This is a genomic window from Cyclobacterium sp. L-R, from assembly GCF_056859355.1.
The window spans coordinates 57672-238066 of record NZ_JBSXOH010000091.1 but is presented as its reverse complement, the minus strand read 5'-3'; the positions used below and the strand labels follow the sequence as shown (position 1 = coordinate 238066).

General features: G+C 38.5%; 154 protein-coding genes. 38 read left to right on the top strand and 116 right to left on the bottom strand.

Annotation, left to right across the window (positions count from 1 at the left end; all coding sequences use genetic code 11):
• The first annotated feature begins 347 nt into the window (after positions 1–347).
• The 6 genes from AC13EX_RS19470 (at position 348) to AC13EX_RS19445 (ending at position 10196) form a co-directional block, all read left to right on the top strand.
• Positions 348–851 (top strand): RNA polymerase sigma factor, encoded by a 504-nt coding sequence (locus AC13EX_RS19470; RefSeq protein ID WP_048642805.1) that lies wholly within the window; start codon positions 348–350, stop codon positions 849–851.
• A gap of 13 nt (positions 852–864) precedes the next feature.
• Complete coding sequence (locus AC13EX_RS19465) at positions 865–1518, top strand: hypothetical protein (protein WP_482893971.1); 654 nt, start codon at positions 865–867, stop codon at positions 1516–1518.
• A gap of 496 nt (positions 1519–2014) precedes the next feature.
• The gene (locus tag AC13EX_RS19460; protein ID WP_482893975.1) at positions 2015–3664 is read left to right on the top strand and encodes a hypothetical protein; all 1650 of its coding nucleotides are present in this window, start codon (positions 2015–2017) and stop codon (positions 3662–3664) included.
• A 697-nt stretch (positions 3665–4361) separates the two neighbouring features.
• A complete protein-coding gene (locus AC13EX_RS19455; RefSeq protein WP_482893970.1) occupies positions 4362–5507 on the top strand; it encodes an efflux RND transporter periplasmic adaptor subunit in 1146 nt (381 codons plus the stop codon).
• A 43-nt stretch (positions 5508–5550) separates the two neighbouring features.
• Positions 5551–8706, top strand: a complete 3156-nt coding sequence (locus AC13EX_RS19450) for an efflux RND transporter permease subunit (RefSeq protein WP_482893969.1) — start codon at positions 5551–5553, stop codon at positions 8704–8706.
• Positions 8707–8717: 11 nt separating this feature from the next.
• On the top strand, positions 8718–10196 hold the full coding sequence (locus AC13EX_RS19445) for an efflux transporter outer membrane subunit (RefSeq protein ID WP_482893968.1): 1479 nt from the start codon (positions 8718–8720) through the stop codon (positions 10194–10196).
• 302 nt (positions 10197–10498) lie between these two features.
• Here AC13EX_RS19445 and feoB read toward each other — a convergent pair whose 3' ends face one another.
• Both feoB and AC13EX_RS19435 read right to left on the bottom strand, forming a co-directional pair.
• Positions 10499–12610 carry a ferrous iron transport protein B gene (gene feoB / locus AC13EX_RS19440; protein ID WP_482893967.1) on the bottom strand — a complete coding sequence of 704 codons (2112 nt, stop codon included), beginning with the start codon at positions 12608–12610 and terminating at the stop codon, positions 10499–10501.
• 3 nt (positions 12611–12613) lie between these two features.
• Positions 12614–12835 carry a FeoA family protein gene (locus AC13EX_RS19435; RefSeq protein WP_048642799.1) on the bottom strand — a complete coding sequence of 74 codons (222 nt, stop codon included), beginning with the start codon at positions 12833–12835 and terminating at the stop codon, positions 12614–12616.
• 695 nt (positions 12836–13530) lie between these two features.
• Here AC13EX_RS19435 and AC13EX_RS19430 point away from each other — a divergent pair.
• From AC13EX_RS19430 to AC13EX_RS19420, 3 genes are all read left to right on the top strand, one after another.
• Positions 13531–14910, top strand: a complete 1380-nt coding sequence (locus AC13EX_RS19430; protein WP_482893966.1) for an MBL fold metallo-hydrolase — start codon at positions 13531–13533, stop codon at positions 14908–14910.
• Between the two features lie 313 nt (positions 14911–15223).
• A complete protein-coding gene (locus tag AC13EX_RS19425; protein ID WP_482893965.1) occupies positions 15224–16729 on the top strand; it encodes a pyruvate kinase in 1506 nt (501 codons plus the stop codon).
• A gap of 109 nt (positions 16730–16838) precedes the next feature.
• Positions 16839–19697, top strand: coding sequence for a family 78 glycoside hydrolase catalytic domain (locus AC13EX_RS19420; protein WP_482893964.1), 2859 nt, complete (start codon positions 16839–16841; stop codon positions 19695–19697).
• A 213-nt stretch (positions 19698–19910) separates the two neighbouring features.
• On the opposite strand, the gene yiaK is transcribed toward AC13EX_RS19420, so the two are convergent.
• Positions 19911–20927 (bottom strand): 3-dehydro-L-gulonate 2-dehydrogenase, encoded by a 1017-nt coding sequence (gene yiaK, locus AC13EX_RS19415; RefSeq protein WP_482893963.1) that lies wholly within the window; start codon positions 20925–20927, stop codon positions 19911–19913.
• A 530-nt stretch (positions 20928–21457) separates the two neighbouring features.
• Between yiaK and AC13EX_RS19410 the strand changes: the two genes are divergently transcribed.
• The 4 genes from AC13EX_RS19410 to AC13EX_RS19395 all read left to right on the top strand — a co-directional run bounded on the left by AC13EX_RS19410 (position 21458) and on the right by AC13EX_RS19395 (position 26806).
• Positions 21458–23164, top strand: coding sequence for a DUF3857 domain-containing transglutaminase family protein (locus AC13EX_RS19410; RefSeq protein WP_482893962.1), 1707 nt, complete (start codon positions 21458–21460; stop codon positions 23162–23164).
• A 4-nt stretch (positions 23165–23168) separates the two neighbouring features.
• The gene (locus AC13EX_RS19405; RefSeq protein ID WP_482893961.1) at positions 23169–25142 is read left to right on the top strand and encodes a DUF3857 domain-containing protein; all 1974 of its coding nucleotides are present in this window, start codon (positions 23169–23171) and stop codon (positions 25140–25142) included.
• 92 nt (positions 25143–25234) lie between these two features.
• Complete coding sequence (locus AC13EX_RS19400; RefSeq protein WP_482893960.1) at positions 25235–26236, top strand: zinc-binding alcohol dehydrogenase family protein; 1002 nt, start codon at positions 25235–25237, stop codon at positions 26234–26236.
• Positions 26237–26335: 99 nt separating this feature from the next.
• Positions 26336–26806, top strand: a complete 471-nt coding sequence (locus AC13EX_RS19395) for a hypothetical protein (RefSeq protein ID WP_048642792.1) — start codon at positions 26336–26338, stop codon at positions 26804–26806.
• A gap of 397 nt (positions 26807–27203) precedes the next feature.
• On the opposite strand, the gene AC13EX_RS19390 is transcribed toward AC13EX_RS19395, so the two are convergent.
• Positions 27204–29366 carry a glutamine synthetase III family protein gene (locus tag AC13EX_RS19390; RefSeq protein WP_482893959.1) on the bottom strand — a complete coding sequence of 721 codons (2163 nt, stop codon included), beginning with the start codon at positions 29364–29366 and terminating at the stop codon, positions 27204–27206.
• 234 nt (positions 29367–29600) lie between these two features.
• On the opposite strand from AC13EX_RS19390, the gene mtaB reads away from it, so the two are divergent.
• From mtaB to AC13EX_RS19370, 4 genes are all read left to right on the top strand, one after another.
• A complete protein-coding gene (gene mtaB / locus AC13EX_RS19385) occupies positions 29601–30920 on the top strand; it encodes a tRNA (N(6)-L-threonylcarbamoyladenosine(37)-C(2))-methylthiotransferase MtaB (protein ID WP_482893974.1) in 1320 nt (439 codons plus the stop codon).
• Positions 30921–31054: 134 nt separating this feature from the next.
• Positions 31055–33121, top strand: coding sequence for a BNR-4 repeat-containing protein (locus AC13EX_RS19380; RefSeq protein ID WP_482893958.1), 2067 nt, complete (start codon positions 31055–31057; stop codon positions 33119–33121).
• A 27-nt stretch (positions 33122–33148) separates the two neighbouring features.
• Positions 33149–34537: a neutral/alkaline non-lysosomal ceramidase N-terminal domain-containing protein gene (locus AC13EX_RS19375; RefSeq protein ID WP_339717630.1), complete on the top strand. Its 1389-nt coding sequence runs from the start codon at positions 33149–33151 to the stop codon at positions 34535–34537.
• A gap of 24 nt (positions 34538–34561) precedes the next feature.
• A complete protein-coding gene (locus AC13EX_RS19370; RefSeq protein WP_048642788.1) occupies positions 34562–35269 on the top strand; it encodes a 3-keto-disaccharide hydrolase in 708 nt (235 codons plus the stop codon).
• A 462-nt stretch (positions 35270–35731) separates the two neighbouring features.
• On the opposite strand, the gene AC13EX_RS19365 is transcribed toward AC13EX_RS19370, so the two are convergent.
• Positions 35732–37864: a hypothetical protein gene (locus AC13EX_RS19365; RefSeq protein ID WP_482893957.1), complete on the bottom strand. Its 2133-nt coding sequence runs from the start codon at positions 37862–37864 to the stop codon at positions 35732–35734.
• Positions 37865–38062: 198 nt separating this feature from the next.
• On the opposite strand from AC13EX_RS19365, the gene AC13EX_RS19360 reads away from it, so the two are divergent.
• Positions 38063–39289 carry an alpha/beta hydrolase family protein gene (locus AC13EX_RS19360; protein WP_482893956.1) on the top strand — a complete coding sequence of 409 codons (1227 nt, stop codon included), beginning with the start codon at positions 38063–38065 and terminating at the stop codon, positions 39287–39289.
• Between the two features lie 4 nt (positions 39290–39293).
• Here the strand turns inward: AC13EX_RS19360 and AC13EX_RS19355 are convergent, their stop codons facing one another.
• The 4 genes from AC13EX_RS19355 to AC13EX_RS19340 form a co-directional block, all read right to left on the bottom strand.
• Positions 39294–40355, bottom strand: a complete 1062-nt coding sequence (locus AC13EX_RS19355; protein WP_048642786.1) for a dihydrodipicolinate synthase family protein — start codon at positions 40353–40355, stop codon at positions 39294–39296.
• 10 nt (positions 40356–40365) lie between these two features.
• Positions 40366–41382: an NAD-dependent epimerase/dehydratase family protein gene (locus AC13EX_RS19350; protein WP_048642785.1), complete on the bottom strand. Its 1017-nt coding sequence runs from the start codon at positions 41380–41382 to the stop codon at positions 40366–40368.
• A 66-nt stretch (positions 41383–41448) separates the two neighbouring features.
• Positions 41449–42645, bottom strand: coding sequence for an Nramp family divalent metal transporter (locus AC13EX_RS19345; protein ID WP_339717621.1), 1197 nt, complete (start codon positions 42643–42645; stop codon positions 41449–41451).
• Positions 42646–42696: 51 nt separating this feature from the next.
• A complete protein-coding gene (locus AC13EX_RS19340) occupies positions 42697–43197 on the bottom strand; it encodes a hypothetical protein (RefSeq protein ID WP_048642783.1) in 501 nt (166 codons plus the stop codon).
• Positions 43198–43489: 292 nt separating this feature from the next.
• Here AC13EX_RS19340 and AC13EX_RS19335 point away from each other — a divergent pair, with 292 nt between their 5' ends.
• Entirely contained in the window at positions 43490–44029 is a 540-nt protein-coding gene (locus AC13EX_RS19335) for a redoxin domain-containing protein (RefSeq protein ID WP_482893955.1), read from the top strand.
• Here the strand turns inward: AC13EX_RS19335 and AC13EX_RS19330 are convergent.
• A complete protein-coding gene (locus AC13EX_RS19330) occupies positions 44026–44505 on the bottom strand; it encodes a bactofilin family protein (protein WP_048642781.1) in 480 nt (159 codons plus the stop codon). The genes AC13EX_RS19335 and AC13EX_RS19330 overlap by 4 nt on opposite strands.
• A 776-nt stretch (positions 44506–45281) precedes the next feature.
• Here AC13EX_RS19330 and smc point away from each other — a divergent pair.
• Positions 45282–48842, top strand: coding sequence for a chromosome segregation protein SMC (gene smc / locus AC13EX_RS19325; protein WP_482893954.1), 3561 nt, complete (start codon positions 45282–45284; stop codon positions 48840–48842).
• Positions 48843–48887: 45 nt separating this feature from the next.
• On the opposite strand, the gene AC13EX_RS19320 is transcribed toward smc, so the two are convergent.
• The 7 genes from AC13EX_RS19320 to AC13EX_RS19290 form a co-directional block, all read right to left on the bottom strand.
• Positions 48888–49379 (bottom strand): DUF6691 family protein, encoded by a 492-nt coding sequence (locus AC13EX_RS19320; RefSeq protein ID WP_048644568.1) that lies wholly within the window; start codon positions 49377–49379, stop codon positions 48888–48890.
• 114 nt (positions 49380–49493) lie between these two features.
• Positions 49494–50075: a YeeE/YedE family protein gene (locus AC13EX_RS19315; RefSeq protein WP_048642779.1), complete on the bottom strand. Its 582-nt coding sequence runs from the start codon at positions 50073–50075 to the stop codon at positions 49494–49496.
• Between the two features lie 444 nt (positions 50076–50519).
• Positions 50520–51941 (bottom strand): MBL fold metallo-hydrolase, encoded by a 1422-nt coding sequence (locus AC13EX_RS19310; protein ID WP_048642778.1) that lies wholly within the window; start codon positions 51939–51941, stop codon positions 50520–50522.
• Between the two features lie 654 nt (positions 51942–52595).
• The gene (locus AC13EX_RS19305; protein WP_048642777.1) at positions 52596–53060 is read right to left on the bottom strand and encodes an ExbD/TolR family protein; all 465 of its coding nucleotides are present in this window, start codon (positions 53058–53060) and stop codon (positions 52596–52598) included.
• A 2-nt stretch (positions 53061–53062) separates the two neighbouring features.
• Entirely contained in the window at positions 53063–53701 is a 639-nt protein-coding gene (locus AC13EX_RS19300) for an ExbD/TolR family protein (protein ID WP_048642776.1), read from the bottom strand.
• 1 nt (position 53702) lies between these two features.
• On the bottom strand, positions 53703–54032 hold the full coding sequence (locus AC13EX_RS19295) for a hypothetical protein (protein WP_048642775.1): 330 nt from the start codon (positions 54030–54032) through the stop codon (positions 53703–53705).
• Between the two features lie 59 nt (positions 54033–54091).
• Complete coding sequence (locus tag AC13EX_RS19290) at positions 54092–54901, bottom strand: MotA/TolQ/ExbB proton channel family protein (protein ID WP_048644567.1); 810 nt, start codon at positions 54899–54901, stop codon at positions 54092–54094.
• 1103 nt (positions 54902–56004) lie between these two features.
• Between AC13EX_RS19290 and AC13EX_RS19285 the strand changes: the two genes are divergently transcribed.
• Positions 56005–56916, top strand: a complete 912-nt coding sequence (locus AC13EX_RS19285) for a class I SAM-dependent methyltransferase (RefSeq protein WP_339712025.1) — start codon at positions 56005–56007, stop codon at positions 56914–56916.
• A 369-nt stretch (positions 56917–57285) separates the two neighbouring features.
• The gene (locus tag AC13EX_RS19280; protein ID WP_482893953.1) at positions 57286–58458 is read left to right on the top strand and encodes a PQQ-dependent sugar dehydrogenase; all 1173 of its coding nucleotides are present in this window, start codon (positions 57286–57288) and stop codon (positions 58456–58458) included.
• 253 nt (positions 58459–58711) lie between these two features.
• Here AC13EX_RS19280 and AC13EX_RS19275 read toward each other — a convergent pair whose 3' ends face one another.
• The 4 genes from AC13EX_RS19275 to AC13EX_RS19260 form a co-directional block, all read right to left on the bottom strand.
• The gene (locus AC13EX_RS19275; protein WP_482893952.1) at positions 58712–59080 is read right to left on the bottom strand and encodes a hypothetical protein; all 369 of its coding nucleotides are present in this window, start codon (positions 59078–59080) and stop codon (positions 58712–58714) included.
• A gap of 429 nt (positions 59081–59509) precedes the next feature.
• Entirely contained in the window at positions 59510–59932 is a 423-nt protein-coding gene (locus AC13EX_RS19270; RefSeq protein ID WP_014021349.1) for an energy transducer TonB, read from the bottom strand.
• Between the two features lie 659 nt (positions 59933–60591).
• Entirely contained in the window at positions 60592–60903 is a 312-nt protein-coding gene (locus AC13EX_RS19265; protein ID WP_048642767.1) for a type II toxin-antitoxin system RelE/ParE family toxin, read from the bottom strand.
• Between the two features lie 5 nt (positions 60904–60908).
• Complete coding sequence (locus AC13EX_RS19260; protein ID WP_048642766.1) at positions 60909–61154, bottom strand: hypothetical protein; 246 nt, start codon at positions 61152–61154, stop codon at positions 60909–60911.
• 614 nt (positions 61155–61768) lie between these two features.
• Here AC13EX_RS19260 and AC13EX_RS19255 point away from each other — a divergent pair.
• The 3 genes from AC13EX_RS19255 (at position 61769) to AC13EX_RS19245 (ending at position 64397) form a co-directional block, all read left to right on the top strand.
• A complete protein-coding gene (locus AC13EX_RS19255; protein WP_482893951.1) occupies positions 61769–63091 on the top strand; it encodes a site-specific integrase in 1323 nt (440 codons plus the stop codon).
• A gap of 17 nt (positions 63092–63108) precedes the next feature.
• Positions 63109–63984 (top strand): hypothetical protein, encoded by an 876-nt coding sequence (locus AC13EX_RS19250; protein WP_482893950.1) that lies wholly within the window; start codon positions 63109–63111, stop codon positions 63982–63984.
• Between the two features lie 185 nt (positions 63985–64169).
• On the top strand, positions 64170–64397 hold the full coding sequence (locus AC13EX_RS19245) for a hypothetical protein (protein ID WP_482893949.1): 228 nt from the start codon (positions 64170–64172) through the stop codon (positions 64395–64397).
• A gap of 104 nt (positions 64398–64501) precedes the next feature.
• Here the strand turns inward: AC13EX_RS19245 and AC13EX_RS19240 are convergent, their stop codons facing one another.
• From AC13EX_RS19240 to AC13EX_RS19230, 3 genes are all read right to left on the bottom strand, one after another.
• Positions 64502–64723, bottom strand: a complete 222-nt coding sequence (locus tag AC13EX_RS19240; protein ID WP_482893948.1) for a hypothetical protein — start codon at positions 64721–64723, stop codon at positions 64502–64504.
• 236 nt (positions 64724–64959) lie between these two features.
• Positions 64960–65217, bottom strand: a complete 258-nt coding sequence (locus AC13EX_RS19235) for a hypothetical protein (protein WP_482893947.1) — start codon at positions 65215–65217, stop codon at positions 64960–64962.
• A gap of 426 nt (positions 65218–65643) precedes the next feature.
• On the bottom strand, positions 65644–66318 hold the full coding sequence (locus tag AC13EX_RS19230; protein ID WP_482893946.1) for an SOS response-associated peptidase: 675 nt from the start codon (positions 66316–66318) through the stop codon (positions 65644–65646).
• A gap of 40 nt (positions 66319–66358) precedes the next feature.
• On the opposite strand from AC13EX_RS19230, the gene AC13EX_RS19225 reads away from it, so the two are divergent.
• Positions 66359–66622, top strand: a complete 264-nt coding sequence (locus AC13EX_RS19225) for a hypothetical protein (RefSeq protein ID WP_482893945.1) — start codon at positions 66359–66361, stop codon at positions 66620–66622.
• A gap of 513 nt (positions 66623–67135) precedes the next feature.
• Here the strand turns inward: AC13EX_RS19225 and AC13EX_RS19220 are convergent.
• The 11 genes from AC13EX_RS19220 to AC13EX_RS19170 all read right to left on the bottom strand — a co-directional run bounded on the left by AC13EX_RS19220 (position 67136) and on the right by AC13EX_RS19170 (position 88083).
• The gene (locus AC13EX_RS19220; RefSeq protein WP_482893944.1) at positions 67136–68380 is read right to left on the bottom strand and encodes a hypothetical protein; all 1245 of its coding nucleotides are present in this window, start codon (positions 68378–68380) and stop codon (positions 67136–67138) included.
• A gap of 42 nt (positions 68381–68422) precedes the next feature.
• Positions 68423–68800, bottom strand: coding sequence for a RipA family octameric membrane protein (locus AC13EX_RS19215; protein WP_482893943.1), 378 nt, complete (start codon positions 68798–68800; stop codon positions 68423–68425).
• A 10-nt stretch (positions 68801–68810) separates the two neighbouring features.
• Entirely contained in the window at positions 68811–70853 is a 2043-nt protein-coding gene (gene brxL / locus AC13EX_RS19210) for a BREX system Lon protease-like protein BrxL (RefSeq protein ID WP_482893942.1), read from the bottom strand.
• A gap of 55 nt (positions 70854–70908) precedes the next feature.
• Complete coding sequence (locus AC13EX_RS19205) at positions 70909–72330, bottom strand: RNA-binding domain-containing protein (protein ID WP_482893941.1); 1422 nt, start codon at positions 72328–72330, stop codon at positions 70909–70911.
• A 15-nt stretch (positions 72331–72345) separates the two neighbouring features.
• The gene (gene pglZ, locus AC13EX_RS19200) at positions 72346–74886 is read right to left on the bottom strand and encodes a BREX-1 system phosphatase PglZ type A (RefSeq protein ID WP_482893940.1); all 2541 of its coding nucleotides are present in this window, start codon (positions 74884–74886) and stop codon (positions 72346–72348) included.
• A gap of 33 nt (positions 74887–74919) precedes the next feature.
• Positions 74920–78342, bottom strand: a complete 3423-nt coding sequence (locus AC13EX_RS19195; protein ID WP_482893939.1) for a S1 domain-containing protein — start codon at positions 78340–78342, stop codon at positions 74920–74922.
• Between the two features lie 250 nt (positions 78343–78592).
• On the bottom strand, positions 78593–79684 hold the full coding sequence (locus tag AC13EX_RS19190; RefSeq protein WP_482893938.1) for a hypothetical protein: 1092 nt from the start codon (positions 79682–79684) through the stop codon (positions 78593–78595).
• A 121-nt stretch (positions 79685–79805) separates the two neighbouring features.
• Positions 79806–83342, bottom strand: coding sequence for a BREX-1 system adenine-specific DNA-methyltransferase PglX (pglX, locus tag AC13EX_RS19185; RefSeq protein ID WP_482893937.1), 3537 nt, complete (start codon positions 83340–83342; stop codon positions 79806–79808).
• Positions 83343–83352: 10 nt separating this feature from the next.
• A complete protein-coding gene (gene brxC, locus AC13EX_RS19180; protein ID WP_482893936.1) occupies positions 83353–86883 on the bottom strand; it encodes a BREX system P-loop protein BrxC in 3531 nt (1176 codons plus the stop codon).
• A gap of 1 nt (position 86884) precedes the next feature.
• Positions 86885–87475, bottom strand: a complete 591-nt coding sequence (locus tag AC13EX_RS19175) for a BREX protein BrxB domain-containing protein (RefSeq protein ID WP_482893935.1) — start codon at positions 87473–87475, stop codon at positions 86885–86887.
• On the bottom strand, positions 87472–88083 hold the full coding sequence (locus tag AC13EX_RS19170) for a BrxA family protein (RefSeq protein WP_482893934.1): 612 nt from the start codon (positions 88081–88083) through the stop codon (positions 87472–87474). The genes AC13EX_RS19175 and AC13EX_RS19170 overlap by 4 nt, the downstream gene beginning before the upstream one ends.
• Before the next feature lie 147 nt (positions 88084–88230).
• Here AC13EX_RS19170 and AC13EX_RS19165 point away from each other — a divergent pair, with 147 nt between their 5' ends.
• Both AC13EX_RS19165 and AC13EX_RS19160 read left to right on the top strand, forming a co-directional pair.
• Positions 88231–89982, top strand: coding sequence for a DUF3696 domain-containing protein (locus AC13EX_RS19165; protein ID WP_482893933.1), 1752 nt, complete (start codon positions 88231–88233; stop codon positions 89980–89982).
• Entirely contained in the window at positions 89982–90983 is a 1002-nt protein-coding gene (locus AC13EX_RS19160; RefSeq protein WP_482893932.1) for a hypothetical protein, read from the top strand. Before AC13EX_RS19165 ends, AC13EX_RS19160 begins: the two co-directional genes overlap by 1 nt.
• A gap of 191 nt (positions 90984–91174) precedes the next feature.
• On the opposite strand, the gene AC13EX_RS19155 is transcribed toward AC13EX_RS19160, so the two are convergent.
• From AC13EX_RS19155 to AC13EX_RS19135, 5 genes are all read right to left on the bottom strand, one after another.
• Positions 91175–92092 (bottom strand): helix-turn-helix transcriptional regulator, encoded by a 918-nt coding sequence (locus AC13EX_RS19155; RefSeq protein WP_482893931.1) that lies wholly within the window; start codon positions 92090–92092, stop codon positions 91175–91177.
• Positions 92093–92156: 64 nt separating this feature from the next.
• Entirely contained in the window at positions 92157–94472 is a 2316-nt protein-coding gene (locus AC13EX_RS19150; protein WP_482893930.1) for a GmrSD restriction endonuclease domain-containing protein, read from the bottom strand.
• The gene (locus tag AC13EX_RS19145; RefSeq protein WP_482893929.1) at positions 94462–96294 is read right to left on the bottom strand and encodes a DUF262 domain-containing protein; all 1833 of its coding nucleotides are present in this window, start codon (positions 96292–96294) and stop codon (positions 94462–94464) included. Before AC13EX_RS19145 ends, AC13EX_RS19150 begins: the two co-directional genes overlap by 11 nt.
• Before the next feature lie 227 nt (positions 96295–96521).
• Entirely contained in the window at positions 96522–97649 is a 1128-nt protein-coding gene (locus tag AC13EX_RS19140) for an AAA family ATPase (protein WP_482893928.1), read from the bottom strand.
• Between the two features lie 327 nt (positions 97650–97976).
• Positions 97977–98207, bottom strand: a complete 231-nt coding sequence (locus AC13EX_RS19135) for a helix-turn-helix domain-containing protein (RefSeq protein ID WP_482893927.1) — start codon at positions 98205–98207, stop codon at positions 97977–97979.
• A gap of 180 nt (positions 98208–98387) precedes the next feature.
• On the opposite strand from AC13EX_RS19135, the gene AC13EX_RS19130 reads away from it, so the two are divergent.
• Complete coding sequence (locus AC13EX_RS19130; protein WP_482893926.1) at positions 98388–98771, top strand: hypothetical protein; 384 nt, start codon at positions 98388–98390, stop codon at positions 98769–98771.
• A 79-nt stretch (positions 98772–98850) separates the two neighbouring features.
• On the opposite strand, the gene AC13EX_RS19125 is transcribed toward AC13EX_RS19130, so the two are convergent.
• The gene (locus tag AC13EX_RS19125) at positions 98851–99504 is read right to left on the bottom strand and encodes a JAB domain-containing protein (RefSeq protein WP_482893925.1); all 654 of its coding nucleotides are present in this window, start codon (positions 99502–99504) and stop codon (positions 98851–98853) included.
• 47 nt (positions 99505–99551) lie between these two features.
• Here AC13EX_RS19125 and AC13EX_RS19120 point away from each other — a divergent pair, with 47 nt between their 5' ends.
• From AC13EX_RS19120 to AC13EX_RS19105, 4 genes are all read left to right on the top strand, one after another.
• Positions 99552–99683 (top strand): hypothetical protein, encoded by a 132-nt coding sequence (locus tag AC13EX_RS19120; protein ID WP_482893924.1) that lies wholly within the window; start codon positions 99552–99554, stop codon positions 99681–99683.
• A 365-nt stretch (positions 99684–100048) separates the two neighbouring features.
• Positions 100049–101863: a 7TM diverse intracellular signaling domain-containing protein gene (locus AC13EX_RS19115; protein ID WP_482893923.1), complete on the top strand. Its 1815-nt coding sequence runs from the start codon at positions 100049–100051 to the stop codon at positions 101861–101863.
• 84 nt (positions 101864–101947) lie between these two features.
• A complete protein-coding gene (locus AC13EX_RS19110) occupies positions 101948–102616 on the top strand; it encodes a response regulator (RefSeq protein ID WP_482893922.1) in 669 nt (222 codons plus the stop codon).
• Between the two features lie 100 nt (positions 102617–102716).
• The gene (locus AC13EX_RS19105; protein ID WP_482893921.1) at positions 102717–104015 is read left to right on the top strand and encodes a hypothetical protein; all 1299 of its coding nucleotides are present in this window, start codon (positions 102717–102719) and stop codon (positions 104013–104015) included.
• Positions 104016–104116: 101 nt separating this feature from the next.
• Here AC13EX_RS19105 and AC13EX_RS19100 read toward each other — a convergent pair whose 3' ends face one another.
• Positions 104117–104770 (bottom strand): JAB domain-containing protein, encoded by a 654-nt coding sequence (locus AC13EX_RS19100; protein ID WP_482893920.1) that lies wholly within the window; start codon positions 104768–104770, stop codon positions 104117–104119.
• Between the two features lie 47 nt (positions 104771–104817).
• Between AC13EX_RS19100 and AC13EX_RS19095 the strand changes: the two genes are divergently transcribed.
• Complete coding sequence (locus AC13EX_RS19095) at positions 104818–105057, top strand: hypothetical protein (RefSeq protein ID WP_482893919.1); 240 nt, start codon at positions 104818–104820, stop codon at positions 105055–105057.
• A 620-nt stretch (positions 105058–105677) separates the two neighbouring features.
• On the opposite strand, the gene AC13EX_RS19090 is transcribed toward AC13EX_RS19095, so the two are convergent.
• The 50 genes from AC13EX_RS19090 to AC13EX_RS18845 all read right to left on the bottom strand — a co-directional run bounded on the left by AC13EX_RS19090 (position 105678) and on the right by AC13EX_RS18845 (position 154092).
• Positions 105678–106301: a hypothetical protein gene (locus tag AC13EX_RS19090; protein WP_482893918.1), complete on the bottom strand. Its 624-nt coding sequence runs from the start codon at positions 106299–106301 to the stop codon at positions 105678–105680.
• Between the two features lie 62 nt (positions 106302–106363).
• Positions 106364–106534, bottom strand: coding sequence for a hypothetical protein (locus AC13EX_RS19085; protein ID WP_482893917.1), 171 nt, complete (start codon positions 106532–106534; stop codon positions 106364–106366).
• A 19-nt stretch (positions 106535–106553) separates the two neighbouring features.
• Positions 106554–107618, bottom strand: coding sequence for a BF3164 family lipoprotein (locus AC13EX_RS19080; RefSeq protein ID WP_482893916.1), 1065 nt, complete (start codon positions 107616–107618; stop codon positions 106554–106556).
• A gap of 200 nt (positions 107619–107818) precedes the next feature.
• Positions 107819–108310, bottom strand: a complete 492-nt coding sequence (locus AC13EX_RS19075; protein ID WP_339711870.1) for a hypothetical protein — start codon at positions 108308–108310, stop codon at positions 107819–107821.
• Positions 108311–108424: 114 nt separating this feature from the next.
• Entirely contained in the window at positions 108425–109075 is a 651-nt protein-coding gene (locus AC13EX_RS19070) for a hypothetical protein (RefSeq protein WP_339674795.1), read from the bottom strand.
• Entirely contained in the window at positions 109050–109964 is a 915-nt protein-coding gene (locus AC13EX_RS19065) for a DUF4099 domain-containing protein (RefSeq protein ID WP_482893915.1), read from the bottom strand. Before AC13EX_RS19065 ends, AC13EX_RS19070 begins: the two co-directional genes overlap by 26 nt.
• A complete protein-coding gene (locus AC13EX_RS19060; protein WP_482893914.1) occupies positions 109961–111010 on the bottom strand; it encodes an ArdC family protein in 1050 nt (349 codons plus the stop codon). Before AC13EX_RS19060 ends, AC13EX_RS19065 begins: the two co-directional genes overlap by 4 nt.
• Positions 111000–111179, bottom strand: coding sequence for a hypothetical protein (locus AC13EX_RS19055; protein ID WP_482893913.1), 180 nt, complete (start codon positions 111177–111179; stop codon positions 111000–111002). The genes AC13EX_RS19060 and AC13EX_RS19055 overlap by 11 nt, the downstream gene beginning before the upstream one ends.
• 31 nt (positions 111180–111210) lie before the next feature.
• A complete protein-coding gene (locus tag AC13EX_RS19050) occupies positions 111211–113193 on the bottom strand; it encodes a type IV secretion system DNA-binding domain-containing protein (protein ID WP_339711878.1) in 1983 nt (660 codons plus the stop codon).
• A gap of 266 nt (positions 113194–113459) precedes the next feature.
• Positions 113460–114302, bottom strand: coding sequence for a conjugative transposon protein TraN (gene traN, locus AC13EX_RS19045; RefSeq protein WP_339711880.1), 843 nt, complete (start codon positions 114300–114302; stop codon positions 113460–113462).
• Between the two features lie 13 nt (positions 114303–114315).
• Entirely contained in the window at positions 114316–115512 is a 1197-nt protein-coding gene (traM, locus tag AC13EX_RS19040) for a conjugative transposon protein TraM (RefSeq protein ID WP_482893912.1), read from the bottom strand.
• Positions 115502–115942, bottom strand: coding sequence for a hypothetical protein (locus AC13EX_RS19035; RefSeq protein ID WP_482893911.1), 441 nt, complete (start codon positions 115940–115942; stop codon positions 115502–115504). Before AC13EX_RS19035 ends, traM begins: the two co-directional genes overlap by 11 nt.
• Entirely contained in the window at positions 115920–116531 is a 612-nt protein-coding gene (traK, locus tag AC13EX_RS19030; RefSeq protein WP_482893910.1) for a conjugative transposon protein TraK, read from the bottom strand. Before traK ends, AC13EX_RS19035 begins: the two co-directional genes overlap by 23 nt.
• An 11-nt stretch (positions 116532–116542) precedes the next feature.
• Positions 116543–117715 carry a TraJ family protein gene (locus AC13EX_RS19025; RefSeq protein WP_482893909.1) on the bottom strand — a complete coding sequence of 391 codons (1173 nt, stop codon included), beginning with the start codon at positions 117713–117715 and terminating at the stop codon, positions 116543–116545.
• Positions 117712–118512, bottom strand: coding sequence for a hypothetical protein (locus AC13EX_RS19020; RefSeq protein ID WP_482893908.1), 801 nt, complete (start codon positions 118510–118512; stop codon positions 117712–117714). Before AC13EX_RS19020 ends, AC13EX_RS19025 begins: the two co-directional genes overlap by 4 nt.
• Positions 118509–119168, bottom strand: coding sequence for an NUDIX hydrolase (locus AC13EX_RS19015; RefSeq protein ID WP_482893907.1), 660 nt, complete (start codon positions 119166–119168; stop codon positions 118509–118511). The genes AC13EX_RS19020 and AC13EX_RS19015 overlap by 4 nt, the downstream gene beginning before the upstream one ends.
• Entirely contained in the window at positions 119165–119812 is a 648-nt protein-coding gene (locus tag AC13EX_RS19010; protein ID WP_482893906.1) for a hypothetical protein, read from the bottom strand. The genes AC13EX_RS19015 and AC13EX_RS19010 overlap by 4 nt, the downstream gene beginning before the upstream one ends.
• Before the next feature lie 3 nt (positions 119813–119815).
• A complete protein-coding gene (locus tag AC13EX_RS19005; RefSeq protein WP_482893905.1) occupies positions 119816–120475 on the bottom strand; it encodes a hypothetical protein in 660 nt (219 codons plus the stop codon).
• A gap of 11 nt (positions 120476–120486) precedes the next feature.
• Positions 120487–122985: a TraG family conjugative transposon ATPase gene (locus AC13EX_RS19000; RefSeq protein WP_482893904.1), complete on the bottom strand. Its 2499-nt coding sequence runs from the start codon at positions 122983–122985 to the stop codon at positions 120487–120489.
• A gap of 7 nt (positions 122986–122992) precedes the next feature.
• Positions 122993–123223, bottom strand: a complete 231-nt coding sequence (locus tag AC13EX_RS18995; RefSeq protein ID WP_482893903.1) for a DUF4133 domain-containing protein — start codon at positions 123221–123223, stop codon at positions 122993–122995.
• A gap of 41 nt (positions 123224–123264) precedes the next feature.
• Positions 123265–123570 carry a DUF4134 domain-containing protein gene (locus tag AC13EX_RS18990; protein ID WP_482893902.1) on the bottom strand — a complete coding sequence of 102 codons (306 nt, stop codon included), beginning with the start codon at positions 123568–123570 and terminating at the stop codon, positions 123265–123267.
• Positions 123571–123624: 54 nt separating this feature from the next.
• On the bottom strand, positions 123625–123945 hold the full coding sequence (locus AC13EX_RS18985) for a DUF4134 family protein (RefSeq protein ID WP_482893901.1): 321 nt from the start codon (positions 123943–123945) through the stop codon (positions 123625–123627).
• A 1-nt stretch (position 123946) separates the two neighbouring features.
• A complete protein-coding gene (locus AC13EX_RS18980) occupies positions 123947–124294 on the bottom strand; it encodes a hypothetical protein (protein WP_482893900.1) in 348 nt (115 codons plus the stop codon).
• Position 124295: 1 nt separating this feature from the next.
• Positions 124296–124616, bottom strand: coding sequence for a hypothetical protein (locus AC13EX_RS18975; RefSeq protein ID WP_482893899.1), 321 nt, complete (start codon positions 124614–124616; stop codon positions 124296–124298).
• Positions 124617–124624: 8 nt separating this feature from the next.
• Positions 124625–125269, bottom strand: coding sequence for a ParA family protein (locus tag AC13EX_RS18970; RefSeq protein ID WP_482893898.1), 645 nt, complete (start codon positions 125267–125269; stop codon positions 124625–124627).
• Positions 125270–125281: 12 nt separating this feature from the next.
• Positions 125282–126784 (bottom strand): relaxase/mobilization nuclease domain-containing protein, encoded by a 1503-nt coding sequence (locus AC13EX_RS18965; protein ID WP_482893897.1) that lies wholly within the window; start codon positions 126782–126784, stop codon positions 125282–125284.
• A complete protein-coding gene (locus AC13EX_RS18960) occupies positions 126784–127164 on the bottom strand; it encodes a plasmid mobilization protein (protein ID WP_482893896.1) in 381 nt (126 codons plus the stop codon). Before AC13EX_RS18960 ends, AC13EX_RS18965 begins: the two co-directional genes overlap by 1 nt.
• Positions 127165–127294: 130 nt before the next feature.
• Positions 127295–127633, bottom strand: coding sequence for a transposase (locus AC13EX_RS18955; protein ID WP_339674840.1), 339 nt, complete (start codon positions 127631–127633; stop codon positions 127295–127297).
• 60 nt (positions 127634–127693) lie between these two features.
• Positions 127694–127831 (bottom strand): transposase domain-containing protein, encoded by a 138-nt coding sequence (locus AC13EX_RS18950; protein WP_423779171.1) that lies wholly within the window; start codon positions 127829–127831, stop codon positions 127694–127696.
• Between the two features lie 518 nt (positions 127832–128349).
• A complete protein-coding gene (locus AC13EX_RS18945) occupies positions 128350–129798 on the bottom strand; it encodes a matrixin family metalloprotease (RefSeq protein WP_014022474.1) in 1449 nt (482 codons plus the stop codon).
• Positions 129799–129801: 3 nt separating this feature from the next.
• Entirely contained in the window at positions 129802–130179 is a 378-nt protein-coding gene (locus AC13EX_RS18940; protein WP_014022475.1) for a hypothetical protein, read from the bottom strand.
• 361 nt (positions 130180–130540) lie between these two features.
• Positions 130541–130846 (bottom strand): hypothetical protein, encoded by a 306-nt coding sequence (locus tag AC13EX_RS18935; protein WP_052316277.1) that lies wholly within the window; start codon positions 130844–130846, stop codon positions 130541–130543.
• Between the two features lie 51 nt (positions 130847–130897).
• Positions 130898–131038 carry a hypothetical protein gene (locus AC13EX_RS18930; RefSeq protein WP_482893895.1) on the bottom strand — a complete coding sequence of 47 codons (141 nt, stop codon included), beginning with the start codon at positions 131036–131038 and terminating at the stop codon, positions 130898–130900.
• A 231-nt stretch (positions 131039–131269) separates the two neighbouring features.
• Positions 131270–134359: an efflux RND transporter permease subunit gene (locus AC13EX_RS18925; RefSeq protein WP_482893894.1), complete on the bottom strand. Its 3090-nt coding sequence runs from the start codon at positions 134357–134359 to the stop codon at positions 131270–131272.
• A gap of 12 nt (positions 134360–134371) precedes the next feature.
• The gene (locus AC13EX_RS18920; protein WP_482893893.1) at positions 134372–135883 is read right to left on the bottom strand and encodes an efflux RND transporter periplasmic adaptor subunit; all 1512 of its coding nucleotides are present in this window, start codon (positions 135881–135883) and stop codon (positions 134372–134374) included.
• Between the two features lie 21 nt (positions 135884–135904).
• The gene (locus AC13EX_RS18915) at positions 135905–136126 is read right to left on the bottom strand and encodes a hypothetical protein (RefSeq protein ID WP_339674852.1); all 222 of its coding nucleotides are present in this window, start codon (positions 136124–136126) and stop codon (positions 135905–135907) included.
• Positions 136127–136145: 19 nt separating this feature from the next.
• On the bottom strand, positions 136146–137330 hold the full coding sequence (locus AC13EX_RS18910) for a TolC family protein (RefSeq protein ID WP_482893892.1): 1185 nt from the start codon (positions 137328–137330) through the stop codon (positions 136146–136148).
• A 76-nt stretch (positions 137331–137406) separates the two neighbouring features.
• Positions 137407–137856, bottom strand: coding sequence for a hypothetical protein (locus tag AC13EX_RS18905; RefSeq protein WP_041934820.1), 450 nt, complete (start codon positions 137854–137856; stop codon positions 137407–137409).
• A gap of 636 nt (positions 137857–138492) precedes the next feature.
• Positions 138493–139836: a Na+/H+ antiporter NhaA gene (gene nhaA / locus AC13EX_RS18900; RefSeq protein ID WP_482893891.1), complete on the bottom strand. Its 1344-nt coding sequence runs from the start codon at positions 139834–139836 to the stop codon at positions 138493–138495.
• Positions 139821–140084 (bottom strand): SpoIIAA family protein, encoded by a 264-nt coding sequence (locus AC13EX_RS18895; protein WP_482893973.1) that lies wholly within the window; start codon positions 140082–140084, stop codon positions 139821–139823. Before AC13EX_RS18895 ends, nhaA (AC13EX_RS18900) begins: the two co-directional genes overlap by 16 nt.
• Before the next feature lie 104 nt (positions 140085–140188).
• Complete coding sequence (locus tag AC13EX_RS18890; protein WP_482893890.1) at positions 140189–141505, bottom strand: APC family permease; 1317 nt, start codon at positions 141503–141505, stop codon at positions 140189–140191.
• 7 nt (positions 141506–141512) lie between these two features.
• Entirely contained in the window at positions 141513–142307 is a 795-nt protein-coding gene (locus AC13EX_RS18885; RefSeq protein WP_041935368.1) for a cation diffusion facilitator family transporter, read from the bottom strand.
• On the bottom strand, positions 142288–142743 hold the full coding sequence (locus AC13EX_RS18880) for a Fur family transcriptional regulator (RefSeq protein WP_482893889.1): 456 nt from the start codon (positions 142741–142743) through the stop codon (positions 142288–142290). Before AC13EX_RS18880 ends, AC13EX_RS18885 begins: the two co-directional genes overlap by 20 nt.
• A 24-nt stretch (positions 142744–142767) precedes the next feature.
• A complete protein-coding gene (locus AC13EX_RS18875) occupies positions 142768–145278 on the bottom strand; it encodes a heavy metal translocating P-type ATPase (RefSeq protein WP_482893888.1) in 2511 nt (836 codons plus the stop codon).
• 7 nt (positions 145279–145285) lie between these two features.
• Positions 145286–145708, bottom strand: coding sequence for a Fur family transcriptional regulator (locus AC13EX_RS18870; RefSeq protein WP_482893887.1), 423 nt, complete (start codon positions 145706–145708; stop codon positions 145286–145288).
• A gap of 446 nt (positions 145709–146154) precedes the next feature.
• Entirely contained in the window at positions 146155–147375 is a 1221-nt protein-coding gene (locus tag AC13EX_RS18865; RefSeq protein ID WP_482893886.1) for an efflux RND transporter periplasmic adaptor subunit, read from the bottom strand.
• 47 nt (positions 147376–147422) lie between these two features.
• The gene (locus tag AC13EX_RS18860; protein WP_482893885.1) at positions 147423–151835 is read right to left on the bottom strand and encodes a CusA/CzcA family heavy metal efflux RND transporter; all 4413 of its coding nucleotides are present in this window, start codon (positions 151833–151835) and stop codon (positions 147423–147425) included.
• 332 nt (positions 151836–152167) lie between these two features.
• Positions 152168–152485 carry a DUF6660 family protein gene (locus AC13EX_RS18855; protein ID WP_339711945.1) on the bottom strand — a complete coding sequence of 106 codons (318 nt, stop codon included), beginning with the start codon at positions 152483–152485 and terminating at the stop codon, positions 152168–152170.
• Between the two features lie 110 nt (positions 152486–152595).
• Positions 152596–153039 carry a hypothetical protein gene (locus AC13EX_RS18850; RefSeq protein WP_482893884.1) on the bottom strand — a complete coding sequence of 148 codons (444 nt, stop codon included), beginning with the start codon at positions 153037–153039 and terminating at the stop codon, positions 152596–152598.
• 15 nt (positions 153040–153054) lie between these two features.
• On the bottom strand, positions 153055–154092 hold the full coding sequence (locus tag AC13EX_RS18845) for a QcrA and Rieske domain-containing protein (RefSeq protein ID WP_482893883.1): 1038 nt from the start codon (positions 154090–154092) through the stop codon (positions 153055–153057).
• Positions 154093–154269: 177 nt separating this feature from the next.
• On the opposite strand from AC13EX_RS18845, the gene AC13EX_RS18840 reads away from it, so the two are divergent.
• The 4 genes from AC13EX_RS18840 (at position 154270) to AC13EX_RS18825 (ending at position 156215) form a co-directional block, all read left to right on the top strand.
• Positions 154270–154542, top strand: coding sequence for a thioredoxin family protein (locus AC13EX_RS18840; protein ID WP_482893882.1), 273 nt, complete (start codon positions 154270–154272; stop codon positions 154540–154542).
• 79 nt (positions 154543–154621) lie between these two features.
• Entirely contained in the window at positions 154622–155203 is a 582-nt protein-coding gene (locus AC13EX_RS18835; protein ID WP_482893881.1) for a metal-sensing transcriptional repressor, read from the top strand.
• Positions 155200–155532: a heavy-metal-associated domain-containing protein gene (locus AC13EX_RS18830; RefSeq protein ID WP_482893880.1), complete on the top strand. Its 333-nt coding sequence runs from the start codon at positions 155200–155202 to the stop codon at positions 155530–155532. The genes AC13EX_RS18835 and AC13EX_RS18830 overlap by 4 nt, the downstream gene beginning before the upstream one ends.
• The gene (locus AC13EX_RS18825) at positions 155529–156215 is read left to right on the top strand and encodes a cytochrome c biogenesis CcdA family protein (RefSeq protein ID WP_482893879.1); all 687 of its coding nucleotides are present in this window, start codon (positions 155529–155531) and stop codon (positions 156213–156215) included. Before AC13EX_RS18830 ends, AC13EX_RS18825 begins: the two co-directional genes overlap by 4 nt.
• A gap of 436 nt (positions 156216–156651) precedes the next feature.
• Here the strand turns inward: AC13EX_RS18825 and AC13EX_RS18820 are convergent, their stop codons facing one another.
• The 24 genes from AC13EX_RS18820 to AC13EX_RS18705 all read right to left on the bottom strand — a co-directional run bounded on the left by AC13EX_RS18820 (position 156652) and on the right by AC13EX_RS18705 (position 180314).
• On the bottom strand, positions 156652–156861 hold the full coding sequence (locus AC13EX_RS18820; RefSeq protein ID WP_482893878.1) for a heavy-metal-associated domain-containing protein: 210 nt from the start codon (positions 156859–156861) through the stop codon (positions 156652–156654).
• Positions 156862–156894: 33 nt separating this feature from the next.
• Positions 156895–159159 carry a heavy metal translocating P-type ATPase gene (locus tag AC13EX_RS18815; protein ID WP_339711956.1) on the bottom strand — a complete coding sequence of 755 codons (2265 nt, stop codon included), beginning with the start codon at positions 159157–159159 and terminating at the stop codon, positions 156895–156897.
• A 139-nt stretch (positions 159160–159298) separates the two neighbouring features.
• A complete protein-coding gene (locus AC13EX_RS18810) occupies positions 159299–159871 on the bottom strand; it encodes an AraC family transcriptional regulator (protein ID WP_073094029.1) in 573 nt (190 codons plus the stop codon).
• Positions 159872–159993: 122 nt separating this feature from the next.
• A complete protein-coding gene (locus AC13EX_RS18805; protein WP_143155963.1) occupies positions 159994–160446 on the bottom strand; it encodes a hypothetical protein in 453 nt (150 codons plus the stop codon).
• 155 nt (positions 160447–160601) lie between these two features.
• On the bottom strand, positions 160602–161237 hold the full coding sequence (locus AC13EX_RS18800; protein ID WP_073094031.1) for a DUF2911 domain-containing protein: 636 nt from the start codon (positions 161235–161237) through the stop codon (positions 160602–160604).
• A gap of 5 nt (positions 161238–161242) precedes the next feature.
• The gene (locus tag AC13EX_RS18795; RefSeq protein WP_073094032.1) at positions 161243–162016 is read right to left on the bottom strand and encodes a DUF6503 family protein; all 774 of its coding nucleotides are present in this window, start codon (positions 162014–162016) and stop codon (positions 161243–161245) included.
• Positions 162007–162456, bottom strand: a complete 450-nt coding sequence (locus tag AC13EX_RS18790) for a hypothetical protein (protein WP_143155964.1) — start codon at positions 162454–162456, stop codon at positions 162007–162009. The genes AC13EX_RS18795 and AC13EX_RS18790 overlap by 10 nt, the downstream gene beginning before the upstream one ends.
• Positions 162457–162481: 25 nt before the next feature.
• Positions 162482–163534 (bottom strand): class I fructose-bisphosphate aldolase, encoded by a 1053-nt coding sequence (locus tag AC13EX_RS18785; protein ID WP_178371460.1) that lies wholly within the window; start codon positions 163532–163534, stop codon positions 162482–162484.
• A 24-nt stretch (positions 163535–163558) separates the two neighbouring features.
• On the bottom strand, positions 163559–164794 hold the full coding sequence (locus tag AC13EX_RS18780; RefSeq protein ID WP_073094035.1) for an MFS transporter: 1236 nt from the start codon (positions 164792–164794) through the stop codon (positions 163559–163561).
• Positions 164794–166890 (bottom strand): copper-translocating P-type ATPase, encoded by a 2097-nt coding sequence (locus AC13EX_RS18775; RefSeq protein ID WP_339674912.1) that lies wholly within the window; start codon positions 166888–166890, stop codon positions 164794–164796. The genes AC13EX_RS18780 and AC13EX_RS18775 overlap by 1 nt, the downstream gene beginning before the upstream one ends.
• Before the next feature lie 12 nt (positions 166891–166902).
• On the bottom strand, positions 166903–167634 hold the full coding sequence (locus AC13EX_RS18770; protein WP_482893877.1) for a PPK2 family polyphosphate kinase: 732 nt from the start codon (positions 167632–167634) through the stop codon (positions 166903–166905).
• 3 nt (positions 167635–167637) lie between these two features.
• Positions 167638–168321 (bottom strand): hypothetical protein, encoded by a 684-nt coding sequence (locus AC13EX_RS18765; protein ID WP_482893876.1) that lies wholly within the window; start codon positions 168319–168321, stop codon positions 167638–167640.
• On the bottom strand, positions 168314–169297 hold the full coding sequence (locus AC13EX_RS18760; protein ID WP_482893875.1) for a ribose-phosphate pyrophosphokinase: 984 nt from the start codon (positions 169295–169297) through the stop codon (positions 168314–168316). The genes AC13EX_RS18765 and AC13EX_RS18760 overlap by 8 nt, the downstream gene beginning before the upstream one ends.
• A complete protein-coding gene (locus AC13EX_RS18755) occupies positions 169215–170735 on the bottom strand; it encodes a thymidine phosphorylase family protein (protein ID WP_482893972.1) in 1521 nt (506 codons plus the stop codon). Before AC13EX_RS18755 ends, AC13EX_RS18760 begins: the two co-directional genes overlap by 83 nt.
• Positions 170735–172105 carry an MBL fold metallo-hydrolase RNA specificity domain-containing protein gene (locus AC13EX_RS18750; RefSeq protein WP_482893874.1) on the bottom strand — a complete coding sequence of 457 codons (1371 nt, stop codon included), beginning with the start codon at positions 172103–172105 and terminating at the stop codon, positions 170735–170737. The genes AC13EX_RS18755 and AC13EX_RS18750 overlap by 1 nt, the downstream gene beginning before the upstream one ends.
• A gap of 19 nt (positions 172106–172124) precedes the next feature.
• On the bottom strand, positions 172125–172979 hold the full coding sequence (locus tag AC13EX_RS18745; RefSeq protein WP_155175903.1) for a restriction endonuclease: 855 nt from the start codon (positions 172977–172979) through the stop codon (positions 172125–172127).
• A 110-nt stretch (positions 172980–173089) separates the two neighbouring features.
• Positions 173090–173647, bottom strand: a complete 558-nt coding sequence (locus AC13EX_RS18740) for a hypothetical protein (RefSeq protein ID WP_482893873.1) — start codon at positions 173645–173647, stop codon at positions 173090–173092.
• Positions 173644–175008 carry a dicarboxylate/amino acid:cation symporter gene (locus AC13EX_RS18735; RefSeq protein WP_482893872.1) on the bottom strand — a complete coding sequence of 455 codons (1365 nt, stop codon included), beginning with the start codon at positions 175006–175008 and terminating at the stop codon, positions 173644–173646. The genes AC13EX_RS18740 and AC13EX_RS18735 overlap by 4 nt, the downstream gene beginning before the upstream one ends.
• Positions 175008–176024: a type II glyceraldehyde-3-phosphate dehydrogenase gene (locus tag AC13EX_RS18730; RefSeq protein WP_482893871.1), complete on the bottom strand. Its 1017-nt coding sequence runs from the start codon at positions 176022–176024 to the stop codon at positions 175008–175010. The genes AC13EX_RS18735 and AC13EX_RS18730 overlap by 1 nt, the downstream gene beginning before the upstream one ends.
• 4 nt (positions 176025–176028) lie before the next feature.
• On the bottom strand, positions 176029–176586 hold the full coding sequence (locus AC13EX_RS18725) for an ion channel (protein ID WP_482893870.1): 558 nt from the start codon (positions 176584–176586) through the stop codon (positions 176029–176031).
• Between the two features lie 10 nt (positions 176587–176596).
• On the bottom strand, positions 176597–177901 hold the full coding sequence (gene nhaA, locus AC13EX_RS18720; protein WP_482893869.1) for a Na+/H+ antiporter NhaA: 1305 nt from the start codon (positions 177899–177901) through the stop codon (positions 176597–176599).
• Positions 177902–177921: 20 nt separating this feature from the next.
• Positions 177922–179250 (bottom strand): NAD(P)/FAD-dependent oxidoreductase, encoded by a 1329-nt coding sequence (locus AC13EX_RS18715; RefSeq protein ID WP_014022538.1) that lies wholly within the window; start codon positions 179248–179250, stop codon positions 177922–177924.
• The gene (locus AC13EX_RS18710) at positions 179243–179962 is read right to left on the bottom strand and encodes a lycopene cyclase domain-containing protein (RefSeq protein ID WP_014022539.1); all 720 of its coding nucleotides are present in this window, start codon (positions 179960–179962) and stop codon (positions 179243–179245) included. Before AC13EX_RS18710 ends, AC13EX_RS18715 begins: the two co-directional genes overlap by 8 nt.
• 10 nt (positions 179963–179972) lie before the next feature.
• Positions 179973–180314 (bottom strand): DUF5676 family membrane protein, encoded by a 342-nt coding sequence (locus AC13EX_RS18705; protein ID WP_244874476.1) that lies wholly within the window; start codon positions 180312–180314, stop codon positions 179973–179975.
• Between the last annotated feature and the right edge of the window lie 81 nt (positions 180315–180395).

The following is a 180395-nucleotide window of genomic DNA, read 5'->3' as shown; positions in this document are numbered from 1 at the left end:
AGCCACTTCGTTGCTGATTTCAATTCACCATAGCGGTGCTATGGTAAAATCTCCAAACAGTCTGATTGTCTTGCGATTGCAACACTTCCCGTAAACACGGGACAGGCTTCACCCCTGACATTGTCAGGGCGGAGAAATCCTATTACATAATCCGGGTTAAAATGACTTTAAAACCCTATTCAGATGGGGTTTAGCCATGAAATCAGGAAATTTCCGACTGGGTTTATTGCCCAATCCCACTTTTAGCGATATCCTGATATTTAGAATAAAACGTGATTTTTATATTTTTTTATTAATGCCTGTGATTATTTTCTTAAAATAACGAATCATTAAGAAAAGTAATCCCAATGACATTTTCTCAAAACAAGCTTTCGGATGAATTCTTAAAATATCTTGAACAAAATAAAGGCATCCTTTACAAAGTAGCCAGATCATATGGAAACAATGAGGATGAAATTAAAGACCTAATTCAAGAAATTTCTATCCAAGTTTGGAAGGCTTTTCCAAAGTATAAACAAGAATTCAAATTCTCAACATGGCTATATCGCATCGCTTTAAATGTTGCCATATCGAATTACAGAAAGGAAAAGGTACGAGCCCAAATAAACTCTCCTATGGAAGATCAATTTATCCAAATAGCGGCTCCAAAAGAAAGTACTCAAAATGAAAACATTCAGCAACTCTACCTCTTAATAAGCGAATTCAAACATTTCGATAGGGCCTTAATGTTGCTTTATCTGGATGAAAAAAGTTATGCTGAGATCGCCAATATTATGGGTATATCAGAATCTAATGTGGCTACTAAACTAAGTAGATTAAAAAAGAAATTAAAAGAAAAATTTTTAAAATAAACCAATATTAAAAATGAAAGAGCAAAATATTCTCAATTTATGGAAAGCACAAGACAGCAAAATTGAACAGATTTTGAAGTTGAACACAGAAATTCTCAAAGAACAAATAAGTCAAAGGTCTAAAAAAGCGCTTTTTGGCCTCAAGGCTGAAAAAATCACGGGATTGGTATTCGGTTCGCTTTATCTATTTATTTTGGGAGGCCTATTAGCGTATACTATAAAGTATTCTCCTTTTGCCAACAATTTTTTCCTGGTGGCAATTGCTGTAATTTTCCTAATCAATATTAAAGTATTTATTGATTACATCAAACACCTGGTTATGGCCAGCCAAATTGATTTTACGGGGCCTGTTATTGCCATACAGCAAGAATTGATGGAGTTGAAATTCAACCTGGTTCGAGACATGCGTTTCTGGTACCTGCAACTACCCTTTTACACACTATTTCAGCTTGGTTTTATAGATTTTTCCTCCAATATTCCAATGGTTTGGCTAGTCATTCAGCTTGTAATTACGCTCCTATTCACATTGGCTGCTATCTGGATTTTTATTCATATGAAACCAAAAAATGCATCTGATAAAAAGGTGAAATGGCTTATTGATATGGCAGGCGGGAAACAAATTGAAAAAGCAACTGAACATCTAATGGAAATCAAAAACTACCGTTAATAAAAATTAAGCTTTCAAAGGAATGCTTTTGCTGGATTCAATTGCAGGGTAAAGCTTACTGAGAGTGATGGTTTAATGAGATTAGAAAGGCTTATGCAGGATAATATTCCCAATTCCATTGCAATCTCACCCATTCTAAAAGGAGGTGATGCAAGCAAAGCGTAATTAAAGAAGCTTAGCCAATAAAACAACTCCGTCTTTTAGTAAAACACTCTAAGAAAATGATTATAGAGTCTTTGCAATATTAAATATAAGGTCAGTTCATGGCTCAGGCGAGACAAAAGGTTTTAATTCATATAGACTTGAAATTTAGAATGGAGGGATTTAAGAATACAGACAATAAAATTTAAAAACACTTTCAACGGCCTTGAATTATTGCTTTACCCTTGTATAATGTTTTTTGCATTTATGCATAAAAATCACCAGTTTGTCTTTTGATTTACTATCAAACGTATTAAATATTAATTCAACTGAACCTCCTAAAAATAACCCCATGATGAAAAATGTGCTCCTCTTGTTTTTTGTATTCACCTGTGTTTTTGTATCACATGGGCAAACCAAAAAACCACATGGAAATGTAGTAATAACATCTGATAAGAATTTAACACAAGTACAGGCCAAGTCAAATGGTGAATTGCATGTGAATGTTTCACCTAAGGATGTGCTTAAATTCAAATCAGATGGATTGGTTAAGTACAGTGACTTTGGTGCCAAGGGAGATGGGAAAACCGATGACATGAATGCTATCGCAGGTGCCCACGCTTTTGCTAACCAGCATTCTCTTAAAGTAAAAGCGGATAACAATGCGAAATACTTTATAAGTGGAAAAGAACGAACTGCCTATATTCAAACAGACACAGATTTCGGAACAGCAACTTTCATTATTGACGATACTAATGTAGAAAATCTCAAGGCCTCTATTTTTATTGTCAATTCCAACTTAGAATCTTTTAAGCTTGAAGGAATTACTTCCTTGAAAAGAGGGCAGAAAAAAATCGATGTCTCTCTACCTACTGCTTCACTTGTTACTGTGACCAATGCCAATGTAAAACACTATATACGCTATGGTCTTAATCAGGACAACGGATCTTCGCAAACTGATATTTTTGTTGTCGATAAAAACGGTAAAGTTGACATGGATGCGCCTATCATTTGGGACTTTGATGAAATCACAGAAATCACTGCACTACCAATAGATGATAAGACGCTAAACATCAAAGGTGGCCGTTTTGTAACTATTGCGAATCAAGATGAATCCAAATACAACTATTATAGTCGAAATATAGCTATAATGCGTTCTAATGTCATCGTTGATGGCCTTAGACATGAAGTAACAAAAGAAGGAGAGCACGGTGCACCCTATGGGGGATTCCTAACCATCAGAAATTGTTCCTACGTTACTGTAAAAAACACCGTACTTACCGGACACAAAACCTACCATACCACAGGTTCAGCAGGAAAACCTGTCTCTATGGGGACTTACGACATTTTAGTTGGAAATTCACTTAATGTCTCTTTCATCAATTGCAGTCAGACAAACGATATCGATGACCGAACTTATTGGGGTATAATGGGCTCAAACTACTGCAAAAATTTACTTTTCGATTCTTGTACCTTTTCAAGGTTTGATGCCCACAAAGGGGTAGCTAATGCCACTATTCGTAACTCCACCCTAGGTCACATGGGTATCAATGCCATCGGTAGTGGAACCTTACTATTGGAAAATTCCACGCTTCGGGGAAGAAGCCTTGTCAACCTTCGCTCCGATTATGGTAGCACATGGCAGGGGGAATTAATTATCCGCAATTGTATCTTCATCCCTAACGGAGGTAAAGAATCCAATGCTGCACTTATCAGCGGGTCTTATTCAGGCCAACATGATTTTGGTTATACCAGCTATATGCCGGAGAAAATTACAATTGAAAATTTGCAAATAGATGATTCTAACCATCCAGAAAACTATCAAGGGCCAGCTATTTTCACTAATTTCAATTCTAAAAATATTGACGACTCTTATCAGGAGAAATATCCTTACGTTAAAACCAAAAAAGTCATCCTCAAAGATGTTACTACTAAAAGTGGGAAAAGTCTGAGAGTAAGTGACAATCCATACATGTTTAAAGATGTGAAGGTGGTTAGGAAATAAATGTTAGTTAATTTCCTTCATGGACCGTTATAGTTAATAAGCTAAAAATAATAGCCTTACAAAACAAAATAGAGCCTGCCTGAATCAATCTGGTATTCAGAGCAGGCTTTTTTGCATTATGGATCTTATACATTTCAGGCTGACACTTTTTAATTGGATGATTTAGAAAATCTTTTTTCAAATTCTACAAATTTTGCTTACCAAAAAGGTATTGCTCTTCCTAATTGATCCTATTTTGAACTTTACGATAACCTTGGATCCATTTCAAAATCAATTATCTTAGCTATAATCCTATATTTCCACAGATATACCAACTTATGTTAAGGAGGTAAAAAGCCACAATCCCTATTTATTTTTTAGTGTACTTCAATATTTGATAGGTCAAAATTTTCTTTCTTGACCTTGCCCCCCCCTTTACTATCCGCTTAAAAATCGATCTCTATAAATATTTTTTTAATAAAATTATTTCTTAGAATAAGCCTATGTGATCTGAATAAAACTGCCTTTAAACATAATTTAAGGCTATTTTTTCTTTATTAAATTACAATTAAGCCTCTAGATAACCAGTCAAATAAGGTTTAATCCATTCATCACCAATTTTATTGGAATACTTTTTGAATAATTCACTGAAGAAAACATTCAAACGGTCGACTATCAACCTATACGGCCAGAAGAATATTAAAATTTTATATAAATAATGAGACTAATAAAATTAATTTTCAGCGAAAATATTTTGTTGACAACGGGAATAATAGCACTTTCTTTGGCAAACTATTCTTGTGACAGCAAGGGAGAACAAGTGAAAGTAGAAACACTTTCATTGCCGGTGACTACCGTAAAGAAAGATTCCGCAATCACTACATTCGAATACCTAGGCGCAATTGAGGGCAAGGTTAACGTTGAGATTCGTCCACAAGTTGAGGGATTATTGGATCAAATCCATGTGGATGAGGGGGATTTTGTTGAAAAAGGACAGCTATTATTTAGTATCAATTCCCAACCTTATGTAGAGCGACTCAAAAATGCACAAGCAGCAGTAGAGGTAGAAAAGGCGAAACTAGAGAATGCCAAAATCGAAATGGAAAGGCTACAACCGCTTATTGACCATGAAGTGATTTCCGAGGTACAAATGAAAACTGCCCAATCGAATTTCGGTGTGGCCAAGGCTTCACTTGCTCAAGCACAGGCTTTGAAAGCTACTAGTGAGATCGATATGCAATTCACAAGAATAAAAGCTCCTGTAAGTGGATACATAGGACTGATTCCCATGCGTGTAGGGAATTTATTATCGAAAGGTGATGATGAACCAATAACCACCTTATCAGACATCAGTGAGGTCTATGTTTATTTCGCGATGAGTGAGTCCAACTACCTTTTTTATAAAAAGATGAAAGAAGACTCAACAGCCCGAAGGTTAAATCCAAATGTGAAATTAATACTAGCAGATGGGACTATCCACTCGGAGGAAGGGATAATTGATGCGGATGCTGGTCAAATAGACCGAAATACCGGAGCCATCACCTTAAGGGCTAAATTTAATAACCCTGACAAACTTCTTAGAAGTGGGAATACAGGTAAAATCATTTTAGAACAAATCCATCCAAATGTATTAATGGTTCCACAAGAATCAATAACAAAGGTTCAAGACAAAACTTTTGTTTTCACCCTTATGCCAGACAGTACGGTGAGAAGGAAAGAGGTAAATATCTCCGGCAAAGCAGGTCAAAATTATATTTTGAAAGCGGACAACATTTCCGAGGGAGAAACAATCATTCAATCGGGAGTGAATAAAATTAAAGATGGGATGAAAGTGGAAGCCTACCAACAAAAACAGCTTCCTTAAAAACGCTGATTCTTTAAAACTACAACAACCAACTTTTATTTATATGATTAAGAAAATAATAGACAGGCCTGTTTTGGCCTCAGTTATTTCGATTTTAATAGTGATTGCTGGGCTGATCAGTTTGATGCGACTCCCTGTAACTCGATTTCCTGATATTGCACCGCCTAGTGTAAACGTAGGTGTTAGCTATCCTGGTGGAAATGCCGAAACGGTCGCTAAATCTGTATTGTTACCTTTGGAAGAAGCCATCAATGGGGTAGAAAACATGACCTACATTCGCTCCAAGGCCACGAACTCGGGAAGAGGAAGCATCAATATATTTTTTAAGCCAGGGACTGATCCGGACATCGCCGCAGTCAATGTTCAAAACAGTATCTCCCGAGAGATCGGTGAACTACCTCCCGAGGTAATTCAAGAAGGGATCTCCGTAGTAAAACGGCTTAGTGGCAATATTATGACAATCAACATTGTTGCCGAAAGTGAAGACACCCCTTATGATGAGACCTTTATACAGGCTTATTCCAGGATAAATGTAAAACGGGAATTATTAAGAGTAGAAGGTGTTGCCCAAGCCTCTTTTGTCGGAAGGAGAACTTATGCCATGAGGGTATGGCTAAACCCAGAGAAACTGGCACTTTATGGTCTTGTGCCCCAAGACATAACCAATCAAATCAATGACCAAAACTTTGAAGCAGCTCCTGGTAGATTTGGTGAAACTTCAGAAGAGATTTTTGAAACCATTATCAAGCACAAAGGCCGATTTAGTACGCCTGAAGAATACGAAAACATTGTCATTAAATCCAACAAAGATGGATCCATTCTATACCTAAGAGATATTGCCAGGGTAGAGCTAGGTGCTTCTAATTTGGGTAGTGACAATACCGTAAATGGAAAGCCCGCTGCCACCATTAATATCACCCAGACAAGTGACTCCAATGCCAAAGAAATAGATCAGAAGATACGGGAGGTAATGGAGAAAATCTCTAAAAATTTCCCTGAAGGAATTACTTATGAAATATCCTATTCAGTAAGAAACCAAATCGATGAATCCATTGATCAGGTTGTACATACCATTATTGAGGCCTGTATTCTGGTGTTTATCGTCGTATTTATCTTTTTACAAGACTTAAGATCAACCATTATTCCAGCAATAGCAATTCCTGTTTCATTGATAGGTACCTTTTTCTTTTTACAACTGCTGGGTTTTTCTATCAATGTACTCACCATGTTTGCCTTGGTACTGGCCATAGGTATCGTAGTAGATGATGCCATAGTTGTAGTGGAGGCAGTGCACCACAAAATGACCCATGGGAAAATGCCTGCAAAAAAGGCAACGGTAGCAGCAATGAAAGAAATTTCCACTGCCATTATATCAATTACCATCGTAATGGCTGCAGTATTTGTGCCTGTAGGCTTTATGGAAGGCCCTGTTGGGTTATTTTATCGACAATTTGCCTACACCTTGATTTTCGCAATCCTTATTTCAGCTTTAAATGCCTTGACTTTAAGTCCTGTTTTATGTGCATTATTGTTAAAGCCTGCAAAGGTTTACGAAGATGAATCTGCAAGTAAATTTTCCCGCATAAAGCACAGGATTTTTACGGCTTTTGAATCAGGATTTGATGCCTTTACAAATAAATATGTTGGGTCAGTCACCTACCTTTTACATAAAAAATGGATCCCACTTAGTGCTTTGGTCGTGCTTTTAGTGCTAACCGTTTTGATGTTCAGGAGTACACCCAGTGCATTTATCCCTGCAGAAGACGACAGTTTCCTAACTTACTCCCTGACCATGCCTCCAGGGTCTTCTTTGCATAGAACTTCCGGGCCAATGCATCAGGTGGATTCTATTCTTAGAAACCACCCTTCGGTGAGAAGTGTCAATAGTATTTCAGGTTTTAATGTAATGGAAAATGCCCCTAGCCCTTCTTTTGGAATGGGATACATAAACCTTAAACCTATAGACAAACGTGGTGAAACTCAGGAAATCAATGCGTTAATCTCTGAATTAAAAAACAAACTGTCTCATATTCCAGAAGCAGAAATCAATGTTTTTGCTAGACCGACAGTTCAAGGATTTGGGGAATTTTCAGGTCTTGAAATGATTATTCAAGACCGGGTAGGAGAAAGTTTTACCGATTTCAACTTAGTAGCAGATGAATTTATTGCTGCTGTAAATGAAAGACCGGAAATCGAAAAGGCCTTCACCACCTTCAATGCAAATTTCCCTCAATACCAAATGAACATTGATTATGTAAAGGCCAAGAACATGGGTGTGAGTGTGCAAAATATGATGAGATCTGTACAAGCCTATTTTGGAAGACTTCAATCTGGAGATTTTAATCGATTTGGTCGCCAATATAGGATTTTTGTTCAAGCAGATATTCCTTATCGTACGGAGAAAAAATCCATGGATGCCATTTTTGTGAGAAATAACCTTGGAGAAATGGTGCCTGTCAATACCATGGTCACACTCGAAGAAGTGAATGGTCCAGAAATAGTGAATCGTTACAATTTATTTAATTCAATTACTGTCAATGCTACACCTGCGGATGGTTACAGTACTGGAGATGCATTAAATGCAATTGAGGAAATTGCAGCTGAACTGCCAACCAATTATAGTTATGAATGGACAGGGATGAGCTTGGAAGAGAAAGAATCAGGTTTTCAAACAGCCATCATTTTCATTCTAAGTATTGTATTTGTTTTCTTCCTTTTGGCAGCCCAATATGAAAGTTATTTACTTCCATTTGCCGTTTTACTGTCAATCCCATGTGGTTTATTAGGTGTATTTGTCGCCATCAATCTTGCAGGAATTGACAACAATATATATGTGCAGGTCAGTATTATCATGCTTATAGGCTTACTGGCAAAAAATGCGATTTTGATTGTTGAATTTGCTGCACAAAAGAGAAAACAAGGCATGAGCATATTCAATGCAGCTGTGGAAGCTTCTCGACTGCGAATTAGACCTATAATCATGACTTCTTTTGCCTTTATTGCCGGGTTGATTCCCTTGATGCGAACGATGGGTGCTTCTGCTCAAGGTAATAAATCTGTTAGTATTGGTGCTGCAGGAGGAATGCTTTTCGGTGTAATTCTTGGGATTTTCATCATCCCTACCCTTTATATGGTTTTTCAACATCTTCATGAAAAGACCAGAAAAAACCCAGGTAAAAACATTCCTGTAGAAGCCTAAAATTTGAAAATATGACATTCAATCATAAAATAAAACAGACCTACCTATTCGCTCATTTGATCATTGTAATGGTTATTTTGAACCTTTGGGGATGTAAATCAGGAGAGAATTATGTGCAACCAAACCTAAATCTACCGGATGCATTTAAAGCACTTCCTACAAGCCAAACGGACAGTCTTCATAGCGACACTTTGAACATAGGGAAAATCTCATGGAAGGACTTCTTCGAAGACACTACATTGCTGAGTTTGATCGATGAAGGCTTGAACAATAACCTTTATTTAAAGCAGGTGAAAAAGGAAAGTGAAATTGCCAATGAATCATTGAAGCAATCAAAAGCAAACTTTTTCCCTCAGCTTACAGCATTCCTTGAAAAAAGAGACGACCGTTACTCCCAAAATTCCTCCACCAGGGAAAGCACCAAGTATTATGAAGGTAAAGACACCCCTAAACAATGGTATGTGACCAGGGCAAATAACATGGCAGCCATACAGTCAAGTTGGGAGATCGACTTATGGGGAAAGCTAAGGCGTATTAAGGAAGCCAATCAGTCACAACTTCAACAAAGAGAAGCCTTTACAAAGGCAATTAAGACGGACATAGTCGCTGAGATTGCTACCTCTTATTACAAACTGCTAATGTTGAAAGAACAACAGCAAGTCGCCGAATACAATTTAAGACTTAATGATTCTACACTTAGTATTGTAAAACTACAGTATAGGGCTGGTGAAGTTTCTTCATTGGCCATCACACAAACCGAAACCCAGAAATTAATTTCCGCATCATTGGTACCCCAAATAGAGCGGCAAATTGAAATTCAAAAAAACAATTTGAATGAACTATTGGGAGAATACCCCAAGGAAAAAATTGATGTGCAAAGAGGTTTGGGTGATACCCGACTTCTGAGCGAGATCTCAGTAGGAGTTCCCCTTGAGCTAATAAAGAACCGTCCGGACGTGAATGCTGCAGAGTTTGCCCTGGTTGAAGCCAATGCACAGGTAGGGGTTTCACAAGCCATGCGCTACCCTTCCTTGTCCTTAAATGCCCAACTTGGGTATGATGCCATAGACCTATCAAATGTATTGAATCCGGGATCCGTTTTTGGAGTATTTGTTGGATCCCTTACCCAGCCTATTTTTCAAAACAGAAAGCTAAAAACAAGGTACAGAATAGCCCTAGCTGAAAGAGACATCGCCGAACTTGCTTTCCGAGAAAAAGTAATACAGGCTGTAGCCGACATTTCCAACGGGATGGTCACCATTCAAAAATTGGAAGAGGAATATGGCTTGGCAGAAAAACGATTGATTAATGCTAGAAAAGCAGTAAAAGAGTCTTATTTATTGTTTAGCAGTGGCTATGCCACCTATCTGGAGGTAATCACAGCCCAAAGCAATGCACTGGAAAGTGAGCTGTACATGGTTGATGTGAAGATGCAAATGCTGATCGCCAATATTGAATTGTACAGAAACCTAGGAGGTGGTTGGAACTGATTTATAGGCTGCTTAAACCCGAACAAATCCCAAGATGTGGGATACAAAAACAGTTACAAGGTCATGGAATTTATTCAAGCTCCATGTTTTTGTAACTGTTTTTATTTTAATTCTGGCTTATTATTTTTTTAAAAAAGCAATTTAAAATGGATAAAGTATAAGGTAAAAGATTAAAATTTAACCACACTTGTCACATCCACAACCAGACTGTGGTTTAGCTCCTTTATGAAACCAAGTACGATAAACCCAGCCTCCAATAACGACTACAAACAATCCAAAAACCAATGCTTCCTGCCACATAACTAGGAGAAAATTTGATAAGTTGCCAAAGCCCCCAAATAGGCGATAATTGTCATGAAAAGAGTCTGCAATATAGGCCATTTCCAACTCTTTGTTTCCCTGTACACCACTGCAACTGTACTCATACATTGCATGGCCAAGGCATAAAACACCATCAACGAGAATCCAGTAGCTCTGTTAAACACTTTTTCCCCAGTATCAGCGTGTACCTGTTTTTCAAGCTTTTGTCTGATCGTAAGTTCATCTTCTACTTCTTCTCCGATACTATAAATTGTAGCCACAGTGGCCACAAAAACCTCCCTGGCTGCAAAAGAAGTAAGCAAAGCAATCCCAATTTTCCAGTCATAACCTAAAGGACGTATCGCTGGTTCTATGGATTTGCCTAAAATTCCTATATAAGAAGCTTCCAGCTCCTTTGATGCATAAACATGCATTATTTCCTCTTTTTCACTTTCGGAGGCATTCTCCAACAGGGCTGTCTTCTCAGCCTCCACCGCTTCCATTCTGCCTGATGGCCCATAACTAGCCAACACCCATAATACTATAGATATAGCTAAAATCACCTTCCCTGCCTCTAAAACAAATATTTTCGACTTATTAAACATGGTCAATAGCACAGTTTGCAATCGGGGCATTCTGTAAATTGGCAGATCTGTCATTAAAAAGCTTTTCTCCTTCGTTTTTAAGATAAACTTAAGCGCCAAAGCTCCCAATAAGGTAAAAACAGTTCCAAACAAATACATGACCAATAAGGCTATTGCCTGAAGGTTAATTCCCATCCAGGCTTCATCAGGAACAGTCAAACCTATCAAAATAATGTATACCGGCAAACGTGCAGAACAACTCATCCAAGGCGTTACCAGAATGGTTATTAATCGTTCTTTACTGTTATTGATGTTTCTACTGGCCATTATACCAGGTATCGCACAAGCCATACCTGAAATCAAAGGCACTACACTTTTTCCGTGCAAGCCAAAAGGACGCATTATGCGATCCATTAGAAACACTACTCTAGAAAAATAGCCCGTATCTTCCAGAAAGGCCAGAAACCCAAACAACAGCGCTATTTGAGGAATGAAAATCACCACTCCTCCAATTCCTGTAATTATCCCTTCTGATAATAAGTCCGTAAAAACGCCGGGAGGAAGTGTCTCCACTACCCAACTGCTTATGGAAGCAAAAGTGCTATCAATAAGATCCATTGGCGTTTCTGCCCAGGCAAATATTGCTTGGAAAATAAGTAACATGATCCCAAAGAAGGTCAAATAACCCCAAACTGGATGCAAGAAAATGGCATCCAATTTCCCATGAAACTCTCTAGGCTCATTTGATCCAGAAAGTACCGATTTGCTCAGTAAATCTTTAATTTTTTTATACCTGCCTGTAGTTTCCTTAGTCTGTTGATCAATTGGATCAAAATCAAAAGCTTTGGATCGCTCTTCCAACCACAAGTGCTTTTCCTCAGACAAGGTAGGGTCAAAGGAGGCAAATATTAATTGTTGAAATGCTTGATAAGGCTGCTCATAACCAAATTTCTCTTGAACCTCACTAAGCAATTCAGGAAATTCTAATTCATGAAAAGGTTTGCCAATGACAAATTTATTTTCAATAAATAATTCCTTTACTGCATCTAATCCATGGTTATTTCTGGCATCAGTCATTACCAATGGAACACCTAATTCCTGGTAAAGAGCAAAAGTTTTAATATTTAAACCCCTTTTTTCAGCCAGATCTTTCATGTTGATCACGAAAGCTATTGGAATACCTAAATCCATTACCTGTGTGCCAAGTAATAGACTACGTTCCAAATTACAGGCGTCCAATATTACTAGGGCAGCATCTGGCTTTTCTTCTCCCTGACCATTGAGGACTTTATGGGCAATAACTTCATCTTCAGATTTTGGCAGTAGACTGTACGTCCCTGGCAAATCTATCAGTTCAAAATGCTGCTCACCTTTGTGGAAATAACCGACCATTTTATCAACAGTCATTCCAGGGTAATTCCCGATTTTTTGATTTAAACCTGTGAGCTGGTTAAATATACTTGACTTCCCCACATTTGGATTACCAATAATGGCAATTCTCCGTGTGCGCAATTTTTCTGCTATTTCCATTCGCTATCCTGCTTTCAAATGAATCAGATTAGCCTCCTCTATCCTTAAGGCAAGTACATTTCCGTCAATGATAAAAGCCATAGGCCCGTTGAAAGGTGCTTTTTTCAACAAACTGATTTTTTTACCAGGTAAAACCCCCATTTCCATCATTCTAACCAACAAGTTTGAGTTGGCAATGCTGTCAATTTCGTATATCGTATTGTTATTAAGTCCGGCTGCAGTCATAGGGATTCGATTTTAAAGACTAATCTGCATCTTTGATTTCAATGCGCAATTTTAACATAATTTTCTCGAAAAAATAAGGATTTCAGCCTTTATTTAGATTGAATAAATTATGTCATCTGCAAGTTTATAACCAAAAAATGCAGCCTGTAAGTTCGCCAAATGGGAAAGCAATTGAAAAAAAATAAAAACATGACAAAAATCAACTAGTAAGAAGAGGGAATTTCACCCTTTAAAACCAGAATATCTTTTCTATTTAGCAGAAAAAAAATAGCTGACTTCACTTATTCTAAGACGAATTTTCCGTTTACACTAGATCAGGAAGAGGTATTCATTATCCCTAAATAGATTCCTTTAGGTACCAATGGGTTCAATGTAAAGGAGACTATAGCATGGCACAATTTTCCAAATACGGAAATTGATAAAAATGCGGGGCATGAACTATTTTCACTATCTAATAGAATGAAGTAGTCAGAAGGCTAAAAATAAACCTCTACAGAAAATTTAATTAATGCTTAAGTGTTAAATGTCACTGTTAAAACTGTAAAATTAACCTACATTGAATAAGAATAAAGGCATTAAAATTGTTTAGATGACTTTACTCTTTGATAAGAAAACTTTGGTCATTTACCAAATACTTTATGGCCTTAGCCTACAATTTATTATTAAATTAAATCGTCAACAAAATTATATTTATTATGTTTTTCGAACGTGTATACGATAAGAGTTTGGCACAAGCAAGTTATGTAATAGGTTGCCAAGCAGGAGGTATTGCTGCAGTGATTGATCCAAAAAGAGATGTAGACACCTATTTGAAGATTGCTGAAGAAAACGATTTCACCATCACGAAAATCTTTGAAACCCATATTCATGCTGATTTTTTGTCTGGCTCACGGGAATTGGCAACCCTAACTGGAGCAGAATTGTACCTCTCAAATATGGGAGGTGAGGACTGGCAATACGAATTTCCACATACAAAAATCATTCATGGTGACCATATATCCCTTGGAAACTTAGATTTTGAGGTTTTACATACTCCGGGCCATACTCCTGAAAGCATCAGTTTCCTCCTTACAGATAAGGCAGCTACTTCTGCTCCCGTTATGGTTTTTACTGGGGATTTTGTGTTCGTTGGAGATGTTGGGAGACCAGACTTATTAGAGCAGGCAGCGGGGATCAAAGGTAGTCAGGAAATAGGAGCTGCACAGTTGTTTGAATCTCTTAAGCAATTTCAAAAAATTCAAGATTTCATACAAATCTGGCCAGGACATGGAGCAGGCTCTGCTTGTGGAAAAGCATTGGGAGCCGTTCCGTCAAGCACAGTTGGCTATGAAAAGATCAGAAACTGGGCATTCCAGCTTTTAGAGGACGAGAAGACTTTCACAAGTACTTTACTGGAAGACCAACCCGAGCCTCCCCGGTATTTTGCTAAGATGAAGCAACTCAACAAAATTGAGCGCAAGCTTCTCCCCACCGTCCCTGAGATAAAGCACTTGCAAAAAAGTGAGTTTAATGCTCTTCCTGCAGGGATGCCCGTAATAGATACAAGGTCTCCCCAGGCTTATGCGAAAGGGTTTTTAGAGGGAAGTATTAACATCGAAAACAACAATACTTTCCCTACCTGGATGGGATGGTTTATGGATTATGACCTTCCTTTTACTTTGATTGCTGAAGCCGATGAATTAGAGGACATTTCAAGGAAGCTGATGAGAATTGGACTCGATGAGGTCTATGGATATATTAGTCCTGAGGAATTGAAAAATAACAAAGACATTAAATTAAGGACTTCCAGCCCTATAGGTAAGAGGGAAGTTCAAGAAAAAATAAAACAGCACAATGCTCAGATTTTAGACGTTAGGGGTGCTTCAGAATTTAAAACAGACCATATTAAAGGAGCTGAGAATATATTTGTTGGAAAACTCAAGCAAAACTTGGATCAAGTCAGCAAGGATCGCCCAGTAATTGTGCATTGCAAATCTGGTAGCCGATCCGCCATAGCCTTTTCCATATTAAAAGCCAATGGTTTTGAAAACGTATCCAACTATGCAGGGGGCTGGGAAGACTGGCAGAATACTTAAACCCAAAATATGCAATAGACATTCTATTACATGCTGAAATCGCTTTAAAATCAGCCACTTCATTGCTGTTTTCAATTTCACCATAGCGGTGCTATGCTAAAATTGAAAACAGTCTGATTGTCTCGCGATTGCAACACTTCCCGTAAACACGGGACAGGCTATTACGAATCTTATAACATAATCCGGGTTAAACCTGAAGTATAAGATTGATGCTTGTTTTTAATACTAGATTTAGTTAATTGCATAAAATTAACAATACCAACTAAGCAATCTTTATTTAGTATTTAGGTATATCCCAGAATATTCTAAACCAATGAAAACTACCATTCTACAACTTGCTGATGAATTGGCTCAGCTGGAAGAATCCTTACTTAAGGCTACCCGCGAATTTGAGGTCTATTTAAATCCTCTTCCTGAATCACAAATTGTTTCTGCAATCAATTTGATTCAATACTTGTACTTTAGAAGTAAAGACAGAAAATCTTTGCAGGAATGCCTCCATTACTATGGGTTTTCTGCTCTTTCTAATTCGGAGAATCACCTTCACAGACAGCTTCAGACGATAAGGGAACGTTTGGGTCATGTATACCCGGAATCTGCTCTCAATCCATGTACTTACAAGTTTAGCAGGAAAAAACTCGAGCAAAACAGCAAATTCCTTTTCGGTAAACCAGCACAAGCCAATATGCCTGTAGTGATGGTCACATTTGCCTCCGATTTCGCAGACAATCCTGAACTAGTAGAAAGGCTATTGCTCAATGGCATGCAAGTGGCACGTATCAATTGTGCCCATGACAATGAACAGGTTTGGATGGACATGATCAAACAAGTCAGACTTGCCGAGGAAAAGACCGGCTTGTCTTGTAAGATATATTTTGATCTGGCTGGACCTAAAATTAGAACATGTCTATTGGCTAAGGGTAAAGAAGAGGGAAAGGTAAAGGTGGAAGAAGGTGACCTTATATGGCTAGCCGAAACAAATGAAGGATTTTCCGAAGAAGATGTAGTGATTAGTCCCAATGAAAAAGGAATAATTTCAACGCTGGAGGAAAATCACCGGGTTTTTATAGATGATGGAGAATTTAGTGGCATCGTGACCAAGGTGGAACCTGGTAAAGCTGCTGTTAAGTTAATCCGCGTTGCCTCCAAAAAAGGGAAAATCAAATCAGAAAAAGGGATCAATTTCCCTGATACTGAATTAAACATCCCATCCCTGACTGAGTACGACAAAGCCTGCCTGCCATTTATTTGCCAACACGCTGATTTACTGGGCTACTCATTTGTAAAGACTCCTGGAGACATTACCAGATTGTCCAATGAACTCAAAAAATTGGCACTAAAACATCCTCCCGCAATCATTCTAAAAATAGAAACGCCTGAATCTGTTAAAAATTTACCGGCACTATTGTTTGAAGCAATGAAAAACCCTCCATTTGGAATCATGATAGCAAGGGGTGATCTCGCTGTAGAAATCGGTTTCGGTCGAATGGGAGAAATACAAGATCAAATCTCATGGATCTGTGAGGCAGCACATGTACCAGTTGTTTGGGCAACGCAGGTATTGGAAAATCTCCAAAAGTCAGGAATGCCAACCCGTTCTGAAATCACAGATGCAGGGCAAGCTTCTCTGGCAGAATGCATCATGATCAATAAGGGCAATCATACCATTCGGGTTTTGAAAACACTAAAAGAAATTATGCTAAGGACAGCTGGTCATAAAACCAAAAAGAGATTTATTTTTCGGCCCTTGAGTATCGCTATAGACTTTATAGAGTCCAATAATGTCTATAGAATTGAACCCGTTCCGGAAAATAAGTAATACTCATAAACCTGCCCTTAGCAGGTAGCATGCCATACCGAACAGTACAGTGCAGGACGCCTTAAGGAATACATTCCTTTATATTTGGATCCAATCTAACAAAAAGCCCATGAAAATATTAACTTTTTTAGCAAGCTTTGCCTTAATGCTTTGTATTGATGCATTGGCCGTTTCTGATCTAAAGCCTGAATACCTGCGCTGTGAATACCTAGAAAACCCTTTTATTGATGAAAAAGAACCCCGATTAAGCTGGATTTTAACTTCGCAGGTAAGAGATCAACACCAAATAGCCTACCGTATCTTAGTCGCAAGCAAAATTGAACTTCTAGAACCAGGGAAAGCCGATTTATGGGACTCTGATAAAGTGAAGGGTTCCGAAACTTCCCAGGTTGTTTACAAAGGAAAACCCTTGCTTTCACGTCAGAAGTGCTATTGGAAAGTTAAGAGTTGGGACAAAAAGGACCAAGAAGGTGAATGGAGCAAGTCCGCATCTTGGGAAATGGGACTATTGGAGAAATCCGATTGGAACAGTAAATGGATAGGAAAAGATTTTTCCTCCACTACTCAGCCGATCCCCTTTAAAAACAAAGAACTTTTCCTCCCAGCCTCTCCTATCTTCAGAAATCAAATAAACCTTAAAGAAAAAGTTTCAAAAGCCCGGTTGTACATCACTTCTTTAGGATTATATGAATACAAAATCAATGGGGAAAAAGTAGGTAAAGACTTTCTTGCTCCTGGCTGGACGGATTATAATAAAAGACTGTATTACCATGTATATGATGTCACAGATCAACTAGACAAAGGAGAACAGGTTTTACAGGCCTCTCTATCTTCAGGTTGGTACAGTGGCTATATAGGTTATGCTTTATTGATAGGTAACCCTGTAGTAAGGGGCTTTTATGGAGACACCCCAGCTTTGAGAGCGCAACTGGAAGTTACCTATGCAAATGGTGAAACAAGCACCTTCGCCACCAATGAGGAGTGGAAGGTTAGCTCAGGAGGGCTTCTGGAATCCGACATACTGCATGGCGAAACTTTTGATGCCAGAAAGGTGCCCGAAAATTGGAGCAGTACAAATTTTGATGATAAAAACTGGGAACAAGCCGAAATCATTAATGCCGGCAATCGTAATTTGGAGCTTTACCCTGCACAACCAGTTCAAATGACTGAGACTATAAGGCCAATAGAAATTCATGAGCAGGAAGAAGGCAAATATATTTTTAATATGGGTCAGAACTTTGCCGGATTGGTAAAGTTGAAAGTAAAAGGAAAAGCAGGTGACAAAGTAGTGCTGAAATTTGGAGAGATGCTGCATCCTGATGGAAGGCTTATGGATGAAAACCTTCGTATGGCTAGAGCCACGGACACCTACATTTTGAAAGGTGATCCTGATGGGGAAGAATGGACGCCTTCTTTTACTTATCATGGTTTCCAATATGTAGAAGTTACAGGGTTTCCCGGGAAGCCTACTAAAGAAAACATTACAGGCCTAGTTTTGGGCTCAAATACCCCAAGAGTAGGTCATTTTGAAACGGATCACCCTATGGTCAATCAGCTGTACAAAAACATTATTTGGACCCAAAGAGCAAACTTTGTTGACATCCCAACTGATTGCCCTCAAAGGGATGAAAGGATGGGATGGACAGGAGATGCTCAAACCTATGCTGGCACAGCAGCAATTAACATGGACGTCTCCGCCTTTTTTACTAAATGGATTCAGGATTTGCATGATGCCCAATGGGACTATGGGGCTTATCCAGACTATGCTCCGGCTCCCGGAGTAAGAAGTACCGACACTTATGCTCCAGCTTGGATGGAAGCGGGAATTATTAATCCTTATGAGCAATACAGGGCCTATGGAGACACCCGCATTTTGGAAAAAGGCTGGGAAAGCATGGAAAAATTCATGGCTTTTCATCATCAAAAAAGCAAAGGAGCTTTCTTTTATCCAGAGGGATCATTTGCGGACCTCAGCCCTAAGGGAGGATATGGTGACTGGCTTTCTGTAGGTAAAAAAACACCCCCAGACATGCTCGCAACCATTTACTATGGTTATGCAGCCCAATTGATGGCAGAAATGGCAACCGCCATTGGCAAATCAGAAAGGGCAATGCACTACCATGATTTATCGAAAAAAATTAGAACTGCCTTTTCGGATCATTACTTAGATAAGGAAACAGTAAGGCTTGTTACCAATGTGGCAGCCTATGGAGATGGAAAGGGATATGTGGATGGACAAATGGGTTTTTCAGGCAACACGCAAACAGCTTATGCTAATGCCATTTATCTTGACTTCCTAGATGAAGAGCAAAAAATGGTTGCAGGAGCTCATTTGGCCCAACTGATCAAAGATAATGACGGAAAACTGGCTACTGGCTTTTTGGGTGCAAAGCAACTTTTACCTGCATTATCAGCAACAGGCCACAGTGACATCGCCTACCAGCTACTTCTTAATGAAGAGTATCCTTCTTGGGGTTTTGAGATTAAAAATGGGGCCACAACTATCTGGGAGAGATGGGACAGTTATGTGAAAGACGATCCAGAAAAATTAGCCAGCTTAAACAATGGAATGAATTCCTTTAGTCATTATGCCTTCGGTTCCGTATTTGAGTGGATGTTTCACAACATGGCTGGAATCAAATCAGAGGAAGCCGCATACAAGACATTTGTTATTGCTCCAGATATACCCAAAAATGACATCAATTATGTCTCAGCAAGCCATGAATCTATCCATGGGAAAATAAGCAGCTCCTGGAAAAAAGAAAGTGGAAAACTTCTTTTGGAAGTTAGCATTCCTGTGAATACGAAAGCTACTGTTTTTATTCCAGCCAAAGATGAATTAGACGTTTTGCTTGATAACAAACGTTTAGACCAACATGAAGGCATTCAAAAGGGAAACTTTTATAAAGGTAAACAAGCTGTAAAATTGGGTTCAGGAACGTATAAATTTGAGAGTAGTTTAAATTAATTTCCCCATTGATTTGAAGGGAAATACAAAGCTGCTTGGCCTTGGAATTGGAAAACCTAACCAAACATAGCATAAAAACCTACGATTTTGGCGGTAAGGAAGCTTATTTCTACCACAATCTCGGCAAAATCGTAGGTTTAGTTTATGTTATCCTTCATTACTTTAGGCCATGATTAATAAAGAAAAAAAGGCTTTAATCTAACAAGAGCAATATTATTCAATCATTTGCTTGACTGATTTCCAAATATCGGCATCCACTGGTACACCAAGTTTAAGATTTTCCTCCCTCCTTAAAAATGATTGTTCTCCTGGGTAGTTTATTTCCATGCCTTCGAAAACTTTTGAACTTTTTAAATCTGCTAAGGCATTTCCAATTTTGTTGTCAAGCTTTTCTTTTGGAATCCCCAAAGTTTCGGGATGTAGGCACAGAAAGAATTGGGAGATCCCATATTCCTCTTTTTGTCCACCTATCTCATAAGTAGACTGCCCATCAGAAAGACCAGACGCCATAAGGTCCAGCATCATTGATAAGCCAGCCCCTTTCCATAAACCTATAGGCAAAGCCAATTCCTCTGCAATGACCTGCAAAGGGTCTTTGGTTATTTTCCCTTCCGAATCAAAACCTGCATCGTAGGGTAATTCTTGATTGGCTTTTTTGAAAATAGCCATTTTCCCATAAGAGTATTGCGTCATAGCAGTATCCAGAATCACAGCCTTGTCCCGATAAGGCAAGGCAATCACCAAAGGATTATTGCCTAATTTGGGTTCTTTGCCTCCCCAAGCTGGCATATTGGGAATGGTATTGGTAAAGCAAATACCAATGCATCCTGCTTCAGCTGACTGCCATCCATAGTTTCCTGCACGCATCCAGTGGTTGGTATTGTTTAAAGCCACACAACCCATACCGTTGTTTGAGGCCATGGCGATTGCTCTATCCATGGCCAAAGACGCATTGTACATTCCAGCCCCCAACTGACCATTCCACCGTTCCATAATAGGCAAAGAAAATTCTTTTATTGGTGCTTTGTCCGGATTTACCTTTCCCCTTGCTACTTGCTCCAGAAAAGCAGGAAAACGATTTAATCCATGTGAAGCCACCCCATCCAAACTTGCCATGGCAAAAAGGCGGGAACAAATTTCTGCCTTTTCCTGATCAAACCCATGCTTTTTTAATACTTGGGTGAATGTGGTTTGTAAAACTTTTAAGGGAATCCTTTTGCTGGTATCCATACAGATTTTTTGGTCAAGGTTTATTTTCAGATTAAAAGTAAAAGAATTTTATCGGGGGTGAAAAATTACTACTTGAAATATTAATCAAATAAAGCCTAAAAATGGTCAAGTTAAAGATGCCTCAAAATCCAATATTCAAAAAGAAGAAATAAACATCAACATGCATCAAGATTATCACAGGACGAACAAATAGGTTATAAAATTTCTTTCATGTTGAAAACAGTCATTGTGAGACAGTTAATTTGAGCTGAAAAATTGTAAAAACAAAAAAACCACACTTTTCCAACGGCTAGGATACCATCTTCTATTAATAGGATTCAAAAAAACCAACTAGTAAATCAATTGATGTTTTTTTTTATTTATTAAAATAAATAATTACATTCAATGGAAGCAGATAAAAACAGTAAATGTTTAGCGCATTATTTTTATATATTTTTTTAAGTTTATCTTCTATTCCTATTAATTTAAATAGGGAAAATATATCTATACCCGTATATTCTAATTTAAAAAAGCAAAGTAAAATCACCTTATTGGAAGATTATTCTTATGAGTTGGAAATAAATCAAGTAACTACGATTTATGATTCAAAAGGATTGTCACACGCATCGCAGCATTTTATTATAGATCAATTCACAAGCTTAGATAATTTTGAAGTTAAGGTAGTAAACCCAAATAATGGCAAAACCATAAAAAAATATAAAACTAAAGACCTTGAAAAAAGAGCACTGATTGATAACGGAAGTATTTATCAAGATTTAGAAGTAATGTATTTTACTCCGGAAGCATCCTCCTATCCCATAAGGGTAGAGATGACCGCCCGTATAAAAAAATCAGGCAATTTTTATTTCCCGAGTTGGAACCCTCAAAACTTTCATCATCAAAAGGTTGAGCAGGCCAGTTTAGAAGTTAACTATCCTAAGGCATTAGGAATTCGGTACAAAACACAACTTTTCGAGGGCGACTTTAATGAGTCGTCAGATACTGAAACCCAAACCCTTCTTTGGACTACAGACAACCACCCACCATCTACTACTGACGCCAAGGATACTGAGTTAACCAAAATAAAGCTCGCACCAGTAAAGTTTGGTATAGATGGATTTGAGGCTAGTATGGATACCTGGGAGAATTTTGGGTTATGGTTTTACCAACTTAATAAAGAAAGGACAAACTTACCCGAAGAATTCAAACAGGAAGTTAAGCTAATGGTTAAGGATGCAGGTTCAGACATTGAGAAAATTCAAATCCTATACAAGTACCTGCAAAACAACTATCGCTATGTCAGCATTCAGTTGGGGATTGGTGGCTGGCGGCCTATGGAAAGTGCTGAAGTGTTGTCAAAGAAATATGGGGATTGCAAAGGTTTAACCTTATTCATGAAGGCCATGCTTTCTGAGGTAGGTATAAGTGCTGATTATACCTTAGTGAATGCAGGGAAGGACACCTCCTTTGATGAGGATTTTCCCTCCAATCAGTTTAACCATGCCATCCTTCGAATAAATTCCGGCAAAAATCGCTACTGGCTTGAATGTACTTCCAATCACCTTCCTGCCGGGTTTTTAGGTGCATTCACCAAAAACCGAAAAGTATTGGTTATAACCCCCGAAGGAGGAAAAATTGACCATACTCCCTCCTATTCTGATCCTGACTTCAACACAACAAAAATCATTACTTCGATAATGTTAATGGAAGATGGTAATGCAAAAATTGAAGGCTCATTGCTACAGCAAGGGTTTCCGGCAGAAACCGTAATTATGAAAACTTTTGATAAAAAAGAGAAAGAAATCAATACCATTTTCAATGAACAAATAGGGGTCAATGGATTACTAATAAATGAGCTAAGCTTAAATAAAATTATTAACTGGAAAGAAATAGCTACAGAAATAAACTTTTCCGGTGTTGTCTTAAGGTACTTTAGAAATACGAATAAACGCGTTTTCATCCCAATGTCTTGGTTCAATTGGAAAATCAATATGGAAGCCCCGACTGGCAACTATGTTGAGGAAATTTCGATAAAAAAACACCGTGCTTTAGATGTGGAATCCATTCCTAAAAACATTACCATCAATAAAGAAAAATTTGATATAAATCTGGCGATAGCGATCGATGAAGAAAATATATTAATTAAAAAGCACATAAAAGTTAAAGACGCTATTTCACTTTCTAGCGAAGAACAAAAAGCACTATTAATAGCTATAAATGAAACATTAAATGGAGAATTAATTCTCACTAAACAATGAGCATATGGTTTTTTCAAGAATTATAGTATCATTCATTATTTTGGCATTATCTCCACTATTTTTATTTTCCCAAGAAATGCGTTTTGGGAAGTACAATGACTTTGAATTTAACTTCAATGAAGTCTCATTTGACCCTGAAGCAGATGCCGTGGTATTGCAGGAATCCTGCTACAATTTATTCTCTGGCATTGTGCTGGGAAGCAAGATACACCGGAGAATTAAAATACTTAAAGAAAGTGGCAAAGAACAAGCAAACGTCACCTTAAGGTACTTTAAAGGAGACGACAATATTCAAGATCTCTTTAAGATTAAAGCACAAACGATTAACTTAATAAATGGAGAAATTCAAATTGAAAAATTATCCAAAGGTGATTTTTACGAGGTAGATGCTGGTGATGGCTGGAAAGAAATAAGGTTTACCTTCCCCGGTGTGCAAATTGGGTCTATTATTGACTTTTCTTATGAAAAAACGGATAAATCCATCGTTTCACTGGAAGGCTGGGTATTTCAAAATGAGATCCCCACTCTAAAATCAATTTATGATATCACCTTCCCATCTTTTTTGAGGTATAAAAATTTGACTCAGGGGCTTAAGACCATTACCCATAATTATCAAACCAAAACAAAAGGCAATTATCGCTGGGAGCTAGAAAACCTGAATGCATTCAAGACTGAGCCTTATATGGCACATTACAAAGACTATTTGGAGAAAATCGATTTCCAGTTAGATGGGTATGAGTTCAGGGAAATGGATGGCTATGGTACAGATTTAAATAAATACGAGCAATTATTCCAATCCTGGCAGGATTTAGCAGAATATTTCACAAATCGGACTGAATTTAAAAGCTACTTAGAACCTAAAAAGAAGCAAGCTGAAATTACCGACATTAACAGCAATGAGTTAGATACGCTTCAACTTGCAAACAATATTTACAAGCATGTAACCTCCCAATACAAATTTAGCGGCTTATCCTCCATTGTACCCACTAAAAAGCTTAATGAAACAATCTCAAGCAAAAATGGCAGCAGGTCAGAAATAAATTTATCACTAATTGCCCACCTAAGACATTATGGGATTCTAGCTTATCCATTACTTATAAGTAGCAAAGGTAATGGACGATCCAATCTGGTACCATTTCCATTTATAGATCAATTTAATCATCTAATCGCCGTTTCATTAATAGGCAATAAAGTTTATTATTTGGATGCAACCAATTCAGATATTCCCTTTGGCTTTCTACCCTCTGATTTTCTTGTTTATCAAGGCTTTCTGATGATAGAAGAAAACAGTGGGCTTATGGACATTAAAATCCCCCATTCCTCCGGATACAATGTTTTTTCTAATTTAGAGCTAGGAAAAAATTCCATAAAAAGAGAGTCGACAATAAAAGTAATGGATTTTGATTACATCTTGAATTCTGGCCTTTTTAACGAAATAAACGAATCGAACGATGTCTTCCAAACTAAACTATTGCCCAAATCAGATAACCCAGAAGTAATACAAACCATTTCTATTACGGAAAACGATAAAAAAGAGAATGGATTATTAATTAATTACACAGCTACCAAAGAACTAGATTCAGGTAAAAACCTATACATAACTCCTTTTCAGTTATTGCGCTGGGAACCCAATCCTTTTGTTAGAGCAAGCCGTGTATTCCCAGTAGATTTCAATTATATTTTCACTGACAGGTATGCAACTAAAATCGAAATTCCTGAAGGATATGTACTAGATGATTTTCCGGAAAATGCCTCCATGACCCTCCCAAGCGGAGCTGTCTCCTTCAATTTTAATGTTAATGTAATGAAGAACACAGCCATAGTGAATTCCATAATATCGGTTAAAAACCATATTATTGACGCAAATGACTACCCCGACTTGAAATACCTGATGGATATCATATCAAGCAAGTTTAAAGAACCAATGGTATTTATAAAAAAATCAAACAATACAGAAATCGACAAACCTTCAGAATAAGCATTGTGCCATTTCTTTAAGTAAAATACCATTATCCGTTGCTTAATTCCTGCTTTTTTCACTCCTTGCAAACCTAAAAATTCATTCAACATATGAAAGTAATTAGCTGTGATCATCCGGGTTTGTTTGTATATAAAGAAGCTAAAATACCACAACCTCAAAAGGGGGAAGTATTGGTTAGCATTAGAAAACTAGGTGTTTGTGGAACTGATTTACATGCCTTTGCTGGTAATCAGGCTTTTTTTACTTATCCAAGAATCCTTGGGCATGAAATAGCAGCCCAGGTAGAAGAACCCAATGGATCAGCCTTGCAGCCAAATGATCCTGTGGTAGTCATCCCCTACCTACATTGTGGGCATTGTAGCGCCTGTAGTTCAGGAAAGACCAATTGCTGCGAAAAACTTAAAGTGCTGGGTGTACATACCGATGGGGCCATGCAGGAATATATGGCTCTGCCTGCATCTATTCTAATACCTACCCCACAGCTAAGTTGGGATGAAATGGCCATTGTAGAACCTTTATCTGTAGCTGCCCATTCAGTAAGAAGAGTTGGATTGAAAAAAGGAGACAAAGTATTGATAATGGGCTGCGGACCTATTGGCTTGGCCATAATGGTATTTGCTCAGCTTGCCGGAGCGGAAGTTACTGCATTAGACATCAATTCCTGGAGGTTAGGTCTAGCTCAAAATGAATTTAAAGCCAAGCATACCATAAATGCCAAGGAAATGGATACAAGCTTAAAAGAACAATACAAAAATAGCTTTACAGCTGTATTTGATGCCACTGGCAATAAAACCGCAATGGAATCAGGTCCTTATTATGTAGCTCATGGTGGTAAATACATTTTGGTTGGGCTATTTAAAGATCAATTGTCCTTTCATCACCCATCCATTCATGCCAAAGAATTGACCCTGCTGTGCAGTAGGAATGCAACCAAAGAGGATTTTATATATGTCATTCAAACTTTAGAGAAAAAGCAATTCCCTACCCATAGTTACACTACGGATAAGTTCCTCTTTTCGCAGACCAAAGAAAAATTTCCTCACCTAACCAATCCTGAAAATCAGGTTATAAAAGCATTAATAGAATATTAAAGAATTCTACCATTTAAAAACCCCTATCACCGATTATACATTGGCTTTTGTTTCTTGATCGTTTTATTTACGAACTTTGAAAATTAAAGAGACTAATATATGAATAGGTTTTCATTTATATTCCTGACCTTCAGCTTTATGACTTGCCCTTTGTTTGTAAAGGGCCAAATAAATAGTGAGTACCAATTCTTGAAAACCAATAATGCTTACGTTGTAAAACCATTTGCTAAGGACTTCACCAGAATTGACACAGAAGGCATGAGCCTCGAATGTTCAACAACGAGTCTTAGTAGAGAATTAAACTTCCAGCATATATCAGGTTATTTTGATGAGGACACCCAAACCCTTTTTAGAAATATAAAAATTCAGGCGAGGGTATACATAGATATCCAGGGTGATATCAGAGATCTTTATTTCATTAGCGAAAATGATCCGAAAGATCATGGTATAGATTTTAAAGCTTTGGCCACCCACATACAAAGAAAACTGAGAATAGATCAAAATAAAGATTGTCTTCCAAAACTTGATGACAAATTTATTTCTTGGTACATCCCCATGTACCTGTATTAATTTTGTTCTAAATCCTACGCTTTGCCTTCCAATAATATTGTAATAAGCTAATAATTTGATTACAATATTATTGCCTTCTTAAAACCGGATTATGTAATAGAATTCCTCCGCCCTGACAAGGTCAGGGGTGATGCCTGTCCCGTGTTTACGGGAAGTGTTGCAATCGCAAGAAAATCGGCTGTTTGGAGATTTTAGCTTAGCACCGCTATGGTGAAATTGAAAACAGCAAGGATTGGGTATTTTAAGGCGATTTCAGCACGTAATAGAATGTCCATTGCATATTTCGGGTTGAACTACTTTGAAGTGAATTAGTACCTACCTTGTAATAGATAAAAATGCAATAATCTAAAGACATAAAAAAAGCCCGATACAATCGGGCTTTTTATTTTCTTAATTTTTATTTCAGAAAGAGCATCTCTCTGTATTTCACCAATGGCCAAGATTCGTCGTCCACTAGTAATTCAAGTTTGTCTACTGCATATCTGATTTTATCGAAGTAGGCGTCTTTTACGTCATCACTATAAAGCTTGGCTTTAGCAGTAATGTCTTCTTCTTTATTTACACGCTTCCTAGCTTCAACCATATTTCCCACATCAGATTTGAGTGATTCAATATGTTTAGAGATTTCTTCAATTGTCTCAATAGCTGCAGAATGGTCCAAACCTAAACCTTTCAAACCGTTTGCATTTGCAATAAGCTTGTTTTGGTATAAAATAGCTGTTGGAATAATGTGGTTCAAAGCCAAATCACCCATAACACGTGATTCAATTTGAACTTTCATTATATAATTCTCCAATCTGATTTCATGTCTTGCATGTAGCTCTCTTTCGTTCAACACATTGTGTTTTTTGTAAAGATCTGTTACTTGCTTAGAAATAAGAACATCCAAGGCATGAGCAGTGCTCTTAAGGTTAGAAAGTCCTCTTTTCTCAGCTTCTTGTGCCCATTCTTCAGAATAGCCATCACCTTCGAATCGAACTTTTTTACTTTCCTTAATATATTTTCTAAGTACATTAACAATGGCAAGTTTCTTTTCTTTACCACCACTAATTTCCTTATCGATATCTCGTTTCATATCCATAAGGATATCAGCAACGATTACATTAAGCGCAGTCATTGGACCTGCAGGGTTTGCAGTGGATCCTACTGCCCTAAATTCAAATTTATTTCCTGTAAAGGCAAAAGGAGAAGTTCTATTTCTATCGGTATTGTCAAGAATGATTTCAGGAATTTTAGAAATCCCCAATTTCATATACATGTTGTCCCCTTTTTCTATTTTCAAGTTGCCATTTTTCTCCAATTCGTCAAGAATCTCAGTCAATGTACTTCCCAAGAAAATAGAGATAATCGCAGGAGGTGCTTCATTTGCTCCTAATCTGAAATCATTACCAGCTGAGGCAATACTTGCTCTAAGTAAATCTGCATTTACATATACTGCTTTGATAGTAGCTACCAAGAAGCACAAGAACTGAAGATTTTCTCTCGCTGAATTACTTGGCTGAAAAAGGTTAACTCCTGTGTCTGTGATTAAAGACCAGTTGTTGTGCTTACCACTACCATTAAGCCCTGCAAATGGCTTCTCATGGAATAGCACTTTAAGACCATGCTTTTCAGCCACTTTTTCCATAACCTCCATCAACAATAGGTTGTGGTCAGTAGCTTTATTGATGTCCTCAAATAAAGGAGCAACTTCAAACTGTCCTGGGGCAACTTCGTTGTGACGCGTAGAAACAGGAATACCTAATTTCAAAGCTTCAATTTCAAAGTCTTTCATATACTCCTTAACCCTAGAAGGTATAGAGCCGAAATAATGATCATCCAATTGCTGACCTCTAGCTGGATTGTGTCCGAAAACGGTTCTTCCAGCCATTACTAGATCTGGACGTGTTGCATATAGTGCTCTATCTACAACAAAATATTCTTGTTCAACCCCCAAAGAAGGATTCACCTTCTTTACATTTCTGTCAAAATACTGACAGATTTCTACTGCAGCGGCATTAATTGCCTCGGTAGATCTGATAAGAGGTGTTTTAAAATCAAGTGCTTCGCCAGTATAAGAAACAAATATAGTTGGTATACAAAGCGTTTGGTCGAAAATAAATATTGGTGAACTAGGATCCCAAGCAGTGTATCCACGTGCTTCGAAAGTAGTTCTTATACCACCATTAGGAAAAGAAGATGCATCAGGCTCTTGTTGAACCAATGTGCTACCTTTAAATCTCTCCATTCCTGCCAATGCATCGAAAAAAGTATCGTGCTTTTCAGCTGTTGATCCTGTTAATGGTTGAAACCAGTGAGTATAGTGCGTTGCACCTTTGGACATGGCCCATCCTTTTACTGCAGTTGCGATTTCATCAGCAGTGGACATATCTATTTTTGTTCCCTTTTCAATCGCAGTTTTGACTTTTTTGAAAACAGGACTAGCTAAGGTTTCCTGCATCTCTTTTAAGCCAAATACCTGAGAACCGAAATAATCAGAAATTTTTAAAGAAGGTGCCACTGCAGTTAACTTAGCTCTGCCTTGCACTTTCATTAACGCTTTTTGTCTTAATGTTGCCATTTGAATAGTTTATGGTTTAAAAACTAATTACAAAATTAGAAAAATAAATGGTTTTTTTTCAATTATGGTGATTTTTAAAGGCCATTTCCGTGATTTTTACAGTTTTGACAACAAACACACCTAAAATATCCATCAGAACCCGCGTTTTTTTTCGAATTAGTCAATTTTATTGCAAAAATGGAAAACTCAATGATATTCACTAAATTTGCCCCAGAATATAAAGAAGTTAAAAGTTTGAAAAAAGTAGCATTCTATACCCTCGGTTGCAAATTAAATTATGCAGAGACCTCTACCATCAGCCGCATGTTTGAAAAAAAGGGCTATAAAAAGGTGGGGTTTGAGGAAACCCCTGACATTTTTATTGTCAACACTTGTTCGGTTACTGAAAATGCCGATAAGAAATGCAAGAAAATCGTAAAGGAGGCTAAAAAAATATCCCCAAATGGTTTTATTGCTATTATAGGATGCTATGCCCAACTCAAACCTCAGGAGATTGCCACTATCCCTGGCGTTGATGCTGTATTAGGAGCCGCAGAAAAATTCCGATTAATAGAATTGCTAGATGATTTTGCTGCTGGTCAGGAAGCTAAGGTCTATGCTTCATCAATAGCAGAAGCGGAAGAATTTAACAATGCCTATAGCATACATGATCGAACCCGTACTTTTTTAAAGGTTCAGGATGGATGCAATTACGGCTGTGCTTTTTGCACAATTCCTTTGGCAAGAGGAAAAAGCAGAAGCGACACCATTATTAATATAGTGGCTGCCGCCAATGAGATTGCAGCTACCGAAGTAAAGGAAATAGTAATAACAGGGGTTAATATAGGAGACTTCGGTATCCACAATGGTAAAAGAAAGGAAAAGTTTATAGATCTGATTCAGGCTCTAGATAAGGTATCAGGAATTGACCGATTCCGTATTTCCTCTATAGAACCAAATTTACTAACCAATGAGGCCATCACATTTGTGGCCCAATCCAAACACTTTGTACCCCACTTCCATGTTCCTCTACAGTCTGGAAGCAATACCATTTTAAGGAAAATGGGGCGCCGCTACCTGAGAGAACTTTATGAAGACCGGGTTAGCAAAATTAAAGGCTTGATGCCTCACTGTTGTATAGGTGTAGACGTGATCGTAGGTTTTCCTGGGGAAACTGAAGAATTGTTCCTTGAGACTTACGAGTTCCTTAAAGAACTTCCCATTTCTTACCTACATGTATTTACTTACTCTGAAAGAGCCAACACCCGGGCTGCCGAGATGGATGAGGTTGTCCCAATGAAAACAAGGAATAAACGCTCAAAAATGCTCAGAATTCTTTCTGAAAAGAAAAAAAGGGCTTTTTATGAAGAAAATCTAGGTAAAACGTATACCGTTCTATTTGAAGGAGATGTGGAAGATGGTAAAATGCACGGTTTTACAGAAAACTACATTAGAGTAAGTGCCAAATATGATCCGCTTTTAATTAATGAATTAAAAAATGTGACATTGGTTAATATAAATGAAAAAGGTAGTGTTGATGTTTTTGAACCTGAAACTGAAGAAATTCACCACTAAAAATAAAAATTGGTAACGTTAATCAACCGATAATCTACGTATTTTTAAATTTTATAATTTTTTTGATGTAAGATTGAAAACCTTATCTTAAATTGGGTAGAAGAAAGATTTATCCCTCAATCCAATTTATTAAAATGATCACCAATTCTAAGAAGCTCTTTTTTACAATTATTATTGCACTGTTTCAGTTCAACAATGCCTTTTCCCAAAATTCGGTAGGAAAAGACATTGACCCTTTCCAACCATTCAAAATTGTAGAAGATGGAAGCTGGTGTTGGTTTCAGGATGAACGGGCACTTTTGATTGATAACAAAGTGGTTTTTACTGGAGTCACGTCCAAAGGTTATAACACTGTCAGTGAATGGAATCTGGATGATTACAGTTCTAAAACCACGGTATTAACGGAAGGTTCACTTCCTGCAGATGACCACAATGTTGGCTCATTAATGCTTAGACCTGATGGAAAACTTCTAACGGTCTATGGTGGACATACCATCGATGAATTCGTAAGGTACAGAACAACGACCAACCCCTATGACATAAGCAAATGGACAGAAGAGGCTGCCTTTGCTGCCAACGGAAAGGTTTGTTACTCGAATACCTATTACCTTGAAGATGCCGACCTTACCTATAATTTCTTTAGAGGCAATGGCAACAATCCGCATTATATGGTCTCCAAAGACTATGGAGATAGCTGGACTTTTGGGGGGAGACTATTCGAATTTCCGGGAAGGTCCTATCTAAGGTATGCTTCAGATGGAAAAACTCGCATCCATTTTATTACCACAGATGGACATCCAAGACATATGAACAATAATATTTACCATGGTTATGTGGAGAATGGCAATGCTTATAGGTCTGATGGAACATTGGTAGGACCATTAAGTACTACAGAAAACAGCAAATTTAAGCCTTCAGATTTCACTATGGTATTTGACGGTGATTTTGATACCCGTGAAGACATAGGATGGACAAGTGATATTCAATTGGATGAAAACGGACAACCTTATTTTGTTTTCTCTGTCACCAAGGACCCTATTACAAGAGGTGAAAGGTTTAATGTCGAAAAAGGTGGTTTTGACCACAGGTACCATTATGCTAGATGGTCAAATGGAGAATGGATCGAAGATGAAATCGCCTATGCTGGTAGCCGTTTGTATCCTAGTGAAAATGAATATACAGGTCTTATTAGCTTGAACCCAAAAGATAAAAACATCCTTTACTTTTCAGGGGATGTACATCCAGTAACTGGTGATCCATTACTTGTAGATGGTGAAAGAAGATATGAGATATTCAGAGGTGAAAGACTGAATGAAGAAAGTCCTTGGAAATTCACTCCTGTAACTTTTAACTCAAAAGAAGACAATATCAGACCCATAGTTTTGGCTGATGACAATAAAGAAGTGGTAATGTGGTTGACAGGAAGGTACACTACCTATAAAGATTACCAACTTAAGGTGTACGGTAAAGTCATTAAAAAAAAAAGAATAGTTAAGGAGGAGGAAAAGAACAAAAAAATAACCTTTCTCATCAGCAAGGATCCTGACAATTACGAGGCTGACCTTACCATTCCTTACTTTGCAATGAAACTTGCAAAGGAAAGCGGTTTCGAAACCAATGTAATTCTCGGTGAAGGAGAAAGAAATGCTTTTAAATTGCCTGGATTAGAAAGCATAGTAGACACTGATCTACTGGTGTTTTTCTTGCGTAGGGTAGCCCTTTCCTCTGACCAAATGCAACTTATTAAAAACCATATTGCAGCAGGAAAACCTGTTCTTGGTATCAGAACTGCCAACCATGCTTTTTCGGTCAAAGATGGAAAAATCCCCTCTGGCTATGAAGACTGGTGGGAATTTGTACCAGAAGTAATCGGCCATGAAAACATGGGTTATGGAGCAGCAAAAGAAGCTACTCAGGTAATCACCGAACAAAAAGCAGGTAAAAAATTATTGAAAGGAATCCCAGAAGGAAAATGGATAAGTCAAGGCAACCTTTATTTAATGGGAAATAGTCTTGACAGTAAAGCAAAATTAATATTAAGCGGTGAGTCCGATGGGAAAACCATGCCTATCGCCTATACCAGAAAATCAGGTAAGTCAAAGGTGTTTTATACTTCTCTGGGTTTCCCTACAGACTTTACCCACCCCAATTTTACCCAATTGTTGAAAAATGCAATTGACTGGACTTTAAACATAAAATAAGCATCCCACTAACGTATACATCAGCTCATGAAAAGCTTCATTTTATCTCACCAACAGGTTATATTTTCCACTTGTCTGTTATTGTTTTTATCTATCAGTTATCAAGGCTTTTCTCAAAAGTCAATTGGCTGGAAAACGGGAACAGATAAAATCAACATAACACCCAGCCAAGCATTATGGATGGCTGGATATGGCCATAGAGATCATACAGCAGAAGGAAAGTACGGTGACCTTTGGGTAAAAGTTTTAGCCTTAGAAGATGCGAAAGGAAACCAAACAGTAATTGTTACTTCGGATCTTCTTGGCTTGCCTAAGAACCTATCTGATGGGATTCGCGAGGCAGCAAAAAAGAAATATGGGCTAGAAAAGTCCCAAATTGCGCTGAACAGTAGTCATACCCACTCTGCACCTGTACTTGGAAAATCCTTGTTTGATATCTACCCAATGAATCCTCAGCAACGAAAAGATGTAGAAGATTACACAGATAAACTGCAAGGGGATATAGTAGTAAGCATAGGCAAAGCTCTTTCTAAATTACGTCCTTCAAAGCTTTATTCAAATAATGGAACGGCAAGATTTCAAGTAAATAGAAGAAACAATAAGGAAAGTGAAGTTCATTTGTCTACGGATTTGAATGGACCAATGGACCATGCTGTGCCCGTTATAAAAGTAACAGATGAAAATGATCAAATTACTACGGTCCTTTTTGGTTATGCCTGTCATCCTACTGTCTTAAGTGGCTATCAATGGTCTGGAGATTATCCGGGATATGCCCAGGAGGTAGTTGAGAAAAATTACCCAGGTGTTATGGCCATGTTTTTCCAAGGTGCTGGGGGTGATCAAAATCCATTACCAAGAAGAACCCTACCTTTAGCTAAACAGTATGGCACAGTACTGGCTGCCACTGTAGAGAGGGTTTTATCTGAAGACATGATGCCATTGGGTTCAGAGCTAGGAAGTGCCTATAAAGAAATAGACCTTGATATAGAAGACCCTCTTAGTAAGGAAGAACTCAATAAAATGATCAATGAGGAGAGTGGCTACCTGAAGAGGTGGGCACAACGAATGCTAGGAGAAATAGAAGCTGGAAATAAGCTACCCTCCTCCTACCCTTTCCCAGTTCAAATCATTAAAATTGGTGAGCAACCAATCTTCACTATGGGAGGTGAAGTAACTGTAGGCTATGCCAATAGACTTAAACAAATGTTTGGCCCGGATGTCTTTGTAATGACCTACACCAATGATGTAATGAGTTATATCCCAACAGAAGTTATACTAAAAGAAGGTGGATACGAAGGACATACTTCTCAAATGGTTTATGGATTGCCTAATAAATGGAAACCAGGATTAGAAGAACAGATTCTAACAGCATTTGATGAACTTGCTTCAAAATTAGCAATTCAAAGAAAAAAATAACCCGGTAATCCCACCTATAATATTATGGTAAATTTCAAAAATTACATCCGATTAATCGCAATAATACTCTTAGCTGGCGCTTTCTCCTCTCAGGAATTATTGGCTCAGTCAACAAATTACGAGATACTATTCGATGGGAGCTCTTTAGATAAATGGCAATCAAAAAACAATCCATCCTCAGCCATGAAAGGCTGGAAAATAGATGGTGGCACCCTATTTATGGACGGTAAAGGTGGGGGAGACATCATTACTAAAGAAAAATACGGCGATTTTGAGCTGGTTTTCGAATTTAATCTGACCGAAAATGCCAATAGCGGCATCAAGTACTTTGTAGATACCATCTACAATGAGAAAACTGGGAAAATGATGATCAATGGCCCCGAATATCAGATTATTGATGATTATAATTATAAAGGTGTGAAAGACGATCCCAATGGTTCAACTTCTACTGGAGCTGCCTACCTATTCTATCCGCCTAAAAACAAACAACTAAAGCCTGCTGGAAGTTGGAATCAAGGCAAAATTATAGCCAAAGGAAAGAAAGTGAGCCATTGGTTAAATGGAAAAAAATTATTGAGTTACACTCGTGGTAATAAAGACTATCTGAAGAAAAAATCAGAAAACAAATTTAAGGACGACAAAAACTATGGAGAGCTAAAAGAAGGCCATATTTTGATAACGGATCATGGAGACAAGGTCTTTTTTCGAAATATAAAAGTCAAGAGGCTCTAATTTGATCTTGGAGGTATTGTTAAAAAAACACAACAATACCTCCATAATCGTTTCGTATCATTTTTTTAGTAGGTGCTGCCTCCTTAGCTACATAGACTCACCCTCTATAGCATGCTAATTCACATTCACTAGTGTTCCATAACCATCCCATAGTATTTTGTGATGGGGTATAAGAACCAGGACCTAACCTTATTTTTACACATTCAACCCGGATTATTTAATAGAATTTCTCCGCCCTGACTGTCAGGGATGAAGCCTGTCCCGTGTTTACGGGAAGTGTTGCAATCGCAAGACAATCGGGCTGTTTGGAGATTTTAGCATAGCACCGCTATGGTGAAATTGAAAACAGCAACGAAGTGGCTGATTTTGAAGCGATTTCAGCACGAAATAGAATGTCTATTGCATATTTCGGGTTCAAGTCAGGCTCAATTCATCATTAAAAGCAGCCTAACAAGCAGTAACTTATTTGTATTCTTCTAGCATCAAAGATGATTTCTCATCGAAGGTATCAGAGATAGATGATTTACTTGTTAACTCCCAATAACTTTTGTCCTGTAAAACCAACACCTGAGTGGCCACAATCCAGCTTTGAGTCCATCCAGTCAAGGTTCCCCAAGCACCCCAACCGGCATCAGCATTTGATGCCCAGTATTCCCAACGGTCGTAATCAAAAGCTCTAAACCAAGCACCATCAAGGTCTTTAATTGCCTCACTCTTAACCTGTATTCTCGTCATAAAATCGGATAATTTCTCCAATGCGGCAAAGTATTCCGGATTATTGGTCGCATGGGCAGCTTCATTTAAGCTAAAAAAGGCGAAATTACTGGTATACAACATGTCCGCTATGGGATCACCGTTCTCAAATATCAAAGGAGCCTCATGTAGACCGTATTCCTGATTGGAAGAGGTTCGACCATATCTTCCCTTATCTTCTCCACCCAACTCTTCTCTAATCGCACCACTTTCTACTTGATTTTCTAAAAGCTTGCTCACTATTCGGTCCAGCCATTCCCTATGTTCTGGTGTATCCTCCACTTTTACTAACCAAGCCAATGGCAAAATCATTCTTGCACGTTCTTGTTGAATACCATTGGTCCAAAGCCATTCCTCTGGGTAGTTGTCCATGGTAATTTCAATCGCTGTTTTTGCTTTGGTCAGCAATGGTTCGTATCCAGTTTTGTCATACAACCACAAATAAATGGCCCACATCCAGGATTCAAAATGAGGGGCTGGATTAATGGTTTCTTGATTCCAGTAGTGTTTCCATCCCAAATTGTGAAGATTGGTATTGTTTAATCGATTGCTTCTAAAACCATATATCCCTGTTGTCCTAAAGTTCGCCAAAATTGCTTCTACCATCTCTTCATTCCAATCCTCTTTTCCCATGTGCGCCATTGCACCCACAACCCCTAATATTGCTCTGGCATTGTCATCTCCATAATACACATAAGGATGAGTATTGGACCAACCTATTAATCCAAAGGCGGCTGAATCCGGCTCACTACGTGGGCCTCCACGAAGATTTTCTCTAAATAAAAACGCAATCAAATTTTCTGCCGGAACATTATAAGCAGGCTCTTCCAATAGGTTGGCTGCTGCTGCTAATGCATAGGCTGCTTCTCCCTGAACATCCGCTCTGATCCAATACCTGTATTGTTGACTACCATCATAAAAGATATTGGAGGAATGACCTTCCAACAAACCCTCAGACCCATCTCCAACCGGATAGTTTGCAGGCACTGGAGGACCAATGGGATTGGTACCATCACCTTGGTATTTGATCCAATAATCTTTCCAATCTTTTGCTATATAAAATTTTCCTTTTTCAAACCAATCCACTCCATTTTTAACGCTATTCATTTTATCTTCCCTGTCCAATTCAGCAGTAGCACTGAAGGATGGTTCAAGTAAACGAGGCCATGAATCAAAACTAAAGGATTTATTTCCAGTAAGTTCAGTAATAATATGAGACCACATGACTTTCCAGTGTGCTTCAGGGCCAAACCTCCCTTTAGCAAAACCAGACAACTTACTTAGTCCTACAAACCCTTGGTCTTTTTTGAACAGCAGCGGATATGCTGGAACTCCTTCCAATCCATAAACAGCGCTATCAAGACCGGCCACTTTAGCGACTACCAACAAAGGGTCACTTACTTCCGAGGATATAACATGGCAGTCGTTAATGCCTAGTATTTTCATAGGACTTAATTTGGTGCCAAATTGATCACTCACCACTACGGCTCGTTCAAGTCTGGTCTTCATTACTTCACCATTACTCTCAAGCCCCTCAAAGTCTTCTGGAAACTCAAGGTAAAATTTAATGTTTTTCTCCTTAGTGACAGTAAAAAAATCTTCAGGTATTGCTACTCGTTTATGCGGATAATCTCCTGAAAGCACCAATAAGCTGGCTTCATTTTCCATTACTTCTAAGGCAGAGCTAATGTCAGAATGGAAAGCTAAAGCAAAACCTTCGCCTTCCAACCACTGCACTAAATCATTGTTTTCAGGACCAACTACATTGATCTTTTCTTTTGAGGTAGAACCACAGGAAGTGAAAACAATAGTAATTATTATTAAAAGCCAATACCGAAACATATATCAAATAATTTATTTTACAAACCGCAATATAAAGTAATTCCGCAAGTTCTGTCAATCCATTTATAAAATATTGCATTACCAATAAAAATGCCTTATTCCTTATGTTAGTCCAGATTTTAAAAGGAAAAACAGTTTATTTTAAAGGCTTTAAGAACTGAAATTCTTACCTTTAAATAAACATAGACCATTCAGAAAATGCCAATCAAATTTATATCCTTCCTCTTGTTTACATCATTAGTTGCCACTGTTTCAACACTATATACAGAAGTCACCAATGATTCACCCTTATTGGAGATCAATCAAACAACAAATGGAAAGAACCTAAACAAGGAAATTGAAGGGGAGATCATTCAAGATCCTTATAAAATAATGGTTGAATGGAATGACCTTGCACCTTATTTCACTGTCCCTGCTAAATACGAAGGAAAAAAAGGGAATTTTAAGGACCCCTTTATCTTCAATGACAAAAGCCGGGTGACCACTTTAGATGACTGGAAAATAAGGAGAAAAGAAATACTGGATTCCTGGCATAAGCTTATGGGCGAATGGCCGGATTTAATTGTAAAAACTAATTTCGAGATACTGGAAACAGTCAACAAACCTGATTATATCAAAAAAAGAATTCGATTTGAGTGGATACCTGGCCAAATGACCGAGGGCTATCTCTTACTGCCCTATGAAGCCAATAACCGTCCTGCGGTGGTTACTGTGTATTACGAACCTGAAACGGCTATAGGAGAAGGAAAACCAGATAGAGACTTTGCTTTACAATTGGTCAAAAGAGGGTTCGTCACGCTCTCTATCGGCACAACAGAAACCTCCAATGCAAAGACTTATTCTTTATACTATCCAGACATCGATCATTCCACAGTTCAACCACTCTCTTTAATGGCTTATGCTGCTGCCAATGCCTGGCATGTATTGGCTGATATGAAGGAAGTCAATAAAGACAAAATAGGCATTATGGGACATAGTTATGGAGGCAAATGGGCTATGTTTGCATCTTGTCTGTTTGAGAATTTTGCTGCTGCTGCTTGGTCAGACCCTGGAATCGTATTCGATCAAGTTAGGCCAAATATTAATTATTGGGAGCCTTATTATCTGGGGTATCACCCAAGACCAAGACGAGAACGAGGTGTTCCAACTAAAGATAATCCAGCCAGAGGATTGTATCCTCAGCTAATAAAGGAAGGGAAAGACCTTCATGAACTTCATGTGTTAATGGCTCCCCGTCCTTTTTTGGTTTCTGGTGGTGAAGAGGACGGGGAGAATCGTTGGATTCCTTTGAACTATAGCCTAAAGGCAAATTCATTCTATGGCTACAAGGACAGAGTGGGCATGAGTAATCGACCTGACCATTCTCCAAATCCGGAATCCAACGAGATTATTTACAACTTTTTTGAATATTTCTTGGCACAATAAGGTATCAAGAAAGGAATTTCTCAAGATTGTTTGCTACAAACTCATCGTCATTCAACCATGGATAAGCATTGTATACTCGGTCAATTTCTTCAGATTGGCCTGGTGACAGTACCTCATTAGGGTTTAAACACCAAGTTCCTTTAAGCAAGCCTTGACGTCTTAGCACTTCGTGAATTCCTGGAATACAGCCTTTAAATTGATGTTTCGGATCGAATATCACTGCATTGGAATCTGTGATTTGAACGCCTAATTCGAGTAATTCTTGTATTCCTCTGGAATCATTGTCTCTACATTCCTTTATTCTCTCCATTAGAGCTACTGCTTTGGTAGTCCACACTGCCCAATGGCCTAGCAATCCTCCAACAACCTTTTTGGTGACCTTTTTGCCATCGACCACAAAAGTAAATGGAGTAAGCAAGTCTGCCACTATATTGTCATCATTACCTGTATACAAGGCTATTTCCTCATGTCGACTAGAGGAACAAACTGCCCTTACCACATCTAGAGACTGGTACCTGTTAAACGGAGCCATTTTTATGGCCTGAACATTAGGTATGTCGGCAAAATCTTTCCAGAAGTCATAACTTAACAACCTTCCACCAGCAGAAGGTTGAAGGTAAAATCCGAAAATTGGAATAACCTCTGCCACTTTTTCTGCCCTTTTAATTAGGTCTTTTTCGGACCAGTCACCCAATCCTCCGGCACTTAACAAGCCCAAATCATATCCCAACTCCTTAGCTAAAGTAGCTTCTGCTACTGCCTGCTCTGTATCTCCTACAATTCCTGCTACCATTGCGAATGGTCTATCTATCGCAGCAGCCTTGACCTCTTCCATGGCCATCCTTAATACCGGCTCAAAAAGTCCGTATTTCTCTTCCCTGATCTCAAATTGGGTACTGTGGACACCCACAGCTATGCCACCTGCACCTGAGGCAATATAATAGCGCGAAAGCGCCCGTTGGTACTTCTCATCAAGTTTTCTTTCTTCATTTAAAGCCAGTGGATGGGCAGGTATCACTGTACCATCATGTAACAATTGCTTGATAGCGGGGTTTAATTCACTCATTATTTTATAATTAAAATTTTCCTTCTCTTTCTTGGAAATGTGTGGGTTTATTCAAAGTCTTTCCATCTTGTTGAATCCATTGAGCAGTCATCTCAATCATGGTAAGTAAGGAAACGCTTGGGTATCCGAAAAGCTGATGACACAGCGAGGCATTGTTAAGCAAAACTTTGGGCTCAGGTTCATTGATGAACACTGGATGTTTATCCAATAATTTGCCGAACTTTTCAGCCACCTGTTTAATGCTGATTGTTTCAGGTCCGGTTACATTAAGAATTTTCGGGGGACTAGTAGTATGTAGCAAAGATCGAATAGCAATTTCATTTGCATCTCCTTGCCAAATTACATTCATATGGCCACTCCTTAAATTAATAGGTTTTTCGGTATTGACCATCTTGCCAATTTCCAATAGGTTACCATAACGCATGTCTATAGCATAATTTAACCTATACATCAACATTGGAATATTGTATTGATGACTAAAATATTCAAAAACTCGCTCTCTTCCGAGGCAAGATTGAGCATACTCTCCAATTGGCTCAGGTGGGGTTTCTTCTAAAGCTCCACCTGATGCATAATGCACAAATGGATAAATATTACCACTTGAAAACACCACAATTTTTGAGTTCTTGTACTTAGTAGCTACCCTTCCAGGTAAATAGGCATTCATGGCCCAGGTGGAATGCTCCTGCCCTGTTGTACCAAATTTTTTGCCTGCCATATAAATGACATTCTCTGCATCTGGTAAGGCTTGTAAAGCCTCATCATCCAATAAATCTGCAGCTATGCAAGTTACCCCATGGCTTTCTAGATCTGTTCTCAAACTTGGATCAGAAAAACGGGAAACACCAATGACCTTACTTTTCTTGCCTGCATCTTTTAATGCTCTGCTTGCAAGCTTGGCTAGGCTTGGTCCCATTTTACCAGCCACACCTAAAATCAGGATATCGCCTTTAATTTTTTTTATATCCTCAACCAGATTGCCTGTAGGCTTACTTAGTATTTCTTCTAACTCTTCTATAGATTTCATTGATTCAATAGTAAATTTTAGTGGTTTATTAAATCATCCCTTTCATTCATTCAGGATAAAAACATATTATGCGTAAAACAAGGAATAAGCATTACTAAATGCCAAGGTGAATAGCACTATTAAACCAATAATCCCAACCACATTGGTGAAAGTATTGTTTTTTAAGCCACCCATTATAGTGGTATCGTTACCAATTAAGAACAGGCCTAATCCTATAAATGGCACTGCAAATATGGTAATGCCTTGTGCAAACACTATCAATTCCAAAGGTAGTCTCCCAAAAATTAGCGCAATAGAAGCACCAATTATAATAATTAGGGAAATCAATATTTTAACTGGAGTACTATTAAGATTCCTACCCAATGACATGGAATCTGAAAGCAAGGTACCACCGATACTTGCATTCCCTAATAGGGAGGAAAATGAAGCTCCAAAAAGCCCCACCATAAAAACCATAAAAGAAAATTTACCATAAACGGGTTCTAATGCCATACCTATATCACCTGCTGAAGTAACTGTTACTCCTTTAGGGTACAAGATGGTAGCGGCACTGATCATTATCATGGAAGAAATTAAACCCAATACTACTATTCCTGTATAGCTTTCTCTTAAGGCATCGTTAGACTCCTCTTTCTTCCATCCTTTTTCCTGCACCAAATAGGATTGGTAGAAAGCGCCTGCAATAGAAAAACTGGATGCTACCAAGGCAATTACCAAGATAAAGGACCCTTCCGGAATATTTGGGCTCAACCCAGACAGAACCTCATCCCATGCAGGTGGAGCAAGAATTAGGGTGAATAGGAAAGAAATCAACATAATGCCTACCATTAGCATCATCACTTTTTCTAAAATCTTATAGAAAGATTTAAAAAAAAGCAGAGAGATGGCCATTAATGAGATGATTACAATCCATAAACTATTGGTCTGGCCTAGAGATTCGGACAAAGCCAAGCCAGCTCCTACAGTATTACCTGCCTGAAAAGCAGCGGTCACGAAAAACACACTAATTCCAGCTAACAAAGCGGCTGATTTACCCCATTTATTTCTAAATAAAGTAATAAGAGAATGCTCTGAAGCCAAACCTATCCTCGCTCCCATCCCAGTAAAGGTCAGCATCAAAAGTGCAGCGATTATAATTACCCAAAGTAAGTGGTAGCCATAAACGGCTCCCAATTTGGAAGTAATTGTAAGGCTACCTGGACCAAAAACCAAAGCGGCTGTAATTAGTCCCGGGCCCAAAGATTTAAACCAACGTTGGATCATATTTATATTTTCTGCGAAGTAAAATTGTATATTAATAAGTGCCTGAATAATCTAAAAATGTTTCCTATTGAAGATTTCAGTCAAAATGACGGCGTCTTTTACTGATTCTGGATTTTTTAATAGTTTGGAATACCTGTTCCCTGTTTTGTATTCTCCTGCTACATCGACAACTTCTCCGAGGATTTTTTTACCATCCTCTATTACTACCTGATCGTCTAGTTTAACAAAGGGTTGTCGAACATCACGGTAAGCGCTTTTAAATTCTTTTTCAACAGGTCTTTTTTCTTCAGCAAAAACTTCCTGCTCCTCTATTTCTTTATATTTTCTATGCCGGGTTTCCTCAACCCATTCCTCTTCGACTTCTTCAACTATATCCGGGTTTTGGTCTTTTCGTATCTCACGCAACAACTCCTCAAAAGAGGGCCCCTGCTTTGGCATGTTTTCGGGTTCTTCCATTTCACCCCGCGCTTCTTCTTCTTTCTTTTTGGTGAAAGAAGAGTAAATAAAATAGACAATTACTGCTATGATATAAAATATTGTGCTGCCGTCCATATACCTCTTGGGTGATTTAAAAATAAATTTACAAAAATTATCCGGTATGAGAGAATTTTTTTGATGGGTATCAAAAATTAAGGTTTAATGGTTTTTTTAAAATTACTTAAAAAGGTTTTTGCCATTTTCTTAAGGAGGAAGAGAAAAATCCTGAGCTAAATTGTTTTAAAACATGATTTAAATCAATTACTGATAAAATTTTAATTTTTCTATTAATAATTAAATTTATTTTACTTAAATTAATAATATGTTTAAAGAAGGCTAATAGTATTCATAAAAACCTGACCCTACCATGAAAACCAATCCAATAGTTCCCTACTTATTTGAGAAAAACATAGCATTTCCAAACATATTGGTAAAAACACGCTTTGGAAATGTTCACTTGAAGTCTTTAATTCAAAATAAAAGAATTATAATTTACACCAATCCTTCTGAGTTAATCCCAAAAACCAAGAAGGAAAAGGAAAGATTTGAATTGGCACTAAAGCAATTAAAAGAATTAAACTATCACTTGATTGGTTTTAGCAAAAACTCCTTTGAAGAACATTTGTTTTCAATTAACTGGCTCAATTCTCAACTAGAAGATTATTTGGTTTTTCCCATATTCTATCAACCTCAAAATGAAGCCAAAAAAACTCTAGAAGAAATCCTATCAAAAAAAATATTGATTGATAGCCCTATATATTTTATAGACAAGGCAGGGAATGCCCAGTCTATCCTAAATGGAGATGTTTTAAAAGAAAAAGGGCTTGAAAATATCGTGGAGTTTGCCTCTAAAATGGTCTTAACAAATCAAAGTTTCAACAACCCAAATCTTGCTTTAAAAAATTAATTGATAGCAACTATGGTAGAAACCAATCCTTTTGGATGCGGTTCGGTATTTCTGTTTACCGGATTAGGGTTGTTTTTGGTTTCAGCTGGTAATTCATATGTTAAACCTTTAGGTAATGGATTTAATTTCACAATACTACCATCCACATCTGCGCCGAATTCCACATGCAAATTGTCTGTCACAGCACTCCCATGAAGGAGCCCTTTATTGCCAACAATAATGGTTTTAAATCCTACTACTTTACCTACAACCTCTCCTAAAATTACGACTTCTTCTCCTTTTATATCCCCAATTACCTGTCCTGACTCTCCTATAATAACTTTTTTGGTTGTACTTATATCTCCTTGAATAACGCCTTCTATCCTTATGTCATTTTCTGTAATCACATTACCAACTACCCTAAAGCCATGAGAAAAAAAGGAAACATTATCCGATGGATTTACGATTAATTTAGCAGTGTTTTTTGGTGACCACATTTGAAATCTTATTTATACTAGTAAACGGAAAAAGCAAAGAAACAAAACTTGCTTTAAGAATACAATTCTCCCATTGAGGTGATTAATAATTAAAAATACCAAAAAAGTCAATTTTAGCAATTTTTCTATTAACACTATTGTTTTTTTTCTTTCTTATTCATTAAATAGCCTTTTTCATTTAATAATTTAATTAGTGGTCCATCTCATTTTAATTTAGATTTTATTTTAAATAAATTAAAATGGAGAAATTATCTGATTTTTTAAAACAAACCATTCAAAATTATAAACCGTTAGGACTGACTTTAAACCAGTTATTGGCTTTAAACTCGAATTATGTTATAGGATTTCTCCGTCCTGACAATAGTGAGGGGTGAAGCCTGTCCCGTGTTTACGGGAAGTGTTGCAATCGCAAGACAATCACACTGTTTGCAGATTTTAGCATAGCGCCGCTATGGTGAAATCCCCAAACAGCAACGAAGTGGCTGATTTTAAAGCGATTTCAGCACGTAATAGAATGTCTATTGCATATTTCGGGTTAAACCTAAGCAACAAAGGCTTACGAAATAAACAATAGATGTTCTATAACAGAAAAGCATCACTTTCAGGTGGTAATCTGAAAGTGATGCTATCTGAGCTATATGCTTAAAAAGGCTAAAACATAATTGATTACTGTCAAAAGTTCTCAAGTAAAAATATACACTATTGAAAACTCAAATTTTCGCTCGTTTGAAAATTGAATGGTTTAGGTTAAATTTGTTTAGGTTTAAATCTACTACATGCAACTCTCCAAATTAGAAATTAGAGGTTTTAAAAGTTTTGGTGACAAAGTAATGATCCATTTTGATAAAGGCATCACTGGAATAGTGGGTCCGAATGGATGTGGAAAATCCAATGTGGTAGATGCCATAAGGTGGGTTCTAGGGGAACAAAAGACCCGAATGCTTCGCTCAGATAAGATGGAGAGTGTTATCTTTAACGGCACAAAAAACAGAAAGCCGCTCAATATGGCTGAGGTTTCTCTGACTTTTGAAAACACCAAAAACCTACTCCCAACAGAATATACGCATGTTACCATCACCAGGCGTTACTACCGATCAGGAGAAAGCGAGTATTTATTAAATGGGATAACTTGTCGACTAAAGGACATCACCAATCTATTCATGGATACGGGGATTAATTCTAATAGCTATGCTATCATAGAATTGAAAATGATCGATGAATTACTAAATGACAAGAACAATTCAAGGAGAGAATTATTCGAAGAAGCTGCGGGTATTTCAAAATTTAAGACCCGGAAAAAAGAAACGCTCAAGAAACTAGGAGATACTGATGCGGATTTGGACAGGGTGGAAGATTTATTGTTTGAAATAGAAAAAAATTTAAAATCATTAGAGAAACAGGCCCGACAAGCAACCCGTTATTTTGAAATAAAAAAGGATTACAAATCGGCAAGCATAGCTTTGGCTAAAAAGGGAGTTTATGACCATAGAGATAACCTGATCAATTTAAATAAGAAGCTAGAATCGGAGAATGACCAAAAGGTTCAACTCAATGCTGCCATCGCAAGCAAGGAAGCTTTACTTGAAAACCTTAAAACAGACATGATCAATAAGGAAAAGCTACTGGGAAGTAGGCAAAAAACCTTAAATGATCATGTCCATAAGATTCGGCAGTTTGAAAGCGACAAAAAGATAAAAAATGAAAGGCTTCGCTTTCTTCAAGACAAGTCGCAACAGTTGCGGGAACAAATTGAACAAGATAAAAGGAGCAATGAGAGGGCGGGGTTCAGTATAAAATCCTTGGAACAGGAGCAGCGCATATCCGAGAAGCTCACTAATGAAAAAGAAATTTCTGTCCAGGAATTAAAGGACATCTACGAGGAAAAGAAAGCATTGCACAATGTTTCCTTGGAAAAGCAAAAAGTGATGCAAAGCACCTTCTCACGCAAGCGTGATGAACTTTATCAATTGTCTAAAAGTCAAGAAATTAAGCAAATTCAACTAACGACTATAAAGCAGGAATTAGAAAAAACAGCCACCGATGACAATAGCCAAATTGAAAATTTGGCAGGATTTCAGGAAAAACTCCAATTAATTAAAGACCAACTAGATAGTGAAAACACAGCCTTTGAAAAACTAAAAAGCGAGGAAGCTGCTCACCTGGCCAAGCAGGAAGAAACCAGCAGAATGCAAGAGTTGATAAGGGATGAATTAACCCAAATAAACCGCAAGCTGGATGCTAAAAGCAATGAATTTCAACTCACCAAATCACTTGTAGATAACCTAGAAGGCTTTCCTGAGGCCATTAAGTTCCTGAAAAAAAACAGCCAATGGGGAAAAAATATGCCCTTGCTTTCAGACATTATCACCACAGATGAGAAATATAGAGTTACTATAGAGAATTTTCTAGAAAACTACATGAATTATTATGTAGTTGACAATGATTCAGAGGCCATTGCAGCAGTAAAACTTTTGAGCGATTCTGGTAAAGGCAAAGCACATTTCTTTGTCCTGGAAAGATTTGAAAAATTCAGACCTAGCCAAAATAAGCTGTTCCCGGATGCTGTAGCAGCAACTGAGATAATAGAATATGATTCTAAATATGCTCCTTTGGTGGCCTATTTATTAGACGATGTTTACATATTTTCTGGAGACATTCATCAAGTCCCTAAAACCCAGGAAGGCATCTTTATTACTGAAAGCGGAAAATTTATCGATCGAAAATTCACCATTTCCGGAGGTTCCGTAGGTCTATTTGAAGGTAAAAGAATAGGTAGGGCAAAAAACCTTGAAAAATTAGAAAAAGAAATTAAAGTCCTACAAAAGAAGATAAGTGAGACCAGAGCGAACCTGGACAAAAAAAATGCTGAGCTCTCCAAGCTGAAATCTATAAATTTCAAACAAACAATAGAAGAGAAACAAGCCATAGTCAATGAATTGAATCAAGACTTCGTTTCGATCAAAACGAAGAAAGAACAATTGGCAGAAATGCTAAGCTCAAACGCTAATAAAAAGGAGGATATTGAAGAAAAGATTTTCAGTCTTACAGAAGAACTGGAAAATCTAGGCCCTCTTTTAAAGGAAGAAAAAGAAGCCTTTGAGCAACTAGAAGAAGAAATAAACAACATAAATGCAGACTTGCAGGAAGCTGCTGAGGAGCTGTCCTACCGTTCTTCCCAATACAATGAAGAAAACATCCTCTACCACCAACAATTAAACAAGCTGCAAAGTATTGTTCAGGAAATTAGTTTTAAACAAAGCACCTATGAAAGCAGCAAAGAACGGATCGAAAAAGCCCAGGGTGAAATGGCTCATACGGAGCAAGAGATAAAGTCCCTTATCGATAATAACGAGGTTAAAGATGATGAACTTATAGAGCTTTATGGAGAAAAGGACCGCATAGAAGCTGGAGTTAACGAAGCTGAAAAAGATTATTATTCATCCAGAGGAGAAATTGACGAGCTAGAGAAAACGATTAGAGAAATCCAAAAGAAAAAGGAGCATTCGGACAATCTCTTAATGGATTTAAGACAAACCGCAAATGAAATCAATCTAAGACTCAATGCTATCAAAGAAAGGTTAAGTGTTGAATTTGAGCTGGACTTGGATCAAATCATGGAGGAAAATCCGGAGTTGGAGGAAGAGCATGCATCAAAAACAGAAGAGACTCTCAGAGAAGAAGTTCAAAAAGCGAAATCAAAATTAGAAAAAATAGGCCCTATAAACCCAATGGCGATGGAAGCTTATGACGAGATCAAAGAACGTCATACCTTTATCACCTCTCAAAAAGAGGATCTTATCAAAGCCAAGGAGTCATTAATGTCTACAATCAAAGAAATCGATCAGGTAGCAAAAGACACTTTCATAGATGCTTTTGACAAGATTAAAACAAATTTTGTCAAAGTTTTCCGTTCACTGTTTACTGAGGAAGATGACTGCGACCTGAAGTTGACAGATCCAGACATGCCTTTAGAGAGTACCATTGAAATTATAGCCAAACCCAAGGGGAAACGCCCCTTGTCTATCAATCAACTTTCGGGTGGTGAAAAAACCCTTACCGCTACCTCTTTGTTGTTCTCTATTTATCTTTTGAAACCAGCACCATTTTGTATTTTCGACGAAGTAGATGCTCCTTTGGATGATGCCAATATTGATAAATTCAACCAGATCATTCAAAAATTCTCCAATGAATCTCAATTCATCATTGTTACACATAATAAGAGAACAATGGCCAGCACTGATATTATTTACGGTATAACCATGATAGAAACTGGAGTATCAAGGGTAGTTCCTGTAGACTTAAGAGAATTAATTGATGAGGAGGCCTCATCTGAATAACAAGCACCCCCTCTTTCATTCTATATTATATCAATGATTGTCTAATTACTTAGGCAATACATGTGCAAACCTACCATATACCCAAGTACCGGCTACAGCGCTCAAAAAGGTGACGGCCACTACAGTGAATCCAGTCCCAATTTGGGCAAATAACGGTCCAGGACATGCCCCCGTGATAGCCCAGCCTAATCCAAAGATAAAGCCACCATATATCTGACCCTTATTGAATTTTTTATCTGCTATTTTAATAGCCTCCCCATTAACTGTTTTAATGGAGAATCTTTTTATTAATTGAATCGAAATCATTCCCACAAGAATTGCAGAACCAATTACCCCATACATAAAAAAGGACTGAAACCTGAACATCTCCTGAATTCTAAACCAGGAAATTATTTCTGCCTTGACAAAAATAATTCCAAACACAACTCCAACAATAAGGTATTTAAGCAATGCCAAACCAGTTTCACCTTGTTTACCTTTGGGAGTTGAAACTTTATTTTCTTCAACTGCTAAGTTGTCATATTCTTTTAATTTCATGCTAATAAGATTTTTTGAAGTGTTGATTATAACCGAATTGAATAATAGGTACAGCCAATCCATATGGAATTGGTTCTGCCTCTAAATTAGGACCTATTACTTTCCCAGATTAGATCAAAAGCCTATAAAGCTCATGACAAAGGGTAAAAACAAATGCGTCATTACCAATCCTCCAATCATAAAAAACATCGTAGCTACTACTGAAGGCCATTGGAGATTACTAATCCCCATAATAGCATGTCCGGAGGTACAACCACCTGCATACCTGGTTCCAAAACCAACCATAAAACCACCTATGACAAAGAAAAACAAGCCTTTCAAAGTGAAAACATTGTCCCAACTGAATATTTCTGCTGGTAATAAGTTATTGAAATTTGTCAACCCCAAAGCCTTCAAATCTCTCTGAGTACTCTCCGCAATCACTATGCTCTCTGGGTTTGATAGGAATAGTGCCGCTATTACTCCTCCAAGGAACACTCCTGCTACAAACATTAAGTTCCATGCTTCCTCTTTCCAATTGTATTGAAAGAATGGGATTTTTGATGGCACACAAACTGCGCAAATATGCCTTAGTGAAGATGATATACCAAAGGATCTGTTTCCTATTATTAAGAGTATGGGCACTGTAAGACCGATCATAGGTCCGGCAATATACCAAGGCCAGGGTTGACTGAGCCAATCCAAGAATTCATTCATTATTTACTTATTATTTTGTTTAAAATACATATACCATTGATCTATAATTTTACCATGCATTCAATTTTAATCGTCTACCAGAAGTAGAGACGAGCAGTGAACGAACTGAGAAATAAAATCAGGAAGTTTTGGGTAATTTAAATCCGAAAGATCAACGCAACAACAGGAATTCGTCTAAATAAGTTTAAAACTCAACTACTTTCCATATTAGAATAATTAAAAGAAACTTACCTTTCAATTAACCTGGGAAGACCTTTACCACCACCTTCATGGCAGACAAAAGCTTCCCAGTTAAATTGATCCAATAGGAATTTTAAATAGGTGATAAATAACTTTATTATAACACACCTGTTTCTAATTAACCCGGATGATGCAATAGGGTTTAGCTGTCATATTTTAGACCCTTATGCACTATGCCCAAGTGACAATTACCCCTTGCACTTATTACAACATGGTTGTAGGGCAAGCGTAATCACTAACAGAAAACTTTTCAGATGATTTAATGGCATCAAAGCCACCTTTTATATTAATTAAATTGTCATAGCCTCTTGCTCTAAGTACAGAACAAAACACCATGGAACGATAACCTCCCGCACAATGAACCATATAGGTTTTGTCTTTATCAATGACTTTCATACTTTCATTGACATAGTCAAGGGGTGCATTGATCGAACCTATTACATGCTCGCTAAAATGCTCACTTGCTTTTCGCACATCCAAAATAATATTTTCAGGATGGCTTATAGATTGTTTTTTAAGCTCATCAACATCTATGGACGGAATATTATCGATTTCCTTTCCGGCGGCTTCCCAAGCTGAAATTCCTCCTTTTAAAAAGCCTAAAGCATGATCATACCCTACCCTGGCCAATCGAGTGATGACCTCTTCTTCTCTATCTTTATCAGTAACAATTAACAACTCTTGCTTGACATCGGGCACCAAGCTCCCTACCCACACAGCAAAGCTTCCATCTATTCCTATATTAATTGAATTAGGGATAAAACCTTTGGCAAATACTTCAGGAGCACGTGTATCCAATATTATAGCTCCAGTCCTATTGGCTAGGTATTCAAAATCAACTGGTGAAAGTGCTTTTTGTCCTCTTTCCAATACCTCATCAATACTGTCATACCCTTTAATATTCAACATCACATTTTGAGGGAAATAGGCAGGAGGAGGAGTAAGACCATCCAATACCTGGGAGACAAAGGATTCCTTAGTCATTTCCTGTAAGGCATAATTGGTTTTCTTCTGGTTACCCAAGGTATCATGGGTTTCCTTACTCATGTTTTTACCACAGGCACTACCAGCACCATGTGCAGGATAGATGATCAAGTCATCTGGCAAAGGCATGATTTTCTCCCTTAAAGAGTCATACAAGTAACCTGCGAGCTTTTCTTGGGTTAGGTCTGCCACTACCTTTTGGGCAAGGTCAGGTCTTCCCACATCACCAATAAATAATGTATCTCCAGTAAATAATGCCTCAGACTTGCCTTCCTCATTAATTAATAGAAAAACAGAACTTTCCATGGTATGACCTGGGGTATGAATCACACGAATTTTGCTATTACCAAGGACAAATTCTTGCTGATCCTTAGCAATTGTGGCGTTAAAGCCCAATTCCATATCAGTAGGCCCATACACAATAGAGGCGCCAGTTTTCTTTGCAAGATCAATATGTCCAGAAACAAAGTCAGCGTGAAAATGGGTTTCAAAAATATATTTTATTTTTGCTCCATTGCCATTTGCTTTATCAATATATGGTTGGACTTCTCTTAGTGGGTCAATTATTGCTGCCTCACCATTAGATTCTAAATAATATGCTCCTTGAGCTAAACAACCGGTATAAATTTGTTCTATTTTCATAGTAGATTTCAGTTCATTAAATGATAGCATAAAACTACAAGCAAAATTTAAGCTTCAATATGACATTAGTCACACAAGTCCTGCTATGCTGTCTTCAAAACAAAAAGTATAGGTTAAACCGTTCAAAGGAGAGTAATCCTTTGGTAAAAGAAGCAATTTTTCAATCTAATCAAGAAAGCTACCTCTTTTCAATATCGGCCTTCCCTTCATGGGAGAGTAAACTAACTATCTAGATAAGTATAAGATAATAAAGAGATGTTTAATGGACTGCTGAAATCTTATTTAAACTCGGATTATGTAATAGGATTTCTCAACGCCATGACGATAGTCAGGTGTAAAACCTGTCCCGTATTTACGGAAAGCATTGCAATCGCAAGAAAATCCAGCTGTTTGGAGATTTTAGCAAAGCATCAATATGGTGAAATTGAAAACGGCAACGAAGTGGCTATTTTTGAAGCGATTTCAGCACGTAATAGAATGTCTATTTCGGATTCAATCAGGTAACGACAAATCATTGATTTTCACGGAAAGAGAATCAAATGATAAAAAATAGAATTAAGTGCTTTATAAATCCAAGCTACTTATTAAAAAATGGCAGAAAAAAAAGCTGTCTCCTAAGAAACAGCTTTTCAATACATTTATAAATCTTTACAGTTAGTTATTTTCAACCTTACCTACGGATGCATACATCAGTTTCCTAGCGTCTGCTTCTCTAAGTTCAAATTGAATATCACTAATTGGTCCCATTTTCACATCTCTATCTGCTTTGAGAGAAATCCAAATTTGATCTCTTTCAGCTTCTGAAAGTGCATCTTTTTGTTGGTTTACCCAAAGAACAAGATCAGAAGTGTTAATCAAAGCATCATTGGCCTGTAACCTAGGTTCAGAACCATACAACGAAGTGTTTTTTGGCTTTCCAATGTACAAGTAAGATATCAAAGTTTTCTTTTGAATCTTCTGTAACTGCGTAGCCTGAGGGATTTTTTGCTCCACCAATATGGTTTGCTCTCTCAATACGGTAGTAACCATAAAGAAAAACAATAGCATAAAGATAATATCGGGTAATGCCGAAGTTGGAATATTGGTTTCCGCCTTGGTTTTCTTTTTAAACTTTGACATAATTAGCTTCCGGTTTTATCAGGTTCAGCAATGGAGATGGCCATTGGAATATTTTCTTTTCCACGGTCTATAAGCTCCTTTTCGGCAGGAGTCTGACCTGACAGGGTTCTGTATTCTTCCCCTGAAAGCCCTACTCTTTCTCCATAAATTTCGAAGTAAGCCTGTTTCACTAAATCCAGAACCTCTAGATATGTCTCGTAACTAGTACCTCTATTGGTTTTAATAGAGATTACCGCACCACCAGACATCGGGTGATCTGAAGACTCAGGGCTTTGATCTGCCATACCTTTTAAAGAAGGTGGCAAACTATTGAACAAAGCGATAGCCTCTTCATCAGGGTTTCCGAAATTCAAGATAAATGACTTAATTTCATTAGATAGGCCCTTGGTATCGTTTCTAAACTCCCCTTCGATCAACAGATCATCATTTGCATTGATAAGAATATTAAAAATATTCCTTTCATTCAATTCCACCTCTGGTGGCGGCTGATTAGGATCTTGCTTTGGAGGAAGTATATTCATAATCCCTTTATCCGAAGCAATGGTTGTGGTCACGAGAAAGAAGATAAGAAGCAAGAAGGCGATGTCTGCCATCGATCCTGCATTTACCTCCTGAGCCATTCTACCTCTCTTGCTAGCCATACTATTTAATTAATTTATTAATTTCAGTAATTACAATCCCAACAATTGCAAGTAAAAACAGGGCATATACTGTAAGTAATACACCACCGACCATTTTAGCTCCTTGCGGAGTTATGTTAAAAGGATCAGCCATATATTTTGCAGCCACGTCACCGCTAGCGCTAGAATAAGCTATGCCAAATAAAACGCCTATTACAACCACTCCTATGAGTGTTTTCAAAAGGCTCTTTGGATCTCCCAAAGAATTGATCAATGGCATAAGTATAGCTAATATAGCTCCGATGACGATCATCAAGTACCCTGCATATAAGAATATATCAGTAGTATCCATTTTATCTTAAATATATAAGTGAATAAATCATTTTATAGAAAAACATTAAATTGACCAGATTATCTGGTCAATTTATGCTTAACCAAAATGTCTACTAAGCTGATGGATGCATCTTCCATGTCATTAACGATAGAGTCGATTTTAGCCACACAATAGTTGTAAAACAACTGTAGGATAATCGCAACAATCAAACCAGCAACTGTGGTCAAAAGGGCAATTTTAATACCACCGGCTACTAGAGACGGAGAAATATCACCTGCTGCCTCAATGGAATCAAAGGCTCCAATCATACCAATTACAGTACCCATGAAACCAAGCATTGGTGCAAGAGAGATAAATAAAGAGATCCAAACAAGACCTTTCTCTAAACGTCCCATTTCTACAGATCCGTAAGCAATGATGGATTTTTCTACCATTTCAATGCCTTCAGAGTACCTCATCAATCCTTGGGTGAAGATAGATGCTACAGGACCTCTAGTTCCTTTTGTTACATCTTTTGCGGCTTCAATTCCGCCTTCTTCCAAAGCACTTTCTACTTTAGCCAATAATTTTTTGGTGTTAGTAGTAGAAAGATTAAGGGTAATGATTCTTTCCAAAGCCACTGCCAAGCCTAAAATCAAACATAACAATACTGGTGTCATGTAAGTAGGATCTCCCTCAATAAACTTGTCTTTTATAACTTGATGAAAAGATTGCTCTTCGGCAACGATGTCGTCATCAGTCATAACTGGAGTTGGGGCCGGTGCGGCTTGAACCGGTGCGGCCTCTTCAGTAGCTTCAGCTTCTGATTCTGTTTCTTCTTGTGCTTTTGTGATCATCGGAGCAAATAAAATTCCGAAAAGCATGAACAAAGCGATTAACTTTCTCATAGTGTAGTTTTTAATAGACATTTAAAGGTTGAACGGTTTCTAATTTTAAATTGAATTTTAAAGTTATAATTTTTTCGGCTCAAATTGCAAATGATTCCATTATAATTTCACAGAATTTGTTGCAAATCATCTTGGCACATTCATTTGGCACAGGCTAATCCCTTGAAATTCGCCTTGTTCTCTATTTTACAATATAAGCAAAAAAAATATTTAAAACCCTAAACATTCTCAAAAATAGCTAAAATACGTTTTAAAGAGGCATTTAATCTCTTAAATATTTAGTAATAAGGGGGAAAATTTGAAAACCTATGCTATCAAAACGTCATTCATCTAATTATTAATCAACCATTTGATACAATAATCAACATGAATTTGACCTGCTTTTATTCCTCCTATTTCTTAAAAAAACAATGAGATTCAGATGCTCATTAAGCGATAAATCCACTTATTGTCCTCTTAGGATTACTATCTTATTCGAAACAATTAAAGTTTGAAGGATTCCAAAAAAACATCTAGAAAAGTAAATTTTTATCCATTTTCCTACCTGCATTTACTCAAAGTCATTCGAAATAATTCATGTACGTTACCGGTTCTCAAAATCATTTATGAGGTTCGAAAATCATCACCGAGGAAAATTTCTAATTCATTTCAATTGAATTCTTCCCTTTATAAAGCCGAAAAATTGAAAATATTTGCGCTGCATTCTTCTCGATAGTCCTATTTGAAATGTTTAAAACTTATAATTAGCATCCTTTTTTTATCCTTTAATATGTAATAGAAAAGCTTCTACCTACTCAAACTCCTCCCATATTTAGAAAAATGCCACTGAATCCATATCGCCAAAAAGGTGACGGTATGGGGTAGAGAAATCCACATTAACCTTACAGCTTAGCTGAATTCACTTTGAAATTCAATCTATGAAGTGAGATTTTCACGAGGCTGCCGTTTCGATTGGGAAGCCGCAAGCACCTTTTGGGCTTGGCTCTATTCTAAGGCAATCCCTCTTCAACTTCGCCTTACTCAGTCTCTTTGTAGTCGTTTTAATTTATCCTACTTTTGTTAACTCTTCAAAAATGACCCTTTATATTGAATCTATACATTCTATGAAATCATGCCAAATTTGCCAAGCCACAGATTTCTCTTTAATTGAAGCCAAAGAACGAATGTTTGGAACCGGTGATGCATTTATCTATGAGGAATGTAATTCCTGTAAAGCGCTATCTTTAAAGAATATCCCAGCTGATCTTAGCAAATACTATCCTGACAATTATTATTCTTTCGGTACGCATAATACAAGTAGCCCCTTGCTAGGGCTAATGAAAAAACTACGTTATAAAGCGTTTACATTCGGAATATCTATTAGTCCACCCGTTTATTTTGATTGGCTTTCACCTCTTAAATTAACCAAAGACAGTAAAATAGCTGATATTGGCTGTGGCAATGGGCAACTTTTGGCGGAACTGTCCTATTGCGGATTTCGGAACCTTGACGGCTACGATCCTTTTGTGGAAAATGCTTACAATTCAAAAAGGTTCTCAATTCACAAAAAGGATTTTTTTGACATTAAGGAGAGGTATGATCTTGTAATGTTCCATCATTCCTTCGAACATTTACCCAAACCTGTTGCGGTTTTCGAAAACCTGGCAAATATTTTAAATCCTGGTGGAGAGGTGTTGATTAGAGTCCCCGTCACCGACGGACAGGTCTGGAAAGAGGAAAAAGAATACTGGTTTCAGTTAGATGCTCCTCGACATTTATTTATTCCAAACACAAAATCCATGCAGATTTTGGGAGAAAAGTTTGGCTTAGAGCTCTTTAACATCACCTTTGACAGCATGGACAGCCAATTTTGGGGAACAGCATTGTATAAGAAAGGAAAGCCCTTGATGGGTTCAAACATCGAAGAAGAGTTTAGCAAAGATGAACTGGCTGCATTTAGAAAAAAAGCCCTTCAATACAATAAGGAGAAAATTGGCGACCAAGCCTGTTTTTATTTTAGAAAGAAAAAAGCCTGAAATAGAAACAAGTTGATTGGAGCATTCAGGGTTGGATCGAAACCTGCAACGAATAAAGTGATTTTAGCAGGTATTAAAATTCTGTCTTAAAAATTTTAATAAAATAACTGTGCTGGTATAGAACAATGCTTTTCTTCAAAAAACCTAACCAATGACCTATATAAAAGGAACTAAAAAGGTACATCATTGTTAAAAACATGAAATTGTACACAACTGCAATCCCACATTATTAAGAAAAAACCTTAAATTAATTTCTTTATGCTGGAATTGATTATTGTATTCTATTGATATTTAGGGTACAACTTTTCATTCATTTCCATTCTGAAAAGGATTAACGCTTACTTAAACCATCACAACTATTAAATAATTATGAAAAAACTACTTAACATTTTTCTAGTCGTGGCCTTGCTTATTAGCACGGCTTGTACAACGGAACCACAAGAAAAAACCGCTGAGCCAGAAGGTGCTTTAACTATAGTTGAAGCATTTCCAGAATTGTCCTTTACCAGACCGGTTGATTTTCAGCATGCTGGAGACAAATCTAATAAGCTTTTCGTAGTAGAACAGCGCGGTGTAATCTCCGTTTTTGAGAATAAGGAAAAAACTACAGCCAAAGCAGCTTTTTTAACCATTGAGGATCGAGTGGAAGATTCCGACAATGAGGAAGGTTTACTAGGCCTGGCTTTTCATCCAAATTTTGAGAGCAATGGTTATTTCTATGTTAACTACACCGCTTCTAGTCCCGATCGTTCTGTAATTTCTCGATTTAACCTTTCCTCCACGAACCCAAATGAGGCAGATCCATCCAGCGAATTGGTATTGTTGGAATATGATCAGCCTTATGGCAACCACAATGGTGGTCAAATTTCATTTGGTCCTGACGGCTTCTTATATATAGGAGTTGGTGACGGCGGAAAAGGTGGTGATCCACATGGAAATGGTCAAGACCGGACTACTTTATTGGGAAATATTTTAAGAATAGATGTTGACCAACAGGATGGATCAAAAAATTATGCTATCCCAGAAGACAATCCATTTGTTGATAACGCGGAAGGATTCAGGGAAGAGATTTATGCATATGGATTGCGAAATCCTTGGAGATTTAGCTTTGACACTGCCACTGATCAATTGTGGGTAGCAGATGTAGGGCAAAACAGTTATGAAGAAATTGACATCGTCAAAAACGGTGGAAATTACGGTTGGAATACAATGGAAGGCTTTCATTGCTTCAAAGCCGATGAATGTGATCAGGAAAACCTTGAATTGCCAATTTGGGAATATGATCGTGATGAAGGAGACATTTCCATTACCGGCGGATTTGTATACCATGGAGAAGCCATAGAACAACTGCAGGGACTCTATATCTATGCAGATTACGTTTCTGGAAGAATTTGGAGCCTGGATTTCAGTGATCCTGAAAACCCTGTAAACACTGAATTGTTCAAAGCCGATTTTCCTATTTCCTCCTTCGGAGTAGACCAGAACCAAGAAATCTATATCTGTGGTTTTGATGACAAAATTTATAAGTTTGGATTAGAGTAAAAAAAGACAAACAAAAAGATGCCCGGCAAAATTGTCGGGCATCTTTTATTTATAGAGTTTCCTTGTAGGCACCGGGTTTTGATGGTGCATGGGTATTGTAGGTAATTTATTACAGGACTAAAGTACGGATAGGGTTTATTATCCGTTATATTACCTGAGCTTTGGTTAAGAAAGTTGAAAACTTTCATCATTTTAGGTCAAAGTTATGCTTCGCTAAACTTTGACCAGTAACGGAGGGATAAGACTTAATAATTTAAATATTCTTTGGTGGTATTCTCGTTTGAGAAGCTTTAGGTTTAGAGTGAACCTCCCCCTGTACATGAGGGGCAGAAATATCGCTTTGGTTACCAGCACCATTTGCGGGTATTGGATTTGAGTTAGGAACTGCTCTGACAGCATTGTACCTCTCCACTACATTCTTATTCCATTCTGCTTTTTTTCTTCCAGAGATTATCCCGAGTTTGAATGCGGTATTGTTAAAGCCAATATGAGCATCTCGCAAAGGTCTACCGAAGCGATCTAAAACTGACTTTTGAGCGGTGCCATTTTCTATGGAATCAATTACTTTTTTCACAGCGAACCCTACTAGAGCTGCACCTACTGCCTTGGTTATAAATTTCATTTTAATAGTCGTTTAGTGATACTTTCTGTGTAGAAATAATCATGCCATACTTACCCTAAAGACAGGTCCGGTTATAAATTAATTCAGATGAGCTAACGTTTAAAGTTTGGCCTCAGTGTGTAGAATTAAATTAACAATCTGACGCAAAAACAGAAGTGTTTTCCATCTTATTAATACATCCAAATTATAGATTTGGACTGGGGGTAGTTTGAAACTACGCTTAATGGAGGTAACTGAATAAAGTGTCGTTGATTTGGATGGGGTTTCAAAATTTTGTCCATATTTGTTTACTTGGATAAGGAGGACTTTCAGAAGCCATTGCAAATGGCATATAAAAGGTTTCGACTTCAAAGTAAGTTAGGAATAAAAGGGTGTTGAGGATTCTACAAACAGCCGGGGATTTACATGACCTCATTTCTAATCCTTGGTTCAATACTTAAAAGGAAAAGTAAGTCTTACTTCAACTTTTTCGCCAGCTATTTCACCAGGTTTCCAACTGGGCATTCTTTCCACCACTCTGACAATTGATCTATTTAACCTTTCATCTTTTCCTTTAACAACCTGAACATCTTTCACACACCCATTTTTATCAATAATAAAACTTATAAATGACCTGCTTTTTTCCTCCCTATTTAAATAGGTACGGCCCATATTTTCTTGAACAAATGAATATACCTCCTCATTTCCCTCATTAAATTCCGGCATTTTATCAGCAGTCAAATATATACCCTCAGAATCAAAAACATGATCAATATTGCTATACACTACAGAGGTAGTGTCTATTATTTGACCTGATAACTTCTCGACTACCAACAGGTAAATTGTAATTATTATTACTATTTTAAAATCCATATTATAGCTTATAGTATTGTTACCAAAATTATTAAATAAGGTGGATCAAATTTCTCGAAATCAAATAAAATAAGAAGTACTAATTACTTTTACAGCCAGACTAAGTGTAGTAGTTGGCAAAACACCCTTCTATCCTTTCCAATTTGCAATTGGAATTGGACGGAATTACCAATGATCCAAGGTTATCAAATCTTCTCATCCAGCATAATTTCATTTGTTTAAAATTGTTTTTAATGGTCAGAACTTGCCCTGGTTTATTGGGGTGGAATCTCGTCACCATAACCATCCATTGACTTGACGATTTCGTCACGCTCGATTTCCTGATCTCTTTTTTGGTAAGCCTCTCCATAACTAAAAATAGTTTATCCTTGATAGAATTACAAATAAATGCTGCCCGAGTAACCGAACAAGATGTCGTTAATTTGGATAGGTTCTCAAAATTTTAGTCAAGCAGTATTCAAATTTTTGTCCATTTGTTTACTAAAGGGGGTCTATCCGATGCCATTGCAAATGGCATATAACAGATTTCGTCTTCAAAGTAAGTTAGGAATAAAAGGGTGTAGAGCATTCTACACCCAGCCGGGGAACACCGATTTCCATGCGAATGAATGAAATCCTGCAGCAAACTTCCCGTACCTACGCAGTATATTAATTCGACATTACTGGTTCCCTTTGAGCATATTTTTGGGATGCTGGTGGGTGTCAAATATATCTGTCACTATGACCCGTTTTTCGTCTATCAGGTAAATGATTTTAAAGTGGGATTCGACCAGTAAATAGCGATGGCCCTGATCGAGGGATTTTAATGTTTCTTCTTTCTGCCCTCTTTCCGGGTTGTCCGATAAACTCTTGGCTTTTCCAAGTATCGTTTTTCTTACCTTTATAGCATAAGAATTGAACTCCAAACTTCTGTAGTGTTTACAAATTTCTTTCAATGATTCTTTGGCCGGCTCGGTGATTAAAACATTCATCCTACTTACCAGTTTTCCGATTCCTTTTCCAGATCTTCAATACTGATCACCCTTCCTTCTTTGATGGCTTTATTTGAATCTCTTGCTCTGGCTACCAATTCTGACTTGGTGATGGGGCCGCCGTCCGGTTTATAACCGGCTATTGGTTCTTTCTGGGAATTCAATATATCTTTGATCTGCTGTATTACCTTTATATCATCCAGTCTTGCCAGCTGTTCTATCAGGTATAATTTTTCTGCTTTGATGTCCATTTCTCAATAACGTATCGTCCTCATAAAGTTAACGTTTTTTTGGGATTTGTGGGTTTCATTTCAGCGGATGATATTTCAACATCGCCCATTTCAGCTCTTCCACCTCGTCCTGGCTGTATTTCTCGGTCGTTGAAGTGTATTTGTGTCCCGTAAATACCTGGACTCTTAAATCGTGATTCTATTTCAACCCCACTTCAAGTAGGCCTTCTTTTCTAAGGTAATCTTTTGCAATGGAACACAGGTGATTTTCAAATTTTTCTACTATTCCCAACCCCAAAGTTCGCCCTCTTTCTGAGGCACCGCTTCATTAGATAGGAAGGTGTAGATGCAATCAATCTCAAACTGCTGGTAAAAATCAACACACCAATCAGCACCCCTAAAAAAAGAAAAGCCAACTTTATTGCTAAAGTTGGCTTTTTGAAGAGAGGAAGGGATTCGAACCTATATATACTATTTAGATAAAACATGTCATAAGTATCATATATTCATATATATACATACATTTAATCTTAGTTAAAGATAAGTTTTGAACACATTTAATCAACTTTTTCGCCCCTGAATTCGCCCCTGTATTTTATTTTCATTAAGTTTAAAAATTATTAATAGACTAGAGTATGGAAGCATCTTTAAGATATGAGTTAAGACGGGATTTAGAAAACAAAAAAGGTGAGCAACCACTAACATTATTGATTCATCTTTCAAGTCAGCGTAGAAAAGTTGCCACCGGGATCCGCCTTATTCCAGAGCTTTGGTCCCTTGAAAAGCAGCAAATTTTAAACCTTACCACCAAACTAAAAATTCTTCTTCAAAAAAAACACGGAGACAACCTTCCTAAAAAGCAAACCTTAATCCAATATCAAGATGACCTTATTGATCTAAAAAATAAAGTCAGGAAGATTGAAGAAGGATTTAGGTCTAAGGGAATACCCTATAGTGTTGAAATGCTGATTGGAAAAATCAAGGAAACTAAAGAGATAAAAATCAAAAAAGAAGATCCTACCAACTTGGTTTACGACTTTATCGACCAGTACATTCATGAGCATGAGCTCACAAGGGTTAAGGGTAGCCTAGTAGTTTATAAATCCCTTAAAAATCATTTAAAAAATTATGAAGTTAAGACCAGAACCAAAATTCGGTTCGAAAATATTGACTATACATTTATGCAATCCTTCCAAAATTTTTTGATCAAATGGGAAAAGATCCACGAGAGAACCGGAACAGTCAAGACCTTAAATAACATAACGATTGCAAAGCAACTTAGTACGCTTAAAACATTCCTTGGATATGCCAAAAGGCAGGGAATAAAAGTCAATGGCGGGTACAAGGAATTTACCATTAAGAAAGAAAAACTTGAAGTGATCGCCTTGACTCAAGCTGAATTAGACCTGATATTTAATTTCAATCTCAGTTTAAACAAAAGATTAGACCAAGTGCGTGATGTATTCTGTTTTAGCTGTGTAACTGGTTTTAGGTTTTCTGATCTCCAACAATTAAGAAGGGAGCACATTAAAGAAATGGAAATAAGACTTACCATCAAAAAAACCAAGGAACCCCTTATTGTCCCATTAAATCAATATTCGAAAAGAATTTTGCATAAATACGAAGAAATGGGTCCTCCCCTACCCGTAATTTCCAATCAAAAATTCAATAAATATGTAAAGGAACTTTGCAAATTGGTGGGTATCGATGATACTATTGAAATCATTAGGTACAAGGGAGCCATTAAGCAATCAACTATTTACAAGAAACACGAAATTATTAGTGCACACACTGGTAGGAAAACGTTTGCAACTCTTTCTCTGGAAAAAGGAATCCCAGCAGAAACCGTGATGAAGATAACCGGACATTCAGATTACAAAAGCTTTCAACGCTATGTGAAAGTAACGGAAGAAAGAAAAAGAAACGAGATGCAGAAAGCCTGGGGTGCTCCTGTATGATATTTAAAAATCGACCTATGAAAAAGTTTGAACCCACTAGACCTTTATGGCAATACAAACTCAGAGAATACTTACTTCTTTTTGATAGTTATTCGGAAGAGGAAAGAATTCTTGCCTATCGTTATGGCTGGTACATTTTTTCCAACAATCGAAATCATTTTGAGGATTTTTCCCATTTTATTCAGCGCAGGAAATGGTTTATATACCTATCTTTGATTTACCCAATCCTGCTTACCTTTCTAAGTCTTTTAATCGCCGTCTCTGTCTTGACAATTGACGTTACTTTAAAAGTACCCATTGCTATTATTTTCTCAGGGATAACAGCTGGAATTATTTACAATTTGATTGGCAATACACTTAAAAATATTAGGGAGACAGGGATATTTTTAAAATATGTTGATCCTGCCGAAAAGCTAGCCAATTTCCGTGAGTTTGAAAATCTTGATTATTTGGACAAGGTAGGGGCAATCCAATTTTATGAAAATATGAGGGCGAAGCGCGATTATTCTATGATAGCTCCAGGTGAAAACGAGTTAGATAAAACGGAAAAATTACTGGCCCTTGATTTTTTAATGGGTGATCCTGGAAATCTAAACGAACTAATCAATAAACTGTGTCTCCATTCAACATGTAAATTGACTAAGGAAGGTGTTTATCGTGTATTAGGGGAAATTCTAGCAGCTTCTCCAGACAATATTAAAAAGGACATCACTAAAGGAGTAAAAGAAATCAGATCCGGAAAAAGCCTGGGTCAAAAAAGAATAGACCAGCTAACAAACGTCAAGACCATCTTTAATCAATCAAAACTGGCATTAAAGGCCAATGAAATTGATAAACTCCTTGACACTGCCCAAACAGCAACTCAGGATAAATCACAAGTGGATGTTTATTAATTCCTGATTAAAGGATTTAATGCAACAGGTAATAATAAAGTACCATTCTAATTTTTAATCTCCAATAGGCTCTATTAATTCAACTCATTGATATTCTATGAATTGCATTTTACTTTTCAATCAGATTGTTTTTAGTTCAACCAAAATTTGATTAACTTAAAGTATCAAAATTTATTTAAATAGCTATGAAATTCCTAATCAAACTTTTTCTGGTTTCCTTTATTTGCATGATCGCCATGTTTGGTGCTTTAGGGAGCGAAAACCAATGGCCTGGATTGATTATAGCCTTTTGTGTGTGGGGCTGGTTTATTTATTCTCTCTCCAAACCAAAAGTAACGGCTACTGATAGAAAAATTAGGGCGCAAGAGCAAAAGATTGAGGAATTGCTGCGAAAACTGGAACAAAGAAGTTAAAGAGCTCCCATTTGATGGGACCAATTGACCTTTTCAATAGGCATATCATAACGAGAAATTTATCCAGCGACCTAAAACCCTTTTAGAAAATTAAAGTTCAATTTTCAAGCCTTCCATTTCCAACTCTTTAATATGCATCCCAGCTTCAATTTCTCTGACTCTATGGATTGCAAAGCTTTTTGAATCAGTTCGATGAGTTTTTTCCCTTTATCCAACCTTTCAAAAGGAAAGGGATCCAAATTTTGATCTATCAATTGATTGATCTTTCGGTCTATTTGAGTTTGCCTGTTTTTCAATTGTAATACTATCACCGATATATCTTTCATTGTCTATTTAATTAACATATTTGAGTTAATAATTTAAACAAATAATTGCTGCACCTGTCTCGATTTTAAAATATTTCTAACCTTTTTTTCAATAGCAAAATTTATCGAGGAAAATAGTTTTTAGTGAGACGTTCTAAATAATGACTTTAAAAGCATAAATGAACCTTTGTACACAGCCACATTCTTACTATCCACCTTGAAAATAAAATAAGAAAAAAGCCCAATAGGGCTTTTTTCTAAGATTTAGCCTTTCTAGCCTTTTTCTCTTTCGGAGCAGCTACCTTTTTGCTGATAAAGGCCGTGTGGGTTTTGCCATATTGATCCGGTTCTTTCAGTGAGGCGACTTCAAATACCAGGTATTCGTTGCCATCATAGTCGACCATGTGATCTTTCAGGATTTCGTCCAGTGTTTCCTTGGAGATGGATACCCGGATGATGTCTAAATCTTTAACTTGTGTTCCTTTTCCGATGTAAGTTTTTTCAAATTGTGACATGACTTTTACTGTTTAAGGTTTTAAATTTGATTATGCCTAAGAGTTCGGGCGCTGTCAGGAACACCCAAGCCAAGGGCTGAGCGAAAAAATTGCGGAAGGTTTCCTTTGGAAAACCCAATTTTTTCGAACGGGCGAAGCGAACCCTTGGCGGGTGTACCGCAGCCCCCATCTTTGCATGGATCATTATTCACAACCGGGAACAGGATAAGTTCATGGCATTGGAAGAACTGAAATAAAAGGAATCGAGTAATGGTCCTTTGCATTAAAAGTATTTATCCAGCTAAAGAAAACAGAGGAATAGGATGGACTGGAACGAATGGCTGTTAAAGATCCTGAAATCTGAAGTCACTGGTGAAGGTAAAATGGGAATACCCTATTGAACTTTTCATATGAGCTGTCAAAAAAGTGTGGAGATGCCAAATTTTTCTATTCCGAAACCGGATCCAGAATTCCCGGGTGATTATTTCCAGGTTTGTTGACATCGCTGGATATTTCGTAGGCCTCCATTGCATCGGCCGGATAGGCATTCAACAATTTCAATAAATCTTTGCGATTTTGATTGGGATCCAACCATAATTTTTCTTCTTCCCTGGTCAAAATCACTGGCATTCTGTCATGGATTTTGACCATTAGTTTATTCGGCGCAGTAGTGATAATAGAGTAGGAATTATACGTTTCCCCTTCAGTATCCTTCCAACTTGACCAGAGTCCGGCGAAAAAAAAGACCTCTCTTTCGGGAAGGTAAATTCTGAATGGCTGCTTTTCTTTGCCTTCCTTTTTCCATTCAAAAAAACTATCAGCAAGCACGAGGCATCTTTTATTATTCACCACAAGGGGGTTATATGAGGATTTTTCCAGCAGCGTTTCGGAACGGGCATTGATCATTTTGTATCCCACCTTTTTGTCTTTTGCCCAATGTGGCACCAAACCGAAATGAAAAACATCTATTTCATCAGGCTTATCCAAAGTGACCACCGGAGCCAATTGGGAAGGAGCAATATTGAAGGAAGGCTTCCAGTTTTTGGCTTTTTCAGATATTCTCAACTTCAATTGGTTTATAACTATCTTTAAGTCTTGTTTTACGGAATATCTGCCGCACATGATTTTCTTTTGTATGGTTAAGATTAAATTTACAAATAAAATGCCTGAATCATATCCTTTCCTTCAGGTATTTGGCTTAGGGATAGCAATGGAAACCCTTTTTTGGGGAGGCAGTGCAGGAGGAAAAGATTGGAATGGAAGCATAGCGGTAGCCCGACCCGAAGGGGAAGCCCCAAATTCATTCAAACAAAACTTCGGCTATTCATTGTATTTATTTGAATCCAAACTCGCTAGTTCTGAAACAGGATCTAAGGTAAAGGCAATTTTTTTATATGTCATACAATTTAGTCTGATTCAATTATAAATAAGGGGGAATAATTAGTCCGAAATAATTTTCCAAGTTATACAAATGGTAGCAGCGACGATTAACAGTACCTTTTTTCGAATTGTGAGATGACTTTACTGGTTAAGGTTTTAAACTTGATTATGCCCAGGATAACGGGGGCTGCCATACATACTTTAACGTTAACGAACCTAAAAACAAAATATAGAGTATTGATTTTTTTTAAAAGAAAACGGTATCATCAGTTGATTACTTTTTTCTTATTAAAGTTTCTCTTATTATGTTTCATTAGTATGTTTTTAGCGTAATTTTTAGAATGGCCTTAAAAGAGATGAAATTCTCTAACGAATGAAGGCATTCCTTACAACCACTCTAATCTTCAACTATTTGAATGGTAGCATTTTCCATGTATTTCTCAAAATAATCACTTTTTGATTTTTGAATAACTGACAAGGTTAGATTTTTTTCAAATTCCAATAAATTTTTATCATTGAAGAATTCAATTTTTAATTTTATCTTTTCGTTTGTTGAAATTTAGCTCTGAAAAACTAATTCAATATATATAGACTGATTTACTCCTGAAACATTGCTAAGTTTAGTACTTAAAAAGACAGAATTTGGAAATGGTGGGAGATAATCAATTTTTCTATTATATTTATCTATAAATAAATCAAATTTATATGTAGGACTAGATTTTAAATATTCACTTTGGATATTAAGTTTAAAAAATCCAACCTTATTTTTATTATCCATATTGATTGCTTCTAATCTTAGGGTTACAGTTTGCTCCACTGGTAAATCAGATAAAATATTTGTAGCTATAGGGATTCCACCATTGTATTTCATCATCAAACTATCGATTAGTGATTTATTTCCAATGGAATCTAATGATGTTTTATTCTTTTCTAAAATAAATAACTCTTTGTCTGTTTCATTGAGAATCAAATAATCAATAATTAATGAGTCTTTATAATTTGATCTAAAATAAATTAAGAATATTAAAAGTAGAAGACTTATAAAAGTAAAACCTAAAAACTTCATTCTAATTGAATCTTTAAATATAAATTGTTTTATATTTACCGTAGCTATTAGATATACAAAGCCGGAAATAATAAAACAGATAGATAAATTAATTCCTGAAGTTATGTCAAAATTGCTTGAACCATCTACCAGCCAAAACGAAGAAAAAGATATTAGTAATATATGTGATAATTTTTCTAGAGTTAATGATTGTAATTTTCTAAAATATGAAATAATTAACGTAAATAGTATAGTTAAAATATAAAATGTTTTATGGAAAAAATTCACAAAAGTTGTGTATGTCTCATATTTATAATTATCAAATTGACTTTGTAAAGCAAAAGTATAAATTAAGAAATATAAGGAAATGAAAATTGCCGGTATTGAAAATGCTAATAAGACACTAGTAAACTTTAAAATTTTGATTTCCGAGTAAAATCGAGATTCCAAATCCACTTTCTTAATCTCATTTTTCAAATAGTCTAATTTTAATTGAAGAAATTGCTCTTTACGTTTATATTCATCATTTGCGTTTTTGCCATAAAGTGCACCAGGATAAATTATAGACATTACTGAAATTAAAATAATAAATGATAAAAAAATAAAAAAGAAAGCCCATAGTAATATTGTTTTATGAGGTTCATCGGAATTGATATAAGCTAAAATAAAAAAACTTTCACCGATTAAAAGTAATAACACATAAAACGCAATTGGGGTATTTACAATTTCAAGAATTTTTATTCGTCTTTGTTCTTTCATTATTAATTGTTCAAAGGAGTTGACAATTTTAGAGCAAAAAGTTTAAAAAATGAAATATGAGAATAAACATATCAAATAACGCTCTGTGACCAATGGAATTAAGTCCATTTTTCCATATTTCAAACAAGTTATATTGAAGTGTACCTTAATCCACATTATTGAGAGAATTATTCCTAAAATAGAAAGACCATACCCAATTAAATTTAGAATAAGAATGGTTAAATCTTCTTTGAAAAGATTGTCGATAATCTTAGATAAGACTGTACCATATGCTGAAAAGCATATGACCAAAAAAGCAGTCAGGAAAATAGATCTTTGCCAAAGGTTAGTGAGTTCAAAATCTCTTGCTCTCCAAAAGGTTTCATGAATTTCCCTGATGCCTATTTTATCCTCTGATCTATCTTTGTTTTCTAAATCCATAAAATACAAATCACTTAAAATAAATAATATTACAAGCCTTACATTTCCTTTTTTCCTGGTCTAGGTCGGCAACATTAAATTTACCTTCTACCCGGTCAAATATGTCCAGTCCACGACCTAAGCTAATTCTCCAACCATTGTCTGCCATGATAGACCTATCGTGTATATCTGAGAATTCATAGGTCATGTGAATGCCAAGGTCAGCTACGCTCTCTTGTAATTCCTCAAAATTAGAAATGGAATCCTCCATGTAATCGGAATTGTTCCACGTTACGATATGCAAGTCGATTTCTTCTCCCTGTGATTTATTCTGGCTCAACATCAAACAGAATTCGAGCAAATTTTTAAATTGATAATACAACCTGATATATGGATCCTGCAGCTGTATTTTGGTAGCATTTCTAAGATAATCCCCAAACAGTTTATGGTAGGATATACCTGTTTGGTTGTCTTTTAGGCTAATTTGATGTGGTTCTAATTTTGGAGATTCATTATCGGGTCCAGGAGTTGGCTCGATTTTCTCCCCTGACTTTATTTCTCCCGGCATTTCTATTTCTGATACAATCAGGGGTTTCTTTGGAAGCTGTGCTTGATAATTCAGTTTTTCCAACGTTTCAGGCTCTACTTCTTTCCCAGAAGACTTTACCCTATATTTAAATGAAACAGTTTCGTTTCGGAATGTTTCATCTATAATATAAAGCTGATCTTTCACCCTTTTCCTTCCTTCCACTGCAAACTCAAGCAATTCAATCACTTCTGCTTCTATCATCTCTTTATGTGGATAAATCAACTTTGACAGACCCGAAAATGACTTCCTTACTGCTGTTTTATCTCTTGTAGTCAATGATCCGTCCAATTCTACAAATTTCTCCATTAATCCACTATAATCTGATTTCCTGAGTTCTTTTAGAACCTCAGCCAGATAGTCCACGATAAAACCAAAATCTTTTGAAAAGACAGAACTTTTAAGAATTCTCACTTCCCAGCCGGGAATATACATATGCATCCTATCTAGAAAAGCACCTTTAATATAACCATCTGGTATGGATTCAAAAAGATGGGAATTTTTGAGCATGTAGGGAACGGTATGTTTGGTATTTCCCACAAATGCCATTGATGCTGTGGCCTGATAGGTTTCTTTACCCCTGTTGAAAGACTGGTTTGCCATGTAGTTTTGCATGATCTTTACCAAGTCACCATCTACTTTTTTCCCTCCTTTTTCCTGCTCAAATTCATCCAGTGCCACTACATCCCAATAGCCCACAAGACCGATTCTGTTTCCTGTATTATTTACGAAAAGTCTGGCTTTAGACACATCTCCACCCGAGATTAATACTCCATGAGGAGAAAGCTCTGAGAAAATATGCGATTTACCTGTTCCTTTTGGACCCAGTTCTATAAAATTGAAGTTATTTTCTACATGGGTAATTAACCGGGAAATCTGAATCAATTTTCCCCTTTTATTGAAAAATTCCGGATTCAAACCAATACTGTGCATCAAAAGGTCCAGCCACTCATCTGCAGTGAATTCCTTTCTTATTTCTAAATATTCTTCCAACCGGACATTGGCGATCTGTATGGGCTTTATGTCCTGAATAATCCACCTCACATCAGTTTCTGCTGCGTGTGAATATCCCATTGTCAGAATGGACCAAACACCCCCACCGCTAAGTAGCTTCTTATGCTCGGTAACCATTATATCGGCAATAGGAACCTTTTTGATACCAAGGTTGGCGAATTCTGCCTCATAGATGTTGGCTTTGTCATTTAAAGCCACGTTTACCTTATCAATGATTTTATACTGGCCTTCTTGACGGATTTTCGATTTTACGATTTCTGCCTCACTTCGATGTACGTAATTATTCTTAATTACATTTTTCACTTTCTCAATTCCGGCCTCTATGATTGCTTCATCATTAATAGCACAATACTGACCTAGTAGATATTCGAGAACATACGTAGGAACTACCGCATTGCCTTTCACCCTTGAGGTCAAATCCTTTCTGACAACCTTACCTTCAAAATGTTGAATTATTTTACTCTGCAAATCCATGTCAGCCAAATTAGGTCAATAACAATAATAAGAAAAACTTAGTCAAATATACTATTCATTCCGTTTCTGACAATACCTTCCACAATCCGCTGGTATCGGAACCTATTCTAATTATTAGGCTTTCAGCTTTTAGCCGTTCAATGTTTTTCTCGACGGCTCTAGTACTTATGCCAATGTTTTCGGCCATTTCAAAAATGGTACTTTGGGGGTTTTCAGCCATCATTCTAATAATTTCCCACTGGCTTTTGTTTATCTTAAAATTGGCTTTCCCTTTTATTGTTTCCTTCATCATCATCCATTCCTCCGAACTTCTCTCCGAACTTCTCTCCGAACTTTTTGACTGTCTTTTTAGTAGAATTGTAAATAGACCGGCTGTCTTGAATACAGGTTCAGGGAGACCTACTGCTAATAAGCTTTCCCTTATTCGGCTTATTCCAGAGCCAACCTGTTCGACCATATCAATACGTTCGAAAAGACCAAAAATCAAAGGGTTTCTACTGTGACTCTTAAAACCAAATTCGCTAGGCTGAATAGCACTTACCAGGCCTCCAGGATTGGTGATCTCTATTCGATCATCAAACACTTCAATAGTAATTCTACCCCCTTTGTCATAATAATCCCTATGCGCCAGACAGTTTATAATTGCTTCTTTGAAAACGACTTCTGGAATTTCCCAAACTTCTTTTCTAGGACCACTCCCCTCAATTTCGTATCGGACATCGATTTTGCCCTTTATCCATTGCATGGCTTGATAATATTGTCGCATCAAAGGGCCTCCGAATACCTTGTCATCAAGGATCTGTGTTTTAGTTTTTCCTTCAAAAAACAAACATCGGATAACTGCTTTGTCAAAAAAGGACTCAGGTGATTTGCCGAAAAACAAAACAGCTCCATTTTTGAACATACCATTTGGTAGCGTCAGTTTCAGGTTTTGAAAGATTTGTTTTTTTGATACTCCGGAGAAAATACCGGCATCTTTTCTAAAGGACTCAAATTCAACCTCGTCTAGATCTTGAATTAAATCAAACCCATAACAGGGTGCCTCATCGAAATAAATCCGATCTGATTGCTGAAAAAAATCTCTCATTTGTTCCACAGAGGTAATTTTTTGGGTATTTGGGCCTTGTCTTATATAGATTGCTCCAGACAGTGTATAAGGCTTTTGGCTTCCTGTAGAAACCTCAATTACCCATACGGTTTTTCCTTTTACTTCTACGCCATATATTTGCGGATTTAAAGAAGGGTTGATTTCTCTGATGGAATTTTGAATTGCTGATCTTTTCCCATTATCAATAGCAACCCCCTTGATCTCATTTTCATCATCAACACCAATCAACAAAATACCTCCTGCGGCATTGGCAAATGCGCACACCTCTTCAGTTACCTCCTTGATTTTTGAGGGTAACCTCACTTTAAATTCCGCATTGTAACCCTCTCCTTGAGATACAATTGACATAATTTCTTCAGGACTTAGCATGAGTTGAATATCAGTTTAAAAATCTGGCTGAATTAATGTTTGATTACTTACACGTATCTCTATCAATGGATTCAATTTCTCCTCAACATCAAAAACCTTAAGTTTGAGAAAAGATTCTTTTGAAGCATTGCTATTGACGACCAATTCAATTTTGTGCATTCTTTCTGAAGGAGATTCGGAAATTGAATTCAGCTCAAGTTTAATGGCGTTACTTACTAGTTCATTTTCTTTGTAAAGTCCAACAAATAATTCAAGCTCTTTTTCAGTTCGTGAAATTTTCTTTTCCTGAAGGATACTGACACGGAGAATATTTGAAACTATCTTCAGTTGGCTTTCATTTGTAATAATAGGCTTCACCTTTTTTGCAATAGCTTGCGTTTTCCTGTAGCTATTAATAACAGGAACTACCAACTCCTGCAAACTACCCCCGCCATGAACAAATTGATGGCCTACACCCTGCCTTTTATATCTATTCGTAGATTCCGGGGTTATAACAAAAAGCCCCTCAGCATCCTTAAATGCTGTCGTCGCTTTAAGTGGAATACAATGTCCAATCTTGGGTTTGATAGGATGATCAAGTATTTCATATCTATTATGTGCGTCTAAGGAAATCTCTCCCGAATTTGGCTCTTTGTCTTTATCTTCTACTTCCTGATCATTATAAAGAAAGCCGTGATCTGAGGTAATAAAAACCCGTGTCACATTGTAAGTATGATGGAGTTTATTGGCAAATTTAGCAAGTTCTTCTAGGGCTTCATCCACAGCCTTAAAAGTCCGGCGTTCAGAAGGTCTTTTATCCCCCGTCGAGTCAATCACATCATGATATACATAGACAAGCGGAGCTTTAAATATTTCTCTGGAATCTTTTAAAGGAATACTTTCAACCAAACTATATTGTACAGCCAATGCTTTATCAGTAAATTTATTTAATATTTGTAGCCGGTTTTCAATGCCATCTGATGAGACACCTTCGACACTGATTTTGCCATTATTAAATATTCTGGTTTTCCCAGGTAATAACTGTGCCATTCCTACACTTGTCTTTGAAGGAATAGATGCCAATTGGTGTCCGATTTCAGCCACGTTTTTATCATCCCCATGCATTCGTCCAAGCAGTTCCACTGCTGCCTCGTACCTAAGGGCATCTGAAATAACCACTACGGTTTTGACTTCCATCGCTTCTATTTCTCTTTTGAAAAAATCGTATTGCTTGGGTGATTTCAGGGCACTGTAGTCAAAATTAAATTCGGAAAGGCATTTTAGCCATTCTCGATTTAGCTTGTCAAGAAATCCATCGTACCGCTTATTAAGTAAAATGTAAAGTCTGTCCAAATCAATACTATCTGGAACAGATGTGATTTGTTTGTATTTGGAAATGGCCTTCCTGTATGATCGGTCAATCCCATTCCATGAGCTAGTATATTTACTGATATAATCATCGGGAGTATTGAGGGTATATCCTGCAATAGAATTGACCTGCAAAACTAAATGAGCCATTTGGACCACAAATCCTATAACGTAGTTGATATTTAAATCTAACTCGTGAGCTACTAATAAACCTTCTAGTTTTTGAATGACAGACTGTGGATTATAATCAATGTTATCAAGTTGGGCTAACAAAATAGACCAAACCATTTCTTCCGTCAGCAACCCATATTCTATCTCTGTCCCATACGCTTCTATCAGTTTCTGGCCTTTTATCCCTTTACCAGCCCAATCAAGAATTTCTTTAAATCGTCCGGATAACTGTGGGTGCTGGGATGACTCCTGCAGCATTTGCGTGATGTTAGTCAAAACCGACTTTTCTTTGATTTTCAGGTGTGCATAGGGATCCGCACTAGAAGTGTCCGCTATCCAATGTGTGATTTGGTTGTATCGGATCTTTTGGAGAAGATTACTCAGGGATTCCTGATTAAGCTCTTCATCCTGAAATCCAAAAAGTACTTTTAATTTCTTTTTAACGACTGGTAGTAAATCATTATCGCTTAACTTCTTATAAAACCTTTTCCATTCATTTTCCTTTTCCGGTTTAACCAACAATAGCATTTTCGCAATCAGAATTGGCCATGAAGTAGTCATTTTGAACTTCAAAAATGAAGAAATCAATCCCTGCTGTAATGAAGCTTCATCTAATTTATCAGCATATAATATTGGCCTGCAAACCTCTTGAGTAGAAGAATACTTTAATTCCTTCATGTATTTTTTTACAAGGTTCTTTTGACTTCTAGCCAAACCGAATTCTTCCAAAAATTCTTCTTCATCATCAAGAACTAATTCTTTATTTGCTTCAAGTAAGTCAAGCAAAGGAAACCCAAGATAATTCCCGGTTTTGTGGGGTGATTCAAATGGAAAGTAAAGGAATACTTTTTGATCCAACAATTCTCCATGGAGACTCACCTTCAGGTTGAAGAAATTATTTTCGTATTTAACAATAAGAATTTCTTCTAAATCTAATTTTTCTACTTCATTTTCAAACTCTTTGTACTTATCGAAATGAAATAATACTTTTAAATCAGGATTTTTCTCGAAATATTTTTTTATGAAATTATTTAACATCCGTTCATTAATAATTTTGATCTCCTACAATCTTCAATCGATATTATCATCGTCATCTTGATTATCATTTTCATACTTTTTTCTGTAATTAAACTTGTATTTGGTAAGGTCTACTTCATAAAGGCATATTTTACATTCATACTCTTCGTTGCCTTCAGTGACCAGCTGATTTCCACATGAATAGCAAAAGTGTTCTCTTTTTTCAAGGTGACCAAGTTTATTATCGATCTTATATTGAAGGTTTGGTGATATATTTCTGCCCACTTCGAGCAAATTATTTGCCCTCCTTTTATAAAGTTCATTTGAACAACAACATGTGCAGTGCTTACAAATATACATCCCATTACTGCACTTTTTTGAATCCCTACTATCGATTAACATATTACATCGGCCATTTAAACAATGTGTAAGATAAACCTCATGAGAATGTTGTCCGCAACTCTTGTTAGTACAGGTAAAGCGCGTGGTTAAATAAGCAGCAAAATTAGCAGACTCCAAGGGATGTAATAACTGATCACAGGACCTGCAATTTAATGCATCAAGTAGCTGACTCATTCTATTGATGGTTGAAACAAATTTATAGTAATTCCCTTTTGGAAAAACATTACCATTTTTTAATTTTTCATCGGAATTAATATTCAATATTCTGAGAAAATCTAATAAAGAATACTGTTTCCAGTTTTCACCATCTATGGCTGGCTCACAGTTTTTAAAACAAGGCTCATTTCTACACCACCAAAATTCCCTTTCAAATTTTTTATGCCTAATAATTGATTTTCTACCCTCACAATAGCTTATACCATTTGGGATATCTGTGCACACTTCATTTGCCAAATGGGGGTTATCATCAAATTTGTTGTCTGTGAAATTGATGAAGAACCTATTTTTTGCTGCAAACTCTTTAACCTCCTCGATAGACTTTGCTGACACACCCCAATGGCCTAAATCAGGATACCACTTCCTTCTTGGAAATGCTTTTATTTCCTTTACATATTTCTTAAAGTCTGAACTCCTTGCAGGAAAGCTTATACCCAAATAAAATTTCTCCTTGAAAGGCACTTTTCTAACAAATCCATTAAAAGGTTTTTGAAAGGAATACTTTAGTGTTGTCCTACCTCCACATTTAGGGAAATATTGATCAAGCTCAAAGTGACTAAGTTTTTTATTTCCGGCCTTCAAAAAAATAATGGATAATAAATCCTTTTCCATTAAAATTTTGGATTCCTTACCCAAATAGTATAAAAACTTGATAATCACATCAGCTGAAATATCTACTTTTTGAGATGGATAATCTTCGAGAATTAATTGGTATAAATCCCCATCAACTCGTGTCAATGAGTCCAAATGATCCAATGTAAGGTTAAAAACGCCAGTCTCTTTTAAATAAAATAATCTCTTTACTATTAAAGTTTGATCACTTGGTTGAAGATATACAAACTTCTTTTTAAGATAATCAAAGTCGAAGAATTCATCGTTAAAATCGTCGAAATACCAGATTAAAAAATTGTAGAATGGATTTCCGATTAAGCTTAAAGACTTAACCAATGACGTATCGTTTTGAAGAAAAAAACCAACCTCGGTAAAATATTTATCAAATTGGTTCTTCGTCTTTATTTCAAATTTTGAAGAAAGGGAGTCAAGGTATATACTAAAAAGATCTTCTATATTTATGATTCCCAATGACTCTGACCAGTTGGAGAAAGTAGCACTTAAATTTTTCTCACTATTACAGAACTGAACCAGATAGTTTCTGGGTAATATTTTCCCAAAACCTTTAACCCATGATTCAAAATAAACATCCTCATCATAGGCCGCATAAGTCAACTGATCCAACCGCTGAAATTGTTCCTCTTCAAGATGACAAGAGGCCATTTCAAGCACCCATTGAATTTCAGAAGAGGATAAAGAAGGAATTAAACGGCCTTTAAGAAATTCAAAAATTTCAGCCTCGTTTAAATACCTTTCTTTGAAAACTCGCTCCCAGTCTTTGAACTCCATTAAATTTTCAAATGCCAAAAAATCTGAATAAACCAATTGGCTAAAATGATGGCCTTGTTTGAACAACTCTACCTTAAACCTTTTTTCGGTGTTTTCAAGAATAAATTCTCGAAGTGATTTGACAGCCCCACCAAACTTTAATGGCTCCCAGTTATATACATCTGCAGATTTAGCCAATAATGAAGGTATAGATTTGTAAGTATTTTGTTCTTTGATAAATTCATGAAAAATATCCAAATAAAATTGGAAACCATAGGTATCCGTGGCTGATTCAATTAACCCTTTAAACAAAGCGAGAAGCTGTAGTTCTGGCAATTTATTCAGAATAGATTTTTTGATTTTTTCATCGTTTATATGCTTAATAAAAAACCCAAAGACTTCCTCATTCGTAATCTCAGGAAGTTTTCCATCCAGCCAAATAAGACATACCAATTCTGGAGCAGCTGCCTTTCTAATCGCTTTTTCTATCAATTTAATTAGCTCTTGATGGTACTCATCTGACAACTTTAAGCCGGAGACATCAAGCAGTTTACTGTATCCATCAAATTCCTTCCATGTATTTATTGCAGGCAAACCTTCCAAAATTAGGTTTACTTCCTGCACTTCAAGTTCAAAAAGACACTTTTCCAACTCATTTGATATTTCAGAAATATTGCCAGGCAAAAATCCTAGAGTCTTCTTGTAAAAAATTGCTTGATCCCAACCTAACTTATTTACAGGCCCCAAGTGCAAATTTAACAATTGAGGTAAGGTATCATGGGCATTGGGCTGCTGGGCTATACTTTTAAAAGCTTCTTCATCCAACTGATCGAAACAAAGGTCTAATTCTTCAATGGTTAGAGTAAATTCTTCATCAGGGGTTAGACCAAAAAGATAGAATTTCTTTTGCTTCCAAAGCTCAAACTTTTGGTGTACATCAATTAATTCATCAAATTTAAAAAATACCCTCTCACTGAATTCTTTGATATTGATACTATTTGGTGTATTGACAATATGGCTAAATAGTACCATAAACTGAATAAGATTTGCCCTATCAAATTCATCGTTCAAATAGCTTAAAACACTATCCGTGAATACTTCAGGCCCCACCTTTGACAATAGATCATCAAGGGCTATCTTCCTCAAACTTTTAGTTCTTTTGGCTTTTTTAATACCCCCCCTATTATTCTTAACAGGAATTTCAAAAGTATGAGTATCTGCCTGGGGAAAAAAACGCATGATAACATCAAAATCATCGACTCCTTGAATATCCCTCACATCATGAGCTTCCAATCTATTGTTTTTACTGTTCATTTTGGGATTAAACAAAAAAACATCCAATGGTTTGGCCTCTATATTATGCTTGAGAAAGTTGGACATATGTATGAAATATTCCTGGTCAAATGAAGCCTGGATCACCCCAAATCCCTTTTCTTGATCAAACCATTTAATAAGTCCAAACTCTAAATCATTTTCCATAAGACTTCAATTGAATTAATGCTTAAATTTTAATGAAGCTACAACAGATTTCCCATCAATATTCCAAATTCAAAAACATCATTTTGATGTTCTTTTAATCTACCTTTTAATTGATTTCTGGCTTCTGTACTTCCATTAATTTGATCCTTAGCTTCAATAAACTTTAATTTAAATATGACATATGTTTTATACCGTAAATCTAAGTAAACCCATTATTTATTTCCATGTCCCAATATGTTCAAATGAAATCTCATTGTTCATTCTTTCTCATTCGTTCAATAAACGCCTTTCCAAAAAATTTATCTGAAGCTCTTTCCAATTCACTTTGGGTGGGTCCAACATTCTCTGACCAAAGTTTCATTTGGTTCAAGAAATCATTTCCATAAATATTCAGGTCAAAATTTCTCCGCTCGTTTGAAAAGTCTTCAGAAACAGAATACTCTGATGCTTTTGCAAACAAATCTTCGATTGGCTGTATCTTTTTTTTATAGAGGGAATCTGAAACAACCCAGGTTTCACAATTGAATAGCATCAAATTAGTTAAAAGTCTTTGTACACGCTCCTCCTTTTGCTTAAAATACATATTAAAATATCCTTTTACTTTTTTTTCATCCTTGAGATTATAACCCATTAGAAGAATGCTATTTCCTCTAAATGGGAAAAAATTAATAAAAATGTGTGAAACCCTTTCCATATTTTTACCATACTTGGCGAGATATTCTTTCATTTCTTTAGAAGTGTCGTAGTTGAAAAATGATGAAAGACAAACATCTATTGTACACATTTTCCTAAAACTAAAGGAGTATGATCGCTTTGCATTATAAAGATCATACCAAATATCTTGTTCGATGAAGTTCAAGTCTTTTAATCCCAGTTTTTCATTTTCAACAAGTTTATTAAAATAACTGTAGCTAATTTTATCGGAATCTCTGGCGTAAATACATTTATACATTTCAAGGTTCACCATTTTTCTAAAAATCTCATTGTAAACAGTTCTTAAGGTAAAAAGTAAACAAGATTCGTAATCAGTGAAATCTATTTCAGAACCTTCAATTTTTTTGAAAAGCTCAGAATCATGTTTATTGCAAAAACAGTTGAAAGAAAAAGCTTGATTAATCCCGGTCCATTTAAATCTGAATTGGGGCTCTTTAAATTGATTGATTTCTTGTTCCCAAACATGTTGGTTTGTTGCAATTGATGATAATATGCCATTCTTTTGAAGAATATGAGAATTAATCGAAGGTTCATTACATTTAGGATGAAAACAGGTCTTAATTTTTTCAATTCCTTTATTTTTACATTCCAAAAAGTTCCTTGCCCTTTGGATTTCTTCCCTTTCCATAATTCTTTTAAGAAATAATGCTTCAACTTAAGTATGACTAAAAGATCGCCAAAAACTATAAATAAAAAAACCAACATGCTTAACATTGGTAGTTGAAATTTTATTTTATTTATTTCGCACCTCACTTCACCTTCCTCACTACCCCATCAAACAATGCATAATTCCTGGTCACACCATCATCCAGATCAAAAACAATCTGTCTATCTGCGACGTCTTTAAGCTTGAGGTCGTAGGATTCGCATTCGCTGAGGTTTTTGTGGAGCTTGTCCAAGAGACGGGGATCTTCGCGGCTGGATTCGAGACGGTCGATCTGGGAACGGAGGTGCTGCAGGTGGGGCATTAGGTAATTGGATCTGATTTTCTCTACGGTGAAGGCATTCATACGGTGCATATAGGTTAGTACTTGAAAAGCTCCTTTCTCAGAACTGAATAACCAATAGATAGGCTTCTTCTTATACTTCTTACAGTGGTCGGCCCAGAATTTTTTGACCAAGTAGGATTCCAGATCCTCGTCCAGACATTCCTGCAAGAAGTTTAGGTTTTGGGTTAGTGTTTCCGAACCCCAGACCACTTCCATAAAATACCTTACTCGCTGAAAGACATCATCAGCAAAAGTACAAGCTGTACCCATTAGTGGGATAATCCCATCCTCGTCGATCTCGACAGTAAACCCATTATGGTTGTAGGATGCCAGTTCTACCTCTTCTGGTTCCGGATGGGCGATGTTCAGTCCGGGCTTATCCAAGCGGTAGCGACCCATATTCACCCCTATGATATAGGAGATCAGCTGCTTCATGACCACATCTTTCTTAATGGGAAGCTCATAGCCGTCAGGAATCAGAGGCAAACCCTCGTCCTTTGCCTTAATTCCTATTCCCTTTTCTCTTAACCAAGCTTCCTGCTTTTCCAGCTTTATAAAGTCCAATTCTTCTTGAAGGATGGTGATTTCTTTCAGAGATACCTCGTAGTCAAGATCTTCTTGTAAGCCATAGATATGGATAAATACAAGGTTTAGTGCCTCCTCATTTCGATGTAACTCAAAAAAATTTTCACTGGCTTTTTGTAACCAATTTTTGAGGGCTGTATTTAAATTCTGTGAATTATTTAAAAAAGAATAATTTTGAAAGTTCCATGAAATTTCATTACCATCCCAATCATTTTTACTAATACCAATAATTTTATCAACTAAATTTATGATTTTACTTGTATCTGAAGGAAAAATAAAAGGAACATTACTGATCTGGCCGACCTCATAATTAAATGATTGATTTATTGAATCAATTAAAGGGACTTTTAATTTTGAATTTAATAAACCAATCAAATAGAAAACTTTTTCCTTTTCTCCAAAAAATGAACAACCTGAAACATCAAAAATAAAGCCTTTGGGGTAGTATCTTAATGCAAGTCCTGATGCGGTCATTTTGGACCAAGAACCAGATTCCTTGAAATAATATTGCGTGTTTTGAGCTCTGGATCTTACCTTCCCTTTATCATTTCTAAAATTCTTAATTTCCTTCCCTTCTTTTGACCAATTAACAACAAAATTATGATTTCCATACCATTTTCTATACAAACCACCACTATTATACGGGTACCATTTTTTTTCTTTTTCAAATCCATACAATCCCAATGAATCTATTGATACTTCATGCCAAGACCTTCGGAAGTTATCATTATCACCAGTTGCAAGTCCTTGCTTAACGGACAAATAATCTTTCACTTTTTTATTTTCTTCATAAATTTTGAAGACTTTTTCTGGTAGCCAAAAGGCAATAGGATTATTATCAATTTTTAAAAAAAATCTTTGGTCTCTATTAAAGGAATTAAAGTCTTTGTCAAAAAACCATTTTTCCTTTTGCTTAACTGAATCAACAGTAACCTTTTCTCTAAATAAATTCCGATAGATTCCTTTAAATTCATTATTTTTTTCATTCGAAAGTATAAATGAAGTTGATCCAAAATCAACTCCAAAGACACCCCTTCCGAAATTAAGTAAAGATTCAATTCTAAGATTTAGCAAAATTCTTTTCCTTAATTCTGAAAAGGAAATTGTAAACAACCATGATGGTGGAGTAATTAGGCCGATTTTACCTTTTAATTTAATTAAATAAGTTAATCTGTCGATAAAAATTGAGTATAAATCAGTTTTGGAATCATTAAAGTATTTTAAGGCGAAGTCTTTAAGACTATTGTTCATATTTGATTGCCCCAAATATGGAGGATTTGCTGCAATGGCTTCATAATTTTGGGATAATATGATTGCAATTGAAACAAAGGGAGCCATTTTACTTTTTAGTGCTTGCATTCCAAAATTTTGGAAACTCTGATTTTGAAGTTCTTTAAAACGCTTAACAATAAAATCTCTTGTGGTTTCGCTGAGTTTGATGAGCATAGCAGAACCAATATTTTGGGATTCCTGCATCAGTTTAAGAACTGCTGTTAATTCTTCCTCATAATCAAGCCCATCTTTCCCCAAGAAATCCAATACTTCCTGCCTGCTAAAGGGATAGGGTTCCGGCATGGCATAGACCTGTGGCATCCAGCCTTTTTGCAATACCTCTGGATACCGCTTAGCAGCCTTCAAAAGCACAGCAAACTTTGCGAGTTGGGCAGCGCGATTATCTATATCCAAACCGAAGAGGTTGTTTTTCAAGATGCTTTCAACAGCTTCCTCGGGTGTATAGAGCTCTTCCATATACATGGCATAGAGCAAGTCAAACCCTTCTACCAAAATATGACCTGACCCTACGGCAGGATCCAAGAGTTTGAGATTGGCTACTTCGGAGATGATAGGGTCTTGCTTTTGGGCTTCATCGGCGATCAGGTATTTCATCTCGTCCTTGATCCGGGAATCAGGGTTTAGGTCCAGCCAAAGTTTACCGACCGAGTTCTGCACCATGTATTTCACGATCCAGTTAGGCGTAAATATCTGGGTGGCGGCAGGTATATCCCTGGCCTCAGCTTTTTTTTTCTTCTTGAAAGAGGCAAAAACCTCATCCTTACGCTCTGATATATAGAACTGGTACAGCCATCCTATCAGTTCTACTTTTTGATAGTCCTCATCGGATATGGCATCGGTGGTATTGAGGAGATGGACAAAGCCGTCTTTTTCCAGGATATCATCCGGAAGCAGTAGCTCAGTATAATCATCCAACCGTCCAAAAATAAATTTCAGCAATTGATGTTGCCCGCAATACCCCGTCAGGAGAATGGCAAAGGATTCCTTTTCCTTGTTGTAATTGGTAATGACTTTTTGCAACCGTTGCTTTTCCTGACTATTTAAAAAATCCACCTGACCCCTTCTGGCTTTCACTAGAATGGATGGGGTACTTGAATCTCCTTCAAATTCCAGTTGGGACTGATCATATTTGTTTTTGGAAAGAATGCGGATGGCCATTATCCTATTGAACCATGTATAAGCTGCTTCTTCCACCACGGTTTCTATTCCCTTTTTGTCTACAGCATCTTTAAGCGCTGACCACTTTTTGGGTACACTCGGATCATCATGTCCCTCCCCTCGAAACAGGTATCCACCTTCAAGGGGTATGGGTTGTTCCAGCACTTTTCCTTTGTCATCAAATCCCCAATACAATAATTTCTGTGCTACACCTTTGATTAAAAGTCTCCTACTCTTCTGTGAAAAAGTCTTTAAATTCATGGAATTGGGTTTATTTGATAATGATGGTTTTATTAGCTTGAAGCATAGCTTTCATCTCAGCTTTGACTTTGGTGATATAGGCTTCAAGCTCTTCTTCATTGTTAATGGTCGCTTTTACATTGGTGATAAAGTATACTTGAGGTTCATTGACTTTGATGCCCTGACCCGGAGTTGCTACTTTTTGACTTGCAAACTGAATTATTCTTCGAATTTCATCTGTCTTGAACTGGGCTACTTCCGAAGCTTTGAGTTTCAGTTGGGTAATGGAGGATAGCTTGTTAATAGTTGAAATGGTTTTATCCTGATCGGCAAAAACATTACCTTCTTTTACCTCAAGATTTTCTGCTTCCTGATTCAGTTCCTCAAAGACTTTTTCATACTTGGATACCACTTCATTTTTAAGGTTAGCAATCCAATCCTTGATTTCTTCCTTGAGTTCCTTGTAGGCCTTGATGATATGGCGCAAGTCATGTCTTGGATCTTCACTGAGTAGGAATTCATCAATTTTCTCTCCTTTCTCTAATCCTTCTACAGATAGCTCCCGGATATTCTCTTTGTTGTTTTTGTAAAAATCCCTGATCCCATCATAATCCTGCCTGGCTCTTCCCATCAGTTCGGCCATGGACTTGGCAAGATCATAGCTGGATTTGAGTGCTTCTTTTTGCTCTTCCAGTCTTTTGAAAAGGGTGAGGGGATTTCTGATGGCCCGAAATCCATCCAGCTTTTTTCTGAACTCATGAAATACAATCCCAAAAGGATATGCACCGAAGTAGACTTCTTCTTCTTTGGCGTAGTCCTTATCCAGCTTATCCAATTTATCTTTGATAAAGTCAAAAAGCTCGTTGCCATTGCTGGTTTTTTTGATTTCATCATTGAAAACCTGTTTGTATAGAATGCTTACTTCATCGATGGTACTCTGTGGTATTTCCTCCCCAGCTTTTACGATGCATATGGCCCTTTCCGAAGTTTTCATTGCATGCTCTATAAAAGACTTTGCAGGAAATCTCGGAGAATTCTGATAAACAAACTCTCGTTTTTTCTTTCCTTCAAGGTTATACAGGACGTGCAACACCGATTCGAATTTCCACCCAAATGGTTCTTTTTCAAAAGCTTTGATGATATCCTCTACCGTACATTCGTCGCCATGGGCTGTAATCCAGTCATTGATTTCCTGCTCTGCCGTATCCAATCCCAAATCCTGTTGAACCGGATGTTTAATGATCTCCCTGAGCTCATTTTGGTTTTTGGCATAACGCTCCGAAGACTTATTTTTATGATAGACTTTTTCGAGGTGCTTGATAATGGCATTTTTGAATCGTTCTGGAGGTTGGACTCCATTGACCTCAGATGCATCTACGAGCTTTTGCCCCAGGACAAAATCCGTTTCCTGAAATTTGCTTTCAAGCCTGCGGTTGATTTTTTCTCTCAAAGCATCATTACGAACCCTGAAGTTCTCGATGGTTCTTGCTCTTTCTCCGGAAGCCGAATCGGAGTTGTTGGCAAAAAACTTGATGGTCTTGACATACCATTCAAAATCCCTTTTGAGCTCCGCATCTGACATAAACCATTGGGAAATACCCACCATAATATCGAGACCGGAATTCATCAGTGCTTTCTGATGAAGTTCCCCTTTGTCAAATAGCAATACTTTAATCTTGAAGTCCCCGTTTCTGAAGATTTCCTTATCATCTATCCAATAAGAAATTTTAAAGTCATTGTTGGCAAAGGCGATTTTATTGGAATTGAAATTGACCAACCTTCTAAAAAATGAATCAAACTCAGACCAGCTGTCTTCTGAAGTAGGGTAGTGGTTTTTGATAATATTCTGCACATCAATTTCATCTTCATTGAAAAAGAAATATTTTCCTTTTTCCTCCCGAATGATACTTTCCTCAACCAATCGGTCAAGTACTTCTTTGATTTTGGTCTGAAGCTGCATCTTGTTTTGATCCAGCTTGTCCATCATCAGGATAGTCATGTTTTCTATATTGGAAGCAAAAGTCAGCTTAATCCCATCTGCCAGATTGGAAATCATGAAAAGCGTCCTGACTACTCTTTGAGCAAAATTATTCTGTGTTACATAAGGCAAAGTCATTGCATTGTTAATGGCTCTTCCACCTCTTTGCGTCAGGTTTTGTTGAAGCTGCTTATTGAAGAATTTATCAAATGGAATGAATTCACCTACTGCAATATTTTCGTTTTCTTTTACTGTAAAATGAGTGATACCCAACAAGGATCTTTCATTATCTTTTACCTGCTTGATCACAAAGCCAAGATTCTGAAATGCATCAAATACATGGGAAATCAGTTTGAACTGATAAGGAACAAAAGGATAGGCCAATTCAAATGATTTGAGGTTTTCGTAGCCCTTGTAAAGTTCGTGCCTGACCTTAAACTGATTGTGAATATAATCCTTATTCTCCTGGTAGATTTTCCCCAGGGTTTCAATTCCTTTACTGTTTTTATCCAGGATTCTCTTTTGGGTAATAAAAGAAGCATCATTGGATTGAAGGGAAATTCTGGTATCGAACCTTCCGAGAATTTTCCCGAACTCGTCCTTAAGGTCTTCTGTACCATCTGTTCCCATCGACACCTCTTCCAACGTCTGCTGGGCCGTACAGGCAATCCAAACCTGATTGTTCAGCTCCTCACTGACCCTTTCGATGATGTTCTGGTAATTGAGTAGGATTTCTTTGTTTGTTCCGATGTATTGTGAAATTTCATCTACAAGGAATAGTAGCCTATAATCCTTCGCCTTTGAACTGACATATTCTTTAAGTTCTGGGATCAGCACACCTTCAATATCCACCTTAAAAGTATCCGGATTGGAAAGTTTATTGTGAAGTGAAACAATATCCATTTCGGGAACCAACTTCTTGGCAAGTTCCAAAATGCTGTCCAATTCGAAAGAGGCTATGCTAGCCGCTTCTGCAGTCCAATCATCATATCCAAGTTCGTCATGAACAAGTTTTTTAAATTCCTCAAACTTTCCTTTTTTATCCAGGTATTTCTCAAATAATAGCGCCAAAGGAATTTCATTGGCATTATACCCCCTATGCTTATTTAGCATATCCAAAAACACCCTGGTTAACCGCTGCTTGGACGATCCGTCATCAGTGACATCTTCCACATTGAACATGATGTCCTCTATTTGCGATGCCAGCACTTTCTTTTTCAGCAAAGAAATATTACTTACTGTAATATCCTCATTTTTTCCGGCCTTTGTAGTGTCATATCTAGATGCAGCTTCAATATAGTGAGCAAAAGCCTCTTCGAGAGTATCTTGGTTCAAACAATAGTGGGCGTACTTGATAAAGTGGGATTTACCAGATCCATAATACCCATTGATCCAAATCCCCGTTTTCCCTAAGCGTTTATTGACTACCGTATCCAGGAGAACATACATGTTTTCCAGGATTTCATCTGTAAAAATGTACTCTTTAATTTCTTGCTTAACTGTATCCGCCTTTTGATTCCCAACAACAACCGCAGAGTTGATTTCTCTATGGATGTCTTTTTCAAAAATTTCTTTGATCTGCATATCAATCATTGATTAGTGTGGTGGCACGATAAAGATTTTCATCTTTTATCAATCCAAAAAGGTTGTATGCGGGTTTAACTTTACCCGGATAGAATACTATCATTTTATATTTCCCTACGTTCTTTTCAAAATTATTCAGGAATTTACTGGTTCTCAGATAAGGGAAAATTGCTCCCCAACCATACAAGAACACATATGCCACTTCATGTTCGATGGAATTTTCCAGGTGTTCCGTGATCCGTTGGTGTACCCAATCAAAGAACTTCCCGTCATTGGCATCTTTGGTTAATGCCTTGTGGACCTTATCAGCCTTGGTTATTTCGGAGTCAAGGTAAAACGCTAATTTTTTCTTCTTTCCAAAGTTGGCATATTCTAAATATTGGAGAAATTCCTGGAATATATCCAAGGTCATGACATTCAGATAATTATTAGGCCTGTATAACCTATCCTTCATGTCTTGAATTTCCCTTCTTATTTTGTATTCATCTTTCGGATCATACCCATACATATATACAGGCCAAAAGAGCTTTGCAGTCTGTGGATCCTGAAAGTCCTTATTGGCTAACTTTTGATACAATTCTGCTATGGTCATATCAATTTTTCCCTTTCTGTTTTGGAGAGTAGGCAGGCTTCCAGGAACCATGAGTCACCATTTTTAATAAAGTATTTCCAAAAAGTGGGGGGTTGATCTAAAGGTTTTGTGATCTCTGATTTTTTCAGTAGTCCAGCTTCTTTAAGACTTCTTAAGAAGTTTGAAGTAATATTGCTTTTTGTTCTTTCAGACCATCCTTCAACAATTTCATTGGAGGAACCCAATTCTACTATCCTCATCTGTACGTCAAATTTATCAATCTTCCGCTCCATTTTTTTCCATTTGGCAATGACCACTTCGAATTGAAGGTCTAATGCGATGGGGTATGCCTTTAGAATCAAATAAAATAGCAAGATTCTCTTTTGAGCATCATTGGCCTCAGAATAAAAATCCCAAAAATCGGCAGGGGCAAATTTAAGTCTTCTTCGGATATCGGTCAATATCCTTTCTCTAGATGATTCCGTTTTGATGCCAAGTACATTGTTTTCTTTAGATTCTTTAATGAGCTCTTTTTCAATTCCATCTGATTTCAAAATAGGTAAAAGTGCCTCAAATTGTGGTTGAAATAAAGATCCAATAGTTAAAGCAATGAAAGTTGTGTTGGTCATGTTAAAATTTAAGCTTGTGGTAAAAATAGCTTTTTAGAGCCGAAAGGCAATACAAATGATTTTAAAGGTAAAACCTACAGTTAAATGATGCGATATCTTACTAATTCTTTCTGTTTGATTTTCTAATTCTTAGTTTTCCCTTCTTTCATGACTAGGTTCAATCAGGTTTTGAGTGGGAATTCTCAGATGGAAGCATATCTTTACAAAAAATCATCTTTCACCTTTATGACCTACATCAAAACCGTCGGTTTAGAAAACTTCCGACTTTTCAAGGATAAGACAGTATTTGATCTGGCTCCTATCACGATTTTGACGGGCATAAACAGTTCTGGGAAGAGCTCGCTGATCAAGTCGTTTCAATTATTTAAATCAAGTCTGGAACAGACAGGAAACCTAGACAATTTATCATTTTTACGGGGCAATCATAATTTGGGAAACTTTTCAAAAGCAGTCCACGAAGACAGTGAAAAAAAAGAGATGAAGTTCGCTTTCGATTTTCCTGTTTGGGGTATTACAGAAAAGACCTTTTTGGAATTGACCTATACCGCATCGAATAAAGAGGCGGAAGATGGTCATCTTTCTTTCCTAAGAATTTATCTAGATCAAGGAGAAGATATTTTTATTTATAACTCAAAGGGGTGGAAAAAAGGTGATGAAACGACGCATAAAGCTTTTTACTTTAATCTGCCATTTCTTATCCCTTATTGTTTGCAAAAGCTTAAAGAGGAGGAATGGGAAGAGCCAAACATAAAATACGAAGAGACTGACCTTCCCCGGTGGATAAAACCTAAAAACGATGATCTATTTAAGTCATCTCTAAGTGGCTTTTTTGATTTTGAAGACAACTGGAAATACATGAAATGGGATTTCGAAGAAGAAATTTTCATGGATTACAATTCGATAATACCTGAGGAAAAGTCCAAAATTAAAAAGGTAATGGAAGATGCTTGGTTTGACGGAATTGATGCTACGATTATTAGTTTACATGATTTTTCTATTTTGGATGGTATAGAATTTGGCATAAGTGAAATAATAACTGAGATTGGAAACAAAAAACCTAAATTCTTACTAGGTGGGGATGAATTTGAAAATAAGCCAACTTATAATTTTTCAACCTTAGGTGAAATAGTTTTTAATAAAATTTTGATCAAATCGATTCTTAATGGAATCTCTGATTTTGAAAGTTCGTTGAAAACAATTGAGCATTTGTCATCGATAAGGGCAAATTCCGATAGGCTATATTCAAATCATTCGGATATTTTTGGCATCAACGAACTGCTGAGGGAATTTTCCAAAATAAAATTAAAGAAAGGATCTGCCATTTTTGACTTCATTATTGAGTCTTTACAGAAATTTAATTTAGGTGAAGAAATTATAATAAAAAGAACGCAAGGTATAGCGTCCGAGGTTTTTGTCAAAAGAAATGGGAAGGAGTATTTGCTGGCTGATTTGGGTTTTGGTTATACCCAACTTCTTCCTATTGTTCTCAAAATAGCAATAATTGCCCATCAAGCTCATTTTTATCCTGGAGCGGAAGACAGGCCACCGACAGTATTTCTTCTAGAAGAACCAGAAAGCAACCTCCATCCATCTTACCAGTCCAAATTGGCGGAATTGATTGTAGAAGCCGCATCGTTATTCAACATTCAATTTATCGTAGAAACTCATAGTGAGTACCTGATCAGAAACCTGCAATACCTCACTGCTACTAAAAAAATCAAGCCGAGAGATACCAAAATCTACTATTTTCACCAACCCGGTTCTGAGGATTTCAAGAAGGCCCCTTATCGAGTGATTGAAATTGGGGATGATGGCCGGCTATCCAATGAGTTTGGTGAAGGGTTTTTTGACGAGATACCGAGGTTATTGGCATTTTTATATAATACCAATTTCAACTGATGAAAGCCATCCCTTCCCATATTTTGACTGATCTAGCATCAGTCCTACAGCTACATTCAATTATGGAAGAAGCTTTTGACAAAAGGAATTTTTCCAGTGTGGCAAGCTTTGATGCAATCCGGAAAGCTTTCGATAACTATTGTATCAGCTTTTTGAATAATCAGAAAATTGATAAAGATGAGATTTCAAAAAATATTTTTCTTAGATCCATAATGGAGAACTATGCTTCAGGAAGAAAAAACATCAGACTATTACAAAATGCTGCAGAACTATCAAACGGATACAGTTCTTTGGAGAATAATTTTTTGTTTCAGCTGTCCATAGACCTCGCATCCAATTTTCAAGAAGCAAAGACCGATCTTACTTTTAAATCCATGCCTAAAGATTGGGACAGGTATTTCAAAGTTCCGAAAAATAATTTCACCATTGGTGGAATTGCCTCAGAATTCGTTGGTTGGCAAAATCTGGGGCTAGATAAACTACCTATTAGCAGTCTATACATCATTGACCCGTATTTTCTAAAAGAAAGGAAACTGGCTGAGATCAATTTACCGGAAATTATTAAAGGTTTGATTGGAAATAGAAGTAATGTAAAAGAGATTGAAATTGCACTCTTTGTCAAATTAGACAGAAATAATCCAAGATTCACAAAGACCAAAGAAGATAATTTCCAAAAACTAAATGAAATATTGAAGAACCTGTATCCTAACAAAAAATTTACATCATCTATACTTTACATACCGGAATCCAAAATGCATGACAGGTATTTATTCACCAATTTCTACTACCTATCGAGCGGAAAAGGCTTCAATGTTTACAATGAAAAGAAAAAGCTTGATCAACAAAAATCCAATAACCTCGATATTCTGCTTTTAGCAGAACCCAAATCCTTCAAAGCCTTTTTGAAAAGACTGTTGGAAATAAAAAATTGGATAGATGGTTCAACAATGACAATTGAGTATTCCGGTGAACTGCCAAAAAAACTCTTTTCAGTCCTATAAATCCCCTTTTTTTACCAATACGACCTTTAAAAATATAATCAGAACCTTTACCAGATCAAGTATTGTTCTGAGAGAAAAAATAAGGCTCTAACATCTGTTTAATTTTGTCTAAAATTTTCTTTTAAAAAAAATTCCATTTTCCGTTATTTCCTCAATAGAATTAAAAAATTACCTACACCAATAGGTTGCTCTTAGTATTGCATGAATGCTTTTTCATGTGCTTGTTTGATTTGGAGTGCCAGTGATTCAGGTTCAATAACCTTTACATTCGGTCCAAACGATAATAATTCCATGATTAGGTCATGCGTCAAACACAACTTTAATTTGATTTTCAATTCTACCTCATTATCCAATAAAACCTGTTGGGTATCATGAAGGGGTAATGTTTTAATGTATTTTCCTTGAAATGGGTCAAACGACAAAATAATATCTTGAGGTTCTGTGTCATTGGGGCTTATAATACCAAAACAGTAACGAAAACTTCGTTCAACGTTATAATTGTCGGGATACAAGTAGGATAGGGTAGTAATTTCAAGGTTTGTCAATCGGTCCAGCGCAAAGCTTTTGATGGTATTGTCTTTGCTGTCTTTGCCAAGTATATACCAACGGTCTTTAAATTCCTTTAAGGCATAAGGTTCTACTAAACGTTGGCTTAGCGCTTCCTCCCAAAATTTCTGATAGGTGAACTTGATTTGCAGCCTATTCTTGATGGCATGGAGCAACCCATACAAATTTTCAGTTCCTTGCGGTCTGCGTTTTTCCAAATGGATAAAAGGGGCTAAATCTTGGGCGAGATTTAGCGAACTAAACATATCAAAGGCCTCCAGCATTCTCTGGAAATTCATGTTTTCATAATCATTTTGGCTTATGAAATAGCCTTTATGCGATTTGGAGTATTCAATATCTACTCCAAAGTTATTTCTGATTTCCTTCATGTCCCGTTGAAAAGTCCGTTTTGAGAAGCCTATTTGCAGGTCGTCATCCAGCATTTGTAGATATTCAAACCGATTTTCGATATAGGCTTTCAACTCCTCATACGTTGAGTAGGGAGCTACTTTAAGCTTTTTGAGAATAAGCAGATAGCGGGATATGTAGCCTCGTTTGGACATGTTTGAATCAATTGATCAATAGATGGTTACGTTTGATCTTTTGGCGACTAGAAGATTGGCAATTTCAGCCTTTTTCTATAGTATTGGATGCTCCATTATTTTTTGCCAATAGCTCATCCCATTTTTTAGGTAAATTATCAAGCTCATCATCCTGTAAGGTATACTCCTCCCCCTCAATGATAAATGTATGAGTGTTTTTCCAAACAATTATCTCATCTTTGTATTTTATTGGAATTTCCATTCCCCAAAAGAATGGGATCTTTTTCCCATTAAATATTAAGTGCTGATCATTGTCAAGGTTTTTTGGTTCACATTCTCCTTTTAAGTACAAGTCGAATAATAATCTATTTCTTTTGACTCCAATAATATATTTTTTAGAATTATCTTTTGCATTAGACGGTCTAAGCATAATAAATTGACTCAGCCAATATCTAAGCTTGCACCCATTCGCAGTGATTGAGGCCAATAGTTCTGATTTATACAATTCCTCATGAACAGCTTTATTGCCATTGTTTAATCCTGAAGGTTCATTCAAAAACGTTATCCATTCCGTTGGATTGGTGTCAAGCGTTTCTAATAAGGTAGGCCTTAGATCCTGATAGTTAAGAATATCTTTCCAGTTATCTTTAGTTCCATCGTATTTTAAACACCATAGTTGATCCCATTCTTTAAATCTACTCACAAAAGCCCTTAGGAAAAATGCATCTTTTTCAAAGCGTTCATTAATTCCACTACGATCAAATACCAGTTCAGCATTATTTAACCGGTGTTTGAACGTTTCGAGATCGATTTTTTCTTTCTCACCTTTGTCAAGCAAAAACCCGATGGAGCCTAGAAATAGGGGATGATCCTCTGCTTTAAATATAGGAACTCTCCATGCGTCACTTTCCTTGATTAATTTGGCTTTCAGCTGTTCCTCTTTGGTCTGATCTGATCCAAAATCGGATTTCACATCATTCTTTTCCAGGTGTCCGTAAATATCACCACAGCCAACCGACAACTCATTTATAAGGGCTATAGCACTTCTTAGGGTTTCAGCACTAATACCTGAGTTTTGGACGATGTTCCGCACTACTCGCATCCAATCGGAAAAGTTATCCAAATGAAATTTATTATTTTGTTTTAATAGGTATTCCGTTTGAGCAAAGAATAGAACGCTTTGTTTATAGGCTGTTCCTGAGATCTTAATGCATTCAAAAAACAACGAACTATTTTCCTCGCAAAAATCCCAAAGAGGAAGATCTTTTGGTATTAATTTATCGTAGTTATTATCCTTACTGGAATAAACATCAAGGCTGGTTTTGAGATAGTCGAACGACTCTTTTGATGAAAAATCCTCAGGTACTAATTTTGCTGGTGAATCATGTAGAGAAGAAATCTTACCTTTATCGCTTCCCCCTTTTCTCGCTAAATAATAAATAGCTACTCCTGAGATAAACTTCAATATGGCGTTATCCACTTGGTTTTTACCATCCTTATACTTCCAAAACAAATCCGTCCAAACTGTATCAATTTTATGCGCAAAAGTTTTTTTAGTTAGTTTTGTCCATTGATCTTTATTCTTATCATTCAAGGTCAAGTCCATTTCCCAATTATCTTTCAGAATTACTTTTTCGCTATTTTCCAAAATCTCTTTTCCATTTTCGTCTGTCTTATATATGACTTGCCTAATGTACTGTTCAAATCGTGCTTTAAAATTTTCAAAGTCGGTCAGGGCTTTGCCTCGGGCGTTCATTTTGATGTAGAGATCATCGGAAAGTCCAAAGCCGTCAAGGGATATGTGGTAAAATGTGATGATATGCTGCTCTGTTAACTTTCCCCACAAATTCCTGTCCTTTCCCAGGGGATTAAATTTTTTGTGGATTGCATCAAGCATAACCAGCATAGCCTTAATCGTGGGGTCTTTAAGCCATGAGAGAAAAAACCAGGGACGATCTATGATCGTTTTGGACAATTCATTTTCTTTATTACTATCTGCGGGTAAAAGATAATCAAAATCTACTCCGCATTGGGTAATCAATGTCGAGCAGAATTCCCGTGAGCTGGCACGGGTTTGATAAGTAAATTTTGATAATTCATTGGCGTGTTTCTCAAGTTTATTTTCTTTGGTTGCCACATACCAGTGCAGGAGAAACCGCGTAGTTAATCGCTGCTGACCATCCAGTGGCTGAAATACACCTTTATGAATGTCCCCATACACGAAGTCTAACTCCAACGGTTCGTTTTCTGACAATGCATGGAGCAAATCACTCAAGAAATTTTCTCGAACCTCTTTCTTATCCGGCCTCCCTTGTGCGTAATCACGCTGAATGATGGGAATCTCAATTTTATTGTCTTGAATTAGATTCCAGAAGCTAAGTTGTCGTGATTTATTGCTCATCAGTGGATTGGGTTTGTTGGGGTAAATATTTTTTAATATCATTCAAATAGCTGTTTCTATCCGCTTCATTCCAAAGTTCCAAGCCTTTATGGTCTTCTGAATAGAATCTCATAAAAACATTCTTTGTGCAGACTGGAATAAAAATACCGTTCATTTCCTGCTTGATGATCTTAGCTCTTTTGGCATAAAATGAATCATTTTTATAAGACCGGTTAGTATTTCTATCTAGTAAGCACAAATTTCCAATGCTGCTATCTTCGTCCCCAAGTACATATTCTATTATTGATTTAAACTCATCATCTTCAATAGGATTACCCATATGGATTTCTTCTATCTTTTTATAATGATCATCGTCCGTAGGCTTTTCCTTTTTTGTAAAATTGTTATCCAACCATGCCTTTTGATCCTCTTTTTTTACTTTTACCTCTGTTGCAATCGCATGGATGTGCTCCACATCCCATTTTTCTTTTTTAAAGCGGTCGAAAGAGAAGCGGTTGGTTTCGTTTTCATTACTAAGCATGGTTTGTATATTATGGAGAAGAAGCACATTTCTCACAGGCCCGTTTTTGTATGCCAATTCATCAATGTTAAAATTTACCTTTCTAAAAATTTCAACATCAAGAAATTTCCCAAAATCTGTTTTCGACCTATCTTTTCTTCCTGCCAGAATGTCTTTAATATCCATACCTGTAGTGATCAAAAACCCAATTTTATGGTACAATTCCCGGTCGGTGAACCACTCTTCTAGTGTTTGATAGTACTTCTTGATTTCCTGCCAGTTTTTCTCAACTATCTCGCTATTTGAATTGTCCTTAAATTTTTCATTGAAGTGACGAAAAGTGAAATATTCATCTGAGTTTATGGTTTTGCCAGCTAGCTGATCAAAGATGAATTCGATGCGAGTAGCAAGATTGTTTTCCTCTTTGTTGATGAAGTACCAGAATGCATCATTTTGCAGGGCATATTCCATCCGGTCCCATTCCGAAGCAATTTCCAGTTGCTTCTGCCATAGTTTGCCGGGATCATCAGGTTTCAAATTGGAGCTGTTTAGAAAGAGGGCTTTGATCAACTCTGCATTGGTAAGTGGGATTTTACCCATATTGATTCGGGTAAAGATTTCAATTGCGTCTTCATCCTGCGTTTCGAACCAAATTACTTTTACATGCTTCAAGAAGGTGCCTTGAAACCTTTCTTTTCCCTTTTCATGAGTTTCAAACCACCTTTTTATGATTAAGTATGCTTTGAAAATGTGGAAATTGTCAATATTGTCACAATTGCTATGGATTATAACAAAATCCTTGTAGTGATTTGAAACTTCGTCATTTTCGTTTCCATCATTATTTTTTTCTCCCTTTAGCTCATATTTCTCCAAAAGACTTGAAACCTCATTCAGGAATTGATCATTTCGTGTAGCGAATTTTATATTAAACTTTTGATACGAAAGGTAGGTTAGGATTAGAAAAATGGTCGTCAGTCTTTGTTGACCATCTATTACCTCCCATTCTTGGAAATCTTCATGCTCTTTTATTAGATCTTTAGTTTTGATTATAGCCTCTTGCTCATCATTTCCGTTCATAATGTCATTTAGTCCCTCAAAAAAAGATAGCTTATTTTTCACTTCCTTCCCTTTGACCACAACTGGCTGTAGGCAATACCAGGTTTTGTCCGTCGAATTGTCGATCTCTTCCGGAGTAAATTTTTCAATGTCGTTAAGCAAGTCTTCCACCTGTCTTTCCGTCCACCTATACCCCCGCTGATACGCAGGAATAAAGAACTTGTATGTTAGAAGATCGTCGATTGACCTTACCGTAACTTTGCTCATAATTCATAAATGTTTTTAGGGTTAGTAAAAATCAACACAAGTCTCCTGTTCACCTTTTAGAGTTCTTTACTGGTTGATGTTAATTTTAGTTTGTTGATCTGATGGGTAGGATTGGCACCGCAAATTTGGCGGGCTCCGTCTCTTGAAAATTTTAGGTATCAACTACCCTTATGGTCTAATTTGCTTATTGCTCAATGCAAATCAACGCCTATTCTATTGCCTGAGAACTATCCATACCGAACAGACTGAAATCCAATTGATTTTGTCTCCTTCGCATGTTCGAAGTCCGTTTCGTCTTGGTTGTAAATAGCTGTCAATGTCATTGGCTGATCTATAATCGAGGAAAAGCCTAATTTGGTTGATAGCCGTTGGGCTTTTTCCACCGCCAATTCTTTAAATTCATAGTTGGCAATCAGTCTGCCTTTTCGCATTAGGGCACTGTCAATTTTCGAAATGTCGGTATTGAAGGAACAGATGATTTGAACATTGAGGCAGTCGGCAAGAAGACCATCAGAAATATTCAATAATGCGGAAACTGGCGAACTGCCGTCCTTCTCTCTGTCAACGATAATATTTTCAGCATCTTCTATGACAAAAATGGAGTTGGGGTTATCTATAAGAATGGAAATAAGATTTGGGTTTGTCATAACATTTGCCATATTTGGCGGCAGGAAGATGACATTCTTTTTTACGTTAGCAATTAGATACCGGATATAGGAGGTCTTTCCTGTCCCCGGCTTACCATGAAGTAGCACTAATCCTTTGTCATTTTTCTTTGATAGCCGTTTGTAAATGGTTTTATGAATTTCCTTGAAGTCATCGTTGTAGTTATCCTCAATGCTTAGTTTCGGTTTTGCAATTTCCATTAACTTAGTACCGATGCCATTAGCTGTGCTTACTAAAAGCGAAATGATAGGTTTCCTTCTGGTTTTTCTTTCCTTAAACTTTTTTATTTCTGAGATAACTGTTTCGACTTTGGAAATTTCAGTCTTGGAAAAAAGGAATCTTGCGGTGGAGCAATTCGTGTCAAAATCAATAATTAAATCATCGAATAGAATATAAAAAATGTCGTCCAGCTCAGCTTGCTTACTTCCGTTGTAGCATCTCTTAATGAAGTAGTGCTTCTTTATTTCCCCTTTGTAATTCTCCCCAAACCAAATATTCGCTTTCTCGCAATCAATATTTGTTTCGCTTATCAAGTTTGGAATTGAGTTGAAATGGGCTACGAATAGATTAAGTTCGTTAATATAACCCTTCCGGTCTGCAAAAACATGTCCCAGGTCTATTTTGTAAGAAGTGTCTTCAAATTTCAAATTTGAAGTTTGTAAAAGTGATTCGATATTATCCGATTTCATACTACATTGTTTTTTAGTTTACTCTACAAAAATAGAAGTTTGGAACGACAGAGTATGTCGCTCTAAAATTTCATTACAATGGCTATGCAAATTTTTCTGGCTTCGATCTTCCAAAGACGATCTAGAAAGCTTTTTTTTACTGGAGTATTTGCGGTGGGACAGAAAAGAGGGTTATTTACAGATGGGACATTACATTTTCGGAAAGACAAATTCCTTTTAAAGTTAAGGCATCGTAACAAACTACGCCAAATGGAGTACTTGTAAAATATGGAATGGCAGCATTTAGCTTTTACCCCTAATAAATCTCTTAATTTTGGCTATGCTCCATTAGCCTTTTGCATTTTCCCCTTTCAACCCCAACCCCTCAAACAACTCCTTAAACATCTCCCCCGGATCTGCATTGATGGCCAGGGCTATCAGGTAAAGTTCATCTGCCCGGAGTTTGGCGGAATCATTGGAAGTTAGCTGAGTTAAGCGGGATTTGCTGATGCCTGTGCGTCGGGAAACCTCGGCCTTGTTTACTGTCCGTTTGGCTAAATACAAGCCCAATTCTGTCATGAAAGTATCGTATTTTTATACACTAATTTAGACAGTCGATACTTTTGTTGCTAAACTTTAAATAACTGTTTTGAAAATAGGTACTATTTCTATACTTTTGTTTAGAAAATTGAAACAAATGTATCCAATAGCAATACACATCAGCTTTTTAGTCTTTTAATTCAGTACTATTTGAGAGTTATGGAGAAAAAAGAATCATTTACCTGTCCTCATTGTGAAGAAAAACTGCCTTTTCGGGTGATCCTAAAAGTAAAAAATGATCATGCCTTTGAATGTCCGCTTTGTGGGGGAGCAGTGGTACCCCAGAAAACCAAATCCTTTACCTGGGGATATATTATCGGGTTTTTGTCATTTGCTATACCCCAACAAATCGTTTTCTACCTTCATCAGAATAACGTTTTGGCATTCCTGATCGGGTTCTTACATGCAGTTACCGCATTTGGCCTAGTATTTCTTTACTTTTATTCCAACACAAAGTTTTCGAAAGCCATTGCCATAAGCTGTACTCCTATCCTATTGGTGGTGTTCGGGAGACTGCATATGCATACAATTGATTTTATGTAAGGTTTAAAGAAAAAGTAAATGGGGAATCAGCAACGGTAGGTTGATAATTTCCCATTTGTAAAACCTAATGAATAAAGACCTATAACAGGCCTTCATCCGCAAAACTAAGATAGGTACCATCTGTAAAAATCAAATGATCCAGGACTGGCATTTCCAGATTTTTTCCAACTTCGGTCATTCTATTGGTTAGCCTTTTATCTGCTTCGGAAGGTCTAAGGTTTCCGGAAGGGTGGTTGTGTACAAGGATGATTCCTGAGGCCAGGTGGTCAAGTGCCTTTTTGAAGATCAGCTTTGGATCTGCCAGGGTAGCATTGGTACTTCCTGAGCTGATTTTGTGGAGTTTGAGTACCTGATTGTTTCGGTTTAGCAATAGGATGTAAAAGTGTTCCACTACTTCGTCAAAAAGGAAAGGTTTCATACAATTGTAAACATCCTGAGAACAATTGATCTTGATTTTTTTATCCGGTTGTTCAAACATCCTTCTTCTACCCAATTCAAATGAAGTTACCATAGCTGTGGCCCTGGCATATCCGATTCCTTCTATTTTCAGCCATTTTTCCATGTCCCACTTGGCCAATTCAGATAGTTTATTGTTTGCTAGGGCAAGAATCTCCCGAGCTTTGTCTACTTGAATATTCGCTATAGCAGCGATGATATGGTAGTCCGTCATGGCAGATTTCCCCTGGTTATAAAGCATCTCTGTGGGTTCTGATAATAGATTAAAACGTTTCATAATGTGCATACCGACTTTAAATCTCCTGGCACTGGAGGGCTAAATGAATGATAAGACCATGCCATGGGGAGGTTTTCACTAAGCACAAGGAGGAACGGAATAAAGCATCTCAGCCAATCAGCTCCTATTATGCCGTAGTTCCTTGGAACATTTCAGACAGTCAAACCGGATGCATGTGAAAAAATAGCCCATACCTTTGGTGCGTCATTGGTTTGGCATATCTCCCCAATTCAAATTTTCGGTTGGTATTAATATATTACCGACTATCAAAGCCCTTAATAGAAGTAAATAACTATTGATATTTCTCCTCTATTAAAAAATAAATTGTATTAATAGATTTAACAAACATAAAAATGTGGAATAATATAATTAAATTGTAGTTGGTGTAATTTTTATTTTAACTCCTATTTTTATTAAAACGGATCGGACGTTTTTTAATTTCGTGCCCCAGATTTTGCTCATAGTAGGGCTTCTAGGTATTGGTTGCTGGTGGGTGTTAAACCAGCGAAGGGGAATAAACAGCATTACCATTAAATCTCCTGTGATGGTAAAACAAATCTTCCAATTCTCTGATGCGAACTCTCTATATACCCTTCCAGATATCCTTGCGTTATCCAAAAAGGAATGGAAAGAAGTTTCTGCTATCAACTTCGACAACAACAGCGGTTCCGGATGGGTTTATATCAAGGTAAAAAGTAAAACAACCCAACCCTTACTTATGGAGTTGAAGACTCCTTTTATTGATACTTTAAAAATATGGCTAATTGACAATTCCGGTAATATTCATGAGTTTCCAGCCACTGGATTCTCCCTTTTGTCTAAAATACATTATAATCCGCTGAAGCACCGCTATTTTCTGACTGAACTTCCTATAAAGAATTATCAAACCTTTGATGTAATTATCCATGGGAATAATTATGCAGGTTATCCTATGAAATACTTTGTGAAATTTTGGAATCAGCCAGAATTTATCCATTATTCAAATGAATCCAATTGGAGGTGGGCGCTTTTTATTGGAATGATTTTAACAGTTCTTTTTGTCTCCCTAGCTGCCTATTTAATCCAACAAAAGCGCATCTATTATTATTTTGCAGCCTATATTACTTGCTTTTCGTTATATACTTTACTAATAGATGGATGGGGAATATACCTTGCACCATCTTTGTACAAGTATTACAACCCCATACAAAACCCACATCTTCTTAATCTGGGCATTTGTTTTTTCTTATTGTTTAGTCGAAAATTTCTGGTCATTCCCAGCGTATCGACGAAATGGTGGCTTCGGATCAGCCCCTGGTGGTTATTCGCTGGCCTTGCCGGTTGTATTTTTCTAACCAATTACGGCTACAGCAATTCCTATAACATTCTTTACAATACTGTTTATTGGTTCGGAATACTCTTGATAATAGTCATCAGCGTTCTTTGGGCTAGTTATTTAGGAGACGCATTTAAGCGCAAATTCCGACCTGTCTGGCTTTTGTTGGTTTCTGAGGCATTAGTAATTGTGTTTTTCGTCGTCAATATTAACTCGGTCAATTTAAATGAAGCATATCTCCCTATTCCAGATATCCTACTTTTAAGGATAGCACTTACAGCCCAAGTTCTGCTTATTTCGATTGGATGGATCTTTCGTCAAAAGGAAATAAGGGACACTCAGGATAAACAAACCTTGCTGTATTTAGAGCAGCAAAAAGCTTTTTGGGATGCCGAGCGTGAATTGCAAGAATTAAAAATTTCCTCGTTACGTATAAGCAACGAACTCCATGGACAACGAGAACATCTTGCTAGAGACCTGCATGATGGCATAGGTTCTCAACTTACCCATATTATTTCAAGGTTAGACATCCTTTCTATAGCAGACAATTCACAGCAAAAACAACTTCAACAGTTACGTGATTTCACTAGTGATACCAACCAATACCTTCGGGAAACCATATGGATTTTAAATAAGAAAGAAGTTACCTGTTCCCAATTCGCATTGAGGCTACATGGTTATTTACAGAACCTTTGGGAGGGTCAGAAATATCCCCAGTTGACATGGAATTGTTCAAATCCAGCTGAAAATATCATCCTTTCACCAGTAGTGGCCGTGCACCTGATGCGACTAACTCAGGAAGCAATCGCGAATATAATTAAACATGCTAAAGCTGATGAGATAGAAGTTGAGTTGAGAATTAATCCACCTCAACTAAACCTGGTGATTAAAGACAATGGCATCGGTTTCGATCCAGAGAAATCCTCATATGGATTCGGACTTGAAAATATGAACAAGAGGGCTGGCGAAATGGAAGGTATTATAGATTTAAAATCCGGAAATTTTGGAACAGAAATACAGGTCACCATACCTGTAACCACTTAATAATTACGGCATTTGACGTATTGACAGCCATTATCCAATTCTATATATTTGATAATACCAATTTACCTCTACCCTCTTCAAAAAATGATAAAGATCGGACTCGTTGAAGACAACGCCCAACTTAGCCAGGATATCCGGGACAAGTTAGCATTGGGTGAAGAGGTAAACATAATTTGGGAAGAGCGTGATGGATCTTCAGCATTAAAAGCCATGGAATTGGGGGATTTACCTGATGTGGTATTAATGGATATTTCTATGCCCGGAATGGACGGTATCGAGGCCACAAGATTGGCAAAGGAAAAATATCAAAATCTGAAGATTCTAATGCTGACGGTGATGGATGATGAGAAAAAGCTTTTTGAAGCCCTAAAAGCTGGAGCATCCGGTTATTTGCTCAAAGAGATCAAACCTCATCTACTCATAAATGCAATCGACGATGTACTGGAAGGCGGCCTTCCCCTTTCTCCTTCATTGGCAAGCATGGCATTGAATTATTTAAAAGGGAAACCGAAAACCCAAGAAATTTTATCTCCTGGAATCGAAAAATTGACTAAAAGAGAGCAGGAGGTACTTCAATGGTTAAAGAAAGGAATGAGTGTACGGCAGATTGGGGAACAGTTGTTTATTTCTGATAAAACAGTTAGGAAGCATTTGGAACATATTTATGAGAAATTGCAGGTGCATTCGGGGAGGGAGGCGATAGTGAAGGAGATGAGATTTAAAGGAAATAGTTTTGACAAAAACTTCCCCTAACTTCATCTGCCAATTATCCATTAATTTTTAAATTAAGTAATCTTGAAACGTAAGCAAAAATTAAATAAAATATTTCAAAATTTTAATTGTAATTAGGAATATGAAAACTATTAAAATAATACTTATTTCTAGCCTTTTCGTAACATTTTCTACCAATGCTCAACAGTTGATAAAGCTATCATTTGAAGCTGATAGCCTAATTATTAGTAGAGAAAAAAAACCTGTTACATATCCGATTATAATTCTAAAAGACTCAGTCAAAATAGGTCCTGACACATTGAATCTTTACACCCTTACTGCTACTGTAAATACGGATAAGACAACACTACCTAGCTCTGACTACACACTTGCATTTAACAGTATAACTCTTGATAAAATGACCTCGAAATATACCTTTTTTTTAACTATCAATGGAGACTCGATTGGAGATAGAGAAAGAAAAGTACACTTAGATCTTGAATTAAGAAAAAAGGGAGAACAAGAAAACTTTTTAACTGAAAATATTTCTCAAGTTGTAAAAGTAAAAGGTATCAAAATTGTAAATAGCTATGATTATCTAGGTCTGATAGGAACTAATTTTGATCTAATTGATGGTACGAAGGCTAAAGATCTTTTCTTCGCAATAAATATATCATCGCCACCAAGAACTGAAAAAAGTGGTTTTGGTTTTATTATGTCAATTTACGGAAATAGGACTCTATCATCAACCGATACATCGGGAATAGTGACTTATACATCTAAATACGAGCCAATTGGAGTAGATTCATTAGTTTATTATAGAAACCAAGCGAATAAGACAATAGTTAGTGTTTCCGATAACATTGGGGCAATGTTTTCTCCCTTGCTAAGGCTTTGGTCATTAAGTGATTCAAAAAAGAGACAAACGCAACTTTATTATGCCCCACAATTCGAATTTATTTGGAGGCGTCAATTAACAACGATCTCGTATGTTAATTCTGTTGTAACTGATACGACATATAGAGCTAATAGACCTAATATTACTAGCCGAACCTTTCCTGAGATTGAGAAAATTCCTAGAAATATTTATGACGTCTATATTGGTTTAGCAGGATTATCATTAATTCACGAAAATGAATCAATTAGCGTCAGGATTCAAGGATCTTTTGGGTTAAATTTTAGCTATGAGTCAGGGAATAGGGAACGAGAACCTTTTGGACTCTCATTACCTAGCGACGTACCATATATTAGAAAAACCAATTGGTTTTCCTATGTAAGAACATTTATAACGGAACCCAAATCTGGAATAACTTTAGGCGCCGAAGTTTCAAATTTCATATTTAATAGAAATAGGTATAATCCTTATTATAATGTAACGCTATCGAAGGCTTTCACTCTGGATACCCTTGGCACATTTTTCCAACCGATAACATCTAGATAATAAATATTACATTAAACCCTTAAAAACAAACTGTTTACCAAAATAATATAGTTTTTTGGCAATTCTTCCTATATCCATGGATTTCATAGAAAAATGAAGACCTATAACAGGCCTTCATCCGCAAAACTCAGGTAAGTACTATCTGTAAAAATCAAATGATCCAGAACTGGCATTTCCAAACTGTTTCCAGCTTTGGTCAACCTTTTGGTTAGCCTTTTGTCTGCTTCGGAAGGTTTAAGGTTTCCGGAGGGGTGGTTGTGTACTAGGATGATTCCGGAGGCGAGGTGGTCAAGTGCCTTTTTGAAGATTAGTTTGGGATCGGCCAGGGTTGCGCTGGTACTTCCTGAGCTGATTTTATGAAGTTTGAGTACTTGATTGTTTCGGTTAAGTAATACGATGTAAAAGTGTTCTACTACTTCGTCATAAAGGAAAGGCTTCATACAATTGTAAACATCCTGAGAACAATTAATCTTGATTTTTTTATCCGGTTGTTCAAACATCCTTCTTCTCCCCAATTCAAATGAAGTTACCATAGCCGTGGCCTTGGCATATCCTATCCCTTCTATTTTCAGCCATCTTTCCATGTCCCACTTGGCCAATTCCGATAGTTTATTATTTGCCAGGGCAAGGATCTCCCGAGCTTTGTCTACTTGAATATTGGCTATAGCAGCGATGATATGGTAGTCTGTCATGGCAGATCTCCCCTGGTTATAAAGCATCTCTGTGGGTTCTGATAATAGATTAAAACGTTTCATAATGTGCTTACCGACTTTAAATCTCCTGGCGCTGGAGGGCTAAATGAATGATAAGCCCATTCCATGGGGAGTTTTTCACTAAGCACAAGGAGGAACGGAATAAAAAATCTCAGTCTATTTCATCCCATTATGCCGTAGTTCCTTGGTTACTTCTGGCAATCATCTCGGATGCATGTGAAAAAATAGCCCATAACTTTGGTGCGTCATTGATTTGCTACATCTCCCATTTTCAATACGCATGTTATCTTAAAGAAAAAAAAGACACAGATAAAATAGATTCTTTTTAGGGAAATTGTGGATTTTCTATCATCCTTTGCATTAGATTTTCAAAAACCCCTTCTTTCATTTTATGTCGATTTCACCTGTAGGTAAATTCATTGATGTAGGGTTGAAGTTACCAAATCAAATGATAGGTCCCTCTTAACTTATCCACCACAATGAATTTCTTTTCTCCTCATTTATTCCCAAATCTTTGATGTCATGACCACATAGGAATCATCCACCTCTAATTTTCCCATCATTGGGAAGTTCTGGTTGCTCTTCATCGAATTCAGCTTTCTCTTAAAAATCCAGAAGGTCTTTTATTTGAGTTCAAGTCTACAGCTTAATTCGCTGATAATGAATTCATTCTTGTCAGTAGAAACATAATAAAATGCTTTTAAGAATAGAGAATTTACAGTTGTGAAAAAAGAGCCTGCTTTTGCTGATTCTAGACGACCACATTTTAGAGTACTGTTGACCAAATTCACTAATTCATTTACAAGAATGCTATCTATACACTCTAACAAATAATGAGAACAGGTATATGTTGGGATTAAAATTGTGGTCTGAGTCATTTTTTATTATGATCATAAAATTAAAATATATCTGTAGAAAATGACTATTAAAGTCAATAAATCGGATGTACTTAATTTTTAAATTTCACCAAGCCAGCAGTTCGACTTATAATTTCATCTATTTCTTGTTTCAAACCTTTATTATAAAAATAGGTGACCTCAATATGTCCAAAATCTTTTTTAGCTAAAAATAGTACTACGTGGTTATAATATTTGTCCAAATATGGAATATTACAATTACGTATAAAAGTTCCTCCATCGTCCGCGTTATACATTTCTTTTAAATAATTTTTATCAAAAAATATTATTTTATGGTTGATTGTATCTACCTTATGGTTAATAGAATTCAAATAATTCAAATTAGGATTGTAGTTTTTGTAATACTTTCTGTTTCTTTGTACATCTTCCTCTTCATTGCGAGCTTCAACTCCACTAAATGAAATTTTTATTGATTCGTTATTCTTTGATGATATCTGGAAAAACATTGCATTAGTTAGCTTTCCGTCACCGCACTTGAAAGTTTCTATATTACTGTTTTGATTAAAATCCTCATAAAATCCAGTCGGCATCGTAAACTGAATTTCATATTGATCAAACATTATTTGCGAAATTTTATTTTTCACTTGCCCATATAACATATTGGGCCCTAATAAAATTAAAACCCAAAATGTTATATACGTAATTGATTTACACATTATAAACATATTAATAGTTTAAGATATCTCCATATAAAATTGTATGAAAATCTTTAAATTAACTAATTGAATAAGGCACCTATCAAATAAAAGCTATCAAGATCTGACCTGCTTACCCACTGGAACACTTTAGATCCACCGGATCTGCCCAGAGCAAACCTCGCATTCTCAAGCTCCCACTCCCCATTGAGGCTTGTCTGAATATTAAGCGTATACGCATTTAGAAACACCATAAACTTGGTAGTGTGAAAGTTATTCTATTAAAAATTTGACTATATGAATTCTTTCTTCCCTATCATTTGAATAGGTAAGTCCATAAATTGCGTCATTCTCAAGATCCAGGTCGAAGCGAAGTAAAGAACAATCTAAAATATACTCCTTTATCGGCTTCCCCTCCCAATCGAGCACATGAATTTTAGATTTAGAAATTTTCATCTCTTTGGTACTTGTAGAATACAAGGAATAAATATATGAATTTTTAGTTATTAGCTGAGTATGGTAAAAGGTAACTGGTTCATCAAATATAGTGGGAGAGCGAGCTGCTTTTCGCAGGCCTTCATCTCTCTCTACAACAGTTGAGTGCAGGTAGTTTCCGTCGAAACTAAAAAAATCGTATTGGCCAAGCAATACAGAAGTAGCCACAAACTTGTGTTTTTCAGGGTGAATTGCCGAGCTCACATTTGCGTACATTGGATACCTGTTATCTTCATGCACCTTAAATGGAAGATCTGGTAAATAGCCAATGGTTCCAAGAATACTATCTTTAAATATTTGGAACCGCCCAGGGTCATCCCCATCTCCTCCAGGAACGGTAATGATTAAAGAATCACTGTAATAAACCAATCTAAATGTTCTACTTAGTCTATTCGGTAATTTAATGCTTTTAAATACCGATGAATTAAGCCGAATGGATTCTTTTAGGTTTAATAAATTTACCTGTAGCTTTTTCCAATCAAATATCAGGTAATATTTATCCCATTTTTCTTGGACAATCTGCCCACTAAATTCTGGTGAATTAAATTCTTCCGGTCCTTCTCCTTTTGTGCCAAACTCAGCTATTGATTTCATATAGGACTTATTATAAACCTGGAAAAACTTTTCTCCCCTGCTATTCAGTATTATCAAAAGGGAATCCTCTACCATTATTTGAGAGGGTATTGAATTTTCAATTTCTTCAATCGGTATGCTGGTGAGTTGTTTCGAAACCGGAAATTGATCGACAAATAACTCCCTCTTTTCTGTCTTTTGACTACAATTAGATAGAATAGATATCGCCAAAAAGCAGAAAAAAAGTTTAATAGCTCTTGTTACTTTCATTGATAATTGTGGTTAAGAAAAAGTACTCATTACAGCACTTCTTCTAAATTTTTATATTTTAAATGCCTCAAGAACACCCTAAAATTAATAGTGTTGAGCTGTAAATTGAACATATTGAGGTAAAATTTATTAAAGTAAACCCAAAATATGGATGGGAAAAAATTAAAACAAAATCAAAATTTGCTGAATTATTTTAACAGTCAAAACCTCACCACCTCACTCAAAACCTCCGAAACCTCTCCTACTGGTCTAGCGGTATATTGGAAGGTCTGAACCTCAGCATTGTCTCCAAAAATTCTAATAGTAGCACTTAATTCCTCAAAATCCTCATCTGGTAATTCACCTGAGTGAATTACATTAAAATTAAACCCGAAGGTGTGAACAGGCTCTTCTGATTCAATTACAAGCTCGGTTAAGGTGGTAGAAGTGGAAAGGTTAAAGGTATTGGCCTCATCGATGACTTGGGTCCATTCAAGGTCGTTTGGTTGAAGGATGGATGCACTGACAAAATCGCTTTGGCCTTGGTAGAGGGAGTGGACGCCGAAATTAATGAGGTACTGTTCCACACTTCCGTCCAAAGCAATTTCTATTCGGGCTGTTTTTTCTACTAAAGGTGCCTCATCAGGGTCATTGTTGCAAGAGATTGCTAAAAAAATGAAGGCATAAAAAAAGAGTGTCTTTAGTCTTCTCATAATGGTAGGTCAGTTTGACTATTCTTATTCAAAAAGATAGGGCAATGTTAATTGAATATTTCTAATTTAAAATTTTAACCCTATTCAAATTAGAATAATATTGTATTTGTAATCTTAAAAATAACAAAACAAATAAAAATTATCAATATTTTTATCAAAAGGTTTACAAGTACTTACGGTTTGTCTCTGCCCTACCTGCCGGCAATGATTTCTTAATGAAAACTCCCCTACTGGCATACAAAAATTCTTCCCTTTAAAGGATGCAACTATTCTATTGTCTGCAATCGTAAAAAGGCAATCCTCCCCTTTCAGCCAATGTTGAACCTTACAGTCCCTAACCCGACCTAATAGGGAATGACCAAATACAGTATAAATTTTTACTCCTTTTGGAAACTGTTCAACGCCTTTTAAAAGTAGCCTTTTGTCTATCTTTGCTCCCATGGCCAGAAATGCAGCATAATCGAAATTCACACGTCCCATTTTTCTTTGAACCAGAAAAATCAAAGGCATAAGTCCATCAGAAATATACAGTGTCCTGACGTTTACAGGCTCTGCTGGTGAGAAATAAAGGATACCTCTGGAGGACAGTTTGTGTTTAAGCACAGCAAGAACTTCGCGATCCACTACATCTCCATGTTCGTTAAGGTAATCAACAATCAACCTGCCTTTTTCATCTTCCCTCAAAACTTCCGAGAACAGCTGCTGTACTTCGCTACTCACCCCAAGACTTTCCAAAAGCTCAAATTTTTCGCTGTCGGTGTTCATCGTCTTCTGACTTTTTATTAGGATTCCGGCCTTCTTCTGTACCTATGGAGTTAAAGCGTTTTACTTCATCACCACTCCTATTTTGATATTTAGCCGGTTGGGTTCCAACTTTTGACATTTCCTCTCGAACATTGTTCCTATCCCTCAAGGCATCCTTATCATTAGGGTTTAGCGCAATTCTTCGCTCCATTTGCTTTTGTACCTTTTGGAGTGCATCCTGATAACCTTTTGAATAGGAATGTTCCTCACCACTTTTCTGACCCAACATTCTGCCTATTCCTGTAAGCAATAAATAGGATAAGCCTCCATCCAAAAGGACAGACAATACCAAGCCATTCCGGTTGGAGCGTATGCCTTTTCGATCGGTAGTGGAAAACTGGAATTGGGTCCCATCCGGCAATTCCACCATTTCCCCCTCCTTGTATTTCCTTTTTTGCTCCGCTGTTAGTTTTTGGTTATTGACAGCTTCAGGTGCCTTCACCTTCCTGGGATCATAGCTCATAAACTGCTTGGTATCTTTATCATATGCAATGATTTCCGTCCTAACATTCCCATTTTTGTCTACATAGTTTTTACGAATATTGGCAATCTCTGCCCTGATCAGCCGCTCTTTCTCTTCTGTAGAGAGTTGTGGATGAGAATTGGGGGACTTGTACACCGGATCTATTCTTAAAGAAGGATTTCCATCATCCCCTCTTACTATGGAGAGCCTGGCTGGAAGGTTGTCTATTTGCATATCTTTTCCTTTCAGGTTTTTCAGGGCTACTACATCCGTCATTTTACCTTCCTGCAACGCTTGTACCTGTTCCTTAGGTATGGTAAACTTTCCATTTTTATAAATCCCAAATATTTTCAGGTCATGCATGGGTAATGTTTTTTCCTTGATCATCTTCCTAATTTTAAAGTGGTTTCCATTTCTTGTTTTTGTTCTTTAACTGTCGGTTGGTGGGACAACACTTTTATCCGCTCCACATCGGGTACTTCGACAGGCTCAGTATCCGATGCGGAGCATTTCGAAGCAACCTGCTTCAATTCTTTTTTTCTATCGAAGGCCATCAGGTAATCCATGATCTTTTGGGAATCAGAAGCTGCCTGATGGATTTCAAAGGGTTTCTCAGTAAGGATTTTAATCCAGCTGTCCACATAGGCCAGGTGTTGTCCGGGATCATGACCAATCTGCAGCTCGGCTCCCAACATCATACTAGCGATTTCAGCTCTCAGTTCCTCTCTTGCGTATTCCTGTGTACCAAAGCTGTTCATGATACTCCGGTCCAACCGGTCCTTGTGCCCTGTCCAATGACCCAACTCATGTAGAAGGGTGGCATAATACCTGTCGGAAGACTTAAACTGTGTCTTTTCGGGCATTCTGATATTATCCCCCAAGGGTGAATAATAGGCGCTATTTCCATGGACATGTGCAATGCTGGCACCGGTGTTTTTCACCAGACCTTCTACCCTGTTCAGTTTTTCCCATTGGCTGATCTCCGGGCTTTTTGCTATTGGAGGTACCCCTTTAATCTGTTCAGCGTTAAAAACCCAGGCTTTGGTGATCATGGGAGGATTTAATGTCCTAGGTACTTTGACCGGCTTGCCATTTTCATCCAATACCTGTTTGCCCTGCTCATCTTTTTTCGGATAAAACTGGTGGGTTTTGACAAAGTTGATGGCCATCCCTTTTGCGCCCTTTTGTACCTGCCAACCCTTAGACTGGGCTTGCTTGAATGTAGCCCATCTGGGATCTTCAAAGGGAGAGAAAATGTGAAGGTATAAAGCGTTTAAACCTCTATAGGCTTTATCGGTGACTGCATTTTGCGGCTTGTCAAATGCTGCTGTCGATTTTTCCCAAGGTAGCTGCCAGGGAGCCGTTCCTTCTTTCAGTTGGGCAATGATTTTCTCTGCCACAGCTTCGTGCATTTTTTTGGTTTCAGCTGCCATTCTCGAGAGGATTAAAGGGTTCAACATGGTCTTCCAGGGGAAGTTCATCCTGTGTATCAACCTGATACAATCGGGCCTCCTCATGAGTCAATTCAACTTGCTTTTCTGTCTCAAGGCGGTCCAGTTTTCTCATTAAAGACTGCATTGTTTTTCCTTCTTTTGAATTCATGATATAAGTGTTTTTATATGGTTTAATTTACTTAAGCAGATGCGGTATAGTAATCGATAATGTTCTCTACTTCTTCCCTGATCCGCATAAAATTTTTGGTCAGCACTTGTTCTTTTTTTCCTTTAAAGTCATAGCATTTCGGAATGGGTCGGTAATTTCTTTCCTCGTCTTTTATTTCCTGAGGGTCAAGATTAACCCTGCAGTGAATATTGGAGGTTTTATAGCTGCCATTGAATTTCCCAGCATCAGCCGCCAATAGCCCCACCAGCTCTCCTGTCTGCATACCGGCAATTTTACCTGCTGGTATCAGCGGATCGTATTTTTCACTCAATGAAATGGAAGTTTTTGTACGGTCAATAGAAACACTTTCTCCTAGCTGTTTTCGTTTTCCAAACATCCGTTCAAGCCATTCCAGCGTTTCCTTGTTCCGCACTGATCCGCTTAACACATTGCCGATTACAGCTGTCATAGTGGTGGCGGTATCCTTGCCCTGAAGTTGCTTGAGCTGAGGAAGTTCTTGCAAACCTAATAACACCGCTACCTTATTGCTTCTGGCGGTAGAAATCAAATTCTCCACCCGATGGATATAAAGGGTTGGTGCTTCATCTGCCACAATGGCAACAGGCAAATTGCCTTTGGTATTGATCAGTCGTGTCAGTCGGTTTACAATCACCGAATAACAGGTGGAATTGATGTTTTGAGTGGATGGGCTATTGGCCAGCACCAATATGGCCGGAGATTTGGGATCTGAAATTTTCAGGTCAAAATCATCTCCGGAAAACACCCAAGCTGTTTCTTTAGTATTCAATCTTGATATAAAGATTTTCAAAGTACCCACCTGACCTTCCAACTGCTCAAAGGCTCTTTTCTCCAGGGCACTTCGAAAAGGACTCAGCAGGGACTCCAGCTCCGGTAATGTCGATAAACAGGTAAATATTTCCTCATACGTCCTGTTTAAAAAAGCAAGAAGGTGTGCAAAAGTGGAGTATTTACCTTCCTGATGCCTTGAAACAAAATAAATGGCTGAGGCCAAGAAATTGACAGCGGATTGGGTAAAAAATTTATCCGAACCTCCGGAAGACTCCGTTTTCTGGAGGGATTCTACAATGGCTTCTGCAGTCTCTGAAGCATCTGCCAGGGTTTGAAGGTATTCACGTTTCAGAGGATTAATCCGCTTAGAATACTCTACCTGATCCATATTCACTACCAAAAATTTATGGTTTTGTATTTTCCCTTGCTTCTTGGCCAATAAATAATGATGGTAAGCAATCTGTCCTAAATCCGGAAATTTAAAGTCATACAGACACATGGTATAGCCTTTGGCTATCATTTGTCGGATGAAGGGATTTACCACACTGTATGACTTACCACTTCCCGGGGTTCCTATCAAAAGGGTACCTCTGAAAGGATTGACAATATTGATCCAACCATTCCGAACGCGCTTTTTATAAAAAAACTGCATGGGGATATTGACAGAGTAAGGCGTATTATTTTTTTCCTTCTCCTGCATAAAAGACTCACCTTCAATGTTCCATTCATCTTTTCCCAGTCCAATCTTGATCAGTTTGGAAACATTGTCTAAAGAGGTATGGATCAATACCGCTCCCAGCAGGGATGAAATGCCAAAGGCTAGATCAGGCCAGCTGGTATAAGGTAAGATAATAGAACTGGTTTCAATGGAATAGAAAAACAGTGAGCCAAAGAAAAAACCAAACCCTAAAATCAAAGGAAATACAATTTGCTTCTTGGGGTTTAGATTCAATTCCTTTTTTGAAAGGGTACCAATGGCTGCCAAAAAGAGGATCAATAAAATGGCCAGTTTACTGTAAAGTAAGTTTTGATAAATAGGCAAATTCATCAACTTGTCTACAATGGGCACAAACGGACTACCCATTCCTTCCTCCAACAGCAACTTATGGCTATAGATAAAGAGAAATATTTCAAGGAAAACCATGCCGTAGACCATAAACTGGATCAATCCATGGAGCTTTTCCAATTGTCTTTTCTGTTCCATTTATTTCAAGTTTTTTAATAACATAAACTAACATCACAATGGTCCGTTGCTCCTTTCCAATAGGCGAAATCTGATTTCAGTTGCCAATTTCATCCACTATTATAAATCCCAAAACCGTATTAAGGGAGCTAAAATGCACCTGGTTTATCTGAAGTAAATTAAGGAATTGAAGGGCATGCAGTTCTTCCCTGTCTGGTAATTCCTCATTTACAATCTACTTTTGATCAGACCTCTAATAGATACTAATTACACTGTGAAAGGATTTCCTATAAAGTGTCTGCACTCAGTAGGTCGAAATAATCTATTTCAAGTATCAAATTCCTCCCGGACAATTGTTTTTCGGTAAGTTCTATGGAAAGCACCTTGTTATTGGGAAAGGAAAATTTTTCCAACACATAAATGTTTCGATACTTCCGCTTGAAGTTTTCCTTTTCAAAAAGGGTAAATACAGGCTTCATTTCTATGGCCTGTACATTGGTAGCCTTGGCTATTTTTTTATCCTCCACTCTAAACCTGATCTGGTCAATATCAAATTTCAGATTGGTTTCATTGGTATAGGTAATGTCCAGAAAAATGTAATCCTCCAGGGTATGGATATGGTTGACATTGCCAGTGATGCCATATTGGGAATTGTAAAGGCCAGTTTCATCCTCTTTTCTCTTATAGGCACCCATTGAAAATTCTCTCAATTCATTTTGAGTAAGCGGTACCAGCCCAATACCTAAAGGACTCATGTTTTCAGGGGTGATTTCTAGCAATGTGGGCAACTCCTGATTGCCTGAACCATATTGCACTTCATATTGGGCTATGAATTTTTGGCCAACAATGGTCACTACTCCAAGGTTCTGCTTAGATTCCATATTGTCTGCCGCACTAATTTCCTGCATTTTAATACGGAAAACATTGTCCAAAGGCAAATCACCCACCAGTCCTTCGCTGGAAATATCTACATACTGTATCGGTTCGGGAGAATTAAAGTGAAGAGTTATGTTTTCCCGGATGTAAAGTTTTTCTCTATTGGAATGGGAATGGTTAGCATCAATTTCCTGGGCAATTGTAGCAAAGCCCAATAGGTTCCAAAGGCATGTTACTAAGATTAATCTTTTCATATCATTATGGGTTTTAGTTTGAAAGGATGTCCGGGTTCAATTGTTCCGGATCAATAAGATAGATGACGGTGCCATATTTTAGGTTGGCCTTGTTTTGCCGAATCCGTTTTGACACGGCCTGGGAGCTGGAGGTAAATACCTTTTGAAGTGCTGACAAGTACATTTGATTCATGGAGGAGGCTCCTTGGTTCATCTGGAGGTTCATCCCTCCTGTAACATTGCCTCCCAGGTCTTTTGAAAATTCCCTAAAGGAACTGGCAGGAACATAAAGCCCTTCCATGCCGTCTTGATCATAGATGTTTAATGCTATGGGTAAAATTTCATCTTCCACCATCACGCTGCTGACAGTCAATTTCACTCTTTGTGCCTCATAGCCGCTGATCCAAGCATAGAGGTATGTCCCTTTAGGAAGTTTCCTTGCACCTATCTGTATATCTTCCAGTAAGCGAATCCTGATTCTTTCCCCCAAAGTACCTTTGCGGATTTCCTGATCAACGATTGCCTGGATGAAAGACCTTTGGGAAGTTTTCCTTACGGTATTGAAATGTTTATCCGTTTGGCTGGTCTTCGAAACCTTTAGCCTGGCTTTTTGAGGAACTTGGGTCTCCCTTTCAATTTCTTTTTCAGAAACTTGAAACGCAGGATCATTGGCTTTTGAGATGGAATCTACAAGGACCATTTGAGCCCGAAAAAGGTCCATGGGATCTTCATACTTTGGCTCCTCTTTGGTATCTTGTTGTCTTTCCATTTGGTTTAATGCCTGAAGAATAAGTTCATCTTCATCGGTTTGGGCAGTGGGATTATTGTTGACTTCCAAAACAGGCGCTGGTCTCCTTTCTATTTGCGGACCAGGCTGGTTAAGGGTGTTTTTTAAAGCCAAATCAATGGAATCCAGCATCCTTTTTTCTGCTTCATTGTATTGGGAAAGGATTTCATCTTCCTGTTCAACCTCAACCCTCATGTTTTTGATGGCTGTGTACCCATCCGCTCTTTTGTACCTGGATCTGAATGCATCGAGTTTGCCATCGATACCACGGTTTCGAACCTGATCAGAAACCTTTCCTACACTTTCCTGCAGGTCTGCTTTTCCACTGTCATCTTCCTTTTCTTCTTCGCTGTAAAAGGACTGCATGCCAAAATTCAGCAAAAGCATAAAGGGCAACAGGATCAGCGGCAAGATGTATTTTGGTTGTTTGAAGTCAATCTTCATGGTCTTTTGAGTTTAATTTTTGATACTTTTCAAGTTCTGAAATGGCATTTTCAAGAAAAATGCTGTCTTGTAAATCAATTTTATCCTTGGCAATGATTCTTTCTACTTCCCGCTTTAGCTGCCCTATTCTCTTTGCCTCATTACCAATTTGAAAAAGCCCAGAAACTTCATCAGCTACTCCGGATCCCAGTACTTTAGCCTCCTCCATAAGTTGGTCTGTTTCCGGTCGTTTGGACCCATCAAAAGGCAGGATGATAAAAGAGAGCAGAGCAGAAACAATAAGGCTGAACACCATCCCCGAAAAACATTGTTTGGGATACCTATCCAATATTTTGCTTATGCGTTTCTTCCCCTTTTTATGAAGGGTACTGAACTCCCTTTTTATTTCCCCAAAGAGGGTTTTATTCTTAGAAGGTGTTTTTCGAAACATGGCTTAGGTCTTTATTTTCCAGTGTTTTCCAATTGGTGATCAAAACTCCATGGCTGTTGTTTTCAGACCTTGGGATATCCATTAAATACCCTTCTGTAATCAGGGACCTGGTGATCGTGGCACTTCTCCTTTCGATTTTCTGCTTGCCATAGAAAGTGAATTTATTGCTGGGTTCCAGGGCAATGGAATCCGTCTGTAGTGTCAGTACCGAACTGGAACTGAGGATGGAATTAAAATAACCTCTTTCTTTCAGGTTGTTGTACTGCAATGCACCTGACTCATCTGCCAGGTACATGGCTTTTTTCATCTGGTATTCAATGTGTTTGTCATCCGGAGTCAGGGAGAAAAACAGGCTATGAAACAGGTCCACGGCCGCCCTGTATTCGGCAGGCCTGTTCATTTGCATATTTGTCTGTTTGGCCAGAATGGGAATATTGTTGTCCAGTATATAAATGGATTGTCTTGCATTGGACACTTGCTTGTAAGCAAAAAATGAAACTCCAATACAGATTATGACAGCAGTAATAAAACTCCCAAAGGATAAATAAGTAGCCAATTTAATTTTCGATTCTATGTTTTTAATGATCATGGTATTGAAATTTATTTTCCTAAAATTCCTCTAACTGACATCCGGGAAGCCGTTCTGCTAAGAGTGGAACCCGTCCTTCCCATAGTGGCGGATGCAGAGGTAACGCCCGAGGTACTGATGATCCAGGTGGAGATGGAGGGTACTGTGGTGATGGCGATTGCTCCCACCAAAAAACTTACGATGACCAAGCCAAAGGAAAGAATGCCATTTCCTGCCATCCATGCCAATTTGGACAAAACTTCATCTCCACCGGAGGTATCCAGCAGTGCTTCATATTTCTGAATTTCTTGTAGAAAAGCATATTCCTGCATCAACCCACACACGTATAAAACTAGGTAGGCAATGCCCACATACAGATTGACTGCTACAAAACGGGCAATCCAAGTGGTAAAGGCGTCCCGAAAGGCTGGCAATACGCTTACGGCCAATGAAAAGGGACCTAAAATCACCAAAATGGTTGAATAGATGATTTGTATGAAAAAGACAAAATAGACACAAATTCTTAAGATCCAGATGGCCAATAATTCCAGCAACTGGGTGACCAATAGTTGCATATTTGTCTGCATCCTTATTTTCATCTGTACCAGCGGGCCATATACATTGTCGGTAAAAAAGCCTTTAACCCCATCCACCATGACTGTACCCAGGCCTTTGTCTGCTTCCTTGGCTTGCTGGGATGCCAATTCAGTGGTTGCCTGGTATTCAACCATTTTGTCAGCCACCTGAATAATATACACCGCTCGGTCCAGCCTCAAAGCATTGATCCGTTCATTTTGGGTAGAAAACATGGCTTCTGTTTTTGCGGAAATCAGGTCGGTGGGAAAAGCAATTATTCTACAGAACATGCCCCACCACATGGTCAGCATCAACAAGCTAAATGGTCTCAAAAGTGGCATGATTTCCATTTTCTTATCCCCCACCATCATTTCATAAGATTTAATCGAAAAGAAAATCAGCATAAAAATGCAGGCCAGAGCCTGGGCATCTTGTATAAATGGTCCAAAATGAGAATAGGCATAGTCGCGCATTCCTTCAAAAAAGCGCATGACCCCTCGATCATATACACCATTTCCCTGTAGAAAGGAAATGGCTTCCTTGTACTCTTCAGGGGGAACTGGTACCTGGCCATATGCCATTGGTAACATCAAAAGGGTTAAAATGAGTGTGGATCCAGTTTTTTTCATCGCAGTATGATTCTTCTTTGTAAAATTCCAGAAAGAATTTCTTCCTCTTGATCTGCTTGCTCTAATAATTGTCCTTTGCTGTTTTGCCCTTTTTCCATACTTTTCCGGAAAGCCAGCATTTTCTGTGATAGGGCCAATTTGTACTCCCAGTTGCTTTGGAGTTTCCTGAGATCCAATAAAACCCTGTGGTACATAAGCATCCGTTGCCCTCTTTCCATATCCTGCGTTTTCGCAAACCCGTACCTTTCTTCAAGACTTTTCATCCTTTCCAGGTACCAGTCATATGCACCATTTTGAAGCATATATTCCTTTACTTCTGTGGCACTGTTTTGGAAAGCCTGGGTTTCAATATTATCAAGCGGATCGAGCTCTTTTTTGTAATAGAGTAAGTACAATGGGTCTGATCCAGACAAGGCACCGGATATGCGCTTTATCTCCCGAAGTGCCATATTTTTAACCGTATCAGCCTGCTGTTTGTAATAATCCGAGGAGATTTTCATGGCAGCGGCCAATCCAAGTCTTTGGGTCTGCTCCCCGGAAATAGAAAGAGGCCTTCTGTCCAGATCGGGATAATCGGGATGCAAGGCCCAGGTTAAAAACCAATTGGAATTCGTAGGAATACCAAGGAAGCGCTTAGGCCCGGGAAGAAAACGGTCCTCATCCCATTGCTTGAATACCATTCTTTCCTGTTGTGCCACAACCGCTTTGTCCTGAATTGGGGTCTGTGCTATAGCTGTTGTCATATAAAGCAGGAAAAGGCCTGTGGTTAATATTTTAATTTTTCTTTTCTTATTCATCGCAGGCTCTGTTTATGGATAAGGATTTGATTGATTAGATTTAAGTTCTGATCGATATCAGCCTGGTAAGGGTTAAATCTTTTCAGTACCCCATTGACATTTGCCCAATACATGGATTTCTTCACTGCCAGAAGGTAACTTGCTATGAGGTTAATTTCATTTTGGATTTTCACCAACAACTGGTCCCTCACATTGGGGTTAATCAGTAAATTTTTCCCATCCGCCAGAACAAAAGCCGAAACCTCTGATACCAGTAAAAAACTTCTTTCCTTGGCTTGGCGAATATAGGTTTCGGCAAAAAGGAGTAGGACTGGGTTCTTAGAAGCAATAGTCATGGTTTCATCGCTTAAAGAATAGATTCTTTGCAAAGTCTCCCCTATCTGTTTTACCTGAATAGCATCCTTCAGCCCTTCATTTACCTGACTCAGGGACCGGTAAATCATGGTTTCTACCAGTGCCAGGCTTGACACATTCAAGCCAATGTCATCGGTATTTTCCCGAATCCTTGTAAGGCTTTCCTGGTAACCAATTTCAGATACATTTCTAATGGCCGCATTTTCGTTTACAATCAAAAAATGCTCCCGGTCAAATACCACTGTTTGAGCTGACAGCGGAAAGGAATTAGCCAAAAGAAAGAAGATCAGAAGTTGTTTCATTTTTTTATCAGTTGAGCGTTTTCCAATATTTCATCTACTGTGCCTGAGGCTTCCAAAAAGAATTCGGGATAGGGATCCATTCCTGATTTCTGACGGATATAGGACTCCAAACTTTTGGAGGTAGCCAGGGAGAGTCTATTGATTGACCTCAGCTCATGCAAAACGTGCTGCAATAGCAAGCGCCTTTCGGAAGTCTTCATTTGGTTGAGATCCCCAATAGAAGCCATTAAGCCTATCAGGTATTTCATTAGGGAATAGGAATGCTTGACGAATAGCTTTTCTGTTTCCAATGCTAGGGGAATTACCGAAGGATCACTTGAGCAATAAAAAACAATTTGCTCCTGATGGTCTATGATAGCTCTTAAAAGTGGATCTGCCGACGCGGCAAGCCCAACAGCTTCCACCAATAGCTGAAGCTTGGCAAAACGCTCCTGAATGGTCCGATATTTTTCCTTGACCTGGCCCATCAGGTTTCTATTCACTTCTTCATTAAAGGCATTTTTAGCTTGATTGGCCTTCGCTTCGGATTGCTTTTCGTGTTCATTTTTGGAGTCTTCTACCAACTGATGCAACAGGGCAATATTGACCTGTGCAGCTACAGGGAAAGAGCAGGAAAGTACCAGGATGATCAGGAGGGTTTTCATGGCTTATCGGTTAAGGGTTTCTCTTTTTCTAAGGATATCATCCATTATGGCAAGGTCCATTTCTATATAGCCTTGAAAAGGATTTAGTGAATTGAAAAGCCCCTTCATGCTTGCAAATTGCATGGAACGGTACATTCCGTAAGAGTAAGACCGCAGGATCAATAGTTCATTTAATATAGTATTGATGATTTTTGCTCGTTCCCCTGCATCCATAAGATTTTCCTTACCTCCTTTGAGTGCAAATTGCTGTACTTCTAAAGCCAATGCTGTGGCTCTTTGCTGGAAAAGTGTAGCGTTCTGCTCTGCGAAAACAATAAATTCAGGATTTTCCTTGGCCAACTTCATGATGTCCCTGACATCTCCGGAAATTCCACTCGCGATTCTGGTAATCTCCCTCACATTGGCTAGGTTGGTAAGGATAGCACTCACTTCGGTCAATCCTGCATAAAGCTTTTCCTGGAGGGTATTCACTACTGTAAGTTTTCCAGTGACCGCCAGTTGACCTTTTTCTATTAAAGTCAGTTTTTCATTGGTCTTATTGAGTTGGCTGTTAATAACGGCTGCATGGGTAGCCTGCGCTCCCGAAACAGCCGGATCAACATAGACTTGCGCATTCAACCATCCGCTGGTGAAAATGAACAAAAGAAATGTCAAAGTTTTCATGCTGTAATTGTTTAGTCAGTAAATTCTTTTTTTTCTCCATAAGGAATTCCCAATTGGTTGACCAGAGAAAAGAAACGGTTCAATTCCATTTTTGAATTTTCATAATCCCTTACAAAGTGATCCAAACCCTGCTGATAGCTACCAAAGCGATCTGTATAGATTTCCACTGCTGCCTTTTCCGGCTTTTCAGTGGTATAGGTCAAGTACTGATGAAGAGATACTTCCACGCCATATACCTCTCCGCTGGCACCTCTTCGGATGTAAACCTCCTTGAATCTGCCCCGGCCTTCAGTGTTGTCAAACTGGTTGATGGTAAAAATCTTTTTCCTTTCATGCTCATTGATGGAAAGCAGGGATGCGATTTCATTGTAATGGTCTTTGAATTTTGCCTGGTCAAGCAAAATGATGGTATCCGAATTGTTCACAATGCTGTCTTTTACCACGGTGTTTCCAATGATATCTCCCAACTCCTGGGTCACTACAATGGCTTCTCCCCAAAATTTTCGGACTGTCTTGTACAGGTAGAGAATATAATTGGCCATAAGTGGTGAAGCGATGGCTTTCCAGGCTTCCTCAATGATCAATGCTTTCCGCTGCTTGCTTCGAAACCGCATTTTTTGAATGAATACATCCATGATGATCAAGGTGACAATTGGGAACAGCACCTTGTGCTCTTTGATGGAATCTATTTCAAAAACGATAAATGATTCTCCAAACAAGGACTGATCTACCTCTTCATTCAATAGGCTACCATACTCCCCTCCTTTGTAGAATTTCTTGAGGACAAACCTGAACTCATCTATATTAAAAGGAATATTTTCCTTTTGAATCAATTCAGGAATGAATGTCAGTGCAAATTCATAAAAGCTATTAAAACAAGGGCGGTCAATTTTTGACACCTCATCAAAATACACCTGATAGTAAGCTGAAATGGTATTAGATATTACATCCGATTCTACCTGAGAAATCTTACCTTCTGCGGACTTCCACAGTACACTGATCAAGGTAAGCAGGGCATCCTTTTTTTCGATGTTGTATTCTTCCCTGGTAATGGCAAATGGATTGGTGGTAATGGGATTCTTTTCTGAATAGGTAATGTATTTGCCTCCATAATAGGCACAAAGGCCGGAATAGGAATGACCAGTATCCACGATAACCACGTCCATCAGCCACCTTGGTGTTTCACTTTTATTGTACATGCAGTACTGCTCTACCAGCGCATTCATGAAAAATGATTTACCTGATCCAGAGGGCCCCAGGACAAATTTATTTCTGTTATTGATCCGGTTGGTCTGCATAGGCAAGTCTGCGGGATCAATCTTTACCGGAATGCCCTGTCGATCCGTTAGCCTGATCTGAAAATTACTGATTTCATCCTTACTCATTGATTCCTTGAAGAAGAAGCACAAAGCTGCATCTGAGGTGGTCAGAAAATAATCGTAAGGTTTCAGTTCTGAAGTGTTGCTGGGCAAAACGGTCCTGAACAATTCCAGTTGGTTGTAAGCATTTTTTGACGGTATGATCCCCTGCTGAAAAAGGGAAGATTCAATAAAATTCGCGGTAGCTTGAATCAACTCTTTTTCTCCGGACACCAGGATGTTAAAATGAGAATTGACCAGCAACTGATTGTTTCTTGCGATGTCTTCCAATAATTGGTCAATGTCTTCCACACACATATTGTTGGCCGAATCGGGAATTCCTGAATGCCTTTTTCGTTTCAGTTCCAACCTCCTTTGGGTGCTGGTCTGTGGAACAATTTCAATCACCTGATTGTAAATAATGGTTTTAAAATGAGGGACAGAAAATAAAAACCCCATATTATCGATTGGGAAACCTTTTAAACTATCCTTGTCTGACCTTTCCAGATGGGTACCCACCACTTGGGGAAGGTCGATGGTGTCTGTGTTGACCAAACTGATAGAGCGGGTCGCTGTATCCCCCATTTCAAGCTGTTCATCTCCTGCAAGCAGATTATTCATGCAAAGTTCTTTTTCATGAAAATTCATAGAAAGAATCTGCCTGACATACCGATTGATCTGATTTTTGTTCAGCGCATTTACAGGTAACTGGCTTCGGACAAAAAGGTCTGCTACTTTGTCTATAGATTGTGTGAAATCTTCAATCTGTTTCTGACTGTAAGTATAAAAACCGGGTTTTACTCTTCTAGTAATCACCAAAAGCGTTTGATGGGAGGTGTATACCCTTCCCCTGAAATGTTCATCGTATTTCCTTTGCAGGTATTCTCCAGAGGATTTAAGGTTGAATTTTTTTCTGCTCAGAATGTCCTGTTTTTGTACAATGTATCCTTCCCCAAGAATTTTGATCGCATTGACATAAAGTTGGTGAAAGTTGTCATAGTTTCCCGGATCAGCAGCATACTGCAGGACCGGGTTTTCCACTTCCAGAACTACCCCAAATTCACCTTTTTCATTGTATAGCACATCGTATCCATTGCTATGATCTATACCGATATAGGGTAACTTAAAGGTTGTCTTTTTGCGTTTAGGCATAATTAATTCACTTAAGGTCTGTAGGGTGTAGAAACACACCTTGATTTCGTGTTTTATTGTGCAGGCCTTTTTTCTGTTGTAGGCTGGTAAAATAAAGGCCACCTATAATGATACCGATGGTAAGCAATCCCCCGAAAACCATATTGGTAAAGCTTCCGATCACCCCTCCCAGGACAAGGCCCATCACCAGAGAAGCAATGCCCCAGCCGATGAATTTGCCTTGAAACCCTTTGTACATCAGTGGTTTTTGGAGTCCTTTATAAATGGGAAATCGCTTGCTCAAACCCCGAAAAAGGCCTTAATGACTACGCTGACCAACACCATAAACAAGCAGGAGCCTCCCCAGCCCATCAGCTCTTTGTTGATGTCCTGGTCTCCGCTATTCCATTTGATATAGACCCTTACCCCGCCGATGATCCCTACTACAGCACCAATGACCAGACAAAGAGAGGCCACGGGATCCACATAACCTATGAGAGAAGATTCTGCGGCTGTAATGCCTTGTACTCCCTGAGCTTTTGCCTGAACCAGTCCAATGACTGTCATTGCAAGGGTTCCGATAGCTTTTATGTTGCTTTTGTTCATGATTAGTTGATTTAAATGGATTGTATATTATGGTTTAAAATTGATTGATCTTTTTTAGGCAATGGGTACTTGGTAAAGGGCACTTAGGAAGACTCCCAATACAGAAAGAAATATACAGGCCCCAAACCATCCTGCTACCTCAATATCGATGTTTCGCTTGCCCATTTGCCAGTTGTTATATATCCTCAATCCACCCAATAGGCCAAAGAGGGCACCCAGTATCAGCACCGCTCGAGAGAGTGCCCGAAAGTTCTGAGCCATTAGGTTTTTTCCTTCATTGATCTCAGATAGACCCGGAGGCGTTTGGGCTGTAACTTCCAAACAGAAGACAAAAAAAATCGTGGAGACCATCAGTATGAGGAACAAGCTTTTCATTTCAGTAAACAAGATTTTTCTTCACCTCTATCATTTCATCCTGTGCCAGTCTAAAGAGTTCTGTCATGCTGCTTACTCCTCCTGTTGATTCATTGATATTTTCTCCGTAGAGTTTCCATTGCTGGTTTTCCTGATCTTCTGACCTTTCAGTTGCTTTAAGGGAATCCTCACTTTGAAATGCTTCTTCATCAATAATGGTAGTTTGGGTTTCCTCTGGAAATTCCAGCAAGTCTTCATTTCCCCTGTGAAAGATTCCCTTTTGGGGTTTTAATAGGTCAAGCACCACCAGTACCCCATAATAAAGCAGGTATCCAGATGCCAAAAATTTTATAAATTCAGTCCAGTTCATGTTAGAGTTTTTTAAATGATTTTCTGATCTCGTCTATCAGTTCCGGATGGTCCTGAAAGAAGCGGGTCAAAAGAAAATTGATAAAGCGTGTTACATCTACAGAAAATACCGGATACATCACTTTCAGGATTTCCTCACTTTTCTCATCGATTTTGATCAGTCGCTTTTTGTCACCATCAATTTTCAGGTCCCTGACCTGCTCCAATAAAAGGTCTATATCCTTACTCAGGGCAGTAGATTTGGTTTGTTTGTTTGTAGAGAGCTTTCTTTCCTTTCCGTTCTTTTTCACCGATGTATGACCATTTGGGCGGAAATTGCTCATCAGCGTTTTTATGTAATCATCTTGTGCCATGCCGGGTCTATATATTCGTTATAAATGGATTCAAAAACAGGTTCGATCACCTCTATGATATTCGAAGGAATGTCATAGGTAGTGATCCGCTGGAAATCTATCCTTTCAGTGATGCTGCTGGTGACTGCTCCGAAATTTTTCAGTGCGTCCTGAACCGATTTCATGGTTTCGTATTTCACACTGCTACGCACCCTATTGGGAATAAATATGATTTTAGCATTCGGGTTAATTTTTTTGATTACAAAAGAAAACTCGATGGTAGAGGACACGGAGTATTCGTCATAACTAAAGGGACATAGGATGAGGTCCGATTTTTGGAATACCGGAACAAGTTCATCATCATCCATTTTACCCGCCAGGTCAATGATGCTGACCTGATTTTCATTTTTGTTGTCCTTTTTTTGTATGGCATTAAATTGAGACAATTCGGCAGCCTCTACGGGGTACAATGGCGTGTTTTCAATCACTTCTGCCGCCTGGGCCTTGTTGTAAAGCGACCGTTGAAAGTCCATGTCATAGACCTTTACCGGTTTATCTTTGGCCAGGGTTAGGTAGTTGGAAAATAGCACCGAAAGGGTACTTTTACCGACTCCTCCTTTTTGGTTTGCAAATAGGATTATCATATGCATTGGTTTTTATCTGATGCTTTTTCTTTTGTTGCCTTTTTCTTTGTTTCTTCTCCTGCCATGCAATGCCTCATCGTCCACATCCTGATGGATGTCCAGGTTGAAATTAGAAAGTGGGGCCACTGTCTCCCGGTCAGGTTCGGCATACTCATTACCCGAAGCGTAGGGTAAAGCGTTTTCGTTGTCCGCTTGTACCGGCAATTGCTCTCCTGAATCAGATCCTGATCCGATATAAGCTGCTTGTTCTGTCCCATTTTGGAAAGGGACTTCCCAAAGTCTGGCAAATCTGTTGTATTCTTTATTTTTCAGAATGGCTTCCAGTCGAATAAAAAACCGCTCTTGAGTGTCCAGTAAAAACAAGTGCTTTTCGTTTACCAGAAGGTGTAATTTGAATTCCTCAAGGCCCGTTTGGAGGTTGGGGTAATCTTCCAAAACAGACAGTAATTTCAACCGGTAAGCCGCATTTTCCGGAAAACGTTTGATTCGGAAAAGGGTATCTGAAGCGCCTGCAATGCTTTTATAAGCAGAAATATCTGATGGAAAAAGGAAATTGATCACCTTAACTTTATCCCTTGTTTCTTCCTGATTCAGGTTTTTAAGCGGATAGATTTCACCTCCCTTAAAGATGATTCTCCTGCTATGGTCGATAATCGTATAGCCATAAGGTGTCTTGCCATCCCTGCCATGAAACAACAATTCTATCCCAAATTTTTCCTTGAGAAAGTCGGCCATTTCTGACCGGTAACCCTTTGGTTTCCCAAGGCGATTGCCTTTCAGCGGTTCAAATATTGGAACAGGGGTGCTGCAGTAAACCTTCCTGTACTTTTCAAACAAGGCATGGAGCTGCATTTTTCTTGCCTTATCGATGGTATAGGCATTGGTCTTATGCTTTATTTCCTTTATGGAAAGTTCGCCTTGTAGCAAACCAAATTTATATAGGAGCAGTTGGTCTTCTTTTTCCTGAAGGTTATATCCCCGAGTTTCAAGGTATAGCTTGGCCTGGTTGAAGGTGGAAAAGGAAAATGATTTTAACTGATCCAGGATCTTCCTGCATTCCTGAGCCGGATTTCTTTCCATGATCTCCAACATGCATTTTTGTGCCCTGATCCTTTCCATACTGTCATTAATCTTTTTGCCATCGTTGCCGATTCTGGAAGAGACCATATGGACATGGTTGTTTTTGGTATCTCCATGGAATACGATCAGGTAAGGATTATCGCCATAGCCCATTTTTTCCAGCCACTTCTCCGCCATTTTGGTGAGTTCCTTCTTGTTGTATTCTCGTTCCTTGCAAGAAATCATGGCATGGAATTGTTTGTTTTGTACCCGGGTATTTCGGTTAGAATGGGCTTTTAGAAAAGTTTTCATTTCAGCCGGGGTTACTTTTTGCGCCGATTGCAGGTAACCGAAATTTTTGAATTTCATCAGTTCACCTTTGCCGGACTGCATTTTGTTGGTGTTGTAGGAAACCCCTTTGAAAGTACTGGTGGATGATAGAATTTTGACTGTCATCAGCTGATGGATTTATAGATTTTTCGGAAAGTCCTGTTCATGTCCTCCTGAAAGTCAAGGTGCCGGTTTAGCAGCGTATTAAATCTTACAAATACCTTAGGGTCCAGGTCACTTACCTTGGAATATTGATTGGCATGCCTGGCCAGTTGATTGATATTGTTGTTTACCCGGCCCTGCTCGGCTGCAAGGTCAGACAGGGTATTAAGCAATTTATCCGTCTTGATAATGGATGCATCTCCCTGAATTTTTCGGATCAGGTTCCTGAGCGTTTCGCTTCTGGAAATACCCGCACTCCCAGCAAAATCATCCAGGAATTTTGCCTCTTGCGCTTTGAGCCTGAAGGTGATTTTGTGTGTTTTATTTTCCTGGAGATCCTTCATGTTTTTTAGGTTGTCTGGTTCTTGCTAATTACTGACAGACTCAAAGAGAAGGAAAAAATATATGGAAGGAAATACGTAAAAAGGGCTATTTTACGCGGATACGTAGGTATGCGTATATAAGAGTGGAGGTTTATGTAGGTATATGAACATGGACTGCTTGGTTCCTGTCAATTACCATGTTAGCTGCCAGGGTATTTAAACGCTCTCTTTCCAAAACTTCTTCCAGTTTCTTTAACCTACGGGCCATAATTTCTGGTGTATCAATTAGTGGATTTTGGTGCTTTTTAGGGGATTGGTCCATAATGGGTGATTTGGATTCTGGTCCAAATTTAGGGAGCCACTGGCTAACGGAAGCAGAAACCGCTAAATTAAATTTAACAGCGGTGGTTCTCATGCTGTCATCAGAGTTCAGATAATGCCGAACAACCTTTTTTTTAAAATCGTCCGAATAGTGCTTTACTATTTTCATGGTTTAAAAGTATCCGTCCGAGGAACCCAAGCTAGAAATTAGTGTAGGGAATGTTTATAGTCAGGCCTTAATTCTATATTCCTCCCAGTCCAAGGGAAGGAGCTGGTAGAGAACTTTTTGTTTGTGGGACTGGATCCTTTCAAAGACATCTTTCAGCCACTCAAACTCATTGACATTGTTATTCTTGCAGCTGGCCATGAAAGAATACATGCCTGCAGCCATTTCTGCTGCCTTATGCGATCCTGAAAACAGGTAAGCTTTTCGTCCTGTCTTATGTAAGGCTTTTCATAACCTGGGGCGGAAAAACTACCTGTTCACAATCTGCCAAAAGCACGGTGTAAATCCCCATGATCGGCTGCTCGAAGTGCATCGAAAACTCAACGACCTCAACTATGAAGGTAGATTCTCCGACCTGCTGCCCCACAGGTGGAAACATCACCACGTGAACCCAAGCTAATTATTAATAGGAGGTTGGCCGTTTGCTTACGGTTTTTTCTCGATGCATACCCTCCAGGCACCGCAAAAATTCATCAACCAGCGGATCCGTGTCAAAAACAAACCACAAAACAACCCGGAGGAGGCTAATATCAACCTTTCCTCGGTGGTTACTTATTCGTTTTCCAAGAGAGTCAAGCTATCATTGGATAACTCTTGGCGAGTGGTGTCTGGGATCAAATTCTGGAGGCCGGCCAATCAAAGGTTTTTACTGTTATTTTCTATTCTATTTTAATTTTTTTCACTTGATACCTGTCACCGATGGAATAAGTCACATGATAAATACCGGGCTGAAGATCGGAAACATCTATGGTAACTTCACAGCTGTCTACTGAAATGCTCTTTCGCAGAGTATTTTGGGAATCCATAACTAGAATTTCCCCTTTGATATTTTCTTCAGTTTCACTCCTGAGATGAAGTATATCATTGACAGGATTGGGATAGGCAGTCACACTGTTGTCCTCAATCCCAAAACAGGCCATAGGATAGAGGGAGACGGTGCCCCTTGGTCCCTCGCAGGCATCAGGACCATTGGAAACATTGCAATGCACGGAAATGTAACCGCTGCTGCCCACATTAATATCTATGGACTGTGTGCCCTGTCCACTTAGAATGGTGCCGCCATTGACCGTCCAGTCATAATCCACTTGAGTGATATTGGCAACAACGGTAACTACTTGGTTTGGGCTAACACAAGTAGGATATTGATAGAAATCAAAGTCTGGATATTCCGGTCCTACTTGGATTTCCCTGGTAATTTCCGTATTAGCACATCCCGTTCCCTGTAAGGTATAGGTCAAGGTAGCCGTCCCTGAAACAGTCATAGGATTTACAAGATTTAGGTTTGCTGTTGTTCCTGTGCCGGAACTATTTGTGAAAATATGGGATGGGCTGACCGTCCATGCAACTGATATACCAGCTGGTACATCCTGAATCGTATATGACCCGCTGGAACAAAGAGCATCAGGGCCATCAACCAATTCCCCACTATTAGGTAAACCATAAAGATTTTGTATCCCAGCTATATCATCTTGTGTCAAAAACCGATGAGACCCATTTTGTATCCAAAGAGCATGACCACCTGCCATCAATGCAGTATTTACATTAGAATGATCCAAACCTATGGCATGGCCGATTTCATGGGCAGCAAAAGTAACCAAATCCATAGGTTGGTTATCATTACTTGTTTCAGCTATGGTCCAATCTTCGCTTTCATCAAAATGTATATCTCCAGCAAGGGGGTTAGTGGTTTCACCAATAAGTGCGTGAGCATACACCCCATTAGGTCCATCAAATGGAGCCCCATCTCCATGGTTCCACGATCTCCAAGAAATAACTATGTCTGCATTGTTAGCATTACATACCTCTAAAAAAGCTATATCAGTTTCTGCTTGCCATATATCAAATGCATCTCTTACCCCATCTTCTTCAAGATCCCCGCTAATATCTGGGGTCCCATTATCAAAAAAATACGTAATAATTCGGTCTTCCCATACATTATTCCCATTTCCAATAATAACATATTTAGGATTTATGACGTTTTCGTTGGATTTCTTTTTATCCGGCTTCCCATCAAGAAAGACCATATCAGAATCAGAATTCTGAATGGTTTGGCTGAATACACTAACCGAGCATAAAAGCATGATGAGAATAAAGTAAAACTTTTCCATAATTTAATCCTTAATGATTTCAATACTATCAATATGTAAATAATAATTTTCCTGAGCTACAGTGATAAGGTTAAGCTCATCACAATCTTCTTTTAAATCACCACTTACCACAACTAGCATTCCTTCACTTTTAAATTCTTCAGGTAAATTGCAAATATATCCAAGTATATGCATATCAGGTGATTCACCAGTACTTATATAATACATTTGGTTCCTGTTGTCCAACAATACCATTCCCTCTTTGTCTACCCACTGTTTGATGGTTTTTCTTCCGGGGTCACATGCGGCCAGTTCACAATTTGTAGGCTCTTCTTCTTCGCAACCAAACCCCAAGAGGCTTAATAGTCCACCTAGAAATAAGAGTATTTTGAATTTTTTCATATTATTCTAAATTTTAAGAATTGGTAATAATTTTTGGATTAGAAAATTAGAAAATGCTGATCTAAGTCCCGGAATTATTTAAGTTGACCTCGTGAGAAATACCAAATTTTGATTGAACACCATCCTATTTTCATATTTGAAAAAAATTATTGAGCCACACTTTCCTTTAAGACTAAATGTTAACAATTTTTATTCCTAATACTTAATTTTCCCACATTTTCTTAAAAAATAAAGTGAATTATTGACAAACGGTACATCGGGGAGGGAAATTTTATTTCAAGGATCCAAAATGACCCCGGCTAGGTGTAGTTTATGCCTTCGTGAGCTGGGTGTAGGTTTGCAAAACACCCTTCTATTATTTTTAATTTGCAATTGGAATTGGACGGAATTGCCAATGATCCACGGCTATCAAACCTTCTAATCCAGCATAATTTCTTGCACTCGAACACATGTAGTCCTTTGGTTTTTCCACGATTCCTGCCCTTACCGGATTCTCATGTATATAATTCATTCTACTTTCAATCATTTCAGTTCGATAAAGTTCGATAGCATGGTTTTCATGTGTCCAAAATTGCATCTCCCCAGTTCTTTTATTAAATTTCGCATGATAGGCAAAAATTATCTTCAACCATTCCTTTCTGCTTTCCTGAGGGTTTTCAATTATCATTTTTAGCAATTTCTTGCTTGTAAATTTCTTAAAATCACGCACCCATCCTCATTATTTCGCATCTATTTGTTGAACAACCAAGTGAAGGTGATTGGTCATGATGACATAACCAAAGAGGAAAAGTCCTTTTTCCTTTTTACAATAAGCCAGATTTTCCAAGATAAAATCTCTATAGACTTTTCTTGAAAACATAGCTACCCATCCCGCACCTGGGATGTGAAAAAATAGTGCATTTCATCGGCTCTTATTCAGAAAACATCCCACGATCTTCAGTCTATAATTCATAGGCTGAAAACTGAAGACCAATACGTCAAATTGAACAGGATAACTTGTCAGATCATCTCCTTCTTCCTTAGAAATTTAAATAAAATAAACCCCAGGGAATTTCCCTGAGGTGTTATGATTAAAGAAATTAATGAATTATTAAACAATAGATTTTCGCTTGTTTACTAACTCATACACACATGGTATGACAAATAGATTAAGTAAAGTGGCAGAAAGCAATCCTCCCAAAATTACGACCGCCATAGGGCTCTGAATCTCATTTCCGGCCTCTCCTCCTTTGAGTGCTAATGGAATCAAAGCCAGACCTGTAGTAAATGCTGTCATCAGAATTGGGTTAAGCCGATCCATGGCACCTTCAAGCAGGAGTTCGTCTCCGCCTTTCCCTTCTTTCCTAAGATCTTCATAACGTGAAACAAGTAGAATTCCGTTTCTTGTTGCGATTCCGAATAAACTGATAAAACCAATTGTAGCTGCGATGCTAATTACTCCGGAGGTAAAATAGACGATCAGAATTCCTCCAATCAGAGCCAAAGGTAAATTAAGTAATACCACAAAGGAAAGCTTGATGTCCTGAAACTCGTAATACAGCAAAAGGAAAATAATCAGAATAGCCATACCTGCTGTGATTAACAGTAGCTGAGATGCTTTGGCCTCACTCTCAAACTGTCCGTCATATTCTACCCGATATCCATCAGGGAGCTGAATCTCATCTCCGATGATTTGCTGGATATCATTGACAACACTTCGAAGATCCCTTCCTTGAACATTTGCTGTAATTACAATTTTTCGTTGCACGTTTTCTCTACTTATGGTATTTGGGCTACTTACAGAGCTTATATTTGCGAGCTGATCGAGCGGTATCTGGCCTCCGCCGGGAAGAGAAATCAATGCCTGTTCGATGCTTGCTCTTGTACTTCTGGATTCAGCTCTGAACCTTACAACTAGGTCAAAATACTGTTGTCCTTCATAAATTTCACCTGCTTTTTCACCTGCAAAGGCAATATCAACCTGCTCCATCAATTGATACACTGTCATCCCGTTGGCTGCCAGTAATTGCCGATTCGGAGTGATTCTCAACTGCGGAACTTCTACTTGCTGATCTACTGCCACATCTGCAATACCCTTTATTGACTTGATGTTCGTTTCGATATTCTTCCCCACCTCGAATAGCTGCTGTAGATTAGAACCAAAGACTTTGATGGCAATATTAGCACGGGTACCAGAAAGCATATGGTCAATCCGGTGTGCAATTGGTTGTCCAAGTGTTATGCTTGCGCCCGGAACTATACTCAATTTAGTTCGCACTTCTTCGAAAAAGGCTTCTTTGGTTTTATCTGAAAGCACAAATGGAACGTCGATTTCCGCGGCGTTAACACCCTGAGCATGCTCATCCAACTCTGCCCGTCCTGTCCTTCTGGTAACTACATCTACCTCGGGCATGTCTAAGAGTATCTGCTCTACCAAAAGACCGGTTTTGTTACTTTCTTCCAATGACATTCCAGGAATACCCACTACACTAATCACCAAGGAACCCTCATTGAACTCCGGAAGAAAGCTGCGTCCCAGTTGTGAGAAAAGGATTAAGCTCACTACAAAAGCTGCAGCAGTCAGACCTATGATCCATTTGGGAATTTCCAGGGCTCTGCGTAAGACTGCGGAATAGTGCTTTTGCAACCAACGTTCAACTTTGGTTCCTTCCACTTGTTTTTCAAGTACCTTTTCATTTTTCAACAAATAGGAACAAAGCACTGGTGTCACCGTAACTGCTACAATCAATGATGTCAAAACTGAGGTGATAAATGCAATTCCCAAAGGCTGTAATAATCTTCCTTCCATGCCACTTAAAAAGAAAAGCGGAATAAAAGAAACAATGATGATCAGCGTGGCAATTATGATCGAACTACGGATCTCAACTGAAGCATCCCGAACTACTTTTAGAACTGACTGACGCTGTTCAATAGGCTTGCGAACGTTCTCTCTCAATCTTTTGAATACATTCTCTACATCAATAATCGCATCATCCACCAACGCACCTATCGCAATGGCCATTCCTCCCAGACTCATAGTATTGATCGTATATCCCAAAAGGTTTAAAACGATCACGGATACCAATAACGAAATTGGAATTGCGACTAAAGAGATTACCGTAGTTCGCCAATTCATCAAGAAGATGAACAGGACAAGCACTACGAAAAATGCTCCCTCAAGCAAAGTTTGGTTTAGATTCGAAATAGAAGCCTCAATGAAATCAGACTGCCTGAAGATTTGGCTTTTGATTTCCACACCAGATGGAAGTGTTTGTTGCAAATCTTCAATTGCCAGATCAAGACTCTCAGTCAGTTCCAATGTGTTGACATTAGGTTGCTTAGAAACAGTGAGAATCACAGCCGAAGAGGCATTCAATGAACCGTCACCGATTTTGTCAGCTGCACCGATCTGTACAGTAGCCACATCTTTTATTTTTATGGATTGGCCGTTAACCTGCTTCAATACTGCCTCTTGCAAATCTTCCACTCCATAGGCTCTGCCACTTCCCTTAATGATGTATTGATTTCCAAATTCATTCAATACACCGCCAGGAGCATTTATATTGGACTCAGTTACTTTTTCCAATAATTCTCCAAGCGTAACACCGTAGTATTTCAGTTTTTCGGGATTGGCAAAAACTTGGTATTGCTTAAAGTCACCACCGATCACCACCACATTTGCAATTCCACCTAAGGATTTGATTCGTGGGCGAATGGTCCAATCTGCCAGGGTACGTAATTCCATGGGCGAAAGACTATCCGAGGTAACTCCCAAAAGCATGATTTCACCCATGATAGATGAGATCGGTGCCATCGTTGGCGTACTTACACCATCGGGCAAATTTTCCTGCACCATAGGAATTCGCTCACTCACAATTTGCCGGGCACGATAAATATCAGTGCCCCAGTCAAATTCTATCCACACAATTGATATCCCCGCAGCAGATGAAGAACGAATTCTTCTGACATTGGGAGAACCGTTCATTGCTGTCTCCAACTGGTAGGTAACCAGTTTTTCTACTTCTTCTGATTCCATCCCATGTGCTTCTGTCAAGATTGTAACAGTCGGTGCCGTCAGATCAGGAAACACATCCACATTCATCGTTCGTGCTAAAAACAGTCCTGTAATACTGAGTACGAAAGCACCAAAAAGCACTAACAATCTATTGTGAAGTGAAATCGATAAGATTTTATTTAGCATAGCTTAGATCCATTAATGTTCATGGCCATGCGCTGGTGCCTGTCCTGACATAGAAGCCATCTTTACCTGATATGCACCACCTGTAACGACCACTTCACCAACCTTCACTCCATCTAAAATTTCAACTTCTTCCCCGTTTCTTCTGCCTATCCGGACAGCTCTTCTTTCAAAGCTTTCTCCCGACAGCGCTACGATTATAGAATAATTTCCGTAGTCCTCCAGCAATGCGGATTCAGGAACAACTGCTGCCGATTTGGACAAGCCAAAAGCTATTTGAACTTCGGTGAAGCTACCTATAGGCATTTCCACCACATCGTTGATTTCTGCAAATACCGACAGTAAAGGTTGATCACGTTCCACTTCTTTGCCTACAGATAACAATTTACCTTGGGTTGTATTCAGGCTTGACCAATGATTAGGGCTATTTTGATAATAGATATTGTGGATATTCTGAAGTTGAGTTGCATAAGATGGGCTAACCTGGACTTCCAAGAGACTGGTTTTATGACTGGTAATGGTCACTAAACTCGCCCCTTCTGAAACAAATGCTCCATTATTTATGGCTATTGATTTTACGTAGCCTTCAAATGGAGCAAAGATTTGCTTGCCACTGGATGTATAGCCAGCATTAAGCGTCTCATAGGTTGACTTAGCAACCAGGTACTTTTGCTCCACCTGCTCAAATTCGGACTTGGGTACGATCTTGGATTCAAACAGCTGCTTCTTTCGCTCATATTCAAGACTTGCCTGCTCAAAAGCCGCTTTCGCTTTTTGAATCTCAGCTGAAAGATTATTTGAAGTCAATCCTGCACTGCTTACAGACATCAGTAATTGGCCTTTTTGTACTTTTATCCCTTCGTTGAAATTATTGCTGTTGAAATTCACTTTCCCGTTAGTTGTCGCTATAAGCGTATGATTATCCGAAGGAGATACTTTCCATCTTCCTGATGTAGGGATGGTCTCATAGATTTCCTTTTCTACAACTTTTGCAGTTTGAAAATCTATTTTCCAGGCCTGCTCCTTTAGAAAGGTGATAGAGCCGTCATTTGCTTCAGCTGTACCCAATACTTTTATGGCTTCTTCCAAAGTAGCATACACTGTTACCTGATCAATTACTATTCGATCTGTTACAGCTGGTGTTTTGAGTTCAAATACCAAATGGTAGTTTCCTGCTTCCTTTGGTTGTAAAGTTGGCTTGAAAATACCCGGAGAATCCGGGGCTTCAGCAGTATTACGGATTCCAGTTTCACCTTTGATTAGACTTACTGTCAATGTGCCTTCTCGTACAGGTTGATGCTTATCCATTATTGTAAAGTGGGCTGCAAATCGACTTGGAGCACCTACCACCAAAGCTGGAAATTCTACAAACAACTCTGTCTTATCCGTCCATACCGTAGCATCTAAGGTGGGGGTTTCCGCTACTTCTACTGAATGCCCACCATTCTCATCGTGGGCATGATCCTCCTCTTCCTTTGCCTGACATGAGGCAAGGAGGAGTGTAATCATTAGAATTACATATCGCATAATCAATATCCTTTGAATAGATTAATGATCGCTGTGAGTAGTCCCGTCGTCATGGGTATGCTCGGTAGAGTCTTTTTCTACCTTGAATTCTTCTTGATGATGATCGGCATCCTCTGCATCATGTGCATGGCCGTGTTCTTCTTCTGTAGTATGCATGTGACCATGATCATCGTTGTTTTTTTTGTTGCCACATGAGACAGAAACGATCAAAAGTAGTGCGAATAGAATATTTGAGATTTTCATAATTTTTGTAGTTTGAATGTTATAATTGATGTTTTAATAGCTCAGCTTTGGATTGATTTAACTGTTTTTCCATTTCCAACATGGAGTCGAATGCCTGCTGATAGAATTGTAATTCGAGGTAATACTGCATAAAGGAAAGTTCACCCAATTTAAATGCCTGAAGCAATAATGCTTCACTTTCCAAGGACTGTAGCGTGGAATGGTATTCCTGATATTTTTTCAGCATCACTTGATACACTTCATATTCACCCAGAAATTCACTATGCATAACATCTGTTTTGACTTGGGTAAAAGACTTTTGGTAATCATAGTTTGCCTCAGCGGCCTTGACAGTATTTCGACTACTCCACAAGGGAATAGAAACTCCACCATAAACCCCTGAATAATTAGCCTTTGCAACCCCTTGATAGTTATACCCTGCAGTTAGATTAGGAAGCGACTTGTTCTTGGAAAGTTTGATTTGCTGATTAGCCACTTTTTCTTGCTCTCTGAGGATTTTTAATTCAGGATCTCTTTGTATTTTTTCCAGCCATAAATTTTCTGGATCATCAATAGTCAGAGAGCTTAAGTAATCATTTTGAGTAAATTTCAACTCGTTTCCACCATTCAGGTTTTGAAGTTGAAGCATGATTTTATTTCGATCTGCATTCAAAATATCCAGCTTAAACTGTTCTTGAATCCAGGAGATCTTAGCCTTATTGAGTTCAAGAACACCGGCTTGTTCGATCTCAAATAGCTGATTAATCTGTTCAAACAACTTCTTAGACTGCATGACTCTGACTTGCTCAACCTTCTGTTTTTTGGCAAAGAATATCAGTTCATTCAATAGTTTGACAGCTGGAAGCAATACCTCTTGCCTTTTCAATTGGTATTCCATAGCGTTCTGCGCCTCTTGCATCTCAATGAGGTTACCACGGGAGCTGTATACCGTTGGGAATTCAAAGGACTGGGTAACTTGAAACTCCGTGTAATCTCCTGAGGTGTGATTACCAAATGGAAGGTAATATGCATCCGCCTGTGGATCAGGGAGGTTATTTGAAGCTTTTTGCGATAGCTTTTTACTTTCCAAAAAGGAAGAAAAAGCCTTAAGCGTGGCATTATTCTGTTCAATTTGCTGTAAAGCATCCATTGTACTGGGAGACTGAGCTGCAGCAACATACGAAAATAAGCACACGCAAAAAGCGAGTACATTATTTTTTAACATGAAGTTGAATTTAGAATGAATCAATAGTTCTCAATGAAATCAGTTCATTGACTTTGATAGGTTATCAAAGATTGATTTATCCTAAAGTTGGAGGCCCTCGAAGCGGTGAGGAAGTATAGTAATAAAAGTTATTGAAATCAGGTAAAAAAGGAATACCCGTTTTTTTTGTGAGTATAATATCAAGCGGAATTTTCTGCCCGTCCTGTTTTGCAATAAAAAAGTTAGTTTTCTTGCTTTGATTTTGCTCCTTTACACATTTCTCAACTACCAAATTATTGTCAACCAATTGATGTGCGTGGGCGTGGTTGGTTAATAAAAAAGAAATAAAATCGAAAGGATTGTGTTTGGAGGGATTTTGGTTGTTATGGTGTTGACCTTCTTCTTGATGTGAATGATGCTTGCCTTTATTCAAATCATGACTATGAGACTCATGATGATGATGAAAATGTGGGAATGAGTTGTGCATCATCATGACTAGCATAATGAGCAACATAAAAGCACCCCCTATTTTTCTTAGTTTTTTCATCAATAATCAAAAGTATGAATTTCGAATGGCAATTCATATTTTTTCAGAATTTTACGGAAAGTACTAGTTTTGGAAAATTATTATGTTGATTTTTTAAATTTGGTGAAATCCAGTTAAACTGGAATGGGAAAAGCCGATTTAAACCAAATAGGTTCATAGATAAAGGGCATTGTATCAGAAGTTCTAGATATTAATCTATAAACGGAGTTTCAACAAATCGTATTTACTACTAGTAAAATTTCGGAATATTCTAGTAAGGTGATTTCCTGATCCTTTTTTGAGACTGCTATAGATTGTTGTAGTGTACTATCACCTATTTTTTAGTTTATACTGGAATATGGACTAACCCGGTGGTATTAATATTTAGTCCATTAGTCGTAATATCTTTATATCTGCTCTAGCATAATTCAATAACCTGTTAGCTTACCAAACCCCTATCATTTTTGGATTTTTTCTGAGTAATATGCCCTATTTTTAGAAAATCAGGCTCTGGGACTACCAAATTCAGAATGAAAAACAATTAACCAACTCGTTAGTTATACATTAAAATCCCTATTGTTTTTATTCAGAAATGATGAAGTCTTATTTGTTATCGGCCAAAGCAGAAAAACATCAAAAGTAATATTCTCAGATGTATCATATATTTTCAATTTTGGGTTTGGTAAATAACAATGTAATGATCCCACCCAATGCAGCAACTAGTGAGGCTATTAAAATACTGATCTTGGAGATCTTGATAAACTCAGGATCAATAAACGCAAGATTTGTAATAAACAGTGACATGGTAAAGCCTATGCCAGCTATCATACCCATGCCGATAATATGTTTCCAACGTAGGGAGGTATGTAGTTCTGAGATGCCGAGCTTTTCACCAACAAAAGTAAAAAGACTAATACCGAGCACTTTACCGATAACCAAGCCTAATACAATACCCAAGCCTAAAGAACTGGAAACCACCTCTAAAATTCCCACATTCAGCTTTACTCCGGCATTGGCAATGGCGAAGATCGGAATAATGAAAAAAGCATTAAAGTCAATCAAAGCGTTTTCCAATTTAAGCAAAGGTGGCCTTGAGTTTTGCGTGTCCTTTTTCATGGCTTTAAGGATTTTGCTTTGACGAGTGTCTTGCATGGGGTCGCGGTTCTCAATGTCCGTCTCTTCCAATGCGGCCACATTCTTAGCAGTACGCTCTTTCAGTATTTTGCTATCCAGCTTTGGCTTTACAGGGATGGTGATAGCGAAGAGCACTCCTGCTATGGTAGGATGAACACCGGAATTAAGAAAGCAATACCACAATGCCACACCTCCCAAAATATACCAGATTAGGCTTTTTACACCAAAACGATTGCACAGCATTAATAATACAAATATGCCGACCCCAGAGCCAAGGAATAACCAACTCAGCTCATTGCTGTAAAACAGGGCGATGACCAATATGGCCCCCAAGTCATCAGCTATTGCGAGTGCCACCAAAAAGATTTTAAGCTGTGAAGGCACTTTTTTACCCAATAAACCGATGATACCCAATGAATAGGCAATATCGGTAGCCATAGGTATTCCCCAACCGCTGATATTCTCTGTTCCAGTATTGAGACTGACAAAAATCAAGGCAGGCACAACCATACCACCCAAAGCACCTAAAAGAGGCATTGACGCTTTTTTGAGGGAAGACAATTCTCCCACCATAATTTCTCTCTTTAGTTCCATCCCGGCCACTAAAAAGAATATGGCCATCAGTCCGTCATTGATCCATTCTTCTATGGTTAGCCCGAAACTGAAATGCTCTGAAAGCTCAAAAAGAAATTCATCAGTGAGGTAATGATGATATGCATCAGCCCATTGGGAATTGCCCAAAACCAATGCAAGGATTGTGGCCACAATCAACAACAGTCCACCGGAGGTTTCCCTATCCAGAAACTTTCGGGCAGTCTCTCCGATATACGCTAATCCGGTACTATTCCTATCTACTGATTGATCCATTCTTTAGCTTTTTGTTTCTCTTCAAGATCAAAATACCGGATATCAGCATTGGTAAATGGCTTCATGAACCGAGTAATCCAATCCTGCCACTTTTTTTCTCCAACCATAGCGATTTTTTCATAGTCGTTAGCGTGGGACAAATCCATTTTTAGATCTGCCCACAGACCCTTCATATCCCAACCGGTAAAATCCTGCATTTCAAAGTACCATCTCACTTTCTGTCCATGGTACACGATGTTGTGAATCAGAGGATGTATTTTTTGTATGTCAGCTTCAGTCAGGTTTTCCTGAGCTTTCGTAGCAATTACATTGTTTTTGTAAAATCTAATACCTGTAGCATACTGAGTTTAATTTAATGGTTGAACAATTCCTTTTCGTTTTCAGGGTCTATTTCTTCTTTTGATTTTTTATCCAAAAAATAATCGAGGGCTCTGCCAACAACAATTGCACCCACAAATGCCGCATAAACCTGCCATTGATATTGGATTATTAGCGATAAAATAATTAGTATGGCCACGATAGGCAGTATTGGCACTTTGCCTACTGATAAGGGAACTTTGAAAGGCCGCTCTTGGTCAGGTGCTTTAAACCGAAGCACAATAAGCGCAACATTTACGGCAACAAAAACAAGCAAAGCTCCAAGAGATGACATCCCCGCTACAATTTTAATATCTCCTAGCAGTAAGAACCCAGCTACGGCTACCATAACTGCAAGCGTTGTCACCCAAGGTACTTTTTGAGTATTTGTTTTTATCATAAACTTTGGAAGTTCGCCCATCTTTGCCATTCCAAAAAGCACTCTACTAATGGAAATGATACCACTAAACGCGGCATTTGCTGTAGCGAAGAGAGCAGCTACCGCTAATACGACAGGCAACCAACTATTGAGATTTGATGCGGCAAGGGACAGTGGCGAATCCACTTCGGCCAAGGCAGAAGGATCTGCTATATTTAGTACAGTAAAGGCAATGAACAAGTAAATGATGGTAGTAATTACCATAGTCGATAAAAAAGCACGGGGAATTGTCTTTCCAGGGTTTTTAACTTCCGAACCCAATGCGGCCATATGCTCAAATCCGGTGTAGATAAAGAATAGCGTTGCAGTAGCGGCTAAGGTTCCTGACAGCGATTCCACCTTGAAAAAACCTGCTTTAGGTGCACCAGTCTCCAACAATCCAAATACAATGAGGATCAATAGACCCAGTAATTGTATGCTTACCATAATCACATTGGCAGTTGATGATTTTTTGATTCCGGTGATGCTTATTAAAGTGATCAACAGCAGGATACCATAACTAATTAAGAGGGAAGGCACATTGAAAAAAGTATTGAAGTAACCCGAAAAAGCCAATAATACTGCAGCAACTGTGGCGGAACTGTGAAAAGCAATTGTCCAGCCGGTAAGGAATGAAGGAATATCAATTTTGGGAAAAGCCTTTCTAACAAAAATGAATTCTGCACCTGCACTGGGGTATGTAGAAGAAAGTTCGGCATAGGAAAATGCAGAAAAACTTGCGGCCACCGCAGCAAAAATAAAGCTGAGCCAAAGGTCATATCCTGCCTGGCCAGCCGCTGCACCTATGACCGTATAGATCCCTGCACCTACAATGGTACCGACCCCATAAAAGGTTAGCCTTAGAACTCCGAGTTCTTTTTTTAATTCTGCCATAAAAATTTTATTTAGCCAGTTTCAAAATCCTCACTGCTCCACGCAATACAAAGGCAAAAACGATCCCGCCAACAATCAAATCGGGCCACTTACTTTCCAGAAAATAAACCAAGACACCAGCCAGTATTACCCCTCCGTTGACGATGATGTCATTAGAAGTGAAAATAGCACTGGCCTGCATGTGGGCCTCTTTGCTTTTTGCCTTGTTGATCAACCATAATGAGACGAGGTTACCCACTAAAGCCAGCAGGGAAACGATAATCATCCACTGGAAAAGGGGTGTTTCGCTTTGGGTGAAAAACCTGCGTAGTACTTCTGAAAAGCCAAGGAGCGCCAGGCCCATTTGAAAATAACCACTGATCTTTGCTACTTTCTTCTTACGGGAAACAGCCGCTCCCACGGCAAAGAGACTCAGACCATAAACAATAGAATCAGCCAGCATGTCCAGCGAATCGGCAATGAGACCCATAGATGCAGAAATCCAACCCGTAGTCATTTCGATGACGAAAAATCCAAAATTGATTCCCAGCACCCACCAGAGTATTTTCTTGTGTTTGGTCTCGTCTTCGGCAATGGGCATTTCTGCCTCAGAAGTAGTACCTTGGAGTTGATCATTGAGGTTTAGTTCACTGATGGCATTTTGTATAGGCAGTACTTCATCCTGATGGAAGACGTCCAGCTTGCGTGCTGGGATGTCAAACTCCAGGTGCTTTATCTGGCCCAGAGGTTCCAGTTTCATGCGGATCATTTGCTCCTCCGAGGGGCAGTCCATTTTGGTTATACTAAATGTGCTTTTTTTCATTCCGGTAGTTTCCATTACATTTTTCGCAGATTCCATGCAACACCAAGTTTACCCTTATAATATGGTAGTCGCCTCCAATTGAAAGGAGATTTATTGGCATAGTTTCGGGTAAACAGAAGGTATTATTACATTTCTTACAGTGAAAGTGGAGGTGCCATTTTTCATCTATCGATCCAGGTTTTAATATTGCAAATTTTACTGTTCCCGTACCATCATCAATCCTGTGAACAATTCCTTTTTGTTCAAAAAGATTGATTGTGCGATAGAAAGTTGTTAGATTTATTGGTTTTTCCTGCCTGGAAGAAATAGCCAAAGCTTGTTGAAGTTCTTTTAAACTACAAGCTGTTTTCTTTCTAAGAATGTATTTAATCACCTTGGAACGAGTATCAGTTGATCGAATGCCATGATCCTTAAGTATTTCTTCTGGAATGCTCATATTTTAATCAAAGGTTATAATCACTCAAGATAGGTGTTTTTTATATGCCAATAATCTCAATGCATTAAAGACTACCACCAAGGTAGAACCTTCATGAATAAGCACTGCAATACCAATATTAGCCAAACCAAAAATAGTTGAAGGAATTAGCAAAGCCACTATTCCTAAACTAATCCAGAGATTTTGCTTGATAATGCCTTTTGCCTTTCTACTCAACCCAATTGCAAAAGGCAAAGTTTCCAGCTTGTCCGCCATCAAGGCGATATCGGCTGTTTCCAGGGCTACATCACTGCCTGCTGCTCCCATGGCAATGCCTACCGTGCTGTTCGCCATGGCCGGGGCATCATTCACGCCATCACCTACCATGGCTACTTTGGATTCTTTCTCCTTAAGTTCTTTAATGGCTTTAACCTTTTCTTCCGGCAACAGGCTGCCCCAGGCATCCGTGAGGCCAATCTCTTTGGCTACAGCATCGGCTACTTGCTGGTTATCCCCGGTAAGCATGATCATGCGCTTGATGCCAATTTTTTTCAGTTCGGCCAGAGTTGCCTTTGCCGATTCACGCGGTGTGTCCATTAGTGCTATCGTACCGATGTATTCTGCGTTCCTGCGGATAAGCATGGTGGTGTTGCCACCTCCTTCGAGTTCCCTTACTTGTTCTTCTATTTCCTGAGAAGGTTTATTTTCATCCAGATCCTCAAACAAGTCAAGGTTTCCTATGTAGATTTTATCACTTCCCAATGAAGCTTTGATCCCTTTCCCCAACACGGCTTCAAGATCACTCGCTTCTGGAATGACTGTATCTTTTAACCGCTCTTTCCCATCCCTCACTACCGCTTTTGCCAGCGGGTGGTCACTTAGGTTTTCCACCGCCACCGCTATTTTTAAGAGTTCATTTTCACTCACGTTCCCAAGAGGAACTACTTTGGTGAGTTTAGGTTTTCCCTCGGTTAGCGTTCCGGTTTTGTCGAAGGCCAGAGCTGTCAAAACGCCCAGATCTTCCAACGGCCGTCCACCTTTTATAAGCACACCACCTTTTGCAGCGCGGGCAACCCCACTCAAAACAGCGCTAGGCGTGGAGATCGCCAACGCACATGGACTTGCAGCAACCAGTACGGCCATCGCGCGGTAAAAACTCTCACTAAAGGTTTCGTCAATGACCAAAAAAGCACCTAGCAATAGTACAACCAGTGCCAGTACAGAAGGCACGAAGTATTTCTCAAACTTATCAGTAAGAAGTTGGGTAGGTGATTTTTGGGTCTGGGCTTCATTGACCAACTTTACCAAACGGGAAAGAGTTGAGTCACTGGCTTCTTTAATTACTTTTATTTCTAAAGTACTGTTGCCATTAATGGTTCCTGAAAATACCCGATTCTCTGGTTTAATGTCATTTGTCTTTGACCATTCCTTTTCAGGATCATCAACAGGCAATTTATCTACCGGCACACTTTCCCCGGTAATAGGCGCCTGGTTTACGCTACTTCGACCATCTACCACCACACCATCAGCAGAAATTTTGCTATTGGGCTTCACTACTATGATGTCTCCAATGCTCAGTTCTTCTATACCCACTTCTTCGGTTTTTCCATTTCTCTTGAGCAAGGCCGTTTTAGGGGCCAGTTCCGCCAAAGCGGCAATGGATTTCCTTGCTTTGTTCATTGCGTAATGTTCCAGTGCATGTCCCATGCTAAAAAGGAAGAGTAGCAAAGCACCCTCAGCCCATTCTCCTAAAATAGCTGCTCCAATGGCCGCCACCAACATGAGAAAGTCAATTTCAAAACCACCTTTGGCGACTGTTTGAATCGCCTCTTTGGCAGTGAAATACCCTCCAAAGAAATATGCAACAACATATAATGTTAAGCTCACCCAAGAAGAGATAGCTTCCACATAAGAAAGCCCAAAGCCAATGCTCAACAATGCTCCACAGATAATGGAAAAGATCAGCTCAGTATTTTTGCCAAAAATCCCTCCATGCGAATGTTCATGATCTTCACCTTCCCCATGATCATGGCGGTCTTTTTCTTCATTTTGTTGCACTTGTTCATCGTCTTCAGCAGTCCTTCTTATGTACTGTTCGACTTCGACTTCTGTGGTAATAATGTCTAGGCCTTCTTTATGCAAGGATTTAAGGATTTCCGCTTCATCTATCTTTGCAGTTTCAAATTCTAATCCGATCATACCAGAAGCAGACACTGAGGACTGTAAAACTCCATTTAATTTATTGAGTGCTTCTTCAATTTTTCTGGCATGACGGGTATGACGAATTCCTTCTACCTCAATTAACCTGTGACCGTATTTATCAATAATGGAAGCACCTGTACGTTTAGCTAATTTTTGAATCTGATCAATAGAGATTACCTCAGGATCGTAGTGAAAGCAGAGTTGGGGCACACCGTTATCCAATTCATCAGCCACATGGACTTTTTCAAGTCCGTCTTTCCCTTTAAGTTGCTTTATTAGCGTTTCTACACATTGATCCTTCTTGTCCAGCATTTTGGGAAGAATGAGTGGTATTTTTATTTGTAATTTTTTCATAATCATTCTATTTATTTTCTGAGCAATTACCACAAACACCTTTTACAACTAAATTAGCCTCTTCAGGAATATGATTTGGAGGTAACTCTACTTCGGGAATTTTATAACTGGTCAAGCATTTGGTTTGTCCGCATATTCTGCAATGAAAGTGCAGGTGTAAGTCTCTTTCTATTTCACAATTACATCCCTCTTCACACATCGCATACTTGGGCACACCAGTACCATCATCAATACTATGTACCATGCCATTTTCTTCAAAAACTTTTAGTGTTCTGTATATAGTAGTCCGGTCCGATTTCTCAAAGTCCTGATATAAATCGGTCAGACTAACTGCTGCTTCCTTACCCATGAGGTACTCAAATACCAACAACCGCATAGTAGTGGGTTTGATATTGTGAGCCATTAAGCTTTGTTCTAATTCCTTTATCATTTGCTTTAAATTATTCTTTAATAGAATCACATGTCTTCATACTATATGCATCAACCAATTTGGAGAAGTAAATAATACCATCACCTGCTTCAGGTTTTTGAAATTTTTCCCAAAATAAATACACATCTTTATCCATTCCTTCATTTTTGGTACTTTTGCCCAGATTATATTTTCGGGTTATCGGTAAAATAAAAGCCTAATGAAGGAGAAGTATTTCTTTGCTGGTTCGCATAGGCTCCTCCCCTATTAAATAGCCTTATCATCGCAACCTGCATCGCCTTGTGAGTCACCAACTATTTGTACTTTTTCAACAAGTACAACTTTAATTTCTTCATTTTTATAGTCGTTATAATTTTTAATCAATTAATGAAGATAATAACCTCCAAAAGCAACTAGCAAAAGTGGTCTAGGTTTAGCTCCCTGCCAACTGACTTTTGCCAACTCATTTAATGACTATGAGAAGTCTGGCTTTTCTTCATTTCGGAGATCAAATAGTAGGCATTATTCCATGCCACCTGAGTATCGTCTGTAAGTGGCTCCAATAATTTGATCTCTACCCAACCATCTTCGGTGATACCTGTGCGCACTTCTATGGCTTTAAACGCCCATTCGGTCTTTCCATCTTCTTCATGTGCTTCTGCCATAAAAATATAGGGCTTGCCCTCTTCTTCTATGATGGCACTTTCTGGTAATGCCTTTACAGAGTTATTATCTCCTGTTCTTATTTTTCCATTGATATACATCCCCGGAATGAGGAAGTCTTCTTTATTTTTTATTTCTGCATGCACATGAACCGCTTTGGGATTCTGTTCAAATTGCTTGCCCACTGAATAAATCTCTGCAGTAAGCGTTGAGCCCGGAACTGATTCTACAGTAAAAGATATAGTTTGTCCTTTCTTTACCTTATATACATCCTTTTCAAATACCATCAGGTCGGCATGGATATGATCGGTATTTACAATCATAAACATTTTGGTTTGTGGTTCTACATATTGCCCAAGTTGTACTTCCACTTTTTCAATGTACCCATCAATTGGGCTCACAACAGGTACATATTGATAGATATCTCCAGTCTGTACTTTCTCCACATTCAGGCTGAGTTGCCTTAGCTGTGCTTCATAGCCTTTCACTTCTCCTTTCATGGCCTGATAATCGGCCTGAATTTGCTGATAGGTTTTTCCAGAACCCACTTCCTCTTCGTACAACCTTTTCTGTCGTTGGTTTTCCTTTTCCAGAAACTGTAACTGACTGTATGCCCGCACATAATTTGTCTGAAGTTTGCTTAGGTTTGGGTGCGACAAATAAGCCAATACCTGACCTTTGTTTACTTGATCACCCTCAATTACTTTGATGGAAGTAACATTAGCACCCAATATGGCGGTAACAGTAGCTTCGTGTTGTGGTGGCACCTCCAATTGGCCGTTAACTTCTACAATTCCTGAAAGTGGTCGAGTGGGCAGGGTATCCAATTTAATACCCAAACTTTCAAATTTCAACTCTGAGAGGTGCAACTCAGCCATACCTTCTCCGCCTTCGTATCCAGCCTCTCCCTCAATATGTTCTGCATCAGAAGTCTTTCCAAGGTTACCAGCGGACTTGCTATCACAGGCTGTAAATACCGATGCCATTAATATTAGTGCCACTATATATATTATTTGCTTTTTCATTTCTTATAATATTTGTCTGAACTTATTTTTGACTTTCAATTTCATCATTAGTTTGTTGTTTTTAAGTAGTATTCCAGCTGGTAGCGACTGTCCAGATAATTACCGAAGGCATTCCAGGAGTCTACCTCTATGCGAATGGCATCCCGGATATTTTGCAGGAATGTTACGTAATCTATAGCGCCTTCCCTGTAAGCAAAAATAGCCCCATCCCGTTGCTCTTGAGCCAGTGGAAGTGCTTCATCACGGTAGTAATTCCATGAATTTAGCCATTTCAGATATTGTTCTCTCATGTTCTGATAGGCGGTATTCAGTTCCAATTGATTTTGTCTGAGGTTTTGCCCGGCAATATCCCGCTGGATTTTGGCCGACTGTGTTCTTCCAAGCTCAGGACCGAAAAACAAGGGAATTCTAATGCCTACCTGATACTGATAAAATCCCGATTGCCCAGCAATTTGCTGTCTACCATACTGCCCCTGCAATTGTGGCAAAAACTGTGATCGTCTCTCTTTTATGGTAGCTTCAGCCACATCTAGTCGTTGTTTCGACAGGTTCAATAAAGGATGATTCATCAATGAATCAGCTACATAATTGAGTGGCTTGTCTAATTGATTGGTGGGGACATCAGGTACAGTAAATAAGGTATCGTTAGCAAACCAAAGGTTGAGGCGCTGCAAAGCACTCAGGTAATCCCGATAAGCTTGCTCTTTTTGTATCTGTACCTGATTGGCTTGGTTGGAAGTAGCTAAGTATTCCAATTTAGAAGTAGCTTCCGTTTCCAATCGAATCCTGGCAGCTCTTTCAATATCTGCAAATATCGAATCCAACTGTTGATAAACCTGATAGTTGTTTTTAGTGGCATATACCATGCCCCAAGCCTGGCTTACTTCCCTCTCAAGTTCAATGATTGAGAGGTCAAGTGACTTCTCTGCCAGTGTAATCCTTTCTTTTTGCAATTTCACCCGTGGGGCTATTCCAAAGATATCTATCTGTTGTTGTTGAATTCCAAATTGTGTATAAATACCATCAGAGCCATTGCCTACCTCTTCCTTTCCGGTAAAGACCTGTGTATTCCCAAAATCCCAGGCGGTTTTCTTCAAAACTTCCTGGTTTTCTATCTCCAGTCTTGCCGATTGGATTTTAGGAAAGCTTTCTACCGCACGTTTTCTGGCCTGGTCCAGTGTGATAGTTGGCAAACCGACCTGTGACTGTTGCTGCTGTTGCGCATTCGCCACAGTGGGTAGCCCGAATAAGCCTCCACAAACGATCAGGGCAATGATCACGTTGGCATTTGGTCTTTTCAGGCTTTTTCTTTTGTCACTTCTGCTTTCCACAAAAGTGTAAAGTACCGGAAGCACCACCAATGTGAGCAGTGTAGCCGTAAGCATTCCCCCAATCACTACCGTAGCTAAGGGGCGCTGCACTTCCGCTCCGGCAGATCCTGAAAAGGCCATCGGCAAGAAACCGAATATATCTGTAGTAGCCGTAAGCATGATCGGCCTGATCCTTTCTTTGGTTCCGGTAAAAATACGGTCACGGATACTGGTAACTCCTTCTTCTTTTAGTGAGTTGAAGCGGTTGATCAATACCAGTCCGTTTAATACAGCTACTCCAAATAGCACTATAAAGCCCACACCTGCCGAAATACTGAATGGCATATCCCTTAACCATAAGGCAAAAATTCCACCAATGGCTGCCAAAGGAATGGCGATGTAAATCATAATAGATTGTGAAAATGACTGTAAGGCAAAATACAGAAGCACAAATATCAGAAACAACGCTATGGGTACTACAATGGTTAATCTGCTTTTAGCCCGCTCAAGATTTTCAAACTCACCTCCGTAAGTGATGTAATAGCCCGGAGGTAGGTCTAGCTGTGCATCCAGTTTTTCCTGTATGTCGTTTACTACAGATTCTACATCACGGCCCCTAGTATTGACACCGACATAGGTCCTGCGATATGTATTATCACGTGAAATCTGCATGGGGCCAGGCATATAGCTGATATCGGCTACTTCTTTGACAGGAACCTGCGTGCCGTCCGGAAGGTCAATATATAAGGTTCGTAAATCGTCTATACTTTTACGGTGGGCTTCATCAAAGCGGATCACTAGATCAAATCGTTTTTCTCCTTCAAAGATGACCCCAGCCACCCCTCCTGCAAAAGCGGAGCTCACATATTCGTTCAACTTTTGAATGTCCAATCCGTATTGTGCTATTTTATCACGATTGTAACGAACAGTCATTTGTGGCAAGCCAGATGTTCTTTCAGGGTTTACATCACCAGCGCCTGGTACCGTTTGTATGATCTCTGCCATTTCCTGTACTTTGGCGGCTAGGATTTCCAAATCCTCGCCATATAACTTCACAGCAATATCTTCCCTGACTCCTTCAAGCAACTCATTAAACCGCAATTCCACGGGTTGGGTAAATACTAAATTCACCCCAGTTAATTGTTCTTCCAGCTTTTCTTTAATTGCTTCAATCAGGTCCTCCTTACTTTCAGCAGTAACCCATTTTTCTTTATCTTTTTCCAGTATCAGGTACATATCGGCTAAATCCATCGGCATTGGATCAGTCGGGATATCAGCCACACCGATCCGGGCAGTAACTGTTTTGATTTCAGGAAAATTATCTAATAGCAGGATTTCTATTTTTTTAGATACCTCTAGTGATTCGCTCAGCGAACTGCCCGGCCTAATCAACGCTTGCATGGCAATGTCTCCTTCGTCCAACTGTGGCACAAATTCTCCACCCATTCGGGAAAAAATAAACCCGGCGGCTATAAGAAGTACAATTCCTAAAATGATGACGAGTGCTTTTAACTTTAAAGCACCTTTAAGTAATGGCAAATAGACCCATTCTATGCCACCTATGATTTTGTCACTTACTTTTTCTAACCATCTTTCAAACTTTCCAAACCAGTTTTTTTTGTTCTCGATGGGCTTCATTAATAAGGCCGACATCATAGGCACGTACGTCAGACAAAGAAAGATGGCGCCAATCATTGCAAAGCCAAAGGTGTAAGCCATGGGCTGAAACATTTTACCTTCAACTCCGGTAAGAAAAAGGATAGGGGCGAAAACGATCAGAATGATTATTTGTCCAAAAAATGCCGAGCTCATCATGGTACTACCTGCGTCATAAGCCACTTCGTCCATTACACCCTGATTAAATTTGATTTTACCGGAGCGGATTTTTTTTTGAATTTCATATACAGTACCTTCAATAATAATGACCGCACCATCAATAATGATCCCAAAGTCAATGGCACCCAGGCTCATGAGGTTGGCCCAAACATTGAATTGCTTCATCAGGATGAAGGCAAATAATAGGGAAAGGGGAATAGTGGTAGCAGTGATAATTCCGCCTCGCAAACTACCTAGCAGGATTACCAGCGCAAAAATTACAATCAAAGCCCCTTCGAGCAGGTTTTGCTTTACGGTATCGGTTGTCCTTGCTATCAGATCACTTCGGTCAATAATAGGCGTAATTTGTAAACCTTCAGGAAGTGACTTCTGCACTTCTACCATACGATCTTTAACATTCTGAATTACAGCATTTGGATTGGCACCTTTCAGCATCATGATAATTCCTCCCACAGCTTCTTTTCCGTCTTGAGTGAAAGCACCATAGCGCACCTGACTACCGAAATGAACTTTCTGAGCTACATCTCCTACCGTAACTGGAATTCCATTTTCATTTTTAATGACGATTTTTCTGATATCATCGAGTGAGCGTATCAGTCCTTCACCACGGATGAAATTCGACATCCTATTTTTCTCAATATATGCCCCGCCCGTATTGACATTGTTTCTGGCTAAGGCTTCATATACCTGAGAGATGCTCACATCCATTGCATTGAGTTTCTCAGGGTTAATAGCTACTTCATATTGTTTAATGTATCCTCCAAAGGAGTTTACTTCTACGACACCATCCAGTAAAGTCAATTGTCTTTTTACAATCCAATCCTGGATAGTACGCAGCTCCATGGGAGAATATAGTGAATCATAACCCTCCTGCGGCTGAATAGTATACTCGTAAATCTGACCTAATCCGGTAGAAATGGGACCCATGGATGGGCTTCCGAATTTTTCCGGGATAGTTTCTTTTAATTCGATGAGTTTTTCCTGAACCAATTGCCGGGGCAGATAGGTACCCATATCGTCTTCAAAAACGATGGTGACCACCGACAGCCCAAACCTTGAAATGGAACGGATTTCATCTACACCAGGCAGGTTACCCATAGATAATTCTACCGGGTAGGTCACAAACTGCTCTATATCTTCAGTTGCCAGGTTAGGGGATACTGTAATTACCTGCACCTGATTGTTGGTAATGTCAGGCACAGAGCCCAGGTTGACCGTGTACATGGAGTAAATACCCACTCCAATGAGAGCCAGCGTAAGTAGGCCCACGATGAATTTATTCCTTATTGAAAAAGAAATGATTTTATTGATCATAAGAATTACTAATTATTTGATAGGGAAAATATTGTAGTGAAAAAGCCTGACCATCGTAGTAAGGTAGTAATAAGGAGAATTGCACAAATCAGCACAATGAAAACCCATTTCAAAACTATTTAGGCAGTGATTTACTACTTCCTCTTTTCCCCTTATTCTATTTGTTCTTATTCAGTTTTTTCAAACTCTATAAATAGAATTGAATATAGAGAAAGGGTTGCCTTTGAAGAAAGGCAAATGAAGTGGTGTTTAGGGAATTGCTCAAAAAAGTCATGGACCCCAGTAGACTTTACCGATCTGCCACACTTATTCCTGCTAAACATTGAATTTTATTATTGTGGGGGCTTTAGAAAACCAATGGTTTCAGCACTTCTAAAATCCTGAAAGCAAGCAGTCCAAAAAATGGGTAGTTTTAACGGATGAGTAATGACTACCCCTGGTGAGGATACAACATGTACATGACAACAATGACAAACGCAAAACGGTGAACAACCATCCCAGCCACTTTCCTGCGAGTGGTTATGATTGCCATCATTACTTGAAAAGGCCGTAATAGTATCTTTGGTATTATCATATGGTAAAGTATCAGCACATACTACACCAGTCAGGGCCATGAAGTAAAAACTTAATATGTAGCATGCGATTTTCATTTAATACAAATATACATAATTATGCAATGCATAGGAATTGCAAAGTTGTATTTTCAGGTTAACGTATGTTTTCTTCGGATTGTTTGCACTTACATAGTTAAAACAGATTGTTAAAAATAGCTGGATATTCCTATCAGTAAGCCTGCTGTTTTGGCTGCCGGATTGCCCAACAAGTCTGTCTCCCACTTATACCGATAATTGGCACGGATTACAGTTTGAGATGAGGGTCTGAAGGTAATGGCAGGCACTATGGCCTGTACATCATCATGTATATTTCCTCCGGTTTCCACAAATGAGCCGACATTATAATCCACATGCTCCAGCCGCAAAGCCAGGTTGAGTATCGCATGGTCCCATCCAAGTATTTTCCGCTTTAAAATGGTGTAAACAAAGTCGACAAACCCGCCTTGCTGCTGAGTGCCAAACTGCTGTGAATAGGTTTCGGGAACTTCGATGAATGCCCATACCCATTCCCCTGTGATATTGACTCTTTTGATAGCGGAAGTATTGAAATCTACAGCTACCACATCCAATCGCCTCTTTTCATCTAGCACAAGTCCGTCTTCTTCCTATTTATTATATACATCACCCATCCATGACAGACCTATTTCCCCGATTTTCCGATGACGAATTGCGGTTTTTAGTGTAATTAGGGGAACAGCATTGAAGTTTTCTTCAAAACGATCTACATTTTCCTTGGCAGCGGGAAGCCAGGTACGGCCTACACTGTTGGCAATTATTTGAGCATTGAAACCATTGGTAACATAAGCCTCATAAGCCCAAACCCATTGTTTCTGATGGGTCTTACCGTGTAAACCAAAGCCTACATTGCTGAAAGTAGCCGGGATGATGGTAGTAGCCATTATAGGCCGATCTACAAATTCCCACTTCGGCCCGTCATGGTTTTGGTTAAATGCGCCTATTGGGTTCATGATAATTCCGCCTCTTAGGTTCAGCACAGGATGGAGTTCAAAATCCAGGGCGGCAAACTCAATGTTGATCTCCTTGGTACCTTCTTCAAACTCAATTTCAGAAAGGAATTTGATCCGTTCTTTGATGGTGGAGGATATAAACAGGGTTATTCTTGGAATTTTGAAAGAGACACCTTCCGTAATACCATCTGTCACAAAATACTGGGCGTGTGCTTCAATATAGCCACCCAAGGCAACCGGAAAGCTGCCAGCCTGCAAAAACGGACGATTATAGACCGCATCCATGTTCATTTGGATGGCAGTAGTATCATTATTTACCCGCTGTGCCATAACGGAAGCTCCTATTCCCATGAGAATAAGAAGTAATAGTGGATTGAGATTTTTATAAATGGCGTAGATGTATTCATGATCTGTGGTTATGTTAAATGTTTTAAGATTAGTTTCTGCCGGGCCTTCTACTACATTTCCTTTTGCATCATACTCACTACCATGGCATGGGCATACCAAGTAATTAGGTTGCGCATTGACTTCACACCCCTTGTGGGTACATTCCATCCAGAGTGCGATATATTCATCCGGGTTGATTTTGTACAAGGCTATGGGAAAGGCCAATGATGCTGCAGTTACAAGCACCACTTCCAGAGGTTTTCCCTGATCACTGGTAAATTCATTCATTAAAAACCTTAACTTATTATCACTTATCACGGCACTCACTTTACAAATGGAAGTGAAGCCTGAAAACTCCTATGGTCAAGCGAAAACAAAAATAATTGAAAATAAATTTGGAGACCACCCCTATACCGACCCCATCTTTGTAGAGTAATCAATTTTAATCATTAAAATCTTAAAAAGATGAACCGACAAATTGAAGTATTTACAGCTGGATGTCCAATATGTGAACCAGTAGTAAAAATGGTAAAAGAAATGTCTTGGGAGTCTTGCGAAATAACAGTATATAATACCATTGAGCAATGTGACTCTAAAGTATGCATTGACAAAATGAAAGGGTATAACATCACTTCTTTACCTGCCGTAGCCGTAAATGGAATACTGCTCAACTGTTGCAAAGACAGAGGAGTAAATAAAGATGAATTAATCGCTGCCGGAGTTGGAAAATCAATGTAAAAAGAAGTTGCTAAATTTAACATCAATACATTCCAAATGTTCTAAACAGCGTTTGGAATGTATTTAATTGAAAAATAATATGTTACCAAAAGATTTAACGAAAGACCTTAAAGATCGTTTAAAGGGTATCAACGGACAAGTAGATGGGGTTATAAAAATGCTTGATAATAGTGATAATCCTGCTCAAATTCTTAATCAGTTTAAAGCGATTAACAAAGGATTTGAAAAAGCCCAACACCTTCTTTTAGACGAAGTATTCAGAAAAGCATTGGCTATTAAAATTGCAGAAGCATTAGAAACTTGCCCAGGAAATTGTGGTCAAGAGGAAAAAATTGCGACGATTAGAAAGCAGTTTCCCAACTTAAATCTTTATGAGCTTACTGATAAAATGAAAGAAATTGAAACTATTTATGAATTTCTACAAATAAATACAAAAGAAAATATGCAAACGCTAGCTTTAACAATTGACAATATGGTTTGTCAAGGATGTGCTGAAAAAATAACGAACATTTTAAATGAATTAGAAGGAATTAAAAAGGTAAAAACCAAAACGATACAGAAATCGGTACGAGTGGAATTTAATCCATACAAGATAAATGAATCAGAAATAGAAACTGCCTTGACCAAATCAGGATATGAACCCAAAAAAGCTGTTATATGAAAACCGTTTTTAATTCTTCATTATTGTTAATGTTTATGCTTTTATTAGGGTGTGCTGAAAACAGTAATAAAAATAAACAAACTGAAGTAAATCCGGATGATAACGTATCTATTGAAATTTCTATTGAAGGAATGAGCTGCATTTCCTGTGTAGCAAATGTGAAAAAAACACTTTCCGATTTAAAAGGTATAAATGAAGTAAAAGTTAGTCTTGAAAACAAAAGCGCAACGCTACAATACAACCCACAAAAAGTTTCATTAGATAAAATAACACAATCTATTAATGAAATTGGCTATAAGGCTGGAACCGTGAAAAAATTATCTCAATGAACCTGGACCCTTTTTTAAATGAATTTGCCGCTACTTTTCAAAACAATTCCATCTTAAGTTTAGGAATTGCTTTTGCAGCAGGATTAATTTCCAGTGGCATTTGTCCTTGTACATTACCTGTTGGTCTTGGATTTGCAGGATATGTGGGAAGCACTTCTATTCGAGAATCGAAAACAGGATTTGCAGTAACATTTTCATTTTTTATTGGCATTGTTGTTTGTTTAACATTATTAGGAAGCATTGCTGGCTATTCTGGTGTTTTTCTGACTGAGGTTTTTGGAAAATACTGGGCCTTTGGAATGGGAATAATATCGCTGATTGCAGCAGGAATTGCGTTTTATGGTCCTTATTTACGTGTAAGACAACTTGAATCTTTACGAAAACCAGGAATTGTGGGTTCATTTATTTATGGATTTATATTTAGTTTAGGTACATCAGCCGCTCCTTTATTACTCTTATTGTCTTTTGCAATTGCAAAAGCAAGTTTAATATATGGTTTACTTCTTGCTTTGTGCTTTGGTATTGGTAGAGGACTTCCTTTTTTGATTGTGGGTCTTTTTTCAAGTTCTATTTCAAAACTTGCAAAATTATCTTGGTTAAAAAAAAGTATTCAAATATTGAGCGGAATCTCCTTACTTTATTTAAGCTTTTATTTTTTTAGGGTTTTTAGCTTTTATCTGTGATTAATTTTTAGTTAGAAAATAGAAACAATAGCCGACTCTGAAAACCAAGCTTTATGGAAAAAGCCAGTGAGTAGTTAGGTTATGACTTCGTAATTTGTCTAAGCCATTTTACAGCTTTGACCTTGTTCCCTTTAAAGCCCTTATACTTGTTCAAATCCCACCTTATCAATCGAAGGTGCAGGCAATAAAAGACCGGTTTTAACTCCTGCGACTTATCTTTTCGTAATACATTATCCAACCACGGAATTTTGGGTTCAGCAAAATTACCAAATCAAGAGAGAATAAAGTATAGGCTAAGAAAACCTAATCGAACAAATCAGTACTATAAATGCATAATGAAACCAACACAAAAACACTACTAAATTCTCAATACCCGCTTAAAAGTATTTTTGGGCGGGCATTGAGAATTAGTAGCAAATAAGCATTTCAGAAGACCCTATATTACCTCAGCATTAAAACCCGCTTTCTGCACTGTTTTCTTTACTTCTTCGGCATTCAATTTTGACGTCTCCACTGTAAGCACACGGTTTTCACTCTTAAGGTTAACGTCCCATTTTTCAATCTCCTTTTCCTCATTCAGAAATGGGGTCACTTTTGACAAACACCCACCGCAATTGATATTAGTTTTAAATTTTAAAGTATTCATGATTTGTCTATTTAAAGTTTGAAAATTTAAATTTTAAATTTTAGTTGTTTTCAGTCGTAGGCTATTGGCTACTACCGATACCGAACTGAAGGCCATGGCCATACCGGCAATCATAGGGTCAAGTAGAAATCCATTTACAGGATATAAAACCCCTGCTGCTATAGGGATACCTATAATGTTATAGATGAATGCCCAAAACAAGTTCTGACGGATACCCATAACGGTCTTTCTAGAAAGATTTAGTGCTTTAGGTATCGATTGAAGGTCAGAAGTGATCAATGTCATTTTAGCTACATCCATTGCGATATCAGACCCATGGCCCATGGCAATGCTTACATCGGCTTGTGCCAAGGCGTGTGAGTCATTGATCCCATCACCTACCATGGCTACAATCATTCCTTTGGCTTGTAGCTCATTTACAAAATCTGCTTTGTCGGAAGGCAATACTTCTGCTTTGAAGTGCTGTAGCCCTACCTGTTTTGCTACCGCAGCAGCCGTCTGCTGATTATCTCCAGTAAGCATATACACATCAATGTTTCGACTCTGAAGCGTTTCAATGGCTTTTTTAGACGTTTCTTTTATTTTATCGGCAATGGCCAGTACAGCTAAAGCTTGATTATTATTAGCAAAAAAGACAACCGTCTTGGCTTCTTCGCGCAGTGCTTTTGCCTTTCTATCCAAATCATTACTGACGGCTATGTTATTCTCTGTTAGTAATTTTTGATTACCAACGTAAAACAAAGCACCCTCGACATCCATTGCCTTAATGCCACGCCCTGTAATGCTATTAAACTGGGTGATTTGTGCTGATTTGGCCCCCTCATCCTTTAACTTTTGAACCACGGCTTCCGCTAAAGGATGTTCGGATTGGGATTCCATAGCCAGTAGTATTGGTTTGAGTTTGTCCGTTTGGTGCTTATCCTCCCAGATCACATCAGTTACCACAGGTCTACCTTCAGTGATCGTTCCTGTTTTATCTAACACAACTGCGTTCACCCGATAGCCCAACTCCAGACTTTCCGCATCTTTGATCAGGATATTGTTCTCAGCCCCTTTTCCAACACCTACCATAATGGCAGTGGGAGTTGCAAGTCCCAATGCACAGGGACAGGCGATCACCAATACGGCTACTGATGTAAACAATGCATGTGTAAAGGCATCATCTCCACCCACCAGCATCCATGTTATAAAAGTAACGATGGAAATTGCCATAACTACAGGTACAAATATTCCGGCAATTTTATCCACCAGTTTTTGTACGGGTGCCTTACTGCCTTGCGCCTCTTGCACCAGTTTTATGATTTGGGCAAGCAAGGTTTCACCAGCCACTTTCTCAGCAATAAAGCGGAAACTACCTTTTTGATTTACTGTCCCAGCAAAGACTTTTCCGCCTTTTGTTTTCTCTACTGGAACAGGCTCACCCGTTATCATACTTTCATCAACAAAAGAATTTCCCTCGGCCACTTCACCATCTACAGGTATCTTCTCCCCCGGACGAACCAAAATGGTATAACCCACCTCAACCGAGGCAATGGGCATTTCCACTTCCTCTCCATCCACGATCACTTTCAATGTTTTGGGCTGTAAACCCATTAGTTTTTTGATGGCAGAAGAAGTATTGGATTTTGCTTTTTCCTCCAATACTTTTCCCAGTGAGATGAAAGTGATGATTACGGTAGCCGCTTCATAATACACATGTGGATGTATGCCCCTATTGTGCCAAAACTCAGGAAATAAGGTATTGAACAAGCTGAAAATGAATGCAATCCCCGTACTCAGGGCCACCAACGTATCCATGTTAGCCTTCCCGTGCCTGGCTTGTTTATAGGCATTAATGAAAAAACTTCTGCCAAACCAGAATAAAACCGGAATGGTAAATGCCAGAGAAATCCATCTGCCCGGCATCCAGTCCATGTAGAACATGCCCAGAATGAATACCGGTAGCGTTAATATAGCAGACCAAATGGTGCGTCTTTTTACTTCCTGGTAATGCTTTTCCTGAAGCTCCTGCTGCGCTTCTGATGGATTTTCAGCGTCTACAATCAAATCATAACCAACTGACTGTAGCGCCTTACGCAAATCCTCTGAGGTGAGTGAATCGTTATATTCTACTAATACCGAACTATTAGCGAAATTGACACTTGCCTTGGCCACACCTTCAGTATGGGTAAGGATGGACTCCACGCTGGAGGCACATGAGGCGCAAGTCATCCCCGTTACAGGAAAGGATTTTTTTAGTGTCTTGTCCATCTTTTTAGATGGTCTTCTTTTTGGTTCAATAATATCTATGGCTTCCATATATCATTTTTTAATCTATATGTTCTGAGATGAACAATACAAATTTCGGAAGTGCAAAAGGAATAAGTACTATAGGATTTGCTGAAGGTTTTACAAAATTGTCAGTATGCCGAGCACACGGGATTTGAATATTGAATAATTATATGTTATCCAATGTGTTTCTTTTTCTATCAATAGTACTTTTAAACTGAGAAGGTGTCATACCAGTGACTTTTTTAAATTGACTACTTAAATGTGCCGAACTGCTGTATCCTAACTGAAAGGCGATTTGGCTCAGTGTAAGTTCATCATAGATCAGCAATTCCTTAATGCGTTCAATTTTTTGGCGAATAATATATTGCTCCAGGGTGATACTTTCTACAGAAGAAAAAAGCATACCGAGATATTTATAGTCATAGTTGAGTTGGTCAGCGATAAAATCAGCCCATTTCACATCTAAAACTTCCTGTGAATGATGAATCTTTTGAACAATCAAATTTTTCATCTGCTCTATCAGTCTGCTTTTGCGATCATCTATAAGCGAAAAACCTACTGTTTCCAGCCCTTCATTTAACCTGCTTTTTTCCTCATCCCCTAATCCTTCTTTGAGTTCAATCTCACCCAATTCCACATTTTGAAAGGGTATCTCCAATTCTTCCATGAGTTGCTTAACCGCTGTTATACAGCGCGGGCAAACCATATTTTTCACGTGTAATTTTCTGCTCTCTATCATCTCAATATTGTAATGGCACTTGAATAAATAAACACTATTTTAAGCGATATGATTTATAAAATCCGGTGTTTGATGTATGAAATTATGAGACTACATTTAAATGCAGCCACTCTGAATTTTGTTTATCGGGTATCTCTGGTAGAAATAATTTTGTGTGTGATAATAAAACTCAGTATTGGATTTACCACAATCGCCAAAAAAGGAGAAAGCCCTACCTCCAAAACTGGTACAATAGGCATCTTTTCATTGTAACTCCAGAAATTAAGTTCAATAGCTACCCATTCCGCTACGAATGCAAACATACCAGCTATTAGAAGTACAGTAACAATTGTTTTGAAATTGAAATTACGAATCCAACACCTATCTTTAAGTACCACAGCCACAAGGCCATATATGATAAATTTAAGTACCACATCCCCGATGGTGCATCCTAGAAAATAGATGCTTTTCATAAAGTAATTATACTCTTCATATAGGCCTGCATGAAGGTTTTCCCAGATAAAATTTAGCACAAAGGCTATCAGGGAAATCCAAATTATCAGACTTTTACGTGTAGGATTATGGGGTTCATTCATAAAAAAATCAGGATCAACCTGCATATAAGGCTGACCCTGATGCTTAAATATCTCACAAAAATAAACCTACAGAAAATATCCCATGACCCTGTACCTCCATAATGAGCGATATCAGGATAAGCGTGTATGTGATTTTGAAGTTCATTTCAGGGTGTTTATTCGTTTACCTTAAAGTCGAAGCTAATGCGCACCTTTTCCCATTCCAGTGAAATTTGTCCTCCATCATCATCTTTTGCTACGGTATAAGTCAGCTCTTCTTTTACTTCGGGCAGCTCTTCCGGTGATACGGAAAATCTCATCACATCCTTATCAGCTGAGTACTCGTCCGCACCGTGCTGGTCCCAGTTTTTGTTAAGTATGATCGTCCATTCTGCCTTTCCGGGAATGGTAAAAAAGGCATATTTCCCTTTTGGGAGTTCCTGCCCATTGATGAGCAGCTCTTTGTTTGTGTCCAGCCAGGTGGCCTTATGTGCCCCTGAAACCCATACTTCATCGTAGGCCACCAGTCCACCAAAAATAACCCGGCCTCTAACACGTGGAGAGGAGTAATCGATATGCACATGAGCGTCATTTATCATGGCCATGGCACTGGTATGAGGGCTTTTAGGCTTCCCTTCACTTTCACTTGCTCCTTCTTTAGCCATATCATGCCCCTCATGTTCATCAGAAGCTTTTGAGGCTGGGTGTTCATGGGCATCATCATGGCCCTCTTTTTGGGAATCAGAAGTTTGACTTGTGCATCCGGAAAAAATGAACGCGGCTATTGTAAGAGTGTAGATTAGTTTTTTCATAGGTTTTAATTGTTATTTAGTTTAACGTTTACATTTTTCAAATCAATATCTGAGAGCTTCTCAAGCTTATCTTGCTGATAGTACTCATCTATTTCTGAAAGCTTGAATTCAACACCTTTTTTGGGTTTGTAATTGAAGTAATCCTGGATTTGGATACCATTGATATCCCCGGGATTGGTTGCTTCCCGGAAGCGAATACCACCACCATTGGTTTGGTATTCATAAGCAAAATAGTCCAGAATGTAGTCCTCACTATCGAACCAATAGATAAATACATCCTCGAAATCTTCTCCGCCCCCCTCTTGTCTAAATGTTACTTGAATTTTATGATATTCTTTGTCAAGAACATTGACTTTGCCGAGATAATTTTTGATTACCGAAGCGTCATTTAGCCTGTAGGGTAAAAATGCGAAGTAGATGACGGAATTTACCGAATTAGCGTAGGCATTTTGCCTTGCTGCCACAAGTTCCTGCACTTTACCGTTGATGTAGCGTGTAAGGCCATTATTGGTAAGCACGTCAAGGGTTTCTGTTCCGGTGCTGTCGATATGGAGACGGGTGCATTCAAACTGATTTTCATTCATTTTATAACTATAGGATCTGTCCCTAAAATCAAAGGCTGCTTCCGCATTAGCTAATAAATGAAGATTGCTTCTGGCAATGGCAGAGTCTACTACTGCCTGTGCCTTAGGGTCAGTTGTTGTGCTAGCTGATGGATTACAGCCGACAAAGAGTAGGCCCAGAAGAATGCCTAAATAGCTGTTGTACTTTATTTGCATCCTCTTGAAAATTGCAGGTGAACGATCTTCCGCATATCTTCCTCTACCTGCATGGAAAGGGTTACCAATCCGGCAGAATTAATTTGCTGGCCTTGCATCTCGCCCTTAATCAAATAATTGCCTTGCAATAATGCCATCTCTTTGTTGACCAGAGATTCAGCAACTTCAACAGAGAATGTCATCTCCTGCATCTCCTCAATTTCTTTTCCCAAATGACCGTCTCTGTAGTGCTCCCAGGAATCATCAACCGATCCCTGTTCGTATATCTTAGCTTTGGAAGAAAAAACCGCGTTCAACGAATCCAGATTTTTATCATTTACTGAACTGACAAATAAGTCCAGCACTTCGTTGGCTGTATTTTTGGGTTTGACCGAATCATTGCAATAAATCATTAGTATTGATAAAGCCAAAATAGCGGTGGTAAATAATTTTTTCATCATAGATTATTGGGTTAGTTATAAATAGTTAAGCAATAGTAATTTCTTTATCAAGGTAAACCTGCTGGATCAGATTAAGCAGTTCAACGCCTTCGTTTCTAGGTCTTTGGAATGCTTTCCTTCCCGAAATCAATCCCATGCCTCCTGCTCGTTTATTGATAATAGCCGTTTTTACAGCTTCAGCATAGTCCGAATCACCAGATGATGCCCCTCCCGAGTTGATCAGGCCTATCTTGCCCATGTAGCAGTTGGCTACCTGGTATCGGCACAGATCAATTGGATGATCCGAAGTATATTTCTCATACATTTCTTTAGAAGTCTTACCAAAATCCATAGCCTTGAAACCGCCATTTGTTTCAGGCAGCTTTTGTTTGATAATATCTGCCTGAATGGTCACTCCCAGATGGTTGGCCTGGCCTGTGAGGTCAGCGGCTGTATGGTAATCCTTGTCCTTGGTTTTGAAGGCTTCATTTCGGGTATAACACCACAAGATAGTGGCCATCCCTAATTCATGGGCATAAGCAAAGGCTTCTGAAATTTCACGGATCTGCCGGTTTGACTCTGCCGACCCAAAGTATACGGTAGCCCCAATGGCGCAAGCCCCCATATTCCAGGCATCCTTTACCGTTCCAAATAAAATCTGGTCATGCTTGTTGGGATAGGTTAGAAGCTCATTATGGTTGATTTTTACGATATAAGGAATTTTATGCGCATACTTTCGGGCGTTAAGCCCTAATACACCAAAGGTAGAGGCTACACCGTTACAACCTGCTTCCAAACCAAGCTGTACAATATTCTCCGGGTCAAAGTAGTCCGGATTGGGGCCAAAAGCACTCCCAGCGGAATGTTCAATACCCTGATCTACCGGAAGAATTGACAAGTAGCCCGTGCCTGCCAGGTTACCACTATTATACAATCTTGATAGTGAATTAAGCACCTGCGGATTTCTGTTTGTATTCAGAAAAACCTGATCCAGATAATCCGGTCCGGGTATGGTAAGCCTTGTTTTGTCAAAGGTTTTGCAGCTGTACTCTAACAGGTATTCAGCCTGATCTCCTAAATATTCATTTATCTTTTTCATATCCATTCTATTTACAGTTGACAATTATTGACGTTTTGTACTTGTAGATTTTAACCTCGGGACGACCAGAACGGTTACAAGTAGTAATACTGTTCCGATGATCGGGTATGGCCAGGATTTGCCAAAGGTGTACAACCAAATACCCAAAATAGGCCCCAGTACCTGACCGATGCTATTAACAGATGTTTGTAGCGAAAGATCAGCTCCGGTATGATTTTTATCAATGAAAGAAATCATAGCGATAAGATTTGGCGTAACCATGGCTCCTCCTACCGCAAAAACGATGATCATAGCGTAGACAAACAAGTTGTGTATCCAGAAAGAAAAAGCGAACATGGCCAATGAGGCTATTGCAAAGCCGATAAATAGTTGTGTGTTTATAGACAATTTTTTCTCATCAAGACTGGCAAAGAGGGGCTGTAGTGCCGCCATGATCAAACCACAAAGCATAAAGCCCAGGCCTATCTGTGAAGTAGTAAAAGTAAGGACATCCTTAGCGTATACGGAAAAGACCGTTTCAAATAAGGTGACCGCTAATTGAATAACCAACGACATCAGTAACAGTAATATAAAATCTAATCTGATGCTCAATCTTGATTGCTGTACTTCTTGTAGAATATCAAGGTTACGTCTTTCGGGATTTTTCAACCATCCGATGGTTAGAAACAAAATCAATACCCCTAATAATGCCACCGCAAGGAAAGGAACGCTGAATTTATCTAGCAGTAAATGCCCGAAGCTGGTATTAAAATGCAGGTTGGTTTGAGCGAGATAACCACCGATCATCGGCCCGGCTATCACTCCCGTACTTACAGCCACCCCGGACCATGCCAAGACTTTCCTTCGCTGCATGCTGTTGGTAATGTCACTGAGGTAAGCATTACCAACGGGGATAACCGAAGATGAGAAGATCCCTCCAAGGATACGGGCCATGTACAGCATGGTTAAAGAAGTAGCCAGGCCGGTTAATGCCTGCATAACAACAAAACCTGTCAGCCCCATAATGATGAGTAGTTTACGACCGAAACGGTCGGATAACTTACCCCAAACTACCGCAAATAATAGTTGAAAAAATGGGTATATGCTGGTAAGGATACCAATGTGATAGTTGATATCCTCATCCGCCACTACACCGGACTTTAAAGCAAGTCTTTCCGTATAGTAGGGTAAAACGGGCAGCAGTACGCCATACCCGCTCATAACCACAAAAATACTCAACAGGACAATTATTATCCTGCCAAGAATTTCTCTATTACCCATTACTTGTTACCTATTTTCTTTTTGAGCAGCTGTGCATTGATAGCTACGATGATGGTACTCAAACTCATAAATACCGCACCTACAGCAGGCCCTAATACAAAGCCGGATGTGTAAAGCACCCCTGCCGCAAGAGGAATGGCAATGACATTGTAGCCGGTAGCCCATATCAGGTTTTGGATCATCTTGCTATAAGTAGCCTTACCAAAAAGGATCAGGTTAGCAATATCCTGCGGGTTGCTATTGACCAAAATAATGTCGGCCGTTTCGGCCGCCACATCGGTACCTGAACCCACCGCGATTCCAACGTTGGCTTGCGCAAGTGCCGGTGCATCATTTACTCCGTCACCTGTCATTGCGACAAACTCTCCCTTGGCTTGTAACTCCTTTACAATCTCTACTTTCTGATGGGGTAGCACTTCTGAATAGTAACCGTCTAATCCCAGTTTATCACTTACTGCTTTGGCGGTCTTTTCATTGTCTCCGGTTGCCATCAACACTTTAATGTTGTTCTTTTTAAATACTTTAATAGCCTCTGCTGATTCAGGTCTAATTTCATCCGCAAGGGCAATGTACCCTGCCAATTTTCCCTCAATTAAAACAAAAACAACTGTTTCAGCGGCATCACTATAAGCATCTTCAGGAATAGAAATTTTTTCATCTCTTAAATACCCAGGACTTACCACCTTGACTTTTTTGCCATCCACATTGGCCTCAACTCCTTTGCCCGTAATCGCATTGAAATTTTCAAGCTTAGGTATTGTGACATTTTCTTCCTTAACCTTTTTAATAATTCCTACAGCAATCGGATGCTCGGAACTTTGCTCTAAGGCACTCGCAAGTCTTAACACTTCGTTTGAGTCATAGTTCTTATCTACGGATTCAATCCGGGTAACTCCAAAGTCCCCTTTGGTCAATGTTCCTGTTTTATCAAAGAGTAAGACTGAGATTTTACGCGATTCTTCAAAAGCAGTTCGGTTTCGAATTAATAAACCGTTCTGCGCAGACACAGCGGTAGATATAGCTACCACTAATGGAATTGCCAGTCCTAAAGCATGTGGGCAGGCAATCACCATTACGGTAACCATTCTCTCTAGGGCATACACAAAAGGAAATCCTAAAAATAACCAGATGGCCAGTGTACCAAAGCCTATCGCCAATGCGATATAAGTAAGCCACTTAGCCGCACGGTCAGAGAGATTCTGCATCTTGGATTTGGATTTTTGTGCTTCTTGAACCAGCGTAATCACCTTATTGAGGTAGCTGTCTTTGCCCGTATGCTCTACTTTTACTTTTAGAGAACCGTTTCCATTGAGTGACCCGCCAATCACTTTATTTTCCATTCCCTTTTTTACAGGTTTGGATTCACCCGTAAGCATGGATTCGTTCAGATAGCTTTCCCCTTCTACAATAATTCCATCAGCAGGGACTTTTTCACCAGGCTTGATGAGGATAATATCATCTTTCTGTAAGTCTTCCAATTTTACATCTTCCACACTATCCCCTTTTACTCTATGTGCTTCCGAAGGCATCATACTTACCAAAAGTTGCAAAGCTTTTGAAGCTCCAAGAACTGACTTCATTTCCAGCCAATGGCCTAAAAGCATGATGTCAATTAGGGTAGCCAACTCCCAGAAGAAATCCTCACCTACAAGGCCAAATACAGTCGCAGAGCTATAAAAATAGGCCACACTAATGGCCATGGATATTAAAGTCATCATGCCTGGGGCACCTTCTTTCAGCTCATTCTTTAGTCCTTTCAAGAAAGGCCATCCTCCGTAAAAATAAACGATGGTTGAAAGGCCAAAAAGGATGTAAGCATTTCCGGGCAATAACCATTCATAGCCCAAGAATCTCTGTATCATTGGAGAGAATACAAGAATTGGGATGGTGAGAATCAGGGCGATCCAAAAGCGCTTTTTAAAATCCTCAATCATCATTTTATGGTGATCATGTCCCATTTCACCATGTCCAGGGCTATGACCTGAATGACTGCTTTGTCCACCATGTTGATGACCTTCATGCCCCGAATGATCTTCATGCTTTTTACTTTCTTCGTGCCTATGGTGGGTGTGATTATGCTCTTTATGATTTTCCATAATGTCTATTTTTTATTTGTTTGGGTAATCCAAATTAAGTTTTTCAAGCTGTTCGGCTAATATTTTAGCAGCAGTATAGTTGCGAAACCAACGCTTATCTGCAGGGATGATGTGCCAAGGCAAGTGATCACATGCATTAAGTAGGGTATCGTAAGCATCCCGGAAATCATCCCATTGGTTGGGTACCAGTTCATCTTCTTTCGTATACTTCCAGCGTTTGTGTGGTTTCGTTTTACGCTCTTCAATACGCTCTACCTGCTCATCAGCAGATATATGTAAGTAGTATTTCAAGATCAAAGTATTATTGGCTAGCAGGTGATGTTCCAATTCATTGATCAAATTGATGCGGTGATCCAATACATCGCCTGATAGACTTTTATTGACGGAAGGCACCAAAACATCTTCATAGTAGGATCGATTAAAGACCCTGATCTTTCCTTTCTCAGGAAAATGAGGATAAATGCGCCACAAAAAATCATGTTTAAGCTCGTCAGCCGAAGGCTTTTTAAAAGAAGTAACCTGCACACCTTGTGGGTTCATACCGATGAAAGCGTGACGGATGGTCCCGTCCTTGCCTGAGGTGTCAAGGCCCTGCAAGACGATAAGCATACTGTATCTGCCATCGGCATAGAACTTATTCTGTAGCTTAAAAAGCTCCTTACGCAGTTTTTTAAGTTCTTTCTTTGTTTCCGTTTTATCAGCTTCTGCTGGCGGCAGGGTGGTTATATGATTTAAGTCTACCATTTTCTACTCTTTAGTTTTTTGCTCATAGGTCATAGTAAAATATGCACCGTCATCCTCCGTGAATTTCTGACGTTGCAATACTAAACTCTCAGTCAGGTATTCTTCAACCGTGTAGTTGATAGTCTTTATCTTTAGGCCCATCACATAGGCTTCAACTACAGCATCACTACTAATATTTATCCTTCCATTTTCTTTTTTGCTCTGCCTGTTTTTTATGGTAACCAGGCTTTTAGAACCAAAAAAACTGAGTACGCCCGATTCAACACTCATCTTCAAATGGATATCTTTCAACTTACTGCTACTTTGTAAATCATATAACTGCTTAAAATCTTCTGAGGTAACATCTACTTTTATCTTTTCATCTCCCGGATCGGTAAAAGGAAATACATTTAGCAGCACATCAAATTCTCTGGGGTTACACTTATAAGTGGTGGTATATTTTTCATCCAATTGGTTTTTTTCATCATACAACTCCACCAACACTTCTACAGTATAGGTTTCCCTTTCCCGCTTTAACTCTCCGGTCAGAAAAATTTGCATGCCTTGTGGGTTTCCATTTTTGTCAAAATTTTTACGAACTATTTTTTTTCCAGCAATCTGCTCAATCAACATCTCCTTTTCCTGACCATAGGACATGCCGGGAGTAAATTGCAGAAATATCAATATGAGGAAGAGGATATTACGCATGGTGCTTCATTAACGCTTTAATCTCCATTGCCAAAGTTTCAGAAAGATCAATAGCATTGCTTTCATGAGGGATGGTGTTGCACGTTACGATCTGCTGTACGCCTGAATTTTTCAGGTCTTTATAGGCCGACTCTGCAAACACAGCATGAACTCCCACACACACAGGAGGTCTCATGTTGGCCTTTTTTAAGTGGTCCACCGTCTCAATCATAGTCCTTGCAGTGGAAATAATATCGTCAACCAGCACCGGGGTGTGGTCTTTATATTTTGCCACATCCGGTATGGATACTTCTACATCCCGGTCACCATGTCGTACTTTTTCCAATACTGTAAAGGGCGCATTGGCTTCTTTTGCCACCTCAGAAACCCACTGCTCACTTTCGCTATCCGGGCCGATGAATACCGGCTTTTCAATATTATCGCTCACCCATTTTGAAATGTGTGATGCCGCATGGATCAGTTTATTAGGTACGGTGTAAATCTCACTTAACGAACTTCTACGGTGAAGGTGTGGGTCAACGGTGGTCAATGTTTCTGCAAAACCTGATATCAATTCAGCAAAATACGTAGACGTGATGCCTTCTCCTGGATTAAACTGTTTATCCTGACGCATGTATGCCAGATAAGGCGCTACCAGGCACGTACAGGCAGCACCAAGTTCTTTGGCTGTCTTACTTAAAAAGTACAGGGGCAGCAATTTGGTATCCGGCTCATGCAGCGTACATACCATTACCACACATTTGTCTTTTACCTCAGAGTGAATCTGCACATAACTTTCTCCATCGGGAAACTGCCGGATGGTTGCCTCTCCCTTTTCAGCCTTGAGGTGCCTGGCTATTTTTTTAGTAAGATCTTCGTTGCCCGATAAGGCAAAAACTATCATTTCCATATTTTTAAGTCGCTTTGATTTTAATAATTTGTTTTTGTGTATCCAGGTAAGAAAGGGCGTATTCAAGCTCTCCTTGTGACTCAGCATGGATTTCAAACAGGGTATCGTTCTCTTCCACATGAGTACACAATGGTGTAAGCAGCAAAATGCCTGCTGTCATAGCACCGGGAGCACCGGCCAGCTTAGCCACTTTGGCCAGTCTACGGTTATCAATTTCTGAAACTACTCCACTTGCTGCGGATCTAATCCTATGCTTATGGGGCGCTACCTCAGGTTCCCTGAAAAAACCTTGTGCCTCGCAGATAGCAGTGAATTTTTTGTAGCCGTCTCCACTTTTCAAAACTCTCAAAGCTTCAAGAGTGCCTGACCCTTCGGCTGCTTTTCCTCCCATTTCAAGTAACCTGCCTGCCAGTATTACTGCTCTTTCACGCAGGTCATCAGGTGCATTGTTTTCATTTCTCAAGACGGATAAAACATCCTTAGCTTCCAAGGCAGGCCCTATACCCCTCCCCACAGGTTGTGACCCATCGGTGAGCACGATATCAATATTCAGCCCGATGGCTTTGCCTACCGCAACCATCTTTTCTGACAGATGCTCAGCAGCCTCCTGCGACCGCACCTTAGCCGTAGCTCCAACAGGAATATCAATCACCACATCGGTAGAACCTGCTGCCGCCTTTTTAGAAAGCACGGAAGCGATCATCTGCCCTTCGCTATCAATATCCAAAGCTTTTTCTACACGGATGAGTATATCATCAGCCGGACTTAGCTGTACTGATCCGCCCCAGGCAAGGCAACCGCCTTCCTGTTCCACGACATTTTTCATTTGCCCGGTGGTGAGATTTACGTTGGTGACTACCTCCATGGTGTCAGCAGTACCGGCAGGAGAAGTAATGGCACGGGAAGAAGTTTTAGGAATGGTCAGCCCCGCTGCGGCAACAATAGACACTACCAGTGGGGTAGTTCGGTTACCGGGCAAGCCACCTATGCAGTGTTTATCATAAACCTTATCTTTACCCCAATCCAGTTTAAAACCCACATTAATCATGGAACGGGTCAGGGCAATCACTTCTTCCTGATTTAATGCATTCCCTGTGCTGGAAGCCAGAAAAGCTGAAAGTTGAATATTGGATAAATTCCGATTGACGATATCGCCAATGATCCTGTCAAACGCTGCCTGGTTCAAGCGGTGTCCATAAATTTTCTTACGGACGTCACTCATGGAATCCAAGGCATCCAAATGACTCAAGGTGAGTTCATCCCCAGCATTTGCTCCCAATGAATCAATGGCTGCTTCTGATAAGCTTAGTTGGTCATGAGTCAGATGTTCTTCATTGTCCCAAACGATGAGTGAGGCCACGATGGTTTTATTTCCTTTTGAAACTTTTATACGATTTAAAGCCTCAAATCCTTCGGACACACATACCGGACAATCCTTGCGCATAAATACCATGTATTCATTGCGTGCATCAATGCCTAGTCTTACTAATTTTAACACGTTATGGCGGGTATCCTTTGCTTCCATCACAATTCTACCGTTTGATTAAGTTGAGGGATATGTGTTTGCCATCCTTTATTGTCTTCCAGGGCTTTTGATAAAGCTTCTGCATGCGCTGCTTCCCCATGAATAATGAATACCTTTTCGGGTTGTTTTTTAATTTCAGAGAGCCAGTCAATCAAATCGTTTTGGTCACCATGCGCACTCAGTCCTTCAATGTGTTCCATGTGCATTTTGAATGGTAGCCATTTGCCATAGACTTTAATTTCTTTCGCTCCTTCCAGCAGTTTTCTTCCTCTGGTTCCTTCTGCCTGATAGCCTACAAAAAGTAAGGTGTCATTACTATTGCCTGATCTTGTTTCCATATAGTTCAGTATTCGTCCGCCCGTCATCATTCCACTTCCAGCAATGACGATCTTGGATTTATTGTCTTCCCTCAGCGCCAGGGTTTCCCGATAGTTGCTAACTACCTGAAAATGAGAACACATTTCATCACATTCTTCAGGTTTAAGCTTATGCCAATCCCGCGAGGCATGGAAGAGATGAAGTACATTGGCACCCATCGGACTGTCCATGATCATGGGTATTTTTGGTATCTTCTTCTCTTTCAATAACCGCCATATCATCAGCATCATCAATTGCGTGCGCTCTACCGCAAAGCTCGGTATGAACAGGCTGCCTCCCCGTTCAATAGTTTCATTGATGATACGTTCCAGTTCTGGAACAATGGTTTCTTCTTCCGGATGCACCCTGCCTCCATAGGTGGACTCAATCAGCAGTATATCTGCCTTTTCAGGCTTTTTAGGCGCATATAGCAGTAAATCTTTTTTGCGTCCGATATCGCCAGAAAACACAAAACATTTCTCGTTGACCTCTATTTCAATAAAAGTTGACCCGATAATGTGCCCATTGTATTGCCACCTAACCTTAAAGTCTTCTTCTATCACATGCCACTTTCCTTCTGAAACAGGGTTAAAAAGTGGGATTGTTTTTTCAACGTCTTTAAGGTCATAAAAAGCCTCTGCCGGATGGTGTTTGCTATATCCTTCTTTATTGGCTCTGGCAGCCTCCTCTTCCTGAATTTTAGCACTGTCTTTTAGTATAATTTCAGCGATCTTGAGGGTGGGCGCACTTCCATATATTTTGCCTTTGAAGCCTAATTTCACCAAGCGGGCCAGGTAGCCTGTGTGATCAAGGTGCCCATGGGTAAGTACCACCGCGTCAATAGATGCCGGGACATACTCGGGTGGCTCCCAATTGAGCAGTCTCAGTTCTTTTAATCCCTGAAAAACACCGCAATCCACCATCAGCTTTTTACTTCCGGTTTCAAGCAAATATTTGGATCCTGTAACGGTACCAGCCGCACCTAAAAATTTTATGGTTATTTTTTCTTTCATCTTTAAATACAAATCATTTTTAATAGACCGCCCTGCTTGAACAAATTTCGTTTCCTTCTTTAAGTATCCCTCTGATCCGTTTATCAGATATTCCTATTTCATTAAGCATCTTTGGCTTGTCACAAAGCTCCTTGCAGAGTACTACCATCTTATCAATCAACTGTTGCTTTTCGGATTTGGTAAGCGTAGTGAGGCAGGTGATAGGATGTAAACCGGACAAATTAATCCGTTCACTTAAACTTCCTTGTTGGGGATAATCCCAGCCTATGAGAATCAAACCGGAACATTTACCATATTGAATGGCATCTTCGGTGAACCGGGTATTGGTCACCACCCAACCCTGATGAAACTTAGTAGCATGATCTTTACGTTTCTGCCATTGCTTTTTTACATCTTCAAACCGGGATTTTATATAGAGTGGAATTTTTACATCGCACTTATAACCTTGCCGATTATGGAATTTGCACTCTACCATAAAGTGCTTATTATCCTTTTCGGCCTCCACATCTATTTCGTGAGTCACACAATGGCCCTGAATGATCACACCTACTTTAGTGCGGTATCCCTGGTGTTTGAGAATTTCACCAATGAACTTTTCAAAGGGGTATCCTGATGGTCCCAGCTCTAAAATAGCCTGCTTGGTTTTGTACCTTCCTGCGACAGGTTTTGAGTACTTCCTGAGCATGGAAAAGGCCTGACTGTATATTTTTTTTGTAGACATTCCATCAAATAGCTGCTTCTCAATTTCGCTCACAATCCGATCTGTTACAGCCAAATCTGCTCCGGCTCGTTCCAGCGATTGCCTTAATTTTTCTGCTGAGAAAGCGGCTCTTTCTCCTGAAGCTTTTGTAATGAGAACGGTCTTTTCTGACATTTATACTACTTTAACAATCCAATGTTAAAGTTAGAATATTACCCCTCATAGTATTTACGATATCTCACTTTCGATGTATGAAATTATGATACCCAAAAACGTTTCTGAGGTTATGAGTCAAAGCTCTTTTCGCAGTAATAATCGATGAGGTAGTCCTGATAAATCCAAAAGAATTTACTGATATCAAAGAAGTTTAAAGGAGCCATGCTAAACTTTGATTTTATCTCACGCACCAACTCACCGTATTCTAAATAATCGGATGGCAATAAAGTCTTGTGGTGATAACTTTGAATTACTTTCAATGAATGTTTATTCCATAATGGAAAAAACATCGGGGCATGAACTGCACAATACCTGGATGCAAATGCTATGATTTCATTATCAATACCGCTATGCCCATTTTGAGCAATACCAATGGCAATTGAAAGGTCGCCTTTGGTCAGAGGTTCATCAATTTTTAGCCTTTCAATATGATCATGAAAGCCGCACATGATGAAATAATCAACCCTGTCATGATCGGCTACTGCCATAACCTTCTCTTTGATGACATCAATATCCTGATTACCGGGACGGTTTTTGATGAATTTGATGAGTTTTCTATCGGTAAGAAAGTAACCTCGAATTGCTTTTGTGTGATTAACATATTCCTCCATGACTCTCGGAATCATTCATTAATTACTTCCACAGTTTTAGGAGCCATAACTGCTTGACGCATAACTGTACCATACCATTGATTGAAAACCACACAGGCAGTCAGATCTCCGGTGACATTAACCGCAGTACGAAACATTCCTAATAATCGCTCCACACCGATTATGATGATAATACCTTCTGCCGGAATACCTGCACTGCCCAAGACGGATGCAAGAATTACAACTCCTCCTCCCGGAATGGCCGGTGTACCTATTGACGCAGCAACTATAGTTATAACCACAACGATAATATTAAGCAAACTCATTTCCAGCCCGTACGCCTGGGCAATGAACAAAGTGGTTATGGTTTGATAAAGAGCTGTGCCATCCATATTGACAGTTGCCCCGATAGGGATGATAAAATTACTGATCGCATGATCCACTTTTAATTCTTCTTCTGCTGTTTGCAACGAAAGAGGCATTACTGCAGCAGAACTGGTGGTGGAAAAAGCCAGGAGTTGAGCGTCTCTGATCTTTCCCAAGAATTTTAGCGGGTTCCTGCGGCCTAACAAACTCACCATCATCAGGTATATGCCTACTAAAATTAGTAAACCTGCCAAGACTACTATCACGTAATAACCTAGTCCGGCAAGGGAGCTTAGACCTACACTGGATGTAAGCTGAGCCATGAGACCAAAAACTGCTATGGGTACTAAAATCATGGCCCACTTAACTACTGTCATACAAATTTCCTGTACAGCACTCAGCAATAACTTCACAGGTTTCAGCAGATTATCTGGCAATGATAATACTGCCACTCCAATAATAATGGTAAAGATGACAATGCTCAACATTTCCCCGCTTACCATTGAGGCCAGCGGGTTTTCAGGCAGCAGATCGGTAATAATGCCCGGCATATCATTGATGTCAAACGATAATTCAGCATTTTCTTCGCCTGCCGACAGTACTGCTTCATGCTCGGCTGCTGCCTGTTCATGCAGGTAGCTGCCCGGTTTAAAAACGGTGGCAAGAAGGGTTCCTATACTCACGGAGATAATGGTGGTAGCCACAAAATAAAGTAAAACACCACCTCCCAGTTTTTTCAGGTTGTCTTTGTCATTACTGGCGATACCAGTAATGATAGAGGCCACGATTAACGGGATCATGATCATTTGCACGAGCTTAAGAAAGAGCATGCCGGGCAGGGCCAGCCAGTTACCTAAAACATCGGCAGTGGCTTTGCTCACCCATCCATTTTGTGGGCTTAAAAGAAGGCCAAAACCCACTCCTAAGAAAAGTGCAATGAGTACCTTTAACCAGAGCTTGCCTGCTACCAGTTTTTGAAGATAGGTATTAAGTGATTTGAGAGATTTTATTTCTGTATCAAACAAGCTCATTATATGATCCTCAAACTTTCATTTGTCTTTTTAATTGATCTCTCGGCACTTTCTTCTATCCCGGTCAATGCCCTGATCGCATCAATGGTCTCCGGGATTACGATGGCCTGGTTGTCCACTACATAGGCGTAATAGAGCTCATTACCTTCTACTTTTAGCATGTCTTGCCACAGTGCTACCTCATACATATCGCCCCAGGGTCGTCCCATATCCAGGTATCTTTCTTTGATCGTATTATTGGAAACCAACCCTTCGTTATAGCTCATCAACGTGATTCGTGTAGACGTCTGAAATGCCTCTATCACCTCCTTTTTATCAGCTTGTCGGGTAAGTCGCACATTCCAGTAATGTAGATGGCTCAGGGTTTGAGGAACTTTCACCGCCATAGTAACTACATCCAGCTCAGGGTCTACACTTTGCGCATCAGGTCCCTGATGGCTGGGGATGTCTTTTTCAGGTACCAGGGTATTCATGATGCCACCGATATGGCTTTCCCAGGGGTCGGTCGCTCTACGCAGCAAAGTGCCACGTGCACTCTCTAAGAGTCCGGCTCTTTTCAATGCAGAAAGTGTCCTGACAATTGAAGTGGTGTTACACGAAACTACCCGGGTACTGTCCCGGTTTAGGGCGGAAGCATAATTGTTTTCTGCGCTAAAGGAATGTCCGGTAGTTTCGTGTTTTTCACCTCCTTGAAGGATAAATTTGATTTCACGCTCTTTATACATCTGCACATTTTGGGCAGCTATCTTCTTGGGAGTACAATCCACTACTAAATCTGCTACATCTAAAAGGTCAGTCATGTTGCCTGCCGGGAAAATATCTACCTGCTCCATGTTGATTTTAGCTTCGGGAGTAGCAGCATAAATAGTGTATCCTTTGCTTACCGCTGCTTGAATGCGCCAATCACTGATTACATCACAAACTCCGGCCAATTCCATATCCTCTTGCAGTGCAATAGCATCAGCTACTCTTTTGCCGATTACACCATATCCGATAAGTGCTATTTTCTTTTTCATAATGTTATTGCGTTTTAATTTTGGTATGAATATTATTTATGTTGGATAATCCGAATACGATCAGTACAAAGCTTTGAGCGATCTCCATGATCACCAATATCCTGGCAGGATACGTTAAGGGTACGATGTCTCCGTAACCGATTGCCGCAAAAGTTACCACACTGAAATAGAAGAACTCAAATAAAAAGCTGAGATAACCCATGTTGTCCGAGGTGTTAAATCCCTGAAATGAGCCTGTATTGGCAGCAGCAATACAGCTATAATCTGCGGCATAGGAGAAGATAATCAACAGTACCAGTAACCCGAAAATCCAGAGCAATTGCCCAAAAGAATGACACTGGCGAATGGATTTATTTACCTGTTTGAAGGTAAAAAATGTAAAATATATAGTTTTGATCAGGGCAAATAAAACCATCAGGTAAGGCACCCAGCTTATTTTATGATCAACAAATTGCATGAGGTAGACATAAACGATGACCACCAAAGCCACCAGTATCACAGCCGGACTCAGGCGCTTGATCAGTTGTTTTAAGAAACTATCGTAGTCTATTTTGTATACCATTGTATATAAGTCAATTGTTCATTGCCGGTTTAGTTGTAGATTCTGTTCTGCCATACACACGAAGTATAATTGCACCAATGACACCGGCAAGCACTGAAGCAAACAAAATACTTAGCTTGGCAATGAATGTATATTCCTCTTTTTGGAATGCCAATTCAGTGATGAATAGTGACATGGTAAAGCCTATTCCGGCTATCATGGCTACTCCCGAAAGGTGTCTCCAGGAAATTCCTTCTTGTAACTCGGCCAGCTTAAATTTCACCAAAAGCCAGCTTACTCCTAAGATACCGGTAAACTTGCCAACCAAAAGCCCGAAACCTATCCCCAGGCTAATGGGATGACTTAAAATTTCTACTAAATTTCCATGAATGTGAATCCCGGTATTGACCAGGGCAAATAAGGGCAGAATAAAAAACCCTACAATAGGTGCCAGGTGATGCTCTATTTTTTGCAAGGGAGTTTCAGCATCATCTGATTTTTGCTTGATCTCTTCCAGAATACTGAGTTGTTTTTCTGAAATGAAGTTACCCTTAATAGGAGTTGCCTCTAAGAATTGCAAATGAAGTTTTTGGAGATTTTTTAAGTAATCTTCTTCCTTGATCTTAACCTTACCGGGAATGGTGAAAGCAGTGAGAATGCCTGCAATGGTTGGATGTACCCCGGAGAAAAAAAATGCCAACCAAACCCCACCGATCCCAATGAGTGCATAAAACCAGGCTTTGCGAACGCCAATGTAATTACCTCCTACCAACACAAGTAGGAATAATACACCGTGAAGCAAATCAATATATGAAATTCCGGAAGTGTAAAAAATAGCAATAATCAGTACGGCACCGAGATCGTCTACTATGGCAAGTGCCACCAAAAATACTTTGAGCCCGATAGGTACACGATCTCCAAAAAAAGAAAGCACTCCAATGGCAAAGGCTATGTCTGTGGCCATTGGGATTCCCCAACCGTGCTCGGTAGCAACATTGAAGTTGAAAATAAGATAAATGGCTGCCGGAACTACCATGCCGCCAATAGCTGCTCCGATAGGCAAAATAGCTTTTCTGAAAGAAGACAGTTTTCCTCCTATAATTTCCCTTTTCAACTCCAGGCCTACCTGTAAGAAGAAGATCGCCATTAAGCCATCATTTACCCAAAGTAATAGTGACTCTGACAAAGCAAATTCCCCAACCAAGAGCGAGATTTCAGTGTGAATAAAGTTTTGATATACTTCCCCGAATGGGGAATTAGCCCAGATCATGGCTACCAGTACAGCCAGAAAAATGGCAATCCCTGAAGCTGATTGGTTCTTTACCAGATTATTCAAAGAGTTGTTTAGGCGGGTAATCATTTGGACTCCTCCTTTTCTAAGTCCTTGTTTTTGTACTCCTGGATGATTAGCCGATTGCCTTTGTCATAGGTGAAATAATTCCACACCCAGTTCAGTGCTACCATCAGCTTATTTCGGAAACCGCTAATGGAAAAAAGATGTACTACCGACCATAACAACCAGGCGATATACCCACCAAACCGAAATTTACCCAGATCGGCTACCGCCCTTCTTTTACCGACAGTGGCCAGTGACCCTTTATCCAGATAACGAAATGGTTTTGAATATTCTCTACCCGCAATTCTGTACTTAATCACTTCACCCAGATACTTACCCTGTTGGATGGCCACCTGTGCCACCTGAGGATGGCCTTTGGGTGTTCTTTGGCTGACTACTGCAGCTATATCGCCAATGGCAAAAATATTGGTGTATCCTTTTACCAGCAGGGTGTTATTCACTTGAAGCCTGTTTCCCCGAACAATACTTTCTTCTCCAATACCTTCAGGAAAATCTCCTGTTACCCCGGCAGTCCAGATCAGATTCCTAGCGTAGAGTTTCTTTCCTGAATTTGTTGAGACAGCCGATCCATCATAATGTTCTACTGCTTCCTCAAGCATAACCTGTACGCCCAGCCGGGTCAAATATTTCAGTGCCTTTTCTGAAGCTTTGTCAGACATGGATGCCAGCAATTGATCACCTGCCTCCAGCAGATAGATATCCATTATTTCGGAGGAGTATTCCGGATAATCTCCCGGTAATATATATTTCTTGAATTCTGCAAGGGCACCTGCCATTTCAACCCCGGCAGGGCCTCCACCCACTATAATAAAATTGGTGAGAATGTCTTTTTCATGTTCATCACAGGTGATAGCTGCCTGCTCCAGGTTCTGGATCATGGTATGGCGAATATTCAGGGAATCCTGAATGCTTTTCATGCCCAAGCTCCACTTTTCAATATCGGTCAAGCCAAAAAAATTGGTTTTAGTCCCAGTGGCTATAACCAGGAAATCATAGTCAATGATACCTTTATTGGTTAATACCCGGTTTTGTTTTGCTTCTATTTGCTGAACTGTGGCGTACCTGAATATTGTATTTTTATTACCACTGATTTGTTTGCGAAATGGGAATACGATGCTATCCGGCTCCAGGCCACTGGTAGCCACCTGATAAAATAGTGGCTGGAATTGATGAAAGTTATGTCTATCAACCAGCACAACCTGTATCCTACTTCTCTTTAATGCCTTAGCAAGAGCAAGTCCCGCAAAGCCTCCTCCAATAATGACAAGCCGGGGCATATTGGTTTCCGGTAAGCAAACCATCTCATCTGTATTACAATATTCATTCATAAACATGCATTTTTAAAGGGTGTTCTTGCAATTTTTGCCAGTACAGATGCTCAAACAGGCTTGACAAATACATGCCAAAGGTGAAAGCAAATAGAAGTTCTTCCAGGGGTACTCCCAATATGAGTATATGCGTCAAAGCATCCAGGTTCCAGTAGAGGTTCACATACTCGGGGAAAAATGGTAAGATGCTACCGAAATAAATAAAGTACAACAGGGTAAATAGAAAACCACCGATCCATATCTTGCCTTTAAGATCAGGGCGACAGTATAAGGTGGCAATTGCACCGGTAAACATGGCTATAATGCCACAATAAATATGGTTTAAGCTGGTGAAATAAGCCAGGATGAGAAATACTACCGGAGGAACAAACAAGATATACCGATGCATCCGATGGCGTCTATGCGTGCGTTCTGATGGGTGCATTTCAACGGTTACTTTTTTAAAAACCAACTGATATAGCACTGACCCTATGCCCCCAATCGCAAACGAAAAGATCAGGCTTTCAATATCAAAACCTGTGCTTTTAGCTAAATCAAAAAGTGAAGGAGGATTCCAATATTGAGGAACAAATAATGGTTCTGTCAGGCCAAAAGGCATAGTGATGAGGCTCATTTTGAGCATCACCTTTCTATAATCTTTTCTAAATAAAAAGATCATTCCCCATACTGCAAGAATGATCAAAGACCAAATCAGCCATACATAGTCTATCATCCTTACTAAATCATCGGTATTTTTTATTAAAAGATATATTGTAGACCGTAGCTATGAGTGCGCCAAATAACCAGCCCAGTATGAACATTTCTACCAGTCCGATGAGTGCTTCGGTCCAGGGTACGTCCATTCTGATGATGGGGCTGGTGTCAAGTCCGTGGAGCAAACTGTTAAAAAACAGGATGGTACCTTCACGGCCTACAGTGGCCATCAGTATAATACAGCCCAAGTAGAATACCACACCTGCTACCCCCCAAGCCAATGCGAATTTTTTAATGTTGATGTGTTGCATGATCGTTTTCGTTTTTGGATTGATTTTGCTGGCTTCCGTCATGTCCAGAATGGTCTCCATGACTTCCCAACATAAATAGGTGGCCCACAAAAAATACAATGATGAAAATAAATAGCGAGTTAGTTCCATTAAAGCCGAAAA

What these genes read in the sequence shown, in the direction of transcription:
- AC13EX_RS19470 (WP_048642805.1), top strand. Translation starts at nt 348, where the DNA reads ATGACATTTTCTCAAAACAAGCTTTCGGATGAATTCTTAAAATATCTT.
- AC13EX_RS19465 (WP_482893971.1), top strand. Translation starts at nt 865, where the DNA reads ATGAAAGAGCAAAATATTCTCAATTTATGGAAAGCACAAGACAGCAAA.
- AC13EX_RS19460 (WP_482893975.1), top strand. Translation starts at nt 2,015, where the DNA reads ATGAAAAATGTGCTCCTCTTGTTTTTTGTATTCACCTGTGTTTTTGTA.
- AC13EX_RS19455 (WP_482893970.1), top strand. Translation starts at nt 4,362, where the DNA reads ATGAGACTAATAAAATTAATTTTCAGCGAAAATATTTTGTTGACAACG.
- AC13EX_RS19450 (WP_482893969.1), top strand. Translation starts at nt 5,551, where the DNA reads ATGATTAAGAAAATAATAGACAGGCCTGTTTTGGCCTCAGTTATTTCG.
- AC13EX_RS19445 (WP_482893968.1), top strand. Translation starts at nt 8,718, where the DNA reads ATGACATTCAATCATAAAATAAAACAGACCTACCTATTCGCTCATTTG.
- feoB (WP_482893967.1), bottom strand. Translation starts at nt 12,610, where the DNA reads ATGGAAATAGCAGAAAAATTGCGCACACGGAGAATTGCCATTATTGGT.
- AC13EX_RS19435 (WP_048642799.1), bottom strand. Translation starts at nt 12,835, where the DNA reads ATGACTGCAGCCGGACTTAATAACAATACGATATACGAAATTGACAGC.
- AC13EX_RS19430 (WP_482893966.1), top strand. Translation starts at nt 13,531, where the DNA reads ATGTTTTTCGAACGTGTATACGATAAGAGTTTGGCACAAGCAAGTTAT.
- AC13EX_RS19425 (WP_482893965.1), top strand. Translation starts at nt 15,224, where the DNA reads ATGAAAACTACCATTCTACAACTTGCTGATGAATTGGCTCAGCTGGAA.
- AC13EX_RS19420 (WP_482893964.1), top strand. Translation starts at nt 16,839, where the DNA reads ATGAAAATATTAACTTTTTTAGCAAGCTTTGCCTTAATGCTTTGTATT.
- yiaK (WP_482893963.1), bottom strand. Translation starts at nt 20,927, where the DNA reads ATGGATACCAGCAAAAGGATTCCCTTAAAAGTTTTACAAACCACATTC.
- AC13EX_RS19405 (WP_482893961.1), top strand. Translation starts at nt 23,169, where the DNA reads ATGGTTTTTTCAAGAATTATAGTATCATTCATTATTTTGGCATTATCT.
- AC13EX_RS19400 (WP_482893960.1), top strand. Translation starts at nt 25,235, where the DNA reads ATGAAAGTAATTAGCTGTGATCATCCGGGTTTGTTTGTATATAAAGAA.
- AC13EX_RS19395 (WP_048642792.1), top strand. Translation starts at nt 26,336, where the DNA reads ATGAATAGGTTTTCATTTATATTCCTGACCTTCAGCTTTATGACTTGC.
- AC13EX_RS19390 (WP_482893959.1), bottom strand. Translation starts at nt 29,366, where the DNA reads ATGGCAACATTAAGACAAAAAGCGTTAATGAAAGTGCAAGGCAGAGCT.
- AC13EX_RS19380 (WP_482893958.1), top strand. Translation starts at nt 31,055, where the DNA reads ATGATCACCAATTCTAAGAAGCTCTTTTTTACAATTATTATTGCACTG.
- AC13EX_RS19375 (WP_339717630.1), top strand. Translation starts at nt 33,149, where the DNA reads ATGAAAAGCTTCATTTTATCTCACCAACAGGTTATATTTTCCACTTGT.
- AC13EX_RS19370 (WP_048642788.1), top strand. Translation starts at nt 34,562, where the DNA reads ATGGTAAATTTCAAAAATTACATCCGATTAATCGCAATAATACTCTTA.
- AC13EX_RS19365 (WP_482893957.1), bottom strand. Translation starts at nt 37,864, where the DNA reads ATGTTTCGGTATTGGCTTTTAATAATAATTACTATTGTTTTCACTTCC.
- AC13EX_RS19360 (WP_482893956.1), top strand. Translation starts at nt 38,063, where the DNA reads ATGCCAATCAAATTTATATCCTTCCTCTTGTTTACATCATTAGTTGCC.
- AC13EX_RS19355 (WP_048642786.1), bottom strand. Translation starts at nt 40,355, where the DNA reads ATGAGTGAATTAAACCCCGCTATCAAGCAATTGTTACATGATGGTACA.
- AC13EX_RS19350 (WP_048642785.1), bottom strand. Translation starts at nt 41,382, where the DNA reads ATGAAATCTATAGAAGAGTTAGAAGAAATACTAAGTAAGCCTACAGGC.
- AC13EX_RS19345 (WP_339717621.1), bottom strand. Translation starts at nt 42,645, where the DNA reads ATGATCCAACGTTGGTTTAAATCTTTGGGCCCGGGACTAATTACAGCC.
- AC13EX_RS19340 (WP_048642783.1), bottom strand. Translation starts at nt 43,197, where the DNA reads ATGGACGGCAGCACAATATTTTATATCATAGCAGTAATTGTCTATTTT.
- AC13EX_RS19335 (WP_482893955.1), top strand. Translation starts at nt 43,490, where the DNA reads ATGAAAACCAATCCAATAGTTCCCTACTTATTTGAGAAAAACATAGCA.
- AC13EX_RS19330 (WP_048642781.1), bottom strand. Translation starts at nt 44,505, where the DNA reads ATGTGGTCACCAAAAAACACTGCTAAATTAATCGTAAATCCATCGGAT.
- smc (WP_482893954.1), top strand. Translation starts at nt 45,282, where the DNA reads ATGCAACTCTCCAAATTAGAAATTAGAGGTTTTAAAAGTTTTGGTGAC.
- AC13EX_RS19320 (WP_048644568.1), bottom strand. Translation starts at nt 49,379, where the DNA reads ATGAAATTAAAAGAATATGACAACTTAGCAGTTGAAGAAAATAAAGTT.
- AC13EX_RS19315 (WP_048642779.1), bottom strand. Translation starts at nt 50,075, where the DNA reads ATGAATGAATTCTTGGATTGGCTCAGTCAACCCTGGCCTTGGTATATT.
- AC13EX_RS19310 (WP_048642778.1), bottom strand. Translation starts at nt 51,941, where the DNA reads ATGAAAATAGAACAAATTTATACCGGTTGTTTAGCTCAAGGAGCATAT.
- AC13EX_RS19305 (WP_048642777.1), bottom strand. Translation starts at nt 53,060, where the DNA reads ATGTCAAAGTTTAAAAAGAAAACCAAGGCGGAAACCAATATTCCAACT.
- AC13EX_RS19300 (WP_048642776.1), bottom strand. Translation starts at nt 53,701, where the DNA reads ATGGCTAGCAAGAGAGGTAGAATGGCTCAGGAGGTAAATGCAGGATCG.
- AC13EX_RS19295 (WP_048642775.1), bottom strand. Translation starts at nt 54,032, where the DNA reads ATGGATACTACTGATATATTCTTATATGCAGGGTACTTGATGATCGTC.
- AC13EX_RS19290 (WP_048644567.1), bottom strand. Translation starts at nt 54,901, where the DNA reads ATGAGAAAGTTAATCGCTTTGTTCATGCTTTTCGGAATTTTATTTGCT.
- AC13EX_RS19285 (WP_339712025.1), top strand. Translation starts at nt 56,005, where the DNA reads ATGAAATCATGCCAAATTTGCCAAGCCACAGATTTCTCTTTAATTGAA.
- AC13EX_RS19280 (WP_482893953.1), top strand. Translation starts at nt 57,286, where the DNA reads ATGAAAAAACTACTTAACATTTTTCTAGTCGTGGCCTTGCTTATTAGC.
- AC13EX_RS19275 (WP_482893952.1), bottom strand. Translation starts at nt 59,080, where the DNA reads ATGAAATTTATAACCAAGGCAGTAGGTGCAGCTCTAGTAGGGTTCGCT.
- AC13EX_RS19270 (WP_014021349.1), bottom strand. Translation starts at nt 59,932, where the DNA reads ATGGATTTTAAAATAGTAATAATAATTACAATTTACCTGTTGGTAGTC.
- AC13EX_RS19265 (WP_048642767.1), bottom strand. Translation starts at nt 60,903, where the DNA reads ATGAATGTTTTAATCACCGAGCCGGCCAAAGAATCATTGAAAGAAATT.
- AC13EX_RS19260 (WP_048642766.1), bottom strand. Translation starts at nt 61,154, where the DNA reads ATGGACATCAAAGCAGAAAAATTATACCTGATAGAACAGCTGGCAAGA.
- AC13EX_RS19255 (WP_482893951.1), top strand. Translation starts at nt 61,769, where the DNA reads ATGGAAGCATCTTTAAGATATGAGTTAAGACGGGATTTAGAAAACAAA.
- AC13EX_RS19250 (WP_482893950.1), top strand. Translation starts at nt 63,109, where the DNA reads ATGAAAAAGTTTGAACCCACTAGACCTTTATGGCAATACAAACTCAGA.
- AC13EX_RS19245 (WP_482893949.1), top strand. Translation starts at nt 64,170, where the DNA reads ATGAAATTCCTAATCAAACTTTTTCTGGTTTCCTTTATTTGCATGATC.
- AC13EX_RS19240 (WP_482893948.1), bottom strand. Translation starts at nt 64,723, where the DNA reads ATGAAAGATATATCGGTGATAGTATTACAATTGAAAAACAGGCAAACT.
- AC13EX_RS19235 (WP_482893947.1), bottom strand. Translation starts at nt 65,217, where the DNA reads ATGTCACAATTTGAAAAAACTTACATCGGAAAAGGAACACAAGTTAAA.
- AC13EX_RS19230 (WP_482893946.1), bottom strand. Translation starts at nt 66,318, where the DNA reads ATGTGCGGCAGATATTCCGTAAAACAAGACTTAAAGATAGTTATAAAC.
- AC13EX_RS19225 (WP_482893945.1), top strand. Translation starts at nt 66,359, where the DNA reads ATGCCTGAATCATATCCTTTCCTTCAGGTATTTGGCTTAGGGATAGCA.
- AC13EX_RS19220 (WP_482893944.1), bottom strand. Translation starts at nt 68,380, where the DNA reads ATGAAAGAACAAAGACGAATAAAAATTCTTGAAATTGTAAATACCCCA.
- AC13EX_RS19215 (WP_482893943.1), bottom strand. Translation starts at nt 68,800, where the DNA reads ATGGATTTAGAAAACAAAGATAGATCAGAGGATAAAATAGGCATCAGG.
- brxL (WP_482893942.1), bottom strand. Translation starts at nt 70,853, where the DNA reads ATGGATTTGCAGAGTAAAATAATTCAACATTTTGAAGGTAAGGTTGTC.
- AC13EX_RS19205 (WP_482893941.1), bottom strand. Translation starts at nt 72,330, where the DNA reads ATGCTAAGTCCTGAAGAAATTATGTCAATTGTATCTCAAGGAGAGGGT.
- pglZ (WP_482893940.1), bottom strand. Translation starts at nt 74,886, where the DNA reads ATGTTAAATAATTTCATAAAAAAATATTTCGAGAAAAATCCTGATTTA.
- AC13EX_RS19195 (WP_482893939.1), bottom strand. Translation starts at nt 78,342, where the DNA reads ATGGAAAATGATTTAGAGTTTGGACTTATTAAATGGTTTGATCAAGAA.
- AC13EX_RS19190 (WP_482893938.1), bottom strand. Translation starts at nt 79,684, where the DNA reads ATGGAAAGGGAAGAAATCCAAAGGGCAAGGAACTTTTTGGAATGTAAA.
- pglX (WP_482893937.1), bottom strand. Translation starts at nt 83,342, where the DNA reads ATGAATTTAAAGACTTTTTCACAGAAGAGTAGGAGACTTTTAATCAAA.
- brxC (WP_482893936.1), bottom strand. Translation starts at nt 86,883, where the DNA reads ATGCAGATCAAAGAAATTTTTGAAAAAGACATCCATAGAGAAATCAAC.
- AC13EX_RS19175 (WP_482893935.1), bottom strand. Translation starts at nt 87,475, where the DNA reads ATGACCATAGCAGAATTGTATCAAAAGTTAGCCAATAAGGACTTTCAG.
- AC13EX_RS19170 (WP_482893934.1), bottom strand. Translation starts at nt 88,083, where the DNA reads ATGACCAACACAACTTTCATTGCTTTAACTATTGGATCTTTATTTCAA.
- AC13EX_RS19165 (WP_482893933.1), top strand. Translation starts at nt 88,231, where the DNA reads ATGACTAGGTTCAATCAGGTTTTGAGTGGGAATTCTCAGATGGAAGCA.
- AC13EX_RS19160 (WP_482893932.1), top strand. Translation starts at nt 89,982, where the DNA reads ATGAAAGCCATCCCTTCCCATATTTTGACTGATCTAGCATCAGTCCTA.
- AC13EX_RS19155 (WP_482893931.1), bottom strand. Translation starts at nt 92,092, where the DNA reads ATGTCCAAACGAGGCTACATATCCCGCTATCTGCTTATTCTCAAAAAG.
- AC13EX_RS19150 (WP_482893930.1), bottom strand. Translation starts at nt 94,472, where the DNA reads ATGAGCAATAAATCACGACAACTTAGCTTCTGGAATCTAATTCAAGAC.
- AC13EX_RS19145 (WP_482893929.1), bottom strand. Translation starts at nt 96,294, where the DNA reads ATGAGCAAAGTTACGGTAAGGTCAATCGACGATCTTCTAACATACAAG.
- AC13EX_RS19140 (WP_482893928.1), bottom strand. Translation starts at nt 97,649, where the DNA reads ATGAAATCGGATAATATCGAATCACTTTTACAAACTTCAAATTTGAAA.
- AC13EX_RS19135 (WP_482893927.1), bottom strand. Translation starts at nt 98,207, where the DNA reads ATGACAGAATTGGGCTTGTATTTAGCCAAACGGACAGTAAACAAGGCC.
- AC13EX_RS19130 (WP_482893926.1), top strand. Translation starts at nt 98,388, where the DNA reads ATGGAGAAAAAAGAATCATTTACCTGTCCTCATTGTGAAGAAAAACTG.
- AC13EX_RS19125 (WP_482893925.1), bottom strand. Translation starts at nt 99,504, where the DNA reads ATGAAACGTTTTAATCTATTATCAGAACCCACAGAGATGCTTTATAAC.
- AC13EX_RS19120 (WP_482893924.1), top strand. Translation starts at nt 99,552, where the DNA reads ATGATAAGACCATGCCATGGGGAGGTTTTCACTAAGCACAAGGAGGAA.
- AC13EX_RS19115 (WP_482893923.1), top strand. Translation starts at nt 100,049, where the DNA reads ATGGTAAAACAAATCTTCCAATTCTCTGATGCGAACTCTCTATATACC.
- AC13EX_RS19110 (WP_482893922.1), top strand. Translation starts at nt 101,948, where the DNA reads ATGATAAAGATCGGACTCGTTGAAGACAACGCCCAACTTAGCCAGGAT.
- AC13EX_RS19105 (WP_482893921.1), top strand. Translation starts at nt 102,717, where the DNA reads ATGAAAACTATTAAAATAATACTTATTTCTAGCCTTTTCGTAACATTT.
- AC13EX_RS19100 (WP_482893920.1), bottom strand. Translation starts at nt 104,770, where the DNA reads ATGAAACGTTTTAATCTATTATCAGAACCCACAGAGATGCTTTATAAC.
- AC13EX_RS19095 (WP_482893919.1), top strand. Translation starts at nt 104,818, where the DNA reads ATGATAAGCCCATTCCATGGGGAGTTTTTCACTAAGCACAAGGAGGAA.
- AC13EX_RS19090 (WP_482893918.1), bottom strand. Translation starts at nt 106,301, where the DNA reads ATGTGTAAATCAATTACGTATATAACATTTTGGGTTTTAATTTTATTA.
- AC13EX_RS19085 (WP_482893917.1), bottom strand. Translation starts at nt 106,534, where the DNA reads ATGGTGTTTCTAAATGCGTATACGCTTAATATTCAGACAAGCCTCAAT.
- AC13EX_RS19080 (WP_482893916.1), bottom strand. Translation starts at nt 107,618, where the DNA reads ATGAAAGTAACAAGAGCTATTAAACTTTTTTTCTGCTTTTTGGCGATA.
- AC13EX_RS19075 (WP_339711870.1), bottom strand. Translation starts at nt 108,310, where the DNA reads ATGAGAAGACTAAAGACACTCTTTTTTTATGCCTTCATTTTTTTAGCA.
- AC13EX_RS19070 (WP_339674795.1), bottom strand. Translation starts at nt 109,075, where the DNA reads ATGAACACCGACAGCGAAAAATTTGAGCTTTTGGAAAGTCTTGGGGTG.
- AC13EX_RS19065 (WP_482893915.1), bottom strand. Translation starts at nt 109,964, where the DNA reads ATGATCAAGGAAAAAACATTACCCATGCATGACCTGAAAATATTTGGG.
- AC13EX_RS19060 (WP_482893914.1), bottom strand. Translation starts at nt 111,010, where the DNA reads ATGGCAGCTGAAACCAAAAAAATGCACGAAGCTGTGGCAGAGAAAATC.
- AC13EX_RS19055 (WP_482893913.1), bottom strand. Translation starts at nt 111,179, where the DNA reads ATGAATTCAAAAGAAGGAAAAACAATGCAGTCTTTAATGAGAAAACTG.
- AC13EX_RS19050 (WP_339711878.1), bottom strand. Translation starts at nt 113,193, where the DNA reads ATGGAACAGAAAAGACAATTGGAAAAGCTCCATGGATTGATCCAGTTT.
- traN (WP_339711880.1), bottom strand. Translation starts at nt 114,302, where the DNA reads ATGAAAAGATTAATCTTAGTAACATGCCTTTGGAACCTATTGGGCTTT.
- traM (WP_482893912.1), bottom strand. Translation starts at nt 115,512, where the DNA reads ATGAAGATTGACTTCAAACAACCAAAATACATCTTGCCGCTGATCCTG.
- AC13EX_RS19035 (WP_482893911.1), bottom strand. Translation starts at nt 115,942, where the DNA reads ATGTTTCGAAAAACACCTTCTAAGAATAAAACCCTCTTTGGGGAAATA.
- traK (WP_482893910.1), bottom strand. Translation starts at nt 116,531, where the DNA reads ATGATCATTAAAAACATAGAATCGAAAATTAAATTGGCTACTTATTTA.
- AC13EX_RS19025 (WP_482893909.1), bottom strand. Translation starts at nt 117,715, where the DNA reads ATGAAAAAAACTGGATCCACACTCATTTTAACCCTTTTGATGTTACCA.
- AC13EX_RS19020 (WP_482893908.1), bottom strand. Translation starts at nt 118,512, where the DNA reads ATGAATAAGAAAAGAAAAATTAAAATATTAACCACAGGCCTTTTCCTG.
- AC13EX_RS19015 (WP_482893907.1), bottom strand. Translation starts at nt 119,168, where the DNA reads ATGAAACAACTTCTGATCTTCTTTCTTTTGGCTAATTCCTTTCCGCTG.
- AC13EX_RS19010 (WP_482893906.1), bottom strand. Translation starts at nt 119,812, where the DNA reads ATGAAAACCCTCCTGATCATCCTGGTACTTTCCTGCTCTTTCCCTGTA.
- AC13EX_RS19005 (WP_482893905.1), bottom strand. Translation starts at nt 120,475, where the DNA reads ATGAAAACTTTGACATTTCTTTTGTTCATTTTCACCAGCGGATGGTTG.
- AC13EX_RS19000 (WP_482893904.1), bottom strand. Translation starts at nt 122,985, where the DNA reads ATGCCTAAACGCAAAAAGACAACCTTTAAGTTACCCTATATCGGTATA.
- AC13EX_RS18995 (WP_482893903.1), bottom strand. Translation starts at nt 123,223, where the DNA reads ATGTACAAAGGGTTTCAAGGCAAATTCATCGGCTGGGGCATTGCTTCT.
- AC13EX_RS18990 (WP_482893902.1), bottom strand. Translation starts at nt 123,570, where the DNA reads ATGAACAAAAGCAACATAAAAGCTATCGGAACCCTTGCAATGACAGTC.
- AC13EX_RS18985 (WP_482893901.1), bottom strand. Translation starts at nt 123,945, where the DNA reads ATGAAAAGCTTGTTCCTCATACTGATGGTCTCCACGATTTTTTTTGTC.
- AC13EX_RS18980 (WP_482893900.1), bottom strand. Translation starts at nt 124,294, where the DNA reads ATGAACTGGACTGAATTTATAAAATTTTTGGCATCTGGATACCTGCTT.
- AC13EX_RS18975 (WP_482893899.1), bottom strand. Translation starts at nt 124,616, where the DNA reads ATGAGCAATTTCCGCCCAAATGGTCATACATCGGTGAAAAAGAACGGA.
- AC13EX_RS18970 (WP_482893898.1), bottom strand. Translation starts at nt 125,269, where the DNA reads ATGATAATCCTATTTGCAAACCAAAAAGGAGGAGTCGGTAAAAGTACC.
- AC13EX_RS18965 (WP_482893897.1), bottom strand. Translation starts at nt 126,784, where the DNA reads ATGACAGTCAAAATTCTATCATCCACCAGTACTTTCAAAGGGGTTTCC.
- AC13EX_RS18960 (WP_482893896.1), bottom strand. Translation starts at nt 127,164, where the DNA reads ATGAAGGATCTCCAGGAAAATAAAACACACAAAATCACCTTCAGGCTC.
- AC13EX_RS18955 (WP_339674840.1), bottom strand. Translation starts at nt 127,633, where the DNA reads ATGAAAATAGTAAAGCACTATTCGGACGATTTTAAAAAAAAGGTTGTT.
- AC13EX_RS18950 (WP_423779171.1), bottom strand. Translation starts at nt 127,831, where the DNA reads ATGGCCAGCTGCAAGAATAACAATGTCAATGAGTTTGAGTGGCTGAAA.
- AC13EX_RS18945 (WP_014022474.1), bottom strand. Translation starts at nt 129,798, where the DNA reads ATGGAAAAGTTTTACTTTATTCTCATCATGCTTTTATGCTCGGTTAGT.
- AC13EX_RS18940 (WP_014022475.1), bottom strand. Translation starts at nt 130,179, where the DNA reads ATGAAAAAATTCAAAATACTCTTATTTCTAGGTGGACTATTAAGCCTC.
- AC13EX_RS18935 (WP_052316277.1), bottom strand. Translation starts at nt 130,846, where the DNA reads ATGATAATTGAAAACCCTCAGGAAAGCAGAAAGGAATGGTTGAAGATA.
- AC13EX_RS18930 (WP_482893895.1), bottom strand. Translation starts at nt 131,038, where the DNA reads ATGTTTTCAAGAAAAGTCTATAGAGATTTTATCTTGGAAAATCTGGCT.
- AC13EX_RS18925 (WP_482893894.1), bottom strand. Translation starts at nt 134,359, where the DNA reads ATGCTAAATAAAATCTTATCGATTTCACTTCACAATAGATTGTTAGTG.
- AC13EX_RS18920 (WP_482893893.1), bottom strand. Translation starts at nt 135,883, where the DNA reads ATGCGATATGTAATTCTAATGATTACACTCCTCCTTGCCTCATGTCAG.
- AC13EX_RS18915 (WP_339674852.1), bottom strand. Translation starts at nt 136,126, where the DNA reads ATGAAAATCTCAAATATTCTATTCGCACTACTTTTGATCGTTTCTGTC.
- AC13EX_RS18910 (WP_482893892.1), bottom strand. Translation starts at nt 137,330, where the DNA reads ATGTTAAAAAATAATGTACTCGCTTTTTGCGTGTGCTTATTTTCGTAT.
- AC13EX_RS18905 (WP_041934820.1), bottom strand. Translation starts at nt 137,856, where the DNA reads ATGAAAAAACTAAGAAAAATAGGGGGTGCTTTTATGTTGCTCATTATG.
- nhaA (WP_482893891.1), bottom strand. Translation starts at nt 139,836, where the DNA reads ATGGATCAATCAGTAGATAGGAATAGTACCGGATTAGCGTATATCGGA.
- AC13EX_RS18890 (WP_482893890.1), bottom strand. Translation starts at nt 141,505, where the DNA reads ATGGCAGAATTAAAAAAAGAACTCGGAGTTCTAAGGCTAACCTTTTAT.
- AC13EX_RS18885 (WP_041935368.1), bottom strand. Translation starts at nt 142,307, where the DNA reads ATGAAAAAAAGCACATTTAGTATAACCAAAATGGACTGCCCCTCGGAG.
- AC13EX_RS18880 (WP_482893889.1), bottom strand. Translation starts at nt 142,743, where the DNA reads ATGAGCATTCCAGAAGAAATACTTAAGGATCATGGCATTCGATCAACT.
- AC13EX_RS18875 (WP_482893888.1), bottom strand. Translation starts at nt 145,278, where the DNA reads ATGAAAAAATTACAAATAAAAATACCACTCATTCTTCCCAAAATGCTG.
- AC13EX_RS18870 (WP_482893887.1), bottom strand. Translation starts at nt 145,708, where the DNA reads ATGATAAAGGAATTAGAACAAAGCTTAATGGCTCACAATATCAAACCC.
- AC13EX_RS18865 (WP_482893886.1), bottom strand. Translation starts at nt 147,375, where the DNA reads ATGAAAAAGCAAATAATATATATAGTGGCACTAATATTAATGGCATCG.
- AC13EX_RS18860 (WP_482893885.1), bottom strand. Translation starts at nt 151,835, where the DNA reads ATGATCAATAAAATCATTTCTTTTTCAATAAGGAATAAATTCATCGTG.
- AC13EX_RS18855 (WP_339711945.1), bottom strand. Translation starts at nt 152,485, where the DNA reads ATGAAAATCGCATGCTACATATTAAGTTTTTACTTCATGGCCCTGACT.
- AC13EX_RS18845 (WP_482893883.1), bottom strand. Translation starts at nt 154,092, where the DNA reads ATGAATGAATTTACCAGTGATCAGGGAAAACCTCTGGAAGTGGTGCTT.
- AC13EX_RS18840 (WP_482893882.1), top strand. Translation starts at nt 154,270, where the DNA reads ATGAACCGACAAATTGAAGTATTTACAGCTGGATGTCCAATATGTGAA.
- AC13EX_RS18835 (WP_482893881.1), top strand. Translation starts at nt 154,622, where the DNA reads ATGTTACCAAAAGATTTAACGAAAGACCTTAAAGATCGTTTAAAGGGT.
- AC13EX_RS18830 (WP_482893880.1), top strand. Translation starts at nt 155,200, where the DNA reads ATGAAAACCGTTTTTAATTCTTCATTATTGTTAATGTTTATGCTTTTA.
- AC13EX_RS18825 (WP_482893879.1), top strand. Translation starts at nt 155,529, where the DNA reads ATGAACCTGGACCCTTTTTTAAATGAATTTGCCGCTACTTTTCAAAAC.
- AC13EX_RS18820 (WP_482893878.1), bottom strand. Translation starts at nt 156,861, where the DNA reads ATGAATACTTTAAAATTTAAAACTAATATCAATTGCGGTGGGTGTTTG.
- AC13EX_RS18815 (WP_339711956.1), bottom strand. Translation starts at nt 159,159, where the DNA reads ATGGAAGCCATAGATATTATTGAACCAAAAAGAAGACCATCTAAAAAG.
- AC13EX_RS18810 (WP_073094029.1), bottom strand. Translation starts at nt 159,871, where the DNA reads ATGATAGAGAGCAGAAAATTACACGTGAAAAATATGGTTTGCCCGCGC.
- AC13EX_RS18805 (WP_143155963.1), bottom strand. Translation starts at nt 160,446, where the DNA reads ATGAATGAACCCCATAATCCTACACGTAAAAGTCTGATAATTTGGATT.
- AC13EX_RS18800 (WP_073094031.1), bottom strand. Translation starts at nt 161,237, where the DNA reads ATGAAAAAACTAATCTACACTCTTACAATAGCCGCGTTCATTTTTTCC.
- AC13EX_RS18795 (WP_073094032.1), bottom strand. Translation starts at nt 162,016, where the DNA reads ATGCAAATAAAGTACAACAGCTATTTAGGCATTCTTCTGGGCCTACTC.
- AC13EX_RS18790 (WP_143155964.1), bottom strand. Translation starts at nt 162,456, where the DNA reads ATGATGAAAAAATTATTTACCACCGCTATTTTGGCTTTATCAATACTA.
- AC13EX_RS18785 (WP_178371460.1), bottom strand. Translation starts at nt 163,534, where the DNA reads ATGAAAAAGATAAATGAATATTTAGGAGATCAGGCTGAATACCTGTTA.
- AC13EX_RS18780 (WP_073094035.1), bottom strand. Translation starts at nt 164,794, where the DNA reads ATGGGTAATAGAGAAATTCTTGGCAGGATAATAATTGTCCTGTTGAGT.
- AC13EX_RS18775 (WP_339674912.1), bottom strand. Translation starts at nt 166,890, where the DNA reads ATGGAAAATCATAAAGAGCATAATCACACCCACCATAGGCACGAAGAA.
- AC13EX_RS18770 (WP_482893877.1), bottom strand. Translation starts at nt 167,634, where the DNA reads ATGGTAGACTTAAATCATATAACCACCCTGCCGCCAGCAGAAGCTGAT.
- AC13EX_RS18765 (WP_482893876.1), bottom strand. Translation starts at nt 168,321, where the DNA reads ATGCGTAATATCCTCTTCCTCATATTGATATTTCTGCAATTTACTCCC.
- AC13EX_RS18760 (WP_482893875.1), bottom strand. Translation starts at nt 169,297, where the DNA reads ATGCTGAGTCACAAGGAGAGCTTGAATACGCCCTTTCTTACCTGGATA.
- AC13EX_RS18755 (WP_482893972.1), bottom strand. Translation starts at nt 170,735, where the DNA reads ATGGAAGCAAAGGATACCCGCCATAACGTGTTAAAATTAGTAAGACTA.
- AC13EX_RS18750 (WP_482893874.1), bottom strand. Translation starts at nt 172,105, where the DNA reads ATGAAAGAAAAAATAACCATAAAATTTTTAGGTGCGGCTGGTACCGTT.
- AC13EX_RS18745 (WP_155175903.1), bottom strand. Translation starts at nt 172,979, where the DNA reads ATGTCAGAAAAGACCGTTCTCATTACAAAAGCTTCAGGAGAAAGAGCC.
- AC13EX_RS18740 (WP_482893873.1), bottom strand. Translation starts at nt 173,647, where the DNA reads ATGATTCCGAGAGTCATGGAGGAATATGTTAATCACACAAAAGCAATT.
- AC13EX_RS18735 (WP_482893872.1), bottom strand. Translation starts at nt 175,008, where the DNA reads ATGAGCTTGTTTGATACAGAAATAAAATCTCTCAAATCACTTAATACC.
- AC13EX_RS18730 (WP_482893871.1), bottom strand. Translation starts at nt 176,024, where the DNA reads ATGAAAAAGAAAATAGCACTTATCGGATATGGTGTAATCGGCAAAAGA.
- AC13EX_RS18725 (WP_482893870.1), bottom strand. Translation starts at nt 176,586, where the DNA reads ATGGTATACAAAATAGACTACGATAGTTTCTTAAAACAACTGATCAAG.
- AC13EX_RS18715 (WP_014022538.1), bottom strand. Translation starts at nt 179,250, where the DNA reads ATGAATGAATATTGTAATACAGATGAGATGGTTTGCTTACCGGAAACC.
- AC13EX_RS18710 (WP_014022539.1), bottom strand. Translation starts at nt 179,962, where the DNA reads ATGATAGACTATGTATGGCTGATTTGGTCTTTGATCATTCTTGCAGTA.
- AC13EX_RS18705 (WP_244874476.1), bottom strand. Translation starts at nt 180,314, where the DNA reads ATGGAGACCATTCTGGACATGACGGAAGCCAGCAAAATCAATCCAAAA.